The sequence below is a fragment of the Streptomyces sp. CHD11 genome (genome assembly GCF_018638295.1).
In the GTDB taxonomy this organism is placed as follows: Bacteria; Actinomycetota; Actinomycetes; order Streptomycetales; family Streptomycetaceae; genus Streptomyces.
This window is the reverse complement of the sequence record NZ_JABTTS010000009.1, coordinates 56,345-287,030: the sequence shown is the minus strand read 5'-3', so window position 1 is coordinate 287,030 and position 230,686 is coordinate 56,345. Positions and strand designations below refer to the sequence as shown.

At 71.4% G+C, this 230,686-nt stretch carries 203 protein-coding genes and 8 pseudogenes (2 of these 211 cut by a window edge); 128 read left to right on the top strand and 83 right to left on the bottom strand.

Going from position 1 to position 230,686, the window contains the following annotated elements; all coding sequences use genetic code 11:
• Window positions 1–58: the 3' end of an ABC transporter permease gene (locus HTV45_RS12010; RefSeq protein WP_215205687.1), read on the top strand. It extends 788 nt beyond the left edge of the window; 58 of the gene's 846 nt are visible here — the last part of the coding sequence; its start codon lies beyond the left edge, outside the window; its stop codon occupies window positions 56–58.
• Between the two features lie 58 nt (window positions 59–116).
• On the opposite strand, the gene greA is transcribed toward HTV45_RS12010, so the two are convergent.
• Both greA and HTV45_RS12000 read right to left on the bottom strand, forming a co-directional pair.
• Window positions 117–614, bottom strand: a complete 498-nt coding sequence (gene greA, locus HTV45_RS12005) for a transcription elongation factor GreA (RefSeq protein WP_215205686.1) — start codon at window positions 612–614, stop codon at window positions 117–119.
• A gap of 169 nt (window positions 615–783) precedes the next feature.
• Window positions 784–1,182 carry a DUF4307 domain-containing protein gene (locus tag HTV45_RS12000; protein ID WP_215205685.1) on the bottom strand — a complete coding sequence of 133 codons (399 nt, stop codon included), beginning with the start codon at window positions 1,180–1,182 and terminating at the stop codon, window positions 784–786.
• A gap of 148 nt (window positions 1,183–1,330) precedes the next feature.
• Here HTV45_RS12000 and mca point away from each other — a divergent pair, with 148 nt between their 5' ends.
• Complete coding sequence (gene mca, locus HTV45_RS11995; RefSeq protein WP_215205684.1) at window positions 1,331–2,212, top strand: mycothiol conjugate amidase Mca; 882 nt, start codon at window positions 1,331–1,333, stop codon at window positions 2,210–2,212.
• The gene (locus HTV45_RS11990; RefSeq protein WP_215205683.1) at window positions 2,205–2,459 is read left to right on the top strand and encodes a hypothetical protein; all 255 of its coding nucleotides are present in this window, start codon (window positions 2,205–2,207) and stop codon (window positions 2,457–2,459) included. Before mca ends, HTV45_RS11990 begins: the two co-directional genes overlap by 8 nt.
• 174 nt (window positions 2,460–2,633) lie before the next feature.
• Here HTV45_RS11990 and HTV45_RS11985 read toward each other — a convergent pair whose 3' ends face one another.
• A complete protein-coding gene (locus HTV45_RS11985) occupies window positions 2,634–5,834 on the bottom strand; it encodes an AAA family ATPase (protein WP_215205682.1) in 3,201 nt (1,066 codons plus the stop codon).
• Between the two features lie 149 nt (window positions 5,835–5,983).
• Between HTV45_RS11985 and HTV45_RS11980 the strand changes: the two genes are divergently transcribed.
• Together HTV45_RS11980 and HTV45_RS11975 are read left to right on the top strand one after the other, a co-directional pair.
• Window positions 5,984–8,071 (top strand): thioredoxin domain-containing protein, encoded by a 2,088-nt coding sequence (locus tag HTV45_RS11980; protein WP_215205681.1) that lies wholly within the window; start codon window positions 5,984–5,986, stop codon window positions 8,069–8,071.
• Window positions 8,072–8,098: 27 nt separating this feature from the next.
• Complete coding sequence (locus HTV45_RS11975) at window positions 8,099–8,260, top strand: hypothetical protein (protein WP_215205680.1); 162 nt, start codon at window positions 8,099–8,101, stop codon at window positions 8,258–8,260.
• Window positions 8,261–8,353: 93 nt separating this feature from the next.
• Here the strand turns inward: HTV45_RS11975 and HTV45_RS11970 are convergent, their stop codons facing one another.
• Both HTV45_RS11970 and HTV45_RS11965 read right to left on the bottom strand, forming a co-directional pair.
• Entirely contained in the window at window positions 8,354–9,085 is a 732-nt protein-coding gene (locus HTV45_RS11970) for a Mut7-C ubiquitin/RNAse domain-containing protein (RefSeq protein WP_215205679.1), read from the bottom strand.
• Window positions 9,086–9,212: 127 nt separating this feature from the next.
• Complete coding sequence (locus tag HTV45_RS11965) at window positions 9,213–9,917, bottom strand: hemolysin III family protein (protein WP_215205678.1); 705 nt, start codon at window positions 9,915–9,917, stop codon at window positions 9,213–9,215.
• A 326-nt stretch (window positions 9,918–10,243) separates the two neighbouring features.
• Between HTV45_RS11965 and HTV45_RS11960 the strand changes: the two genes are divergently transcribed.
• Window positions 10,244–12,064 (top strand): phosphoenolpyruvate carboxykinase (GTP), encoded by a 1,821-nt coding sequence (locus tag HTV45_RS11960; RefSeq protein ID WP_215205677.1) that lies wholly within the window; start codon window positions 10,244–10,246, stop codon window positions 12,062–12,064.
• Window positions 12,065–12,438: 374 nt separating this feature from the next.
• On the opposite strand, the gene HTV45_RS11955 is transcribed toward HTV45_RS11960, so the two are convergent.
• The gene (locus HTV45_RS11955) at window positions 12,439–13,104 is read right to left on the bottom strand and encodes a TetR/AcrR family transcriptional regulator (protein ID WP_215205676.1); all 666 of its coding nucleotides are present in this window, start codon (window positions 13,102–13,104) and stop codon (window positions 12,439–12,441) included.
• A gap of 97 nt (window positions 13,105–13,201) precedes the next feature.
• Between HTV45_RS11955 and HTV45_RS11950 the strand changes: the two genes are divergently transcribed.
• On the top strand, window positions 13,202–14,101 hold the full coding sequence (locus HTV45_RS11950) for an SDR family NAD(P)-dependent oxidoreductase (protein ID WP_215205675.1): 900 nt from the start codon (window positions 13,202–13,204) through the stop codon (window positions 14,099–14,101).
• 55 nt (window positions 14,102–14,156) lie between these two features.
• On the opposite strand, the gene HTV45_RS11945 is transcribed toward HTV45_RS11950, so the two are convergent.
• From HTV45_RS11945 to HTV45_RS11925, 5 genes are all read right to left on the bottom strand, one after another.
• On the bottom strand, window positions 14,157–15,776 hold the full coding sequence (locus tag HTV45_RS11945) for a VWA domain-containing protein (protein WP_215205674.1): 1,620 nt from the start codon (window positions 15,774–15,776) through the stop codon (window positions 14,157–14,159).
• 9 nt (window positions 15,777–15,785) lie between these two features.
• The gene (locus HTV45_RS11940; protein WP_215205673.1) at window positions 15,786–16,979 is read right to left on the bottom strand and encodes an AAA family ATPase; all 1,194 of its coding nucleotides are present in this window, start codon (window positions 16,977–16,979) and stop codon (window positions 15,786–15,788) included.
• A 597-nt stretch (window positions 16,980–17,576) separates the two neighbouring features.
• A complete protein-coding gene (locus HTV45_RS11935) occupies window positions 17,577–19,436 on the bottom strand; it encodes a DUF4157 domain-containing protein (protein WP_308309471.1) in 1,860 nt (619 codons plus the stop codon).
• Window positions 19,437–19,855: 419 nt separating this feature from the next.
• Window positions 19,856–20,278 (bottom strand): hypothetical protein, encoded by a 423-nt coding sequence (locus HTV45_RS11930; RefSeq protein ID WP_215205672.1) that lies wholly within the window; start codon window positions 20,276–20,278, stop codon window positions 19,856–19,858.
• Between the two features lie 104 nt (window positions 20,279–20,382).
• On the bottom strand, window positions 20,383–21,594 hold the full coding sequence (locus tag HTV45_RS11925; protein ID WP_215205671.1) for a pyridoxal phosphate-dependent aminotransferase: 1,212 nt from the start codon (window positions 21,592–21,594) through the stop codon (window positions 20,383–20,385).
• A gap of 326 nt (window positions 21,595–21,920) precedes the next feature.
• On the opposite strand from HTV45_RS11925, the gene HTV45_RS11920 reads away from it, so the two are divergent.
• Window positions 21,921–22,208 carry a hypothetical protein gene (locus HTV45_RS11920; RefSeq protein WP_251692020.1) on the top strand — a complete coding sequence of 96 codons (288 nt, stop codon included), beginning with the start codon at window positions 21,921–21,923 and terminating at the stop codon, window positions 22,206–22,208.
• 169 nt (window positions 22,209–22,377) lie between these two features.
• Here HTV45_RS11920 and HTV45_RS11915 read toward each other — a convergent pair whose 3' ends face one another.
• Together HTV45_RS11915 and HTV45_RS11910 are read right to left on the bottom strand one after the other, a co-directional pair.
• Complete coding sequence (locus HTV45_RS11915; RefSeq protein ID WP_215205670.1) at window positions 22,378–23,988, bottom strand: amidohydrolase family protein; 1,611 nt, start codon at window positions 23,986–23,988, stop codon at window positions 22,378–22,380.
• 11 nt (window positions 23,989–23,999) lie between these two features.
• Window positions 24,000–25,265: an amino acid deaminase gene (locus tag HTV45_RS11910; protein ID WP_215205669.1), complete on the bottom strand. Its 1,266-nt coding sequence runs from the start codon at window positions 25,263–25,265 to the stop codon at window positions 24,000–24,002.
• A gap of 134 nt (window positions 25,266–25,399) precedes the next feature.
• On the opposite strand from HTV45_RS11910, the gene HTV45_RS11905 reads away from it, so the two are divergent.
• The 5 genes from HTV45_RS11905 to HTV45_RS11885 all read left to right on the top strand — a co-directional run bounded on the left by HTV45_RS11905 (window position 25,400) and on the right by HTV45_RS11885 (window position 30,326).
• The gene (locus HTV45_RS11905; RefSeq protein ID WP_308309468.1) at window positions 25,400–26,740 is read left to right on the top strand and encodes a PfkB family carbohydrate kinase; all 1,341 of its coding nucleotides are present in this window, start codon (window positions 25,400–25,402) and stop codon (window positions 26,738–26,740) included.
• Window positions 26,737–27,513 carry an IclR family transcriptional regulator gene (locus tag HTV45_RS11900; protein WP_215205668.1) on the top strand — a complete coding sequence of 259 codons (777 nt, stop codon included), beginning with the start codon at window positions 26,737–26,739 and terminating at the stop codon, window positions 27,511–27,513. Before HTV45_RS11905 ends, HTV45_RS11900 begins: the two co-directional genes overlap by 4 nt.
• On the top strand, window positions 27,510–27,920 hold the full coding sequence (locus HTV45_RS11895; RefSeq protein WP_215205667.1) for a RidA family protein: 411 nt from the start codon (window positions 27,510–27,512) through the stop codon (window positions 27,918–27,920). Before HTV45_RS11900 ends, HTV45_RS11895 begins: the two co-directional genes overlap by 4 nt.
• A gap of 127 nt (window positions 27,921–28,047) precedes the next feature.
• Entirely contained in the window at window positions 28,048–29,535 is a 1,488-nt protein-coding gene (locus tag HTV45_RS11890) for a GntP family permease (RefSeq protein ID WP_215205666.1), read from the top strand.
• Between the two features lie 83 nt (window positions 29,536–29,618).
• On the top strand, window positions 29,619–30,326 hold the full coding sequence (locus HTV45_RS11885; RefSeq protein WP_215205665.1) for a hypothetical protein: 708 nt from the start codon (window positions 29,619–29,621) through the stop codon (window positions 30,324–30,326).
• Window positions 30,327–30,464: 138 nt separating this feature from the next.
• Here the strand turns inward: HTV45_RS11885 and HTV45_RS11880 are convergent, their stop codons facing one another.
• The gene (locus HTV45_RS11880) at window positions 30,465–31,802 is read right to left on the bottom strand and encodes a M14 family metallopeptidase (RefSeq protein ID WP_215205664.1); all 1,338 of its coding nucleotides are present in this window, start codon (window positions 31,800–31,802) and stop codon (window positions 30,465–30,467) included.
• 178 nt (window positions 31,803–31,980) lie between these two features.
• On the opposite strand from HTV45_RS11880, the gene HTV45_RS11875 reads away from it, so the two are divergent.
• The gene (locus tag HTV45_RS11875) at window positions 31,981–33,303 is read left to right on the top strand and encodes an Nramp family divalent metal transporter (RefSeq protein WP_215205663.1); all 1,323 of its coding nucleotides are present in this window, start codon (window positions 31,981–31,983) and stop codon (window positions 33,301–33,303) included.
• Between the two features lie 95 nt (window positions 33,304–33,398).
• Here the strand turns inward: HTV45_RS11875 and HTV45_RS11870 are convergent, their stop codons facing one another.
• Complete coding sequence (locus HTV45_RS11870) at window positions 33,399–35,105, bottom strand: chitinase (protein WP_215205662.1); 1,707 nt, start codon at window positions 35,103–35,105, stop codon at window positions 33,399–33,401.
• A 440-nt stretch (window positions 35,106–35,545) separates the two neighbouring features.
• Here HTV45_RS11870 and HTV45_RS11865 point away from each other — a divergent pair, with 440 nt between their 5' ends.
• The 14 genes from HTV45_RS11865 (at window position 35,546) to HTV45_RS11800 (ending at window position 47,182) form a co-directional block, all read left to right on the top strand.
• A complete protein-coding gene (locus HTV45_RS11865; protein WP_215205849.1) occupies window positions 35,546–36,379 on the top strand; it encodes a hypothetical protein in 834 nt (277 codons plus the stop codon).
• A 55-nt stretch (window positions 36,380–36,434) separates the two neighbouring features.
• Window positions 36,435–37,142 (top strand): Flp pilus assembly protein CpaB, encoded by a 708-nt coding sequence (cpaB, locus tag HTV45_RS11860; protein WP_215205661.1) that lies wholly within the window; start codon window positions 36,435–36,437, stop codon window positions 37,140–37,142.
• Between the two features lie 7 nt (window positions 37,143–37,149).
• On the top strand, window positions 37,150–38,403 hold the full coding sequence (locus tag HTV45_RS11855) for an AAA family ATPase (protein ID WP_215205660.1): 1,254 nt from the start codon (window positions 37,150–37,152) through the stop codon (window positions 38,401–38,403).
• Window positions 38,400–38,819, top strand: coding sequence for a pilus assembly protein (locus tag HTV45_RS11850; protein WP_215205659.1), 420 nt, complete (start codon window positions 38,400–38,402; stop codon window positions 38,817–38,819). The genes HTV45_RS11855 and HTV45_RS11850 overlap by 4 nt, the downstream gene beginning before the upstream one ends.
• Window positions 38,816–39,229 carry a TadE/TadG family type IV pilus assembly protein gene (locus HTV45_RS11845; RefSeq protein ID WP_215205658.1) on the top strand — a complete coding sequence of 138 codons (414 nt, stop codon included), beginning with the start codon at window positions 38,816–38,818 and terminating at the stop codon, window positions 39,227–39,229. Before HTV45_RS11850 ends, HTV45_RS11845 begins: the two co-directional genes overlap by 4 nt.
• Before the next feature lie 98 nt (window positions 39,230–39,327).
• The gene (locus tag HTV45_RS11840; RefSeq protein ID WP_215205657.1) at window positions 39,328–40,665 is read left to right on the top strand and encodes a CpaF family protein; all 1,338 of its coding nucleotides are present in this window, start codon (window positions 39,328–39,330) and stop codon (window positions 40,663–40,665) included.
• 9 nt (window positions 40,666–40,674) lie between these two features.
• A complete protein-coding gene (locus tag HTV45_RS11835) occupies window positions 40,675–41,619 on the top strand; it encodes a type II secretion system F family protein (protein ID WP_215205656.1) in 945 nt (314 codons plus the stop codon).
• A 21-nt stretch (window positions 41,620–41,640) separates the two neighbouring features.
• Complete coding sequence (locus tag HTV45_RS11830; RefSeq protein WP_215205655.1) at window positions 41,641–42,528, top strand: DUF5936 domain-containing protein; 888 nt, start codon at window positions 41,641–41,643, stop codon at window positions 42,526–42,528.
• A gap of 15 nt (window positions 42,529–42,543) precedes the next feature.
• Entirely contained in the window at window positions 42,544–44,124 is a 1,581-nt protein-coding gene (locus tag HTV45_RS11825) for a sensor histidine kinase (RefSeq protein WP_215205654.1), read from the top strand.
• Window positions 44,121–44,990, top strand: a complete 870-nt coding sequence (locus HTV45_RS11820) for a response regulator transcription factor (protein ID WP_215205653.1) — start codon at window positions 44,121–44,123, stop codon at window positions 44,988–44,990. Before HTV45_RS11825 ends, HTV45_RS11820 begins: the two co-directional genes overlap by 4 nt.
• A 160-nt stretch (window positions 44,991–45,150) precedes the next feature.
• On the top strand, window positions 45,151–45,342 hold the full coding sequence (locus HTV45_RS11815) for a hypothetical protein (RefSeq protein ID WP_215205652.1): 192 nt from the start codon (window positions 45,151–45,153) through the stop codon (window positions 45,340–45,342).
• Window positions 45,342–45,944, top strand: a complete 603-nt coding sequence (locus HTV45_RS11810) for a pilus assembly protein TadG-related protein (RefSeq protein WP_215205848.1) — start codon at window positions 45,342–45,344, stop codon at window positions 45,942–45,944. Before HTV45_RS11815 ends, HTV45_RS11810 begins: the two co-directional genes overlap by 1 nt.
• A 33-nt stretch (window positions 45,945–45,977) precedes the next feature.
• Window positions 45,978–46,559: a hypothetical protein gene (locus HTV45_RS11805; RefSeq protein WP_215205651.1), complete on the top strand. Its 582-nt coding sequence runs from the start codon at window positions 45,978–45,980 to the stop codon at window positions 46,557–46,559.
• 8 nt (window positions 46,560–46,567) lie between these two features.
• Complete coding sequence (locus HTV45_RS11800) at window positions 46,568–47,182, top strand: OmpA family protein (protein ID WP_215205650.1); 615 nt, start codon at window positions 46,568–46,570, stop codon at window positions 47,180–47,182.
• Here the strand turns inward: HTV45_RS11800 and HTV45_RS11795 are convergent.
• Window positions 47,183–47,287 (bottom strand): annotated as a pseudogene (locus HTV45_RS11795) (cytidine deaminase); the annotation flags it as partial. It lies immediately after the preceding gene.
• Between the two features lie 195 nt (window positions 47,288–47,482).
• On the opposite strand from HTV45_RS11795, the gene HTV45_RS11790 reads away from it, so the two are divergent.
• Window positions 47,483–48,292, top strand: coding sequence for a macro domain-containing protein (locus tag HTV45_RS11790; RefSeq protein WP_215205649.1), 810 nt, complete (start codon window positions 47,483–47,485; stop codon window positions 48,290–48,292).
• Between the two features lie 29 nt (window positions 48,293–48,321).
• Window positions 48,322–49,479 carry a toll/interleukin-1 receptor domain-containing protein gene (locus HTV45_RS11785; RefSeq protein WP_215205648.1) on the top strand — a complete coding sequence of 386 codons (1,158 nt, stop codon included), beginning with the start codon at window positions 48,322–48,324 and terminating at the stop codon, window positions 49,477–49,479.
• Window positions 49,480–49,681: 202 nt separating this feature from the next.
• Here HTV45_RS11785 and HTV45_RS11780 read toward each other — a convergent pair.
• Both HTV45_RS11780 and HTV45_RS11775 read right to left on the bottom strand, forming a co-directional pair.
• Window positions 49,682–49,872 (bottom strand): annotated as a pseudogene (locus HTV45_RS11780) (hypothetical protein).
• Window positions 49,873–49,885: 13 nt separating this feature from the next.
• A complete protein-coding gene (locus tag HTV45_RS11775; RefSeq protein ID WP_215205647.1) occupies window positions 49,886–50,278 on the bottom strand; it encodes a Scr1 family TA system antitoxin-like transcriptional regulator in 393 nt (130 codons plus the stop codon).
• Between the two features lie 124 nt (window positions 50,279–50,402).
• Between HTV45_RS11775 and HTV45_RS34230 the strand changes: the two are divergent.
• Window positions 50,403–50,603 (top strand): annotated as a pseudogene (locus HTV45_RS34230) (ATP-binding protein); the annotation flags it as partial.
• Window positions 50,604–50,642: 39 nt separating this feature from the next.
• On the opposite strand, the gene HTV45_RS11770 reads toward HTV45_RS34230, so the two are convergent.
• Together HTV45_RS11770 and HTV45_RS11765 are read right to left on the bottom strand one after the other, a co-directional pair.
• Window positions 50,643–51,044, bottom strand: a complete 402-nt coding sequence (locus HTV45_RS11770; RefSeq protein ID WP_215205646.1) for a DUF192 domain-containing protein — start codon at window positions 51,042–51,044, stop codon at window positions 50,643–50,645.
• A gap of 77 nt (window positions 51,045–51,121) precedes the next feature.
• Window positions 51,122–52,666 (bottom strand): alpha-1,2-mannosidase, encoded by a 1,545-nt coding sequence (locus tag HTV45_RS11765; RefSeq protein WP_215205645.1) that lies wholly within the window; start codon window positions 52,664–52,666, stop codon window positions 51,122–51,124.
• Between the two features lie 251 nt (window positions 52,667–52,917).
• On the opposite strand from HTV45_RS11765, the gene HTV45_RS11760 reads away from it, so the two are divergent.
• The 11 genes and pseudogenes from HTV45_RS11760 to HTV45_RS11715 all read left to right on the top strand — a co-directional run bounded on the left by HTV45_RS11760 (window position 52,918) and on the right by HTV45_RS11715 (window position 65,153).
• Window positions 52,918–55,425, top strand: a complete 2,508-nt coding sequence (locus HTV45_RS11760) for a Tox-REase-5 domain-containing protein (RefSeq protein ID WP_215205644.1) — start codon at window positions 52,918–52,920, stop codon at window positions 55,423–55,425.
• A gap of 96 nt (window positions 55,426–55,521) precedes the next feature.
• Window positions 55,522–56,241: a hypothetical protein gene (locus tag HTV45_RS11755; RefSeq protein WP_215205643.1), complete on the top strand. Its 720-nt coding sequence runs from the start codon at window positions 55,522–55,524 to the stop codon at window positions 56,239–56,241.
• Window positions 56,238–56,738: a hypothetical protein gene (locus tag HTV45_RS11750; RefSeq protein WP_215205642.1), complete on the top strand. Its 501-nt coding sequence runs from the start codon at window positions 56,238–56,240 to the stop codon at window positions 56,736–56,738. Before HTV45_RS11755 ends, HTV45_RS11750 begins: the two co-directional genes overlap by 4 nt.
• A 105-nt stretch (window positions 56,739–56,843) precedes the next feature.
• Window positions 56,844–57,719: an LLM class flavin-dependent oxidoreductase gene (locus HTV45_RS11745; RefSeq protein WP_215205641.1), complete on the top strand. Its 876-nt coding sequence runs from the start codon at window positions 56,844–56,846 to the stop codon at window positions 57,717–57,719.
• A 63-nt stretch (window positions 57,720–57,782) separates the two neighbouring features.
• Entirely contained in the window at window positions 57,783–58,568 is a 786-nt protein-coding gene (locus HTV45_RS11740; protein ID WP_215205640.1) for a class I SAM-dependent methyltransferase, read from the top strand.
• 16 nt (window positions 58,569–58,584) lie between these two features.
• Window positions 58,585–58,674 (top strand): annotated as a pseudogene (locus HTV45_RS34225) (DUF1304 domain-containing protein); the annotation flags it as partial.
• A 590-nt stretch (window positions 58,675–59,264) separates the two neighbouring features.
• Complete coding sequence (locus HTV45_RS11735) at window positions 59,265–59,864, top strand: hypothetical protein (RefSeq protein ID WP_215205639.1); 600 nt, start codon at window positions 59,265–59,267, stop codon at window positions 59,862–59,864.
• A 167-nt stretch (window positions 59,865–60,031) separates the two neighbouring features.
• The gene (locus HTV45_RS11730) at window positions 60,032–60,805 is read left to right on the top strand and encodes an isoprenyl transferase (RefSeq protein WP_215205638.1); all 774 of its coding nucleotides are present in this window, start codon (window positions 60,032–60,034) and stop codon (window positions 60,803–60,805) included.
• 339 nt (window positions 60,806–61,144) lie between these two features.
• Window positions 61,145–62,470, top strand: coding sequence for a PhoH family protein (locus HTV45_RS11725; RefSeq protein ID WP_215205637.1), 1,326 nt, complete (start codon window positions 61,145–61,147; stop codon window positions 62,468–62,470).
• Window positions 62,471–62,880: 410 nt separating this feature from the next.
• A complete protein-coding gene (locus HTV45_RS11720) occupies window positions 62,881–63,579 on the top strand; it encodes a transglycosylase SLT domain-containing protein (RefSeq protein ID WP_308309460.1) in 699 nt (232 codons plus the stop codon).
• Window positions 63,580–63,725: 146 nt separating this feature from the next.
• Window positions 63,726–65,153: an AI-2E family transporter gene (locus tag HTV45_RS11715; RefSeq protein ID WP_215205635.1), complete on the top strand. Its 1,428-nt coding sequence runs from the start codon at window positions 63,726–63,728 to the stop codon at window positions 65,151–65,153.
• 199 nt (window positions 65,154–65,352) lie between these two features.
• Here the strand turns inward: HTV45_RS11715 and HTV45_RS11710 are convergent, their stop codons facing one another.
• A complete protein-coding gene (locus HTV45_RS11710) occupies window positions 65,353–65,886 on the bottom strand; it encodes an alkyl hydroperoxide reductase (protein WP_215205634.1) in 534 nt (177 codons plus the stop codon).
• Window positions 65,887–65,892: 6 nt separating this feature from the next.
• Window positions 65,893–66,447, bottom strand: coding sequence for a peroxiredoxin (locus HTV45_RS11705; protein ID WP_215205633.1), 555 nt, complete (start codon window positions 66,445–66,447; stop codon window positions 65,893–65,895).
• Between the two features lie 139 nt (window positions 66,448–66,586).
• Here HTV45_RS11705 and HTV45_RS11700 point away from each other — a divergent pair, with 139 nt between their 5' ends.
• Window positions 66,587–67,525, top strand: coding sequence for a LysR substrate-binding domain-containing protein (locus HTV45_RS11700; RefSeq protein WP_215205847.1), 939 nt, complete (start codon window positions 66,587–66,589; stop codon window positions 67,523–67,525).
• 39 nt (window positions 67,526–67,564) lie between these two features.
• On the opposite strand, the gene HTV45_RS11695 is transcribed toward HTV45_RS11700, so the two are convergent.
• The 5 genes from HTV45_RS11695 to HTV45_RS11675 form a co-directional block, all read right to left on the bottom strand.
• Window positions 67,565–69,898 carry an ABC transporter permease gene (locus HTV45_RS11695; RefSeq protein WP_215205632.1) on the bottom strand — a complete coding sequence of 778 codons (2,334 nt, stop codon included), beginning with the start codon at window positions 69,896–69,898 and terminating at the stop codon, window positions 67,565–67,567.
• Window positions 69,895–70,590 (bottom strand): ABC transporter ATP-binding protein, encoded by a 696-nt coding sequence (locus HTV45_RS11690; protein WP_215205631.1) that lies wholly within the window; start codon window positions 70,588–70,590, stop codon window positions 69,895–69,897. The genes HTV45_RS11695 and HTV45_RS11690 overlap by 4 nt, the downstream gene beginning before the upstream one ends.
• Window positions 70,587–71,111: a PadR family transcriptional regulator gene (locus tag HTV45_RS11685; protein ID WP_215205630.1), complete on the bottom strand. Its 525-nt coding sequence runs from the start codon at window positions 71,109–71,111 to the stop codon at window positions 70,587–70,589. The genes HTV45_RS11690 and HTV45_RS11685 overlap by 4 nt, the downstream gene beginning before the upstream one ends.
• 354 nt (window positions 71,112–71,465) lie before the next feature.
• Window positions 71,466–71,720 (bottom strand): hypothetical protein, encoded by a 255-nt coding sequence (locus tag HTV45_RS11680; protein ID WP_215205629.1) that lies wholly within the window; start codon window positions 71,718–71,720, stop codon window positions 71,466–71,468.
• Window positions 71,717–72,652 (bottom strand): SPFH domain-containing protein, encoded by a 936-nt coding sequence (locus tag HTV45_RS11675; protein ID WP_215205628.1) that lies wholly within the window; start codon window positions 72,650–72,652, stop codon window positions 71,717–71,719. Before HTV45_RS11675 ends, HTV45_RS11680 begins: the two co-directional genes overlap by 4 nt.
• Before the next feature lie 270 nt (window positions 72,653–72,922).
• Here HTV45_RS11675 and HTV45_RS11670 point away from each other — a divergent pair, with 270 nt between their 5' ends.
• Window positions 72,923–75,223 carry a transglycosylase domain-containing protein gene (locus tag HTV45_RS11670; protein ID WP_215205627.1) on the top strand — a complete coding sequence of 767 codons (2,301 nt, stop codon included), beginning with the start codon at window positions 72,923–72,925 and terminating at the stop codon, window positions 75,221–75,223.
• 127 nt (window positions 75,224–75,350) lie between these two features.
• Here HTV45_RS11670 and HTV45_RS11665 read toward each other — a convergent pair whose 3' ends face one another.
• The 5 genes from HTV45_RS11665 to HTV45_RS11645 form a co-directional block, all read right to left on the bottom strand.
• Entirely contained in the window at window positions 75,351–77,498 is a 2,148-nt protein-coding gene (locus tag HTV45_RS11665) for a SpoIIE family protein phosphatase (protein WP_215205626.1), read from the bottom strand.
• 274 nt (window positions 77,499–77,772) lie between these two features.
• A complete protein-coding gene (locus HTV45_RS11660; RefSeq protein ID WP_215205625.1) occupies window positions 77,773–78,465 on the bottom strand; it encodes a DUF402 domain-containing protein in 693 nt (230 codons plus the stop codon).
• A 73-nt stretch (window positions 78,466–78,538) separates the two neighbouring features.
• Entirely contained in the window at window positions 78,539–79,960 is a 1,422-nt protein-coding gene (locus HTV45_RS11655) for an aspartate ammonia-lyase (protein ID WP_215205624.1), read from the bottom strand.
• A 113-nt stretch (window positions 79,961–80,073) separates the two neighbouring features.
• Window positions 80,074–81,501, bottom strand: a complete 1,428-nt coding sequence (locus tag HTV45_RS11650; RefSeq protein ID WP_215205623.1) for a M28 family peptidase — start codon at window positions 81,499–81,501, stop codon at window positions 80,074–80,076.
• A gap of 318 nt (window positions 81,502–81,819) precedes the next feature.
• The gene (locus HTV45_RS11645) at window positions 81,820–83,496 is read right to left on the bottom strand and encodes a fumarate hydratase (RefSeq protein WP_215205622.1); all 1,677 of its coding nucleotides are present in this window, start codon (window positions 83,494–83,496) and stop codon (window positions 81,820–81,822) included.
• Window positions 83,497–83,642: 146 nt separating this feature from the next.
• On the opposite strand from HTV45_RS11645, the gene HTV45_RS11640 reads away from it, so the two are divergent.
• On the top strand, window positions 83,643–84,338 hold the full coding sequence (locus tag HTV45_RS11640; protein WP_215205621.1) for a DUF1707 domain-containing protein: 696 nt from the start codon (window positions 83,643–83,645) through the stop codon (window positions 84,336–84,338).
• Window positions 84,339–84,446: 108 nt separating this feature from the next.
• Window positions 84,447–84,818, top strand: coding sequence for a WhiB family transcriptional regulator (locus HTV45_RS11635; protein ID WP_215205620.1), 372 nt, complete (start codon window positions 84,447–84,449; stop codon window positions 84,816–84,818).
• 704 nt (window positions 84,819–85,522) lie between these two features.
• On the opposite strand, the gene glpX is transcribed toward HTV45_RS11635, so the two are convergent.
• Window positions 85,523–86,557, bottom strand: coding sequence for a class II fructose-bisphosphatase (gene glpX, locus HTV45_RS11630; protein ID WP_215205619.1), 1,035 nt, complete (start codon window positions 86,555–86,557; stop codon window positions 85,523–85,525).
• Between the two features lie 133 nt (window positions 86,558–86,690).
• On the opposite strand from glpX, the gene HTV45_RS11625 reads away from it, so the two are divergent.
• On the top strand, window positions 86,691–87,215 hold the full coding sequence (locus HTV45_RS11625) for a DUF4245 domain-containing protein (protein WP_308309457.1): 525 nt from the start codon (window positions 86,691–86,693) through the stop codon (window positions 87,213–87,215).
• 119 nt (window positions 87,216–87,334) lie between these two features.
• Here HTV45_RS11625 and HTV45_RS11620 read toward each other — a convergent pair whose 3' ends face one another.
• From HTV45_RS11620 to xseA, 3 genes are all read right to left on the bottom strand, one after another.
• Window positions 87,335–87,925, bottom strand: coding sequence for a malonic semialdehyde reductase (locus HTV45_RS11620; protein WP_215205618.1), 591 nt, complete (start codon window positions 87,923–87,925; stop codon window positions 87,335–87,337).
• Window positions 87,926–88,088: 163 nt separating this feature from the next.
• Window positions 88,089–88,352 carry an exodeoxyribonuclease VII small subunit gene (locus tag HTV45_RS11615; RefSeq protein WP_215205617.1) on the bottom strand — a complete coding sequence of 88 codons (264 nt, stop codon included), beginning with the start codon at window positions 88,350–88,352 and terminating at the stop codon, window positions 88,089–88,091.
• Between the two features lie 9 nt (window positions 88,353–88,361).
• On the bottom strand, window positions 88,362–89,570 hold the full coding sequence (xseA, locus tag HTV45_RS11610) for an exodeoxyribonuclease VII large subunit (protein WP_215205616.1): 1,209 nt from the start codon (window positions 89,568–89,570) through the stop codon (window positions 88,362–88,364).
• 66 nt (window positions 89,571–89,636) lie between these two features.
• On the opposite strand from xseA, the gene HTV45_RS11605 reads away from it, so the two are divergent.
• Both HTV45_RS11605 and ppgK read left to right on the top strand, forming a co-directional pair.
• Complete coding sequence (locus HTV45_RS11605) at window positions 89,637–90,668, top strand: 4-hydroxy-3-methylbut-2-enyl diphosphate reductase (protein WP_215205615.1); 1,032 nt, start codon at window positions 89,637–89,639, stop codon at window positions 90,666–90,668.
• Window positions 90,669–90,743: 75 nt separating this feature from the next.
• Window positions 90,744–91,490, top strand: coding sequence for a polyphosphate--glucose phosphotransferase (gene ppgK / locus HTV45_RS11600; protein ID WP_215205614.1), 747 nt, complete (start codon window positions 90,744–90,746; stop codon window positions 91,488–91,490).
• Between the two features lie 73 nt (window positions 91,491–91,563).
• On the opposite strand, the gene HTV45_RS11595 is transcribed toward ppgK, so the two are convergent.
• Complete coding sequence (locus HTV45_RS11595; RefSeq protein ID WP_215205613.1) at window positions 91,564–92,181, bottom strand: DUF6542 domain-containing protein; 618 nt, start codon at window positions 92,179–92,181, stop codon at window positions 91,564–91,566.
• Window positions 92,182–92,362: 181 nt separating this feature from the next.
• On the opposite strand from HTV45_RS11595, the gene ychF reads away from it, so the two are divergent.
• Both ychF and HTV45_RS11585 read left to right on the top strand, forming a co-directional pair.
• Window positions 92,363–93,451, top strand: coding sequence for a redox-regulated ATPase YchF (gene ychF / locus HTV45_RS11590; RefSeq protein ID WP_215205612.1), 1,089 nt, complete (start codon window positions 92,363–92,365; stop codon window positions 93,449–93,451).
• A gap of 141 nt (window positions 93,452–93,592) precedes the next feature.
• Entirely contained in the window at window positions 93,593–95,101 is a 1,509-nt protein-coding gene (locus tag HTV45_RS11585) for an ISL3 family transposase (protein WP_215205845.1), read from the top strand.
• A gap of 13 nt (window positions 95,102–95,114) precedes the next feature.
• Here HTV45_RS11585 and HTV45_RS11580 read toward each other — a convergent pair whose 3' ends face one another.
• Window positions 95,115–95,366, bottom strand: coding sequence for a hypothetical protein (locus HTV45_RS11580; protein WP_251691914.1), 252 nt, complete (start codon window positions 95,364–95,366; stop codon window positions 95,115–95,117).
• Window positions 95,367–95,449: 83 nt separating this feature from the next.
• A complete protein-coding gene (locus HTV45_RS11575; protein WP_085570893.1) occupies window positions 95,450–96,115 on the bottom strand; it encodes a hypothetical protein in 666 nt (221 codons plus the stop codon).
• Window positions 96,116–96,316: 201 nt separating this feature from the next.
• Between HTV45_RS11575 and HTV45_RS11570 the strand changes: the two genes are divergently transcribed.
• A complete protein-coding gene (locus HTV45_RS11570) occupies window positions 96,317–96,856 on the top strand; it encodes a hypothetical protein (RefSeq protein ID WP_215205611.1) in 540 nt (179 codons plus the stop codon).
• A 620-nt stretch (window positions 96,857–97,476) separates the two neighbouring features.
• On the opposite strand, the gene HTV45_RS11565 is transcribed toward HTV45_RS11570, so the two are convergent.
• The 4 genes from HTV45_RS11565 to HTV45_RS11550 all read right to left on the bottom strand — a co-directional run bounded on the left by HTV45_RS11565 (window position 97,477) and on the right by HTV45_RS11550 (window position 100,492).
• Window positions 97,477–98,022, bottom strand: a complete 546-nt coding sequence (locus tag HTV45_RS11565) for an HAD domain-containing protein (RefSeq protein ID WP_215205610.1) — start codon at window positions 98,020–98,022, stop codon at window positions 97,477–97,479.
• Window positions 98,023–98,057: 35 nt separating this feature from the next.
• On the bottom strand, window positions 98,058–98,750 hold the full coding sequence (locus HTV45_RS11560; RefSeq protein WP_215205609.1) for a bifunctional 2-polyprenyl-6-hydroxyphenol methylase/3-demethylubiquinol 3-O-methyltransferase UbiG: 693 nt from the start codon (window positions 98,748–98,750) through the stop codon (window positions 98,058–98,060).
• Window position 98,751: 1 nt separating this feature from the next.
• A complete protein-coding gene (locus HTV45_RS11555) occupies window positions 98,752–99,663 on the bottom strand; it encodes a phosphotransferase (protein WP_215205608.1) in 912 nt (303 codons plus the stop codon).
• 79 nt (window positions 99,664–99,742) lie between these two features.
• Complete coding sequence (locus HTV45_RS11550) at window positions 99,743–100,492, bottom strand: hypothetical protein (RefSeq protein WP_215205607.1); 750 nt, start codon at window positions 100,490–100,492, stop codon at window positions 99,743–99,745.
• A 223-nt stretch (window positions 100,493–100,715) separates the two neighbouring features.
• Between HTV45_RS11550 and HTV45_RS11545 the strand changes: the two genes are divergently transcribed.
• Both HTV45_RS11545 and HTV45_RS11540 read left to right on the top strand, forming a co-directional pair.
• Window positions 100,716–102,071, top strand: a complete 1,356-nt coding sequence (locus HTV45_RS11545) for a tetratricopeptide repeat protein (protein WP_215205606.1) — start codon at window positions 100,716–100,718, stop codon at window positions 102,069–102,071.
• A 1-nt stretch (window position 102,072) separates the two neighbouring features.
• Window positions 102,073–102,609, top strand: a complete 537-nt coding sequence (locus HTV45_RS11540) for an NUDIX domain-containing protein (protein ID WP_215205605.1) — start codon at window positions 102,073–102,075, stop codon at window positions 102,607–102,609.
• A 95-nt stretch (window positions 102,610–102,704) separates the two neighbouring features.
• On the opposite strand, the gene HTV45_RS11535 is transcribed toward HTV45_RS11540, so the two are convergent.
• The 3 genes from HTV45_RS11535 to HTV45_RS11525 all read right to left on the bottom strand — a co-directional run bounded on the left by HTV45_RS11535 (window position 102,705) and on the right by HTV45_RS11525 (window position 106,528).
• Window positions 102,705–105,470, bottom strand: coding sequence for a ParA family protein (locus HTV45_RS11535; protein ID WP_215205604.1), 2,766 nt, complete (start codon window positions 105,468–105,470; stop codon window positions 102,705–102,707).
• A complete protein-coding gene (locus tag HTV45_RS11530; protein ID WP_215205603.1) occupies window positions 105,467–105,883 on the bottom strand; it encodes a hypothetical protein in 417 nt (138 codons plus the stop codon). Before HTV45_RS11530 ends, HTV45_RS11535 begins: the two co-directional genes overlap by 4 nt.
• A gap of 102 nt (window positions 105,884–105,985) precedes the next feature.
• Complete coding sequence (locus HTV45_RS11525) at window positions 105,986–106,528, bottom strand: hypothetical protein (RefSeq protein ID WP_215205602.1); 543 nt, start codon at window positions 106,526–106,528, stop codon at window positions 105,986–105,988.
• Window positions 106,529–106,621: 93 nt separating this feature from the next.
• Between HTV45_RS11525 and HTV45_RS11520 the strand changes: the two genes are divergently transcribed.
• From HTV45_RS11520 to HTV45_RS11510, 3 genes are all read left to right on the top strand, one after another.
• Window positions 106,622–106,978, top strand: coding sequence for a hypothetical protein (locus HTV45_RS11520; protein WP_215205601.1), 357 nt, complete (start codon window positions 106,622–106,624; stop codon window positions 106,976–106,978).
• 100 nt (window positions 106,979–107,078) lie between these two features.
• On the top strand, window positions 107,079–107,486 hold the full coding sequence (locus HTV45_RS11515; RefSeq protein WP_251691913.1) for a hypothetical protein: 408 nt from the start codon (window positions 107,079–107,081) through the stop codon (window positions 107,484–107,486).
• A 243-nt stretch (window positions 107,487–107,729) separates the two neighbouring features.
• Window positions 107,730–108,479: an SDR family oxidoreductase gene (locus HTV45_RS11510; RefSeq protein WP_215205599.1), complete on the top strand. Its 750-nt coding sequence runs from the start codon at window positions 107,730–107,732 to the stop codon at window positions 108,477–108,479.
• A gap of 15 nt (window positions 108,480–108,494) precedes the next feature.
• Here HTV45_RS11510 and HTV45_RS11505 read toward each other — a convergent pair whose 3' ends face one another.
• The 3 genes from HTV45_RS11505 to HTV45_RS11495 all read right to left on the bottom strand — a co-directional run bounded on the left by HTV45_RS11505 (window position 108,495) and on the right by HTV45_RS11495 (window position 111,919).
• Window positions 108,495–109,400, bottom strand: coding sequence for an AraC family transcriptional regulator (locus HTV45_RS11505; protein WP_215205598.1), 906 nt, complete (start codon window positions 109,398–109,400; stop codon window positions 108,495–108,497).
• Window positions 109,401–109,574: 174 nt separating this feature from the next.
• Window positions 109,575–110,666, bottom strand: a complete 1,092-nt coding sequence (locus tag HTV45_RS11500; protein ID WP_215205597.1) for a class I SAM-dependent methyltransferase — start codon at window positions 110,664–110,666, stop codon at window positions 109,575–109,577.
• A gap of 305 nt (window positions 110,667–110,971) precedes the next feature.
• Entirely contained in the window at window positions 110,972–111,919 is a 948-nt protein-coding gene (locus tag HTV45_RS11495) for a DUF2690 domain-containing protein (RefSeq protein ID WP_308309452.1), read from the bottom strand.
• A 252-nt stretch (window positions 111,920–112,171) separates the two neighbouring features.
• Here HTV45_RS11495 and HTV45_RS11490 point away from each other — a divergent pair, with 252 nt between their 5' ends.
• From HTV45_RS11490 to HTV45_RS11435, 12 genes and pseudogenes are all read left to right on the top strand, one after another.
• A complete protein-coding gene (locus HTV45_RS11490) occupies window positions 112,172–114,391 on the top strand; it encodes a glycoside hydrolase domain-containing protein (protein WP_215205595.1) in 2,220 nt (739 codons plus the stop codon).
• 28 nt (window positions 114,392–114,419) lie between these two features.
• Window positions 114,420–115,160: a hypothetical protein gene (locus tag HTV45_RS11485; RefSeq protein ID WP_308309451.1), complete on the top strand. Its 741-nt coding sequence runs from the start codon at window positions 114,420–114,422 to the stop codon at window positions 115,158–115,160.
• A 73-nt stretch (window positions 115,161–115,233) separates the two neighbouring features.
• Window positions 115,234–115,668: a peptidoglycan-binding protein gene (locus tag HTV45_RS11480; protein WP_215205594.1), complete on the top strand. Its 435-nt coding sequence runs from the start codon at window positions 115,234–115,236 to the stop codon at window positions 115,666–115,668.
• A gap of 925 nt (window positions 115,669–116,593) precedes the next feature.
• Complete coding sequence (locus HTV45_RS11475; RefSeq protein ID WP_215205593.1) at window positions 116,594–118,174, top strand: S8 family peptidase; 1,581 nt, start codon at window positions 116,594–116,596, stop codon at window positions 118,172–118,174.
• Between the two features lie 84 nt (window positions 118,175–118,258).
• Window positions 118,259–119,473 (top strand): DUF4190 domain-containing protein, encoded by a 1,215-nt coding sequence (locus HTV45_RS11470; RefSeq protein WP_215205592.1) that lies wholly within the window; start codon window positions 118,259–118,261, stop codon window positions 119,471–119,473.
• Window positions 119,474–119,620: 147 nt separating this feature from the next.
• Window positions 119,621–120,373 (top strand): GntR family transcriptional regulator, encoded by a 753-nt coding sequence (locus HTV45_RS11465; RefSeq protein WP_215205591.1) that lies wholly within the window; start codon window positions 119,621–119,623, stop codon window positions 120,371–120,373.
• Between the two features lie 646 nt (window positions 120,374–121,019).
• Window positions 121,020–121,208, top strand: coding sequence for an SPOR domain-containing protein (locus HTV45_RS11460; RefSeq protein WP_215205590.1), 189 nt, complete (start codon window positions 121,020–121,022; stop codon window positions 121,206–121,208).
• Window positions 121,209–121,416: 208 nt separating this feature from the next.
• Entirely contained in the window at window positions 121,417–121,863 is a 447-nt protein-coding gene (locus HTV45_RS11455; protein WP_215205589.1) for a (deoxy)nucleoside triphosphate pyrophosphohydrolase, read from the top strand.
• A 151-nt stretch (window positions 121,864–122,014) separates the two neighbouring features.
• Entirely contained in the window at window positions 122,015–122,431 is a 417-nt protein-coding gene (locus HTV45_RS11450) for an ATP-binding protein (RefSeq protein WP_308309447.1), read from the top strand.
• Between the two features lie 267 nt (window positions 122,432–122,698).
• Window positions 122,699–125,338 (top strand): SpoIIE family protein phosphatase, encoded by a 2,640-nt coding sequence (locus HTV45_RS11445; protein ID WP_215205587.1) that lies wholly within the window; start codon window positions 122,699–122,701, stop codon window positions 125,336–125,338.
• A gap of 31 nt (window positions 125,339–125,369) precedes the next feature.
• Entirely contained in the window at window positions 125,370–125,930 is a 561-nt protein-coding gene (locus HTV45_RS11440) for a GNAT family N-acetyltransferase (RefSeq protein WP_215205586.1), read from the top strand.
• A gap of 669 nt (window positions 125,931–126,599) precedes the next feature.
• A pseudogene (locus HTV45_RS11435) lies at window positions 126,600–127,610 on the top strand (glycosyl hydrolase family 18 protein); the annotation flags it as partial.
• On the opposite strand, the gene HTV45_RS11430 reads toward HTV45_RS11435, so the two are convergent.
• Genes HTV45_RS11430 through HTV45_RS11415 form a run of 4 tightly spaced genes read right to left on the bottom strand, consistent with a single transcriptional unit; the run spans window position 127,607 to window position 131,495 of the window.
• Window positions 127,607–128,374, bottom strand: a complete 768-nt coding sequence (locus HTV45_RS11430; RefSeq protein WP_215205585.1) for a succinate dehydrogenase/fumarate reductase iron-sulfur subunit — start codon at window positions 128,372–128,374, stop codon at window positions 127,607–127,609. The pseudogene HTV45_RS11435 and the gene HTV45_RS11430 overlap by 4 nt on opposite strands.
• Window positions 128,371–130,302 carry a fumarate reductase/succinate dehydrogenase flavoprotein subunit gene (locus tag HTV45_RS11425; RefSeq protein WP_215205584.1) on the bottom strand — a complete coding sequence of 644 codons (1,932 nt, stop codon included), beginning with the start codon at window positions 130,300–130,302 and terminating at the stop codon, window positions 128,371–128,373. The genes HTV45_RS11430 and HTV45_RS11425 overlap by 4 nt, the downstream gene beginning before the upstream one ends.
• Before the next feature lie 17 nt (window positions 130,303–130,319).
• Window positions 130,320–131,156 carry a hypothetical protein gene (locus tag HTV45_RS11420; protein WP_215205583.1) on the bottom strand — a complete coding sequence of 279 codons (837 nt, stop codon included), beginning with the start codon at window positions 131,154–131,156 and terminating at the stop codon, window positions 130,320–130,322.
• A 45-nt stretch (window positions 131,157–131,201) separates the two neighbouring features.
• Window positions 131,202–131,495, bottom strand: a complete 294-nt coding sequence (locus HTV45_RS11415) for a hypothetical protein (RefSeq protein ID WP_215205582.1) — start codon at window positions 131,493–131,495, stop codon at window positions 131,202–131,204.
• Window positions 131,496–131,784: 289 nt separating this feature from the next.
• Here HTV45_RS11415 and HTV45_RS11410 point away from each other — a divergent pair, with 289 nt between their 5' ends.
• Complete coding sequence (locus tag HTV45_RS11410) at window positions 131,785–134,157, top strand: ABC transporter family substrate-binding protein (protein WP_215205581.1); 2,373 nt, start codon at window positions 131,785–131,787, stop codon at window positions 134,155–134,157.
• 70 nt (window positions 134,158–134,227) lie between these two features.
• On the opposite strand, the gene typA is transcribed toward HTV45_RS11410, so the two are convergent.
• Entirely contained in the window at window positions 134,228–136,144 is a 1,917-nt protein-coding gene (gene typA / locus HTV45_RS11405; protein ID WP_215205580.1) for a translational GTPase TypA, read from the bottom strand.
• 443 nt (window positions 136,145–136,587) lie between these two features.
• Here typA and HTV45_RS11400 point away from each other — a divergent pair, with 443 nt between their 5' ends.
• The 11 genes from HTV45_RS11400 (at window position 136,588) to HTV45_RS11350 (ending at window position 149,197) form a co-directional block, all read left to right on the top strand.
• Window positions 136,588–137,634: an ABC transporter permease gene (locus HTV45_RS11400; protein ID WP_215205579.1), complete on the top strand. Its 1,047-nt coding sequence runs from the start codon at window positions 136,588–136,590 to the stop codon at window positions 137,632–137,634.
• 99 nt (window positions 137,635–137,733) lie between these two features.
• Window positions 137,734–139,542 carry an ABC transporter substrate-binding protein gene (locus tag HTV45_RS11395; protein ID WP_215205578.1) on the top strand — a complete coding sequence of 603 codons (1,809 nt, stop codon included), beginning with the start codon at window positions 137,734–137,736 and terminating at the stop codon, window positions 139,540–139,542.
• Between the two features lie 104 nt (window positions 139,543–139,646).
• The gene (locus HTV45_RS11390) at window positions 139,647–140,624 is read left to right on the top strand and encodes an ABC transporter permease (protein ID WP_215205577.1); all 978 of its coding nucleotides are present in this window, start codon (window positions 139,647–139,649) and stop codon (window positions 140,622–140,624) included.
• A 9-nt stretch (window positions 140,625–140,633) separates the two neighbouring features.
• Entirely contained in the window at window positions 140,634–141,695 is a 1,062-nt protein-coding gene (locus HTV45_RS11385; RefSeq protein ID WP_215205576.1) for an ABC transporter ATP-binding protein, read from the top strand.
• A gap of 15 nt (window positions 141,696–141,710) precedes the next feature.
• A complete protein-coding gene (locus tag HTV45_RS11380; RefSeq protein WP_215205575.1) occupies window positions 141,711–142,829 on the top strand; it encodes an ABC transporter ATP-binding protein in 1,119 nt (372 codons plus the stop codon).
• A 242-nt stretch (window positions 142,830–143,071) separates the two neighbouring features.
• A complete protein-coding gene (locus HTV45_RS11375) occupies window positions 143,072–144,700 on the top strand; it encodes an ABC transporter substrate-binding protein (RefSeq protein WP_215205574.1) in 1,629 nt (542 codons plus the stop codon).
• 6 nt (window positions 144,701–144,706) lie between these two features.
• Window positions 144,707–145,630 (top strand): ABC transporter permease, encoded by a 924-nt coding sequence (locus tag HTV45_RS11370; protein WP_215205573.1) that lies wholly within the window; start codon window positions 144,707–144,709, stop codon window positions 145,628–145,630.
• Entirely contained in the window at window positions 145,623–146,603 is a 981-nt protein-coding gene (locus HTV45_RS11365) for an ABC transporter permease (RefSeq protein ID WP_215205572.1), read from the top strand. Before HTV45_RS11370 ends, HTV45_RS11365 begins: the two co-directional genes overlap by 8 nt.
• A gap of 6 nt (window positions 146,604–146,609) precedes the next feature.
• Entirely contained in the window at window positions 146,610–147,584 is a 975-nt protein-coding gene (locus tag HTV45_RS11360; RefSeq protein WP_215205571.1) for an ABC transporter ATP-binding protein, read from the top strand.
• Window positions 147,577–148,620: an ABC transporter ATP-binding protein gene (locus HTV45_RS11355; RefSeq protein ID WP_215205570.1), complete on the top strand. Its 1,044-nt coding sequence runs from the start codon at window positions 147,577–147,579 to the stop codon at window positions 148,618–148,620. Before HTV45_RS11360 ends, HTV45_RS11355 begins: the two co-directional genes overlap by 8 nt.
• Before the next feature lie 94 nt (window positions 148,621–148,714).
• Window positions 148,715–149,197, top strand: a complete 483-nt coding sequence (locus HTV45_RS11350) for a DUF5980 family protein (RefSeq protein ID WP_215205569.1) — start codon at window positions 148,715–148,717, stop codon at window positions 149,195–149,197.
• A gap of 166 nt (window positions 149,198–149,363) precedes the next feature.
• On the opposite strand, the gene HTV45_RS11345 is transcribed toward HTV45_RS11350, so the two are convergent.
• Entirely contained in the window at window positions 149,364–151,502 is a 2,139-nt protein-coding gene (locus tag HTV45_RS11345) for a S9 family peptidase (RefSeq protein ID WP_215205568.1), read from the bottom strand.
• Window positions 151,503–151,677: 175 nt separating this feature from the next.
• Here HTV45_RS11345 and HTV45_RS11340 point away from each other — a divergent pair, with 175 nt between their 5' ends.
• The 3 genes from HTV45_RS11340 (at window position 151,678) to HTV45_RS11330 (ending at window position 153,808) form a co-directional block, all read left to right on the top strand.
• Complete coding sequence (locus HTV45_RS11340; protein WP_215205567.1) at window positions 151,678–151,872, top strand: DUF2304 family protein; 195 nt, start codon at window positions 151,678–151,680, stop codon at window positions 151,870–151,872.
• A gap of 148 nt (window positions 151,873–152,020) precedes the next feature.
• Entirely contained in the window at window positions 152,021–152,272 is a 252-nt protein-coding gene (locus tag HTV45_RS11335; protein WP_215205566.1) for a hypothetical protein, read from the top strand.
• Window positions 152,273–152,368: 96 nt separating this feature from the next.
• Entirely contained in the window at window positions 152,369–153,808 is a 1,440-nt protein-coding gene (locus tag HTV45_RS11330) for an amidase (protein WP_215205565.1), read from the top strand.
• Window positions 153,809–153,821: 13 nt separating this feature from the next.
• On the opposite strand, the gene HTV45_RS11325 is transcribed toward HTV45_RS11330, so the two are convergent.
• The gene (locus tag HTV45_RS11325; protein ID WP_215205564.1) at window positions 153,822–154,094 is read right to left on the bottom strand and encodes a DUF397 domain-containing protein; all 273 of its coding nucleotides are present in this window, start codon (window positions 154,092–154,094) and stop codon (window positions 153,822–153,824) included.
• Window positions 154,091–154,429 (bottom strand): annotated as a pseudogene (locus HTV45_RS34220) (Scr1 family TA system antitoxin-like transcriptional regulator); the annotation flags it as partial. The gene HTV45_RS11325 and the pseudogene HTV45_RS34220, both read right to left, overlap by 4 nt.
• Window positions 154,430–154,620: 191 nt before the next feature.
• On the opposite strand from HTV45_RS34220, the gene HTV45_RS11320 reads away from it, so the two are divergent.
• Both HTV45_RS11320 and HTV45_RS11315 read left to right on the top strand, forming a co-directional pair.
• On the top strand, window positions 154,621–155,103 hold the full coding sequence (locus tag HTV45_RS11320) for an ATP-binding protein (protein ID WP_215205563.1): 483 nt from the start codon (window positions 154,621–154,623) through the stop codon (window positions 155,101–155,103).
• A 228-nt stretch (window positions 155,104–155,331) separates the two neighbouring features.
• Window positions 155,332–156,279, top strand: a complete 948-nt coding sequence (locus HTV45_RS11315; protein WP_215205562.1) for a helix-turn-helix domain-containing protein — start codon at window positions 155,332–155,334, stop codon at window positions 156,277–156,279.
• A 102-nt stretch (window positions 156,280–156,381) separates the two neighbouring features.
• Here the strand turns inward: HTV45_RS11315 and HTV45_RS34215 are convergent, their stop codons facing one another.
• Window positions 156,382–156,870 (bottom strand): hypothetical protein, encoded by a 489-nt coding sequence (locus HTV45_RS34215; protein ID WP_251691912.1) that lies wholly within the window; start codon window positions 156,868–156,870, stop codon window positions 156,382–156,384.
• Between the two features lie 71 nt (window positions 156,871–156,941).
• Here HTV45_RS34215 and mshB point away from each other — a divergent pair, with 71 nt between their 5' ends.
• The 3 genes from mshB to HTV45_RS11295 all read left to right on the top strand — a co-directional run bounded on the left by mshB (window position 156,942) and on the right by HTV45_RS11295 (window position 160,608).
• Complete coding sequence (mshB, locus tag HTV45_RS11305) at window positions 156,942–157,817, top strand: N-acetyl-1-D-myo-inositol-2-amino-2-deoxy-alpha-D-glucopyranoside deacetylase (RefSeq protein ID WP_215205561.1); 876 nt, start codon at window positions 156,942–156,944, stop codon at window positions 157,815–157,817.
• Window positions 157,814–158,227: a DUF6113 family protein gene (locus HTV45_RS11300; RefSeq protein ID WP_215205560.1), complete on the top strand. Its 414-nt coding sequence runs from the start codon at window positions 157,814–157,816 to the stop codon at window positions 158,225–158,227. Before mshB ends, HTV45_RS11300 begins: the two co-directional genes overlap by 4 nt.
• Before the next feature lie 194 nt (window positions 158,228–158,421).
• Window positions 158,422–160,608: a hypothetical protein gene (locus HTV45_RS11295; RefSeq protein ID WP_215205559.1), complete on the top strand. Its 2,187-nt coding sequence runs from the start codon at window positions 158,422–158,424 to the stop codon at window positions 160,606–160,608.
• A 187-nt stretch (window positions 160,609–160,795) separates the two neighbouring features.
• On the opposite strand, the gene HTV45_RS11290 is transcribed toward HTV45_RS11295, so the two are convergent.
• Together HTV45_RS11290 and HTV45_RS11285 are read right to left on the bottom strand one after the other, a co-directional pair.
• On the bottom strand, window positions 160,796–161,659 hold the full coding sequence (locus HTV45_RS11290; RefSeq protein ID WP_215205558.1) for a transglutaminase-like domain-containing protein: 864 nt from the start codon (window positions 161,657–161,659) through the stop codon (window positions 160,796–160,798).
• 17 nt (window positions 161,660–161,676) lie between these two features.
• Window positions 161,677–162,807, bottom strand: a complete 1,131-nt coding sequence (locus tag HTV45_RS11285) for a GNAT family N-acetyltransferase (RefSeq protein ID WP_215205557.1) — start codon at window positions 162,805–162,807, stop codon at window positions 161,677–161,679.
• A 140-nt stretch (window positions 162,808–162,947) separates the two neighbouring features.
• Here HTV45_RS11285 and fdxA point away from each other — a divergent pair, with 140 nt between their 5' ends.
• Together fdxA and HTV45_RS11275 are read left to right on the top strand one after the other, a co-directional pair.
• Complete coding sequence (gene fdxA, locus HTV45_RS11280; RefSeq protein WP_215205556.1) at window positions 162,948–163,274, top strand: ferredoxin; 327 nt, start codon at window positions 162,948–162,950, stop codon at window positions 163,272–163,274.
• Between the two features lie 116 nt (window positions 163,275–163,390).
• Entirely contained in the window at window positions 163,391–164,488 is a 1,098-nt protein-coding gene (locus HTV45_RS11275) for a bifunctional succinyldiaminopimelate transaminase/glutamate-prephenate aminotransferase (RefSeq protein ID WP_215205555.1), read from the top strand.
• A gap of 270 nt (window positions 164,489–164,758) precedes the next feature.
• On the opposite strand, the gene HTV45_RS11270 is transcribed toward HTV45_RS11275, so the two are convergent.
• Window positions 164,759–165,103 carry an ATP-binding protein gene (locus tag HTV45_RS11270; RefSeq protein ID WP_215205554.1) on the bottom strand — a complete coding sequence of 115 codons (345 nt, stop codon included), beginning with the start codon at window positions 165,101–165,103 and terminating at the stop codon, window positions 164,759–164,761.
• 149 nt (window positions 165,104–165,252) lie between these two features.
• Complete coding sequence (locus HTV45_RS11265; RefSeq protein ID WP_215205553.1) at window positions 165,253–166,260, bottom strand: heavy metal transporter; 1,008 nt, start codon at window positions 166,258–166,260, stop codon at window positions 165,253–165,255.
• A gap of 84 nt (window positions 166,261–166,344) precedes the next feature.
• On the opposite strand from HTV45_RS11265, the gene dapE reads away from it, so the two are divergent.
• Window positions 166,345–167,424, top strand: coding sequence for a succinyl-diaminopimelate desuccinylase (gene dapE, locus HTV45_RS11260; protein ID WP_215205552.1), 1,080 nt, complete (start codon window positions 166,345–166,347; stop codon window positions 167,422–167,424).
• A 119-nt stretch (window positions 167,425–167,543) separates the two neighbouring features.
• Window positions 167,544–168,302 (top strand): TIGR00730 family Rossman fold protein, encoded by a 759-nt coding sequence (locus tag HTV45_RS11255; protein WP_215205551.1) that lies wholly within the window; start codon window positions 167,544–167,546, stop codon window positions 168,300–168,302.
• Between the two features lie 201 nt (window positions 168,303–168,503).
• Here the strand turns inward: HTV45_RS11255 and folP are convergent, their stop codons facing one another.
• On the bottom strand, window positions 168,504–169,364 hold the full coding sequence (gene folP / locus HTV45_RS11250; RefSeq protein WP_215205550.1) for a dihydropteroate synthase: 861 nt from the start codon (window positions 169,362–169,364) through the stop codon (window positions 168,504–168,506).
• A gap of 200 nt (window positions 169,365–169,564) precedes the next feature.
• On the opposite strand from folP, the gene HTV45_RS11245 reads away from it, so the two are divergent.
• Together HTV45_RS11245 and HTV45_RS11240 are read left to right on the top strand one after the other, a co-directional pair.
• Window positions 169,565–169,927 (top strand): DivIVA domain-containing protein, encoded by a 363-nt coding sequence (locus tag HTV45_RS11245; RefSeq protein WP_215205549.1) that lies wholly within the window; start codon window positions 169,565–169,567, stop codon window positions 169,925–169,927.
• A complete protein-coding gene (locus tag HTV45_RS11240) occupies window positions 169,924–170,526 on the top strand; it encodes a DNA-3-methyladenine glycosylase I (protein ID WP_215205548.1) in 603 nt (200 codons plus the stop codon). Before HTV45_RS11245 ends, HTV45_RS11240 begins: the two co-directional genes overlap by 4 nt.
• A 54-nt stretch (window positions 170,527–170,580) precedes the next feature.
• On the opposite strand, the gene HTV45_RS11235 is transcribed toward HTV45_RS11240, so the two are convergent.
• On the bottom strand, window positions 170,581–171,384 hold the full coding sequence (locus HTV45_RS11235; protein ID WP_215205547.1) for an enoyl-CoA hydratase/isomerase family protein: 804 nt from the start codon (window positions 171,382–171,384) through the stop codon (window positions 170,581–170,583).
• 378 nt (window positions 171,385–171,762) lie between these two features.
• Between HTV45_RS11235 and HTV45_RS11230 the strand changes: the two genes are divergently transcribed.
• Complete coding sequence (locus HTV45_RS11230; RefSeq protein ID WP_190082095.1) at window positions 171,763–171,930, top strand: DUF3117 domain-containing protein; 168 nt, start codon at window positions 171,763–171,765, stop codon at window positions 171,928–171,930.
• 109 nt (window positions 171,931–172,039) lie between these two features.
• On the opposite strand, the gene HTV45_RS11225 is transcribed toward HTV45_RS11230, so the two are convergent.
• On the bottom strand, window positions 172,040–172,738 hold the full coding sequence (locus tag HTV45_RS11225; RefSeq protein WP_308309515.1) for an O-methyltransferase: 699 nt from the start codon (window positions 172,736–172,738) through the stop codon (window positions 172,040–172,042).
• A gap of 277 nt (window positions 172,739–173,015) precedes the next feature.
• Here HTV45_RS11225 and sigE point away from each other — a divergent pair, with 277 nt between their 5' ends.
• The 5 genes from sigE to HTV45_RS11200 all read left to right on the top strand — a co-directional run bounded on the left by sigE (window position 173,016) and on the right by HTV45_RS11200 (window position 177,944).
• On the top strand, window positions 173,016–173,672 hold the full coding sequence (gene sigE / locus HTV45_RS11220; protein WP_215205546.1) for an RNA polymerase sigma factor SigE: 657 nt from the start codon (window positions 173,016–173,018) through the stop codon (window positions 173,670–173,672).
• Complete coding sequence (locus HTV45_RS11215) at window positions 173,669–174,586, top strand: anti-sigma factor (RefSeq protein ID WP_215205545.1); 918 nt, start codon at window positions 173,669–173,671, stop codon at window positions 174,584–174,586. Before sigE ends, HTV45_RS11215 begins: the two co-directional genes overlap by 4 nt.
• A 102-nt stretch (window positions 174,587–174,688) precedes the next feature.
• Window positions 174,689–176,458, top strand: coding sequence for a trypsin-like peptidase domain-containing protein (locus HTV45_RS11210; RefSeq protein ID WP_215205544.1), 1,770 nt, complete (start codon window positions 174,689–174,691; stop codon window positions 176,456–176,458).
• Between the two features lie 123 nt (window positions 176,459–176,581).
• On the top strand, window positions 176,582–177,031 hold the full coding sequence (locus tag HTV45_RS11205) for a sec-independent translocase (RefSeq protein WP_215205543.1): 450 nt from the start codon (window positions 176,582–176,584) through the stop codon (window positions 177,029–177,031).
• Between the two features lie 238 nt (window positions 177,032–177,269).
• Window positions 177,270–177,944, top strand: a complete 675-nt coding sequence (locus HTV45_RS11200; protein ID WP_215205542.1) for a hypothetical protein — start codon at window positions 177,270–177,272, stop codon at window positions 177,942–177,944.
• A gap of 136 nt (window positions 177,945–178,080) precedes the next feature.
• Here HTV45_RS11200 and HTV45_RS11195 read toward each other — a convergent pair whose 3' ends face one another.
• The 3 genes from HTV45_RS11195 to HTV45_RS11185 are packed head-to-tail and all read right to left on the bottom strand — an operon-like array spanning window position 178,081 to window position 181,139.
• Window positions 178,081–179,214: an Mrp/NBP35 family ATP-binding protein gene (locus HTV45_RS11195; protein WP_215205541.1), complete on the bottom strand. Its 1,134-nt coding sequence runs from the start codon at window positions 179,212–179,214 to the stop codon at window positions 178,081–178,083.
• 43 nt (window positions 179,215–179,257) lie between these two features.
• The gene (locus HTV45_RS11190) at window positions 179,258–179,866 is read right to left on the bottom strand and encodes a DUF1003 domain-containing protein (RefSeq protein WP_215205540.1); all 609 of its coding nucleotides are present in this window, start codon (window positions 179,864–179,866) and stop codon (window positions 179,258–179,260) included.
• A complete protein-coding gene (locus HTV45_RS11185; RefSeq protein ID WP_215205539.1) occupies window positions 179,856–181,139 on the bottom strand; it encodes a CBS domain-containing protein in 1,284 nt (427 codons plus the stop codon). The genes HTV45_RS11190 and HTV45_RS11185 overlap by 11 nt, the downstream gene beginning before the upstream one ends.
• Before the next feature lie 215 nt (window positions 181,140–181,354).
• Here HTV45_RS11185 and HTV45_RS11180 point away from each other — a divergent pair, with 215 nt between their 5' ends.
• Window positions 181,355–182,143: a hypothetical protein gene (locus HTV45_RS11180; protein WP_215205538.1), complete on the top strand. Its 789-nt coding sequence runs from the start codon at window positions 181,355–181,357 to the stop codon at window positions 182,141–182,143.
• Here the strand turns inward: HTV45_RS11180 and HTV45_RS11175 are convergent, their stop codons facing one another.
• Together HTV45_RS11175 and HTV45_RS11170 are read right to left on the bottom strand one after the other, a co-directional pair.
• Window positions 182,144–182,656, bottom strand: a complete 513-nt coding sequence (locus HTV45_RS11175) for a hypothetical protein (RefSeq protein ID WP_215205537.1) — start codon at window positions 182,654–182,656, stop codon at window positions 182,144–182,146.
• 41 nt (window positions 182,657–182,697) lie between these two features.
• Window positions 182,698–183,819: a magnesium and cobalt transport protein CorA gene (locus HTV45_RS11170; protein WP_215205536.1), complete on the bottom strand. Its 1,122-nt coding sequence runs from the start codon at window positions 183,817–183,819 to the stop codon at window positions 182,698–182,700.
• A 509-nt stretch (window positions 183,820–184,328) separates the two neighbouring features.
• Between HTV45_RS11170 and HTV45_RS11165 the strand changes: the two genes are divergently transcribed.
• The 4 genes from HTV45_RS11165 to HTV45_RS11150 all read left to right on the top strand — a co-directional run bounded on the left by HTV45_RS11165 (window position 184,329) and on the right by HTV45_RS11150 (window position 187,589).
• Window positions 184,329–184,913, top strand: a complete 585-nt coding sequence (locus tag HTV45_RS11165; protein WP_215205535.1) for a suppressor of fused domain protein — start codon at window positions 184,329–184,331, stop codon at window positions 184,911–184,913.
• Between the two features lie 266 nt (window positions 184,914–185,179).
• Window positions 185,180–185,821: a DUF6758 family protein gene (locus tag HTV45_RS11160; protein WP_215205534.1), complete on the top strand. Its 642-nt coding sequence runs from the start codon at window positions 185,180–185,182 to the stop codon at window positions 185,819–185,821.
• Window positions 185,822–185,939: 118 nt separating this feature from the next.
• The gene (locus HTV45_RS11155; RefSeq protein ID WP_215205533.1) at window positions 185,940–186,797 is read left to right on the top strand and encodes a PHP domain-containing protein; all 858 of its coding nucleotides are present in this window, start codon (window positions 185,940–185,942) and stop codon (window positions 186,795–186,797) included.
• Window positions 186,798–186,983: 186 nt separating this feature from the next.
• Window positions 186,984–187,589: a MarC family protein gene (locus HTV45_RS11150; protein WP_215205532.1), complete on the top strand. Its 606-nt coding sequence runs from the start codon at window positions 186,984–186,986 to the stop codon at window positions 187,587–187,589.
• Between the two features lie 111 nt (window positions 187,590–187,700).
• On the opposite strand, the gene HTV45_RS11145 is transcribed toward HTV45_RS11150, so the two are convergent.
• Window positions 187,701–187,856: a hypothetical protein gene (locus tag HTV45_RS11145; protein ID WP_215205531.1), complete on the bottom strand. Its 156-nt coding sequence runs from the start codon at window positions 187,854–187,856 to the stop codon at window positions 187,701–187,703.
• Between the two features lie 218 nt (window positions 187,857–188,074).
• Here HTV45_RS11145 and HTV45_RS11140 point away from each other — a divergent pair, with 218 nt between their 5' ends.
• Entirely contained in the window at window positions 188,075–188,977 is a 903-nt protein-coding gene (locus HTV45_RS11140) for an NYN domain-containing protein (protein WP_215205840.1), read from the top strand.
• Here HTV45_RS11140 and HTV45_RS11135 read toward each other — a convergent pair.
• Both HTV45_RS11135 and HTV45_RS11130 read right to left on the bottom strand, forming a co-directional pair.
• Entirely contained in the window at window positions 188,974–189,846 is an 873-nt protein-coding gene (locus HTV45_RS11135) for an alpha/beta hydrolase (RefSeq protein WP_308309433.1), read from the bottom strand. The genes HTV45_RS11140 and HTV45_RS11135 overlap by 4 nt on opposite strands.
• 78 nt (window positions 189,847–189,924) lie before the next feature.
• A pseudogene (locus tag HTV45_RS11130) lies at window positions 189,925–192,446 on the bottom strand (DEAD/DEAH box helicase).
• A gap of 480 nt (window positions 192,447–192,926) precedes the next feature.
• Here HTV45_RS11130 and HTV45_RS11125 point away from each other — a divergent pair.
• The gene (locus tag HTV45_RS11125) at window positions 192,927–193,682 is read left to right on the top strand and encodes a ferritin-like fold-containing protein (RefSeq protein ID WP_215205529.1); all 756 of its coding nucleotides are present in this window, start codon (window positions 192,927–192,929) and stop codon (window positions 193,680–193,682) included.
• Between the two features lie 104 nt (window positions 193,683–193,786).
• Here HTV45_RS11125 and HTV45_RS11120 read toward each other — a convergent pair whose 3' ends face one another.
• From HTV45_RS11120 to HTV45_RS11105, 4 genes are all read right to left on the bottom strand, one after another.
• Window positions 193,787–194,056: a hypothetical protein gene (locus tag HTV45_RS11120; RefSeq protein ID WP_215205528.1), complete on the bottom strand. Its 270-nt coding sequence runs from the start codon at window positions 194,054–194,056 to the stop codon at window positions 193,787–193,789.
• Window positions 194,057–194,297: 241 nt separating this feature from the next.
• Window positions 194,298–194,525, bottom strand: a complete 228-nt coding sequence (locus HTV45_RS11115) for a DUF3107 domain-containing protein (protein WP_030220063.1) — start codon at window positions 194,523–194,525, stop codon at window positions 194,298–194,300.
• Between the two features lie 142 nt (window positions 194,526–194,667).
• Window positions 194,668–195,312, bottom strand: a complete 645-nt coding sequence (locus tag HTV45_RS11110; RefSeq protein ID WP_215205527.1) for a TetR/AcrR family transcriptional regulator — start codon at window positions 195,310–195,312, stop codon at window positions 194,668–194,670.
• A 210-nt stretch (window positions 195,313–195,522) separates the two neighbouring features.
• Entirely contained in the window at window positions 195,523–195,750 is a 228-nt protein-coding gene (locus HTV45_RS11105) for a hypothetical protein (protein WP_215205526.1), read from the bottom strand.
• Window positions 195,751–195,978: 228 nt separating this feature from the next.
• Between HTV45_RS11105 and HTV45_RS11100 the strand changes: the two genes are divergently transcribed.
• The 7 genes from HTV45_RS11100 to moeZ all read left to right on the top strand — a co-directional run bounded on the left by HTV45_RS11100 (window position 195,979) and on the right by moeZ (window position 204,914).
• Complete coding sequence (locus HTV45_RS11100) at window positions 195,979–197,043, top strand: alpha/beta fold hydrolase (RefSeq protein WP_215205525.1); 1,065 nt, start codon at window positions 195,979–195,981, stop codon at window positions 197,041–197,043.
• An 8-nt stretch (window positions 197,044–197,051) separates the two neighbouring features.
• Complete coding sequence (locus HTV45_RS11095) at window positions 197,052–198,662, top strand: DUF3152 domain-containing protein (protein WP_215205524.1); 1,611 nt, start codon at window positions 197,052–197,054, stop codon at window positions 198,660–198,662.
• A gap of 192 nt (window positions 198,663–198,854) precedes the next feature.
• On the top strand, window positions 198,855–200,543 hold the full coding sequence (locus tag HTV45_RS11090) for a DUF3492 domain-containing protein (protein ID WP_215205523.1): 1,689 nt from the start codon (window positions 198,855–198,857) through the stop codon (window positions 200,541–200,543).
• On the top strand, window positions 200,540–201,667 hold the full coding sequence (locus tag HTV45_RS11085) for a hypothetical protein (protein WP_215205522.1): 1,128 nt from the start codon (window positions 200,540–200,542) through the stop codon (window positions 201,665–201,667). Before HTV45_RS11090 ends, HTV45_RS11085 begins: the two co-directional genes overlap by 4 nt.
• A 242-nt stretch (window positions 201,668–201,909) precedes the next feature.
• Entirely contained in the window at window positions 201,910–202,938 is a 1,029-nt protein-coding gene (locus HTV45_RS11080) for an NAD-dependent epimerase/dehydratase (protein WP_215205521.1), read from the top strand.
• Window positions 202,926–203,672, top strand: a complete 747-nt coding sequence (locus HTV45_RS11075; protein WP_215205520.1) for a spherulation-specific family 4 protein — start codon at window positions 202,926–202,928, stop codon at window positions 203,670–203,672. Before HTV45_RS11080 ends, HTV45_RS11075 begins: the two co-directional genes overlap by 13 nt.
• 63 nt (window positions 203,673–203,735) lie before the next feature.
• Window positions 203,736–204,914: an adenylyltransferase/sulfurtransferase MoeZ gene (gene moeZ / locus HTV45_RS11070; RefSeq protein ID WP_215205519.1), complete on the top strand. Its 1,179-nt coding sequence runs from the start codon at window positions 203,736–203,738 to the stop codon at window positions 204,912–204,914.
• Window positions 204,915–204,941: 27 nt separating this feature from the next.
• On the opposite strand, the gene HTV45_RS11065 is transcribed toward moeZ, so the two are convergent.
• From HTV45_RS11065 to HTV45_RS11055, 3 genes are all read right to left on the bottom strand, one after another.
• Window positions 204,942–206,450 (bottom strand): alpha/beta hydrolase, encoded by a 1,509-nt coding sequence (locus tag HTV45_RS11065; protein ID WP_215205518.1) that lies wholly within the window; start codon window positions 206,448–206,450, stop codon window positions 204,942–204,944.
• Between the two features lie 136 nt (window positions 206,451–206,586).
• Window positions 206,587–208,134 (bottom strand): alpha/beta hydrolase, encoded by a 1,548-nt coding sequence (locus HTV45_RS11060; protein ID WP_215205517.1) that lies wholly within the window; start codon window positions 208,132–208,134, stop codon window positions 206,587–206,589.
• An 86-nt stretch (window positions 208,135–208,220) separates the two neighbouring features.
• Window positions 208,221–210,956, bottom strand: coding sequence for a lysylphosphatidylglycerol synthase transmembrane domain-containing protein (locus HTV45_RS11055; RefSeq protein WP_215205516.1), 2,736 nt, complete (start codon window positions 210,954–210,956; stop codon window positions 208,221–208,223).
• Window positions 210,957–211,142: 186 nt separating this feature from the next.
• On the opposite strand from HTV45_RS11055, the gene HTV45_RS11050 reads away from it, so the two are divergent.
• The 6 genes from HTV45_RS11050 (at window position 211,143) to HTV45_RS11025 (ending at window position 222,644) form a co-directional block, all read left to right on the top strand.
• Entirely contained in the window at window positions 211,143–211,568 is a 426-nt protein-coding gene (locus HTV45_RS11050) for an MGMT family protein (RefSeq protein ID WP_215205515.1), read from the top strand.
• A gap of 314 nt (window positions 211,569–211,882) precedes the next feature.
• Window positions 211,883–215,461, top strand: a complete 3,579-nt coding sequence (locus HTV45_RS11045) for an ATP-dependent DNA helicase (protein WP_308309428.1) — start codon at window positions 211,883–211,885, stop codon at window positions 215,459–215,461.
• A 100-nt stretch (window positions 215,462–215,561) separates the two neighbouring features.
• Complete coding sequence (locus HTV45_RS11040; protein ID WP_215205514.1) at window positions 215,562–219,191, top strand: UvrD-helicase domain-containing protein; 3,630 nt, start codon at window positions 215,562–215,564, stop codon at window positions 219,189–219,191.
• A 10-nt stretch (window positions 219,192–219,201) separates the two neighbouring features.
• Window positions 219,202–220,614 carry a dipeptidase gene (locus HTV45_RS11035; protein WP_215205513.1) on the top strand — a complete coding sequence of 471 codons (1,413 nt, stop codon included), beginning with the start codon at window positions 219,202–219,204 and terminating at the stop codon, window positions 220,612–220,614.
• 139 nt (window positions 220,615–220,753) lie between these two features.
• The gene (gene nudC / locus HTV45_RS11030; protein ID WP_215205512.1) at window positions 220,754–221,698 is read left to right on the top strand and encodes an NAD(+) diphosphatase; all 945 of its coding nucleotides are present in this window, start codon (window positions 220,754–220,756) and stop codon (window positions 221,696–221,698) included.
• Window positions 221,699–221,846: 148 nt separating this feature from the next.
• Window positions 221,847–222,644, top strand: a complete 798-nt coding sequence (locus HTV45_RS11025; RefSeq protein ID WP_215205511.1) for a hypothetical protein — start codon at window positions 221,847–221,849, stop codon at window positions 222,642–222,644.
• A gap of 60 nt (window positions 222,645–222,704) precedes the next feature.
• Here HTV45_RS11025 and HTV45_RS11020 read toward each other — a convergent pair whose 3' ends face one another.
• Window positions 222,705–222,962 (bottom strand): mycoredoxin, encoded by a 258-nt coding sequence (locus HTV45_RS11020; RefSeq protein WP_215205510.1) that lies wholly within the window; start codon window positions 222,960–222,962, stop codon window positions 222,705–222,707.
• Between the two features lie 163 nt (window positions 222,963–223,125).
• On the opposite strand from HTV45_RS11020, the gene HTV45_RS11015 reads away from it, so the two are divergent.
• From HTV45_RS11015 to HTV45_RS35025, 5 genes and pseudogenes are all read left to right on the top strand, one after another.
• Window positions 223,126–225,333 (top strand): ATP-dependent DNA helicase UvrD2, encoded by a 2,208-nt coding sequence (locus HTV45_RS11015; protein WP_215205509.1) that lies wholly within the window; start codon window positions 223,126–223,128, stop codon window positions 225,331–225,333.
• A gap of 163 nt (window positions 225,334–225,496) precedes the next feature.
• Entirely contained in the window at window positions 225,497–225,814 is a 318-nt protein-coding gene (locus HTV45_RS11010; protein ID WP_215205508.1) for a hypothetical protein, read from the top strand.
• 168 nt (window positions 225,815–225,982) lie between these two features.
• Entirely contained in the window at window positions 225,983–226,351 is a 369-nt protein-coding gene (locus HTV45_RS11005; protein ID WP_215205507.1) for a WhiB family transcriptional regulator, read from the top strand.
• Window positions 226,348–226,671: a hypothetical protein gene (locus HTV45_RS11000; protein ID WP_215205506.1), complete on the top strand. Its 324-nt coding sequence runs from the start codon at window positions 226,348–226,350 to the stop codon at window positions 226,669–226,671. The genes HTV45_RS11005 and HTV45_RS11000 overlap by 4 nt, the downstream gene beginning before the upstream one ends.
• Before the next feature lie 132 nt (window positions 226,672–226,803).
• Window positions 226,804–227,010, top strand: a pseudogene (locus tag HTV45_RS35025) (hypothetical protein).
• Window positions 227,011–227,081: 71 nt separating this feature from the next.
• Here HTV45_RS35025 and HTV45_RS10995 read toward each other — a convergent pair.
• Complete coding sequence (locus HTV45_RS10995) at window positions 227,082–228,449, bottom strand: AarF/ABC1/UbiB kinase family protein (RefSeq protein WP_215205505.1); 1,368 nt, start codon at window positions 228,447–228,449, stop codon at window positions 227,082–227,084.
• Window positions 228,442–229,692, bottom strand: coding sequence for a TOMM precursor leader peptide-binding protein (locus HTV45_RS10990; protein WP_215205504.1), 1,251 nt, complete (start codon window positions 229,690–229,692; stop codon window positions 228,442–228,444). Before HTV45_RS10990 ends, HTV45_RS10995 begins: the two co-directional genes overlap by 8 nt.
• A 228-nt stretch (window positions 229,693–229,920) precedes the next feature.
• Here HTV45_RS10990 and HTV45_RS10985 point away from each other — a divergent pair, with 228 nt between their 5' ends.
• Window positions 229,921–230,517, top strand: coding sequence for a M48 family metallopeptidase (locus tag HTV45_RS10985; RefSeq protein WP_215205503.1), 597 nt, complete (start codon window positions 229,921–229,923; stop codon window positions 230,515–230,517).
• A gap of 136 nt (window positions 230,518–230,653) precedes the next feature.
• Window positions 230,654–230,686, top strand: partial view of a TerD family protein gene (locus HTV45_RS10980; RefSeq protein WP_215205502.1) — the 5' portion only. It continues 1,695 nt past the right edge of the window; the window shows 33 of its 1,728 coding nt (coding positions 1–33); its start codon is at window positions 230,654–230,656; its stop codon lies beyond the right edge, outside the window.

Here is a 230,686-nt window from a genome sequence, read left to right as displayed (position 1 = left end):
GATCATCGTGTTCTTCCGCACCCTCGCCGTGCGCAAGTACCGCTCGGCCGCGGCATGACGAAGCCCCCGGCGCCACTCAGGGGTGCCGGGGGCCCGTCAGGGACGTGCGGTGCGGGTCAGCCGCTGTACGGCTCGGCCTTGATGATCTTCACCGAGGCCTTCTTGCCGTTCGGCAGCTCGTACTCCGCGTCCTCGCCGACCCTGTGGCCCATCACGCCGGAACCGAGCGGGGACTGCGGCGAGTACGTCTCCACGTCGGCGCTCGCGTACTCGCGCGAGGCGAGCAGGAAGGTCAGCGTGTCGTCCTCGTCACCGTCGAAGGCGATGGTCACGACCATGCCGGGCGCCACCGCGCCGTTGGCCGCGGGAGCCTCGCCCACCTTCGCGTTCTCGAGGAGCTGGGTGAGCTGGCGCACCCGGAGCTCCTGCTTGCCCTGCTCCTCCTTGGCCGCGTGGTACCCGCCGTTCTCGCGCAGGTCGCCCTCCTCGCGCGCGGCGGCGATCTTGGCGGAGATCTCCGTGCGCGCGGGACCAGTAAGGTGCGCAAGCTCTTCCTTGAGCTTGTTGTACGCCTCCTGGGTCAGCCAGGTGACGTTCTCGCTGGTCTGGGTCACAGGTGCTCCTCGTAGGTACTGGGAAATACAAAGCAACGCCCTACCCAGAAGGATGGTCCTCCAGGGATGGGCGAAACCACGAGCCTAACAATTACGTGCCCGCAGGGGGAGGACATAAGCCACCAGACTCCCGTCAGCGCAGGTCACCTGCCGGGTATTCCCCGGCGGATCAGTCCGCGTGGCAGCCGAGCAGCTCCGCGCTGGTGCCCGGCGAGGTCGTGCGCAGCGTGACGACCTCGTCGATGCGCGTGGCGTCCTCCTCGAACCGGAAATCGGCCCGGCCCACCTCGGCGCCGTCCGCGGCCTGCGAGCGCACCGTGCAGTACCCGGCGGCACCCGCGTCCTTGTGCACCTCCAGGTGCACCTTCACCGAGTCGTCGGAGACCTCGAAACCGATCATCTCGCCGCTGATCTCGTTCTGGGCCACGTAGTGGTAGCCGAACCAGCCGATCAGCCCGAGCAGCAGCACCGACAGCACGGCGCCGACGGCCTTGAGGGTGCGGTCGGCACGCTCGTCCGAGGAGCGGCCGTAACGGCCCTCGGGCAGCCGCGTGCTCGACGTACTCATGATCGTCTCCTCGGCAGGAAGGGAGCGCCGTCCCTCGACGGTTCCCGGGATCCGGACCCCGGAATTATTCGTCCCCCGATTCGGTCACTATAGAAGCCCGCGACCGCGCCGCCGCACACAGGGCGCGCCATGACTTGAGGAATGAGTCTTGACTGACCAGCTGCGACTGATGGCCGTGCACGCCCACCCCGACGACGAGTCGAGCAAGGGCGCGGCCACCATGGCGAAGTACGTGTCCGAGGGGGTGGACGTGCTGGTGGTGACCTGCACCGGTGGGGAGCGCGGCTCCATCCTCAATCCCAAGCTGCAGGGCGACGCGTACATCGAGGAGCACATCCACGAGGTACGCAAGAAGGAGATGGACGAGGCCCGCGAGATCCTGGGCGTGAAGCAGGAGTGGCTCGGCTTCGTCGACTCCGGCCTGCCCGAGGGCGACCCGCTGCCGCCGCTGCCGGAGGGCTGCTTCGCCCTGGAGGACGTCGACCACGCGGCCGGCGAACTGGTGCGGAAGATCCGCTCCTTCCGCCCCCAGGTGATCACCACCTACGACGAGAACGGCGGATACCCGCACCCCGACCACATCATGACCCACAAGGTCACGATGGTGGCGTTCGAGGGGGCGGCGGACACCGGGAAGTACCCGGAGGACGAGTACGGTCCGGCGTACCGGCCGATGAAGGTCTACTACAACCAGGGCTTCAACCGGCCCCGCACCGAGGCGCTGCACCAGGCGCTGCTGGACCGCGGCCTGGAGTCGCCGTACGGGGACTGGCTCAAGCGCTGGAGCGAGTTCGAGCGCAAGGAGCGCACGCTGACCACGCATGTGCCGTGTGCCGACTTCTTCGAGATCCGGGACAAGGCGCTGATCGCGCACGCCACGCAGATCGATCCGGACGGAGGCTGGTTCCGGGTGCCGATGGAGATCCAGCGGGAGGTCTGGCCGACGGAGGAGTACGAGCTGGCGAAGTCGCTCGTCGATACCTCCCTCCCCGAGGACGACCTCTTCGCGGGCATCCGGGACAATGCCTGATATGAGCGCAAGCGCAAGCCTGGCAATGACCCACCTGGTGCCTCTCGCCAAGGAACTCGACGAGGACAAGGTGACCCCCGGTGTTCTCGGGTTCATCGTGTTCGCGGTGATGGCTCTGGCGGTGTGGGGACTGATGAAGTCCATGAACCGGCACATGGGGCGGGTGGACTTCGAGGAGTCCGCGGAGCCCCGGAGCGGGGCGGAGGACGTCGCGGTGGCCGACGGCGGTACGACTTCGGCCACCTAGGGTGACCGCTGATCCCCGGGTGGTGGGCGGTGTGACGCTCGGCACCCCGTGCCGGTGTGAACCGGGAGGCGTCGCGCTGTCGCGGTGCCGTCGCGCCCGCCCGGGGAGGCGCGACTGCCCGCGGCGGGGCGAGGGGAGCGGCGCGAGGGTCCGGGCTCGCGCCGGGTCGTCCGGTCACGCGTGTGAGGTGACCGGCACTCCCATGACCTCGCGGGCCTGGCGGCCGGGGACCAGGCCCAGGTGCCAGGCCTGCCAGCCGGCCTCCAGGGTGACGCCCCGCTCGAGGAGGAGCCGGTAGGCCTCCATGCAGTCGGTCAGTTTGCCGTCGCGGGCCGGATGGACGGCGCGGGCCAGCTCGGAGAGTTCCTCCTGGGCCACCGCCGTACCGACCTCCGTACCGCCCGGGGCCGCGTACGGCAGCAGCGTGCAGCGCAGGAAGCGCGCCCAGTCCTCGCCGCGCCGGTCGCCGTACGACACGAACAGCGTGACCGCCTCGTCGCACAGGGCCAGCGCCTGCGGTGTGCGCGCGTTGCCCGCGTCCACCACCGCCAGCTCCAGACAGGTCCACGCCTCTCCGTGGGCCACCCCGATCCGCTGGAAGTCGGCGCGCGCGTCCACGAGGAGCTGACGGGCGAACCCGGAGTTGCGCAGCGAACCCGTCTGCGCCGCCCGCTGGTCCCGGGTCACCCGCGCCGAGTGGTGCCGGGCGCAGGCCAGACCGTAGACGTCCCGCATCCGGGAGAACATCGTGCGGGCACGTTCCAGCTCACGCACCGCACGGTCCAGGTCACCCGTCTCCTCCAGCGCCTGCCCCAGGTAGTACAGCGTCCACGCCTCACCGCGGGCGTCCTCGTTGTCCCGGTGCCGGGCGGCGGCCCGCCGCAGCTCCTCCACCGCCGGTGCCGGGTCGCCGTCGACCAGCCGGGCCCGCGCCAGCTCCGTCAGCGCCCACGCCTCACCGCGGGCGTCGCGGGTGCGGCCGTACAGGTCCAGGGCCGTCCGCAGCTCGCCCTCGGCGCGCGGCACATCGCCCGTCCGCAGGTTCAGCTGCCCCAGCTGGAAGTGCGCCCACGCCTGCCCGTGCACGGACTCGCCCGCCCGGTGCAGCACCAGCGACCCGGTGAGCAGGTCCAGCGCCTCGGCCAGCCGCGCCCGGTCCCGCTCCACCGCCGCGAGCGCGTGCATCGTCCAGGCGCGGTCCGTGGCCAGCTCGGGCGCCGCCTGGAGATCCATCGCCTCCCGCAGCCTCGCGGACGCGTCCGTCAGGTTCCCCTGATGGTGCAACGTGATGCCCAGCGAGGTCAGCGCCCGCGCCGCGCCCGCCTCGTGCTGGGCCTCCCGGTACAGGTCGACCACCGAGGTCAGCGTGGTCCGCGCCTTGTCCAGCTCGCCCAGCTGGCGTGCCGCGATGCCCGTGCGCCACTGCACCGAGCGCACCAGCAGCCCCTCGTCCACCGCCTGCGCCAGCTCGTTGATCTCCCCGAGCCGGTAGAGGTCGCCGCGCAGCAGGCAGTAGTCGCACAGCGCGCCCAGCAGATTCAGCACCGCCGCCCGGTCCACGCCCTCCGCATGCCGCAGCGCCGCCGTGATGAAGCTCGACTCGTCGTCCAGCCAGCGCAGCGCCTCGTCCAGCGAGGTGAAGCCGTACGGACCGAAGTGGTCCGAGCGGGTCGACACGTTGCCGTCGACCAGCCGCAGCACCGAGTCGGCCAGCTCCGCGTAGTTCACGATCAGCCGCTCCTGCGCCGCCGTACGCTCGGCCGGCTCCTCCTCGTCGAGCAGCCGGGCCAGCGCGAAGGCGCGGACGAGGTCGTGCAGCCGGTAGCGGCTGTGCCGCACGCGGTCGATCAGTCCGGCGCGGTGCAGCGCCGTCAGATGCCGGGTCGCCTCGGTCTCGTCGGTGGCGAGCAGCGCCGCGGCGGCCGCGGCCCCCAGCGAGGCCCGCCCGGCCAGTGCCAGCCGCCGCAGCAGCCGCCGTACGGTCTCCGGCTGGTCGGTGTAGCGCAGCCACAACGCCCGCTCGACCGGATCGACGGGCCCGTACGCCCCCAGATCGGAGGCGAGCGCGAGCGGGGAGCGCGGGCCCAGGGCCGCACCGGCGATCCGCAGCGCCAGCGGCAGACCCCCGCACAGGTCCCGCACCCGCTCCGCGGACTCGGCGTCGTAGGGACCCGAGGTGTCCTGCGCGGCGGCGGCGAGGAGCTCCTCCGCACCCGCCGCGTCCAGCGGTTCCACCGGCAGTTGATGGACGCGGGCCGGCAGATCGTCCGGCAGTCCCAGGGGCGCCCGCGAGGTGACCAGGACCAGACTCTCGGACCGCTCCGGAATGAGCGTGCGCACCTGCTGCGGGTCGGAGACGTCGTCCAGCACCACCGTGACCGGCGTCCCGGTCAGATGCTGGTGGTACAGCTCGCTCAGCCGCCTGACCTGCTGGTCCGGCGAGGACCGCTCGCGGAACAGCAGCTGCTCGCGGGGGGCGCCGAGCCGGTTCAGCAGATGCAGCAGCGCGTCCCGGGTGGAGAGCGGGGGCTCCCCCGGGCTGTCGCCGCGCAGATCGACGACACAGGCACCGCGGAAGTGGTCCCTCAGCTCGTGCGCGGCCCGCACCGCAAGAGTCGTACGGCCGCTGCCGGACGCCCCGTGCAGCACCACCACCGTCGGCTGCGTCTCGGTGCTCGCGCGGGCCGCCTGCACCCACTGCCTGATCCGCGCCATCTCCTGCCGCCGTCCCGCGAACGGGCCGTGCGGCTCCGGGAGCCGGCCGAACGACTGCCCCAGCACACTGCGCCCGCGGGCCGCCGCGCTCTTGTCGGCGCCGCGCAGCCGGGGCCCCGCCTTCTTCGGCCCGGTGGACGCGGCCAGCACCCGCTGCTGGTCCAGGAAGGGGCGGATCCCGCGCACCTCCAGCGCCGTCAGCCACTGCAGCCGCAGCTGGTCCGGTCCGCCGGGCTGGCTCACCGCGCCGGCCCGGTGATGGGCGGCGGGCACATGGGTGCCGGCCACCTTCACCACGGTCGCCGCAGCGCCGGCGACCCCGACGGCCACACCCGCGCCCAGCGCGGTCCCGGTCCCGGTGCCGAGCGCCATGTCGGCGACCACGGCGGCGACCCCCGCGACCCCGGCCACCAGCAGCGGAGTGCCGGCACCGTCGCGGGCGTAGCGCTGCCGGAAGGTGAGCCGGCCGGCCTCCGCCTCGTCCAGGGCGCGCGTGTACGCCGCGTACTCCTCGGCCGCCGCCTGCGCCATCGTGTCCAGCGCCCCGCGCGCCCGGCTCAGCAGCACCTTTCCGTCGGTGCGCCCGCCCGACCGGCGCACCTCCTCCTCCACGGCCCGCGCCAACAGCCGCTCGGCGTCCGCCCGCTGACTGTCCCGCATGTGATGTCCCCCTCCGGCGGCGTCGGCCGGTCCCGGCCGCGTTCCCTGCTCACAAGTGTGTCGCGTGGGGGCCGCCGTGTGGAGAGGGCCCGATCTCCCGGCTGTGTGCTGCCGGGCTCCGCGGCGGGTACTGCGGCAGGATGGACACCATGCCGAACCGACTGGCCCAAGAGACGTCCCCGTACCTGCTGCAGCACGCCGACAACCCGGTCGACTGGTGGCCGTGGTCCCGGGAGGCGTTCGAGGAGGCGCGGCGGCGGCAGGTGCCGGTGCTGCTCAGCGTCGGCTATTCGAGCTGCCACTGGTGCCATGTCATGGCGCACGAGTCCTTCGAGGACCAGGACACCGCCGACGCCATGAACGCGCACTTCGTCAGCGTCAAGGTGGACCGCGAGGAGCGGCCCGACGTGGACGCCGTGTACATGGAGGCGGTGCAGGCGGCGACCGGGCACGGCGGGTGGCCGATGACCGTGTTCCTCACCCCGGACGCCGAGCCGTTCTACTTCGGTACGTACTTCCCGCCTGCCCCCCGGCACGGCATGCCGTCCTTCCGGCAGGTGCTCCAGGGGGTCCACCAGGCCTGGGACGAGCGGCGGGGCGAGGTGGACGAGGTCGCCGGGAAGATCACGCGGGACCTGGCGGAGCGGGAGCTCTCCTACGGCGACGACCAGGTGCCCGGGGAGCAGGAGCTGGCGCAGGCGCTGCTGGGGCTGACCCGTGAGTACGATCCGCAGCGCGGCGGGTTCGGCGGGGCGCCGAAGTTCCCGCCGTCCATGGTGCTCGAGTTCCTGCTGCGGCACCACGCCCGCACCGGCGCCGAGGGCGCGCTGCAGATGGCGCGGGACACCTGTGAGCGGATGGCACGGGGCGGGATCTACGACCAGCTCGGCGGGGGCTTCTCCCGGTACTCCGTGGACCGGGACTGGGTGGTGCCGCACTTCGAGAAGATGCTCTATGACAACGCGCTGCTGTGCCGGGTGTACGCGCATCTGTGGCGGGCCACCGGCTCCGAGCTGGCGCGGCGGGTGGCGCTGGAGACCGCGGACTTCATGGTGCGGGAACTGCGCACCGCGGAGGGCGGGTTCGCGTCCGCTCTGGACGCCGACAGCGAAGAGGTGGTGTCGCCCGAAGGGCGTGGTCGGGAAGGGGATGGCGGGCGACGGGAGGGCGGCACGGGCAAGCACGTCGAGGGCGCGTACTACGTGTGGACGCCGGCGCAGCTCCGGGAGGCGCTGGGGGAGGACGACGCCGGGCTCGCCGCCCGGTACTTCGGGGTGACCGAGGACGGCACCTTCGAGGAGGGCGCCTCGGTGCTGCGGCTGCCGCAGCGCGACGAGGTGGTCGACGCGGGGCGGATCGAGGACATCCGGGAGCGGATGCTCGCGGCGCGGGCGCTGCGTCCCGCTCCGGGCCGGGACGACAAGGTGGTCGCCGCCTGGAACGGGCTGGCGATCGCCGCGCTCGCCGAGACGGGCGCCTACTTCGACCGGCCGGACCTGACGGAGGCCGCGGTCGCCGCCGGTGACCTGCTGGTGCGGCTGCACTTCGACGAGCAGGCCCGTATCGCCCGCACCAGCAAGGACGGTCACGTCGGTGCCAACGCGGGCGTGCTGGAGGACTACGCCGACGTCGCCGAGGGCTTCCTGGCGCTCGCGGCGGTGACCGGAGAGGGTGTGTGGCTGGAGTTCGCCGGACTGCTGGCCGACCACATCCTGGCCCGCTTCACCGACGACGAGTCGGGTGCGCTGTACGACACGGCGTCCGACGCGGAGCGGCTGATCCGGCGTCCGCAGGATCCGACCGACAACGCCGTCCCCTCCGGCTGGACCGCCGCGGCCGGCGCGCTGCTGGGCTATGCCGCGCACACCGGATCCGAACCGCACCGCACCGCCGCCGAGCGGGCGCTGGGGGTGGTGAAGGCGCTCGGGCCGCGGGTGCCGCGGTTCATCGGGTGGGGGCTCGCGGTCGCCGAGGCCGTGCTGGACGGTCCGCGGGAGGTCGCGGTGGTGGGGCCGGCGCTCGACGACCCGGCCACAACCACCTTGCACCGTACGGCACTTCTGGGTGCCGCGCCCGGTGCGGTGGTCGCCGTCGGGATCCCGGGGAGCGATGAGTTCCCGTTGCTGGCCGGCCGTCCCCTCGTCGACGGCGGGGCGGCCGCGTATGTCTGCCGGAACTTCACCTGTGACGCGCCGACGACCGACTCCGACCGGCTGCGCACGGCGCTCGAAAGCTGAACGACCAGCCGGGCAGCGTGAGTTGCGGTGTTCCCCGCCGGGGTCGAGCCGACCACGAGGGCCCGCTGCGCGTGGCTGGAGGACCACGACTACGGTCCCCTGAAGCTCAACGGCGGGGACGACCCGCTGAAGCTCGACCGGAACCGTGACGGGACGGCCTGTGGCGAGGGGGACGTGAGGGTGCGCTGAAGCGCTCCCTCGGGGGGCGGGGGCCGTACCGGCGTGCGGCTCCGTGGGCGCGACCGGCCGGCACCGGTCCGCGGGTCCCCCCGGCGCGCACGGTCAGCGGCGCTGCGAGCGCAGCGCCACCGCCCGGTCCACGATGGCGACCAGTTGCTCGTGATGGGCGCCCTTCCAGTACGCGCGCCCGCAGTCGGTACACCGCGCGAACACGTCGTACGTACGGTGCGTACCGCCCTTCAGCTGGTCGGCGACCTCCTCCTTGCCGGCCTCGCGCAGCAGCCCGTTGCAGGCGGTGCACCGTGTCCACGGCCGCAGCTCGGGCTCGAACCGGTCCAGCACGTACGTGAGCTGCTCCTCCGGCCGGGTGCTGTACACGAAGGCCCCCGCCCACAGCTCACGCCGCCGCAGCAGCCCTCGGTCGCGGCTGAGCATCACCCGTTTCTCCGCCGCGGACCGCGCGGCCAGCGCCGGATCGCCGATGTCGGTCGACTCGTAGGCCGTGTCCACGCCCAGCAGCCGCAGCCGGCGGGCGAGCGTACCGAGGTGGACGTCGAGCAGGAACCGCAGGGGAGCGCCCGGGACCCGCTGGGGGTGGGTGTGCGCGCGGACGGTGACCGATTCGCCCGCGGCCGGGACATGCCCGGCGGGCACCTCACGGCCGTCCACGAGCAGCGTGCCGACCTCGGTCAGCGGGACTCCGAGGGACTCGATGACGTGGCCGAGGCCGGCGACGCCGTCGGTGACGGCCGTCGTGGTACCGGTGGGCCGTGCCCGGGGGACGAAGAGCAGCAGCCCGGGGTCGAGGGCGACATGGATCTCGGGACCGTTCACCCGGCCAAGGATGTCATGTCCTGGCCCCTGGTCCCCGGGATTTCCCGTGGCCGGGGCATGCCCGTATGGCAGAAGGCCGCGGTGTCGCCACCGCGGCCTTCTCGTGGGCGGGCGAGCCCTGGACGTGCTAGTACGCCACCAGGGAGATCCCCACGTAGTGGGCGATGAAGGCGGCCAGGGTGAGCGAGTGGAAGACCTCGTGGAAGCCGAACCAGCGGGGGGAGGGGTTGGGCCTCTTGAGGCCGTAGATGACCCCGCCCGCGCTGTAGAGCAGGCCGCCCACGACCACCAGGACGAGCACGGCGATGCCGCCGGCGCGCATGAAGTCCGGGAGGAAGAAGACGGCTGCCCAGCCCATGGCGATGTAGCAGGGCGTGTAGAGCCAGCGGGGGGCGCCGACCCAGAAGACCCGGAAGACGATCCCGGCGGCGGCGGCCGCCCAGATGCCCCACAGCAGCCACTGCCCCTTGGAGTCCGGCAGCAGCAGGATGGTCAGCGGGGTGTAGGTGCCCGCGATGATCAGGAAGATGTTGGCGTGGTCGAGGCGGCGCAGCAGCCCGTCCATGCGGGGGCTCCAGTCGCCCCGGTGGTACAGCGCGCTCACGCCGAACAGCAGACACGCCGTGAGGGCGTAGACCCCGCAGGCCAGTCGTGCGCGGGGTGAGTCGGCGAAGGCGGTGAGGACCAGGCCGGCGATCAGGGCGGCGGGGAACATGCCCAGGTGCAGCCAGCCGCGGAGCTTGGGCTTGACGGGGTGCGGCAGGGAGGTCGCCACCGGGCCGGAGCCGTCGGCCGGCGGGTCCGCGGGGGCGTCGGGGACGAACGCAGTCATGTCTCGCATCGTACCTACGGGACCGTAAGTTATGCCTCGCGGTGATGAATTGGGTTCCCGAAGTGGCCATCCTCTCACGCCGTCCTCCCGCGGAGTCACGCAAAGAATGCGCCATGACTGCCCAACGTGAACGTAAAAATCCCGGAAAGGCCGTGGTCAGCGTCACGTTGCTCACTTGTGCGGCCCTCTGGACAGATGGGCGCTCGCATCGGATGATCAAATGAGTGCGGTCGACACCGGATGAGCGCCCCACGCACCACCGTGAAGCATCCGGGTCGCAGCCCCCACGGGGCCTCCCGACAAAAAACCCTCATTTAGGAGTGAACGTGGCGCGCGACATCGAGGAAACCGGCGTCCCCACCACCCACCAGGGACTGATCTCCTGGGTCGACGAGATCGCAGAGCTCACCCAGCCGGACAACGTGGTCTGGTGTGACGGTTCGGAAGCCGAGTACGAGCGCCTGTGCGAGGAGCTCGTCGCCAGGGGCACCTTCCGCAAACTCGACCCGGTCAAGCGCCCCAACTCGTACTACGCGGCCTCCGACCCCACCGACGTCGCCCGCGTCGAGGACCGGACGTTCATCTGCTCCGAGAAGGAGGAGGACGCCGGCCCCACCAACCACTGGAAGGCCCCCGCCGAGATGCGGGACGTCTTCACCGGGGAGAAGGGCGTCTTCCGCGGCTCCATGAAGGGCCGCACGATGTACGTCGTGCCCTTCTGCATGGGCCCCCTCGGCTCGCCGCTCTCCGCCATCGGCGTCGAGATCACCGACTCCGCGTACGTCGCCGTCTCCATGCGCACCATGACCCGCATGGGCCGCCCGGTCCTCGACGAACTCGGCACCGACGGCTTCTTCGTCAGGGCCGTGCACTCCGTCGGCGCCCCGCTGGAGCCCGGCCAGGAGGACGTCCCCTGGCCCTGCAACAGCACCAAGTACATCTCCCACTTCCCCGAGGACCGCGAGATCTGGTCCTACGGCTCCGGCTACGGCGGCAACGCCCTGCTCGGCAAGAAGTGCTACGCGCTGCGCATCGCCTCCGTCATGGCCCGCGACGAGGGCTGGCTGGCCGAGCACATGCTCATCCTCAAGCTCACCCCGCCCACCGGTGAGCCGAAGTACGTCGCCGCCGCCTTCCCGTCCGCCTGCGGCAAGACCAACCTGGCCATGCTGGAGCCCACCATCTCCGGCTGGACGGTCGAGACGATCGGCGACGACATCGCCTGGATGCGCTTCGGCGAGGACGGCCGTCTGTACGCCATCAACCCGGAGGCCGGCTTCTTCGGCGTCGCCCCCGGCACCGGCGAGCACACCAACGCCAACGCCATGAAGACCCTCTGGGGCAACTCGGTCTTCACCAACGTCGCCCTCACCGACGACGGCGACGTCTGGTGGGAGGGCATGACGGAGGAGCCTCCGGCCCACCTCACCGACTGGAAGGGCAACGACTGGACGCCCGGGTCCTCCGCGCCCGCCGCGCACCCCAACGCCCGCTTCACCACGCCCGCCGCGCAGTGCCCGATCATCGCGCCGGAGTGGGAGGACCCCAAGGGCGTGCCGATCTCCGCGATCCTCTTCGGCGGCCGCCGCGCCAGTGCCGTCCCGCTCGTGACCGAGTCCTTCGACTGGAACCACGGCGTCTTTCTCGGCGCCAACGTGGCCTCCGAGAAGACCGCCGCCGCCGAGGGCAAGGTGGGCGAGCTGCGTCGCGACCCGTTCGCCATGCTGCCGTTCTGCGGCTACAACATGGGCGACTACATGGCCCACTGGATCGACGTGGCGAAGGACAAGGACCAGTCAAGGCTGCCGAAGATCTACTACGTCAACTGGTTCCGCAAGAACGACGAGGGCACGTTCGTCTGGCCCGGCTTCGGGGAGAACTCCCGTGTCCTGAAGTGGATCGTGGAGCGACTGGAGGGCAAGGCGGAGGGCGTCGAGACCCCGATCGGCGTGCTTCCGTCCAAGGCCGCGCTGGACACCGCGGGCCTCGGCCTCTCCGACGCCGACCTCGACTTCCTGCTCACCGTCGACAAGGACGTGTGGCGCGAGGAGGCCGCCCTGGTCCCCGACCACCTCAACACCTTCGGCGACCACACGCCGGATGAGCTGTGGGACCAGTACCGCGCCCTGGTGCGGCGCCTGGGCTGACGCCCGCACAGACCCCGCGGCCGGTCGGTACAACGGTTTGAGGATGCCCTGACCAGCGATCGTCACGCCACGACCGGCCGCGGAACACACCGGCGGGGCCCCGCACAACGGCGTGCGGGGTACCGGGCCCGCCATCGCCCCCTCCGTCCGCCCCGACGGAACCCGGCGACGGCGGACCCGCTCCCGCCTCCTTCGGCACGGCCCACCCAGAGGGCTCACGAACGTGCCGACGCGTGACCGAGCGCCCCGTGCCGACGGACCCCGTCGGTACGGGGCGCTCGGCCGTTTCTTCACCCCAGGGGCTTCCCCCGCGGTCCCGGCTTTCCGCCCTTCCGCACAGCCGCGGCCTGCGCGCGGCCGGGGGGCGGAGCGGTTCAGGTGCGTGGCAGCACGCCCAGCAGCGTCGAGGTGAAGGAGAGCCGCAGGGCGTCACGCAGCCCCAGGTGGAACACGCCGAGGGCGGGCTCCTCCTCGTAGGCGGCGAGGAGACTGGGCGGCGGCGGGACGTACGCCGACAGGGCGCCCGCCGAAGCCAGACTCATCAGGCAGAACGGCCGCGCGTCGTCGCCGAGCTCGGGCACGTGGCGTCGTACCAGCTCGGACATGGTCGTGAGCCTGGCGAGGGAGATCCGCTTGTGCCGCTTGACCTCCTCGACCGAGACGTTGTGCTCCAGGACGCCGCCCTGCGCGCCGAAGAGGTCGCACAGCGCCACGCGGTCCGCCAGTGACCCGCTGAGGACCTCGGCCAGCTGTCCCGCTCGCACCTCCGGCGCCGCGTCCGCGTCGATGCCCGCGGCCAGTTCGTCCGCCAGTTCGGTGAGCCAGCTCTCCAGAAAGGCGTTCAGCAGCTCCAGCAGCACCGCCTCGCGCGACTCGAAGTAGCGCAGCACGTTCGACTTGGCCAGGCCCACCCGTCGGCTGAGCTCATTGAGGCTCACCTCGGCCACGGGCATCTCGGCGAGCATCGCCGCCGCCGTGTCCAGGATCGCCCGACGGCGGATCTCCCGCTGCTCCTCGCTTCGCGCCCGTTGGAATGTCACGCTTCCAGCCTAACTTACAGACCAGCGGTCTCTTGACATGAGACCGGCGGTCTCTTACGGTCCTCGTAACAGACCGATGGTTTTTTAGGAGCGGGTCATGAGTGACGACTGGACCGAGCAGCACATCCCCGATCAGCACGGCCGGGTGGCGATCGTGACCGGCGCCAACACCGGGCTGGGATTCGAGACCGCCCGGATGCTCGCCACGCGGGGGGCGAGCGTGGTCATGGCCGTCCGTGACGTGGAGAAGGGCAAGCAGGCTGCCGCCCGCATCGCCGGCGACGTCACCGTCCAGGCCCTCGACCTGGCCTCCCTGGACTCGATCCGCTCCGCGGCGGCCGACCTGGGCGCGGCCCACCCGCGCATCGACCTCCTGATCAACAACGCGGGTGTGGCGCACACCCCGCGGCGGACCACCGCCGACGGCTTCGAGCTGCAGTTCGGCACCAACCACCTGGGCCACTTCGCCCTCACCGGCCTGCTGCTGGACCGGCTGCTGCCGGTCCCCGGCTCCCGCGTCGTCACGGTCAGCAGCACCGGCCACCGCATCCGGGCCGCCATCCACTTCGACGACCTCCAGTGGGAGCGCTCCTACAGCCGTGTCGGCGCCTACGGCCAGGCCAAACTCGCCAACCTGATGTTCACGTACGCACTGCAGCGCCGGCTCGCACCGCACGGCACCACGGTCGCGACGGCCGCCCATCCGGGCGCGGCCCGGAGCGAGCTCACCCGCAACCTGCCCACCGCGTTGCGCATGACCGTCGCCCGGCTCGGGCCACTGCTCTTCCAGGCGGCCGACAAGGGAGCTCTGCCCACCCTGCGCGCCGCCACCGATCCGGCGGTCCGCGGCGGCCAGTACTACGGCCCCGGCGGTCTCGCCGGGGCCCGCGGCCTTCCGAAGCTGGTCACATCCAGCCCCGCCTCCCACGACCAGGCCGCACAGCAGCGTCTGTGGACCGTCTCGGAGGAGCTCACCGGCGTGACGTTCCCCGTGTGACGGGGCGGGGGCTCCCCGGCCGCCGCGGTACACGGACCCGCCGGGGCGGGCCGGGTCAGATCACGCGGAACAGGTCGGCGGCCGTGTGGACGTCGGTCAGGTCGTCGACGGTGCGGAGGTTGTCGCACAGGGACTCCAGGACCGAGCCGGGGTCGGTGGCCTCCGGGGTGGCGATGGCCACGCCGAAGAGGCGGAAGCCCAGGCGGTGCCGGGCGTCGTTCCAGCCGCGCACCCACGTCTCCGTGACCTCGCACGCGTCGTCGGTGATCATGACGATGTCGCCGCGTCCGCGGGCCGTGTCGTCGAACTCCTCCTCCAGGATCTCGACCGCCGTGCTCAGCGGCCGCTGGAAGTCGGTGCCGCCGCCGAGGAACGTCTCCGCGAAGTCGAGGACGTCGGTGATGTCGGCCGGCCGGTCGCCCGGGAAGCGGAAGACCTGGAGTCTGTCGGCGGCGGAGAAGAGGATGCCGACGAAGTCCCGGCCGGCGTGACGGGCCTGGTCGAGCAGCGCCAGCGCGCACGCCTTGGACCAGGCCTCCCGGGTGATTCCGCCGGGACCCTCCGCGTACATGGAGTGCGAGGTGTCCACGCACGCGATCACGGCGCCCCGGCCGGTGGACTGCTCGCCCTGGGCGTCGTAGAGCATCAGCTCCCCGGCGGCGTAGCGCGCGGCGAACACCGCCCGCAGTTCGGGCACGCCGAGGGTGGCCAGCTCGGAGGGGATGACCCGGGAGAGGTCGTCGCCGAGGGTGACACCGACCAGTTCCCCCATCGCGTTCTCCACCTTGCGCGCACGCTCACCGTCGGCCATCCGCCTGAACCGGCCGATCAGTTCGGCCCACCGGGCGAGCCGTCCGCCGCGCAGCCGCTCGGCGAGCCGGGCGCGCTCGTCGAACGGCATCCGTTCCAGCTCGCCGGGGCCCACGCCCCAGGCACGCGTCAGCGCGGCTTCGCGCCGGACGGCTTCGGCTGCCGTCGCCGTCGCGTTCCGGGCGGCGGCACGGATGCCGGGGAGCGCCGCCGCGAGGGCCTGAGCGGCGGCACGCTCCTCCCGCCGGGCCCCGGCCTCGGCGGCTTCGGCGGCCTCGACGGCACGGCGTACGGCGTCGGCGGCCGGGGCGGGTACGGTGCCGTCCTCGCCGGCCTCCTCCGCGGCCTGCCGCAGCGCCTCGCTCACGGCGCTCGCGGCGGTCACGGTCTCCCGCTGCGCCCGGTCCGCCCGTCCGGCCCGCTCCCGCGCGTCCCGTGAGCGTTCCAGGAGGCCGCGCAGCCCGGGGGCCTGGGCCAGTACGGCCATGGCGGCCGCGTAGGGATCGCCGGCCGTCTCCCGGTGCAGCCCGCCGAACTCGGGTGAGCTCATCAGCGTGGCGACGACCTGGTGGTTGAGCAGGTGGGAGGGTGCCATCCGGGCGCGGTCGCGCAGGCGCGGGGCCGCCAGGTACGCGGCCAGGAACACGTCCGTCAGGAGGTCGGTGGTGTGGGCGTGGCCGGCGTTCAGCTCCGCCGCCAGCTCGCGCAGCCCCGCCGACTGCCCGTACACGTCCCGCCACGCGACCCGGTCGAACGGGCCCGTCACCACGGCCGCGGTGTGTTGCTCGGCCGCCGCGGCGGACAGGGCCAGCCACTTCGCGGCCCGGTGCGCCGGCCCGGCCGGTCCGCTGTACGTCTCACCCATCGCGGAGCCTCACTGCTCGGCCTGCACCATGCTCGCGTCCATGCCGAGCGCCTCGGTCAGGACGCGGGCGCGGACGGCGCGCCGGCGGTCGGTGACCCGGTCGATCGTGGCGGTGGAACGGCCCGCGTTCGCCGCCTCCTCACGCAGTTTCTCCAGCCGCTTCCCCGCCATGGCGAGCTTGCCGTGGGCGTTCCTGATGACCCAGTCGCTCAGCGCCTCGCGGGACTGCCCGGCCATGGAGTCGAGCTGTGCCTCCAACTCCTCGATGACATCGGCGAGATCGAGCGCCTCCTTGGCATCCGGGTTGACCAGGTGCAGCACCTCCCGCTCCACGATGGGGCGTTGGGCGGGGGAGTCCCACAGCACATGCGTCAGCACCGCGAGATCGGTCTCCGCCACCGCGGTACGCCCGTCGAGGTACGCGGAGGCCTGGAGCAGCCCCACCGCCTGCCGCCAGCGGCGGTCGGAGGCGACGAGTTCCTTGCGGCGCAGGGCGGCCCGCAGCGTCACCACCGCGTCCACGATCAGGTCCGGGACCTCCACGGAGGGCACGCCCCCGGTCACGGCCTGTTGCAGAGCGGGAAGCCCGACCGTCGTCCGGGCCGGTGCCGCGGGGCGGTTCACGGCGGACCGGACCAGCGCGGCGAAGTTCGACGGGTCCTCCAGATACCCGACCTCGATCCGCACCAGCAGCCGGTCGTAGATCGCGGCGGAGTCCTCCCCGGTGGGCAGCTCGTTGCTCGCCGTGATGGCGCCGATGAGGGGGCAGCGGATGGGTTCGCCGCCGCTCTCGGGGTGGTAGATCCGCTCGTTGAGATAGCCCAGCGTCTCGTTCAGCGCGGCCGTCGAGCACTTGAAGATCTCGTCGATGAAGGCGATGTGCGCGGTCGTGGCACGTCCGTCGTACACCTGCCGGTACTCGCCCCGGGCCAGCGCGGCGACGTCGATGGGACCGAACATCCGTGTCGGCGCGGTGAACTTCGACAGCAGGATCTCCCAGTAGGAGGCTCCCTCGATCCGGCCCGTGAGGTCCCGCGCCAGCTCCGACTTCGCCGTCCCCGGCGGGCCCAGCACCAGGGAGTGCTGCCCGGCCAGCAGGGTCACCACCAGCGTCCGTACGACGTCCGCCCGTTCGTAGAAGCGCTCCGACAACTCCTCGCACACCGCGCGCAGCCGCTGGGCCGTGTCCTGCGCGTTGCTCATTCACCGCTCCTCGCCTGTGACGCCTCGGGGGCCGCTGGGACGGCAGTCCCCCGACGTTACCGGGACTTCCGCCCCGAGCCCCGGCGTTCTCCCGCCCGGGGACGGACGCGTCCCGGGCCCGCTCCGACGCGACCCTACGGCCCCTCGCCCGCACGTGGGGCAGTGGTCGACCGGCAGGGGTGGACCGTCAGCCACTGGAAGTGCGCCCCCGGAGCAGTACCCGGGCGGCAGGCCCCGGCGGGGAGTGGCCGCTCCAGCGGCACGCTCCGGCCGGCCGGGCAAGGCGTTCTGCCGGTCCGACCGCGCACCCCGCCGGCGTCAGCGCCTGCCGGCGACCGGGATCCCCCCGTTCGTCGTCCACGGCCGCCGTGACCGGTTCCGCCCCGTCGGGGCCGGCGGGGCGAAGGTGTGCGCCCGTTCCCGGAGCACGGCTGCCCCTCGTCGGGGAGGCCGCCACCGCGATCCCCGGTGCGGCGGCCGGCGACGGGACCGGGCACCGCTCACGCCCGGAAGGAGGGCAGCCGGTGCACCTGGGGCCTCTCGTTCGGACGAGGCCGGGCTCGAGGGTCCGATCCGGCCTGATCCGAACGCAGGACCTCAGTCGGCGGGCCCCTGCAGGCGCTCCGCGGCGGCGCGCAGATCCGACAGCCACCGGTGGTAGATCCCGAACTCCTCGAGGAAGTGCGCCAGCTTGCCGACCCACTCCTCACTGCTGTTCCCCTGCTGGTTGAGCACGTTCCGCAGCGACACCTGCGTGACACCGGAGAGGCGGACGGCCGAACCGACGAGCTGGCCCAGCTGGGCGGCGTCCTCGGCGAGGAGGATTCCACCCGCACCGGCGGCCACCTTCCCCTGGGCCTCGGTGACCGCGTCCTGCACGTCCTTGGGCGCCTTGCGCCTCTTGACCGCCTCGCCCGCGCTGCTGACGTCGCGCAGGCGCTTGTGGGCCAGGCCCTTGTAGACCGCGCGGGCCTGGTCGAACTGTCTGTTGTTGTCAGCGGGTCCCAGGTTGAGCGGACGGGCGGAGGTCCTGCCGATGTGCGCGTCGCCCATGTCGGTCGTGGAGGTCAGGACCTCCTGGCCGAGGATCTCCCAGCCGTTCGGCCCGAAGCTCAGCATGTTCGTGACCTCGGGCAGGCTCTTGTCGGCCCCGGGGCCCATGTACTCGTCGTCGCCGAACCAGTCCATGGTGCTCCGGGCGTGCTGGAATTCCAGCGCGTCCGCCATCCGGCTGCCGGGCGACTGGTAGTGCCAGGCACGGAACATGCCCGGTCCCTGGGAGCTTCCGGTGACGGCGAAGGCGCATCCGTTCATCGTGGCCGTGAAGACGAGGCCCGCACCCGGAGCGTTCCCCGGCTCCCGCGGGATCTCCGTGTGACCCACCTGTGTCTCGGGATTGCGCGCGCCCCCTGTGAGGTAGGGGACGTAGGAGGAGCGGAGGTAGCTGCCCTCGGGCTGCACGGGCGGCAGGTCCGGGTGTCCGACGAGCGCCCGCAGGAACGGGTGCGCCGCCTGGTACTCCTGGTCGGCCACGTACATCTCCAGGGCGGGGGTCAACAGGTACGCCGGGCCGGAGCCCTGTCGCCGCGGGTCGGCCGTCAGGACGAACCAGTGACGGGGCAGACCGCCCAGGACCGCCCCGAGGCTGTCGTAGGCGGCGTTCAGTGCCGGTCGGCTCCAGCGCGCCTTCATGCCCGTCACCACGTCCATGGAGAGCATGTTGGACGCCAGGAAGTCCTGCGGACTGTCGGTCAGGTCCTCCTCCACCGTGCGCTGCACCATGACCTCGGACGCACCCGAGGCGGCCTGGAGGGGCGCGGCCCCGTGCGCGGCGTCGTCCGTCTGACGCTGGAGCGGAGCCGCACCGGACACGACGCGCGCCGCGTTCGCCTCGGCTTCGCGTTCGAAGCGGTCGGAGGGGTCCGAGACCCGCAGCCCCGAGCCGTTGTCCGTGCCCGCGACCGGACCCTGGCTCTGCTGGATCACATGGGTCAGCTCGTGGGCCATGGTGCGCCGGTCGGCCCCGTCCTTGCCGATGACGATGTGGTGGCCGGCGGTGTAGGCGCTGGCCCCGACCTCGGCGGCCGACTCCTGGGCGGCGGCATCGTCGTGGACCCGGACGCCGGAGAAGTCCGCGCCCATCTTGGGCTCCAGATCGGCGCGGAGGGCCGAGTCCAGCGGACGGCCGGCCCCGCGCAGCACCTCGGGCACGGTCGAGCGCTGCACCGCGGGCTGCGCGCTCTCGTGGCCGCAGCCCTCACCGTGCCGGTGCTCCTCCTGGGCCCACGGGTGTCCCGCCTGCCGGAGCATCTGTACGACGGCCTGGTTGCCGCTGCCCGCCTGCAGCGAGAGCAGACTGCCGGCCTGCGGCACGGAGGACGGCCGGCGCGGCCCGGAGCGCGCCGCCGCCTTCGCGTCGGACCGCTCGTCCGCGTTCTCCCGGCCGCTCACTCGCACACCAAACTCCTTGCTCACCGGGGCAGTTCACGCTCGTACAACCAAATCCGGACGCACGTCAGGTTCGGACAATACGGGTCAACTCCGAGGCCCCACAAGGGCAGCCCGCCGGGATGCCCGTACAGGCAACGGAAGGTGCCCCTTCGTGCAACGCCGCCCGGGGCCGGCCGGGGAAGCGCCGGCAGCGGAGCGGGAGCCGGTCACACCGCGGCGGAGGTCGTCCGGGGACCTTGCCGTCGCACCCGGTCGTGTGGCGACGCCGCAGGTGGTGACGGCGGCAGGGCTGAGCCCGTCGACGGGTACCCCGGGGTGGCGCGCCCGGGATGCCCGTCGACGGTGGGGGATGTGTGGCGCCCGGTCCGCGCGTCGCTGCGGGTGCGCGCGGACCGGGGCCGTTCGGGGGGAGCCCGGGGCGGGGCTCAGCGGGACGTGAGCGCGCGCGGGTGCAGGGCCGCGGCGTGCGCGTCCATCTGTTCGGCGGCGAGGATCGCCACCGCCGTGTCGGCGCGGGACGCGGCGACGACCAGGGTGCGGCCCGCGAGGGCGTGGGCGCGCCGGTGCAGGGCCGCCGCGTTCGGTTCGCGGCCCGTGCTCCTCGCCGGCACGCGGGTCGGCACACGTCCTCCCCGCAGGCGGGCGACCTGCTCGGTGAGCCGCTCGGCGGCGGTGTCCAGGCCGGCCGAGGGCGCCGTGGTGCGCAGCTCGTCGGTGACGGCGAGCAGCGCGGCGAGATGGCCCGCGAGCTGGATGTCCAGCTCTTCCTCGCGGGAGCGGTGGGGGAAGTCGTGGGGGGTGCCGGCCACCGTGCTGTGCACCGACTTGTCACGGATCGGTTCGTACATGGATGGCCTCCTGGGTGCTGGCAGGAAACCATCCTAGCTTAGATACTGTCTAAAGTTGAGTCGTTCACAAGATCAGACGGTCGATACCGCTTGGTCAAGCTTGGTCAGGGCTGCCCGTACCCGTCCAGGAAGCGGCCGATACGGCCCATCGCGTCCCGCAGATCGGTGACCGACGGCAGCGTGACGATCCGGAAGTGGTCCGGCTCCGGCCAGTTGAAGCCGGTGCCCTGGACGACCATGATCTTCTCTCGGCGCAGCAGGTCCAGGACCATGCGGCGGTCGTCCTTGACCTTGAAGACGCCGGGGTCGAGGCGGGGGAAGAGGTACAGCGCCCCCTTCGGCTTCACACAGCTCACGCCCGGGATCTGGGTCAGCAGCTCGTACGCCGTGTCCCGCTGCTCGCGCAGCCGCCCGCCGGGCAGGACCAGCTCGTCGATCGTCTGGCGTCCGCTGAGTGCCGCGACCACCCCGTGCTGACCCGGCATGTTCGCGCACAGCCGCATGTTCGCCAGGACCGTCAGGCCCTCGATGTAGGAGTCGGCGTGGGCGCGCGGGCCCGAGATCGACATCCAGCCCACCCGGTAGCCGGCCACCCGGTACGCCTTCGACATGCCGTTGAAGGTGAGGGTGAGCAGGTCGGGGGCGACCGAGGCGGTCGGGATGTGCTCGGCGTCGTCGTAGAGGATCTTGTCGTAGATCTCGTCCGAGCAGACCAGCAGGTTGTGGCGGCGGGCGATGTCGGTCAGGCCCTTGACGACCGCCTCGTCGTAGACCGCGCCGGTCGGGTTGTTCGGGTTGATGATGACGATCGCCTTGGTGCGGTCGGTGACCTTGCGCTCCACGTCGGCGAGGTCCGGCATCCAGTCGGACTGCTCGTCGCAGCGGTAGTGCACCGCCGTACCGCCGGAGAGGGAGACCGCGGCCGTCCACAGCGGGTAGTCGGGCGCCGGGACGAGCACCTCGTCGCCGTCGTCCAGCAGGCCCTGCATGGCCATCACGATCAGCTCGGACACGCCGTTGCCGATGAAGACGTGCTCGACGTCGGTCTCGATGCCGAGGGTCTGGTTGTGCATGACGACCGCCCGGCGTGCGGCCAGCAGGCCCTTCGCGTCGCCGTAACCGTGCGCCGTCGACACGTTGCGGAGGATGTCCTCCAGGATCTCGGGCGGGCACTCGAAGCCGAACGCCGCCGGATTGCCGGTGTTCAGCTTGAGGATGCGGTGACCGGCCGCTTCCAGGCGCATCGCCTCGTCGAGCACCGGGCCCCGGATCTCGTAACAGACGTTGGACAGCTTGGTCGACTGGATCACCTGCATGCTGGGAGCTTACGGGCCGGTATGGCCCTTGGGGTCGTGTTGTCCGCCACGTGGGACGCGTCGATTCGGGTGGTTTTGCCCGCACGGGCCCGTCCGGCGGGGTCCGCCTCCATCACCTTCACACCGAGCCTCCCCACGCCGGGCGCCCTTTCCGTCGTGCGGTCGGGCGACCCTGAGGGTCGCGACGTGCGGGTTACCGGCCGGAAACAAGTCCTTGCCCCCAGGTCGTCCGCATGGTGACAATGTGCATGACAATGGCATGCCTCATCTCGCGGGCGGCCGGAGGGTTCCCGGCCGGCTGTCCGACGCCGCTGGAGAGGACCCCCGTGAGAAGACCTCTCGTCGTGTTCTGCGCCCTGGCCCTCGCCGGGGCGGGCGCGACTCCCGCGGTCGCCTCCGCGCCTCCCCCCACGGGCGCGGATACGGCCACGGGTGCGGTCCCGGCCACCTCGTTGACGGACCTCGTCGACGACACGGCCGGGGCCGCGGCGGACGCCCTGTCCGGACTCCTCGCGCCGAAAGCCGGCGCGGTGGACCTCGCGGGCAGCGCCACCGGCCAGGTGGTCGCGCCGTCAACAACACCGGCAACGTCGACGGCGAGCGCTGCACGGTGAACAACCCGTGCGAGGTCGACGAGAACGGGCGGGTCACGGTCCGCCAGGGCATCAACTACGCCCAGCAGACATACCTGTTCCCGGCCTGCTTCGGCGTGGACAACAGGCTCGAGCTGACGCGGGCGGCTGCGCGGTCCCCAAGCCGTAGGCCGGACGGAGGGGCGGGCGGTCAGCGGGAAGTCCTGCGGACCGCCCGGCCCGCCAGCGCGTCCGTGCGCCGCCCGTCCTCGATCACGAACCGCCCGTCGACCATCACGAACGGGATGCCCGTCGGCAGGGTCCTCGGTTCGGCGAAGGTCGACCCCGCGGCCACCGTCTGCGGATCGAGGAGCACCAGGTCCGCCCGGTACCCCTCGCGGATCCGCCCCCGGTCCGGCAGCCGCAGCCGCGCCGCCGGGCGCGCGGTCAGGTGCGCCACGCACTCCTCCAGCGACAGCACCCCCAACTCCCGCACGTAGTGCCCGAGGTAGTGCGGAAACGTCCCGTACGCGCGCGGGTGCGGCTTGGCTCCCTGGAGGATGCCGTCCGAGCCGCCGGTGTGCACCCGGTGCCGCATGATCGCCCGGACGTTCTCCTCGTGCCCGACGTGCTGGAGGATGGTGGGGGCGAGGCGGTCCTTCAGCAGCAGCTCCCGGGCCACCGCCCAGGGCGACTCGCCGCGCTCCCGCGCCGACTCCAGGACCGTACGGCCCACGTACTCGCCCAGCGCGGGGTCTCCTACGCCGGAGATCTCGATGGTCTCCCACTCCATGGGCACCCCGTGGCAGCCGTCCGAGCCGGTGACCTCCAGATGGTGCCGTATCCGCTCGGCGGTCCCCTCGTCCGCGAGCCGCCGCAGGGTCTCCCCGGGGCCGCCCTCGCTCGCCCAGCTCGGCAGCAGCGCCGCGAGCGTGGTGCAGCCGGGGGTGTAGGGGTAGGTGTCGAGGCTGATGTCGGCGCCCGAGTCCAGGGCCTGGTCCAGGAGCGACAGCAGCTCGGGAGCGCGTCCCTTGTTCACCCCGAAGTTCATGGTCGCGTGCGCGAGGTGCAGCGGGCAGTCCGCCTCCCGGGCCAGCGCCACCATCTCCTCGTACGCCTCCAGCGCGCCGGCGCCGTAGGAGCGGTGATGGGGGCAGTAGTAGCCGCCGTACGACCCCACCACCCGGCACAGCTCGGTCAGTTCGCCGCCCCTGGCGTACATGCCGGGCGCGTACGTCAGCCCCGACGACATGCCGACCGCGCCCTGCTCCATGCCCTCGGCGACCAACTGCCGCATCCGGTCGAGCTCTTCCGGCGTGGCCGCCCGGTCCTCCCAGCCGACGGCGAGCGCGCGGACCGTGCCCTGCGGGATCAGATACGCGGCGTTGACCGCGATGCCCCGGTCCAGCCGGTCCAGGTACTCGCCCACGGACCGCCAGTCGAAGTCGATGTCGTCGCCCGGACCGTTCCACCCGGCGACCGCCCGGCGCACCTCGCCGAGCGTGCGGTCGTCGACCGGCGCGTACGACAGCCCGTCCTGGCCGAGGACTTCGAGGGTGACGCCCTGCGCGGCCTTGGCGCTGTGGTCGGGGTCGCGCAGCAGCGCCAGATCGCTGTGGGCGTGCATGTCGATGAAGCCGGGCGCCAGCACCAGCCCCTCGGCGTCCAGTTCGCGGCGGGCCTTCGGGCGCTGACAGCCCGCGTCCGCCGCCTCCTTCACGATGGTGACGATGCGGCCGCCGTCGACGACCACGTCCGCGCGGTACGAGTGGTCGCCGGAACCGTCCACGACGTCCGCGTCCCGGATGACGAGCTCTTCCATGCGCCGGCCTCCTAGAAGAACGTACGGATGTAGTCGACCACCGTGCCGTCGGCCTCCGCCACGGGGATGAGCACCCACTTGTCGAACGACGTGCACGGGTGGGACAGCCCGAGTCCCACCCAGTCTCCCACCTCCAGATCCGCCTCCCCGGTGGTGCGCAGCCACGCGTGCTGGTCGGACAGCCCCGTCACCGAGATCCCCTCGGCCGGGCGCTCGGCGCCGTCCCGGCGGACCACCTGGGCGTACGGCAGGTCGAGGTCGTAGGCCGCGTCCCGCTTGCCCGCGTTGGTGAACGCCTGCCCGGGGGAGGGACGGGACACCACCTGCGTCCACAGCCGGAACGCCGGTTCCAGCGCGCCCTCGTCCGGGACCCGGTTGAAGGGCGTCAGCTTGCGGTAGTGGCCGTCGTCGTGCGAGACGTACGCCCCCGAGCGCAGCAGCTTCCGTACGGGCAGGGAGAGTTCGGGGACCTCGGCGAAGACGTCCGCCACCGCGTCGAACCAGGCGCTGCCGCCCGCGCTCACCACGATCCGGTCGAGTCCCGCGAACCGCCCCGCCTTGTCGAAGTCCACGGCGAGCGCCACCAGTCGCCGCAGCCACGCGTGCACCCGTTCCGGATCGGCCCCCGGCACCTCGCCCTCGTACCCGGCGACCCCGGCCAGCCGCAGCGACCGTGCCTCCGCCACGGCGTCGGCGACGGTGGCACACTCCGCCTCCGTCCGCACGCCGGTGCGCGCGCCCTCACCCGCGGCGAGCTCGACGACGACGTCCAGGGGCCGGGAGGTACCGGCGAGTGCCGCGTCCATCAGTTCGACCCCGCGCACGGAGTCGACGTAACAGAGGAACCGGAACTCCGGGTCGGCGTCCAGCTCCTGTGCGATCCACCGCAGCGCCGCCGCGTCCACCAGCTCGTTGGCGAGGAAGATCCGCTGGATCCCGTAGGCCCGTGCCACCCGCACCTGATGGGGGACGGCCAGCGTGATGCCCCATGCCCCCTGCTCGATCTGGCGCCGGAAGAGCTGGGGGGCCATGGAGGTCTTGCCGTGCGGGGCGAAGGCGAGCCCGTGCCGGGCCGCGTAGGTCTCCATCAGCCGCAGGTTGTGCTCCAGGCGCTCGGCGGAGAGCGCGAGCACGGGGGTGGTGAAGCCGCCGGTGAAGAGGTTGCGCCGCTGGGCGGCCAGTTCGCCGACGGTCAGCCCCCAGGCGTCCGGCGGAAGGCCCTTGAAACGGTGGTCCACCCGTTCCTCGGTGAGGTGGGCGAGAGCGTCGAGGACCATCAGAGCCTCCCTGTTCAGCAGTGTTGCAAAGCTTGCAACATGCGTTGCGTATATCGCTTAGGGCTGTCTAACATCTCGGCCACGCGGGGTCAACGGACACCGCCGCCCCGCACCGGACGAGGAGCCCCGCCATCGTGACCGTCACCGGACCCTGCAACGGCCCCGACGACGTGGACGTCGTCGCGCTCGGCGAGTCCATGGTGACGTTCCTGCCCTCCCGGCCGGGCCGCCTGGCCGACGTCCCGTCCTTCGGCCGGGGGATCGGCGGCGCGGAGTCCAACGTGGCGTGCGTGCTCGCGGCGGCGGGACACTCCGCGCGGTGGATCAGCAGGGTCGGCGCCGACGGCTTCGGCGACCACCTCCTCGAGGCGATCGGCGGATACGGGGTCGACGTGTCGCACGTCCGCCGCGACCCGGCCCGCCCGACCGGCGTCTACTTCCGCACGGCGGGGGACCGGTCCACGGACACCCACGAGGTCGCCTACTACCGCGCGGGCTCGGCCGCCTCGGCGATGTCGCCGGCCGCCGTGGACCTGGACGCCGTACGCGCCGGACGCGTGCTGCACCTGTCCGGCATCACACCGGCGCTCTCCACCGGCTGCCTGGCCCTGATGCGGGAGCTGACCGCCCCCCACCCCGCCCGCCCCCTGATCTCGTTCGACGTCAACCACCGCCCGGGCCTGTGGACCGACGGGCACGGCCCCGAGGAACTGCTGGAACTGGCGCGAGGGGCGGACCTCGTCTTCGTGGGAGAGGACGAGGCGGAGGAAGCCTGGGGCATCACAGGCGGCCCCGCCCGCATCCGCGCCGCTCTGCCCGAGCCGGAGATGCTGGTGGTCAAGCAGGGAGCACGGGGAGCCGTCGCCTTCCACGATCCCCCGGTCGGCCAGGCCCGCCTCCTCTCCCCGGGCGGCCGGACCCGCCTCCCCGCGGGCGGCCGTGCCGACCTTCCCGCGGACGGCCGGACCCGTCTCCCCGAGGTCGACCAGGCCCGCTTCCCCGAGGTCGACCAGGCCCGTCACCCCGAGGCCGGTCAGGCCCGCCTCCCCGCGGGCGGTCGTGCCGCGGGGGCGATGGGGGTCCGGCCGCCCGAGCAGAGCCGAGAGCGGGGAAGGACGGGCGCGGACGGCGGCCCGCAGACGCCGGGCCGCGCACCCTCCCCCCGCCCAGCCGCCACCGAGCCGGCCCTGGAAGTCGACGTGGTCGCAACGACGGGCGCCGGTGACGCCTTCGCCGCCGGCTTCCTCTCCGCGACGCTCCGCGGCCTCCCCCTGCGGGACCGGCTCCGGCACGGCCACCTCATGGCGGCAGCCGCCCTCACCGCCCCCGGCGACCTCGCCCCACCACCCGCCCGCGCCCACGCCGACCGCCTCGCCGCCCTCGACGGCACCGCGTGGGGGAGACTGCGACTCGGCCCCGGCTGGACACAGGCCGAAGAACACCGAGGGCCCGAGAAGGAGGCACGCACCCGATGAGCCAGACCGTAGACCGCGCCCTGAGCATCCTCCCGCTGCTCGCGGAAGGCCCCGCCGACCTCGGCCAGGTCGCCGACCGCCTCGGCGTGCACAAGTCCACCGCCCTCCGCCTCCTGCGCACCCTGCACGAACACGGCATGGTCTACCGCCAGGCCGACCAGCGCTACCGTCTCGGCGCCCGCCTCTTCGCCCTCGCGCAGGAGGCGATGGAGAACCTCGACGTCCGCGAGATCGCCCACGCCCACCTCGTACGCCTCAACGAGAGCTGCGGGCACACCGTGCACCTCGCCGTCCACGAGGAGAACGAGGTCCTCTACATCGACAAAGTGGAGAGCCGCTACCCGGTCCGCATGTACTCACGGATCGGCAAGCCCGTCGCGATCACCGTCGCGGCCGTCGCCAAGCTGCTCCTCGCCGACCTCCCCGAGCACGAGCGCCGCGCCCTCGCGGAGAAGCTCGACTACCCCATGTACACGTCCCGTTCGACACCCCACGCCACCGCGTTCCTCCAGGAACTGGCCAGGGTGCGCGAACAGGGCTGGGCCACCGACCTGGGTGGCCACGAGGAGTCCATCAACTGTGTCGCCGCGCCGATCCGCGGCGCCGACGGCAAGGTCGTCGCCGCGATGTCGGTCTCCGCGCCGAACGTCGTCGTCACCGCCGACGAACTCCTCACCCTGCTCCCACTGGTGCGCCGTACCGCGGACGCCATCAGCGGCGAGTACTCCGGCCGGACCCCGGCAGCACCTCCAGTGAAGGAAACATCCGCATGAGCGAGAAGGTCGCGCTGACCCCCACGACCCACACCACCCCGCCCGCGAAGTTCTCCCACGGCGTCCGCAAGGGCAACCTCCTCCAGGTCGCCGGCCAGGTCGGCTTCCTCCCGCACGAGGAGGGCAAGGCACCCACCCCCGCCGGTCCGGCCCTGCGCGAGCAGACCCTCCAGACCTTCGCCAACGTCCAGGCGATCCTCGAGGAGGGCGGCGCGAGCTGGGACGACGTGATGATGATCCGCGTCTACCTCACCGACGTGGACCACTTCGCGGAGATGAACGAGATCTACAACGCCTACTTCGAGGAGCAGGGCCTCACCCAGCCGCCCGCCGCCCGCACGACCGTGTACGTCGGTCTGCCCGCCGGCCTCCTCATCGAGATCGACGCGCTCGCCGTCCTCGGCTGACCCGCGCGTCCCTCCCGCCTCCCCACCGCCGTACGTCGTCACGGCACGGCAGTCCCGCACCCCGGGGACGCCGTGCCGCGATCCCCCCTGCCCGAAAGTCCCATGCACTTAGCCAGAGGACCCCCGCATGTCCCATCCGCTCCTCCCGCTCGCCGCCTCCGCACCCGCGGAGACACCCCCGCACACCGGAGGGCTGCTTCTCCTCATCGACGGCACGGCGGGTCTGCTGACCGTCGCCGCCATCGGTATCGCGCTGCTCCTCTTCCTGATCATCAAGGTCCGGCTGCAGCCCTTCGTCGCGCTGCTCGGCGTCTCCATAGCCGTCGGCCTGATGGCGGGTCTGTCGGTCACCGAACTCTTCGGCACGGTCCAGCGCTCGGACGCGGTCTCCACCATCGAGTCCGGCATGGGCGGCATCCTCGGTCATGTCGCGATCATCATCGGCCTGGGTACCATGCTCGGCGCGATCCTCGAGGTCAGCGGCGGAGCCGAGGTGCTGGCGGGCCGGCTGCTCGGCCTGTTCGGCGAGAAGCGCGCGCCGCTCGCCATGGGACTCACCGGTCTGATCTTCGGCATCCCGGTCTTCTTCGACGTCGGCATCTTCGTGCTCGCCCCGATCGTGTACGCGGCCGCCAAGCGGTCCGGCAAGTCGATCCTGCTGTACTGCCTGCCCCTGCTCGCCGGTCTCTCCGTCACCCACGCCTTCCTGCCCCCGCACCCGGGTCCGGTGGCCGCCGCCGGACTGCTCCAGGTCGACCTGGGCTGGGTCATCCTGATGGGTGTCGTCTGCGGTCTGCCGGCCGTCGTCGCCGCCTGGGCCTACTCCGCCTGGATCGGCAAGCGCATCTTCGTCGCCGTACCGCAGGACATGGTCGAGGCCGCCCAGGAGGCCAGGGACGCGGTGGTCGCCGAGCAGCGCGCCTCCGGTGTCGAGCCGCGGGAGACACCGGTGCCGCTCGGCACGGTCCTCGGCATCATCGGTACGCCGCTGCTGCTGATCCTCGCGGCGACCTTCTCCTCGATCGCCCTGGACCCCTCCACCCTGCGCTCGGTCGTCGAGTTCTTCGGCCACCCCTTCGTGGCCCTCACCCTGGCACTGTTCCTCGCGTACTACCTGCTGGGCATCCGGCGCGGCTGGTCCCGCAAGTCCCTGGAGACCGTCTCCACGTCCTCGCTGAAGCCGGTCGGCAACATCCTGCTGGTGGTCGGCGCGGGCGGGGTCTTCGGCGCGGTGCTCAAGGGCAGCGGGGTGGCCCAGGCGCTCTCCGACACCTTCAACGACGTCGGCCTCCCGGTGATCGTCCTGTCCTACCTGATCTCGGTGGTGCTGCGGGTCGCACAGGGCTCGGCGACGGTGGCGATCGTGACGACGGCGGGCATCGTGGCCCCGCTGCTGGCCGAGGGGGATCACTCGCAGGCGTTCGTGGCCCTGGTCATCATGGCCATCTCGGCGGGCTCGATCTTCGCCTCGCACGTCAACGACGGCGGCTTCTGGATGGTCGCCAAGTACTTCGGCATCAGCGAGCGGGACACGCTCAAGACGTGGACGGTGCTGGAGAGCGTGCTGTCCGTGGCCGGGTTCGTGGTGGCCGCGGCGCTCAGCCTCGTCGTGTGAACCGTCATGGCCGTGTAGGCGTCTGATAACGAAGTCGGGGCCGACTGTGCCCGGCACAGGTTTGTCGACCATACTCCTGCGGTGTGGAGCAGCGTATAGGTTCGAGCAGCCAGCCCCTGGAAGGCGCCGGGTTCGACCCGGCATTCATCCCCGGGCTCACCTCGCCCGCGTCCGGCCGGGAGGAGGACGCGAAGGCGAGGACGGACGATTCCGCCGACGGCACGGCGCCGGCGGCGGATGCCGTGGACGCCACGGAGCCCGGGGATTCCGGTGCTTCGGATGCTTCGGAGTCCGCCGATCCGGCCGATCCGGCCGATCCGGCCGAAGCGGCTGAAGCGGCTGAAGCGGCTGAAGGGGAACGGGAGTCGGACCCCGAAGGCCCCGTCTTCGAGGCGTCCGACCGCCGTGCCAGGATCGTCGCCGACCACAGAGGTGTCCGGCTGCGTCTGGACGACCAGGAGTGCGAGTTCCGCTGGGACGAGATCGGCGCGGTGGAGACGGAAAGCGCCCGCTTCGGCAAGCGGTACACGGTCACCGTCCACACCCCCGACCGCCGCTGGTACCCCCTTGAGATCGAGGCCGACTCCCGCAGCCGCTTCGCGGAGTGGGACACCGGGCTGGACGCGGTCCTGGACGCGTACTTTGACGAGGAGGGCGACCAGACCTCCGAGCCGGACGAGGCATCCGGACCCGCCGAGTCCGCCGAGTCCGTCGAGTCCGGTGAGAGTGCCGAGAACGCCGACGGCGCCGAGGACAGCGACGCCGACGTAGAGGAGAAGAAGAAAATCTGAGCGCCGTCAGACCGTGTTCCCGCGGCTCGGGCGGCCGCCCCTCGCTCCGGGGGGCGGGACCGCGCCGCGACCGGGCGTGATCCCGCCCGCCGGAACTGACATGGCGCCCTCACGGCCACAGGAACCGCCGGTCGGTGCCTACCCGCAGTACTGCCCCTCCTTCCCGATGGAGCGGTACATGCAGTCCGCGTTCTCCAGCAGCTGGAGCACGGCGTCCCGGTTGCGGGACGTCTCCCGCTCGATGACCTCGTCGGGCGGGTAGAAGCCGCCGTTCCGGGAGGACGTGGGATACATCTCGAAGGTGTAGCCGAAGATCTTGTGCGCGCCCCAGAGGTAGTCGTCGATCGACCCGTCCGTGATGTAGAGGTCGCTGGACTGCTGGGGCGTGTAGCCGTTGCTGGCGGCCATCTTCTGGCCGACGGACCTGAAGGCGGCGTGGTCGTCGGCCGTCATCCCGGTCGTGGTGTCCGAGTAGGTGTAGCCGAAGGGCCACAGGACCAGCTCGCTGTACGTGTGGAAGTCGATGCCGGCCGTGATCTGCTGCACCCCGCCCACGACCCGGCTGCGCACGAAGTCGGCGACGACCTTCACCTCGGGCGCCGACTCCGGCGCCGAACCCCGGTAGGTGTCGGAGGACTTGGAACCGGACGAGCCTCCGCAGCAGCCCCAGCGGTAGTCCCAGTTGCGGTTCAGGTCGGTGCCGACGTACGACGAACCGGAGTTGGGCTGGCGGTTCTTGCGCCAGGAGCGGTAGGAGCCGGAGGCGATGTCGTACTCGCCGCCGTCCGGGTTGAGGTCCGGGATGATCCAGATCTCCCGCCCGTTCACCATGTCGGTGATCCGCGAGTCGCTGCCGTATCCCGCGCCGAGCTCCCGCAGCAGGTACAGGGCCATCTCCACGGTGAGGTGCTCGCGGGCATGCTGGTGGTGGGTGAAGAGGACCTCGGGCTCGTTCTCGTCGGTGGCCACGTTGTCGCTGATCTTGAGGGCGACGATGTCCCGGCCCTGGTAGGACCTGCCGATCACCCGTTTGCTCATGATGGACGGGTGGGCCGCGAGCCGCCGGTCGATCTCCGCGTTCATCTCGGCGTAGTTGTGGTAGCGGGAGTCGGCCGAGGGGAAGTCGTACAGGCGCTGTCCGCCGGCGGCCGACGAGCGGTCCGGTGCGGCGCCCAACGGCGTGACCTCGTACCCCTGTCGGCGTAGTGAGCGGATCTGGTCCGCGCGTCCGGAGACGACCACGGTCTCCTCGTCCGCCTCGTCCACGGTGACACCGGACCGCTGGATCGACGTCCGGGTCAGCGCGGTCGTGTGGCGGTGGATCTCGTACTGGCGGATGTCGTCGGCCGAGGGTGCCGGCCGGTCGGCGCTGTCGGCGCCCGCCTGGGTGGCCGTCAGGGAGAGGGGCGCGGCGAGGGCGAGGGCGAGGAGGGTGGCGAGCGCGGCGGAGCGTCTGCCGCGGGGGCGGTGTCGCATGAAGTCTCCTGGTGGGAGGTGGGGGTTGTTCATGGCGACGTGCGTGGTGCGGTGCGCCCATCGTCAGCCCATGACATGATCAGGTCAAGAAGCCGAGGCGGGCTCCGACCGGACGCATCCGGTGAAGATCCCCGCACGCCCTCTTGTCCGGTGGGCGTCCATCCGCTTTCTTGAGCCCATGGCGGACACCACGGGCAACACCCAGAACACCGGGGCGGCGACCGCTCCCGGCTCCCGGCCGCGCACCTCCAGCTGGCGCCACATCGGCCCCGGCATCGTCGTCGCCGCGACCGGGGTGGGCGCCGGGGACCTCGTGGCCACGCTCATCGCCGGCAGCAACTTCGGCTACACACTGCTGTGGGCCGCGGTCATCGGCTGTCTGGTGAAGATCTCCCTCGCGGAGGCGTGCGGCCGATGGCATCTGGCCACCGGCCGCACCCTCTTCGACGGCTGGTCGAGCATCGGCCGCTGGACGACGTGGTTCTTCGCCGTGTACGCGGTGATCTGGGGCTTCGTCTACGGCGCGGCGGCGATGTCGTCCAGCGCCCTGCCGCTCCAGGCGCTCTTCCCGGCCGTGATGGACCTCGAATGGTGGGGCATCGCCTGCGGTCTGGTCGGCCTGGTATTCGTCTGGTTCAACAAGTACGCCGTCTTCGAGAAGGTCATGACGGTCCTGGTCGGCGTCATGTTCGTCGTGACGGTCTACCTCGCGATCCGCGTCACACCGAACCTCGGCGAGGCCTTCGCCGGCCTCCTCCCGGTCATCCCGGACGAGAAGGACTCGGTCCTCAACACCCTCGGCCTGATCGGCGGCGTCGGCGGCACCATCACCCTGGCCGCCTACGGCTACTGGGTCAACGCCAAGGGCTGGACCAACACCGGCTGGATGAAGGTCATGCGCCTGGACAACCGGGTCGCCTACGCCACCACCGGCGTCTTCGTCGTCGCCATGCTGCTCGTCGGCGCCGAGCTGCTGCACTCGGCGAACATCGCCCTCGCGAGCGGCGACCAGGGCCTGGTACAGCTCGGCGGCATCCTGGAGGAGCAGTACGGCACGGCGACCGGCAAGCTCTTCCTGATCGGCTTCTTCGCCACCTCCTTCACCTCCCTGATCGGCGTCTGGCACGGCGTGAGCCTGATGTTCGCCGACTTCCTGGCCCGGCAGCGCGGTGAGCGGGAGGCACGGGGCGAGGTGCTGGCATCCGGGCGCCGGGAACGCTCCTGGGCCTTCCGCGCCTACCTGCTCTGGCTCACCTTCCCGCCCATGATCCTGCTCTTCCAGGACGAGCCCTTCCGCCTGATCATCATCTACGGCGTGCTGGGCGCCGCCTTCATGCCGTTCCTCGCCCTCACCCTGTTGTGGCTGCTCAACTCCTCCCGCACGCCCCGCGAGTGGCGCAACGGGCCGCTCAGCAACTCCATGCTCGCCGTGGCGGGGCTGCTGTTCCTGGTGCTGTGCGCGAAGCAGGTCTGGGACCAGCCGTGGGGGCAGTTCTTCTGACACCGGCCGCGGGCAGCGGTGACCCCCGCCCACATGACCGTGGACGGGGGTCGCCGGCGAACCGGCCGGGTGGGCCGCACCGCGGCCGGCCGGGGTTACGGCAGGGCGTGGACGTGCGGGCCCACCGCGTTCGACCAGGCGTTGTTCGCCGTGGCGTCCCAGTTGGTGGACCAGGTCATCGCGCCGCGCAGCGCCGGGTAGGTCCTGGACGGCTTGAACGCGCCGCAGTGGGTGCCCCTCGTCAGGCAGTCCAGGGCGTTGTTCACCACGGACGGGGAGACGTATCCGCTGCCCGCGCCGCGTGTCGAGGCCGGCAGTCCCAGGCCCACCTGGGACGGGTCGAGGCCGCCCTCCAGCTGGATGCAGGCGAGCGCGGTCAGGAAGTCGACCGAGCCCTGGCTGTAGACCTTGCCGTCGCAGCCCAGCATCGAACCGCTGTTGTAGTACTGCATGTTGACGACCGTGAGGATGTCCTTCACGTTCAGTGCGGTACGGAAGTAGGAGTTGGACGTCGACTGCATGTCGATGGTCTGCGGCGCCATGGTGAGGATCATGGACGGGCCGGCCTTCGCGGACAGCGAGCGCAGCGCCTGCGTCATGTAGGTCGCGTTCAGACCGTTCTCCAGGTCGATGTCGACACCGTCGAAGCCGTACTCCTGCATCACCGCGTGGACCGAGTTCGCGAAGTTCGCCGCGGAGGCGGAGTCGTTCACCGAGACGGTGCCCTTCTCGCCGCCGACCGAGATGATCACCTTCTTGCCGGCCGCCTGCTTGGCCCGGACGTCCGCCTTGAACTGGGCCACGGTGTAGCCGTTCAGGCCCGCCGAGTCGAGGTTGAAGGTGACGGCGCCCGGTGTGCCGGTGGCGTCGGCGAAGGCGACCGCGATGATGTCGTAGTGGGACGGGACGTCCGAGATCCGCTGGACCGCGGCGCCGTTGTCGAAGTTCTGCCAGTAGCCGGTGACCGCGTGCCTGGGCAGGTCACCGCCGCCCCCGCCGCTCTCCTTCGTCCGGGCGGACACCGCCGCGGACTTCGCCGACTCGCCCGCCGCGTTGGTCGCCGCGACCTGGAAGGAGTACGACGTCGAGGCCGCGAGCCCGGTCACCGTCGCCGAGGTGCCGGACACGGCCGTGACCTTCGTGCCGTCGCGGTAGATGCTGTAACCCGTCGCGCCCGACACCGCGTTCCACGCCAGTGACACCGACGACGCTGTCGTACCGGAGACGCCGAGTCCGCCCGGGGTGCCCGGGACCGTCGGCTCCGGGTCGCCGCCGCCGCCCCCGTCGGGGCCGAACACCGACAGGTCGTCGACGTGGTACGCGGCCTGGCCGTACCAGCCGTGGGTGTAGACCGTGACCGAGGTGGTGGAGGAGCCGGTGGTGAAGCTCGTCGACAGCTGCTTCCAGCTGCCGGAGTCGGGAGTCCAGGTGGACACGTCGGTCGTGCCGGTGCCGGTGACGCCCAGATAGGCGTACCCGCCCTGGACCCAGCCGCTCAGCCGGTACGTGGAGTCGGGCTGCACGGCGACGGTCTGGGTGCAGCGGGCGTTGTCCTGCCCGGCCGGGGTGGCCTTCAGCGCGGCCGTGCCGCCGTGCACCGGGGAGGAGACGGTGGCGCCGCTGTTCGCCGAGCAGGTCCAGTTGCTCAGGCCCGCCTCGAAGCCGGCGTTCTTGGCGTTGTTGACGTCCGCGGCGGACGCCTGGCCCGCTCCGGCGAGGGGAAGGGCGAGGGCGAGGGCGGAGACGAGGGCTCCGGCCCACACACGTCTGCTGCGGCCGGGCTTTCCTGGTGCGCGGTCCACTGGGGCCTCCGGTGGGGGAAGTCGGTGAGGAGGGAGAGACGGTGGCCACCGTTGGAGGACCAAGGTGGTCCAGACCAATAACCTTGTCAATAGGTCCAGACCGGAAATGCCGTGACGGGTGCGGGAGTAGGGGTGCCGCCGGAAGGGAAGCGTGGGCCCGAGGGCCCCGGGGCGGGTCCGGCGTCAAGTCGGGTGCACAGGACCCACACCACTGGGTTCGGATCGAGACCGGCAAGATGCTCATCCTGCCCCGGTTTGACGCACCTTGTGCACCAGTGGTTGCTGTTCAGCTACTCAAACGCTGTTCTCCGGTCACGGACCCGCGGTTACAGTGCTCACGTAGTCACGCAGTGAAGTCGCCGGAGTGCATCGGAGTAACACCCCGGCGGGCTGCCGGGTATGGGGAGAACGGGGAGCCGCGCGTGCCAACTGCCATTGCCGTGACCGGCGCCGACATGGCGTTACCGGCTCAGGACGACCGAACCCTGCCCGCCGTCGTGCTGCGGGACATCGACACCCGCCCGCTCGAACAGGCCCTGGGCGACCTGCAACTGCTCATCGAGCAGCACGGCCACGTCATCGTCGTCTGCTCGCAGGCCACCCCCGTCGCCGTCCGCCGCCGGCTGCACACCCTGCGCTCCCTCCTGGAGAGCGACCGGATAGCCCTCTTCCGTCCCGATCTTCCGCCGCTCGGCCTGGCGGTCCTGGCCCGCCAGCTGCGTCAGCTCGCCTCCTGCGACCTCAGCCCCGGCGTCCTCGCCTCGGCCGGCCGCCTGCTGATCCACTACATCCACTCCGGGGCACTGCTCGGTTCCGTCGCCCGGCTCGACCGCGTCCCCGTGAACCTGAAACAGCACGCGAAGTCCTGGATGCCCGGCAGCCAGTTCGCGGTACTCGCCCACCCGCAGCCCCAGCTCGTCCGCCTCGGCCCCGAAGCCATACTCGACGGCCCCGAGTTCGGCACCTGGATGCTGGTCGCCAAGGGCCCGCTCCAGTCCGACTGGGTCACCACCACCCTGGCCCCCGCCTGGCAGGTGCAGGGCCTGCGCGAGACGCCGCTGCCCGCCGAGTCCCCGGGCTGGTGGGGGACCGGCAAGGTCATCGAGTTCTGCACCTACCTGCCCGACCTGTCCGTCCTGTACCAGCTGGTCACCTCCGTACGGCGCGGCACCTGCCACTGGTGCGGCATCGACGTCATCGGCGACCGGTGCGTGTTCTGTTCGGCCACCCCGCCCGCCCCCGAGGGACCACCCGCCCTCACCCACCGCACCTGACCCGTTCGTCCACCGCACCAGCCGGCCCGACATCACCGATGAGGTTGTACGGTCTATGAACTCCCGTCAGCGCCGAGGCGTGATACTCCTGCTCCTGTCGGTCCTGTGCGCCCTCGGCGCGTTCGCCGGCGTGCTCTCCGTCATCAACGACGTGAAGTCCAAGGTCGGCCCCGAGGTCACCGCCTACCGGCTGAAGTCCGACATCGCGCCCTACACCGCCCTCGGCACGGACCAGTTCGAGAAGATCTCGATGCCCGATCGCTGGCTGTCGGAGAACGCCGTCACCGACCTCGGCGACATCCGCGGCAAGATCGCCGTGACCACGCTGCGGGAGGGCTCCCTGCTGCAGAGCGACATGGTCGTGGACCAGCCCGAGCTGCGGCCGGGCCAGCAGGAGGTCGCCATCATGATCGACGCGGCCACCGGCGTCGCCGGCAAGATCACACCCGGCGCCGCGGTCAACGTCTACGCCACCTTCGAGGGCGAACGCGAGGGCGCCGCGGACCAGTCCAGGATCATCGTGACCAACGCCAAGGTCCTCGACGTGGGCCGGCTCACCGCGCTCCAGCCCGAGGAGAACGACCGCGGCCGGCAGCCCACCGACGCCGTGCCGATCACCTTCGCGCTGTCGGCCATCGACGCCCAGCGCATCACCTACGCCGAGTCGTTCGCCCAGCGGGTCCGGCTGGCGCTGGTCGCTCCCGGGGGCGACGCAGACGTCCCCGAGCAGGACCGGACGTACGAACTCGCGAAGGACAAGTGAGAGCCGCATGCCCACCAGGATCCTGCCGGCAGTCGGCGACACGGACGCGGTCCGGTCCATCACCACACTGCTCAGCCAGCTCCCGGACGCCGAGCCGGTGGCCCCGGTGGGCGACTCCACCCAGCTCATCGACACCCTCGCCCGCCTGGCCGCCGAGTCCGTCGACGAACTGCCCGAGGTCGTGGTCGTGCACGAGCGGATCGGCCCCGTCCCCGCCCTGGAGCTGATCCGCGAAGTCGCCCTGCGTTTCCCCTCCGTCGGCGTCATCCTCGTCACCTCCGACGCCAGCCCCGGCCTCTTCCAGGCCGCCATGGACTACGGCGCCCGCGGCCTCGTCGCCCTCCCGCTCAGCTACGAGGAGCTCGCCAGCCGCGTCCAGGCCGTCGCCCAGTGGTCGGTCGGCGTACGCCGCCATCTGGGCGCGGGCGTCGACGTGTTCACCGGGATCGGCGGCACCGTCGTCACCGTCAGCGGAGCGAAGGGCGGCGTGGGCACGACCCTGACCGCCGTCCAGCTCGCCCTCGCCGCCCAGGCGTCCGGCCGCAGCACCGCCCTGGTCGACATGGATCTCCAGACCGGTGATGTCGCCTCCTACCTGGACGTCCAGTTCCGCCGCTCCGTCGTCGACCTCGCCGCGGTGGGCGACATCTCTCCCCGCGTCCTGGCCGACGCCGTCTTCCGCCACGACACCGGCCTCGCCCTGCTTCTCGCCCCCGCCGAGGGTGAACGCGGCGAGGACGTCACCGACCGCGCCACCCGCCAGATCGTCAGCGCCCTGCGCTCCCGCTACGAGGTCGTCGTCATCGACTGCGGGGCCCAGCTCGGCGGCGCCGGCGCGGCGGCCGTGGAGATGGCCGAGCGGGCCCTGCTGGTCACCACCCCCGACGTGATCGCCGTACGGGGCGCCAAGCGGGCGGTGCGGATGTGGGACCGGCTGCAGATCCGCAAGGCGGAGGAGACCACCATCGTCGTCAACCGGCACACCCGGGGTACGGAGATCCAGCCCCCGCTCATCCAGAAGATCACCGGCACGACGGTGGCGGCCACCACGGTGCCCGCCCACTTCAAGGAACTCCAGGCGGTGGTGGACGCCGGACGCGTCCACGAGCTGGAGAGCAAGAGCACGGTGAAGCAGGCCCTGTGGGGCCTGGCCGGCGAACTCGGCCTGGTCAAGGCGGTCGAGGGTGCCCACAAGGGCGGCCGGCTGCGCGGCGACCGGGGGTCGGTGAGCTTCCGGAGGCGGAAGGACGGCGACGGATGAGGACGACGACAAGGACAACGCCGGTACGGCGGCCCCACGACCGTGACCGGGGCCAGGTCACCATCGAGTTCCTCGGCATGACCCCGACCATCCTCGTCACGCTGGTGGTGCTGTGGCAGCTCGTGCTCGTGGGGTACACCTTCACGCTCGCGGGGAATGCTGCGGACGAGGCGGTACGGGCGGCGACGGCGGCGGCACCGGGCGGCGCGCGCGACGGCGCCTGCCGGGAGGCCGGCCTCGACAAGCTGTCGGGAGCGTGGGCGGAGGGAGCGACCGTGAACTGCGCGACGGGGGGCGGTTTCGTCACCGCCGACGTGAAACTGAGCGTGCCCATCCTCTTCCCGGGCACGGTCTCCCTCTCCTTCGACGTCGACGGCCACGCGGGGGCGGTCGAGGAGGAGGACGGAGCGGGATGAGGACCCGGACAGCACAGCGGCGCAGCGGGCCGGGTCGGCTCGGCCGGCGCACGCGCACCATTCGTGACCGTGACCGTGACCGCGGGCAGGCGGCACTCGAGTACCTGGGCTTCCTCCCCATCCTGCTCATCGTCGGCATGGCCGTCGTCCAGCTCGGCCTCATCGCGTACACCGCCCAGCAGGCCGGCACCGCCGCCCGGGCGGGAGCGCGCAGCGCCTCGCTGGACCAGGGAGCCGGCGGGGCCTGCACGGCCGCCGTCAGCTCCTGGCTGGCCGGTGGCACCGACTGCGCGGCGGCGGAGGGCGGCGAGGAGGTCACCGTCACCGCCACGGTCGACATCCCGTCGATCGTCCCGGGCTGGGACTTCGGCCCCGCCCGCAAGACCGCCACGATGCCCATCGACCACTGACACGACCACGACCAGGACGACCACCAGGGAGCGACCGGCACGACAACCAGGAACACGCGGGACGACGACCGGGAACAAGGACGAGGAGCAAGCGACTCATGAGCCTGCGGGCACGCATCAACTCCCCCGAGGAGACGGCCGGGCGGGGCGAGGACGGCCACCGGGTCGCCTCCTACCGCGCCAAGCTCCTGGAGGAGATCGACCTCGCGGAGATGAGCTCGCTGGCCGCGGCCGAACGCCGGGCCCGGCTGGAACGCGTCCTCGGCCACATCATCAGCCGCGAGGGCCCGGTCCTGTCGACCGTCGAGCGCTCCCAGCTGATCCGCCGCGTCGTCGACGAGGCACTCGGCCTCGGCATCCTGGAACCCCTGCTGGAGGACGCGTCGATCACCGAGATCATGGTGAACGGTCCCGACGCGATCTTCGTGGAGCGCGGCGGCCGGGTGGAGCAGCTCCCCATGCGCTTCGCCTCCAACGACCAGCTGATGCAGACGATCGAACGCATCGTCTCCACCGTCAACCGCCGCGTCGACGAGTCGAACCCGATGGTCGACGCCCGCCTCCCCTCCGGTGAGCGCGTCAACGTCATCATCCCGCCGCTGTCCCTGACCGGCGCCACCCTCACCATCCGCCGCTTCCCGCGCTCCTTCACCCTCCAGGAACTCATCGGCCTCGGCTCGCTCGACGAGCAGATGCTGTACCTGCTGGCGGGACTGGTGCAGGCGCGCTTCAACGTCATCGTGTCGGGCGCGACCGGCACCGGGAAGACGACCCTCCTCAACGCCCTCTCGGGCCTGATCCCCGAGGGCGAACGCATCATCACCATCGAGGACTCCGCCGAACTCCAGCTCCAGCAGCCGCACGTCATCCGCCTGGAGTCCCGCCCGCCCAACGTCGAGGGCAAGGGCAAGATCACCATCCGCGACCTCGTCCGCAACTCCCTGCGCATGCGCCCCGACCGCATCGTCGTCGGTGAGGTCCGCGGCGGCGAGTCCCTCGACATGCTCCAGGCCATGTCGACCGGCCACGACGGCTCCCTCGCCACCGTCCACGCCAACAGCGCCGAGGACGCGCTGATGCGGCTGCAGACCCTCGCCTCCATGTCCGACGTGGAGATTCCCTTCGTGGCGCTGCACGACCAGATCAACAGCGCCGTCGACGTGATCGTCCAGCTCACCCGGTTCGCCGACGGCGCCCGCCGCATCACCGAGATCGCCCTGCTGGAGAGCCACGGCTCGGAGCCCTACCGGCTGGCCACGGTGGCCCGCTTCCACGCCCGCCCGATGACCGCCGACGGCCGGATCTACGGCGCCTTCGAGCACTACCCCCTCCCGCGCCGCACCGCCGACCGCCTCTACATGGCGAGCCAGCCCGTCCCGCAGGCGTTCGGCATCGCCCAGTCCGCCGACCAGCTCGCCACCAGAGAAGCCAGGTAGGGACCGTCCATGGAGCTGCAGAACCTGACCACGCTGACCACCGGTGTCGCCCTGCTGACCTGTGTACTCGCGGTCGTCGGTGTGCATTCCTACGCCTCCGGCAGGGCGCAGCGCCAGGCACTGGTCGACCGGCTCTCGGCCACCGGACAGATCCCGGTCGCCGGCCGCCGGCGCCACTTCCCCACCCTGGACCGCCGCCTGCGCCGCACCAGGCTCGGCCGGAAACTCGAACTGCGCCTGCTGGCCACCGGCCTGGACGTCACCCCCGGCGAGTTCTTCGCCGCCATGCTCGCCGGCGTCGCCGGACTCTGGCTGATCGGGCAGTCCACCCTCGCCCCCTTCTTCGGCCCGATCGCCGGTCTCCTCGGCGTCTGGGCGGCCTGGCAGTTCCTCCACTGGCAACGTCAGAAACGCATCGAACGGTTCATCAACCAGCTCCCGGAGCTGGCGCGCATCCTGGCCAACGCCACCCAGGCCGGCCTGGCGCTCCGTACGGCCATCGGCATGGCGGCGGAGGAACTGGAGGCACCGGCGGGCGAGGAACTGGCCAAGGTCGCCAACCAGCTCGCGTTGGGCGCCACCATGGACGACGCCCTCGGCGAACTCGCCGACCGGCTCCCCTCCCGGGAACTGGTCGTCCTGGTCACCACGCTGGTGCTGTCCAGCCGGGCGGGCGGCCAGGTGGTGAGCGCGCTGCGCAACCTGACGGAGACGCTGGAGGAGCGCAAGGAGACGAGGCGCGAGGTCCGCACCCAGCTCTCCCAGGTCAGCTTGACGTCGTACGCCGTGCCCGTCCTCGGCGTCGGCTCGTTGTTCCTGATGAACGGTGTCAAGGACGGCGCCCTCGAGCGCATGACCGGCTCACCGGCCGGCCAGGTCGCGGTGATCATCGCCTTCGGGCTGTACGCCGTCGGCTTCGTCCTCATCCGCCGACTGTCCCGCATCGACGTCTGACCGGCGAGGAGGCTGACCGACATGGGACTTCTGCTCGCGCTGCTGATGGGCCTCGGCGTCTGGGGCGCCTTCGCCGGCATCCGCATGTACCGGGCCGAGGCGAGACTCCCCGGCGACCTGATGCTGGCCCTGGAGGTCGGCTCCACGCGCACCGGCGCGGTCGACTCCCTTGTCGACCGCATGGGCATGCGCCACGCCCCCGCCGTGCTGCGCCTCATGGGCCCGGCGCGGGTCGCCCGGTACCGCCGCAGGATCGACCTGGCGGGCAACCCCGGCGGCCTCACCATCGACCGTTACGCCGCCCGCCGCGCGGTGTACGGCGCCCTGGGCGCGGTCGGCTGCCTGGTCTTCCTCCTGCGCGGACAGCTCTTCGTGGCGCTGCTGCTGCTCGCCTTCGGGGCGTTCTGGACGGAGGTCGGCATCTGGTCGGCGATCCGCATCCGCAAGGACGTCATCGAGCGCACCCTGCCCGACTTCCTGGACGTCCTGGCCGTGGTGGTGAGCGCGGGCCTGGGCTTCCGGCAGGCCCTGGACCGCGTGTCGACGAAGTACGAGGGGCCGTGGGCGGACGAACTGCGCATCACACTGCGCCAGATGGACCTGGGCATGAGCCGCAGACAGGCGTTCGCGGAACTGCGCCGCCGCAACGACTCCGAGCAGGTGGCGATGTTCGTGACGGCGTTGCAGCAGGGGGAGGAGCTGGGCGCGCCGATCGTCGACACACTGGTGTCCCTGGCCAAGGACATGCGCCGTACGGACGCGCAGAACGCCCGCCGGAAGGCGGCCCGCGCGGTCCCCAAGGCCACCCTGATGATCACCACGTTCATGGTCCCGGCCACGATGATCCTCCTCGGCGCCGGTCTGATCCTGGGCTCCGGCACCGACTTCGGCTCGATCACGGGCGAGTAGGACGGGGCCGCCGAGATGACGACGACCAGGGAACGCACGCTCACGCGACGGCTCCGCCGCCCGGCCGCCGAGCCGTCGGAGATCACCACCCCACCGGCGGGCACGGTCCTGCCGCCGCACGCGAGGACGGGCGCCCCGGACATCCCGGTGACGTCGGTGACGCCGATGCTGCCGGCGGGCTGGGAACCGGCGGCGGTGAGCCGGTCCCACGAGCCCGCAGCCGCCGACGGCGCCGGGCCCCCACAAGGACCATCCGCACCCGCATCCGCACCCGGCCACGAGACCCGCACGGGTGGCGCGGCGGGGGACCCACATCCGGCCGAAGGCCGGACGCACCCCCCACAAGCCGCACCGGACGCACGCATCCAGGCCAACGCCCTACAAGCCCTGTGCCGGCAGGTCTTCGGCTTCCGCCTGGCGATGATCGCCCTCGCCGCCCCCTCCGCCCTGCTCAACGCCGGCCCCGGCTGGGGCACCCGCCTCGTCGCCACCGCCGTGGTCGTCACCTTCATGGCGTCCTACGTCCTCTTCCGCGACTGGGAACGCTTCGGCCCCCTCCTCCTGCGCCACCCCGCCCTCCTGGCCGCGGACACCCTCTTCGGCGCCCTGCTCCTGGTCTCCGCCGGCCCGGACACCACCCTCGCCTACGTCAGTGTCTGCACCCCCCTCCTCGCGGGCCTCGTCTACGGCTGGCGCGGCGCCGCCGTGTTCGCCTCCCTCCAGGGACTGGTCCTCCTGCTCGTCTACGCGACCGTGGAGGACCCGCACACGGACCTGGCACAGACACTCCTCCTCCCCGGCCTCTGCGTGATCGCCGGTGCCGTCGGCTCCAGCCTGCGCAAACTGATGCTGCACCTGGGCCGCGCCACCCAGGCGCTGACGACCGTCCAGGCCCGTCTGGCCGTCACGGAGGCGGTCAGTGCGGAACGCGCCCGCCTGGCCCGCGAGATGCACGACTCGGTGGCCAAGACCCTGCACGGAGTGGCCCTGGCGGCGGACAGCCTGACCGCCACGGCGGGCTCCCCGCGCATCGACCCGGACCTGGTGAAACAGCAGGCGGATCTGGTGGCCCGCTCGGCCCGCAGGGCCGCAGCCGAATCACGCGAACTCCTGGCCGACCTCCGCCGCGAGTCGGACCCCGGCCAGGGCACGGACGTACTCGTGGAACTCGCCGCTCGCACACGGGACTTCAGTAAACGCACCGGCCTGCCGGCGTTCTACGGCCCGACCGGCGAGGACACCGTCCCCCCGGTCCCCCCGGCCGTGGCCCGCCAGCTTCTCACCATCGCCCAGGAAGCCCTGGAGAACGCCCACCGCCACGCGGGAGCGACCAGGGTCGACGTCCGCGCGGGAGTCCACGGGGACCTGCTCCGCATCAGCGTCTACGACGACGGCGCCGGCCTCCCGCCGGGCACGAACCTCGCACACCTGCGCAGGGCGGGTCACTTCGGTCTGGTGGGCATGGTGGAGCGCGCCGCCTCGGTCGGCGCCCGCATCCGCATAGGCCGCGGCACCCTCGCCCAGGGCACGGAGGTCCGCCTGGAGCTCCCGCTCGCGGCGGTGACGCCGACAACTTCGACGGAGGCCATGCCATGAGCACACCACCGCCCCATCCCTTCGAGCACGTCGCGCCGCCCCCCGCCTCGCTCCGCGTGGTGGTGGTGGACGACAACCCGGTGGTCCGCGCGGGCCTGACCGCCCTCCTCACCGGCCGCGACGACATCACGGTGGCGGCGGAGGCGGCGGACGGCCGGGAAGCCTACGAGGCGGCCCGTACCCACCGCCCCGACGTCATCCTCCTGGACGTCCGCATGCCCGGTGTGGACGGCATCTCGGCCCTTCCGCACCTGGTCGGCATCGCCCCGGTCATGATGCTGACGTACAGCAGGGAGTCGGACATCGTCCAGGAGGCGTTGCGCAGGGGGGCGGGCGGCTATCTGGTCCACGGCGAGTTCACGGCGGACCAGCTGGTGGCGGCCGTACGCGACATCAAGGAGGGCCGTCCCCACTTCACCCCGACAGCGGCGGGGGCGTTGCTCTCGCAACTCCGCCAGGGAGTCGGCTCGGGAGGTCCGCTACCAGAGGGGTTGGGTGCCGACACCACAACCCACCGCGAACCGCCCCCACTCGGCCTCCACCACATCCCGCCCCCGCCTACTTCTGCGGAAAACCTTTCGCAACTGCAACCGGATGTGGCACAGTCGTCGTCTGGGTGGACAAGCGGCCGCCCGGCCGTACCCGACAGGTCCAGGTTCCAACTGAGCGCGAGGGAGGCGGAGATCATGGACCTCATCTCCTCCGGCATGAACAACCGGCAGATCGCCTCCACGTGCTTCATCAGCGAGAAGACGGTCAAGAACCACATCAACCGCATCTTCGCGAAGCTCCACAGCACCAGCCGTTCCGAGGCCGCGGCAAAGTGGCTCGGCACGGCGCCGGGCTCGGGCCGAGGGGTGGGGTGACCTCCGGTGACGACGGGAATCAAGAAGTGGCGGCCCCGCGATTGGGCCCGGATTTGGGCCCTGGGGCCCTCTGGAGGACAGGGCGACGGACCGTACGTTGCCCATGTCGAGAGCGGCCCCGCGACAGAGGCCGCCACCGCGTCAGCCGGAGGGGACCACCATGAGCAACTGGATCAACACGACCGTCACTTACCTCCACTCCCGCGCAGCCCGCAACGACAAGGGCCAGACCGCGGTGGAGTACCTGGGCATCATCGCGGTGGTCGTGGCGATCGTGCTGGCGATCACGGGGACGGACATCGGGCAGACGATCCTCAACGCGATCACGGCACAGATCGCCAAGATCACCTGATCCGACGTCTTCATCACGGCGACGCAGGGCAGGCATTCCCCATCTACATCACGGTGGTGGGGGGCCTGCTCTTCCTTGCGTTCGCGTACTTCGCGGTCGGCCAGGCCGCCGCGAACCGTAGCGATGCGCAGACAGCCGCTGACGCGGCAGCACTCGCGGCTGCTCAGGACAAGCGGGATCAGCTCGCGGGTACGTGGGTGCAGAATGTCCTCGATCCGGCTCAATGGCAAGAGATCTTCGACGGCGTGGCTTCGGGAGTCGAACCGTCGTGCTGGCGGGCCGAACAGCTTGCCGCGCAGAACGATGCTGCACTGCTGAGTTGTGCTCCGGTCGCGCCGCTTGCGTACACGGTGGAAGTGGAAACCAACGACACCGTGGGGGACTCCGTCGTTCCTGGCACGGAGAACAAGAGGTCGCAGGCGTCCGCCAAAGCCGTGATCGATCCTCGTTGTGGGTTCGACGTTCCAGCAGAAGAAGCAGAGGAGGAAATACTGCCTCTGCTGACCTGTAAAGGGGGCGCGGAGTGGAAGCTGACCCCCGAGACCCCTGAGGAACTGCTGCCGAAACCCGAGGACCTCTTCGATGTCCATCTGGCCGACTGACAGTGAACGACGAGTGATGAAGGAAGCAAAGGCATGAGCATGCGGTTCACTACGAAGGCCCGCAGGGGGATGGTCGTGCTGACCACTGCGGCCGTGCTGGCCGTCGGTGTGGCCGGGTGCGGCGGGGGCGGCGACGACGACAAGCAGCCGAAGGCATCGACTTCCGCTTCCAAGGAGAAGGGATCCGACCCGAGCGCGCAGGAGAATCAGGCAGAAGAACCCTTGACGGAGTTGAAGGGACCTGGCGGCCTTCTCCTCACGATCACCTCTGCGGTGAGGGATTCCGGGGGTTTTCTGACCGTAGGTGGTGAAATGAAGAATGACGGGAGTGAAGTGGCCATCGTGCCTGCTCAGCTGAGCGGAAACGAATCCGAGATCATTCGGAACGGTAGGTCTCTTGGCGGAGCCACATTGGTCGACTCGAAGGGTAAGAAGCGCTACTACGTGTTGCGTGACACCGACGGTCGGCCGCTGACGACGACCAATTTCCCGAACCTGAAGTCTGGCGAATCATTGCCGGTCTTCATGCAGTTCCCTGCGCCGCCAAGTGCGACAACGGAAGTGTCCGTCCAGTTGCCCATGTTCGCCAGCGGCACCATCCAGATTTCTGGGTGAGGCAGAGGATGACTCACAACCGCCTGTTCCTCATCGGAACCGTTGCTACCCTCCTGGCCGTCAGCCCCGGAGTGGCCCACGCCGACGACGGCCCCAGCGTCCCCCCAGGCACCGAAGCCACCGCCTCCGCCCCCGTCGAACTCGACCCCAACGACCCGGACCTCAAGCTTCCGGAGGGCGCCACCCTCGCTGAGCCCAAGGTCCTGGACATCAAGCAGGTCGTCGAGGACCAAAGCGGTGACGAACGCCGTGAGGACACCAACTCCAGCGTCACGTTCGCACTCCAGGCCGAGGTGCTGTTCGGCAAGGACAGCGCCAAGCTCGGCGGCGAGGCGAAGTCCCGTATCGCCGCCATCGCGGACGAGATCGAGAAGCAGAACGCGGCGAGGATCCGCGTCTTCGGCTTCACCGACAACCTGGGCTCGTCCGCCCACGGCGACGTCCTGTCCCGCAAGCGCGCCAACGCCGTACACGGCATCCTCGCCCAGGAACTGAGCGACTCGGACGTCACGTACGAGGTCCGTGGCTACGGCGAGCAGTACCCGATCGCCGACAACTCCACGGAAGCCGGCCGCAAGAAGAACCGGAGGGTGGAGATCTCCTTCCCGCGCACGGAGAGCTGATTACTCGGCGTCGAGCTGGTGTTCGGCCCAGACGTAGCTTTCGGGCAGCAGGTCGGTGATGAGGACGGTCCGGAGGTCATCGCCGTCGTCGACGATGGCCTCAAGGGGGCCGGGAAGGGGAAACGATCCGAAACGCCCGGCGGGAAGATTCGAAGGCCTGATGCATGGGTAATTCGTCTGCGGGGAAAGGGGGATCATGCAACTTGGACGCTTCCGTTACCCCTGCAAGGACGCCCGATGACGAGCGGGTCCGGTGTTGCCCTACGACTTCAGTGGGGACGCCGTAGTCTCCGCGTATTCTTGACACACGCGATGGCCGCCTTCGGGCTCCTGTCAGGCGTAGTGCAACTGACAGCCCAGGTGTTCTCCCTGAAATTTTCGGCACCGTTACTGGTGATCACGGCCACCGTCGGGATGAGCGTCGCGTGGGGCCTGGCTCAGATTCTCCCTCAGAGGACTTCGGAACGATCGTTCAGTCATCCGAATATGCGGGTCCGCGTCATCGCCGGAGATATATTCGAACAGAGTGGCCACGTCGTTGTCGGCTTCACCGACACGTTCGACACCTGTGTCACCGATGATTTGGTGATTAGTCGCTCCAGCGTGCAAGGTCAACTATTGGAGCGCTGGTACGCAGGAGCACAGGATGAACTGGACCGGGAAATCTCGGAGGCTCTCGCGTCACACTCCGCCTCATCGGTCGAGTCTCGAGCAGACAAACCACAGGGAAAGCTGGCTCGTTACTCCACGGGAACGACGATTGTCCTTACCCGTAATGGACGCAAGATTTTCGGCCCAGCGTACAGCAGAATGGGAAATAATCTGGTTGCCGAGTCCAACCCTGAAATGATCTGGGTGAGCCTCTGCCGCCTCTGGGAGACAGTGTACGAACACGGGCACCGGGAACCGCTCGCCATCCCAGTCATAGGTGGTGCGCTGGGACGGATCGACACACTGAGTCATGAAAACTTGTTGAAAATGATCCTGCTTTCGTTCGCTGCAGCGTCTCGGGGGCGGGTGGTCACGCGTGAACTCACTGTAGTTGTACATCCTCCTGCCTTGCGTGACATCAGCATGCTGGAGATCAGGCACTTCTTGATGGCTCTGTAGTCTTCCGGTGTGACGGAGGGGAAGCTGCCATGACGCAAGCCAAGGCTTTTTTGAGCTGGTCCACCCGAGACCCGCGAATCGAACCTCTGGCGCAACTGTTCCGCCAGTGGATGAGCTCTCTCTTCGAGGGGCGGGTGAACTACTTCTTCTCTCGCGAGATCGCACCGGGTGAGCACACAATCCCAAGCATCTACCGGGCGTTGAACGAGGCGGACTTCGGATTCATTTTCCTGTCGCAGCGGACTGCTCGCAGTCCATGGGTCATATACGAGAGCGGATGCTTGAATCCGTCCCTCCGAGCAGGAAGGGTATTTCCACTACTGTTCGACCTGTCTCCGGGCGAACTGCGGCAACTGTGCCCTCCTCTGGCGGACTTCCAGGCCGTGTCACTGCGTAACGTCCAGGACGTACGACGGTTGACCGAGAAGCTCAGCCAACTCCTCGGGCTCGATGATACGGAGGTTATCGAACTGCGAGAGAAGTTCCACCGGACCTTCCCGCAACTGGAGCGAGCCATCGCTGACACGGTGGACAGCAAGAGACTCCTGCCCGACCACTTCACTGGTGTACTCACCTACAACGACAACATCGCCGGCTCACGAAATTTTCAGATGCCGGGGATCTTCGAACAGTACCGGCGCGATCTGTTCCTCGTCGGCAACAATCTGAATTTCCTTCTCAATCTACACAATAACGAGGAAACCTTTTCCGCGTTACTCGACTCGCTCATCGCCGACCCTTCAAAGCGGGTTCGCATCCTCATAGCAGACCTGTGGGACGAGAAGATCCTCTACACCTACAACAAGGTGATCTTCGGGAGTGCGCTGTCAGAGTTCTCAGGACTGGACGACGTTCTCACCCGTGACGGATCACGCCTTTATCTGGACAAGTTCATTGCGCGCCGCGCCGGGAGTGATATTCATCGCCGCCTGCGGAAGCAGCTCAGGATCAAAAAGATCGGCCTGCTGGTCGACACGTTCTGGTTTGTCGATCCAGACAACACCCAGCTTTCCGGTGACCTCCTGTTCGCACTCATGACAGCCGTCACAGGGCGGGAGCGTCCAGTTTTCTATGTCAATCAGGCGGAGAACCCTGGGCTCTTCTCCAAGTACTTCGACATGTGTCAAGCGGCTTTCGACCTGAGCGCAGACGTCTTGTGGCCGGTCGCGGAGAAGGAACCCGGATGAGTGGGTCGTCGCGCGGCGCTGCGGATGTACCGGGGTTCCACAGCTCCCGGCGGTGGTGCGGGTCTCCTCCGTGTCGGTCGTCGGGGCGGGACAGCGGCCACCACGGTGTGGTTGTCACCCCTGCAGCGCTTTTGGGTGAAGTTGGCTGCGGCTTGGGCGAGTTCGTTGTCGACGGTTTGCCTCTGCTCGGTCATCTCTTCTCTCAGAGCAGGTGATCGGCCTTGCCTCCCTTGATCTCGAGGTCAGGGAGCGCAGTGCTTCTCTGCTGTCGGTGAGCGGGGTGTCTTCCTGGCTGGCGACGGCGATGTAGGCGTTGCCGTCGGCGTCGGTGCCTATGCGGAAGCAGTTGTTGCCCTCGCCGCAGAAGGGCTCTTCCCAGTCGATGCCGCTCATGATCGTGTACTCCTCAGATGCCACGCGCAACGGTGTGGATGAGATCCCGCGAGGCCGCCGCAGGCAGCGCCGCGTTGTCCATCCAGTCCAGATGGGGACGGTACTTGGTGAGTTGTGCCTCGGCGCCGGTGAATTCCGGCCCATGTGCGGAGTCCAACTGCACGGTGTCGAGTTGGGGCACAGCTCCTTCGGCGTACAGCAAGGCGTGTCCGGCACCGGGGAAGTCACCCGCGCCGTTCGGAATGACGCGTACTTGGATGGCGTCACATTCGGACTGGGCCGTCAGGCTGTTCAGTTGCAGTCGGGTCACCTTGGCTCCGCCATAGGGCATGCGGAGCGCGGCTTCATGGACGTAGGCCACATAGGGAAGTGCCTCGGCTCGCCGGAGCACCTGCTGGCGCTCCATGCGGTGGGCCACTCGAAGCTCGACCTCCAGTCGGCTCAGCGCGGGAGCACCGCAGCGAACACCGCTCGTGCGTAATCCTCGCTCAGGAGCAGTCCGGGTACGTGCATGATCAGCGCGGTGCCTCTACGACGCCCACCCCCGACTGGCCACGGCCTGCGACGGTCGCCGCCGAGCCGCGCTCCGCGTGCCGGCCTGTGTGGTGAAGGCCTGGGCGGGCGACTGGGGCTTCGGTGACGCGCGGGAGCCGGGCGGCGGAACGCGGATGTGGGCCGTCCTGCCGAGGGAAGGAGGGCGAAGCTGTACGGCGCCGGTCGGGGATCGCTGAGCAATCTCCTCGGCAACCCTGGTGACCGCGCACTCGCCTCTACGTCCCCTTGAGTCCCGGGCCGCTCGGAGTCTCTTCCTCCACCTCCACCCGCGCCCCCACCCGCAACCCCCACGCCTCCATCGCCCCCGCCTCCGCCTCGAGCACGTGCCGTGCCCGGAGCCGGGGCAGCCCGAGCCGTCCCGGCGGCATGGTGCGTACGGCGATGACACGGAGCCGCCGGTCGAGATAGGCGACGTCGATGGGTATCCGCATGCGGAAGGTGTGCACGCTGTTGGCGGGGGAGAGGAGCAGCGCCCCGTCGAGGGAGTCCCGACCCAGCAGTCCCTTGGTGCGGGCCCGGTAGGAGGCGGCGATCTCCAGAGGGACGCGCACGGCGGACCCATCCGCATCCTCCGCCCGCACGGTCAACTCCCCGCGCCCGTCACGCCAGCGCCCCATCACCGACCGCCCCTCCACCTCACACCGCACCTCGGTGAACCGAACCCACCGAACGTATCCCCGGCGAGCCCCCGGCGTCAGTGCTTGCGGAGCTGCGTCGCCAGGGCGGCGAGGGTCCGCGCCGTTTCGGCCAGGCTCGCCACGGCGGTCTCCAGCTCGGCGGCGACGCGGGGTGACGCGGAAGGACCGGTGGACGAGGAGGGGGCGGCGACAGGGGTGCCGCGATAGCCGATGGGGCCTTCGTTGTGGCGCTGGTAGTAGCCGGTGAACGCCTGTCCGGCGGGCGGCCCGGCGAAACAGACTTGGGACAGCTGGGTCTCGTTCGCGCCGGAGTTGCGGGTGATGTCCAGACGGAAGTGACGGTAGGCGGTGGGGGCGGTGGGGGCGGCGGCGCGGAGGAAGAACTCCCGCGTCTCGTAGCGCCCGGTGAAGGTCTCACCGGCGCGCGAGTCCAGCGGTGTCCAGGCCTTGCCGTCGGCGGAGCCGTACAGCGTCCAGTCGCGGGGGTCGCGGTCGGGGAAGTCGTTCGCCGACGCCAGGGAGTAGGAGGCCACGGCGGCGGGGCCGGCGAGGGTGAAGTCGAGCCGGGCGGTGGCGTCGCCGGCCAGCCACTTGGTGCGGCGGTCGTTGAGGAGATTGCCGGCCACCTCGCCGTTCGCACGGTACTCGGCGCTCGCCCTGGCCCTGGTCACCGCGACATCGGTGGCGGCGGCGTGCAGCACGGCCACGCCGGAGTTGCCGCGCTGATCACGCCAGGTCACCCGCTCGACGGCGGTCGTCGCACCGTCGTCGACCAGCAGCCGCAGCTCGTGGGAGGTGTGCCAGGCACCGCCCCACTCCTCCTCCGTGCGGAAGCGGTGCAGCGTGGACGCGGAGAGGTTCTCGGTCTCCTCCGAGAAGGGCCGGCGGTCGCCGAGACGCCCCCGGTACTCGTAGGCCGTACCGTCCGGCGCGCGGTAAAAGCCGTGGAAGTCGGACATGTTGGACTGGAAACTGACGGCGGACTCGGCGCCGTCCGCCGTCCGCCAGCCGAGCTGCGCGGGCAGGGAGTGCTCGTCCCGGTCGAGGTGGAAGAGCAGCCTCGGTGCCGACTGCCAGGAGGCGGAGGGGGAGTGGGCGAGGCGGCGCTCCGTACGGTAGGAGAACACCGCGTCGCGGGCCGCCTCCGCCGTCCGTGCCCGCTCCGAGCGGCCACGCTCCCGGACGGGGTCCAGGGTGATCCGGTAGAGCCAGAGCATGCTGCGGGCCTTGCCCGAGGAGCGTATCTCCAGGGTGTTTGTGCCCGGTTTCAGCAGATGACCGGGTACGGCGAAGACGTTGTCCTGCGGAAGGTCCCCGCCCCCGGGCACGGTGAGATCCGTGACCAGCGGCTCGCCCTGCAGCAGTACGTCCATCGGGGCGAATCCGAGGGACGGGCCGAGCTTGGAGACGAGGGCCGTGACGGTGAGCGTGGCCTGCTCGACGTCCTCCGGGTCCGCCACCTCGAAGCGCAGCGTGACGCTTCCGCCCGCGTTCAGCGCCAGATGTGACCCGGCGGTCTGGGTCCGCCGCCGCTCGACCTTCGCGTTGGCCAACCGGGCCTGGCCGGCCGAGAAATCCGCGTAGGTGACGTCAAAACCCATGAGCTCGCTCCACGTCCTTCGTGATCGTCGGGGACAGCCCGCGCCTCACCGTGCGCGTCGACCGTGATCACGGACCCTAGTGCGCCCGACTGACAACGCCGTTGGCCCTGGGGGCCGTGCGGGCCCGGGGCGCGCTTGGGTGCCGCATTGGGCCCACGGGCCCATGCCCCGACGCCCGTCCCTCCCTACCCTCGGGCCCGTGCCGTGCGTCAAACGCGGTGCGTTTCGGGGGAGTTGCGGAGGGAGCGGGCATGGCCTGGACCGGGGGAGGAGCGGAGTCCGGGGCAGCTCGGATACCGGACGGCGCGGGCGGGCGGCGGGAGATGCCGCGGCCGCTGTCCCGCGCGCTGCTGCTCGTGCACACGCTGTTCGCGTTCACCGTGCTCGGTGGCGCGGGGCTGCTCCTCACCGCCGCGTCGCTCGACGCGGTGGACGGTGCCCTGCTCGCCCAGGTGGCCTACGCCGCCGCCCCCGGTGTGCTCGGCTGGTGGCTGGCCCGCCGTACCTGGCAGGGCGGAGCGCCCGTCTGGCTCGGGCTGATCGTCGTACAGGCGTGGCTGGTCCTCGGCTCGCTGTCCAACGTCGCCGACGGATCGGCCCGCGGCCTCACCCAACTGCTTCTTCCACTCCTCGTCCTGTTCCTCCTCACCCGTCCGCAGAGCCGCGACTGGTTCCGTCTCGCCGGGACTGACCGGCGCGAGCACCGCCCCTTCTCCCTGCCCCGCATGATCCGCTGGCGCCGGGACGACGGCCAGACGACGGTGGAGTACGCCGGTCTGGTCGCGGTCGTCGCGGCGATCATCGGCGCGCTCGTCCTCACCGGTCTGGGCGGACAGATCCTCACCGAGGTCCAGGCACAGGTGTGCCGCGTCACCGGGGCGGCCTGCCCCGCGCCCGGAACCGGCGGCGACGACGGCGGCCGGGTCACGGCGGAGGACGGTGGCGAGGGACGTGACACCGGCGACGGAAACGGCGGTGGAAACGGCGACGGCGACGGCGACGACGGTGGAAACGGCGACGGAAACGGCAACGGCAACCCCGGCGGTGACCCGGGAGGCAACCCCGGCGGTGACCCGGGTGAGGCCGACCCCCGTGACCCGGGCACCACGGACCCCCGTGACCCGGGCACCACGGACCCCCGCGACCCGGGCACCACGGACCCCCGTGACCCGGGCCAGTCCGACCCCCGTGACCCGGGCACCACGGACCCCGGTGGCTCCGGCCTGCCCGCCGGGACCGCGGACGATCCCTCCGTCGTCGACCCGGTGGCCGCCGAGGACGAGATCGACGAGCCGCCGTACGAGGACCCGACCGCAGCCACCGACGACGGTGCGGAGGGAGAAGGAGACGGCGAAGGCTGCTTCTCCGGCTTCGGCGCCTTCTTCGGCTGCGCCGGCGACCAGCTGGGGCAGGTGGGCGGAGGCCTCTTCGTCGACGGCATCTGGGGCGACCTCACCGGCATATGGGATGTGGTGACCAGCCCGGTCGACACCTGGAACGGCCTGATGGACTACGGCAGTTCCCTGGGCGACGCCTGGGTGGACAACACCGCCGACGCCCGCGAGATGTGGGACGACGGCGACTACCTCGGCGCGATCTGGGACTGGGGCGGCGCCTCCCTCGGCACCGGCGGAACCGTCCTGTGGGACTCCTTCGTCGGCGACGACGTCGAGGACCAGTGGAACGACGGCAACGAGACCCGGGCCGTCACCACCGTCATCTGGAACGTCGGCTCCCTGTTCATCCCCGGCTACGGCCAGGCGAAGATCGCCGAGAAGGTCGGCTCGCTCGGCCGGCTGAGCCGCGTCGTCGACGACGCCACCGAGGCCGCCGAGGATGCCCGGCGTGCGGCCGAGAAGGGCGACCTCGACGCGCTGGACGACGCCGTCCGCCGCGCCGACGAAGCGGCGGACGAGGCGGAGGACGCGGCCCGCCGCACCGGCTGCGCCATCGCCGCGCCCGCCCGCCGGACCCCGTACGGCGACAGCGGCCCGCGCCCCGGCCTCGACGGCGGCCCAGGCACCGGCACCACCGTGCTCGCCGCAGGGCCCGCCGTGAACCGCCCGTACGCCCTGCCGGCCGAAGCCACCTGCGACGAGGAAGCCAGGGCACAGGCCGAGCAGGCCCGCGCCGCCGAGCGTCAGGCCTACCTGGAACGCAAGCGCGCCGAGGAACCGGACCGCGCCCTGGAAGCGCTGGCGAACAGGAAGCAGTACCCCGACCCCGAGCACGGCGACACCGGCGACCCGCGCAACTACAACCCGCCCGACTGGGCCGACGACCTGAACAGCCGCACCTACGGCGACCCGGACGGCGGCGACGGCTTCTGGGCGAGCCGCGACCGCAATCCGGCCCCCAACTGGCGCAACGAGTCCTGGCTGCGCTACCAGGAACAGGTCACCGGCACCCAGCGCGGACACGAGTACGTCGTCCCGCACCCCGACCCGGACGTGCCGGACGTCGAGTTCGACGGCTGGGACTCCTCCCGCGGCACCTTCGTGGAGGCCAAGAACGGCTACGACAGCCTCCTCGCCTCGGGCCGTACGGAACTCACCCCGTCCGGCAGGGAACGGCTGCTCACCGAGGCACGCCGGCAGGTGAGCGCGGCGAACGGCAAGGACATCGAGTGGCACTTCTCCAACGAGGAGGTCGCCGACGCGGCCCGGGACGCCTTCGAGGACGCGGGCCTGGACATCGAGGTCGTCCACACCCGGCCCGACCGGATCGCCGGCGACAGGCGTCCCGGGGCGTTCGACTGACGGGGCGGCAGGCCGATCGCGTCCTATGGTGGTCGCGGCAGCGGCAGCGGCAGCGGCAGCGGGCGTGGGCGAGAGGCGAGAGAAGAGGGACGGGACATGCGACGCGTGGTGCGGGGCTTCTGGGGCCCCCGGCAGGAGTCGGCGGGGGAACTCGCCGCACGGTGGAACTCGACGCTGGAGCGGTTCGCCCTGTTGCTGCCGGAAGCGGCGGCGGACGGCCGTACGGGGTGGGAATGGCGCACCGCTCCCGCCTCCGGTCCCGCCGAGACGGTCACGCCCGACGAGGCGTCGTTGCTCGGCGCGTTGCGTACGGCACGGGACGCGGACCCCTGGGCGGCCGCGAACGGCACCTCACTGCGGCTGCTCGCCGCCGGCCCGGCCCCCGGCTGGAAGGTGGAGATCGCCGCGCTCGCCGGCGGCACCCCGGACTCCCTGCTCCAGTCCCTGGTCGCCACGATCACCGCACCCGACGAGGCGTCCCTCCCCGACGCCGCCCTCCTCACCGTCGTCGCGGAGGTCTGGCACCCGGACTACGGCGATGTCGGCGACCGGGCCGTGACCGCCGCCCTGAAGAGGGAAGCCGGCTTCAGGATCGGCACGCCGTCGGTCGGCTGGGCCGGCTACCTGTCGGCGGGCCGCGCCGCCCGGGTCCCCGCCGACCTGACGGCGGACCGCGTCGAACTCTCCACCGGAGGACTGCTTCTCGTCCTCGCCGCCCCCGGCGACACCTCCACCGTCGTCGAGGCGTACCAGACCCTCGGGAAGTCCGGCGCGCTGGAGCCGCTGCCCCGCCCGATGAGCCGGCCGGCGCTGTGACAGCCCGCGCGGGCGAGCCCTTCGACACGGGCCGGGCGGTGTCCGACATCGCGTCCGCCCTGTCCGCCCCGCTCCCGGACTCCGGCCCCACGACCGACGAGGGCGAGCCGGTCACCGGCGAATGGACCTCGACCCGGGGCAAGGGCCTCCTCCTCTTCCCCCTCTGGGAGAGCGAGGCCCTCACGGGGGTGTACGGCCGTGAGTGGACCGACGCGGAGGAGCGGGCGGAGGCGAATCTGGCCGCGCTGACCGCCGAACTGGATGCCCGCTGGGGGCCGCACCGGAGAGTGCCCCTGGGCGGACCGACGTTCCGGCGCCCGGACGCGGAGCCCTTCCGCACCCTTCTCGCCAGGGACTGCAACGGGGATCTGGCCGTCTGGGAGGCGGCGTCCGAGCCGGTACGCCGCTGGGTCGCCGTCTCCCTCAACCAGTCCGACGGCGACGCGCCGATGATCCTCATCGCGCTGATCAGCGACCGTCCGGTCCCGCCGATGTGAGCCTGCCCGCCGTAGCAGGAGTCGACGCGAGTCAGGCACGACCCGGGACGCCGTCGCACAGGAAATCCAGGTCATCAACCGCTGAGCTCGGGTAGGAGGATTCCCATGACGACACTCGGCGCGGTACTTCGCCCCCAACTCGCCCCCGAGCGGTTCCGTTCCGTCGCGCGGACCGCGGACGAGGCGGGCCTGGAGGAACTCTGGCTGTGGGAGGACTGCTTCCTGGAAGGCGGCATCTCGACCGGCGCCGCCGTGCTCGCCTGGACCGAGCGGGTGCGGGTCGGGATCGGACTCCTCCCGGTGCCGTTGCGGAACGTGGCCGTCACCGCGATGGAGGCCGCGAGCCTGCACCGGATGTTCCCCGGGAGGGCGATCCTCGGGGTGGGACACGGGGTGCAGGACTGGATGGGCCAGGTCGGGGCGCGCGCCGAGTCGCCGGTGACGCTGCTGCGGGAGTACCTGGCCGCGCTGCGCGCCCTGCTGGACGGGCAGCGGGTGACCTCCGAGGGCCGGTACGTCCGGCTGGACGGCGTCGCCCTCGACTGGCCGCCGGACGGCCCGGTCGACGTGCTCGCCGGCGCCATGGGGCCCCGTACGGTGCGCCTCACCGGAGAGGCCGCCGACGGGACGGTGCTCACCGCCGGCACCTCTCCCGAGGGCGTCCGGCGTGCGTGCGCGCTCATCGCCGAGGGACGCGAGGCGGCGGGCCGGAGCGCCGACGACCACCAGGTGGTCGTCTACCTGCTCGCCGCCACCGGAAGCGGCGCCCGCGAACGGCTGCGGGCCGAGCTGGCCGCCGAAGGGGTCGCCGGGGAAGCGGACGCCGGTGTGGCCGGGGACGCGGGCGCCGTCGCCGAGGCGGTCCAGCGGCTCGCCGACGCCGGAGCCGGCTCGGTCATCCTCCAGCCGACCGCCGACGAGCCGGACCCCGAGGGCTTTGTACGGTTCGTGGCCGAGGCGGTACGGCCGCTGGTGCCGTGAGGCACGGACAGGGACCCGGATAAGCGAGCGACAGACGGGGCGACGTTCGTGCAGGGTCGCCTCATGTCCGACAAGCAGACGCGCACCTACGAAGAGCTCCTCGCCGAAGGCGCCACCGTCCCCACCGGGGGGTGGGACTTCTCCTGGTTCGAGGGCCGGGCCACCGAGGAACGGCCCTCCTGGGGGTACGCCACCGCCCTGGCCGGACGGCTCGGCGAGGCCGGCGCCGCGCTCGACATCCAGACCGGAGGCGGGGAGGTCCTGCACTTCGCCCTCGCGCACGCCGCCCGGAGACCCGCCCTCACCGCCGCCACCGAGGGCTGGCCGCCCAACGTCGCCCAGGCCACGGCGCGGCTCCGGCCCCACGGCGTCACCGTCGTCGACTCCCCCGAGGACGCGCCGCTGCCCTTCACCGACGCAACCTTCGACCTGGTCACCGCCCGTCATCCGGTCCAGGCCCCCTGGCACGAGATCGCGCGCGTACTCCGCCCCGGCGGGACCTACTTCGCCCAGCACGTCGGCCCCCACAGCGCCTACGAGGTCGTCGAGTTCTTCCTCGGCACGCAGCCCGGAGAACAGCGGGAGGCGCGACACCCGGACCGCGAACGCCGCGCGGCCGAGGCCGCCGGCCTCGAGACGGTCGGCGTACGTGCCGAACGGTTGCGGATGGAGTTCCACGACATCGCCGCCGTCGTGCACTTCCTGCGCAAGGTGATCTGGATGGTGCCCGGCTTCACCGTCGAGGAGTACGGGCCGCGCCTGCGTGCCCTGCACGAACGCCTCGAGGCGGACGGTGCCTTCGTGGCCCACAGCACCCGCCACCTCTTCGAACTGCGCAAGCCCCGGTGACCATCGCCGCCATGCGTACGGCGGTCTCACCGCGCACCGGCGCGTCCTGACCGCACAGGCACTGCCCGGAGCACTGGCGCTCGCCGCGGTCCTGCCGGCCCGGTGACCCGATCCCGTCCGCGCTCGTGGGGAACGGCGTCTTCGGGGGCGACGCCGGTTTCCGCATCGTTATCGTCTGCGGCTGGTCCTGCGGCCGTGGTCTCACGTAGGTTCACACCAAGGTAATTCGCGTACGCAAAGCTGCGCGGGGTGGTACCGCGCAGCGGAGGGGGCTGCGCGGTACCCGGCTCCCTGAGGTCCCGGAAGGCCGCCGCCCGCACCCGTGGATCATGTCGCCGGTCAAGCGGGCGTTGCCGCCGTGTCACCCGTCGGGGGGACGGCCGGAAGAGTGGCTCAAGCAGGGGGCGTGTCGGCGCCCCAATCTGCACACAGCCCCCTCAACCTCCGGTTTTCCGCAGGATCCCGTGGTGTTTCGGCCATGTGAAGGCCCTGTACGGCCCCATTCCGGGCCGCCGAGGCGTCGCCGGGCGACTCCGGAGAGTGATTGTGGCCCGCCAATGCGCGCAGCATCACTTACGAAGGGTTATGGTGGAAACCCCCCCTCGGGCCGGTCCGTATCCCCCCCACGGACCGGCCCGTTTTTTCTTGCCGTCCCGCGCGGTGCCTCCCGGGACACCTGCTGGCTAGAGTCCAGGCATGTCGAACGAGCACCCGACACCACCTCATCAGCCCTCCGGCCGGCCGGGCCCGTACGGTCAGCCCGGTCAGTACGGGCCCCCGGCCGCGTACGGCCAGTACGACCAGAGCGGCCGGTACGGCCGGCCGCCACACCCCTACGGCGCCCCGGCACCCGGCTACCCCCACCCCGGTGTCCCTCCGTACTACGACCCGTCCCAGCAGCAGCCCCTGGCCATGCCCGGCTCCGTGCGTGCCGCCCAGATCGTGATCTTCGTGACGTTCGGGCTCGGCGTGCTGATCACCGTCCTGGTCGGTGCCGTCGTCGGAGCGGAGGAGGCGGGGCGGTTCTTCAGCACGTATCTGATGAGCGTCGCGCTGTTCGTCCTGGCGTTCCGGTATCCGAAGGCGGGCAACGGCGTACGCGTCGCCTCGATCGTGCTGGCCTCCGTGCAGATCCTGTTCGCGCTCAGCGCGACGGCCCAGGGTGTTCCGCTGGGGATCCTGCCGCTCGGTACCGCCATCGCGGTCGTCGTTCTGCTCAGCCAGGGCTCGGCCGGGCGGTGGTTCCGGCGGCACCGGGCGGACGGCGTGCCGCCGCAGTACGCGCCGTACGGCTGACAGGCGTGCCCACCGGGCTTTGGGGGCCCCTGGCCCGGCGGTAGTAGTCTTCGCCTTCGGGGACCGCCATACGGACAGGGCCGCCCGCGGCCGAGACCGGGCCGCTTGCCGCGCGACGCGGCGGGGCGCCGCGCCTGTCCGATCCGTACGGAGGGGCTGACAATCACGTGAACCTGCGCGACAAGCTGCGCGGCCTGCTGGTCAGGCTGTACGCACGCCGGGTGGAAGGTCACCTGGACACCGCTCAGGTGCCCAAGCACATCGGCGTCATCATGGATGGCAACCGCCGGTGGGCGAAGGCCGCGGGTTCCAGCACCGTCCACGGCCACCGGGCCGGCGCCGACAACATCGGAGAGTTCCTCGGCTGGTGCAGCGAGACGGAGGTCGAGGTCGTCACCCTCTGGCTGCTGTCGACCGACAACTTCGACCGGCCCGCGGACGAGCTCGTCCCGCTGCTCGGCATCATCGAGGACGTGGTGCGCAGCCTCGCCGCCGACGGACGCTGGCGGGTCCATCACGTCGGCACGCCCGATCTGCTGCCCGCCGGGATGCAGACCACCCTCAAGGAGGCCGAGGCGGCCACCGCGCACGTCAGCGGGATAGTGGTCAACGTCGCCATCGGGTACGGCGGGCGCCAGGAGATCGCCGACGCCGTGCGCTCCATGCTGCTCGACGCCCACGAGAAGGGCACCCCGATGGAGGAGCTCGCCGAGGCGGTCGACGTCGACATGATCGGACGTCACCTCTACACCCGCGAGCAGCCGGACCCGGACCTGGTGATCCGTACCAGTGGTGAGCAGCGGCTCTCCGGCTTCATGCTCTGGCAGACCGCGCACTCCGAGTACTACTTCTGCGACGTGTTCTGGCCGGCCTTCCGCAAGGTCGACTTCCTGCGGGCGCTGCGCGACTACGCCGCCCGCGGCCGGCGCTACGGCGGCTGAGCGAGCGGGCCCGGCGGAGCCCGTACGGCCTTCTCCTTCCCTTTCCCGCACCGCTGGTCACGCACTGTTCACCGGTACGCCGTCATATGCCGTGGCATGGCTGCGCTCGTATGAGGGAATAAGCCAGGCAGGCCGACACCCGAATCACGGGTGTCGGATCTCAGCGGACGACGCGGGAGTCGTCCGCCCGGGAGGCCCTTTGCACCAGCCCGACCGTGCGGTCACGGCACGGAAGAAGCAGCGGGGGGCCGGTTCTCGGCCCGCTGTGCATGGCGGCCGTCGACCGGTCCAGCTCCGCTCCGTCGCTCCCCGACCTCATCCGAGGGGGTACGTCCTTCCGTGGTGACCAGCGCAAAGCGTCACAAGCCCGACCGGCGCACTTATGTACTCGACACCAGCGTCCTGCTGGCCGATCCAGGCGCCCTGACCCGCTTCGACGAGCACGAGGTCGTGCTCCCCGTCGTCGTGGTGACGGAACTGGAGGCCAAGCGGAACCATCCCGAACTCGGTTATTTCGCCCGGCAGGCACTCCGTCTGCTGGACGACTACCGGGTGCGGTACGGCCGCCTCGACGCCCCTCTTCCGACCGGGGACCTCGGCGGCACCGTGCGTGTCGAGCTGAACCACTCGGATCCCGGTGTGCTGCCCAGCGGCTACCGCCTGGGGGACAACGATTCCCGCATCCTCGCGGTCGCCCGCAACCTGCAGGCCGAGGGGTTCGACGTCACCGTGGTGTCGAAGGACCTCCCGCTCAGGATCAAGGCGTCCTCCGTCGGTCTCCTCGCCGAGGAGTACCGTGCGGAGCTCGCCATCACGGATTCCTCCGGCTGGACCGGAATGTCCGAACTGACCCTGCCCGGCGAGCAGGTGGACATCCTCTTCGAGGAAGGGCGGGTGTATGTGCCCGAGGCGTCCGGCCTCCCCGTGCACACCGGTCTGACCATCCAGTCCGAGCGCGGCAAGGCGCTGGGCCGGGTCACTCCGGACGGCGGCGTCCGGCTGGTGCGCGGCGACCGGGAGGTGTTCGGCATCAAGGGCCGCAGTGCCGAGCAGCGCATCGCGCTCGACCTGCTGCTCGATCCGGACGTCGGGATCGTGTCCATGGGCGGCCGGGCCGGCACCGGCAAGTCGGCGCTGGCGCTGTGCGCGGGCCTCGAGGCGGTCCTGGAGCGCCGGCAGCACCAGAAGGTGATGGTCTTCCGGCCGCTGTACGCGGTGGGCGGGCAGGAACTCGGCTACTTGCCCGGTTCCGAGGCGGAGAAGATGAGCCCCTGGGCGCAGGCGGTCTTCGACACGCTGTCCTCGGTCACCAGCAGGGAGGTCATCGAGGAGGTCACCGCGCGCGGCATGCTCGAGGTTCTGCCGCTCACCCACATCCGGGGGCGCTCGCTGCACGACGCGTTCGTGATCGTGGACGAGGCACAGTCGCTGGAGCGGAACGTCCTGCTGACCGTTCTGTCCCGGATCGGGGCCAATTCGCGGGTCGTCCTGACCCATGATGTCGCCCAGCGGGACAACCTGCGGGTCGGGCGGTACGACGGCGTGGTCGCCGTGGTCGAGAAACTGAAGGGGCATCCGCTCTTCGCGCACGTCACCCTGAACCGGTCCGAGAGGTCCCAGATCGCCGCTCTTGTGACCGAAATGCTCGAAGACGGGCAGATCTGACCGGTACGTTCCAACAAGGGTCGGTTACTCGGTAGTTGACGCCGTCCGGAAAGGTGAAGAGCCTAGCCGGGCGGCGTCGGCGCGTGTGGGGATTTCCGGGAATCCCCAGGGGCAAACGGGATGTGAGCTTTCACACGCAACAGAGAATTGCCTTGCGCTGTTCGGTTACGGCAGAGTCTCACTCCTGTCAGGCCCCGCATACGACACAGCTGTACCCCCAGCGGTGCAGAACCACAGTCTCAACTCCATAGCGTCGTCGTATGCCGCCCGAGCACCACACGGCGCTCCCTTCGCGGGAGTTGCCCACCGGGCCCGTGCCTCCCGTGACCCGAAGTTGGGGAGGCCAGTGCCAAGGGGCACGATTGCGTCCGCGAGGGTCACCGAAGCGGGCGATGCTGGAAGGAAACCGTGTGAGCCGGATGTCGGTCCGGGGATTCGCAGTGGCCTCGGCCACGGCGGTCACCGCTGTCGGAAGCGTCGTCGGTGTTGCCTCGGGCAGCGTCGCGCAGAACAACGACGCCGAAGCGACGGCAAGCGGCCCCACGCTGCTCGCGGACATCCCCGCGGGCCAGCAGGCCCAGGTGCAGACCGCGTCGCTGACGCAGCAGGCCGAGACGATGGCCATCGCCGCGGACGCCGGTGCCAAGAAGGATGCCGAGGAGGCCGCCCGCAAGGCCGCCGCCGAGACCGCGGTCGCGAAGAAGAAGGAAGCGGCCGAGAAGGCGGAGCAGGAAGCCAAGGAGCGCGCGGAGGCCAAGGCCGCCGCCAGCCGCGCCGCGACCCGCGACGCCTCCAGCTTCGCGACGCAGGCGTCCTACACGATCGCCGAAGTGCAGGCGATGGCCCGGCAGATGGTTCCGGCGGACCAGTTCCAGTGCTTCAGCGACATCGTGCAGCGGGAGTCGAGCTGGAACTACACGGCCGACAACCCGACCTCCGACGCCTACGGCCTCGTGCAGGCGCTCCCGGGCTCCAAGATGTCCTCCGCCGGAGCCGACTGGGCGACGAACCCGGCCACCCAGATCAAGTGGGGCCTCGGCTACATGAACGACCGCTACGGCAGCCCCTGCGACGCGTGGACGTTCTGGCAGGCCAACCACTACTACTAGAACGACCGGGAGCCCGCTTTTCCCCCGGCTTCGCTCAACCCTGGCACAGCCCCGCACCGTCCTACGGTGCGGGGCTTTCGCCATGTACGGTCTGACCGACGACTCCAGGGGGAGTGGTGGAGGGAAACGGGGGAAGAGGACGGATCATGTCGCGAGTGCCAGGATGGCTCGGCCGGGTCGGAGCCGGGCTGACCGAGGTCAGCAAGCGGTTGGAGGAACGCCGGGCCGAGGTGGCGCGGCACCGCCGGGCCGACGACGACGAGGACGGCTCGGCGCGGAGCGCTTCGAGCCCCGACCAGGTGTCGTCGTCGAGTTCGTCGCCCTCGTCGAGTTCGTCGTCCTCGTCGCCCGAGTACGCCGCCGCGGCCATCGTCCCGGTCCGGCCGGACCCCGCGCAGGCCGTGCCCTGGGGAGTACGGGTCGCCGCCGAGGCCGGCTGGCGGCTGCTGGTACTGGCCGGCACCGTCTGGGTGCTCATGCGGGTCATCAGCGCCGTCCAGCTGGTGGTGCTGGCGTTCGTGGCCTCGCTGCTGATCACCGCGCTGCTCCAGCCGACGGTGGCCCGGATGCGGCGTCTCGGCGTGCCGCGCGGGCCGGCCACCGCGCTCACGGCGCTGTTCGGGTTCGTGGTGATCGGTCTCATCGGGTGGTTCGTGACCTGGCAGGTCATGGAGAACATCGACCACCTGTCCGACCAGATCCAGGACGGCATCGACGAGCTGCGCAACTGGCTGCTCAACAGTCCCTTCCACGTCACCGACAAACAGATCAACGAGATCGCCAAGAACCTGCGGGAGGCGGTCGGCGCCAACACCGAGCAGATCACCTCGGCCGGTCTGGAGGGCGTGACGGTCGTCGTCGAGGCGCTCACCGGCATACTGCTGGCGGTCTTCTCGACCCTGTTCCTGCTCTACGACGGCAAGCGGATCTGGGAATGGTCCCTCAAGCTGGTCCCGGCCGCCGCCCGCCCGGGTGTCGCCGGCGCCGGGCCGGTCGCATGGCGGACGCTGACGGCGTATGTGCGCGGCACGGTGATAGTGGCTCTGATCGACGCGATCTTCATCGGTCTCGGCATCTACTTCCTCGACGTGCCGATGGCGGTGCCGCTCGCCGTCTTCATCTTCCTGTTCTCCTTCATCCCGCTCGTCGGTGCGGTCGTGTCGGGAGCGCTGGCGGTGGTCGTCGCGCTGGTCACCCAGGGGGTGTTCACCGGTGTCATGACGCTGGTGGTGGTGCTGGCGGTGCAGCAGATCGAGGGGCACATCCTCCAGCCGTTCATCCTGGGGCGGGCGGTGCGGGTCCATCCGCTCGCGGTGGTGCTGGCGGTCGCCACCGGCGGAATGGTGGCCGGGATCGGCGGCGCGGTGGTCGCCGTGCCGCTGGTCGCGGTGACCAACACGGTCGTCGGCTATCTGCGGGCGTTCGCGCACGAGACGGCCGTACGTCAGACGCCGCGGCCACGGGGGGCGACGGCCATGTCCGCCCCGGACGCTCCGGTCCCGGCGCCGCCCACTCCGCAGCAGGCGGCACCGGACTTCCACAAGCGGCAGTCCACCGACCCCGACGACCAGTAGGGCACCGGCCCGCGCCCTGCGGCACGACGGCCCGCGGGAGCGGAGGGTGGCGCGGGGTGCTGTCGCGCCCACTGCCCGCGCAGGGTGGAGGGCGGAAGGCGGGGTGCGCCCCGGGGGTCCGGTCACGGGAGTCCGGTCACGGGTGTGGGCCCGTCCACCGGGAAGGCGGACGGGCCCACACGGGGAGCGGTCGGCGGAGTTACTCCGCGAGGACGGCTTCCGCGTCGAGGGTGGCGGCGACCGCCTGGACCACTGCGGCGATCTTGAACGCCTCCTGCACGGCGTCCCGCTCCACGCCGGCCTTGCGCAGCACCTGCTCGTGGGAGTCGAGGCACATGCCGCAGCCGTTGATCGCGGACACCGCGAAGGACCAGAACTCGAAGTCGACCTTGTCGACACCCGGGTTGCCGATGACGTTCATCCGCAGGCCGGCGCGCAGGTTGCCGTACTCGTGGTCCGACAGCAGATGACGGGTGCGGTAGAAGACGTTGTTCATCGCCATCACCGCGGCAGCGGCCTTCGCGGCCGTGTACGCCTCCGGCGACAGGTTCGCCTTCGCCTCCGGCTCCAGCTCGCGCAGCACGATGGCCGAGCGCGAGGCGATCGCCGTCGACAGCACCGTGCCCCACAGCTGCTGGGCCGGCAGGTCCGAGTTGCCGATGACCGAGCCCAGGTTGAGCTTCAGGTCCTTGGCGTAGTCCGGTATGCGGGACTTCAGGGAGTCGAGGGACATCTCAGCTCACTCCCCCGACAGCAGCGCGACCGGGTCGAGGGTCTCGTCGCCCTTGCTCCAGTTGCACGGGCAGAGTTCGTCGGTCTGCAGGGCGTCCAGCACCCGCAGGACCTCCTTGGGGTTACGGCCGACGGAGCCGGCGGTCACCATGGTGAACTGGATCTCGTTGTTCTGGTCCACGATGAAGACCGCGCGCTTGGCGAAGCCGTCCTCGCCCTCGATGCCGAGGTCGCGCATCAGCTCGTGCCGGGAGTCCGCCATCATGGGGAACGGCAGGTCGCGCAGGTCGTCGTGGTCCTTGCGCCAGGCGTGGTGGACGAACTCCGAGTCGCCGGAGAAGCCGAGGACCTGGGCGTCACGGTCGGCGAACTCGTCGTTCAGCTTGCCGAAAGCGGCGATCTCGGTCGGGCACACGAAGGTGAAGTCCTTGGGCCACGCGAACACGATCTTCCACTTGCCCTCGTAGGTCTTGTGGTTGATCGTCTCGAACTCCTTGCCCTTCTCCAGCGAGACACAGGCGGTCAGTTCGAACTCGGGGAACTTGTCACCGACAGTGAGCACAGGCCCTCCTTGCAGCGCAGAAGCACCCGGATCGCGGGTGCTTCCCATGGGTTGGACCTTGTTGATGTTGGCACAGGCAGGATTGATTCGTGAAATAGCTACACTCGGTCGTGTTGATCGGAGGAAGCTATCAGTGACTGTGGGTAACAGGCGTCGGCAGCCGAGCCTCGCCCAGCTGCGGGCGTTCGCCGCGGTGGCCGAGCATCTGCACTTCCGGGACGCCGCGGCGGCGACGGGGACCAGTCAGCCGGCGCTGTCGGGAGCGGTGTCCGCGCTGGAGGAGACGCTCGGTGTCACCCTCGTGGAGCGTACGACGCGCAAGGTGCTGCTCTCCCCCGCGGGTGAGCGGCTCGCCGCCCGCGCGAAGGCCGTACTCGCGGAGGTCGGGGCGCTGATGGAGGAGGCGGAGGCGCTGCGGGCACCGTTCACCGGTGTGCTGCGCCTCGGGGTGATTCCCACGGTGGCGCCGTATCTGCTGCCCACCGTGCTGCGGCTGGTCCACGACCGCTATCCGCGGCTCGACCTCCAGGTGCACGAGGAGCAGACCGCCAACCTGCTGGACGGCCTGGCCCGCGGCCGGCTGGACCTGCTGCTGCTCGCGGTGCCGCTCGGCGTCCCCGGGGTGAGTGAACTTCCCCTGTTCGACGAGGACTTCGTGCTGGTGACGCCGCTGGACCACTGGCTCGGCGGCCGCCGGGGCATACCCCGCGGTGTGCTGCGCGAGCTGAACCTGCTCCTGCTGGACGAGGGGCACTGCCTGCGCGACCAGGCCCTGGAGATCTGCCGTGAGGCCGGCCGGGCGGGGGTCGCGGCCACCACCACGGCGGCCGGACTGTCCACCCTGGTGCAGCTGGTGGCCGGCGGTCTCGGGGTGACACTGCTCCCGCGCACCGCCGTCGAGGTCGAGACCACTCGCTCCGGCCGGCTGCGCACCGGCTGCTTCACCGACCCGGCCCCCAGCCGCCGCATCGCCCTCGCCATGCGCACCGGCGCGGCGAGGGCGGGGGAGTACGAGCAACTGGCGGCGGCGCTGCGTGAGGCGCTGCGCGAGCTGCCGGTGCGGACGGTGGAGAGCTGACCCACCGCCGCACCGGACGCCCCGCTCCGCGCACCGGGCCTACTCCGTGCGCAGGCCGTCCGGGCGCATCATGCGCAGCAGCGGGGGGAGGCTCAGCAGAGTCACCACCAGGACGACCGCCGCGCCGATGCCGGTCATCTGGAAGACGCTCGGCCAGTGCACGGTGACCGGGGTCGAGGTCATCCGCAGCAGCACGGCTCCCAGGGCCATCCCCACCACCGAGGCCAGCAGCAGGCCCAGACCGATCGGGATCGCCGTCTGCCACAGCACGGACAGGCTCAGCGTGCGCCGCCGGGTGCCGAAGGCGACCAGGGCGGCCAGCAGCTTGCGGCGCTCGCGCAGCTGCTCCAGCTGGGAGACCAGCAGGCTGGCCCCGATCAGCGCCAGTACGGCGGCGGCGCCGACGAACAGCCCCGTGCGGATGGTGTCGTAGCGCTCGGAGCGCTCGGTCATGGACCATGTCAGCGGATCGGCCAGCGGGTCGATCGCGGCAGCCGTGTTGCGCACGTGCTCACGGGCGTACGGCACCGAGTCGTCGATGGACAGATACAGCTGGCCCTTGGACGCTTCCGCCAGGCCCGCGGGCGTCGCGCCCCAGGTCAGCAGGAAGCCGCCGCGCCTGGTGCCGGTCGGGTCCTCGATGGAGTCGGCCTGCCGCAGCGTCCGGGGGACGGTCCACACGGCGTCCTCCGTCCTGGTGTCGCCGACGAACCTCTCCACATACAGCTTCTGGCCCGGCCTGCTCAACGACGGGGTGTCCGTGTCGTACTCACCGCCCCGGAGCGCGAACGCGTCCCCGTCCGCGCACGAGGGCAGCTTCGCCACCTTGCGCAGGGTCGCGCAGTCACCGATGGTCAGCTCGGCACCGCGCTCCGGGCTCTCGGCCCAGGGCTGGTCGCCGGCGTACGCGTCGGACAGCGGGTAGACCTTGCGGACGCCCTTGGTCTCCTCGAGCCTCGCGGTGGCCGCGTCGATCTCCGTGCCCTTCGGCACGCGGATCTGCATCTGCGCCAGCGACACGTCGTAGCCGGTCTCCTTGGTGTAGTCGCCCTCCACGCCGGCGAACAGCATCTGCAGCGCGATCGCGCCGGCCACGGCCACGGCGATGCCGTTGACCATGCGCGCCGCCGCACCGCTGCTGAGCTGCAGGCGCCGTACCGCCAGTTGCCAGGACACGTTGCCGGAGCCGAGCCGGGCGACGACCGTCTCCACGAACCACGGCAGCAGCGCGGTGACGCCGACGAGCAGACAGATGACACCGCCGGTGACCAGGTATCCGTTGAACTCCCCGTTCTCCCGGCCCTGGCCGAGCATGGGGAAGAGCATGATGACGCCCGCCAGCGGGAACAGCAGCCGCCACCACAGCCTGCGGCGGGCCGGCCGCGCCGTGCGCACCACGCCCAGCGGCTCGATGACCACCCCGCGCAGCGCCAGCAGGGTCACCAGCACCGCGGCCGCCGGAACCGCCACCGCGACCAGCAGCGCCAGCAGCGGTGAGGGGTTCAGATAGCTCGGGAAGACACTGATCCGGAACACCTCGACGGATGCCGCGAACTCCCGCCCCGCGAGGAAGAACACGGTGCCGAACACCAGCCCGAGCAGCGCCCCGCCGAGTGCCTCGCCGGCGGCGATCCGCCGGGTCATGCCGCCGTCGGAGCCGACCAGCCGCAGCGCGGCCAGCCTGCGGTCGCGCCGTTCGCCGCCGAACCGTACGGCCGCGGCGATGAACACGGCGACCGGCATCAGCAGCACCACGAAGACGACCAGGATCAGCAGCATGAGGACCGGGTCCATCTCCTCCTCCGTCGGGTTGGGATCCCCGAAGGAGTCGATACGGCCCACCTGCCCGTCGCCGGCCCGCGCCGCGAGGCCCTCGGTGCCCGCGTAGTAGGCGAGTTCCTGCGAGCCGATCAGTCCCTGCTCGCCGATCGTCCCCGTGATGTCGTACGGCAGCCGCTCGCGGAGCAGTTCACCGTCGCCGGAGTCGAGCAGTTCCTTCAGCGCGGGGGAGACCACCATCTCGTCCGTCGCCGGGAACTCCCGCAGGCCCGGTGGCAGCGGGGCCTTGTCGCCCTCCGGCTCCAGCAGCCGGCCGCGGATGTCCCGGCCGTCGAACTGCGTGTTGGTGTCCGCGGTCATCAGGGTGTCGTCGGCGCGCGGGATCTGCTCGCCGTAGGTGAAGTTGAGCCGTGCCTCCCCCCGCCGGTCGCGTTCCGCCAGCGCGCCGGGCAGGGCGGTGGTGAGCAGCAGCAGCGCCACCCCCAGCCCGACCCCGACGGCGGTCAGCAGCGCCCGGGTCCAGCCCTCGCGGCCGCCGGCGAAGGCGAACCGGAGCCCCATGCCGAGATCGCGCGCCCACTGCTGCGCACTCATACGGCCCGCTCCATGTCCCGGGACCTGCCGTCCCGCACGACGACTTCGCGGTCGGAGTACGCGGCCACCCGCGCCTCGTGCGTGACGAGGACGACGGCGGCGTTGGAGGACCGGGCGGCGTCGGTGAGCAGTTCCATCACGCGCTCGCCGTTGAGGGAGTCCAGCGCGCCGGTCGGTTCGTCCGCGAACAGCAGCCGCGGGTCGGTGACCAGTGCGCGGGCCACGGCGACCCGCTGCCCCTGGCCGCCGGACACCTCGCCGGGCCGCTTCCCGCGGACGTCGTCGACCTCGAGGCGCTGCATCCAGGTCAGCGCGGCCCGCTCGGCCTCCTTGCGGGGCGTGCCGTTCAGCCGCAGCGGCAGGGCGACGTTCTCCACACAGGTGAGTTCCGGTACGAGCTGACCGAACTGGAACACGAAGCCGAACTCCGAGCGCCGCAGCGCGCTGCGCTCGCTGTCGCTCATGGCGGTCAGCTCGCGCCCGTCGTACGTGATCGACCCGGAGTCGGGGGTGACGATCCCGGCGAGGCAGTGCAGCAGTGTCGACTTGCCCGAGCCGGAGGGCCCCATCACGGCGACGACCTCGCCGGGGTGGATGGAGAAGCCGGCGCCGTCGAGCGCGGTGGTCGGGCCGTAGGCCTTGCGCAGGTCCTGCGCGACGAGGAGGGAGCCGGGGGGAACGGACGTGGTCATCGGGCCACCGCCTCACGGAGCTTGTCGAGTCGTGCCGCGGTCAGCTCGAGCCAGCGCAGATCGGCCTCGAGGTGGAACAGGGCGTGGTCGCAGATGAGCTGGTCGGCGAGGTCGCCGCCGCGCTTGCGGTCGGTGAGGATCCGCATGCCGCGCAGATGCTCCGAGCGCTGCGTGTCGAGGACCTCGGACGCGTCGCGGCTGGTGAGCAGCGCCAGGACGACCTTGGTGTAGAGGGTCGACTGGAGGTACGGCTCCGGCTTCTCCGGTGTGGCGAGCCAGCGCTCGACATCGGTGATGCCGGCATCGGTGATCGCGTACCGCTTGCGCTCGGGGCCGCCGCCGGCCTCGATGCCGTCGACTTCGACGAGTCCGTTCTTCAGCAGGCGGGACATCGTCGAATAGACCTGGCCGTAGTGCAGCGGCCGGTCGTGACCGAACTTCTCGTCGAAAGCCCGCTTCAGGTCGTAACCATGGCGCGGGCCGGACTCCAGGAGTCCCAGGAGGGTGTGACCGATGGACATGCGGAGCACTCTACACACCATGTATACGCACGGTGTATACGCTCGGTGTGTAGAGGGTGGCCCCGGGTACGAACCTCCAGGTGGGAGCCGAATGTCACGGTTCCGCTACCGAGCCCACGGAGTCCACGGGGCCCACGGAGTCCACGGGGCCCACGGAGTCCACGGGGCCCACGGGGCCCACGGGGCCCACGGGGCCCACGGGGCCCACGGGGCCCACGGGGCCCACGGGGCCCACGGGGCCCGCCGGGATCGCGGGATCTGCCGGGATCGCAGGGCCTGCCGAGACCGCGAGCCCGCCGGGACCGATCGGTCCTGGCGGGCTCGCGGGGGTGTGGGGGTGCGGAGGTGCGGCCGTCAGGCCGGTGGGGGTCCGGGGGCGGAACCGCCGGGCGGCCGTCCGCGGCGGGGCATCGGCCCCGCCTCGCCCGGAAGCCGCCCCGCCTCGGACAGGGCGCGCCGCAGCAGGAACTCGATCTGCGCGTTCGCGGAGCGCAGCTCGTCGTTGGCCCAGCGCGCCAGCGCCTCGTACACCGACGGGTCGAGCCGCAGCAGCACCTGCTTGCGCTGCGGCCGGCCCTGGGGGGCCGGGCCCCCGGACGGGGCCGTCACTGGTAGAGCGTCCCCGTGTTGAGGACCGGCTGCGCGGAGCGGTCACCGCAGAGGACCACCATCAGGTTGGACACCATCGCCGCCTTCCGCTCCGGGTCGAGGTCCACGATGTCCTGCTCCTGGATCCGTGCCAGTGCCGACTCGACCATGCCCACGGCGCCCTCCACGATCTGCTGGCGCGCCGCCACGACCGCACCGGCCTGCTGCCGCTGGAGCATCGCCGAGGCGATCTCGGGCGCGTAGGCGAGGTGCGTGAAGCGGGACTCGATGATCTGCACACCGGCCGCGTCCACCCGTGCGCGCAGTTCGACGGCGAGCTTCTCGGTGATCTCCTCGGCGTTGCCGCGCAGCGAGAGGCCTTCCACGTCATGGGCGTCGTAGGGGTACTCGATGGCGATGTGCCGCACGGCCGCCTCGGTCTGCGTGGAGACGAACTCGATGTAGTCGTCGACCTCGAAGGTGGCCTGCGCGGTGTCCTCGACCCGCCACACCACGACCGCGGCCAGCTCGATCGGGTTGCCGTAGGCGTCGTTCACCTTCAGTACGGCGGTCTCGTGGTTGCGTACGCGGGTGGAGATCTTGGTGCGCGAGGTGAAGGGGTTCACCCATCGCAGACCGTCCTGGCGGATCGTGCCCCGGTAGCGGCCGAAGAGCTGCACCACCCGGGCCTCGCCCGGCGCCACCATGTTCAGCCCGCACATCGCGAGGAACGCGGCGATCGCGATCAGGATGCCGCCGGCGATCAGCGCGGCCTTCGCGCCGGTCGCGGCGACCGCGGTGGCGGAGATGATCATCGCCGTGCCGGCGAGCAGCCCGGCCAGCCCGAGCGTCAGTGCCAGCCCGCCGCCGATGCTGTGGGCCGGGGTCTCCCGCACACGCGGGGCCGGCATCGCCGGTACATCGGCCGTGACCTTGGTGTCCTGTGCGGACATGGGTGATCCCCCGTTTCCCGGGGCGCTCCCGCACGGGGTCGTGAGGGCTAGCGCCTGCCTATCTAAGTGATAGCACTTTACCCCATCACAGCAACCCCGTACGCCTCTCGTACGTCGCTTCAGTAGGGGTGGGTGCTGATTGTCACGTCCGTAAAGGCCGGATCGGCAGCCCTTTGTCATAGCTCCCGGTGTTAGTTTTCTGAGCTGACCTGAGCGGCGAACCTGTGTGGCAGTCGAGCACACATGAACGAAGCGGAGCGGAACGGGCGTATGGGACGAGCGGAAGAAAGACGCGCACGACAGCGCGGCGGACGCCGTGCGGCACCCAGGGGCGGCCGTTCGTCGGGCGCGACCGGCCGCAGCGGCATACGCCGGCTCTTCACCTGGAAGAAGATCGTCGGCACCTTCTTCGGCCTCTGCCTGCTCGGCATGGGCGCCTTCATCGTGCTGTACATGGTGATCGACATCCCCGAGGGGAACGCCGAGGCCGAACTCCAGGGCAACGTCTACAAGTACAGCGACGGCTCGATCATGGCCCGCAGGGGCTACAACCGGGACATCGTCGACCTGGCCAGGGTCCCCAAGGACGTCCAGCGCACCTTCGTCGCCGCCGAGAACAAGTCCTTCTACAAGGACTCCGGCGTCGACCTCAAGGGCACCACGCGCGGCCTGCTCAACACGCTCTCCGGCAAGGGCGCGCAGGGCGGCTCGACGATCACCCAGCAGTACGTCAAGAACTACTACCTGACGCAGGAACAGACCGTCACCCGCAAGATGAAGGAACTGGTCATCTCCCTGAAGCTGGACCGGGAGAAGTCCAAGGACTACATCCTCGCCGGCTACATCAACACCAGCTACTACGGCCGCGGCGCCTACGGCGTCCAGGCCGCCGCCCAGGCCTACTACCGCGTCGACGCCGAGGACCTGACGGTCGAGCAGGGCGCCTACCTCGCCGCCCTGCTCCAGGCGCCGAACCAGTACGACTGGGCGATCGCCGGCGAGACCGGCAAGAAGCTGGTCCAGGAGCGCTGGAACTACGTGCTCGACAACATGGTCGAGCAGGAGTGGCTGGACGGGGCGGAGCGCCAGGGAATGAAGTTCCCGGTGCCCAAGGAGCCCAAGGCCGCTCCCGGCCTGGAGGGGCAGACGGGCTACCTGGTCGAGGCGGCCAACAACGCGCTCAAGCAGCAGCTCGTCGCCCAGGGCGCGGCGGAGGACATGGAGCAGGCCAAGGCCCTGGTGGACCTCGGCGGCTACACCGTCACGCTCAACATCGACAAGAAGAAGCAGACCGCGCTGGAGAAGGCGGTCAAGGCCCGCCTCACCAGCAAGCTCGACCCCGACAAGCGCGAGGTCGACGCCGACGTCCAGGCCGGTGCCGTCTCCGTGGACCCGAAGACGGGCGCGGTCGTGGCGATGTACGGCGGCGTGGACTACGTGAAGCACTTCCGCAACAACGCCACCCGGGACGAGTACCAGCCGGCCTCCACCTTCAAGCCGGTGATCCTCGCCGCCGCCGTGGACCAGGACGCCGAGACCCAGGACGGCGTGCCGATCACGGCCGAGACCCTTTACGACGGTACGAGCGAGCGCCCCGTGAAGGACGGCGACCGCGAGGTCGGCTTCGCCCCGCCGAACGAGGACGACGTGGACTACGGCGACGTCACCGTCCAGGAGGCGATGAACAAGTCCGTCAACTCGGTCTTCGCGCAGATGGGCATCGACGTCGGCATGCCCGAGGTCGTCAAGGTCGCGGGCGAGCTCGGCATGGAGACCGAGGGCATGGAGGCCGTGCCCGCGCAGACCCTGGGCAGTATGGGCGCCAGCCCGCTGGAGATGGCGGGCGTCTACGCCACCCTCGCCAACCACGGCAGGAAGGTCGCCCCGGCCATGGTGAAGTCGGCCGAACACAACGACCGCACGATCGAGTTCCCCGACCCGGTCGGCGAGCAGGTCATCAGCCGCGAGGCGGCCGACACGGTGACCTCCGTGCTCACCGGCGTGGTCGACGACGGTACGGCCAGGCAGTCCGTACGGGAGAACCCGCTGCGCGACGGCCAGCAGGTCGCGGGCAAGACGGGTACCTCCGACAACAACAGGTCGGCCTGGTTCACCGGCTACACCCCCGAACTGGTCACCTCGGTCGGCCTGTTCGGCGAGGACGACAAGCCGCCGCACAAGCAGGTGCCGATGTACAAGGCCGGCGGCGTCGACCACCGCGTCAACGGCGGTGGCTTCCCCGCCGAGATCTGGGCCGCCTACACCTTCGGCGTCATGGACGAGGTCAGCAGGTTCGACCTGGACACCAAGCAGGGCGCGGCCGTGAAGCCGACCCGGACGCCGTCGGCCACCGAGTCGTCCTCCAGCACCCCGAGCCGGGAGCCGACGAGCGAGGCGCCCACCACCTCCGCGCCGCCGGAGACCACCTCCGCGCCGCCGACCTCCGAGCCGCCGACGTCCGAGCCGCCGACGTCGGAGCCGCCGACGAAGACGCCCTCGAACTCGCCCACCTTCGGCATCCCGGGAGACCCGGACGACCCGGAGGACCCGCAGTTCGGCGCCGACCAGTAGACGGCAGGCGCTGAACCGGCAGACGGCACGCAGGAGGGGCACCCGGTGACCACACCGGGCGCCCCTCCTGTCGTACGACGGCGTGTGGACGGCGTGTGGACGGCGTTCAGGGGCCGTCCACGCCGGCTCAGCCGTGGTTCAGCTCGAACCACACCACCTTGCCCGTGCTCAGCCGGGTCGCGCCCCAGCGCCGGGCCAGCCGGTTCACCAGGTACAGCCCGCGCCCGCCCTCGTCCGTGGCCCGCGCCTGCCGCAGCCGGGGCAGCTGCGGCACGTCGTCACCGACCTCGCAGCGCAGCACGTCCGTGCGCAGCAGCCGCAGCGTGACCGGCCGCGTGGCGTACCGCACCGCGTTCGTCACCACCTCGCTGACCAGCAGCTCCACGGAGTCGCTCATGTCCTCCATGCCCCAGCGGGACAGCGCCCGCCGGGCGAGACGGCGGGCCCGGCCGGGGGCCGCGTCCTCCGGCTCCAGGAACCAGTACGCCACATCGCTCGGCGCGATCCCGTCGAACCGGGCGGCGAGCAGCGCGATGTCGTCGTCCCGGTCGCCCGGACCGAGCATGTCGAGCACCTCGTCGCACAGCGCCTCCAGCGGCGGCGGATGGTCCGCGCCGGTCAGCTGCGCGGTCGCGGCGAGCTTCTCGCGCAGCTGCTCGATACCGGTCCACACGTCCCGCAGCCGCGACTCCACCAGGCCGTCGGTGTAGAGCAGCAGGGTCGCCCCGGCGGGCGCGTCCAGCTCCACGGCCTCGAAGTCCACCCCGCCCACACCGATCGGCGCGCCCGCGGGCACCCGCAGCACCTCGGCACGGCCGCCCAGTTCCAGCAGAATGGGCGGCGGATGACCGGCGTTGGCGATGGTGATGCGGTGCGATACCGGGTCGTACACCGCGTAGAGGCAGGTCGCCATGCGGTCCACGCCGAGCCGCTGCGCCTGCTCGTCGAGGTGGTGCAGAACCTCCTGCGGCGGCAGGTCCAGCCCGGCCAGGGTCTGCGCGGTGGTGCGCAGCTGGCCCATGATCGCCGCCGAGGTCATGGAGTGCCCCATCACGTCGCCGACCACCAGCGCCACCCGGCTGCCCGGCAGCGGGATCGCGTCGTACCAGTCACCGCCGACCCGCGCGGTCTCGGCGGCCGGCAGATAGCGCGAGGCCAGCCGTACCCCGGTGCAGCGCGGCAGGGTCTCCGGCAGCATCGTGCGCTGCAGCTCGTCCGCGATGTACGCCTCACGCCCGTACAGCACCGCCTTGTCGATCCCGAGGGCGCTGTGCGTGGCGAGCTGGGCGGCGACCAGCAGGTCGTCGGCCTCGAACGGGATGCGCTCCGGGCGGCGCAGGAACAGCGCCGCGCCGATCACGCGGCGCCGGCCGCGCAGCGGCGCGAGGATCGCCCGCTGTCCGTCCGGAACGGCCGACGCGCCGTCCGCGCCGAGGAGTTCGGGCAGCGCGGCCCGGGCGGCCGGGGCGTCCGTGAAGACCGGACGCACACCGCGCAGCACCTCGGCGAGCGCGCTGCCGGGCCGTACCGTGCAGAGCTCCTCGCCGACCGAGTCCAGCTCGGAGGGCTCGGGCGGGGCGGCGACCGGCATGAAGCCGCCCTCGGTGTCCCGCTCCGCCGGGATCCGGTCGGTGCGGCGCAGCCGCAGCACCAGCGGGCCGGTGGGCCGCTCGTCGCCGACCGGCAGCGGGTCACGCAGATAGACCAGGATCGCGTCGGAGAAGGTGGGCACGGTGGCCCGGCACAGCCCCATCACGATCTCGTCCAGGTCGATACCGCGGGCGATCCGCCGGGTAGCCGCGCCGACGAACCGCAGCCGGTCACCGTCCCGCCGCATCGGCGTCGGCCGTCCGGGCTGCGTGACCTGCCCGCTGCGGCGCTCCTTGCCCTCCGGTGCCCGCTCCGGACGGTCCTGGCCCGCGGCCGGCTGGGCCGGGATGCTCTCCGGCACGGGACGCGGCCGGTGCGTGTCCGGCCCCGTGCCCTGCCCGGACCCCTGGGAGTGCTCGGAGCCGGGCGCCGCCGCGGGGCCCGGTGTCACCGTCTCGGCCGACGCGGCCTCCGGGGGCCCCGCCGACGCCGGCCCCGGCGCGGCGGTTCCGGGCGCGGGGGGTTCACCACCGGAGTGGCTCTGTACCGGTAAGGCGGCTCCCGTGCCCGGCACACGCGCCGGTGACGGGGGTCGCGGGAGCGCCCCGCGGGGATCCACGGGGTCGACGCCCGGCTGCGGGCGTTCGAAGGAGGTCGGCTGCTCCGTCACGCGTGTCGAGTCCATCCGTCCGGCGCACGCCGTGCGCGCGGTTCGTCCCGCCGAAACTCCGATACCCGGATTACCCGCCCCCGGAACGGATTCGGCGTGCTGTCAGGAGGTGTCGCCGCTCCGCCGGCCGCTCGTCCCCGGCCCGTACCGGTGTTTCCGTACCCCTCGCTCACGTCCTGCCGCCCCTCGGTGACGTTTGGTCAAGCCCAGCGCGCGCTCCGGCGGTTGTCGCCCCGCGTCCTTGCGGAGGACGATCCTACGTTTCCTGCCCCGGGGCGCAGCAAGGGTCTCACGAGGACACATGCGCCGGAGTGCGGTCCCAGTCCCGTGGCAGTGACGGTACCCCCCAGGACGGGTCCGGGCGCCAGTTCTCCCAGCCGTCCGAGAACGGCGGACCCCAGGCGTCGATCACCCGGGCGGCGGCACGCCCGGCCTCCCGCACCCTGCCGGCCAGCGCGGAGTCCATCAGCCCGTCCCGCTGGGCCTGTGCGAACTCGTCCTCGTCCCGCCAGTGCAGGCCGCGGTCCGGGTGCACGGAGATGTCCAGGAAATGATCCTCGGAGTCCACTCCGCCCGCCCAGCGGATCAGCGGCTCCTCAAGATTCACGTACCAGTTCTTGAACCGCCAGTCCGGGTCCCAGAACAGCCACACCGACCAGGGCTCGCCCGGCCGGGCCAGCTTCAGCACCCCGGTGCCGAACCAGTGGCCCCGGCTGACGGTGCGCGGCTTGGTGTACCGGGTGCCGAGCGGCTCCCGGTGCACAGGCGTACCGTCGGCGAGCACCGGTCTCACGCACTCGGTGCCGGGTGCCAGCCAGGCGGCGAGCAGGTCCTGATCGTCGCGCACGACCGTGACGGGGCGCGCGATATGAATACGAGCGCCGCCGTTCTCCCGGTACCGCCACAGAATCTGCGTCCCGGGCGCCCAGTGGCCGGCCGTCCTGTCCGCGGGTTCGCCCATACTCGCTCCGCCCTCCGTCATGCGCGCATTTTAGGTGCCCGGGGCATACGACGCCGCGGGTGCCCGCCACGGCTCGGGCCCGGCTCGCCATGCTTTACGGGCGCGTCATCCGCAGGACGTCCAGCGCCTCGTCGAGCTGTTCGACGGTGAGGTCGCCGCGCTCGACATAGCCGCCGTCCAGGACCACCTGACGGATGGTCCTCCGCTCCGCGAGGGACTTCTTGGCGACCTTGGCGGCCTCCTCGTAACCGATGTACTTGTTGAGCGGGGTGACCACGGACGGCGAGGACTCGGCGTACTCCCGGGCCCGCTCCCGGTCGGCGACGATCCCGTCGACCGTGCGGTCGGCGAAGAGCCGGGAGACGTTCGCGAGGAGCCGCACCGACTCCAGCACGTTCTTCGCGATGACCGGAAGCATCACGTTGAGCTCGAAGTTGCCCGAGGCCCCGGCGGCGGCGACGGTCGCGTCGTTGCCGGTGACCTGCGCGCAGACCATGAGGACGGCCTCCGGGATCACCGGGTTGACCTTGCCCGGCATGATCGAGGAGCCGGGCTGGAGATCGGGCAGGCTGATCTCGGCGAGGCCGGTACGCGGTCCGGACGCCATCCACCGCACATCGTTGGCGATCTTCGTCAGGCCGACGGCGATGGTCCGCAGCTGGCCGCTGGTCTCCACGACGCCGTCCCGGGCGCCCTGCGCCTCGAAGTGGTCGCGCGCCTCGGTGAGCGGCAGCCCGGTGGTGCGGGCGACCTCCTCGATGACGGCGGCGGAGAATCCCGGCGGGGTGTTGATGCCGGTACCGACGGCGGTGCCGCCCAGCGGCAGCTCGGCGAGGCGGGGCAGGGAGGCGTTCAGCCGCTCGATCCCGTACCGGACCTGGGCCGCGTATCCGCCGAACTCCTGACCGAGGGTCACCGGCGTGGCGTCCATCAGATGGGTCCGCCCGGACTTCACCACGTCGGCGAACTCCTCCGCCTTGCGCTCCAGCGCGGCGGCGAGGTGGCCGAGGGCCGGGATCAGATCGCGGGTGACGGCGGCGGTCGCGGCGATGTGGAGGGAGGAGGGGAACACGTCGTTGGACGACTGCGAGGCGTTGACGTGGTCGTTGGGGTGCACGTCCCGGCCCAGGCGTTCGGTGGCGAGGGTGGCGAGGACCTCGTTGGTGTTCATGTTGGACGAGGTCCCGGACCCGGTCTGGAACACGTCCACCGGGAAGTGCGCGTCCCACCGTCCTTCGGCGACCTCGCCGGCCGCCTCCCGGATCGCCTCGGCGATGTCCCTGTCCAGCACCCCGAGCCGGGCGTTCACCTCGGCCGCGGCGCCCTTGATCCGGGCCAGCGCCTCGATGTGGGCGCGCTCCAGGCGCTGTCCGGAGACCGGGAAGTTCTCCACGGCGCGCTGGGTCTGCGCGCGCCACTTGGCGTCGGCGGGGACCCTCACCTCGCCCATGGAGTCGTGCTCGACGCGGTAGGCGGGGGTGGTGCGGTCGTCGCGGTCGTCGTCCGTGGTCGTCATCTCGTACCTCCGAGGATGCACAGCAGCGGTCCACGACGAGCGTATTCCCGTGAGCGTCCTCCGCCCCGCCGCGCGGGGGAGCGCGGCGGGGCGGAGGACCCGTGGGGGGAAGGTCAGCCGCTGCTCAGGGTCACGTCGTCCAGCAGGAAGCCGGTCCGCAGGCTGTAGTCCTCGGTGGCGGTGAAGGTTAGGGTCACCGTCTGCCCGGCGTAGGCCGACAGGTCGGCCGACCGCTGCACGTAGCCGCTGCCGGCGTCGACGTTGGACAGCGTGGCGAGCGTGGTGCCGCCGGCCTTCACGGTGAACCGGTCGTAGGCGCGGGAGCCCGACTCGTCGGTGTCGATGCGCAGCCAGTAGCTCAGCGACGCCCGGGAGCACCCGGCCGGCACGGTCACCGTCTGGCTGACCGACTCGGTGCTCGTCGACCCGTTCCCTCCGAGCAGGGCGAAGCGGGTCCCGCTGTGCGCCGGGTGGCCCGCGTGGGCGCCGATGGTGCCGGTGTTCCCGGTCCACGGCGAGGTCCCGCTCTCGAAACCGCCGTTGCCGACGGCGCCGGCGGTGTCGCACTCGCCGCCGCCGGTTCCGGTGTCCACGGCCCGCTGCCAGAGGGTGTACGCGATGCCGTCGGCGGCGCGGTCCAGGCCGGTGGTGTTGATGTTGCTGAGGGTGTCGCAGGACCGGTGGTAGCAGGGGTCGTACCCGGACCCGGCGGTCCCGCCCCACTTGGCGGCCTGCGCGGAGGTCTTGCGGGCACTGGCGCCCATGGCGTATCCGGAGGTCGGGATCCCGTACCGCTCGAAGGAGTAGTCGTCGCTGCGGCCGGCGCCCTCGGTGTTCTCCTCGGGCCGCAGGCCCAGCGAGTCCCAGTAGGCCTTCATCGGCGCGGCGGCGGCGGAGGTGATGTGGTTGATGAAGTAGCCGCCGTTGGTGGAGGCGATCATGTCGAAGTTGTAGTACGCCTTGATCCTGGCGCGCTCCGCCGACGACAGCGAACGCACGTAGAAGTCGGACCCGTTGAGTCCCTGCTCCTCGTCGGTCCACCAGGCGAAGCGGACCCGGTTGCGCATGGCCGGGTCCTGCTGGGCCAGCGTCAGGGCGTTCTCGAGCAGGGCGGCGGAACCGGAGCCGTTGTCGTTCATCCCGGGCCCGGCCGAGACGCCGTCGAGGTGGGCGCCGAACATGATGACGTTGGCGGCGTCGCCCCCCGGCCACTCGGCGATGAGGTTGGGTCCGGCCCCGCTGGTGCAGCCGGAGGTGCACGGCTGCTCGGTGACGGTGTAGCCGGCCGCCTGGAGCCTGCCCTTCAGGTAGGCGACGGAGTCGTCGTACCCCTGTCCGGTGGACCGGCGGTTGCCGCCGTTCCGCCCGGCGATGGCGCTCAGTTCGCTGAGGTGGGCCCTCACCTTGCTGACGTCGATGTCGGGTGCCGCGCTGAGGGTGGTGTCCGGGGCGGGCACGGAGTCGGCGGCCGCGGCGGGGAGCGTTCCGCAGCTCAGTACGACAGCGAGCGAGAAGCCCGCCACGGCGAATCTTCGTTTCACCTGGTCTCCTCCGGGAGGTGGCCGTGGGGCGGCCACACGAGGATTGACATGGCATGTGCATGTCGGAGCGCCGAGAAGACTCACAGTGATGGTTGAGCCAGTCAACGGAATGGGCGTGGTGGAGCGCAGATTGTCCGAAAGTGGCACACGAGGTCCGCTATACGGACAGCGGCGCCATGACGACGCCCGCCGCCCCTTCCCGGGGGCTGCAGTCAGCCCCTCCGGCGTGCGAGGAGCGGGGTCCGGGGCGGAGCCCCGCTTCCGGGGCGGGAGGGGCGGGAAAGGGCGGCGGGGGCGAAAGCCGCCGCCCCTTCGGCGCTACACCAGCCCCGGCCCCCGCACCGGAATCGACGTGAACGTCGGCTGCGGAGCCGGGTCCTGGAAGAAGTCGTTGCCCTTGTCGTCCACGACGACGAACGCCGGGAAGTCCTCGACCTCGATCTTCCAGACCGCCTCCATCCCCAGCTCCTCGTACTCGACGACCTCGACCTTCTTGATGCAGTCCTGCGCGAGCCGAGCCGCCGGCCCGCCGATCGACCCCAGGTAGAACCCCCCGTGCGCCGCGCACGCGTCGGTGACCTGCTTGCTCCGGTTCCCCTTCGCCAGCATCACCCGCGACCCGCCCGCCGCCTGGAACTGCTCCACGTAACTGTCCATCCGGCCGGCCGTGGTCGGCCCGAACGACCCCGACGCGTACCCCTGTGGCGTCTTCGCCGGGCCGGCGTAGTACACCGGGTGGTCCTTCAGGTACTGCGGCATCTCCTCACCCGCGTCCAGCCGCTCCTTGATCTTCGCGTGCGCGATGTCCCGCGCCACGACCAGCGGCCCGGTCAGCGAGAGCCGGGTCTTGACGGGGTGCCTGGTCAGCTCGGCGAGGATGTCGTCCATCGGCTGGTTGAGGTCGACCTTCACGACGTTCCCGTCGGCCTCGAGCTGCTCGTCCGTCGTCTCCGGCAGGAACCGCGCCGGGTCCGTCTCCAGCTGCTCCAGGAACACGCCCTCCGCGGTGATCTTCGCGACCGCCTGCCGGTCCGCCGAGCAGGACACCGCGATCGCGACCGGACACGAGGCTCCGTGCCGCGGCAGCCGCACCACCCGCACGTCGTGGCAGAAGTACTTGCCCCCGAACTGCGCCCCGATGCCGATCTTCTGCGTCAGCTCGAAGACCTTCTCCTCCAGCTCCTTGTCCCGGAAGCCGTTCCCGAGCGCGGAGCCCTCGGAGGGAATCTCGTCCAGGTAGTGCGCGGAGGCGTACTTCGCGGTCTTCAGCGCGTACTCGGCCGACGTACCGCCCACCACGATCGCCAGGTGGTACGGCGGACAGGCGGCCGTGCCCAGCGACCGGATCTTCTCCTCCAGGAACTTCATCATGGAGGCCTCGTTCAGGACGGCCTTGGTCTCCTGGTAGAGGAACGACTTGTTGGCCGACCCGCCGCCCTTGGCCATGAACAGGAACTTGTACGCGCCCCCGTCCGCCGCGTACAGCTCTATCTGCGCGGGGAGGTTGGACCCGGTGTTCCTCTCCTCCCACATGGTGAGCGGAGCCATCTGCGAGTACCGCAGGTTGAGGTTCCGGTACGCGTCGTAGATGCCCTTGCTCAGGGCCTCCTCGTCGCGGCCCGACGTCAGCACGTTCTGCCCGCGCTTGCCCATCACGATCGCCGTACCGGTGTCCTGGCACATCGGCAGCACGCCCGCCGCCGCGATGTTGGCGTTCTTCAGCAGGTCGAGGGCGACGAACTTGTCGTTGCCCGACGCCTCCGGATCGTCGATGATCCGGCGCAGCTGCGCCAGGTGCGCGGGGCGCAGGTAGTGCTGGATGTCGCGGATGGCCTCCTCGGCGAGCTTGCGCAGCGCCTCCGGCTCCACCCTGAGGAACGTCCGCCCGTCGGCCTCGAAGGTGGAGACACCTTCGGAGGTCACCAGCCGGTAGGGGGTGGTGTCCTCTCCCATGGGGAGCAGATCGGCGTACTCGAACTCAGGCATGTCGCCCATTCCTCACTCGACGGAAGACCGCCCGCCTCCGTCGGCGGGCGCTCACCAGCCTAGGACCTGCCGCCGGCGGTGAATCTGTGAGGTTGTCCTCAGTCGCCCGCCCCAGAGGGTAGTCGCGATCTATCGCGTTTGGGTACGCTGCTGTCGTGGACCTTCAGAAGCACGCCCAGCAGCCGGACACGGCACCGCGGACGGCCGAGCTGCGCGCCTCCGACGCCGACCGGGACCGTATCGCCGACATCCTGCGCGAAGCCCTGGCCGAAGGCCGCCTGACCGCCGACGAGCACGCGGAGCGTGTCGAGGGCGTGCTGGCCGCCAAGACGGTGGGTGACCTGGACGTGTTCGTCCGGGACCTGCCCATATCCCACCAGCGGCGCCCGGGACACGCCTCGGCGCCCCACCGCCCCGCCGCCGGCGCCATCCCGATGGACGCCGATGACAACGTGGTCGCGGTGTTCAGCGCCGCCGCCCGCAAGGGCCGCTGGCGGACCGGCCGGCGCATCCACGCGTACGCGGTCTTCGGCAGCGTCGAGATCGACCTCAGCGAGGCGCTCTTCGACCACCAGCAGGTCATGATCAAGGCGTACGCGGTCTTCGGCAGCGTCGAGATCCGCGTCCCGGCGAACGTGTCGCTGCGCGGGACCGGCGGCGGCGTCCTCGGTTCCTTCGAGGTGGACCCGCTGGACGCGACCGACGACGAGGCCCCCGTGGTCTTCGTCGACGGCTGGGCGGTACTGGGCAGCATCGAGGCCCGGCCCCGGCGCGGCAAACTCGTCGCGGACATCATCGACCGGGTGCAGCGCAAGGTCGACAAGAGCCTGCGCAGACATCTCGGCCACTGACGGGGTGCGAGTGGAGCCCGGTCGGGAACTCAGTGCATAGGCGCGCGTACATCGGGTAAGCCTTGCTGCATCGTGTCTCGCTCGCGAAGCCGTCGTCAGGAGTAGACCGTGCTGCAACCGCCGCATTCGTCCCTGCAGGTAGCCGCTGTTCCGGCACAGCGAGCGGCAGCGCCGGACAGGGACCAGGATGCGCCCTGGCACACCGAGGCGGTGTGCCGGCGCGACGAGGCGGGGCTGTTCTTCGCACCGTCGAAGGAGCCCACCGCCGCCCGGCTCTCCCGCGAGCAGGCCGCCAAGCGGGTCTGCGCCCGCTGCCCCGTGATGGTCGAGTGCCGCGAACACGCCCTGCTCCAGCCCGAGCCCTACGGCGTCTGGGGCGGCCTCACCGCCGCCGAACGCCGCGTGGTCCTCGCTCGCCGCAGGCGCCGCGAGATGGAACTGAAGAACACCCGTCAGGGCCGCATAGCGGCGGCAGGCTGACCCGTCCGCCCGGGCGCCCCCTCCGCACAGGGGGCGCACCACTCCCCGAGCGCCACCCCTATCAAGGGCGCGGGGCCCAGGGGCGCGGAGAACTGCGCGACGCACCGGCACCCCCGCATACCCCGCCTCGGTACCACCGCCCGCCGTCACTCCCTCAGGGGCGCGGGGAACTGCGCGACAAGCCCCCACCGACCCGCACCCACCGACGTCCGGCCTGGGCACCACCNCCGCCGTCACTCCCTCAGGGGCGCGGGGAACTGCGCGACAAGCCCCCACCGACCCGCACCCACCGACGTCCGGCCTGGGCACCACCCCTCCAGGGGCGCGGGGAACTGCGCGACAGGTCCGGCGCCCCCGCATACCCCGCCTCGGCACCACCGTCCGCCGTCACTCCCTCAGGGGCGCGGGGAACTGCGCGACAAGCCCCCACCGACCCGCACCCACCGACGTCCGGCCTGGGCACCACCACTCCAGGGGCGCGGGGAACTGCGCGACAGGTCCGGCGCCCCCGCATACCCCGCCTCGGTACCACCGTCCGCCGTCACTCCCTCAGGGGCGCGGGGAACTGCGCGACAAGCCCCCACCGACCCGCACCCACCGACGTCCGGCCTGGGCACCACCCCTCCAGGGGCGCGGGGAACTGCGCGAGGACCCGCCACGCACCGGCACCCCCGCAGCGCCCCACCGCACCGGGGCGCCGCCCCCTACTTCGCCCGGTCGAAATCAACCGCGCTGTAAGCCCTCAGCTTGCTCAGCCGGTGCTCGGAGTCGATCCTGCGCACCGTCCCCGACTTCGACCGCATCACGATCGAGTCGGTCGTCGCCGTCTCCGGCCGGTACCGCACCCCACGCATCAGCTCACCATCGGTGATCCCCGTCGCCACGAAGAACACGTTGTCCCCGGTGACCAGGTCCTCCGTGGTCAGCACCCGGTCCAGGTCGTGCCCCGCGTCGACCGCCCGCTGCCGCTCCTCCTCGTCCGTCGGCCACAGCTTGCCCTGGATCGTCCCGCCCAGGCACTTCACCGCACAGGCCGAGATGATGCCCTCGGGGGTGCCGCCGATGCCGAGCAGCAGATCGATGCCGGTGCCCTCGCGCAGGGCGAGGATCGAGCCGGCCACGTCCCCGTCGGAGATCAGCTTGATACGCGCGCCGGTCTCCCGGATCTCCTGGATGATGCCCTCATGCCGCGGCCGGTCGAGGATCACCACGGTGACGTCCTCGGGGGTGACCCGCTTCGCCTTGGCGACCCGGCGGATGTTCACGTTCACCGGCGCGTTGATGTCGACGAAGTCGGCCGCCTCCGGCCCGGTGACCAGCTTGTCCATGTAGAACACGGACGAGGGGTCGAACATCGACCCGCGCTCGGCGGCGGCGAGCACGGCGATGGCGTTCGTCATGCCCTTGGCGGTCAGCGTGGTGCCGTCGATCGGGTCGACGGCGATGTCGCACTCGGGGCCGGACCCGTCACCCACCCGCTCCCCGTTGTAGAGCATCGGGGCTTCGTCCTTCTCGCCCTCGCCGATGACGACGACGCCGTTCATCGAGACGGTGGAGACGAGTGTGCGCATGGCGCGCACCGCGGCACCGTCGGCGCCGTTCTTGTCGCCGCGCCCTACCCAGCGGCCCGCGGCCATCGCCGCGGCCTCGGTGACTCGTACGAGTTCCAGGGCGAGGTTGCGGTCAGGGGCCTCGGAGGGGACATCGAGCTCGGACGGCAAGTGATGGTGCTCGGTCAACGGTGCGCACCCTTCTGTGTACGTGCACGACGACGGCCGGATGAGGTTGTGCTCGCGATCCTATCGTCGGACGGACAGAATGAGCAGGGGACCCCACGGATGAGCGCCCGGGGCACCTGCGACGATAGAGGGCGTGGCAGGAACGAACAGCATGCAGAAGACCGCCCGGGACATGATCCTTTCGCTGGTCGTCATCGTGCTCGTCGCGGGAGTGGTCTGGCTGTTTCTCCCGCACGAGGACGGCGAGTACGAGAGCAAGCGGGTCGACTACCGTGTCGACCTGCTCACCGCCCGCCGGGCCGCTTCCTACCCGCTGGCCGCCCCCGAGGGCCTGCCGGAGGAGTGGAAGCCCACCTCCGTCCGCTACCAGGGCGCCGAGGCCGACGCGTGGCACCTCGGCTTCCACACCCCGGACGGGGAGTACGTGGCGCTCGAGCAGTCCGCGGACAAGCGGTCGGCGTTCATCGACAGGAAGACGCAGGGCGCGACGAAGACCGACACCACCCAGCGGATCGCCGGCGAGACGTGGACGCGGTACGAGGGCGACCGCTACGACGCGCTGGTCCTGGAGGGCACCGAGGGCTCGACCACACTGGTGACGGGCACGGGGTCGTTCGGGCAGCTGACGGAGATGGCCGGGGCGCTGCGCACCGGGTGAGCCGCGGGCGTACGGCGGGCGCCGAGACGTGAAGGGGCGGGGCTTCACCGGATGGGCCGATCCGGTGAAGCCCCGCCCCCGCTCCGTCGCTCCGCGTGCGCCTCGTCCCGGCGCGCGGCTCAGACCGTGGTGACGACCTGCTCGAACTCCAGGCGCGGACCCCGCGGGAACCAGGCGTCGGGGCCGGGACGGCCGATGTTGACGACCATCAGCGGGGTGTGGTCGCCGTCCAGGAACTCCTTGCGGACGCCCTCGGAGTCGAAGCCGGTCATGGGTCCGGCGGCCAGGCCGGCGGCGCGGACGCCGATGATGAAGTACGCGGCCTGCAGGGCGGCGTTCAGCGCGGCGGAGCCTTCGCGTACCGGGCGCTCAGCGAAGAAGGCGTCCTTGGCCTGCGGGAAGTGCGGGAAGAGGTGCGGCAGCTCCTCGTGGAACTCGTTGTCCGCGGAGAGGATCGCGACCAGCGGGGCCGTCGCCGTCTTCGGCCGGTTGCCCTCCGCCATGTGCCCGACGAGACGCTCGCGGGCCTCGGGGGAGCGGACCAGCGTGATGCGCAGGGGCGACTGGTTCATGGAGGTGGGGCCGTACTTGACCAGGTCGTAGATCGCCCGTACCTGGTCGTCGGTCACCGGCTCGCCGGTGAACGCGTTGGCGGTGCGCGCCTCGCGGAAGAGCAGGTCCTGGGCGGCGAGGTCGAGAACGAGAGACATGCGGAAACCTTTTGTCTGCGGGGCTGCTGGTCCAGATGCCCATGTAGCGGCCATGGACCTGTTGACACAGCCGACCGTACGTCCACAACGTTCAACGTTCAACTAAATCCGGCACGCGGTGGTCCACTTCACAGGCCGCCGGCTCCCTCCCCCGCACCGAGGATCAGTCCTCCCCGTCGCCCTCCGCCCCGCCCTCCTCCGCGAGCGCCGCGTCCAGGCGGGCCCGCGCCCCCTCCAGCCGGCGACGGCACACCTGGGCCAGCTCCTCGCCCCGCTCCCAGAGGGCCAGGGACTCCTCCAGCGTCGTGCCGCCGGCCTCCAGCCGCCGCACCACCTCGATCAGCTCGTCCCGCGCCTGCTCGTAACCGAGCGCCTCCGCCGACGCCGCCGACGCCGCCGTCTGCCCGGTCTCCGTCTCGCTGGTCATCCGCCCACCCTACGCATCGACTGTGACTGTGAACTCGCCCTCGGACACCCGCGCCCGCAGCACCTCACCGGCCTCCACCTCGTCCGGAGCGCGCACCGCGTGCCCGTCCGCCCGCTGGAGCACCGCGTACCCCCGCTTCAGGGTCGCGGCGGGGGACAGGGCCACCACGCGCGCGTGCGTGTGCGTCAGCTCCGAGTCCGCCCGGTCCAGCTGGTGCCGCAGCGAACGCCGCCCCCGCTCCAGCAGCGCCGTGACCTCCCCGGCCCGGACGTCGATCATCCGGTGCGGATCCTGTATCGAGGGCCGGGCCAGCGCATGGGCCAGCCCGCGCTCCTCCCGGTCAAGCAGCGCCCGCACACAGCGACGCGCTCGGTCGCTCAGCATCCGTACCCGCTCGAACTCCTCACCGACGTCCGGCACCACCTTCTTCGCGGCGTCGGTCGGCGTGGAGGCGCGCAGGTCGGCGACATGGTCGAGGAGCGGATTGTCCGGCTCGTGCCCGATCGCCGAGACGACCGGCGTCCGGCACGCCGCCACCGCCCGCACCAGTTGCTCGTCGGAGAAGGGCAGCAGGTCCTCCACGCTGCCGCCGCCCCGCGCGACGATGATCACGTCCACGCCGTCGGTCGCGTCCAGCTCCTTCACGGCCTGGACCACCTGCGGCACCGCGTGCACCCCCTGCACCGGCACGTTGCGCACCTCGAAGCGCACGGCAGGCCAGCGGTGCCGGGCGTTCTCCAGCACGTCCCGCTCGGCCGCCGAGGCCCGCCCGCACACCAGCCCGATCAGGTGCGGCAGGAACGGCAGCGGCTTCTTGCGCTCCGGCGCGAAGAGTCCCTCCCGCGTGAGGGACTTCTTGAGCTGCTCCAGCCGCGCCAGCAGCTCCCCGACCCCCACCGGCCGGATCTCCGCGGCGCGCAGCGACAGCTGCCCGCGCGGCGCATACCACTCCGGCTTGCAGTGCACCACCACCCGCGCGCCCTCGCTCACGACGTCCGCCACCGCGTCGAACACCTGCCGGTAGCAGGTCACGCCCACGGAGATGTCGTGCGACGGATCGCGCAGCGTCAGGAACACCACCCCGGCCCCCGGCCGCCGGGACAACTGGGTGATCTGCCCCTCGACCCACACCGCGCCGAGCCGGTCGATCCATCTCCCGATGAGCCGGGACACCTCCCCGACCGGGAGGGGAGCTTCCGCAGACGTGTTGACAGCCATGCCGCGAGAGTAGTGCGCCCCACCGACAACGCACCGTGACCGGACCTCTTGGACACGGCCCTTACGATGGGGGGCATGACCGCTTCGCCTGGCCGCCGTGTCCTGCTCGCCGCCCCCCGTGGCTACTGCGCGGGTGTGGACCGCGCCGTGATCGCCGTCGAGAAGGCCCTGGAGCAGTACGGGGCCCCCGTCTACGTCCGGCACGAGATCGTGCACAACAAGTACGTGGTGCAGACCCTGGAGAAGAAGGGCGCGATCTTCGTCGAACGGACGGAGGAGGTCCCGCCGGGCAACATCGTGATGTTCTCGGCGCACGGCGTCGCCCCCGTCGTCCACGAGGAGGCCGAGCGCGGCCGGCTCGCCACCATCGACGCCACCTGCCCGCTGGTCACCAAGGTCCACAAGGAAGCCGTCCGTTTCGCGGACGACGACTACGACATCCTGCTGATCGGTCACGAGGGCCACGAAGAGGTCATCGGCACCTCCGGCGAGGCGCCCGACCACATCCAGCTCGTCGACGGTCCGTCCGATGTGGCCAAGGTCGAGGTCCGCGACCCGTCCAGGGTGGTCTGGCTCTCCCAGACCACCCTCTCCGTCGACGAGACCATGGAGACCGTCGACGCCCTCAAGGAGAAGTTCCCCCAGCTGATCTCCCCGCCCAGCGACGACATCTGCTACGCCACGCAGAACCGTCAGCTCGCCGTCAAGCAGATGGGCGCCGAGGCCGACCTGGTGATCGTGGTCGGCTCGCGCAACTCCTCCAACTCCAAGCGCCTGGTGGAGGTCGCCGAGCTGGCGGGTGCCCGCGCGGCGTACCTGGTGGACTTCGCCGACGAGATCGACGAGGCCTGGCTGGAGGGTGTCTCCACGGTCGGTGTCACCTCGGGCGCCTCGGTGCCGGAGATCCTGGTCGAGCAGGTCCTGGAGTGGCTGTCGGAGCGCGGCTTCGCGGACGTCGAGATCGTCAAGGCGGCCGAGGAGTCCATCATCTTCTCCCTGCCGAAGGAGCTCCGCCGCGACCTGCGCGACGAGGCCGCCGCCCTGGTCGCCGAGCGCGGCGGCACGGGCACCGGCACGGACACCGCCGCCGAGCGGTGACATGCGGCCGTACGGCGCCGGCGGTCACGAAGGGCGACCTGCGTGACCGTCCGTCGTACGTCGTAACGTAGGGGCATGCAGATCTTCGGCGTGGACATCGGCGGATCCGGAATCAAGGGTGCCCCGGTCGACCTGGACATCGGGGACCTGGCGCAGGAGCGCTGCAAGGTCCTCACCCCGCACCCGGCCACGCCGGACGCGGTGGCCGACGGTGTGAAGGAGGTCGTCGACCACTTCGGCTGGACCGGCCCGGTCGGCATCACCTTCCCCGGAGTGGTCACGGGCGGCACCACGATCCGCTCGGCGGCCAACGTCGACAAGGGCTGGGTCGACACCGACGCGCGCGTGCTGCTCGGCGACCGCCTGGGCGGCCTGCCGGTGACGGTGGTCAACGACGCGGACGCGGCGGGTGTCGCCGAGATGCACTTCGGCGCCGGCCGGCACCGCAGGGGCACGGTCATCCTGCTGACCTTCGGCACCGGCATCGGCAGCGCCGTGTTCGTGGACGGCGTGCTCGTCCCCAACAGTGAGCTCGGCCATCTGGAACTGGACGGCCACGAGGCGGAGAAGCGGGCCTCCAGCAAGGCCAGGGAGGACCACGACCTGTCGTGGGAGGACTGGGCGCACCGGGTGCAGAAGTACCTGGCGCACGTGGAGATGCTGTTCTCGCCGGAGCTGTTCATCATCGGCGGCGGCGTCAGCCGTAAGTCCCACAAGTTCCTGGACCACGTCACGGGCATCAAGGCGGAGATCGTCCCGGCCCAGTTGCAGAACAACGCGGGCATCGTGGGCGCGGCGATGCGCGCGGCGACGGGCGTGTAGCCGGGCGCGGGGGCGGGCCGGTCCTGGCGACGGGCGGGTCCGCCCCGTACGAGGCGCCGGCCCCCCTCACGGGTCACTGCGCCTGGCGCACCGGACGGACCTTGCGCACCCTTCGCACCCGGCGCACCCTGCGCGCGAGCGCGATCATCACCGCGACCAGCGTGCCGCCGTAGAGCCACCCCGCCTGGGTGGCGAGCCCTGTCACCATGCCCATGAGCCGGTCGAGGGCGCCCCCGCTGCCGCCGTCGGCGACCGGGACCAGTCCCAGGGCGAAGGCGATCGGCAGGATCACGGGCGCGATGAGCAGGTCCCCCTCGCGCACCCACAGCGCGGTCAGCACGCACACCGGCAGGAACAGCACGCCGTACACCGTCTGGGACGCCCCGAAGAGCGACTCGGTCAGCAGCCCGAGCGTGAGCATCACCAGCCCGCAGAACAGGCCGCCGCCCAGCCCGGTGAGCCGCGGGCCCGGCAGCCGACGGGCCGCCGGCGGGGGAACGGGCCGCCGCTGCGGCGCCCGAGCGGTCCTGGGAGCCCGCGCGGCACGTACGACCCCGCCGCCCGCCGCCCGTCCCGCCTGCGGAGGCACCGGCGGCCTGCCCGACCGGGACGGTCCGACCGGCCTGGGCGGTCCGTGCGCCGGGTCACGTCGCGGTCCGTCCTGAGTGGGTCGCGTCCTGTGTTGCTCCACTGGACCAACTTAGGTCGTTTTATGTGCCGAACGGTCCGTCAGACACGCCGGGAGCCGCAGCGCGGCCAGGTGTTCGACACGTCGGCGGAACGGGGACGGGCACGCCGTAGACTGGTGGATCGGCCCACAGCCCCGCAGGGCCGGCCCTCGCCCCTCATCCTCACGTACGGGAAGTCGCAACGTGTCGCTCACGATCGGAATCGTCGGTCTGCCGAATGTCGGCAAGTCAACCCTGTTCAACGCCCTGACCAAGAACGACGTGCTGGCGGCCAACTACCCGTTCGCCACGATCGAGCCGAACGTCGGCGTGGTCGGCGTCCCCGACCCCCGCCTGACCAAGCTGGCGGAGATCTTCGGCTCCCAGCGCATCCTCCCGGCCACCGTCGACTTCGTCGACATCGCGGGCATCGTCCGGGGCGCTTCGGAGGGCGAGGGCCTGGGCAACAAGTTCCTCGCGAACATCCGTGAGTCGGACGCGATCTGCCAGGTCATCCGCGCCTTCAAGGACGAGAACGTCGTGCACGTCGACGGCAAGGTCTCGCCGAAGGACGACATCGAGACGATCAACACCGAGCTGATCCTTGCCGACCTGCAGACCATCGAGAAGGTCCTGCCCCGCCTCCAGAAGGAGTCGCGGATCAAGAAGGACATCGCTCCCAAGGTCAAGGCGGTCGAGGAGGCCAAGGAGATCCTGGAGAAGGGCGACACCCTCTTCTCCCAGGGGATCCTCCAGGGCACCGAGCGCGCGGAACTCCTCCACGACCTGCACCTCCTCACGGCCAAGCCTTTCCTCTACGTCTTCAACGTCGACGAGGACGAGCTGACCGACGAGGACTTCAAGAACGAGCAGCGTGCCCTGGTGGCCCCCGCCGAGGCGATCTTCCTCAACGCCAAGCTGGAGTCGGACCTCGCCGAGCTGGACGAGGACGAGGCCCTCGAACTCCTCCAGTCCGTCGGCCAGGAGGAGCCCGGCCTCGCCACCCTCGCCCACGTCGGCTTCCGCACCCTCGGCCTGCAGACCTACCTGACGGCCGGCCCCAAGGAATCCCGCGCCTGGACCATCCAGAAGGGCGCCACCGCCCCCGAGGCCGCCGGCGTCATCCACACCGACTTCCAGAAGGGCTTCATCAAGGCGGAGGTCATCTCCTTCGCCGACCTGGTCGAGACCGGCTCGGTCGCCGAGGCCCGCGCCAAGGGCAAGGCCCGCATGGAGGGCAAGGACTACGTCATGCAGGACGGCGACGTGGTGGAGTTCCGCTTCAACGTCTGATACGTCTGGCGAAAGGCCGTCTGACCTGCGACGGAGGGGACTGTAAAACTAACGGGTCTGGCCCGTAGTCGGTGGTGACGGCGGGTAGTAGCCATCAGCGATCATGATCTTGTGATGGATGTCAACTCGCTTGTCGCGACGGTGTTTTCCGGGCTGTCGGGGGTGGTGATCGAGGGTGTTACGGACGGCGGGGACGCGGTCGTGGTCACGGCCCGTACCCGGGGTGTCGCGGTGCCGTGCCCGGTGTGCGGGACGCCGACGAGGAAGGTGCACGGGTATCACGGCCGGACGGTGGCGGACGTGCCGGTCGACGGCCGGCAGGTCGTCGTCCGGCTGCGGGTGCGGCGGCTGGTCTGTCCGGTGCTGGGCTGTGTGCGGCAGACCTTCCGTGAGCAGGTTCCCGGGCTGCTGGAGCGCCATCAGCGCCGGACGGTGCGACTGGCCGGGCAGATAGCCGAGGTGGCACGGGAGTTATGCGGCCGGGCGGCCGCCCGTCTGGCCGGCCTGCTGGCCGTGCAGGCCTCCCGCAGCACCGTGCTGAGGTGGCTGTGGCGTCTGCCGGTGCCCCAGGCGCCGGTCCCACGGGTGATCGGGGTGGACGATTTCGCGCTGCGGCGCCGTCGCCGCTACGCCACGATCATTACCGATGCCGTCACCGGCCGGCGCATCGAGGTCCTGCCCGGCCGGGACGCCGATCCCCTGGAAGCCTGGCTGCGCGAGCATCCCGGCATCGAGGTCGTATGCCGGGACGGCTCGGCCACCTATGCCGAGGCCATCCGTCGCGCCCTGCCCGACGCGGTGCAGGTCAGCGACCGCTGGCACCTGTGGCGCAACCTGTGCGACAAGGTCCAGCTCGAGGTCCGCGCCCACGCCGGCTGCTGGGCCGCAGTCCTCAACCCGCCGCTGCCCGGCGGCATCCGCGAACAGACAACCCGTGAACGCTGGAACAAGGTCCACACCCTGCTCGGCCAGGGCGTCGGCCTGCTGGACTGCTCCCGCCGCCTCGGCCTCGCGTTGAACACTGTCAAACGCTACGCCCGCATGCCCGAGCCCACCGGTCTGCGCATCGCGCCGGCCTACCGGCCCACCCTTGTCGACCCCTACCGCGAACAGCTGCGTCGGCGCCGGACCGAGGAGCCGGGCGTCCCCGTCCTCCACCTCTTCCACGAGATCAAGGAACTCGGCTACACCGGCAGCCTCAACGGCCTGCACAAATACCTCAACCAGGGCCGCGCCGACGGCGACCGGCCCGTCACCACCCCACGCCGCGCCGCGCGGCTCCTCCTCACGGATCCGGAGAACCTGCGGCCGAAGGAGGCCACCCTGCTGGAGAAGATCACTGCGGCCTGCCCGGAGATGACCGAACTCGCCGATCTCGTGCGCGGCTTCGCCGCCCTGCTCACACCGGCCCAGGGCAACGATCTGAAGCTCACCGAGTGGATCACCGCCACCCGCGCCGCGGCCCTGCCTCACCTGCACAGTTTCGCCAATGGCCTCGAACTCGACCGCTCAGCCGTCGACGCCGGCCTCACCCTGCCTTACCACAACGGCCGCACCGAAGGCGTCAACACCAGAACGAAACGGATCATGAGACAGATGCACGGCCGCGCCGGATTCGACCTCCTCCGCCACCGTATTCTCCTGCGCTGATGGCTACCCGCCGTCACCACCGACTACGGGCCAGACCCGTTAAGTTGACACTCCCGCCGGTGCCGTCCTGGCCGAAAACGCGGAAGGCGTCGCCGTTTAGCTCGCCGTTGCCGGTCCACGCGCGAAACCACTCGGTGGTCTCATCGGCGGTCAGGAAGGACTCGTAGGGCTCGAAGTCGACACCATCCTCGCCAATGCACTCGAGCCGGACCGCCATGGCAGCGGCGAGCGGGGAGGGGAACTGGCGATCTCCGTTCGCGATCATGCGAGGAGAGTAGCGATTGTTTGGTCTTGGCAGCACCGCCTGCTCCGTATCCACCCCAGGCGAGATGACGTTAAACGACAAGGTCAGCCACCGTCGTCCACGCCTCCTCGCAGTTCCCACTTATCGAGGCCGGAGTAGATCACTGCGATGCGGCCCTTGGGGAAGTCGAGTGCTGTGGCCTCCCCGCTATAGAGGGCCACCAGCGAGTCGGGCCCTCTCCACCAGGTGTCTGCCAGGCCCATCGCCTCGCGCACCGGCGCATAGCCGTTTAGCTCAATGGCATCGACGTCATCGCCGACGAGCCTGCTGATCTGCTTTGCCCACATGGATGCGTGGTGAGCCAAGGCGAGCGATTCCACCCAGCCCTCGATGGTTGCGTGGAGGGGTGCCCACCTCTCTGCATGGATACCGAACTCACCAGACGGACTGATCATGAATGAGTAGGGGACTGCGGTCCGCTGCATCCCGGCTTCGAACCACCACCCTGCGGAGTCCGCTTCGGGCGAGTCCGGATCGAGGTACTTGGGGCCTCCGTCGTACTGCGGTGCGGGTGGCAAGAGCAGACCGCCCCATCGCTCTTGGTAGGCCGCCATTCTATCGATCACCGCTGCCGGGATGTCCCGCTCAAGCCACCACTGCCTGTGCCCCTCAACAGGGCGAACGTCGACCTTGACGCCATGCGCGGCAACAAAGGATCGAGCTCGTCGGGTCAGGCCGTCAGGCACATCGTTGATGAGGTGAAGATTCACCCGAGGGACGCTACCTAGTAGCCGTGGGGAGAGCATGCCCGGCGCCAGCCTCTGCGCTCCTCCGCGGTTGCCCCACCGTCACCTGCCCGGCCGGACACTGACACCGGCTGATCTTCCGGTATCCGCACGCACCGCAACATCGCAGTGCAATAGTCTGCGACCCGATCAACACACCCGAACCCGCCACACTTCGGAGCCATCATGCGTAAGCCCGCCCTGTCCGCTGCCGCCCTCGTCATCGTCTTCGCGGCCACGACGGCATGCGGGTCAGGGAGTGATCAGAAGAACGACCAGCCGAAGAACGCCACCACTGCAACCGCTGGCGTCCCGACCAAGCCGGCAGCGAAGGAGCTCACCGCCAGCGGCGCCTTCAAGGCCCTTTCCGGCAAGGTCGCGTCCGCCAAGCTCTCGGGCGTTGTCACCGAGGACAACGACCCGAACCATCTCCTCGGCCGCCCCAACCAGTACACCAGCAAGGTCACGTTCACGGACTCCCGCATCGAGGTCGACGACGTCGCCGGCGCGGAGCCTGGCAGCATCGGGCTCGGCGGAGCGATCGAGGTCTTCGCGAGCGCAGCCGACGCCCAGGCCCGTGCCGACTACATCCAGAACGTCACCAAGGGCATGCCCATGCTCGCCGAGTACGACTTCGTCAGCGGCACCGTACTCATCCGCGTCAGCCACTACCTCACCCCGACCCAGGCCGCCGACTACAAGGCCGCTGCCGCTGCCCTCGGGTAGGCGCCACCACGCCGGCGTGTCAATCGCTCCCCTCTGGGCGGACGCTGCAGGTAGCCTGAACGGCCCGTCGACACGGTGAAGGCCGGCCCGACGAGGCAATGACCCACGAAGTCGCCGTTGGTTTCAATAGCTGATCACGGGAGCAGATACGCCCGGGCCATGCCGGCATGTCGTTCCGGCCCCTTTACGCCCCGCCTCTGACCCCTCGGGCGGGGCGCTGCCGCATAGTCCTGTCAGGAGTGGCGCTGACCGTCCGCGTGTCGGGCAAGCGCGTGGATCGCGAGCTTTGCCTGGAAGAGCTCCCGGCGCTGCTCATGCGTCAGGTGAGCAGGTAGAAGGTCAACCTGGTCCCAAGCTGCACTTCTCAGCTGGCGAGCCAAGTCGAGCTGCCGGTGCCTCAGGGCAACCTTCAGGCCGAGGAGGCTCGCATCCAACTGCTTGAGGGCGGCTCGCTGTTTCTTCGGCAACTTCTTCCGTGGCGTCGGCTGTGCCGCAGATCGCCGTTCTTCCCAGGCTGGGCCCCCTGTGAGTAGATGAACTCGAGGTCGACCCCTGTGCGTCATGAACTCTCCTCGCGGGCCATGCGGCATGTCCGAGGCCAGTGTCCCCCGTACCAGCCGTCAGACAGTGCGGGCTGCGGGCAACTGCGAGACCCACGTCATGAGCTCGGTCAGGTGCTCGGGCTGCAGCCCGTGGTGAGGGTCGGGCTGAACGAGAAGAGTTGGCGCTCCCTTGACAGTGCGCTCTGCGGCCCAGGCGTGGTCGAGGCCGGTGAAGTCGTCGTCGATCCAGACGGTGGGGGCGTCGCCGAGCCATGCGTCGACGTGGTCGCGCTTCCAGAGATAGCCGTTGGGGTGGCTGGTGGTGATCTGCGGACGCGGGAGATCGACGTACGGCAGCGTCGGGAGGCCCAGGAGGGGCCCGATGAGGGTGGTGGCGTCCTGCCGCCAGCTGGTGCACCAGACTGGGGTGACCAGGCCGGTGCGGATCACGTCCATGAGAAGGCGGCCGTAATCGGGGTTGAGCCAGACGGTGACCGGGTTGTCGGCGCTGCGGCCGGCAGGGACGACGTCGTGACGGGCGTGGGTGGCCGGGGTCGAGCCATCCGCGTTGGGGAAGGGTATGAGGACGCCGTCGATGTCGAGGAGCAGGTAGGGCGGGCGCATCGGTTCCTCCCGGGGAAGCCAGGGCGAATGGCTGGTCAGAGCTTGCGGGCGCGGATCAGCAGGGTGGTGGGCCAGTGGCCCATGCGGGGGTGGTGGAACTCCTGGGCTGAGGTGAGCCAGAAGCCCGCCTGGTTGAGGTGCTTCTCCCACCGGTCCGTGGAGAACTCCCAGCGGGCGATAGGTAGGCGGGTGCGATCGGGAAGAGTGACGTGGTCGCGACGAGGCCGGTCGTCACCCGAGGGGCTTCGGCCGCCACGCTGCGGGTGGGGGACGGAGAAGGCGAGCACCCGGCCGGGCGTGAGGCGCTGGGCAATGGCCGGGAGCAGGAGCTCGGGGGCGACGAGGCCGACGGCGCCGAAGACGGAGTAGATCGCGTCGAACTGCTCGTCGGAGGCGTGCAGGTAGTGCAGGGCGTGGCCGGCGACGAAGGTGAGGTTGTTCAGCCGTCCGTAGTGAGAGCGGGCGCGGCGGACCTGGAGGCCGACCAGGTCGACGCCCGTGACGTGGGCGCCGTGGCGGGTGGCGAGGTGGGCGGCGTTGTGGCCGGGGCCGCAGCCGAGTTCCAGGAGTCGCTTGCCGCGCAGGTCGGGGCCGAGGACGTCGGCGCCGGGCCCTTGGCCGGGTCTCGTGGTCCATTCCATCCGGGCAGGCACGGGCAGGGGTTCGGCGAGTCCGGCGGCGGTGCGCTGGAGGGCGTGGGCGTGCCAGGGGGATGCCTGGGCGAGCACGTCAGATCTCCAGGAGGTGGAGGACGTCGGTGAGGTGGCGGCGGACGGCCTTGATGTAGGCGGGGTCGGTGGCCGGGTCGTTGATCCAGCGGATGGACTGCTCCATGAACCACTCGACGGCCCACATGCGGTGCCAGCCCAGGGCCCAGTTCTCGGCGGTCAGTCCGCCGCGCGGGGCGAGGGCGTCGGGGGTGCCGCCGGCGGTGACGTACTGCTCCAGGAAGACGCGCAGGCGCACGGGGTGCGGGGGCTCGATGGTGCCATGCCAGCTGGCGAGGTCGAGCAGGCCGGGGCCGGTGAAGGCGCGGGCGAAGTCGAGCAGCCGCCAGCCGCGCTCGCCGATGTGGAGGCTGGTGGGATGGAACTCGGAGTGCACCCATCCGAACGGCTCCAGCGTCGCTCCGGCTGAGCGAGCCTCGGCGGCCTGGGCGATCCGGTCGAGCGCGTCCTCGACGTCGTCGGCATCCTGCCACCGGTCGGCCTTGCGCAGCCGTTCGAGATGTTCCAGCGCCCGGGCCGGGAGCGTCCGCAGCCGGTCCTGGTCGAGGACGGGCAAGGGCGGAGCCGTACGGGTGCCGTGCAGGATCACGGCCGCGGCGACGCCGTCGAGGTCGTCGGCCTCGCGGACGGACATCCCGAGGTCCTCTACGAGCATGCCAAGCCAGCCGTCCAGGACGGCGGAGGCGTGGACCTGGGGGACGGGTACGCCGAGGGTGTGGGCCAGGCGGAGGGCCTGGTCCTCGCTGTCGAAGGGCTTCTTGGCGTACTTCAAGATGGCCGTGGAGCCGTCGGGGAAGGCCACGCGCTCGACGCCGGACATGGACCACACGCGCACCTCCTCCCGTACGGCGGTGGTCTGGCCGGTCGCGGTGAGCAGGTTGTCGAGGAGTTCGGCGCTGGGGTTCGTGGTCACAGGAGGGCTCCGGGGAGGGATGGTGGCGTCCGGGGCGGGCGAGGGATGCCGGCCCGCCCCGGAGCCTGATCGGGTGGGGTTAGGCGGCGGGGTTCACGCGGTGGGCGTAGACCTGCTCGATCCAGCCGGCCTTGAGCGCGGCGAGGTCGTCGCGGAAGTTCGCCATCGAGGCACCGTAGGGCGCGACCACGCCGCCGGACTGGTCCGGCACGGACTGGCAGCCGTGCACGAGCCGGCCGCCGAGCGCGGCGTGGGCCTTGATGGACTCGATCCGGCGGTGCTCGTTGAACCAGCCGCCGTGGTAGACCTCGTCGAGCATCCCGCCCATCTCGTCATCCAGGTCGAAGACGACGGAGGTGGCGGCGGGGAAGAACCAGCACGGGCCGACGTTGGAGATGTGCCCGTCCAGCTCGACCTTGTTGAGCGCCATGAGCGTGGCCGCCTCGCGGAGCATCCGCAGGTGGTCGGCGGTGATCTGCGGCAGGCCGAGGCCGGCCAGGTGCTCCTCGCGGAAGAGGTACGCGTACACCTCGTACGCGGCGGCCAGGACGCGGGCCGCGTCGGACGTGGACTCGCTGTGCTGCTTGATGAAGTCGAGCGCGAGCTGCTCGACCGCGCTCTCGGTCGTCTCGTCCACGTCCAGGAGCTGGGACTTGACCAGTTCCCAGTCGGCGACGAGCCAGGTGTTCGACTCGAAGCGGAAGAAGTACTCGGCCGGGTCGATGGTGATGCGCCGGCCGTCGACCTGGATGCCGGGCAGGCGGCTCCAGCGCGGGTCGAACGCCTCGGGCAGCTCGACCGTGATGGCCGTGGTGTCGATGGTGGTCACCGTGTCTCCGTCTCTGATTGGCCGGACGCGGGCACAGGAATGCCCGAGCCCGGTGTGGGCGTACAAAACTTCGGGGTGCCGCCCGGACCAAGGGGGAGCCTGGATTACGGTCACGCCGTTCCGGGCGGCTGCTGATAAGTGAACCCGTGGTCACGCTCAGTGGGTACGGTGGAAGGCAGTTGAAGCGGTATACGCGGTTTACAGCTCCAGGGTGGAGGCGGTCGTGGCGGCGCAGAGAGAACCCAACTACCGCCTGCGCGACGTCATAGCGGCGGTCGACTGCACTTACGAGGCCCTCGCCAGAGACGTGCGGCGCATCGCCGCCGAGAACGGCGAGATCCTCCAGACCAACAAGTCGGCCATCTCGCATTGGGTGAACGGCACCCGCGCCCCGTCCGGCCGGGTAGGGCAGTACCTGGCCGAGGCGCTGTCCCGCCGAGCGGGGCGCACGGTCACCCAGACCGAGATCGACCTCCAGGCCGGTGACGACGAAGAGACGGCGGAATCCGACCCCGTCCTCGCCGCCACCGACCTGGGCCGCGCCGACGTCGAGCGCCGCCGCTTCCTCGCCATCGCAGCCTTCACCACCGCCGGCGTCGCCATGCCGCTCGGATACGACCACGAAGCCACCACCCGCATGCTCCGCGCCCGCACCGGCACTTCCCTAATCGGGGCGGAGGACGTGGACGTCGTACGCCAGATCACCGCGGCCTTCAGCGCCGCCGACGAACGCCTCGGCGGCGGGCACGGACTGACCACCGTCACCGCGTACCTCGCCGACACCGCCGCCCCCATGCTGCGTGGACGCTTTCCCAACGAAGCCTTACGCCGCGCCGCCTTCGGCGCCGTCGCCGAACTCGCCTACCTCGCAGGGTGGAAGCACCACGACCTCGGCCAGGAAGGCGCCGCCCAGCGCTACTACCAGGTCGGCTACAAGCTCGCCTGCGAAGCCGACCCCCACGGCCACGCCGCCTGGATGATGCGCGCCCTCGCCCACCAGGCCCTGAGCCTCAAGCAGCCCCACCACTGCGTCGACCTCGTCGAAGGCGCCCTACGCACAGGTCTCGGCCACGTCGACGGCCAGACCGAGGCCCTCCTCCACATCGCCCACGCCCGCGCCTACGCCGCCACCGACGAGAACCCGTCGGCCGCACGCGCGCTGCTCGCCGCCGAGGGCGCCCTCCTCCGCGACGACGGCCCCCAGCCCAGCTACTCCCGCGTCAGCGGCCCCGCCGCTGGCACCGTGGCCAGCCACACCGCCCGCACCCTTACCGACCTCGCCGACCACATCGGTACCGAGCAGCAGCACCGCGACGCCCTCACCCGCTGGGACCCTGCGAAGTACAAGCGCGTCCACGCCCTCACCCACGCCGACCTCGGCGACAGCCTCGCCGCACAGGCCCGCGCCGACGAAGCTGTCGCCGCCTGGACCCAGGCCCTGGTGCTAATGGAGGGCATGACCTCCGATCGGACCTCCAAGGCCATCTCCTCGATCCGCTCCATCCTCGCGGTCTACCAGCGACGCAAGGTGCCCGGCGCCGCCGATCTCGCCCGCCGTGCACGCGAAGCCCTCGCCTAACATGCCCAACGACCCGCCCGACGAAGGGAACACCGTGGCCCAGCAGACCGACGACCACTCCCGAGCCCTCAAGCCGGCGCTCGAATCGATGACCCTGCTGGTCGCCGCCGTCATAGTCCACGACAAGGCCACCAACCGCGTCGTCCTCCTCCAGCGCAGCGAAAACGCCAAGTTCGCCCAGGGCATGTGGGACCTCCCCGTCGGCAAGAGCGAGCCGGGCGAACCGATCACCGAGACGGCCGTCCGCGAGCTGTACGAGGAGACGGGCCTCACGGTGAAGCCCGCGTCCCTCAAGGTCGCCCACATCATCCACGGGGCCTGGGGCGTCGAAGCCCCCAACGGCTTCCTCACGGTCGTGTTCGCCGCCCACGAGTGGACCGGCGAACCCGAAAACCGCGAACCCCGCAAGCACTCCCAGGTCCGCTGGGTCGACGCTAGCGCTATCCCCGAAGCCTTCGTCGACACCACGGCCAGTGCCCTGCATCACTACCTGGCCAGCGGCGCGGACGTCTCCCTGGACGGCTGGCAAACCGCGTGAGCATCACGTTGCCCACCGGATCACGTTGGCCAGCTGGGTGTCCAGACAGACCAGGTAGAAGCACGGGTAGTGTCCGGTTCACCGGCGGACTCGATTCAGATTACGTCGCCCCTATCGCGGATGAGCTTGGTGATTGATACCACCCTCGGGCGGCCAACATTACTGACCCCAAAGCCGAGTCCATATCGATAGATTTCAGGGATCCAGTATTGGTCGTTCTCCCTGAAGAGGACGCCATTTGCCTCGAGTAGGCGAGCCTGCACGGAATCCAACTCCACGGACTCGAGTGTGAAGGGCACCTTGCGGATCTCCTCCGGCAATGCCTGTAGGTGCTTGAAAACTGTCCTGACAGGTACGTTTTCCTGCTCCATCGCGGAGATCTTCTCGCGGCTTGAGCGAGGCAGTGCCCTGCGCATTGCTGAGGGGGTCAGTAGGCGATCTGACCAGCGTCCAGCCTTTTCGTCGCCTGCTGAGTCGCTGGCGGCCTCGGCCAGGAAATAGACGATGTCTCGCGCCTGAACCTGCAGATTGAAATCGGAAAGGGCTGCGAGAAACCATTCCTCGGATCGGGCTTCTCGAGAGCGATCTGACCCGAGCTTCTGACCCCACATCTGGACGAGAAGCCGAGAGAGAGTTTTGGTTCCAGCTGAGCGGATGCTTACAGACTCGTCTGGGGCTAGAACTCTGGCTCGTTCGCCGACCCAGGCCACCAGGCGAAGTGCTTCCGTACGGTTCCAACGGAGCTCGTAGGCGCGATGCCGTTCAAGGAACTGCTGGGCGTTTTGTTGTACGGAGTTCAAAACGAGGTCACGCCGCACGAATACAACCAGGCCCAAGGGGCGCCCGCGAAGTGAGCGAAGCCATTCAGGGCAACCGGTGAGCAATGCCCTCAGTGCGCGCTGCTGCTGGAGGTTACTGCTGAAGTCCTGGAATAGGTCCTCGAGTCCGTCGATCACGAAGATTGCTCGCTGGCTTCGAGCGAGGTCGGTGAGTGCCGACTCGGCGGTCTCGGGCGTGGCGCTCAAGCCAGCTGCTCGCGCCAAGCACGTCAACCACACCCGACGCCATCCCACCTCGTTCATGTCAGTGCCGAGTGCATCAGTGACGAGATCGCGAAGTGACAAGAAACTAGCTGGTTCGTTTCCGGTGAGTTCGTTGGCGGAAGCCTTCTGGACTTCCTCGACTTCAGCTCGTAGTTCGTCGGCGAGATTCTGCGAAGCCAAAACAGGCACTAGTGGGGCGCGCAGTTCAACGCCATTCACCTCGGCTGCTCTGGCGAAGGCATCCCAGGTTCCCTGACGGCACATGCGGAGATATGTAAAAGTTTTTCCAGACCCCTTGGCGCCGACAATGATTTCGACCGGTGCCTCGGTTCTGTGGGTAGAAACCAGGTTCACGAGAGCTTCTGTGGGCAGAAAGTCTTCCTGGACCCGTGCCGTCTCTGCATACGTGAGACTTCGGGCCAGTTTCGCCAGAGCCTCACGGGTACCTTGAGGATCATCGCGAAGTCCCGGCAGGGCAGACTCCGATTCCGTCAGTCCGAGAGGGCTAAGGGCGTCCGCCAGTCCGGACACCACGGATCGCAGCGTGGTTCGCTCGATTCTCTCGCAGACGTCAGTCCAGCCTCGGGGAAGGGCAAGCAAGGGGGCAAGGAATGGGCTACTGAAGGGCTCGGATGCCACGTCACGGTCGACCGTGGTTACATCACCACCCTCACTAGAAGCATCGTGTGGCGAAGCGATGGTTCGAGCGACTGCCTCCATCAGAGTTGCCGCCACTTCGGACAACTCCGCGCTGTGCTCCTTTTGTTGAAACTGAGTGAGCAGCACAGCACAAGCTGGATCGGTCGATCGCCGAGATGGGGCACGGTGAGCCAAGTGGTGCAGCAAATTCGTTGTGCCCTGGACTGACTGGTCGCTGATAGTGGTTACAAATACCCGATGCACTCGAGGGTCGAGAAGGATTGGCGCGCTGAGTTCGCTGGTGCCGGCCCTCAGGTCGATCAGAACAGTGTCTGCCCCGACGGAGTGAGCCAGTTCCGCTAGTGCCTCGGTCAGGATGTACGGCGGTTTGTTGTGGGTGAGCAGGTCCACCGGCTGGATTCGGGGAGGCCCGACCCGGATGGTGTCCCGGGTGGTGGGTAGGACGATGATGCCGTCCTGCTCTTGGTTGAGAAGGAACTTTCGGGCCATCGCGATGGCCCGGCCGCGGTCGTTGCCTGTAGAGCCGTGCAGCAGCGCGAGGAAGTCGTCCAGTGCGAAATCGAGTCGGCCTCCCTGAGCAGCGACCATCCAGCTGATGCCTGGCGCCTCAAGGTCAGCATCGACCAGCAGCACCCGGCGACTTCCCCCTACGGCGTCGGCGCCCCGCTCAGCCAGCTCACGGGCCAGTGCGACGCAGTGCAGCGTGCGTCCGACTCCACCCTTGAAGGAGTGAAAGGCGCAGATTCGTACACCGTGTGGGAATGACTCGGCCTGGGGCGCGGGTAGGCCCTCTGCTAGTTGCCGGACGATACGCCGCTCGCTCCAGCGGGGCTGCCTGGTCACCTCGGTGAGTTCTGTCGCTGAGCGCAGGTGGACCGCAAGGGCATCCTCGTTGCGTTCGCCCTCAAGGGATTCCAAGAGAATCGCTTGACGTCCCACGTCCACAGTCAGGGGGCCAAGCCGCTCGGCAAGCCAGGTCCACACAGCTTCGGGGTCGGTGCCCTCGGCTACGGTGAATTCGACACTGTCCCAGTAGGCATCGACCTCGAGCAGCCAGGGCTCCCATTCACCCCGTGCTGCGAGCTTGGCGAAGTACTCGTCGACATCCACCCACGTGTAGAGGTGGCTCGGAGCCGGAAGGCCCTCCTTGACGGTCACCGCTTGTGCTCCCTTCGACACCATTCGCTGAGGCTGCTCAACGCGGCGTCCGCAGCTTTCTCGTCATCCCCATGCAGCGCGGCGCCATAGCGCCAAGCCTCGTGGAGTTGATGCTGTTCCACTCGGCTCCGTTCGTCGTGTCGACGACGACAGCCAGCCAACTGGCCTATTGTCTCGGCACTGAGATTGAGCGCCTTAGCGAGGGCCCTCAGATCATGTGTACGCAGCTGAGGGTCCAGGTCCGCAGTGCTGTGGGCATTCGTTCCGTTCTTGCCGAGGATCGCCGCCTTCAGGCCGCATTCCACGCTGTAGAACTGCAACAGGCGGGCTGCGGAGTCGTCTCGTCCGGCAGCGCTGTCGCGGAGCCCTGCGTAGCTCCTGATCAGGTCCCCCACCCCAACCTCAACTCCCATGAGAGCAGCTTAGGGCGCGGAAGGAGCGATCGGAGGCACACCGGCGGACTGCGTCGCAGCGAAGGGAGCACTGCTGCCACCTCCACCCAAGGGGAGGTGTCGCTATCCGAGGCCGTCCCCGAAGAGGAGCTCGTACGGCAGGTGTTCGTCGTCCGGACCGTGCGGTACGTGGTTCGGAGCTGTGCGTGCTGCGATGGCTCGTAGCCGGGCGATAGCTTCCTCCTCCGAGGTGGGGGCGAGTCCGAGGGCGTGTAGGAGGCGGTCGCGCTCGGTGTTGAAGTCGGGGTGGTCGGCTCGGAGGTCCGCCCCCAGCTGGCTGATCGTGAAACCCTTCGCCAGGTCGCGCCAGAAGGGCAGCACCACGACCAGGGTGATGGCCTCGACGAGGTCGGCGCCGATCAGTGTCGCCTGGCCCTCCGAGTCGGCGTACAGGACGGGTCTCTCCTCGGCCCCGGCCTCCCCGCACAGGAAGTACGTGCCGCCGGCGCCGCAGCCGGCTATCGGGTGGAGGGGGATCCCGGTGGGAAGGGCGAGATCCTCAACGGGATCCCGGCGCTCGACGTCGAAATCGCCGGGCCAGGCGAGCGCGGTGGCAAGGGAAGGCTCCTGCTCGATCCGGCGGAGCAGGTCGTCTGCTGCTGTCATGGGCCGGAACGTAGCAGCGCCGTCGGACACTGGGTGCGGCCGTGCCGGTCGACGCCGAGTGGTGCTGTCAGCAGGGCGTGGCACAGTTCGGCCATGAGTTACGACCTGGCGGTGTGGGAAGGCGGCATGCCCGCTGACGACGTGATCGCGGGCGAGGTCCTCACGCAGATGTACGACCGCTACATCGACACGGAGGAAGAGTCTCCACCGTCACCGCGTATCGCGGAGTACGTCGCCGGGCTCCTGGCGCGGTGGGCGGATCTCACGGAGGACGAGGAGGACACCTCCCCCTGGTCGACGGGGCCGTTGATCGGCGAGGCGTCCGGGCCGTTCATCTACTTGGCGATGCGGTACGGCATGGCCGAGGAGGCTTCGGCCTACGCGGCTGATCTGGCGGCATCGATGGGGCTCGTCTGCTATGACCCGCAGGCTCGGCTGCTGCGGCCGTGACCTCCACGGCCCGAGGACGGGTGCAGTCCGGCGCGGCCTTCCTCTGCGCGGGTGGCGTTACCGGCGCGTCCGAGGAGTTGCCCGGTTTCCCCTTCCTGCTGTGCCCGTGGTGCACACGCTGGCCCGGGCTCCGGCGGACCCGGCCGGCGGCGAGCCCGTCGGAGGCCACACCCTGCGGCTGTCCCTGCCCGTCGGCGCCCCGGACGCACGGGGCTCCGCCTTCGCACGCCGCCGTTCCGTGGGCGAGGACGCCGGCAACCCCTGGGCCGCGTGGTGCGAGGTGGGGCGGCCGCTCGCCCCCGGGGACCGTCAGCTCGACGCACTCCGGGAGGCCGCCGAACCCGCGAACTCGCACCGGAGCGTGCCCGTCGCCGGCGGGCGTGCCGACGTGGACCTCGTCCTGGGCCGCAACGAGGTGACGCTGCCGGAGCTCACCCCGGTCGTCGACGAGACGCCGGAGTGGTGGAGCGACAGCCGGCTGTTGGGACTGGGCACCGAGCAGTCCTGACCACCTCGACAGACGGCGGTGCGGGGGGAGGCCGCGCACGGAACGGCGCGTCCTTCGGCGCAGTGGCGGCCCCCGGTCGCCGCCGTCGCTCCGCGGCGGGGCACCGGGAGGATCGTGTGAGGGGGAGCGAGGATAGTTCTACTGTTCTGGCAGGTCAGGTCGGTTCAATGGAGGAACGAGTTCTTCTGCGGAGCGGCAACCCACCGGCCCGCCCGCAGTCCCCACCGACCCAGGGACGCACCCATGAACACGATCCTCATCACTGGTACCTCGTCCGGATACGGGCGGGAGACCGCACTCCACTTCCACGACCGGGGCTGGAACGTGATCGCCACGATGCGCACCCCGCGTGCGGGTGTCCTGCCCGAGTCGGACCGGCTGCGCGTCGTCGGTCTCGACGTGACCGAGCCGGCGGGCATCGCCGCCGTCTTCGAGGAGGCCGGGCCCCTCGACGTTCTGGTCAACAACGCGGGCGTCCCGGAGATCGGCGTGTTCGAGGGCACGCCGATGGACCGCGTGCGCGAGGTCTTCGAGACCAACACGTTCGGCGTGATGGCGATGACGCGGGCGGTGGTGCCCCACTTCCGTGAGCGCGGCGCCGGCGTGGTGGTCAATGTGACGTCCAGCGTGGTGCTGGGCCACATGCCGCTCTCGGCCGTCTACAAGGCGAGCAAGATGGCCGTCGAGGGCTTCACCTCCTCCCTCGCGCTGGAACTCGAGCCGTTCGGCGTGCGGGCGAGGACGGTCGAGCCGGGCGCCTGCCTGACGACGAACTTCGCCGCCAACGCCATGAAGGGTGCCTCGCCGGACCAGCTGGTCCCGGAGCCCTACGCGGCCTGGGCGCGCAGGAGCATGGGCGGCTTCACGGGCCAGGACCTGTTCACCAAGGAGAGCGATGTCGCCGAGACGGTGTGGCGGGCCGTGCACGACACCACCGGCCAGCTGCGCTTCCCGGCCGGACCCGACGCGGTCCGCCTCGCCCAGGCGAGGTGACCCGCCACCGGTATGTCAGGGCAGGGCGGTCGCGGAGGCGCGTACCCCGGTCCGGAGGCGGGCGGCGTCCTGGCTGGGAGGCGTGCCGAACTGGCGCCGGTACTCGCGGCTGAACTGTGACGGGTTGTCGTAGCCGACGTGCCGGCCGACTCCGGTGACGTCGCCCGGGCGGGTCGCGAGCAGCAGCCGCGCCTCCTGGAGCCGGATCTGCTTCTGGAACTGGATGGGGCTCATCGCGGTCACCGCCTGGAAGTTGCGGTAGAAGGCGGAGACGCTCATCCCGGACAGACGCGCCACGTCCTCGACGCGGAAGGGCTGCGCGTAGTGCTCGCGGATCCAGCGCACCGCCCGGGAGACATGGCTGAGACTGCTGTCGGCGAGTCCGAACTGGCGCACCGTCGCTCCCTGGTCGCCCGTGATGACGCGCCACAGGATCTCGCGCTTGATCAGCGGCGCGAGCACGGCCCGGTCCCCGGGCTCGTCGAGCAGGCGCAGCAGCCGGACCACGGCGTCGGTCAGTGCTGCCGGGGCGTCGCTGACGACGATCCCGGACGGCGCGGCCCCGCCGGTGCGGGGCAGGTCGCCGGGGCCTGCCTCCAGCAACAGCTCGGCGATGGCGGACGGTTCGAGGACGAGACCGAATCCCAGCGCCGGCCGGCCGGGTTCGACCTGGGTGAACGCCCCGGTGACGGGCAGGTCGACCGACGCGACCAGATACTGGCCGGCCCCGTACTCGTAGACCGTGTCGCCCAGGGCGAGCCGTTTGGCGCCCTGGGCGATGAGCGCGAGCACCGTGCCGGACATCGAGGGTGCCGGCGGGTCGGGGCGGTCGACCTTCGAGACCAGTACGCCGTCGATGGCGGTGGTCCAGCCGGGCCGGGCATGCCGGTAGAGCAGCGTGCGGAGCTCGTCGAGAGGCATGACCCGATTGCAGCACACGATCCGGCGTGAGGTCTCGTGCAGGAGAGGACCACCTTCCGGGGCCGTCGGGGTCCGTGTGCGGGCCCCGGCGGACGGCGGGCGGTGACATCGACGACCAGCTCGGCGAGGACGTTCTCGAGTGCCCCGGGAGCGGCACGGCCGGCCTCCGGCGGGTCACAGGCGGGTGATGCGCAGCGGGACGACCCGCCAGTGGGTCTCCACCGCCTCCGGGTCGGCGGCGACGCGGGCGCGCAGACCGTCGGCGAACGCCTCCGCCACGGCGTCGGTCCCGCCGTCATCCCCGGCAGGGGCCGACGTGCTGAGCAGGGAGGGCAGAAACGCCGCCTGGAAGAACGCCGTCACCCGCTCGGCGAAGTCCCGGACGTCCCCGGTCGCCCGGAAGTCGTCGAACAGGATGTCGGGGAGCGTCACCAGATCGTGCTCCTCGACCCGCAGGGCCGCTGCCGCGGGCCCGGCCGCGAAGGGGGCGAGGAACTCCTCCCTGGTCCGGTTCCAGGTGGGGACGGTCATCCTCGCCCAGGCCTCCGAGGTGATCAGGCCCCGGCCCACCAGATCGGTCAGTACGGCCACGGCGGCGTCCATCAGGCCGTCCGCCCCGCTGGACCCGTCGTCGGCGCTCGCCCCGCCCAGCACGACGAGCTGCCCGCCGGGGCGCAGCTCCCGGGCGCGGTGGGTGAGGAAGGCCTCCCAGTCGGAGCGGGACTGCTCCCGCAGGGCCCGGCGTACCTCCCCGGTGGCCCGTGCGGAGTAGATGTGGCCGGGAACCGGCGCGGGCACCCGGGACAGCCAGTGCACCGCGATGGAGCTCCAGACCAGATGCAGCTCCGCGGGCGGGAAGAGGGGCTCGTAGAAGGAGCGCGCCTCGGCGTGGACGAACACCTGCGGGCGGTGGGCGTACGAGCCGGGCGAGCCCGTGATCGTCGCGAACGTGGTGTTGAAGTCGTTCCCGGGGATGTCGGTGTGGACCACCGTCACCGGCGTGTCCTCGCCGGTCCGCGAACGCACCCCTTCCACCACGGCACCCATCGGTTCCAGGGAGTTGGTCCCGGCGGCCACGCCGAGGTCCGCCGCCCGGAAGGGCGCACCGCGCTCCGGCAGGGCGACTGCCGCCAGCGCCCGGCGCAGCAGGGGCATCCCGTAGTCAGCCGCGCGGTGCTGGATCCGGGAGTGCCGCGCGTAGCCGCTGCCCATGGCACCCTCGGCACCGGAAGGACGGGCCGTTCCGCTCATGGAGACCTCGCTCACCACCGTCGGGGCCCCTCCGACCACGATAGCCACCGCACGGCGGGCCGCCACCCACGCCCGGTGGGGGCGGGCCGGTTCCCTCGGCGGCCCCGTCCCGCGCGTTGCCGTACTCCCGCGCGGTGCGGCTCACGCGCCGTGCGGCTCACGCGCGGGACGACGGCGCCCTGCCGGGACCAGCGCGGCGCCCGGCGGAACGGCGGATGCGGGGCCGGTGTCGCTCTGCCTCGGTGGTGCCCGGAGTCGCGGGTCTCCTCCCGCCGCGGTCCCGGGCCCGCACGGTGGCGGCGGCGCTCACCGTGCCCGGGTCACGGTTTGCGTTCGTCGGTGACCGCGGCGGGCAGGGGTGAGGCACCGCCGTGCGGGGTGCAGACCTCCTTGCCCCCTTCCTTCAGGACCACGCAGGCCCGTGCGGCCGCGGGGTAGGGGGCCTCGATCATGGGCGAGTAGGTGTCCCGGTCGTAGGAGATGGAGCGTGCGGCCGAGAGGTTCGCCTTCCCCTCGACCCTGGCCGTGTCTCCGACCTGGCCCTCGGTGATCCGTGCCCACGCGGCCCCGCAGCGCGGGCTGTAGCGCAGCTCCAGATATACCCCCTCGACCTTCTCGGCCGCCGCGGTCCACACGCCGATATGGCACTCCATGCGCTGGGAGTCCTTGTTCCGGCACTCGAACCCGGAGCACTTCGCGAAGCCGGCTCTCGGCTGCGGCTCCCCCTTGCTCTCCGGGGCGGAGACGAGCATGCCCGTGAGCAGCCCCGTGACCATTCCCACCACGGTGCCGACGCCGAGAAGGACACCCCAGCGCCGGTGCCGGCGGGGCGCGGCGGGGGCCGGGGAATGCTCCGGCGGCTGCGCCGCGGACCCGTCCGTGCCGGCGGCCGGCACCGCAGCGGGGACCGGGCCGGTCGCGGAGGGTGCTTCGGGGGCCGCCGCGGCGGGCACGGGGTGCTCCGTGGGATCGGTGTCCTCGGATGCCTTTCCGTCCCCCTGCCCGCGCTCGGCGATCTCCAGCAGGAGAAGCAGCCGGTCGGGCTTGACGGAGATGGCCTGGGCGAACTCCCGTACCGCCTGCCGGGGCGGGAGCGCCGTGCCGCTGAGGTAGCGCCCCCACGACGACTTGCTGTAGCTCGTCCGGCCCGCGAGCGTGGCCAGCGTCATGCCGCTGCGCCGCCGCAGCAGCCGCAGTTGCTCGGTCAGAAGTCCGGCATCCCCCGGCGGCCCTCCGGCCCGGGGGCTCCCGTCCTGTCCCGTCGCCACTCGTCCTCCCTCGGCTTCTCCCGCTGGTTCAGGGCATGTTGACGCGTCCCGCGTCCCATCATGTCCCATCAGGTCCCACTGCTCTACCGGCGTCCCGGCCGCCGCGTGAGCATGTGATCACCCGCCCCGGACCCGACGACCGGGCGGGCACCTGCCGGATCGGCCCGCTCGCCCACCGTGAGGCCGGAAGCGGCGGGCACGCAGGGCCATCCGCAGGGCCGTCCACCGGTCCGACCAGACGAACAGGCATCCATGGCAGACGAACTCGTCAGACGGGCACAGAAGTTCATCAACACGTACAACGTCGCCGGCATACCCACCGTGGCCGAGGACGGTGTCACCGGCTGGGGCACCATGTACGCCCTCACCCGCTGTCTCCAGCACGAGCTCGGACTCACCGCCCTGTCGGACAACTTCGGGCCCGGCACCCTCGCCGCGCTGGAGGCCGGATATCCGAGGCTCGACGCCGGCACCGTTCCCTCGGCGAACTTCTGCCGCATCATCCAGTCCGCTCTGTACTGCAAGGGGTACGACGGCGGTGAGATCGACGGCACGTACAACGAGCGTGTCTCCGCGTCCGTCAGCCGGCTCAAGTCCGATATGGGGGTCGCGAGTTCCTATCCCGGCGACGCTGTCACGCCCAAGGTGTTCAAGGGCCTGCTCAACATGGACGCCTATGTCAGGGTCGATGGCGGCAGCACCGGGATCAGAGACGTCCAGCGACTCCTCAACCGCCGGTACGTCACCCGCCGGGACTTCTTCGTCATCCCCTGCGACGGCAGGCATTCCCGTGACGTGGCCAAGTCCATGCTGCTGGCCATCCAGTACGAGCTCGGCATGGCAGACGGAGTCGCCACCGGCGTGTTCGGCCCCGGTACCCAGGCCGGGCTGAAACAACGCACCGTGTCCACCGGCTCGACGGGGGTCTGGGTCGAGCTGTTCACCGCGGGCATGGTCCTCAACCACCGCGGCGTCCCCCTCACCGCGAGTTTCACCGGCGCGGTGCAGAGCGCGGTCAGCGCATTCCAGCAGTTCACCAGGCTGCCGGTCACGGGGCGGGGCGACTACCCGACATGGGCCTCGCTGCTGGTCTCCACCGGGGACCCCAACCGTGCGGGGACCGCGTCGGACTGTGTCACCACCATCACACCGGCGCGGGCCAGGACCCTGTACGACAGCGGCTACCGCTATGTCGGCCGCTATCTGAGCAACGTCCCCGGTTTTCCGCTGGACAAGGAGATCAAACCGGGCGAACTCGCCACCATCGCAGCGCACGGACTGCGGTGCTTCCCGATCTACCAGACCTATGGCGCGGAGGCCGCCTACTTCCGGAACAGCCAGGGCGCCGTGGACGCGTACGCGGCGATCGACCGGGCCGCCCACTACGGCTTCGAACCGGGAACGCGCATCTTCTTCGCCGTCGACTTCGACGCCCTCGACCATGAGATCACCAGCAGCATCCTTCCTCACTTCAGATCGATCCACCGCGTGCTGGCCGCCGACGGGCGTTACGAGGCCGGCATCTACGGACCGCGAAACGTGTGCAGCCGCGTCGGCGGTGAAGGCCTCACCACGGCGAGCTTCGTCTCCGACATGTCGACGGGCTTCTCCGGCAACCTCGGCTACGCCCTTCCCGGCGACTGGGCCTACGACCAGATCGCCACCATCACCATCGGTTCCGGTGAGGGTGCCATCGAGATCGACAAGAACATCGCCTCGGGCCGCGACAGAGGGCAGAACAGTTTCGACCCCAGGCCCCAGTCCACAGCACCCGACGGCCGGTTCGGCGCCTCCGGACGGCCGGCGCTCCTGAGGGACATCCAGGCCTATCTGGAGTCGGAAGGGCTGCCGGAGAAGGGCGGCGGACCCGAAGGCGCCGTGCAGCTCTTCTCCACCACGGAGGCCTTCGGCCTCCTCATGGAGCACGACGGCATCATCACCGATGTGGCAGCGCAGCTGCGGATACGCAAAGCCATGCTCATGTGTCCGCTGCTGTGGGAGATCCGAAAACTGCAGTCCCTGGACCTCCTCTTCGACCACGGGGTGGTCACCTACCACACCACGGTGGACTGGGACCCCACGGACCAGTACGTCAAGCGGGACTCCAGCACCGGTCTGGGCCAGATCTTCGCCGTCACAGCGATCGACGCGCGCAACCACCTCATCGACCAGGGCCGGCTCGACGCCTCCCGCCTGGACCCGGACGACGACCGGGACGTCTGGGACGTCTGGCAGAAACTCAACGGCGACAACTACTCCGACAACACGTACAACATCCGGCATGTGGCGTATGCGCTGATGCATGCGGGTTCCATGATGGGCCGCGGTCTGCCGGCCCTCGACTATCCGGACACGAGTACCCGTCTGTGCTTCCAGCGCTACCGGGGCTTCGGAGACGTCGCGCAGCGGGACGGTCACACGCAGCTCGGTCTCTACCGCGTCATCGAGAACCACTTCGCACCCCTGCGGTAATCCCCTTCCGTCCCCAAGGAGCCAACCCGTGACATCGATACCCCGGCGCAGCGCCGCGAAGCGGATGCTCGGCCTGGCAGGCGCCGGAGCGTTTCTCGCCGCCGGCGGGACCACCCTCCTCAACCCTCCCGCCGCGGCCGCCGACGTACATCGCCTCAGGAGGAAGGCGGAAGCACTCCGCGCGGCAGGGGAGAACATCCACAGCCGCTGGACCAGCGCCAACGGATGGGAGATGCAACGCTCCGTCAACGGTGGCGGGCACATCTGGACGCGTCCGGTTCCCGGCACGAGGGCCGGGATCGACGTGCGGATCGGCGTCGTGGAACGCGTGCTCGTCCACCTGGTCCAGCGCTTCCACTACGAGATCCGCGAGCTCGGCGCGGACGACGTGACCGGCTGGTGCGACCCCGGGAAGGTACGTAAGGGCCTTCCCGAGAGCAATCTGGCCTCCGGCACCGCCGTCTCCATCCTTCCCGGCCATTACCCACGCGGCGCCACGGGAGGGTTCCACCCCCTCGCGACCGCCGTGCTGCGCGACGTACTCGCCGAACTCGACGGCACCGTCCGCTGGGGCGGTGACGACGGGAAGCCGGACGAATCCCTGTTCTACCTGGACGTCGGGCCGCAGGACACCCGGCTGGAGCGGGTCGGGGACCGGCTCAAGGGCTGGCGCAAGACACCGGGGGCCGGTGCGGGCTCCGCCGTCGACATCGGGTCCCCGGACCGCCGTTCGAGGGCGGACGAACTCAGGGCCCGGCAGGCCGACTAGCACGGTTCGGACCCGCGGCGGCATCCACGGGGGTGGTGCCGCCGCTTCACCCACGACAAGAAGGAGCAATCACATGCGTTTGCGCGCGTTCGCCACGGCTGCCGCCGTCGCCGTGTCCACACTCGGATTCACCGGCGTCACCGCGCCGACGGCCTCGGCGGCCACCACGTGTTCCGGCTATTCCGACTACTACGACGGCAGCTTCCGCCATTACTACATCTCCACCACGTCCAACGGCTCCAAGAATCGCAACTGCGTGCTGTCCCAGGGCAATCAGGGCACCGGAGTGAAGTGGCTCCAGTACACCCTGAACGTGTGCTACGACCAGGGGCTGGCCGCCGACGGCATCTTCGGCCCGGCGACCAGGACCGCCGTCAGGAACGTCCAGTCGTACCTGAAGCGGACCAAGAACTCGGCCGTCGTCGTGGACGGGGTGTTCGGCCCGCAGACCTCGAAGCACATGAGCTGGGGTTACTACACGGACAACGGTGGCTGGATGCACTGCTGACCCCTCCGCTCGGCCGTGGACCACAGCGTGCTCCCCGCGGGCACGGTGGGGGCTGACGGATCACCTGGTGCCGCGCCGGGCCCCCGGCACCAGGTGGTGCAGTGGGCGTCCGGTTCCCGGTGGAGTGCGGGGCGGTGGCGTCGTCCGAGGCAGGCGGAGCCGTAGCGCAGGGAGGGGCTGCCCGCGCGGTGGCGGCGGAGGGCCGGCACGTCCCGGGCGCGGGCCCGGGCCCGAGACGTGGCCGGCCGGCGGGCGGGGGGTTTCCGGAGTCGGCGGCCACCTGGCCGGGGTCGACGGGCGTCCACTGCGCGGTATGCGCCGGCACGCGTTGTCCCCAGGTGCCCGCAGGGGTCCGTGGGCCGTGCGGGGCACCGTGGCGGTCTGCCTCCGGCCTTCCTCACCGGCCGGATCCGGCCGTGCGGCCCGTGGGGGCCCGCGGGTGCGGACGGGAGGCCGTCGGCCGTGTCGGAGGCCACGAGGGGGAGTGGTCCGGCGACCCGGGGAAGTCCGGCCATTTTCCGTGGACCTCCAGCGGTACGTCACCGGGCGGCGGGCGAGGACCGTGGCGCCGTACAGGGCCAGGGGGAGGCCGGACCGGTCCAGGCCCCGGGAGAAGCGGCGCATCGCCACGTCCCAGGGTGGGCGCGAACACCACGCCGGGCGATACGGTCCGCGCCGTGGGGGGTGCGGGGGGCCGGTGGGGCGCATCGGGTGAGGCCGGTTGTCGCGGGTACGGCCCATTACCTCCGCGCGGGACCTTGTGCAAATCCTGTGGAACCCTCAACCTTTCGGCTGACGCACATATCCGGTCGTCTCCTTGACATGATCCTGTCATTGGCTGGTTCGCCCCGCCACCGCGAGGCCCGTGCGCCGACCGCACCACCCCCCACAGCACACGCACCACCGACTGAGGAGGAACCCTCACATGGCAGTGATGCGTCACCCCCGGCGAAGACTGGCCACCCTCGGTGCCGTGGCCTCCGCGGCGCTCGTCGCGAGCCTCGTCTCCGCTCTCCCCGCAGGCGCGGCCCCGGCCGCCGCCGAAGGCCGCGTCCAGTACGAAGGCGCCGCGAACGCGGTGGCCGGCAGTTACATCGTGACCCTGAAGGCGGACGAGGCCCGCTCCGGTACCGCCGAGGGCCGGGCCGTCGCCTACAAGCACGGCGCCGAGATCGAGCGGACCTACACCAAGGCCCTGAACGGCTACGAGGTCGAGGCATCCGCGGCCGAGGCGAAGCGTCTCGCCGCCGACCCGGCCGTCGCCTCGGTGGTCCAGAACCGCACCTTCCACGTCACCGGCACCCAGCCCAACCCGCCCTCCTGGGGCCTGGACCGGATCGACCAGCGGAACCTGCCGCTCGACAACTCGTACACGTACCCGGATTCCGCCGGGGAGGGCGTGACCGCGTACGTCATCGACACCGGCGTCCGCATCACGCACAACGACTTCGGCGGCCGTGCCTCCGACGGCTACGACGCCGTCGACAACGACAACACCGCCCAGGACGGCCACGGTCACGGCACCCATGTCGCCGGCACGGTCGCCGGCAGTGCCTACGGAGTGGCGAAGAAGGCGAGGGTCGTCGGCGTACGGGTGCTGAACAACTCCGGCTCCGGCACCACCGCCCAGGTCGTCGCCGGTATCGACTGGGTGGCGCGGAACGCGGTGAAGCCCGCTGTCGCCAACATGTCCCTCGGCGGCGGCGCGGACAGCGCCCTCGACGCGGCCGTCCGGAACGCCGTGGCCTCCGGCGTCACCTTCGTCGTCGCGGCCGGCAACGAGTCCACCAACGCCAACACCAAGTCCCCGGCCCGCGTCACCGAAGCGATCACGGTCGGCGCGACCACCTCCAGTGACGCCCGCGCCAGTTACTCCAACTACGGTGCCGTGCTCGACCTGTTCGCGCCGGGCTCCTCCATCACCTCGGCCTGGCGCACCAGCGACACGGCCACCAACACCATCTCCGGTACGTCCATGGCGAGTCCGCACGTCGCCGGCGCCGCCGCCCTCCACCTGGCCGACAACCCCTCGGCCACCCCCGCCCAGGTCTCCTCCGCGCTGACCGCGGCCGCCACCACCGGCGTCGTCGGCAACCCGGGCAGCGGATCGCCCAACCGCCTGCTGAACGTGGGTGAGGGCGGCACCACCCCGCCCCCGCCCGGTGACCGCTTCGAGAACACCGACGGTGCCGCCATCGCCGACAACAGCACCGTCGAGTCCCCGGTGACCGTCTCCGGTGTCTCCGGCAACGCGCCCTCGGACCTGGCCGTCGAGGTCGACATCACGCACAGCTACATCGGCGACCTCCGGATCCAGCTGATCGCCCCCGACGGCACGGCGTACACGCTGAAGTCGTACGGCACCGGCGGCAGCGCGGACGACATCGACACCACCTACACCGTGGACGCCTCCGCGGAGTCGGCGAACGGCACCTGGAAGCTGCGCGTCAGCGACAACGCCTGGTGGGACAGCGGCCGTCTCAACAGCTGGGCCCTGCAGTTCTGATGTGACCGCGCCCGGACCACCGAGCAGCAGCCTCGCCCCCGGGGAGGGAGACCCCGGGGGCGAGGCGTGTCACCTCCGCCTACGATGCGCCTCGTGTCCATACCTCCGCCCTACGGGCCCCCGCACGACCCGGGCCCGCAGGGCCCTTGTGCCCAGTACCCCGCCGGCAGTCCCCGGGACGCCGGCCCGGCAGCGCGGTTCCCCTACGGAGGGCAGCCCGGTTTCGCGCCGTACGGGCTCTACGGGCCCTACGGTCCGCGTCCGCCGGCCGCCGTCAACGGAGTCGCCATCGCCTCCCTGGTCCTCGGAGTGCTGTGCTTCCTGCCGGCGTTCGGGCTGGTGCTGGGGCTGATCGCCCTGCGGCAGATCAGGCGGCGCGGCGAGCGTGGCCGGGGGATGGCCGTCGCGGGCTCCCTGCTGTCGTCGCTGGGGCTCGCCCTGTGGACGCTGATGCTCGCCACCGGCGCCGCCGCCGACTTCTGGGAGGGTGTCGAGGACGCAGCGCGCGCCGAGAGCATCCATACCCTGCGCAAGGGCGACTGCTTCAACGCGCGCGGCGGTCTGGACGGCTGGGCCGACGAAGCCGCCCCGGTGTCCTGCGACCGGGAACACGACGGAGAGGTCTTCGCCCTCGTCACCCTGCCCGGCGGCGCCTACCCGGGCGACGACTCCCTCGGCGACACCGCCGACGACCGGTGCTACGAGCTGCGGGACGACTACGCCATGGACCGCTGGGCGCTGCCCGCCACTGTGGAGGTGTACTACTTCGTCCCGACCCCGGAGAGCTGGCGCTTCGGTGACCGCGGCATCACCTGTGTCTTCGGCCACCGGGACGGGGAGTCCCGTACGACCGGCTCGCTGCGCCGGGACGAGTCCACGCTCGACCCGCACCAGAGCGCCTATCTGGAAGCCGCCCGGGTGCTCAACACCGCCATGGACGACGTGCCCGACACCGAGTTCGCCGAGGACGACCTGCGGGGCCACACGGCGTGGGCGGGAGCGGTGGCGGGGGCGGTCGCGGAGCAGACCCGGATGCTGCGCGCGCACCGGTGGCCGGCCGGCGCCCGGCAGCCGGTGAGCGAGCTCGCCGAAGGGCTGGCCGAGGCGGAGAAGGAGTGGGTGAAGGCCGCCGGGGCGGGGGACGCGGAGACCTACCACGAGCACTCGGAACGAGGACTGGACCTCCTCGACCCGGTGGAGACGGTCACCGCACGCAAGGCTCTGGGCCTGACCTCCTCCCTGCCCCGCTACCGGGAGGAGACCGGGCGGGAACCGGAGAGCGGTGACATGAAGGTGTGAGGGGTGCCATAGCGGGGGGAAAGTGCCTGCGTAAAGCCCTCACCCGGGGAATGTCATCACATCGAGTGAATCTCTGGCCTTTGCTTGCCTGGGACAACCTACAGTTGCCACCCTGTTGCTGTCTGTACAACCTGATGGGAGTGGCCCGTGACATTCGGTGAGCAGCCGGCGTACCTGCGCGTCGCGGGTGATCTCCGCAAGAAGATCGTCGACGGCCGACTGCCCCCGCACACCCGGCTCCCCTCGCAGGCGAGGATCCGCGAGGAGTACGGCGTCTCGGACACGGTCGCGCTGGAGGCCCGCAAGGTGCTCATGGCGGAGGGGCTCGTGGAGGGCCGCTCCGGCTCGGGGACGTACGTGCGTGAGCGTCCCGTGCCCCGGCGGGTCGCCCGCTCGGGATTCCGGCCGGAGCGCGGGGCCACGCCGTTCCGCCAGGAGCAGGCCGACCTCGGCGTCCGCGGCAGCTGGGAGTCGAGCAGCGAGCAGGAGGACGCCGGCGCCGCCATCGCCGGCCGGCTCGGCATCGAGCCCGGTGAGCGCGTGATGCGCACCAAGTACCTCTTCCGGGAGGCCGGCGAGCCGATGATGCTCTCCACCTCCTGGGAGCCGCTGGCCCTCACCGGCCGGACGCCCGTGATGCTGCCCGAGGAGGGCCCGGTCGGCGGCATGGGGGTCGTCGAGCGCATGCGTGCCATCGACGTGATCGTGGACAACGTCACCGAGGAGGTCGGCGCCCGCCCCGGCCTCGCCGAGGAACTGGTCCTGCTGGGCGGCGTCCCCGGACATGTCGTCCTGGTCGTCCAGCGCACCTACTTCGCCTCGGGGCGCCCGGTCGAGACCGCCGACGTGGTCATCCCCGCCGACCGCTACCGCGCCGCGTACCACCTGCCGGTGAAGTAGGCCCGGCCCACTCGTCCGGGCCCGAGCTGGGGCCCGCTCCGGGCGTCGTGCCCGACAGGCGTGCCGGGCGCGGTACGTGGATCGAGACCTCGTCCCGGGGGCCCGGACCGGATGCCGCACGGCGCGCGGCTCTGTCCCGGGCCCTGCGGTTCTGTCCTGCACCGCGGTGAGGTGAGCCCGCGCCGGCGCTCCCGGTCGTCCCGTGCCGCGTCGTGGTGCCGGGCTCCTCCGGTACCGCGCTCCGCGTCGTCCCGGTGTGCGCGCGGGTGGGGGTCGGCGCCCGGTTCAGCCCTCGCACTTCCGCCCCATCACTCCCTCACGCTCCTTTCCGCGCCCCGCCCTCGTGTCCGCTCCGGCGTGTCCACTGGGGTACGCCTGCCACGCCGCCGTAGCGATTTGGCCGTTCTCCCAGGTCGCCGACGGAGCAGTGCCGGCCCGGCGGTATGCCGCTGACCGGATGCGTCGGCCCGTACGCACGGCGCATCCGCCGACGTGCGCCCCCTGAGTGCTGGCTGGTTGCGTGCCTCTTTGTGAGAAGGCGTATTCGCTCAGTGAAGGTAAGGCGTAGGGTCGGGCATATGCGGACTGGGGTTTCCTTATCGGGCGGGACGCGGCACAGGCCGCGGGCGGGAAGTGGAGGGGAGCGATGAACGACAGCACGGTGACTCTTCCCTGGCTCGTCGTGCGCCAGGACGACAACGGCAATCGCTACCGGGTGGGCAGGTACGCGACCCGCGCGGAGGCGGAGAGGATCGCGGACAGCCTCGACGGGCGCGGACACCGGCAGCTCTACTGGGTCGAGCGGATCAGTCGCGCCGGAGCGCCGTCCGACTGATCCGGGCCGGAACTGACCCGGGCCGGAACACCGTCCGGCTGACCGGGACCGGAAGGCTGTCGCGTCGACCGGGACCGACCGGAACGCCGTCGTGGCCGGACCGCCGCCGTGGCGACCGTGCGGGCATGCTGCCGTGCCGCTGGTCCGCCGTGCCGCCGGTGCCGGCCTTCCTCGGGCGCGGCGGGGCCCTCCCGCTAGGCTCCGGCGCATGAGCGAGCGGATCGTGGTGGTCGGTGCGGCCCTGTGGCACGAGGAGCGGCTGCTCGCCGCCCGCAGAAGCGCACCCGCCGATCTCGCCGGACGCTGGGAACTGCCCGGCGGCAAGGTCGAGCCGGGGGAGAGCCCGGACGCGGCGGTGGTACGGGAGTTGCGCGAGGAACTCGGCGTCGATGCGGAGGCGGGAGAGCGCGTCCCGGGCCAGTGGCCGCTGCGGACGCCGTACGTGATGCAGGTATGGACCGCCCGCCTGCGCCCCGGATCCGCCGCACCCCGGCCCCTCGAGGACCACGACGAACTGCGCTGGCTCACCCCCGACCGGATCTGGGACGTCGACTGGCTCGACCACGATGTGCCCGCCGTCCGTGACACCCTCACCCATCTCGGCCTGGCGAGCGGGCGGGCGGGGCGCGACTCCGGCGCACGGACGCGGGAGTGACGGGGCGTGGGCGCCCTTCCGCTCCGCTCGTGCCACGATGCGCCGTCCCGCGCGGTACTCCGTCCGGGATATCGGGTATGTACCTATTGACCCCATGAAACCGGACATGAGGTGAGTCCTCTCTCACTCCCTCGGCGGGGAAGTGATCCGTGTGACCGACACCGACACCGACACCGAAACCGACGGCGACCGGGCCGGGTGGACCTTCGCCGCCGACCCCGGGGCCGTGCGCGCCGCACGCTCCGCCGTCCGCGCCCGGCTCCGTCGCTGGGACCTCGACAGCGTCGGCGACGTCGCGGCCCTGCTGGTCAGCGAGCTGGTCACCAACGCGCTGCGGCACGCCACCGGACCCATCGGTGTCCGCCTGGTCCGTCCTGACGGCCCCGCCGACGTCCTCCTCGTGGAGGTCTCCGACCCGCTCCCCGACCTCCCGTGCGAACGCCCCGCCCGGCCCGAGGACGAGGGTGGGCGCGGACTGCGGCTCCTGGCCTCCGCCTCCCGTCGCTGGGGCACCCGCCCCGGCGCCGGTGGCAAGACCGTGTGGTTCGAACTCACCGTCCCGCGTTGAGCCCTGGCGCGGCCGTTCACCGGTGTACGTGACCGCCCCTTCCGTCGAGTGACCGGTTCCGGTCCGTGACGGTTGTCGAAGAGGGGGGTTCGACGACGTGTCCGCTGGTTAGAAGACTGGAAGTGTTCTCACGGCGCGGACCGAAAAGCATCGGGACCGTGCTGTGATCGTGAACACCGTGTCGTGCGGCGTCGTAGTGCTGGATACTGCGGGCAGCCGCCCCCGGTGACCGGTGCCGGACGCGGTGAGCTGGAGGGGACGGTTCGCGTGAGCGGGATACCAGCGAAGGCCACGGAGTCCGAGGACTCGTCGGGCGGCGCGAGGAGCGGGGCCGTCGACGGCCTCTGCTCCGGCGATGCTCCGTCCGGTGACGGGATGTGGCAGAGCAGTCCGCCCGGCTCCATGTACGACTACATCAAGATCGCCTCGTTCTCCATCGGCCCGGACGGACTGGTCGACCAGTGGAGCCTGCGCGCCGAGCAGATCTTCGGTATCCCCGCGGACCGCGCCGTCGGCGTGGACCCCATCGAGGCGTTCATCGAGCCGGTCCGCCGGGAGCGCGGCCAGCGCAAGATGGCCGAGATCCTGGACGGCCGGGAGTGGACCGGGGTAGTGCCCTTCCGGCTGCCGGACTCCCTGGTGTCGGACGAGCGCGACCGTGAGGGTCTCGCCGAGGTCTACGTCATGCCGACGCGGACCGAGGAGGGCGAGAAGGCCGCCGTCTGCATCGTCGTCGACGTCCGAACACTGCGCCGTATCGAGACCGACCTCGCCGCCTCGCAGGCCATATTCGGCCAATCTCCGTTCGGCTTCCTGCTGATCGACGGCGACCTGCGGGTACGGCGTGCCAACCAGCGGTTCGCGTCCATCTTCGGCGGCACCCCCGACGAGCACCGCGGCAAGGGCGTGCACGACTATCTGCCGCGTGGGGAGGCCGAGCGGGTCGCGGCGACCCTGCGGCGCGTCCTGGAGTCCGGCAACTCCATCACGGACATGCACGTCACGGGTCATGTGCCCGGCTCCGACGAGCGCCGCCACTGGTCCGTCAACCTCTACCGCGTCCACAGCGGCAGCGGCCGGCCCATCGGCATCGCCTGGCTCGGGACCGACATCACCGCGCGCCGTGCCGCCGCCCGGGAGGCCGCCGCCGCGCGGCGCAACCTCGCGCTTCTCAACGAGGCGGGCGCGCGGATCGGCAACTCCCTGGACCTGGAGACGACCGCCCGCGAACTCCTGGACGTCGTCGTCCCCGGCTTCTGCGACCTGGCCACCGTCGACCTGTACCAGGGTCTGCTGGCCGGTGACGAGACCCCGCCGGGGCTCGCCGACGGCAGCGCGGAGGTACGCAGGGTCGCCTTCGCCAGCGCCGTCTCCGACGCGCCGTTCAGCAGCAGCGGGGAGCCCGTCAAGCTGGGCGCCGTCCACCACTACCCCTTCAACTCGGCCTGTGCGGACGCCCTGCGCACCGCCCGCCCGCAGAAGGTCCCCGGTGAGGACGGGGGGCTGGTGCAGTCCACGCTCGCCGTGCCGATGGTCGCCCACGACACCGTGGTCGGCCTCGTCCAGTTCGCCCGTACCAAGGGCAGCGAGCCGTTCGGTGACCGCGACCGCGACCTCGCGGTCGAGCTGGCCGCGCGGGCCGCCGTCTGTATCGACAACGCCCGCCTGTACCGGCGCGAGCACGAACGCGCGCTGATACTGCAGCGGTCGCTTCTCCCGCCCGGCGATCCGGAGGCCTCCGGTCTCGACATCGCCTGCCGCTACCTGCCCGGCAGCATGGCGACGGGCCGGTCCAGCGAGGTCGGCGGTGACTGGTTCGACGTCATCGAACTGCCCGGTCACCGCACCGCGCTGGTCGTCGGCGACGTCATGGGGCGCGGTCTGCGCGCGGCCGTGGCGATGGGCGAACTGCGCACCGCCGTACGCACCCTGGCCCAGCTCGACCTGGAACCCGCCGAGGTGCTCTCGCAGCTGGACGAGATCGCCCGGGGCCTCGGCGCCCCCGGCGGGCCCTCCCAGGCCTTCGCGGGAGGGGTCCAGCAGGCCACCAGAGCCGCCCGCAGGCCCCGCGAGGCGGATCTCTCCGAGGTCTACCTGGCGACCTGCGTCTACGCCGTCTACGACTCGGTGACCCGGCGCTGCACCTTCGCCAACGCGGGCCATCTGCCGCCCGTCCTGGTCGAGCCGGGCGAGCCCGCGCTGATGCTGGACGTGCCGCCCGGCATGCCGCTCGGGGTGGGCGGGGAGCCCTTCGAGGAGGTGGAGGTCGAACTACCCGAAGGCGCCCTGCTCGCGCTCTACACGGATGGACTGGTCGAAAGCCGCGATCACCCCCTCGACGAGGGCCTGCAGGCCTTCGTGAGCGCCCTGACGGACCCCTCCGCCCCCTTGGAGGACGTCTGTGACCACGTGCTCAACACCCTCGACACCCACCACGGCGAGGACGACATCGCCCTGCTGATGGCCCGTGTCCAGGGACTGCCCGCGGAATCCGTCGGCGACTGGACCCTGCCCCGCGAGCCCCGCAGCGTGGGCCGCGCCCGCGAGGACGCCCGCGCACAGCTGCTCGCCTGGGACCTGGAACCCCTGGTCGACACCACGGAACTCCTGGTCAGTGAACTGGTCACCAACGCCCTGCGCTACGGCGAGGGCGAGATCAGGCTCCGGCTCCTCCTCGACCGCACCCTGGTCTGCGAGGTCTGGGACGCCGGCCTGGTCCAGCCCCGCCGCCGGCGCGCCCGGGACACCGACGAGGGCGGCCGCGGCCTCCAGCTCGTCGGCCTGCTCAGCGCGGCCTGGGGGTCACGCCGTACGCCCCGGGGCAAGACGGTCTGGTTCGAACTCCCGCTCCCCGGCACCGACACGACCCTCACCGACCCGGCGGAGGCCCTGCTGAGCCTCTTCTGACGGCGGGCGGCGGGGTGCGTACGCTCCCGCCATGCGCATCGACCCGATCACCCCGGTACAGCTGACGGCCGGCCCCTTCACCCTGCGCCCCTGGGCGCCCGAGGACGCGGACGTCCTCGCCGAGCTGTACGGGGACGAGGCCATGCGCCGCTGGGCGGGCGATCCCGTGCACGACGCGGCGAGCGCGGCGCGCTGGGTGGCGGAGCAGCGGCGCGGCTGGGAGACCGGGACGCGTCTGGCGTTCGCCGTGCAGGAGACGCGAGGGCCCGACGCCCGGCCGGCGGGCAACGTCGTCCTCAAACGCGGAGCCACGGCAGCCGGATCGGCCGAGGTCGGCTACTGGACGGCGGCGCACGCGCGAGGCAGAGGAGTGGCCCCGCGTGCGCTGACGGCCCTCGCCGACTGGGCCTTCGGCACCTTCGCCCAGGAAGGCCTGACCCGCCTGGAACTGCTGCACCAGGTCGACAACACCGCTTCCTGCCGTGTGGCGGAGAAGAGCGGCTTCGCCCTGTCCGGCCTGCTCCCCGCCGCCCCGCCCGCCTTCCCCCTCGACGGTCACCTGCACCTACGGCAGGCGCCCTCCGCTTCATGATCGCAACCGGAACACCCGTTCCCCTCGTCCTCCCCCTCAACAACAACCACACGACTGCCGACGGGAGTCGACGGGCGAGGGAGAGCCGGTATGGAACCCACCGAGCCGCAGGAGCCGGCGAGCACGGCGGAGAAGAAGCCCCCGGAACCGGCACCCCCGGCCCCTGAGCGCAGGGAGTCGCCGGTCCCGGCAGTCAGGGCATCCTCTCCGTCACAGCGCACCCGGGTGAGCGATGAGGGCGGCGAGGGGTCTCCGCCCGACGCCGCCGAGGGTGACTCCCCGTCCGGCACGCCGACGCGAACGGAGCCGGTGGCCGTGACGGGTGAGGCTTCTTCGCCGGAGCCGGCCGGGGCGGGTGGTGCGGACCGCGGGGCTTCTTCCGGGGACCCGGCGGAGGGCGGCCCGCGGCCCGCTGGGCCGGTACCGGGAACGGAGCCGGCCGCCGCTGCTGCCCCGGCCGATCGGGCGGAGGCGAGCGCCCCGGACGGCGCGGGTGGCCCAGCCGCACCGGCGGCGGAGACCTCCCTGGCCGGGGCGGCCGGAGCAACCCCATCAGGGCCTGCCGGGGCGGGGAAGGCCGGTGACGGGGCACCCCCGGGGGATCTGGCCGGCGGAGCGCCGGCCCCGGCCGCCCCCGGAGGGCGGGCGGGCAGGCGCCGCAGACCCTGGGTCCGCCGGGTCAGACGTACCGCCCTCGCGCTCGCCCTGCTGCTGATCGTGCCGCTCCTCGCCATCGAGACCGCTCTGCGGGTCAACTACATGGGCGATCCGGCGGACGGTACGTACAGCCGTGACCGGGACGCCATGTGGCTCGGGCACGCCTGGGTCGACGGGCGGAAGAAGGACGCCGACGTCACCGCGCTGGCCCGCCGCCTCCAGGACACCGGGATCCGCGACCTCTACGTCCACTCCGGGCCGCTGGAGCACGACGGCACCCTGCCGAAGTCCAGGTATCCGCGTGCCCGTTGGCTGATAGACGCGGTGCACCGGGAGCTGCCGGGCGTCCGGGTCCAGGCCTTCCTCGGGGACGTCCTAGCCAACGGGGGCCCCGAGGGACTGCACCTGGACCGCGCCGCCACCCGCGCGGAAGTCGTCCGCAGCGCAGGACAGGTCCTGGACACCGGCTACGACGGCGTCCATCTCGATCTGGAACCCCTGCACTCCGACGACCCGGACTACCTCACCCTCCTGGACGACCTGCGCGCCGTCACCCGGGCCGAGAACGCTCAACTGTCCGTGGCCGCGCACCAGATCGACCCGCTCCCGGGGCTCCACACCGTCGCCGGTCTCTTCGCCGAGAACCCCAAGTGGTGGTCCCAGGAGTTCTTCGGCCAGGTCGCCCGGCGCGTCGACCAGATCGCCGTGATGTCGTACGACACCGCACGGCCGCTGGAGAGCACCTACGGCGGCTACGTGGCCCAGCAGACCTCGCTCGCCCTGGAGGTCACCCCGCCCACCACCCACCTGCTGATGGGCCTGCCCTTCTACTACGAGAGCAACCCCAGCCACTGGGGCCACGCCGAGACCGTCGCCGCCGCCGTCCGCGGGGTCCGCCTAGGCCTCTCCCGCACGGATGCCGACCGCGAACTCTTCGGTGTGGCCCCGTACATCGACTTCGCGGCGACGGAGACGAACTGGGACGAGTACCGGGAGGGCTGGGTCCGCCAGGACAGGACCTAGGACCGCCTCCTGATCTTCGAGCCCAGCCACACCAGCGGGTCGTACTTCCGGTCCACCGCCCGCTCCTTCAGCGGGATCAGCGCGTTGTCCGTGATCTTGATCCCCTCGGGGCAGACCTCCGTACAGCACTTGGTGATGTTGCAGTAGCCGAGGCCGTGTTCGTCCTGGGCCGTGCGGCTGCGGTCCAGGCCGGACTCCCCGGCCGCGTCCAGCGGGTGCATGTCCAGCTCCGCGACCCGCATCAGGAAGCGCGGCCCGGCGAACGCCGGTTTGTTCTCCTCGTGGTCGCGGACCACATGACAGACGTCCTGGCACAGGAAGCACTCGATGCACTTGCGGAACTCCTGCGGGCGGTCCACGTCCTCCTGCGTCATCCGGTACTCGCCCGCTGCCACCCCCTCCGGTGGCACGAAGGCCGGGACCTGGCGGGCCTTGGTGTAGTTGAAGCCCACGTCCGTCACCAGGTCGCGGATGACCGGGAAGGCCCGCAGCGGTGTCACGGTGATCGTCTCGTCCGGCTCGAAGACCGACATGCGGGTCATGCACAGCAGCCGCGGACGCCCGTTGATCTCCGCCGAGCACGAACCGCACTTGCCCGCCTTGCAGTTCCAGCGCACGGCGAGATCGGGGGCCTGGGTGGCCTGGAGGCGGTGGATGATGTCGAGCACCACCTCGCCGTCGTTCACCTCGACCTCGAAGTCCTCCAGGCCGCCGCCCTCGACGTCCCCCCGCCACACCTTGAAGCGGGCCTCGTAACTGCTCACTCGTAGAGCTCCTCTTCGGCGAGGTACTTGACCAGCTCCTCCTTCTCGAAGAGGGCGAGCAGGTCGGGGCGGATGGGGTCGGTGGTCTCGCGGGTGAGGGCGATCCGGCCGCGGGCCGCGTCGCCGGTCGTGTCTCCGCCGGGGTCGGCGAGCGCGCACATCAGGTTCACGTTGCGCCAGGACCGGTCCATCCCGGAGTGGTCCTCACGGGTGTGCCCGCCGCGCGACTCGGTGCGTTCCAGCGCCGACCGGGCCACGCACTCGCTGACCAGCAGCATGTTCCTGAGGTCCAGCGCCAGGTGCCAGCCCGGGTTGAACTGCCGGTGCCCCTCGACACCGGCACGCTGGGCCCGTAGCCGCAGTTCGGCGAGTCCGACCAGGGCCTGTTCCATCTCGGGTGCGCGGCGGATGATGCCGACCAGGTCGTTCATCGTCTGCTGCAGTTCCTGGTGCACGCTGTACGGGTTCTCCGGCGGCCCGCCGGCCGGTGCCACGCCCTCCGCGGAGAACGGGCGCAGCGCCTCCGCGGCGGCCGTGTCGACCTCTCCGTCGTCCACGCGAGGCCGCCCGGCCCCCGCCGCGCCCGCGTACTCGGCCGCGTGCCACCCCGCCCGGCGCCCGAACACCAGGAGGTCGGACAGGGAGTTGCCGCCGAGCCGGTTGGAGCCGTGCATGCCGCCGGCCACCTCACCGGCCGCGAACAGACCCGGCACGCCGCGCGCGGCCGCCGAGTCGGAGTCGACGGCGATGCCGCCCATCACGTAGTGACAGGTCGGCCCGACCTCCATCGCCTCCGCCGTGATGTCCACGTCCGCCAGTTCCTTGAACTGGTGGTACATCGACGGCAGCCGCCGTTTGATCACCTCGGCCGGCATCCGGGTGGAGACGTCCAGGAAGACCCCGCCGTGCGGGGAGCCGCGGCCGGCCTTCACCTCGGCGTTGATCGCACGGGCCACCTCGTCGCGGGGGAGCAGTTCGGGCGGGCGCCGGTTGCGGTCCGGGTCCTCGTACCAGCGGTCGCCCTCCTCCTCGGACTCGGCGTACTTCTCCTTGAAGACGTCCGGGACGTAGTCGAACATGAACCGCCTGCCCTCGGAGTTGCGCAGCACCCCGCCGTCCCCGCGCACCGACTCGGTGACGAGGATGCCCTTCACCGAGGGCGGCCAGACCATCCCGGTCGGGTGGAACTGCACGAACTCCATGTTCAGCAGCGGGGCCCCGGCCAGCAGCGCCAGCGCGTGCCCGTCGCCGGTGTACTCCCACGAGTTCGAGGTCACCTTGAACGACTTGCCGATCCCGCCGGTCGCGATCACCACGGCGGGCGCCTCCAGCACGAAGAAGCGCCCGGACTCCCGCTCGTAGCCGAAGACACCGGAGACCTTCTCCCCGTCCTTCAGCACGCGTGTGACCGTGCACTCCTGGAAGACCTTCAGCCGGGACTCGTAGTCCCCGGTCTCCCGGAAGTCCTCCTGCTGGAGCGCGACGATCTTCTGCTGGAGGGTGCGGATCAGCTCGAGCCCGGTACGGTCGCCGACATGCGCCAGGCGCGGGTACTCGTGACCGCCGAAGTTGCGCTGCGAGATCCGGCCGTCCTTCGTCCGGTCGAACAGCGCCCCCCAGGTCTCCAGCTCCCACACCCGCTGCGGCGCCTCCTGGGCGTGCAGCTCGGCCATCCGCCACTGGTTGAGGAACTTCCCGCCGCGCAGGGTGTCGCGGAAGTGCGTCTGCCAGTTGTCGCCGGAGTTGACGTTGCCCATCGCCGCGGCGATGCCGCCCTCGGCCATCACGGTGTGCGCCTTGCCGAACAGCGACTTGCAGATCACGGCCGTACGGGCGCCCCGCTCGCGGGCCTCGATGGCGGCGCGCAGTCCGGCGCCGCCGGCCCCGACCACGACGACGTCCCACTCCTGTCGGTCGACCACGGACATCAGTTCAAAGCCCCCAGCTAGAAGAAGCGCGGATCGTCGAAGACACCGGTCGCGACGAGGTACACGTAGAGGTCGGCGAGTGCCACGCTCAGCAGCGACGCCCAGGCGAGCTGCATGTGCCGGGCGTTGAGCCGGCCCACCCACTGCCACATCCGGTAGCGCACCGGATGCCGGGAGAAGTGCTTCAGCTTCCCGCCGACGATGTGCCGGCAGGAGTGGCAGGAGATCGTGTACGCCCAGATCAGCGCGATGTTGACCAGGAAGACCAGGGTGCCGAGCCCCATGTGGCCCCACCGGTAGTCCTCGTCGCGGAAGGCGAGCACGGTGTCGTAGGTCAGGATGCAGGCGACCAGCAGCGCCGCGTAGAAGAAGTACCGGTGGATGTTCTGCAGGATCAGCGGGAAGCGGGTCTCCCCGGTGTACGTGGCGTGCGGTTCGGCGACCGCGCAGGCCGGCGGGGACGCCCAGAAGCCCCGGTAGTAGGCCTTGCGGTAGTAGTAGCAGGTCAGCCGGAAGCCGAGGGGGAAGATCAGGATGATGATCGCCGGTGAGAGGCCCCACCAGCTGCCGAACAGCTCCCAGTTGGGCCCGGCCTTCATCGGCTCGCAGTTCTCCGCCAGACACGGCGAGTAGAACGGCGAGACATACGGTGCCGCGTAGTAGTTGGCGTTGGCGAGGGCCCGCCAGGTCGAGTACACGATGAAGGCGAGCAGCCCGGCCGCGGGGGCGGCCGGGGCCAGCCACCAGCGGTCGGTCCGCAGATGCGGGGCGTCGATCGCGGCGCGGGTGCCGGTTCTCACGCCCCCGCGTCGGGGATGGGGTTCGGTGGCAGGAGGTTCCGTGCCAGTGGCCACTTGTCCACTCCGGTAGGGGTCAGGGGGCGCCGCGATCGGCAGGGGTCAGGGGGCGCGACGGCCGCGGGCGCCGAGTCCCTCGTCGTCCGTGTCCACCCACAGCGAGGGGTCGTAGGGCGTGTCGGAGATGGTCACGAGGTCGGGCCGCTTCCTGGGAGCCGCGGTGGTGGCCGCCGTCTCCCGCAGCAGCGCGACGCTCTCGCGCAGGTGATTGGTGTCGGACCGGACGCGGCGCATCTCCAGGCCGCCGGCGCCCATCGTCTTCTCCAGCCGCCCCACCGACCGGATCAGGTCGTCGAGACAGCGCTGGACGGATGTCAGTTCGTCGTGCACGGACATGACTTGCCCTCACTTCCACGGTCCTTCTGGGCCAAGGCGGCAACGTTCATGCGCCTGCGAGTGTTGCGCGTCACACCTTGTGCTGTGAAGGGATGTGCATCGATTGGCTGAGGCGTATGGGTGCACCGGACGGTGCGTTGCGCCGCACGGGTGGGGTTGACGCCCGTGGCCGCCGTGTCGCCCTGAGTTGCCGAACCCTTTCCTCTTCAGTGGGCCGCATACATCGGATGAGATCCAAATACCACCAAAAGTGATCGTAACGCCCGCGGCTTCCCGGAGGTACCCAGAGATGTCCCACGACGGCGTCGGACCGCGCGCGGCTCTGCGCTCGGTCGCCCTCCTCACCGCCGGAATGCTCGCGGTGCCCGCGCTGGCCGGATGCGGTTCCGACGACCCGGCGGGCAAGCCGCTGGCCCCGGCGGACATCGCGGCCGCCGACCGCGCGAAGGTCGCCGACGGGGGCACCCTGCGCTGGGCCGTGGACAGCGTCCCGGAGACCCTGAACACCTTCCAGGCGGACGCCGACACCACCACCTCCCGGATCGCCCAGGCCGTCCTGCCCTCCCTGTACCGGATGGACGGCCAGGGCCGGGCGGTGCGCAACCCGGACTACCTGGAGTCCGCCGAGGTCGTCGACACCGAGCCCAAACAGGTGGTCCTCTACAAGCTCAACCAGCAGGCCGTCTGGAGCGACGGCCGCGAGATCGGCGCCGCCGACTTCGCCGCCCAGTGGCGCGCACTCTCCGGCAAGGACACCGCCTACTGGACCGCCCGCAACGCCGGCTACGACCGCATCGGCAAGATCGAACGGGGCAGGAACGACCTCGAGGTCAAAGTCACCTTCAGCCGCCCCTACGCCGACTGGAAGTCGCTGTTCACCCCGCTGTACCCCAAGGAGGTGACGGGCACCCCCGACTCCTTCAACGACGGGGCGCGCAAGAAGCTGAAGGTCACCGCGGGACCCTTCACCCTGGAGAAGGTCGACACCGGCGAGGACGAGGTCACCCTCACCCGCGACGAGCGCTGGTGGGGCGACGCGGCGAAGCTCTCGAAAATCGTGCTGCGCTCCGTCGCCCACGACAAGCGGATCTCCGCGCTCAGCGACGGCACCATCGATCTGGCCGAGATCGGCCCCGGCGAGGCCGGCCGGATCACCGCCGCCGCGCTCCCGCCGGCGAAGAGCGGGAGCGCCCCCCTCGCCGGCCCCGGCGCGGACCGCTCCGCCGCCGACGCGCTGCGCTCCTGGGCGGTCGCCAACGGCTCCGACGAGGACGCCGCCGACGAGGAGATCACCGCCCGCAAGAAGCTCCGCAAGAAGGCCGCCAAGTACGCCCGCCAGCAGAAGGCCCTCGGCGGCTACGAGGTCCGCAAGTCCCTGGAGCCCGCCTACACGCAGCTCGCTCTCAACGGCGCCGAGGGCCCCCTCGCCGACGAGCGGGTCCGCCGCGCCGTGGCCCGCGCCCTGGACCGGGCGGACATCGCCGAGGCCGTCCTGGAGCCCCTGGGCCTGCCCACCGAGCCCGTCGGCAGCCATCTCGCGCTGGCCGGCCAGGCCGCCTACGCCGACGGCAGCGGCGCCCTGGGCGAACAGGACGCCAAGGAGGCGCGGGCGCTGCTCGCGGACGCCGGCTGGGTGCGGGGAGGGCCGGTGGAGGAGAAGAAGAAGGACGACGACGAGGACGAGGAGGAGGCGGCCGGCTCGGAGTCGGAGGAGGAGGGCAGCTCCGGCAGCGAGTCGGGGGACGACGGGGACAGCGAGGGCGACGGGGACAGCGAGGGCGGCGACGACGGCACGTACATCGTCGGCGAGGACAACGAGAAGGACGCCCAGGACGAGAAGCAGGACGAGAAGCAGGACGAGGAGACGGACGAGGAGACGGACGAGAAGACGGACAACAGTGACAAGGGCGACACAGGGAGCGGCTCCGGCGGTGACGACAAGGCCCCGCAGGACTCCGGCACGGGGACCAGGCAGCTGAACCAGGGCGGCGCCCCCGGCGCCTACGCCCCCAAGGGCACCGCCGCCCCGGCCCGCGCCGAGAACGCGCCCGTCGCCAAGGACGGCAAGGCGCTCACCCTCCGCTTCGTCCTGCCGTCGGGGCCCGGCTCGGACACGTCGGCCACCGTGGCCGGCCGCATCTCGAAGATGCTGGAGAAGATCGGCATCCGTACCGACATCTCCAAGGTCGACAGCGACAGCTACTTCAAGGACCACATCGCCTCGGGCGCCTACGACCTCGCCCTGTACTCGTGGCCCGCGACCGCCTTCCCCGCCACCGACGCCCGCCCCGTCTACTCCAAGCCGGTCCCGGCGGCCGACGGCTCCCTGAACGTGGAACAGAACTGGACCCGGGTCGGCACCGACCAGGTCGACCAGCTCTTCGACCAGGCCATCGGCACGCTGGACGACAAGGAGCGCCGGGCGCTGATCCGCAAGGCCGACTCCCGCATCTGGGCGGCGGCCGGTTCGATCCCGCTGTTCCAGCGCCCCCAGCTCGTCGCGGCCAGCGAGAACCTGGCCAACGCCGGGGCCTTCGGCTTCCGTACCCCGGTCTTCGAGGACATGGGCTTTCTGAAGAAGTCCGCCCAGGGCCCGTCGGGCACACCGGGCTCACCCGGCTCCCGGGGTGCCGAGAGCTCCGAGTCGTCGGACGGGGACTGACGCCTCGGGCAGACGGAAGCGGCCCGCCCCGTGACGGGGCGGGCCGCTTCCGTGTCCGTACCCGGAGGGGTCAGCCGTGCTTGGCGCGGCTGGTGGCGCGGGCGCGCTCGCGGGCGTCCAGGTTCACCTTGCGGATGCGCACGGCCTCCGGGGTGACCTCCACGCACTCGTCGTCGCGGCAGAATTCCAGGGACTGCTCCAGCGACAGCTTGCGCGGCGGGACGATCGCCTCGAACGAGTCGGCCGAGGACGACCGCATGTTGGTGAGCTTCTTCTCCTTGGTGATGTTGACGTCCATGTCGTCGGCGCGCGAGTTCTCGCCGACGATCATGCCCTCGTACACCTCGGTGCCGGGCTCGGTGAACAGCACCCCGCGCTCCTGGAGGTTGGTCATCGCGAAGGCGGTGACCGCACCGGCGCGGTCGGCGACCAGCGAGCCGTTGTTACGCGTGGTCAGCGTCCCGAACCAGGGCTCGTGGCCCTCGTGGATGGAGTGGCCGATGCCCGTGCCGCGGGTCTGGGTCAGGAACTCCGTACGGAAGCCGATCAGACCGCGGGAGGGCACCACGAACTCCATGCGGACCCAGCCGGAGCCATGGTTGGACATGTTGTCCATCCGGCCCTTGCGGACACCCATGAGCTGCGTGACCGCGCCCATGTGCTCCTCGGGGACGTCGATGGTCATGCGCTCGACCGGCTCGTAGACCTTGCCGTCGACGTCCTTGGTGACCACCTGCGGCTTGCCGATGGTGAGCTCGAAGCCCTCACGGCGCATCTGCTCGACCAGGATGGCCAGCGCCAGCTCGCCGCGGCCCTGCACCTCCCAGGCGTCGGGGCGCTCGGTGTCGAGGACGCGGAGCGAGACGTTGCCGATCAGCTCGCGGTCCAGGCGGTCCTTGACCTGGCGGGCGGTGACCTTGCGGTCCTTGACGGCCGCCTTGTTGCTCGCGCCCTTGCCGGTGCCGCCGCGCCCGACCAGCGGGGAGGTGTTGGTGCCGATGGTCATGGAGATGGCCGGCTCGTCCACCGTGATCAGCGGCAGCGGGATCGGGTTCTCCGGGTCGGCCAGGGTCTCGCCGATCATGATGTCCGGGATACCGGCCACGGCGCAGATGTCACCGGGGCCGGCCTTCTCGGCGGGCTTGCGGGTGAGCGCCTCGGTCATCATCAGCTCGGAGATGCGCACGTTGGCGACGGTGCCGTCGCGCTTCATCCAGGCGACGGTCTGCCCCTTCTTCAGCTCGCCCTGGTGGACGCGGAGCAGGGCGATACGGCCGAGGAAGTTGTCGGCGTCGAGGTTGGTGACATGGGCCTGGAGCGGGGCGTCCTCGGAGTAGGTCGGCGCCGGGATGTAGTCCAGGATCGTCGAGAAGAACGGCTGCAGGCTGGTGGAGTCGGAGGGGACCGTGCCGTCGTCCGGCTTGGTCAGGGAGGCGACACCGTCCCGGCCGCAGGCGTAGACGATCGGGAACTCGATCTGCTCCTCGTCGGCGTCCAGGTCGAGGAAGAGGTCGTAGGTCTCGTTGACGACCTCGTCGATCCGGGCGTCCGGACGGTCCGTCTTGTTGATGCAGAGAATGATCGGCAGCTTCTGCTGCAGCGCCTTGCGCAGCACGAAGCGGGTCTGCGGGAGGGGGCCCTCGGAGGCGTCCACCAGCAGCACCACACCGTCGACCATCGACAGGCCGCGCTCGACCTCACCGCCGAAGTCGGCGTGGCCGGGGGTGTCGATGATGTTGATCGTGATGGGCTCCCCGCCGTCCTTGGGGTGGTACTTCACCGCCGTGTTCTTGGCGAGGATCGTGATGCCCTTCTCACGCTCCAGGTCGTTCGAGTCCATCATGCGGTCGTCGACCGAGTCGAGCTGGTGGGCGGCGAAGGCGCCGGCCTGCTTGAGCATGCCGTCGACGATGGTGGTCTTGCCGTGGTCGACGTGAGCGACGATGGCGACGTTGCGGATGTCGTGACGTGTTGCGGACGGAGCCATAAAAGGCGTACTCCCGGAGTGCTGTGGAATGCCCTGCACGAGCGTGTGTGGTGTGCGGGCCCTGCCGGGCTGATACACGCCACGGCCTCACCCCCATGGTACGGGCCCGGCGCGAGGTCCGTCGTCGCGCGCCCGTGAGCGGGCGGTGGCTTCCGGGAAGCGGGAAGTCACGTTCGCATATCGGTGTGCAGAGAAACGCGTTTCGGACATGTAAACAAAAAGGTGCACCTATATGTCCGAAATGCCGAATTCAGTTGAGCGGTGTCAAGCGCGCGTAGGTGTCAATCTTTGCAATTTTTGCTCAAAATATGAACGCTAGGGAGATCCCTATGCCTTCCGCCCTTGACGCGCGTTGACACTCTTGGCGAAAGTTCCCCCAAACCACAGAACCTGCCGGTATCTGTGCTGCGCTCAACTCTCCAACCCCCCGGGGGACGAACACGATGACCAGTCCAATCAAGGCCGAGGACTCCGGGTCCGCGGCTGTCTTGGACCCCGAACTCGCAGCGACCACCGAAATCACGGTCGCCAAGGGTGAGAAGCAGCCCGAGGGTCGTTCCCCCGGCCAGTTGATGTGGCAGCGCTTCAAGCGCGACCGTACCGGGGTCGTCTCCGCGTGCGTAGTGATTTTCTTCTTCGTGGTGGCCCTCTGTGCCCCGCTCATCGCGAACCTGTACGGCAAGGACCCTTACACGCTGTACGCCCAGGAGCCGGAGTACCCGTTCCTCCTGGACGACTTCGCCATGCCGACCGGTGCCTACGGCGGCATCTCGGGCGACTTCTGGTTCGGCGTGGAGCCGAAGCTGGGTCGTGACGTGTTCACGATGCTGCTCTACGGGATGCGCACCTCGCTGTACATGGCGGTGGCGGTCTCGCTGCTCAGCGTGATCACGGGCGTGATCATCGGCATGATCGGCGGCTACTTCGGCGGTCGTGTCGACTACTGGCTCGGCCGGATCACGGACTTCTTCCTCGGTTTCCCGCAGCAGCTGTTCTTCATCGCCTTCATGCCGGTCGTGACCGCGATGTTCGTCGACCCGCAGGACGAGACCCCCACCTACCTGCGGGCCGTGGCGATCATCCTGGTGATGTGGTTCCTCGGCTGGATGGGCCTGTCCCGCCTGGTGCGCAGTTCCGTACTGTCCCTGGCGGACCGGGAGTTCGTGGAGGCCGCGAAGGTGTCCGGTGCCCCTCCCGCGCGTATCGTGCGCAAGGAGATCCTGCCGAACATCGTCACACCGATCCTGGTGCAGGCCACCTACATCCTGCCGAGCACGATCCTCACCATCGCCTTCCTCTCGTTCATCGGGGTCGGCTTCACGGAGCCGACACCGGACTGGGGCCGCATGTTCAAGACCGGCACCGAGGTGTACGAGCAGGATCCGATGTTCCTGCTCTTCCCCGGCGCGGCGCTGGTGATCTTCGTTCTCGCCTTCAACCTTCTCGGCGACTCCGTCCGGGACGCATTCGACCCCAAGACCGGACGGTAAACGTCCATTGGTGGGTGGGGGAGCTGCCGCCCCCGTGCCGGGCTTCCGGACCGTCAGGCAGCACTCGTGGACAACAAGACAGGTAGGTGCATCCGCATCATGAAGCCCATCAGAACGCGTACCGCGCGTGCCATCGCAGTCGCCATCGTGGCCGGCTCACTGGCGCTGACCGGCTGCTCCGGCGACAACGGTGGGAGCGGTAAGGGCAAGGACGACTCGCAGAACCAGAAGGACGCCGCCAAGCAGCAGGACCCTGTTGCCTACGGTGACGCCGCCGCCTCCACGGGCCCGGCCGAAGAGGTCGCCGGCGCCAAGCCCGGCGGCTTCATCAACGTCTACATGCAGTCGGACCTGTCCCACATGGACCCGGGTCAGATCTACGTGAGCGACGCCGGCCAGTTCGCGAACCTGGTGCACCGCGGTCTGACGAACTACCAGGAGGACGAGGAGGGCAACCTGACCGTCGTCGGTGACATCGCCACCGACTCCGGCACGCCCTCCGACGACGGCAAGACCTGGACGTTCACGCTCAAGGACGGCGTGACGGACGAGCAGGGCAACGCCATCACCTCGGCCGACGTCCGCCACTCCATCGAGCGTCTGTACTCGAAGGTCATCTTCGACGGTCCGACCTTCGTCCAGTCCTGGCTCTCGGGCAACGACTACCGCAAGGCGCTGCCGGACGGCCCCTACAAGGGCAAGCACCTGCCGGACACCGTCCTGGAGACCCCGGACGCCAAGACGGTCGTCTTCCACTTCGACAAGCCGCGCCCGGACCTCCCGCAGGCCCTGGCCATGGCCGGCTACGCCATCGTGCCCGAGAAGCGGGACACGAAGGAGAAGTACGACAAGGCCCCCGCCGCGCTCGGCCCCTACAAGATCGCCGAGTACAAGCCGGGCAAGTCGATGAAGCTGGTCAAGAACGACAAGTGGGACCCGAAGACGGACGCGGTGCGTCACCAGTACGTCGACGGTTACAACTTCAGCAGCACCGTCTCGCAGCCCAGCCAGACCAAGCGTCTGATGGCGGACCAGGGTGACGCCAAGAACGCGATCCAGTTCACCGACTCGGTGGACCCGGCGCAGATGTCCGCGGTCATCGGTGACGCGAACGCCAAGAAGCGCACCATCCAGGGCTACCAGCCCTACGTGTGGCAGCTGAACTTCAACCTGGACCGGGACCAGGTCAAGGACAAGAAGGTCCGCGACGCGATCACCTACGCCATCCCGAACCAGTCCATGGTCCAGGCCGACGGTGGCCGCTACGGCGGTGAGGTCGCCGGTGGTCTGCTCGCCCCGACCCTGCCGAACTTCGACCCGACCTACGACCCGTTCGGCAAGCTGAAGAAGCCCAACGGTGACATCGAGAAGGCCAAGGAGCTGCTGAAGGAGGCGGGTGTCGAGGAGGGCACGAAGCTCACCTACGCCTACTCCAACACGCCGCGCGGCCAGGCCCAGCAGGTCATCATCAAGGACGCCCTGGCGAAGATCGGCTTCGACGTCCAGGCCAAGGAGATCGACCGGGCCAGCTTCTACGAGCAGGTCGGCAAGCTGGACAACCCGTACGACATCTACATGACCGGCTGGGGCCAGGACTGGCCGTCGCCGTCCACGGTCATCACCCCCGTCTACGACGGCCAGCTGATCCAGGACGGTGCGTCCAACTACTCGCACATCAACGACAAGCAGGTCAACGACCTCATCAACCAGGCCCTGGAGCAGGAGCCCGAGGAGGCCGCCAAGACCTGGGAGAAGGCTCACCACCGCATCGTGGAGGAGATCAACCCGGCCGCCCCGGTCTACTTCTCGAAGCAGATCCAGCTCTACGGTTCGAACATCGGTGGCGCCCGGTACAGCACGAGGTCGAGCTACATCGACATCAACGACGTGTACCTGAAGCAGCCGTAACCCGTCAGCTCGGCTGACCGCGGGGGTGTGCGCCAGGCGGAGCGCACCCCCGCGGACGGTACCCCCTCCCTGCCGCCGCGTTTCGAAGAGAGCATTCACCCGCCATGCTTCAGTTCCTCATCCGCAGGCTGATCGGCGCCGTCGTCATCTTGTTCCTGATCGGCGCCTTCACGTTCTTCCTGTTCTATACGGTTCCACAGGACTTCGCTGCGCTGTCCTGCGGCAAGAACTGCTCGCCCGAGAACCTCGCGGTGATCCGGGAGAACCTGGGCCTGGACAAACCGATCACCACCCAGTTCTGGGAGTTCATGTCGGGCATCGTGGCCGGCCGTGACTTCTCGACGGGACACTGCGCCGCGCCCTGCCTCGGGCAGTCCTTCGACACCAACGAGTTCGTCTGGGACTCCATCATCGACCGCTTCCCGCTGACGCTGTCGCTGACCGTCGGCGGCCTGGTGATCTTCCTGATCCTGGGTCTCGGCTCGGGTATGCTCGCCGCCTGGAAGCGCGGCACGGTGGTCGACAAGCTCGTCTCCGGCGCCTCGATCGTGCTCAGCTCGTTCCAGATCTACCTGCTCGGCCCGATCATCCTCGGCATCTTCGTCTACAGCTCGGGCATCCTGGAATTCCCCAAGTACCACGAGTTCACCGACAATCCGGCCAGCTGGGCGCTGGGCCTGCTCATCCCGTGGGTCGTGATGGCCACCATCTTCACCGCCCAGTACACCCGTATGTCGCGCTCGACCATGATCGAGCAACTGCAGGAGGAGCACGTCCGCACCGCGCGCGCCAAGGGCATGCGTCAGCGGTACGTCTTCTTCCGCTATGCCTGGCGTGGCTCGCTGATTCCGATCGTCACTATCCTGGGTATGGACCTCAGCGCACTGCTCTCCGGAGCGGTGGTCACGGAGTTCACGTTCGACCTGGCCGGCATCGGCCGTCTCGCGGTGGACTCCTCGCTGACGAAGGACCTGCCGGTGACCATGGGCGTCATGCTGTTCGGGGCGTTCTTCATCCTGCTTCTGAACATCCTCGTCGACCTCGCCTACGCGTACATCGACCCGCGCGTGCGGCTCAGCTAGGAGAACACCGTGACCACTCTGACCAAGACCGAAGGCGAGAAGGCCCCGACCGGGCCGGATTCCTTCCTCTCGGTCCGCGACCTGCGGGTGCGGTTCTCCACCGAGGACGGCATCGTCAAGGCGGTCGACGGGCTGTCCTTCGACGTCGAGCGCGGCAAGACCCTCGGTATCGTGGGCGAGTCGGGCTCCGGCAAGTCCGTCACCAACCTGACGGTGCTCGGCCTGCACAACCCCAAGAGCAGCACCGTCGAGGGCGAGATCATCCTCGAGGGGAAGGACCTGGTCACCGCCTCCGAGAAGGAGATGGAGAAGCTCCGCGGCAACAAGGTCGCGATGATCTTCCAGGACCCGCTGACGGCGCTCTCGCCGTACTACACGGTGGGCCGGCAGATCGCCGAGCCGTACATGAAGCACACCGGCGCCTCCAAGAAGGAGGCGCGGGCACGGGCGATCGAGATGCTGACCAAGGTCGGCATCCCGCAGCCGAAAACCCGGGTGGACGACTACCCGCACCAGTTCTCCGGCGGTATGCGTCAGCGCGCGATGATCGCCATGGCGCTGGTCTGCGACCCGGACCTGCTGATCGCCGACGAGCCGACGACGGCCCTCGACGTGACGGTCCAGGCACAGATCCTCGACCTGCTCAAGGATCTCCAGCAGGAGTTCGGCTCGGCGATCATCTTCATCACCCACGACCTCGGCGTCATCTCCAACATGGCCGACGACCTGCTGGTGATGTACTCCGGCCGGGCCGTGGAGCGGGGCAGCGTCCGCGAGGTGCTCCGTCAGCCGAAGCACCCCTACACCTGGGGTCTGCTCAGCTCGATGCCGCGCCTCGGCGGCGACACCTCGCAGGCGCTCAACCCGATCCCCGGGTCCCCGCCCAGCCTGCTGAACCCGCCGTCCGGCTGCCCCTTCCACCCGCGCTGTGAGTTCACGGGCAAGGTGGCGGGCGACCGTTGCAGCACCGAGCGCCCGCCGCTCGGCGAAGGCCGCGCGTCGGCCTGCCACCTGACGGCGGAGCTGAAGCAGTCCATATTCATCGACACGATCCAGCCCCGGCTGCGCTAGGGAGAGATCCGAGACATGAGCGAGAACCTCACCCTCCCCGCACAGCAGGGCTCCACCGGCGCGTCCCCCGAGGCGCTGCTCAAGGTGGAGGGCCTGACCAAGCACTTCCCGATCTACGGCGGCTTCCCGATCAAGCGGAAGGTCGGCGCCGTCCAGGCGGTCGACAACGTCGACCTGACCGTCGGCGTCGGCGAGAGCGTCGGCCTGGTGGGTGAGTCGGGCTGCGGCAAGTCCACCACCGGCCGGCTGATCACCCGCCTGCTGGAGCCGACCGGCGGCAGGATCGAGTACGCCGGCCAGGACATCACGCACGCCAAGCGCAAGCAGTTGGCGCCCGTGCGGTCCGAGATCCAGATGATCTTCCAGGACCCGTACTCCTCGCTGAACCCGCGGCAGACCGTCGGCACCATCATCAAGTCGCCGATGGAGGTCAACGGGATCGACCCCGCGGGCGGCCGGGAGAAGAAGGTGCGCGAGCTGCTCGAGCTCGTGGGCCTCAACCCCGAGCACTACAACCGCTTCCCGCACGAGTTCTCCGGCGGCCAGCGCCAGCGCATCGGCGTCGCCCGTGCCCTCGCGCTGAACCCGAAGCTGATCGTGGCGGACGAGCCGGTCTCCGCGCTGGACGTGTCGATCCAGGCGCAGGTCGTCAACCTGCTGCAGAAGGTCCAGGAAGAGATGGGCATCGCCTTCCTCTTCATCGCCCACGACCTCGCGGTGGTCCGGCACTTCTCACAGCGCCTGGCCGTGATGTACCTCGGCAAGGTGGTCGAGGTCGGGGACCGGGACTCCATCTACAACCGTCCCCGGCACCCCTACACCCACGCCCTGCTGTCGGCCGTGCCCGAGGTGGCGATGGACGACGAGACGGAGGACCGGGAGCGCATCCGGCTCTACGGTGACGTGCCCTCGCCGATCTCCCCGCCGTCCGGCTGCCGCTTCCGCACCCGCTGCTGGAAGGCGCAGGACAAGTGCGCGACGGACGAGCCGCCGCTGGTGCAGATCTCCGGCAACCGTGACGGCCACCTGACGGCCTGCCACTTCCCGGAGGACCCCACCACGGAGTCCCGCGGTGAGGACGTCGTCCTCGACCCCGCGCTGAAGGCGCTGGAGGAGTCGGCCGGGAAGGACTGACCCGCGCAGGACACCACGGCTGCCGTACGCCCCTCAGGGAGGCGGACGGCAGCCGCCGTGCGTCCGGGGGCGGACGGGCGCCGTCGCCCGTGAGAGGAAGCGGCAGGACGCCGTCGCCCGTTCGGGGCTCTCGTACGTACATATGGCCGGGGCCCTCCCCGTACAGGTGCCGCGGATATGCGTTCCGCGCACTTTGCGCCGATATTGGCCTCATGATCGGCACACGTACGAGGAGGCACCCCATGCGCGGAGCCATGCACGCCAGATGGGCCGCCTGCGCGGTGGCGGCCGCCCTCGCGGCGACAGGCTGCGGAGGCGGCGGGGACGGCGGCGGGAGCGACTCCGGGGCCGTGCTGAGCGCCTCCTGGGGCGATCCGCAGAACCCGCTGGAGCCGTCGAACACCAACGAGGTGCAGGGCGGCAAGGTCCTCGACATGATCTTCCGGGGCCTGAAGCGGTACGACCCGGAGACCGGCGAGGCCAAGGACATGCTCGCCGAGAAGATCGAGACGGACGACTCGCAGAACTTCACCGTCACCGTCAGGGACGGCTGGACCTTCAGCAACGGCGAGGAGGTCACCGCCCGGTCCTTCGTGGACGCCTGGAACTACGGCGCGAGTCTGCGGAACAACCAGCGCAACTCGTACTTCTTCGCCTACATCGAGGGATACGACCAGGTCCACCCCGAGGAGGGGGAGCAGACCGCCGACACCCTGTCCGGCCTGGAGGTCACCGGCGACCGCACCTTCACCGTCAGGCTCACCCAGAAGTTCTCGACCTTCCCCGACACCCTCGGCTACAACGCCTTCGCCCCGCTGCCCCGCGCGTTCTTCGACGACCACGACGCCTGGGTGAGGAAACCGGTCGGCAACGGCCCCTACCTGGTCGACTCCTACACGCGCGGCTCCCAGATGTCCCTGCGCGCGTGGGACGACTATCCGGGCGACGACAAGGCGCAGAACGGCGGGGTCGACCTCAAGGTCTACACCGACAACAACACCGCCTACACCGACCTGCTGGCCGGCAACCTCGACCTGGTCGACGACGTCCCCGCGGCCCAGCTGAGGAACGTGCAGGACGACCTCGGCGACCGCTACCTCAACACCCCCGCCGGCATCATCCAGACGCTCGCCTTCCCGTTCTACGACGAGAACTGGAACAAGGCGGGCTCGGAGAAGGTCCGCAAGGGCCTGTCCATGGCGATCGACCGGGAGCAGATCACCGACACGATCTTCCAGAAGACCCGCACCCCCGCCACCGACTGGACCTCCCCCGTCCTCGGCGAGGACGGCGGCTTCCAGGCCGGCCTGTGCGGGGAGGGCTGCGAGTACAAGCCCGACGAGGCGAAGAGGCTCATCGAGGAGGGCGGCGGGCTGCCCGGCGGCAAGGTGACGATCACCTTCAACGCCGACACCGGCTCCCACCGCGAGTGGGTCAACGCCGTCTGCAACTCCATCAACAACGCGCTGGACGACGAGCGCGCCTGCACCGCCAACCCGGTCGGGACCTTCGCCGACTTCCGCAACGAGATCACCGAGCGGAACATGACCGGGCCGTTCCGCGCGGGCTGGCAGATGGACTACCCGCTGATCCAGAACTTCCTCCAGCCGCTCTACTACACCGACGCTTCCTCCAACGACGGCAAGTGGTCCAACCAGGAGTTCGACGACCTCGTCGACCGGGCCAACCAGGAGACCGACACGGCCAGGGCCATCGACCTGTTCCAGCAGGCCGAGGGGGTCGTCCGGGACAACATGGCCGCCATCCCGCTCTGGTACCAGAACGGCAGCGCCGGCTGGTCGGAGCGGCTGTCCGAGGTCAAGCTCAACCCCTTCAGCGTCCCCGTGTACGACCAGATCAAGGTGAGCTGACCGGCCATGGGCCGCTATGTCGTCCGGCGTCTGCTCCAGATGATCCCGGTGTTCATCGGCGCCACGCTGCTGATCTTCCTCATGGTCAACGTGATGGGCGACCCCATCGCGGGGCTGTGCGGCGAGCGCCGGTGCGACCCGGCGACCGCCGCCCGCCTCGAGCAGGAGTTCGGCCTCGACAAGCCCGTCTGGCAGCAGTACCTGACCTACATGGGGAACGTCTTCACCGGCGACTTCGGCACGGCGTTCAACGGCCAGGAGGTCACCGAGCTGATGTCGACGGCGTTCCCCGTCACCATCCGGCTCACCCTCATCGCGATCCTCTTCGAGATCGTCATCGGCGTCACCCTCGGCGTGGTCACCGGACTGCGCCGGGGCCGCCCCGTCGACACCGGCGTGCTGATCCTCACCCTCGTCGTCATCTCCGTGCCCACCTTCGTCACCGGCCTGCTGCTCCAGCTGCTGCTCGGCGTGAAGTGGGGCTGGATCCGCCCCTCGGTCTCCTCAGGGGCGCCCTTCGACGAACTGGTCCTGCCCGGACTCGTGCTGGCCTCCGTCTCCCTCGCCTACGTCACCCGGCTGACCCGTACCTCCATCGCCGAGAACCGCCGCTCCGACTACGTCCGCACCGCCATCGCCAAGGGCCTGCCCCGCCACCGGGTGGTCGTGCGGCACCTGCTGCGCAACTCCCTCATCCCCGTGATCACCTTCATCGGGGCCGACATCGGCTTCCTCATGGGCGGCGCCATCGTCACCGAGCGGATCTTCAACATCCACGGTGTCGGCTACCAGCTCTACCAGGGCATCCTCCGGCAGAACACACAGACCGTCGTCGGCTTCGTCACCGTGCTGGTGCTGGTGTTCCTGGTCGCCAACCTCATCGTCGACCTCCTGTACGCCGTACTCGACCCGAGGATCCGCTATGCCTGACGGCCGCCACGAACCCGAACAGGCCATCGCCGGGACCGGGATGGGCGGCACCATGGACCTGGGCGTCGACGAGGCCGAGAGCCTGGAGAAGCGGCCGGAGGGCCCGGACGGCACCGGGCCGAGGGACCGGCCGCGCTCCCTGTGGTCCGACGCCTGGCGCGACCTGCGCCGCAACCCGGTCTTCATCGTCTCCGCCCTGGTCATCCTCTTCCTGGTCCTCATCTCCCTGTGGCCCTCGGCGATCGCCTCCGGCAGCCCCCTCAAGTGCGACCTGTCCAAGGCCCAGCAGGGCTCCCAGGCCGGCCATCCCTTCGGCTTCGACGGCCAGGGCTGCGACGTCTACACCCGCACCGTCTACGGCGCCCGTACGTCCGTCGCGGTCGGCGTCCTCGCCACCCTCGGCGTCTCCGTCCTCGGCAGCGTCCTCGGCGCCCTCGCGGGGTACTTCGGCGGCATCTGGGACTCGGTCCTGTCCCGGATCACCGACGTCTTCTTCGCCATCCCCGTGGTGCTCGGCGGGCTGGTGCTGCTCTCCGTCATCACCAGCAACACCATCTGGCCGGTCATCGGGTTCATCGTGCTGCTGGGCTGGCCGCAGCTCTCCCGCATCGCCCGCGGCTCCGTCATCACCGCCAAGCAGAACGACTACGTGCAGGCCGCGCGGGCGCTCGGCGCCTCCCACTCCCGGCTGGTGCTCCGGCACATCGCGCCCAACGCCGTCGCCCCGGTCATCGTCGTCGCGACCATCGCGCTGGGCACCTACATCTCGCTGGAGGCCACCCTGTCCTACCTCGGCGTCGGCCTGAAGCCGCCCAGCGTCTCCTGGGGCATCGACATCTCCGCGGCCTCCCCGTACATCCGCAACGCCCCGCACGCGCTGCTGTGGCCCTCCGGGGCCCTCGCGCTCACCGTCCTGGCCTTCATCATGCTCGGCGACGCGGTGCGCGACGCCCTCGACCCGAAGCTGAGGTGAGCCGCCGTGCTGCTCGAAGTGCGCGACCTGCACGTGGAGTTCCACACCCGGGACGGAGTCGCGAGGGCCGTCAACGGGGTCAGCTACGGCGTGGACGCGGGCGAGACCCTGGCGGTGCTCGGCGAGTCAGGGTCCGGCAAGTCCGTGACGGCGCAGGCCGTCATGGGCATCCTCGACATCCCGCCCGGCCGGATCACCGGCGGCGAGGTCGTCTTCCAGGGACGCGACCTGCTGAAGCTCAAGGAGGAGGAGCGCCGGCGGATCCGGGGCGCCGAGATGGCGATGATCTTCCAGGACGCGCTGTCCTCCCTCAACCCCGTGATCTCGGTCGGCGACCAGCTGGGCGAGATGTTCACCGTGCACCGGGGCATGTCCCGCAAGGAGGCGCGGGCCAGGGCGATCGAGCTGATGGACCGGGTGCGCATCCCGGCGGCCCGGGAGCGGGTCAAGCAGTACCCGCACCAGTTCTCCGGCGGTATGCGCCAGCGCATCATGATCGCGATGGCGCTGTCCCTGGAGCCCGCCCTGATCATCGCCGACGAGCCGACCACGGCCCTCGACGTCACCGTCCAGGCCCAGGTCATGGAGCTGCTCGCGGAGCTCCAGCGCGAGTACCGCATGGGTCTCATCCTGATCACCCACGACCTGGGGGTGGTCGCCGACGTCGCCGACCGCATCGCCGTGATGTACGCGGGCCGGATCGTCGAGTCGGCACCGGTCCACGACATCTACAAGGCCCCGGCCCACCCGTACACGCGCGGTCTGCTGGACTCCATCCCCCGCCTGGACCAGAAGGGCCAGGAGCTCTACGCCATCAAGGGCCTGCCGCCCAACCTCATGAACATTCCGCCGGGCTGCGCCTTCCACCCCCGCTGCCCGCTGGCCCGGGACGTCTGCCGCACCGACGAGCCCCCGCTGTACGAGGTCTCGCCGACGCGGGGGAGCGCCTGCCACTTCTGGAGGGAGTGTCTGGATGACTGAGCCGATCCTGGAGGTCAGCGGCCTGGTCAAGCACTACCCGCTGACCCGGGGCGTCGTCTTCCGCAAGCAGGTCGGCGCCGTGCGCGCGGTCGACGGCGTGGACTTCCACCTGGGCCGGGGCGAGACCCTGGGCATCGTCGGCGAGTCCGGCTGCGGCAAGTCGACGGTCGCGAAGACGCTGGTCAACCTGGAGCGCCCGACGGCCGGTTCGATCCGCTACAAGGGCGAGGACATCACCCGCCTGTCGGGCAAGGCGCTCAGGTCCGTGCGCCGCAACATCCAGATGGTGTTCCAGGACCCGTACACCTCCCTCAACCCCCGTATGACGGTGGGGGACATCATCGGGGAGCCCTACGACATCCATCCCGAGGTGGCGCCCAAGGGCGACCGGCGCAGGCGGGTCCAGGACCTGCTGGACGTCGTCGGCCTCAACCCGGAGTACATCAACCGCTATCCGCACCAGTTCTCCGGCGGCCAGCGCCAGCGCATCGGCATCGCCCGCGGGCTGGCGCTGCGCCCGGAGATCATCGTCGCCGACGAGCCCGTCTCCGCGCTGGACGTCTCGGTGCAGGCCCAGGTCATCAACCTGATGGACCGTCTGCAGAGCGAGTTCGACCTCGCCTACATCTTCATCGCGCACGACCTGTCGATCGTCCGGCACATCTCGGACCGGGTCGCGGTGATGTACCTCGGCCGGATCGTGGAGACCGGCAGGGACGCCGAGATCTACGACCATCCCACGCACCCCTACACCCAGGCGCTGCTCTCCGCCGTCCCGGTCCCCGACCCGGTGGCCCGGGAGCACCGGGAGCGGATCATCCTCAGCGGTGACGTCCCGTCCCCGACGAACATCCCCTCCGGCTGCCGCTTCCGTACCCGCTGCTGGAAGGCCAGGGAGCGCTGCGCGCTCGAGGTCCCGGCCCTCGCCGTGCCGGCCTGGTTCGAGTCCGCCGGGGGCCCCGCCGCCCACGACTCGGCCTGCCACTTCGCGGAGGAGAAGCAGGTGGTGCCGCCGGAGGAGCGCCCCGGGGACTGAACCGCCGGCCCTCCCGGCAGCGTTGTTCCGGCGCAATGTGTCCCACGGGCCACCGGGCCCACGGACACCGTTCCTTCCTGAAGGGGAGCAGCCCATGAGAACGCTTCGTCGTACCACCACGGCCGCACTCGGTCTGGCCGGCGCACTGGCGGCGGTGACGCTGGGCGGCGTTCCGGCCGCCGCGGCGGCCCCGGCGTCCGGGGCGGACGCCTCCACGTCCCGGACGGCACAGCAGGCGGCCACCTGGGAGCTCGTGGCGCTGGGCGGAGGGGGGAGCCAGAGCGTCTGCGGCGAGGCCGCTTCCGACCGGGTTCCCCACGTCTACGTCCAGCTCGACGGCAGTTGGTCGACCGAGATAGAGATCGGCGCCGGCGACCTCCCTCCCGGGGTGACGTACAACGACTTCGGGGCCGTCCTGCCCGGTGCGAACGAGTCGGGGACCGAGGTGGCGGGTGTCTTCAGCCTGAACCTCCCGGCGGCACCGGCCGGCACCACGCACCGGGCCACGCTCTGGGCGACGGACGGATCCGAGCGGCAGACCGTCCCGCTCGTCATCGAATGGAAGGACGACTGCTGAGCCGGCTCGCCTGACCGCTCTCCGGCCACGGACGAGGCGGAGGGGCACGGCAACGGGCCGGGGTGACATGGCGCACCCCGGCCCGTTCACGGCACCCGCACGGCCGCACGTCGTTCAGCGTTCCGTGTCCGCATATCGGCATCGCTTCCGTGAAGTTGCCTGTGCGTTAACGCGGTTCGTCCCCGTTTGTCAGGCCCAGTGAGCGCCGGAGGAAGTCGAGCTGGAGGCGGAGCAGGTTCTCGGCGACCTCTTCCTGCGGGGTCATGTGCGTGACGCCGGACAGCGGCAGCACCTCGTGCGGCCGGCCGGCCGCGAGCAGCGCCGAGGAGAGCCGCAGGGAGTGCGCGACCACCACGTTGTCGTCCGCCAGCCCGTGGATGACCATCATCGGGCGGTGCGGCTCGGCGGCGTCGACCAGGCCGGCGTCGTCGATCACCGAGTTGCGGCGGTAGACGTCGGGCTGCTCCTGCGGGTGGCCGATGTAGCGCTCCTGGTAGTGCGTGTCGTAGAGCCGGAGGTCGGTGACCGGGGCGCCCACCACCGCCGCGTGGAAGACGTCGGGGCGGCGCAGGGCGGCGAGGGCCGCCAGGTAGCCGCCGAAGGACCAGCCCCGGATCGCGACCCGGTCCAGATCGAGCGGGAAGTCGCCGGCGAGCGCCTGGAGCGCGTCGACCTGGTCCTGGAGGACGATCGCGGCGATGTCGTCCTTGACGGCCTTCTCCCAGGCGGGCGAGCGGCCCGGTGTGCCGCGTCCGTCCGCGACGACCACCGCGAAGCCCTGGTCGGCGAACCACTGCGAGGTCAGATAGGGGTTGTGGGCGGCCGTCACCCGCTGACCGTGCGGACCACCGTAGGGGTCCATGAGCACCGGCAGGGGGGTGTCACCGGCGTAGTCCCGAGGCATAAGCACGGCGCACGGGATGCGGCGTGCGCCCCCCTGGGTAAGCGTCACGCGGGGGGACATACCGGGGTCTTCGGCGTACGAGCGGACAGTCGCCGTCGTTTTCCCGTCACGCAGGACCACCGCCCGGGAACCTGGCCGGTCCAGGGCGGCGGAGACGAGCACGGTCACGCCTCCGGCGCGTACCGCGGAGTGCACCCCGGGCCCCTGTGAGACGCGTTCCATGCCGAGTTCGTTCACCCGGTAGACGTGCACCTCGCCGGTCTCCGCGGCGGCCGCCTCCTCGCCCGCCGACGCCGAGACCAGCACATCGTCGTCGGAGACGTCCAGTACCGCACGGACGTGCAACTGCCCTCCGGTGAGCGGCCGTTCACCGACGGCGAGCCGCCTGGCACCCCCCTCGTCGGCGATCCGCACCAGTTGCCCGGAGGGGCTCCAGCTGGGCACCCCGGGGAAAAGTTCCAGCCAAGTTGGATCTTCGTCGGCGTGCACCATCCGGGTCGTGCCGGAGTCCGGGTCCACGGCCAGGATCAATTGCGCCTGCTGGTCGCGCGCCTGTACGAGCAACAGCGGAGCACCCGCGGCTGACCAGTGCACATGAGCCAGATAGGGATACCGCGCACGGTCCCAGGAGACCTCCGTGCGCGTCCCCGCGAGGTCGACCACGAAGAGCCGCACGTCCGCGTTCGGCGTGCCCGCCGCCGGGTAGCGGACCGGGTGCGGCTCCCGTCCCGGGTGGGCGGGGTCGGAGATCCACCAGCGCCGAACCGGCGTGTCGTCCACCCGCGCCACCAGCAGCCGGTCCGACTCCGGCGCCCACCAGAAGCCCCGCGAGCGGCCCATCTCCTCGGCCGCGATGAACTCCGCCAGACCGTAAGTGACCTCCTCCGACTCGGGGGTTGCCAGCGCGCGGTCGTCCGCCCCCTCGGCCCCGGTCACCCGCAGCACACCCCGGGCGACATAGGCGACGTGCCGTCCGTCGGGTGACGGCCGGGGGTCGATCACCGGTCCCGGCGTGGTCAGCCGACGCGCCGTCCCGGCCCGCAGCTCGGCCGTGAAGAGCCGCCCTGACAAGGCGAAAGCCGCCAGCTCGACGGCCGCGTCGGTGGCGTAGCCGATGATGCCGGCACCGCCTTCACGGCTCCGCTCCCGCCGGGCGCGTTCCTCGGCGGAGAGGTCCTCCGAGGTCCCGCCCAGGAGGGCGCGCGGGTCGGCCGCCACGCGCTCCCCGCCCCCGTCGGTGTCGAGGACCCAGAGGGAATGAGCCCGGTCCGTACCGGAACCCGAGCGCAGGAACACGACACGCGAGCCGTCGGGAGCCACGGTGAAGGAACGCGGCGCGCCGAGCGTGAAGCGCAGGGTACGGGCGTGCCGTCGGGGGAAGGAGTCAGCCTCGGTCGTCATGCCATGACCATATTGGCCATGCGCCCCCTTGTGCGGCCGTGCGCCGACCGATGCGCACGTACGGATAGTTATGATCGTTCGCGCATAGTGGGTATGAACCTGCTGGCTGCTGTGTGGATTTATCTGCCCCCATATTCCTACCCCCGCGCCCTGGGATCCTTGGAGGTGAACCGCCGTGGCACTCTCGATTTCGGCGGTGGTGCTGCTGGCGATCATCGTCTTCCTGCTGATCAAGAAGTCGGGACTGAAGGCAGGACACGCGATCGTCTGCATGCTGCTCGGCTTCTACCTGGCCTCGTCGACGATCGCCCCCACGATCAGCGAGGTGACGACGAACATCGCGGGGATAATCGGAAACATCAACTTCTGAGCACCGTCTTCCGGCCGGGACCCGTGGCCGATCCCGGGACCCGGCCGGAGTCCACACCCCCGTCCGTCCTTCCCGCCCGCTCCCCCGTGCCGGCCCCGTAGGCTGCGGACCGGCGAGGCCCGGGGGGAGGGGTGGGGCAGGTGGGGGAGTGGCCCGGTCGGGCGGGGTGGCGGAACCGGTGCACGCGCTCGAGGCCGCCCCGGACGGCCGCTGGGCGCTGACCGGCGGCACACTGCGGCTCGTCTCGATGACCGACGCCTCCGTACGCCTCCTGCACGGCGGCGACCCCTGGTTCGCGTGGACGGTGTGCTTCGGCGCGGACTCGGCCGGGGCCGTGCGGGTGTGGGAGACCGACTGGGAGCTGGCCGCCGACGACGGCCGGAGCGGGCACAGTGGGTGATCCTCCTCGACTCGTCCCCGCCGGCCCCTCGCGTGTTACCCGTCGGTAAGGAATGATGGCGGGGCCATCATCCACGCGCGCAGGGCGGAGCCGACGGTGACGACGTTCGAGGAACAGAGCGAAGGACGCAGCGAGGAGCGGACCAGGGTGCACGTCTTCCGGGACGACGCCCTCGGCGACCACGACGCGGTCGGCCTCGCGGCGGCGATCCGCCGGGGCGAGATCAGCGCCGCCGAGGCCGCCCGCGACGCGTCGGCCCGCGTCCGGGCCGCCGAGGCCCGGCTGAACGCCGTCCAGGTCCACCTCGACCTCCCGGCCCACGGCTCCGCGTCCGGCGGCCTCCTGGCCGGTGTGCCGACCTTCGTCAAGGACAACACCGACTACCAGGGCCTCCCCACCGGCCACGGCAGCGCCGCCTTCGCCCCCCGCGCCGCCCGCCGGCACGCCCCGTTCACCCGGCAGTTCCTGAGCACCGGCGTCACGGTCCTCGGCAAGACCCGGCTCCCCGAGTTCGGCTTCAGCCCCACCACCGAGTACGAGGGGGCCGAGCCCGTCCGCAACCCCTGGCACACGGACCACTCGGCGGGCGGCTCCTCCGGCGGCAGCGCGGCCCTCGTCGCCGCCGGTGCGGTGCCGATCGCGCACGCCAACGACGGCGGCGGCTCGATCCGCATCCCCGCCGCCTGCTGCGGTCTCGTCGGCCTCAAGCCCACCCGCGGCCGGATGGTCGCGAACGCGCAGGGCCGCCAGCTCCCCATCGACCTCATCACCGACGGCGTGGTGACCCGCTCGGTCCGCGACAGCGCGGCCTTCCTCGCGGCGGCCGAACAGCACTGGTGGAACCCGAAGCTCCCGCCCGTCGGCCTCGTCGAGGGCCCCTCGGACCGCCGCCTGCGCGTCGGCCTCCTGGTGGACTCCCCGAACGGCGTCGCCTCCGACGCCGAGACCCGCGCGGCGGTGACGGAGACGGCGCAGCGCCTGGAGCGGCTCGGCCACACCGTGGAGCCGGTGGAACTCGCCATCGACCCGCACTTCACCGACGACTTCCTCACCTACTGGGGCATGCTGTCGTTCCTCATCGGCGTCACCGGCAGGACGCTCGGCACGGACTTCGACCGGAGCCGCATGGACAGCCTGAGCCGGGGCCTGCGCGAGACGTACGTGCGGGACTGGCGCACCACGCCCTCCGTCGTGCGGCGGCTGAAGCGCACGCGGCTGGCCTACGCGGCGGCGTTCCGCGGCCTCGACCTGATCCTCTCCCCGGTCCTCGCCCACACCACCCCGCCGCTCGGCCACCTCAGCCCGGCCGTCCCGTACGCCACGCTGATCGAACGGCTCGTGAACTACGTGTCGTTCACCCCGGTCAACAACGTCGTCGGCACCCCGTCGATCTCCGTCCCGGCCGCGAGCGCGACGCCGGACGGCCTCCCGATCGGCGTCATGTTCTCGGGCCGCCCCGGTGCGGAACGCAAGCTCCTGGAGCTGGCGTTCGAACTGGAGGCGGACCAGCCGTTCCGGCGGCTGCAGGACGACTGACAGTCCTCCGGGATCAGCCCTCGACCGCGTACGGCAGGAAGCCGGCCCACGCGGTCGGGGCGAAGGCGAGCCGGGGACCGTCGAGGTTCTTCGAGTCGCGGACGTGCACGGTGGCGGGGGCGGTGGCGATCTCGACGCAGGAGTCGCCCTCGTTGCCGTCGCTGTAGCTGCTCTTGAACCAGGCTCCCGCGACCTCGACGCAGGAGTCGATCTCTGGCCCGCTGCTGTAGGTGCTCTTGAACCACACGAGACCGGAAGAGTCTCTGGATGAGGTGTTGCGGATCATGTCTCCCCCAGCAGGTGCTCGATGAACGCGGCTGACTCACGTGGGGTGAGTGCTTGAGCCCGGATGATGCCATAACGGAGTTCCAGGATACGGAGCTGCCTCGGGTCGGACACAGGCCGTCCGTTGGCAATCCCCGGTGTTCGGCCAACTGCTGTGCCGTCCTCGAACTTCAGGACTTCGATTGCTCCGTTGACGCTGGCATGTCCCTCGCGTTCCGTCGGCATCACTTGAAGCTCGACGTTCCGAAGCTGCCCTGCCACGAGTAGGTGCTCAAGTTGCCCGCGCAGGACCGTCCGGCCTCCCAGAGGCCGTCGTAGTGTCCACTCTTCCAGGATCGGTCCCGACCCGCACTGCCTCATCGCTCACCGACATGTGTGCCCCTCCGTGATGCTGCGACGTACTGTTCCGACCCGTTCGCAGGAGCTACTTCGACACTCTGGACAAGGCCCTTTGAACCTTGGACCGTAGCTCTACGTAACTGCTCAATTACGCTTCTCAGTATGTCCGGTCGGCCACGCTCGGTGATGTGAATCAGCAAACTCAGGGAACTGCCGAGCACGGGACGCGACCCGGACCCGACGGCACCGTCCGCAACTTCACCGTGCTGCTGTCGTCCACCCCGCGGGGAGCCCGCCTCGCCCGCCTGCTCGCCGTGGACACGCTCCGGAACTGGGGGCTCCCGCACGAGCGGGCGAGCCACGTCATCGCGGAGCTGGCAGCCAACGTGGCCACCCACGGCCGGCTCCCCGGCCGCAGCTTCCGGCTCACGCTCTACGTGATCGGCGGCACGCTCCGCATCGAGGTCACGGACACACGCGGTGACCGGATGCCCGATCCGCAAGTGCCGGACCCGGCAGCCGAGTCGGGCCGGGGCCTACTGCTCGTGGAGGCGCTGGCCGACCGCTGGGGCGTGACCGAGGGATGGTTCCCCCGCAAGACCGTCTGGGCCGAACTGAGGTTTTCACCACCGGAACCCGCATCCTCGCGCTCCGGTGACGGCGACGGCTAAAAGACAAAGAACTCTGGGGGAAAGCACCCCACCAAACCCGACCCTCCCGCCCGTGGCCGTACTCACTCGGGCGGGTGAACATCTCCGCTTCGGCTGGATTTTCGGACCTCGCAGGCCGGACGCTCAGCCCAACGCACCACCACGCAACGGCAGACATGAGTCGGCCCCCGCCGGGACCTGCAATCCCAATGCGAGGGCCTGACCACCGAGGAAGAAGAGAGCTTCCTGATGGGTACCCAGCACCCTAGCGCGCCCCCGCGCGCCCAGGCCCGCCCCACGGGCAACAACCACCCGAACCGAATTCACCGCACCACCACCAACGGGCTCCAGCACGACAACTCCCGCCACACCGCCCGCTTCACGGTGATCGGCAACCACCTGGCCCAGCACCGGGAGCTCTCGCTCCTCGCCATCGGGCTCGGCACACACCTTCAGTCGCTGCCACAGGGCGCCCCGGCCGACATCAAGAGCCTCACCGCCCGGTTCCCCGAGGGAGCCACCCGTATCGCCGCCGCCCTGCGCGAGCTGGAGTGTCACGGATACCTGCGCCGCGACCGCCACCGCACGCCCACCGGCCGTATCGTCAGCCGCACGGTCTCCTGCAACCAGCCGGCGACGGCCCGCACCCACCCCGCGCCCTCTCCCCGCCCCGAGCCCCCTGCCCGGCCCGTCAACCGCCCGGAACGTCCAGCGGCATCGGAGCCCTGCGCAGAGCGCGAGCCCCAGGGAGCGTGTGAGAAGCCGCCCGCCCGCACACCGCTCCCCGCCGTACCGCGCCCCGAGTGCCATGTGCCCGCGCTGTTCCAGGCCGCCGCCGACCTCCTCGCGGACCTCCGCCGCCACAGCCCAGAGATGCTCCTCTCCGCCTCCGACGCGGCCCACCTGACCCCCGGCGTCGCCGCCTGGCTGGAGCGGGACGTCACGCCCGAGGCCGTACGCCGCGCCCTGACCGCCGACCTGCCGCGCGAGGGCGTACGCCGTCCCGCCGCCTTCTTGGCCCACCGTCTCGCCGCCCAGCTCCCGCCCCCGGCTCCGTACCGCGAGCCGATCGCCGACCTGCCGCCCGTACGGCCAAGGCTCCCGATGCAGAACTGCGACGGTTGCGACCGTGGCTTCCACGCCTCGGAGCCCGGCCTCTGCCGCGACTGCCGAACCGGCCCCAAGGAAAGTCCCTAGCGGGAACGCGAACAGGGGCCGCGCCCTGCGCGACTTCGCACCTTCGTTCCGCATGACAGCGGGCGGGGGCCGTCGGTCTCCCGGGAGGTGATCATGAGCGCCTCACGCGCGGGCGGCGATGCGCTCGCCGAGTTCGGCGGCGGCCGGGCTGTCGGGGACGGAGGCCAGGCGGGCGGTGATGTTGGTGAGACCGTCGTTGATGCGGACGGACTGCACGCCGTCGGCGCAGCTCAGGAACTCGGTCCAGGCGGCCAAGGCGGTCTCGGTGTTGCCGCGCTTGAGCTGGACATGGCCGAGGTCGGCGAGCACGATCGCGCGGGTCCTCTTGCGGTCGAGGCCGTGGATGTCGGGAGCGAGGCGGAGGTGTTCCTCGGCGGCGGCGAGGTCGCCGAGCTTGGCATGGATTGACGCACCACAGTCAACGAGAAGAAGCTCCGTGTCCGATATCTGGAGATCACGCAGCGTCGCAACAAAATCGCCCATGACGCCGACCTGATCGACGGCGACCTCGAGCAGCGTCGTCCGATCGACGAGGCCGAGGTGACGGACGCCATCGACTGGATCGAACGGACCGCCCTGGCCGTCGCCCATGTGCTCGACGGCGAGGGATGACGGTTCGGCGTGCGACAGAGCGACGGCCGGCGACCTCATAAGGTGATCCCATGACGGAAATGCGCTCCCGGCGTCTGATGCTGGTGCACGCCCACCCGGACGACGAGTCGATCAACAACGGCGCGACCATGGCCCGGTACGCCGCAGAGGGCGCTCATGTGACGCTTGTCACCTGCACCCTCGGTGAGCGGGGCGAGGTCATTCCCCCCGGGCTGCGGCATCTGAGCGGGGCCGCCCTCGGCGGGCACCGGCTAGGGGAGCTGAAGGAGGCCATGCGGGCCCTCGGGGTCACGGACGTCCGGCTGCTCGGCGGGGCCGGGCGGTACTGCGACTCCGGGATGATGGGGCTGCCCGACAACGACGACCCCGGCTGCTTCTGGCGGGCCGAGGTGGATCAGGCGGCGGGGCTGCTCGCCGAGGTGATCCTGGAGGTGCGGCCGCAGGTACTCGTCACGTACGACGAGAACGGGGGATACGGGCACCCCGACCACATCCAGACCCACCGTGTGGCCATGCGCGCGGTGGAGATCGCCGCCGAGGCCGGGTGGGACATCCCCAAGGTGTACTGGAACCGGGTTCCCCGGTCCGTGGGCGAGGAGGCCTTCGCCCGGTTGGACAAGGAGTTGGACCGGCTGCCCTTCGACAAGGCGGGCGTCCTGGACGACGTACCGGGTGTGGTCGACGACGAGCGGATCACCACCGCGGTCGACGGCACCGCGTACGCCGCCGCCAAGGCCGCCGCCATGCGGGCGCACGCCACCCAGATCACCGTCGCCGAACGGTACTTCGTGCTGTCGAACGAGCTGGCGCAGCCGCTCTTCACCACCGAGTACTACGAGTTGGCACGCGGGGAACGTCCCGAAGGCCGGGAAAGTGATCTGTTCGCCGGAGCCGGAGCCGGAGCCGGGGCGGGGGAGACGCTGTGAGCGGGGAAAGGGCGCCCGCGCTGGCGCAGCCGCTGCGGGTGCCCTCCGCCGGGCGGGCCGCTGCCTGCCTGGGGCTGCTGGTCCTCGGCGCGCTCGCCGGGGTGGCCGGGGCGCTGGTGCAGCCCGGTTGGTTTCCGGGCGGGCTGCTGCTGGCGCTCGCCGGTGAGGCCGGACTCGTCCTGGGGGCGGCGCGGTTGATGCGCGGCCGGGCCGGTGGGGTGGCGGTCGCCGTCGGGTGGGTGGCGGTCGTCGTCCTGCTCACGGCCAGCCGTCCGGAAGGTGACTTCCTGTTCGCCGCCGGGGCCGGATCGTATCTCTTCCTGCTCGGCGGTATCGGTGTGGCTGTGATGTGCGCCACCCTTGGCGGTGGGAGGCAACCGGGCGGCCGCCCTGCCCGACTTGGGAAGTGACGTACCACTTCGCTGTGGATCGGGAGTGCGGGTCCGGTGCGGGTTTCGCCGGCGGTACCGGGGTACCGGCCGGATGTGGCCAGTAAGGTGGTGCGCGCCGCCGAGCCTCCCTCGAACCCTCGGCTTCGCCCGAGCAGGGGGGACCCCCACCGTGAGGTCGTGACGGGCGGCGGAGCCAACCGGGAGAACCTGCCTTGAGTCGTGAAACTGACACTCCGTCCTCCGGGCCCAACGGGCACGGTGGAGCCGCCTATCCGTCGGGCACGCCGCCCTACGGGATTCCGGCGATTCCGGACGGGAACGCGGACGCGGGCCGTCCGGCCGCGCGGCCGGAGGAGCGCAAGACCGAGACCACGCTGACGACCCGGATCCGGATCAACATCCCCGGATCGCGGCCCATTCCGCCGGTCGTCGTGCGCAAGACCGTCACGGACGCGGAGGGCAAGGGCGCAGCCGAGACGCCGGCCCCCTCGCCCTCGCCCGCTCCCGCGCCCACGCCGCCCGCGGTCGAGCCTCCCGCTCAGCCCGCCCTGCCCACCCGGTCCCCGCAGGGGTCCCAGCCCGCCAGGCCGGCGGCCGACGACAAGCCGGCCAGTGACTGGTTCGCGCCGCGCAAGTCCGGTGCGGGCAACGGGGGCCAGGGAGGCGCCTCCGACAACGGGGCCGCGGGTCCGCAGGGTTCGGGCCCGGCCCCGGCGGGTCCCGCCGCACCCGGTGGTGCGCGGCCGGGCGCCGGGCGGCCGGGCGGCGTCGTCGGGTCCATGGGCGCGCCGGGCGGCCCCCGCCCCGGCGGCCCGACGGGTTCCGGCCCCACCGGCACAACCGGTGTGACCGGCGGGCCCGTCGCCCCCGGACACGGCGGCGGTACCGGTTCCTTCGATGTGACCGAGGCACTCGGGGGCGGACCGGCGGGCAGCACCCGGCCGGGCGCCCACTCCGGTGGCGAACCGCGCCGTGACGACCTGCCGTTCTTCGCGGAGGACGGCCCCGGTGGTCCGGGCGGTCAGCCCGGGTACGGAGACCAGGGGCGGCCGGGTGGACCGCAGGGCGGCCCCGCCGGTCCGACCGGCGGACCGGTCACCGGCAGCGGCCCGATGCTCCCGCCGGCCGGCGGCGCGCCCGGTGGCCCGAGCGGTCCCGGCGGCCCCGGTCCCGCCGGTGCGCGGCAGGTCGCTCCGGGAGTCTCCGGCGCCGGCCTCAGCGACGACACCGCGATCCTCACCCCCCAGCAGCACGGCGGACCCGGGGCACCGGGCCACGGCCCCCGCCACGACAACGTCTCCGGGCACACCGTCACCAGCGGCATCCCGGTCATCTCGCCGAGCGCGTCCTTCGACGCGCCCGGCCCCGCCGCGAACGGCGCCCGGCCGCACACGGCGCCCAAGCTGCCCGAGCCGGTCCCCCCGCCTCCGGCGAGCTCCTCGAAGGCGCCGAAGAAGAAGGGGCGCAACAAGCTCGCCCTGCTCGGCACCGGCGTCGTCCTGGTGCTCGGGATCGCCTACGGGGCCGGTCTGCTGATGAACAGCTCCGACGTGCCCAAGGGCACCACGGTGCTCGGCGTCGACATCGGCGGCGGCACCCGCGACGACGCCGTGAAGAAGCTGGACGCGGCCCTCGACGGCCGGCTGGACAAGCCGCTGAAGCTGTCGGTCGACGGCAGGACCGTCGAGTTGCAGCCGGACAACGCGGGCCTGCAGTTCGACACCGACGCCACCGTCGGCGCGGCCGCCACCAGCGACTACAACCCGGTCAACGTGATCGGCTCCCTCTTCGGCCAGCAGCGCGTCGTCGAGCCGGAGATGCCCGTCGACGAGGAGAAGCTGCAGGCCGCCCTGGAGAACGCCGCCGGCGGCTCCGGATCGGTGACCGAGGGCGGGATCAGGTTCGAGTCCGGCAAGGCCGTCCCCGTGTATCCCAAGGCGGGCCAGGGCATCGACGTGGCCAAGGCGTCCGGCGTGGTGACGGAGGCGTACCGCACACAGGTGGAGACCGGCTCCGCCGCCGCGGTGAACGTCCCCACGACCGCCCAGCAGCCCAAGGTCTCCAAGGCCGAGGTCGACCGGATGATGGCGGAGTTCGCCGGGCCGGCGATGTCGGACATCGTGACCGTGCAGACCGACGCGGCGCACTCGATCCCGATGAGTCCCGAGAAGTCGCTGTGGAAGTTCCTGGGCGTGGCGGCCGTGAACGACAAGCTGGTCGACAAGCCCGACCTGAAGGCCCTGGAGGAGCTCTACGGCCAGACGTTCGACGGTGTCCTCATCACCCGGGGCAACGGCAAGAAGACGGCCGTCACCCCGCAGGACGTCTACGGGGCACTCCGCCAGGCACTGATGAGCAAGACCGACCGCGTCGCCGTCATCGAGACCGACCCCAGCTGACGCGGCCGGCGGGCCACGCGACGGGAGAGCGGCGCCGCAGGGGTCATCCGAGCCCCAGGCGCCGCTCTCCCGTGTCGGGCCTGCGCGGCGCCGCTCCGCCGTGTGCCCGGAGCGCCTCCGCGGCGCCACGCTCCCGAGTCAGGAGCGCCGGGCCGCGTGACGTCCACGGCCCGCCCTCCCCGCACGCTCAGTTCAGCATCGCCCGAGCCGCGAACGCCTCCCCGCGTACCCGCGCCGCGGCACCCTCGTCGACCGCGCCCACCACCTCCGCGTACGCCTCCAACTCCCCGGCGCCCGCCGAGAACTCACCCCGCTGCACCAGCAGTTGCGCCCGCTCGTACCGCAGCCGCGCCGGGTGGGAGGGCAGGAGCAGGGACAGATCCACCGCCCGCAGGGAGACGTCCGAGCGCTCCGGACGCGTTGACGCCCACGCCCGTACGTTGTTCAGGATCCGCAGAATCACCTCCAGCGTCCCCGCCGGTGCGAGCATCGACGCGTCCAGCGCCACCCCGGTCGCTCCCGCGACCAGCAGCTCCGCGTCCCCGCCGCTCAGCACCCGCCCCCCGTCGAACGGATCGGCCAGCACCTGTCCCGCGCCCACCGCGCCCGGCTCCCCGAACCCGACGACGAAGTGCCCCGGCAGGGCCACCCCGTACACCGGCGCCCCCGCCCGCCGGGCCACCTCGATCCACACCACCGACAGCAGGATCGGCAGCCCGCGCCGGCGGCTCAGCACCTCGTGCAGCAGCGACGACTCCAGCCGCTGGTAGTCCTCCGCCGCCCCGTGGAATCCGTACCGTTCGCCCAGCAGCTCCCGCAGCGCCGAGGCCCACGCCCGCGGTGAGCCCGGCCGGTAGGGCAGCTCACCGGCCATCCGGTCCAGCTCCACCTCGACGGCGTCCATGCCCGCCTCGTCCAGCGCGCCGTCCGCCTCCGCGCCGATCAGGAGACACAGCGTGGACAGGCCGGGCCGCTCGCAGCGGGCCTCCTCGGTGAACCGCCGGCGAAGCTCCGCGGAGCGCCCGTCCGGCGGGGGAAACGGTGGGCGCATACCGGTTTCGTGCCCGCTCACGGCGTTCCCTCACCCTCCGGAGCGCGATAGTGGTGGTACGCGTGATGCGCGGCGAACCCCAGGCGCCCGTACAGCGCCCGCGCCCCCGCGTTGTCCGCCTCCACCTGGAGCCAGGCCGCCGAGGCGCCCTCGTCCAGCGCCCGCCGGGCCAGCGCCGCCATCACGGCCGTCGCCAGTCCCCGGCGCCGCCGCGCCGGGTCCACCTCCACCGCCGCGAACCCGGCCCACCGCCCGTCCACGACACAGCGCCCGATGGCGGCGGGCGTGTCCGTGCCGCCCGGTACCGTCGCGAACCACACCGAAGGACCTCCCCCGCTCCCGGCTCCGCCCGAGCGGGGGGATCCCCCTTCCAGCACCCGCAGGGCCACCCCGCTCACACCCTTGCGCCGGTACCGGGCCAGCCACGCCTCGTCGGCCTCCCGCGACAGGACGACCCCGGACGGCTCGGTGCCCGGGTCGGCGAGGGGCGCCAGGGACCCCGTCCACACCTCGGCGGTGACCTCCCGCGTCCAGCCCCGTCGCTCCAGCTCCGCGCAGAGCAGCTCCTGGGTCCCCTGCGCGCCGGTCGCCGTCTGGATGTACGCCGGGAGATCACGAGCCGCGTACCAGGCGCGTACGGCCGTCAGCGCGTCGTCGAGCGGCACGCCCGGGTCGCCGAGCGGCAGCACGGAATTGGCCCGGCGCGTGAAGCCCACCCGTCGCCCGGCCCCCACCCCCCGAGGACGCTCCCCCGGAGCCGGAAGCCCGGGGGGACCCCCCTCACGCGGCACCTTCTCGGCTGCGGCCCGCAGCTCCCACTCGCCCAGCCGCTCGCTCTCCACGGGCCGCCACGCCCGCGCGCCGACCCGCGCCAGCTCCTCGTACGTAGCCGCCGGACCGCGGCGACGCGCCGGTGCGGAGGGGACCACCTTGCCCGCTACCAGCGCGGACTCCGCGATATGGACGCTCTCCCCGTTCTTCCTTGTGATCCGCAGCACACCGTTGTCCCATGATGTGAGAACGCCGACCGTGTCGGTGAACTTCTCACCTGATGGACCATGTTCGATCAAGCTCCGTACGGAGACCCGTTTGCCCACGTCAGCGGTGGTGATACGGACCTCGAGGCGTCCGGCGGCAGAGATTTCCACAGGTCAGTTCACCCCTCCTGTTCGGATCATGCCCAGGAACGGAGATACTAGGGGCGGGCATCGACGACGCCGCGCTCCCGCGCGCCAGGCGGCGGAGCCTACGGAGGCCCGCCAGCGCCCAATCGAGGAGGAACGACAGCGTGACCTACGTCATCGCGCAGCCTTGTGTCGACTTGAAGGACAAGGCGTGCATCGAGGAGTGCCCGGTCGACTGCATCTACGAGGGCCAGCGGTCCTTGTACATCCACCCGGACGAATGCGTCGACTGCGGCGCCTGTGAACCGGTCTGCCCGGTCGAGGCCATTTTCTACGAGGACGACACTCCCGAGGAGTGGAAGGACTACTACAAGGCGAACGTCGAGTTCTTCGACGAGCTCGGCTCGCCCGGCGGCGCCAGCAAGCTGGGTCTGATCGAGCGGGACCACCCGTTCATCGCCGCGCTGCCGCCGCAGGCGCCGCAGGCGTAGCCGTCCCGCGAGCGGCCCCGCGCCGACGTGCCGCCCGGTCCCGTACGGCCTGATCGCCGTCCCGATCGCCGTACGGGGCCGAGGCGTTCGCCGTACCAGAAAGTGAGCCCGTACCCGTGTCCGCAGTCTCCGACCGGTTGCCCGCCTTCCCCTGGGACAAGCTGGAGCCGTACAAGAAGACGGCCGCCGCGCACCCCGACGGCATCGTCGACCTCTCGGTCGGCACCCCCGTCGATCCCGTGCCCGAGCCGATCCGGAAGGCCCTGTCCGCCGCCGCGGACTCCCCGGGCTATCCCACGGTCTGGGGCACCCCGGAGCTGCGTGACGCGATCACCCGCTGGACGGAGCACCGGCTGGGCGCCCGCGGGATCACCCACCGGCACGTCCTGCCGGTCGTCGGCTCCAAGGAACTGGTCGCCTGGCTGCCCACCCAGCTCGGGCTCGGCCCCGGCGACAAGGTCGCCTTCCCACGGCTCGCCTACCCGACGTACGAGGTCGGCGCCCGGCTCGCCCGCGCCCAGTACGTGGCCTACGACGATCCGACCGAGCTGGACCCGGCGGACCTGAAGCTCCTCTGGCTGAACTCCCCGTCCAACCCGACGGGGCGGGTGCTGTCCAAGGGGGAGCTGACCCGGATCGTCGCATGGGCCCGCGAGCACGGCGTCCTCGTCCTCTCCGACGAGTGCTACATCGAGCTCGGGTGGGAGACCGACCCGGTCTCGGTGCTGCACCCCGAGGTCAACGGCGGCTCCCACGACGGCATCGTCTCGGTGCACTCCCTGTCCAAGCGGTCCAACCTGGCCGGCTACCGCGCCGCGTTCCTGGCCGGCGACCCGGCGGTGCTCGGACCGCTGCTGCAGATCCGCAAGCACGGCGGGATGATGACCTCCGCGCCGACGCAGGCGGCGGTGGTGGCGGCGCTGGGCGACGACGAGCATGTGCGGGTGCAGCGGGAGCGGTACGCGGCGCGGCGGGCGGTCCTGCGCGAGGCGCTGGTCGCGCACGGGTTCCGCATCGAGCACAGCGAGGCGAGCCTGTACCTCTGGGCCACCCGGGACGAGTCCTGCTGGGACACGGTCGCCCACCTGGCCGAGCGGGGCATCCTGGTGGCCCCCGGTGACTTCTACGGTCCCGCGGGCGCGCGCTTCGTCCGGGTGGCCCTCACGGCGACGGACTCCCGGGTCAAGGCGGCGGCCCACCGCCTGACCACCTGACCGGACTGCCTGCGGCCAGGCCGGGACTGATCACGCCCGCCCCGCTGCGGGCAATCGTGCCTCCCCCAGTGCCTCGAAGGCATGGGAGGGGGAGATACCCCCAGGGCGGCACGGGTGGGTGGTGGGGACCCTCATAGGCGGGGGGAGGCACCCCGTGATCGCCGGGCTGCGCAACACCCCCGGCCCAGCCGACGGCCGTTACACAGGACGGCGACGGGGCCTGGGGAACACCCCAGACCCCGCCGCCCGGTCGCCGCACAGGCCAGGCGCCTAGCCGATCGGCAGCCCCTGGACCGGCAGGTTCTTCCCCGCCGGCACGCCACCCTTGGCCAGCGAGTCCGTCGGCAGCTGCTTCACCACCGGCACGGCCTTCTTCACGGTCGTGCCCGCGGCCGGCGCCACCTCGTCCGTGTCGGGCGTGGTCTTGCCGACACCCTTCGCCACGTTGTCCACGGTGCCTCCGGTCGCGCCGTCCAGGGCGCTCAGCCCGAGGTTCGGGGCGGCCGGCAGCTGCGGAGCCGCACTCGCGGAACCGGCGGCACCGACCCCGGCGGCCGCTCCCGCAGCGACGATCAGCGCGGCACGGGCGATCCGACGGGTCAGGGGGAGGGACATGGTGCTCCTTCGACGGCAGAGAACGATGAGAACGATGAGTCGCCGTGACTACCGCTCGACCGCCGGGAAGGTTGCGGCGCGACCATGTAAAGAGTTGGCAATGCGTCGCATGATCGGCCGTCCGCGACACCTGCGGGTGACCCCCCGTACTACTGCACGGTCGTGATCCGGACCGCTCCCGCGCCGCGGCCCTCCGTGTCCGCGGACCCCTTGCCGTCCTCCGTCCGCCACTGGCTGCCGCTGGTCCCGGCGGACCACTCCCGCCCGGCGTAGGAGACCCGCTGTATGCGCAGCTCCGAGGCGTTGGCCACGGCCCAGTGCGCCAGCTGCCAGCCCCGCGCCCCGGCGCTCCGTCCGGCCCCGGCCCCGGTTCCCCCGGCGACCGGGAGGGTCACGGTCCGCCCGTCGGGACCGCCGGCGTCCGGCGCGTCCGCCGGGTCCGCGGCGGGCGGGGACGACGACGCGGCCGGGTCGCCCACCTCCGCACCCGCAGGCTCCAGCACATCCCGCCCGAAGTCCCGCGCCAGCGCGGCCCGTACCGCGTCCGCGCCGGACGCCCGGGCCGCCCCGGGGCGGCCCTCGCAGGTCAGCGTCGCCGCCGAGCGTCCGGTGAGGGCGGCGGCCAGCAGCGCGGCGTCCGGTTCGTGTTTGGCGTACGCCTGCGGGAAGCCACTGCGCTGCACCCGCTGCGCGGCGACGGTGAGCGGCAGCCGGGTGTAGCCGGGCACCTCCTCGAGATGCTCGTAGAACTTGTCCGCCGCGTACGACGGATCCATGATCTCCTTCGGTGCGCCCCAGCCCTGCGAGGGACGCTGCTGGAACAGACCGAGCGAGTCACGGTCGCCGTAGTCGATGTTGCGCAGCGACGACTCCTGCAGAGCGGTCGCCAGCGCGATCGTCACGGCCCGCTCGGGCAGATCGCGTGCGGTGCCCACGGCGGTGATCGTCGCCGCGTTCGCCGCCATCTCGGGCGTGAACTCGTACGCCGCCCCGTCGCCCTTGTCGGAGACGACCTTGCATCCGGGGCCCACGGCGCCCCCGGTGTCGTACTGCACCGCGACGTATCCGGCGACCGCGGACAGCACCACCAGGCCCGCGCCCAGACGGGTCAGACGGCGGCGACGCGTGCGCTGTGAAGGAAGTGACGGCTCTGGCACGCGTACAAGGTACTGGAGAGTACGGTTCCATGTGAGCCGGGTGCGAACAGTGGGTCGTACACCGTGCGCGTTAGGGTCGACGGCATGGCCGACACCCCGCTTGACCTCACGCTGGACGCCGCGCGCCTGACCGCGCAGCTCGTCGACTTCCCCTCCGAGAGCGGCACCGAGAAGCCCCTCGCGGACGCGATCGAGTCCGCGCTGCGCGCCCTGCCGCACCTCACGGTCGACCGGTACGGCAACAACGTCGTGGCCCGTACCCGGCTGGAGCGCGCGGAGCGGGTGATCCTCGCCGGTCACATCGACACGGTTCCGATCGCGGGGAACGTCCCCTCCCGGCTCGACGCCGACGGCACGCTGTGGGGCTGCGGCACCTGCGACATGAAGGCGGGCGTGGCCGTCCAGCTACGCCTCGCGGCCACGGTCCCCGCCCCCAACCGCGACCTGACCTTCGTCTTCTACGACAACGAGGAGGTCGCCGCCGATCTCAACGGCCTCAAGCACGTGGCCGAGGCGCACCCCGAGTGGCTGGAGGGCGACTTCGCGGTGCTGCTCGAACCCTCCGACGGCCAGGTGGAGGGCGGCTGCCAGGGCACGCTGCGGGTGCTGCTGAGGACCACCGGCGAGCGCGCCCACTCCGCGCGCGGCTGGATGGGCTCCAACGCGATCCACGCCGCCGCCCCGATCCTCGCCCGCCTGGCCGCCTACCAGCCCCGCCACCCGGTCATCGACGGCCTGGAGTACCGCGAGGGGCTGAACGCGGTCGGAATCTCCGGGGGAGTGGCCGGCAACGTCATCCCCGACGAGTGCGTGGTCACCGTGAACTTCCGCTACGCCCCGGACCGCACCGAGGACGAGGCCCTGGCCCATGTCCGCGAGGTCTTCGCGGACTGCGGTGTGGGGGACTTCGTCGTCGACGACCACAGCGGCGCGGCACTTCCCGGCCTGTCCCATCCGGCCGCGGCGGCCTTCATCGAGGCGGTGGGCGGCACCCCGCAGCCGAAGTACGGCTGGACCGACGTCTCCCGCTTCTCCTCCCTGGGCATCCCGGCCGTCAACTACGGCCCCGGCAACCCCCACTTGGCGCACAAGCGGGACGAGCGGGTGGACACCGCCAGGATCCTCGCGGGGGAGGAGCGCCTGCGGTCCTGGCTGACGGCGTGAGCCCGCAGGGCCGCCGGGGTGTTTGGAACGCTCTCGCGTGGACATGCTGACGTCCCCCGTACGTAACCCGCGTAGATCTACGCTGAGGCGGTACGACCTGGCAATCGGAGGGAGCGCACATGGCTACGGGAAACCCGGAGGGCAAGCGGCAGCCACCGGAGGAGAAGCGGCTGGGACCGGTACTCCGACGGCGGGACCAGGTGCAGAAGAGCACCACTGACCAGCGGCTGCTCGACGAGCGTGCCCCGTCGGACTGGGTGCACACCGACCCCTGGCGGGTGCTGCGGATCCAGTCGGAGTTCATCGAGGGCTTCGGCACCCTGGCCGAACTGCCACCCGCCATCAGCGTCTTCGGTTCGGCGCGCACACCGGCCGACTCGCCGGAGTACGAGGCCGGGGTGCGACTGGGCCGGGGCCTGGTCGAGGCGGGCTTCGCGGTGATCACCGGCGGCGGGCCGGGCGCCATGGAGGCGGCCAACAAGGGCGCGCTCGAGGCGAACGGCATGTCGGTCGGCCTGGGCATCGAGCTCCCCTTCGAGCAGGGGCTGAACCGCTACGTCGACATCGGCCTGAACTTCCGGTACTTCTTCGTGCGCAAGCTGATGTTCGTGAAGTACGCCCAGGGCTTCGTGGTCCTGCCCGGCGGCCTGGGCACCCTCGACGAACTCTTCGAGGCGCTGACCCTCGTCCAGACCCAGAAGGTCACCCAGTTCCCCATCGTCCTGTTCGGCACGGAGTACTGGGGCGGCCTGGTCGACTGGCTCCGCAACTCGGTCATCGCCCAGGGCAAGGCGGCGGAGAAGGACCTCCTGCTCTTCCACCTCACGGACGACGTCGAGGAGGCGGTGGCCCTGGTCTCGAAGGAGGCCGGCCGCTAGAGACCTCCGTACGGCCTCCGTACGGTGCCCTCCCGGCGCCCGAGCCGGGCGGCGGGTGCGCAGAGGCCCGGGAGTCCGGGGGGCAGTGCCCCAGGGGGCGGGAAGGGGCGGGAAGGGAAGGTGCGGCGGGGCGGACAAGCCCGCCTCACCCCCGGCCCTCACCCCCCGGCCCCCGCGCCCCGGCGGACGCGCCCCGGCGTCCTACGCCAGCCCCCGCCGCCCCACGGCCGGCTCCCGTTCCCCGGCGATGGACGACACCATGTCCAGCACCTGCCGGGTCTCGGCGACCTCATGCACCCGGTACACCCGTGCCCCCAGCCACGCGGACACCGCGGTCGTCGCGAGCGTCCCGACCACCCGCTCCTTGACCGGCCGGTCCAGCGTCTCGCCGACGAAGTCCTTGTTGGACAGTGACACGAGCACGGGCCAGCCCGTGGCCGTCATCTCCCCCAGCCGCCGCGTCGCCTCGAGACTGTGCCGCGTGTTCTTCCCGAAGTCGTGCCCCGGGTCGATCATCACCGACTCCCTGGGCACCCCCAGGGACACCGCCCGCTCCGCCAGTCCCACGGTCACCGCGAGGATGTCGGCCATGACGTCGTCGTACGCCGCCCGGTGCGGCCGGGTGCGCGGCTGCGAGCCGCCCGTGTGGGTGCACACCAGCCCCGCCCCGTACCGCGCGGCGACCTCCGCCAGCCGCGGATCGACCCCTCCCCACGCGTCGTTCAGGACGTCCGCGCCGGCCTCGCACGCGGCCTCGCCCACCTCGTGCCGCCAGGTGTCCACGCTGATCACGACATCCGGGAAGCGCCGCCGCACCTCGGCGACGAAGCCGATCGTCCGCCGTGCCTCCTCCTCGGCGGTGACCTCCTCGCCCGGACCGGCCTTCACCCCGCCGATGTCGATGATCGCGGCGCCCTCGGCCACGGCCTGCTCCACGCGCGTGAGCGCCGGCTCGTCGCGGAACGTGGCGCCCCGGTCGTAGAAGGAGTCCGGGGTACGGTTCACGATCGCCATGATCACCCGATCGTGCGGTGCGAATTCCCGCCTGCCCAGCCTGAGCATCCCCTGTGACCTCTCCTCTTACGTCCGTTTTCCGGGCCGTCCCGGCGGCCGCAGGGCCGCCTCCGTCCGCCCGGCGGCCCCGGGTGTCAGACTCGCATGGCACGATCGGAGCCACACATCCGACTCCGACCCGCGTGCGGTGTACTCCGGTCGCATCCGGCGCACGCACTCCGACTCGTCCGACCGTGGGGGCCCCGGCGATGGTTATGTTCCTGTTCCTGGTCGTCGCGCTGGCCGTCGTGGTCGCCGCGGTGACCCTCGCCGTGGTGGGCGGCGGCGACAAGGGCCCGCTGCCCGAAGCCGGCCCCGAGCGCCTGGTGGACCACCTCCCGCCCGACCGCCCGCTCAGCCGCGCGGATGTGGACGGCCTGCGCTTCCCGCTCGCCGCCCGCGGCTACCGGATGGCCGACGTCGACGACGCCCTCGGCCGTCTGGGAGCCGAACTCGCCGAGCGCGACGCCCGGATCGCCGACCTGGAGTCCGCGCTGGCCGGCGCCCGTGCCGCCGCGGTACGCCCGTCCCCGCACCAGCCCGCCCCGCACCACGAGGACGAGCGGCCGTGACCGACGCAGCGGCGGCCCTCCCGGGCGAGGACGGCCTGCCGCGCTGCCCGTGGGCGCTGTCCACCCCGGACTATGTGACGTACCACGACGAGGAGTGGGGCCGGCCGGTCCACGGGGACGACGCCCTCTTCGAGCGGCTCACCCTGGAGGCGTTCCAGTCCGGCCTGTCCTGGATCACCATCCTGCGGCGCCGCCCCGGCTTCCGCGCCGCCTTCGCCGGCTTCAGGATCGCCGGGGTCGCGGAGTTCACCGACGCCGACCGCGAGCGCCTGCTGGCCGACACCGGCATCATCCGCAACCGCGCCAAGATCGACGCGACACTCGCCAACGCGCGCGTGCTGGCCGAGTGGGCCCCCGGCGACCTGGACGCCCTGATCTGGTCCCACGCCCCCGACCCGGCCGGCCGCCCGGCGCCGAAGGTCCTCACCGACGTCCCCGCGGTGACCCCCGGGTCCACGGCCCTGTCCAAGGCCCTGAAGAAGCGTGGCCTGCGCTTCGTCGGCCCGACCACGGCCTACGCGTTGATGCAGGCGTGCGGGCTGGTGAACGACCATCTGGAGACCTGCGCGGCGCGCACCGCCGCGTCCGCCGGCCGCTGAGAGGCCGGCGGACGCGGCCTCCTCGCGGGGCCCGCCCGGCAGCGGCAGCCGGGCTCAGCGGCCCAGGTACCGCGGCTTCTCCTTGTTGACGAACGCCCGCACCGCGATCGCGTGGTCCTGCGAGGAGCCCGCCCGGGTCTGGAGCTCGTCCTCCTTCTCCAGCGCCTCCTTCAGCGAGTGGCTCAGCCCGTACGCCACGGACTCCTTCAGCGCCGCGTACGCCACCGTCGGCCCCGCCGCCAGCGCCCGCGCCACCTTCTCCGCCTCCGCGCGCAGCTCCGCCGCCGGGACCAGACGGTTCGCGATGCCCAGCTCGTACGCCTCCCGCGCGGAGACGTTGCGCGGGAAGAGCAGCAGGTCGGTGGCGCGCCCGGGGCCGATCACGCGCGGCAGCGTCCAGGAGACCCCGGAGTCCGCGGTCAGCGCGACCCCGGCGAACGAGGTGTTGAACGCCGCCGTCTCCGCGACGATCCGGTAGTCCGCGGCCAGCGCGAAACCGAATCCGGCCCCCGCCGCGACCCCGTTCACCGCCGCGACCACGGGCTTCGCGGCTCCGGCGATCGCCCGCACGATCGGGTTGTAGTGCTCGCGCACCGTGCTCATGGTCTGCCCCGAACCGGTCTCCCGGTCCTCGGTCAGCAGGCCGATGTGCTCCTTGAGGTCCTGACCGACGCAGAACGCCCGGTCACCGGCCGCCGTCAGCAGCACGGCCCGTACGCCGTCGTCGTCCGCGGCGGCCCGGACCGCGTCCCGGAGGGCGGCCTTCGCCGCGACGTTCAGCGCGTTCATCGCCTCGGGGCGGTTCAGCGTGATCGTCGCGAGTCCGTCGCTCACCTCGTAGAGCACGGTGTCGGCCATGGCGTATCCCTCCGTGTGCGGCTCGGGGCGTACCGGTGAGTACGCCGCGTCTGCAGGACAGCATGACGGAGATCACCGGTCGTGGCGTGTGCCCTCCGTGTGACCTGCGTCAAACAAATCCGGTCCGTTTCCTGTCGCCCAGGCCGCGTGCGGCGGCGCAGTATCGCAGTCACATCGCCGAATTGAGTGGTTTTGCTCGCGCGCGTTGCGCAAGCGATGCCAACTGATGTTGGTCATCGGGTCCTGCGATGCGGGATAATGGCCTGGAAGCAATGTGTTCGATGCCGGTGGCGTGTGTCCTGCTTCAAGGACCGCAGGTGCCCTTCAGTGGGCCGTCGGCTCAGACGGTTTAGCTGGGTTTCAGGAAGGGGAACGAGCATGGCGGCCATGAAGCCGCGAACGGGTGATGGCCCGCTCGAGGTGACCAAGGAGGGGCGGGGCATCATCATGCGCGTTCCGCTCGAAGGCGGCGGTCGGCTCGTCGTCGAGCTGACCCCGGACGAGGCCGACGCGCTCGGCGACGCCCTCAAGAAGGTCGTCGGCTGACGCGCAAGCGACCATACCCCTTCAGTCGTCCCGGTGCCGCACGCGGTGCCGGGACGACTGTGTGCGTACCGGCGGAGGGCGTCAGCGGTCCCGGCAGGTCACCGGTCGGTCACCGTTTCACGGCGCAGAGCAGGCCGTCTCCCACCGGCAGCAGCGAGGACACCAGCTCCTGGCTCTCGCGGACGGCCCGCACCAGCTCGCGCAGCCGCAGTACCTCCGAGGGCTGCGGACCGGAGTCGACCGTGCGTCCGTTCGCGAAGACCCCTTCGAAGGCGACCAGGCCCCCCGGGCGCAGCAGACGCAACGATTCGGCGAAATAGTCCTGGTACTCCAGCCGGTCGCCGTCGCAGAACACGAGGTCGTAACCGGCGTCCGCGAGACGCGGCAGGACGTCCAGCGCGCGGCCCGGGATGAAACGGGCCCGGTTGCCGGCGAAACCGGCGTCACGGAACGCCTGACGGGCGGACTGCTGGTGCTCCGGCTCCTGATCGACCGTGGTCAGCACCCCGTCCGGCCGCATGCCGTGCAGAAGATGGATTCCGGAGACCCCGCACCCGGTGCCGATCTCCGCGACCGCCTTGGCGTCCACGCTGGCGGCGAGCAACCGCAGGGCCGCGCCCGTGCCGGGCGAGACCGAGCGCAGGCCTGCCTCGCGGGCCCGGTCCCGGGCCCAGTGCAGCGCCTCCTCCTCGGCGACATAGGCGTCCGCGAACGCCCAGCTCGTCTGCCGGTTGGCGGTAATGACCCTCTCCTGTCCCCGTGGTTGCCTGGGCGTGACTGTATCCGTTGGCGCCGGGAACCTGCTGATGGGACCGGTCGTTTAAAGGGGCGAGCAAGTGGTGTGTGCCGTGACCGGGGGGTGGGGAGTGGACGGGGACGCCGAGCAAGTGCTGACGCAGCCCTACGAGCCGTGGCAGCTCAGATCAATTTCTCGTAAAACCGCTTATCCGGAGCTAACGGGCGAGGTGGCTATGGTAGGGGCTCCACTGGACACCACCAGAGCCGACAGGGGAGGTGCGGCTGTACCTGTGGATCGCGGAGGAGTGCTGCGGCGCTTCCTCGGATCGGCGGGCAGGCCGAAATCCGTGAACGACACCGCAGCTGACCACGACCGCGCCGGCGACCCGGCCCAGACCGCCACTTTCTCCGGCGATGACGGGCAGGCGTGGACTCCGCCCAGCTGGGAGGAGATCGTCAGCATGCACAGCGGCCGGGTCTACCGGCTCGCCTACCGCCTCACCGGCAACCAGCACGACGCCGAGGACCTCACCCAGGAGGTCTTCGTCCGCGTCTTCCGCTCCCTGTCGACGTACACCCCGGGGACCTTCGAGGGCTGGCTGCACCGCATCACCACCAATCTCTTCCTCGACATGGTCCGCCGCAAGCAGCGGATCCGTTTCGACTCGCTCGGCGACGACGCGGCGGAGCGGCTGCCCAGCAAGGAGCCCACACCGCAACAGGTCTTCAACGACGCCCACTTCGACGCGGACGTCCAGCAGGCCCTCGACACCCTCGCCCCCGAGTTCCGCGCGGCCGTCGTGCTGTGCGACATCGAGGGGCTGTCCTACGAGGAGATCGCGGCCACCCTGGGCGTCAAGCTCGGCACCGTCCGCTCGCGGATCCACCGCGGCCGGTCCCAGCTGCGCAAGGCCCTCGCGCACCGCTCGCCCAGGGCGCGCGCGGAGCGCCGCTCCCTGGTGCCGCGTGTGCCCGCACTGGGAGGAGGGGGCGCGAGCGCGTGAGCGGTACACAGCCGAAGTCCTCCGAGGGACACCTCGCAGAGCAGCACCTGGGAGACCGACTCTCCGCCCTGGTGGACGGAGAGCTCGGTCATGACGCGCGTGAGCGCGTACTCGCACACGTCGCGACCTGCGCGAAGTGCAAGACGGAAGTCGACGCGCAGCGCCGCCTGAAGAATGTCTTCGCCCAGGCGGCCCCACCGCCGCCCTCCGAGAGCTTCCTGGCCCGCCTCCAGGGGCTGCCGGGCGGAGGCGACCTCGGCGACGGCGGGTCACCGCTGGGCGGCGGAGGCCTGCCCGGCGGCGCCTCCGGACGGTTCGGCTCCTCAGGGACCTTCACCAGCAGGCGGAGCGAGCGCTTCGAGTTCGCCTACACGCCCGTCCGGCGGCACGAGCCGTCGCCGGCGGCGGGCGGTCACGCCTTCGGGATGCACGAACCCGGGCGGCACGAAGCCGACCGGCCCTCCTCGCGCGGACTGCGGTTCGCCTTCGTCGCCGCCGGGGCGGTGTCGCTGGCCGCGATCGCGCTGGGCGGGGTCACCGCGAGCGGGCCCGTCGACACGGAGGCGCGCGGCTCGGGCAAGGGCAGCAATGTGACGCCGGCGCGGACCCAGGGCGCGGGCCCGGCCACGACGCCGTCGGAGTCCCGGCGCCGGGGTACCGGACCGCTGCTCGGCCAGCTGGCCGGCCAGGGCACGCTGGGGAGCACTCCCGCCGCCCCGACCATGGCGGGCGCGCCGCTGCTGCCGGGTGACGGCGCTGCGGCGGTGTCCCCGCTGATACGCCCGCCGGGCGGCACCCCGCCGCTCACGCTGGCCGCCTGGGCCGCGTCCGCCGGGCTCAGGGCCCCCGGTCTCGTCACCGCCGCCGGCACGACACCGACGCCCACGCCCACCACCTCCCGCACGGCCCGCTGACCCGTCCACTGCGCAGGGGCGCGCGAACCTGGTTGAATTCCAGGTGGCGCGCCCAGGCCGGTGCGGCAGGGCGCCGAGCCGGTGTCCAGCTGTGGGGAGAGCATGAACAAGGGGAAGCCGGGCACTCCGGGGGACGATCCGACCGTGCCTGCGAAGACTCCTGACGGAGACTTCGAACTGGCCCGCCCGACCCGGGAACCGGCCACCGCCGGTGTCCACGAGGGCGACTACGAACTGGAACACCCCTCGAGCACCCCGACCCCGCCGGGCCCACCGGCGGCCCCCGCCGGACAACCCGGCCCACCCACCGCTCCGGGGCCGGCCGCGGCCGCCCGGGCACCTGCCCCGGTGCCCGGCGACTCCGTCGGGCGCGACGACGTGGACGGCACCGCGGGGACCGGGCAGGCGGCGCGGCCGTTGCACGACCCCGATCCGTACAGCACCCCGCCGTACGGTGAGCCCGGCCCGTGGGCCCCCGCGCCCCCTGTGCAGCACCCGCCGGGCACTCCCGCGCACGGCGTGCCGGGTGCCGGGGCCGCGCCGGCGGGGGACCCGTATGCGGCGGGCACTCCCGCGCACGGCGTGCCGGGGCCCGTGGCCGGGTCGGCCGGGGACGCCGGTCCCGGGCCGGTGTTCCCCGGTCCAGCGGTGCAGGCCCCCGCTTCCGCCGATCCCTGGGGGCGCTACGACCCCTGGGCCGCCGCGGCGGGTGCGCCACTGCAGCGGGCCGAGCCCGTCCTGATGGACGGGAAGCAGCGCCGCGGACGCGCCCGGCGGGCGGTGATCGGGGGCGCGCTGCTGCTCGCGCTCGTCTCCGGCGGCGTCGGCGGGGTCGTCGGCGGCTATCTGGAGCGCAACGGCGGCATCGGGACCGTCGAACTCCCGCAGGCCGGACGGGAGGATGTCAGGCGCGCCCCGGACAGCGTCGCCGGGATCGCCGAGCAGGCGCTGCCCAGCGTCGTCACCCTGCACGTCAGCGGTGCCGGAGCGGCCGGCACCGGCACCGGCTTCGTGCTGGACGGGCGCGGGCACATCCTCACCAACGACCACGTCGTCGAGCCCGCCGGCGAGAACGGCGAGATCACCGTCACCTTCCACAGCGGCGACACCGCCGAGGCCACCGTCGTCGGCCGGGACGCCGGCTACGACCTCGCCGTCGTGAAGGTCAAGGGTGTCAGCGGGCTCGCCCCGCTGCCCCTCGGAAACTCCGACAACGTGCGCGTCGGCGACCCCGTCGTCGCCATCGGCGCCCCCTTCGACCTGGCCGGCACGGTCACCGCCGGCATCATCAGCGCCCGGGAGCGGCCCATCACCGCCGGAGGCGAGAACGGCGACGGGACCGACGTGTCGTACGTCGACGCCCTGCAGACCGACGCGCCGATCAACCCCGGCAACTCCGGTGGCCCCCTCCTCGACGCGCAGGGCCGGGTGATCGGCATCAACTCGGCCATCCGCTCCGCCGGCAGCGGTGGCGCGGACCCCGACGGCGGTCAGGCCGGGTCCATAGGCCTGGGCTTCGCCATCCCGGTCAACCAGGGCAAGCGCGTCGCCGAGGAGCTGATCAACACGGGGAAGGCGGCCCACCCCGTGATCGGCATCACCCTCGACATGGAGTACGGCGGCGACGGCGCCCGCGTCGCCACCGAGGGCCAGGACGGCGGACCCCCCGTCAGCACCGGCGGCCCCGGTGCCACGGCCGGGATCAAGGCCGGTGACGTCATCACCGAGGTCGACGGCCGGCGCGTCCACTCCGGCGAGGAGCTCATCGTCAAGACCCGCGCCCACCGCCCCGGCGACCGGCTGGAACTCACCCTGGAACGCGGAGGCGAGGAGCGGAAGGTGTCGCTGGTGCTCGGTTCCTCGGACGGCTGAGCGGCATGCGGACGCGACGGACGGTACCGGCCGCGGGGGCGGCCGGGTACCGTGGACCCGGCCCGGACCACGCCAGGACCACAGGCCGGCACCGAGGACCGAAGGCATCGCGAGGAGCTTCAGGTGTTCAATGACATAGGACCGCTCGAGCTGGTGACGCTCATCGTCCTCGCCGTGCTCGTCTTCGGTCCGGACAAGCTCCCCAAGGTCATCCAGGATGTGACCCGCACGATCCGGAAGATCCGTGATTTCTCGGACAGTGCCAAGCAGGACATCCGGCAGGAGCTGGGACCCGAGTTCAAGGACTTCGAGTTCGAGGACCTCAACCCCAAGACGTTCATCCGCAAGCAGCTGGACAACGAGGACCTGGGGCTGAAGGACATCCGCAGCGGCTTCGACCTGAAGAAGGAGATGGCCGAGGTCACGGACGCCGTGCACGGACGCGACGCGGAACCCGCCGCGCCGTCGTCCTCGTCCGCTACCGGCTCCCCCGCCGGCCGCGTGGACATGAGCAAGAAGCCGGAGCGTCCCGCGGCCGACGACCGTCCGCCCTTCGACATGGACGCCACCTGAGTCACCCCCTGAGTCAGGGACACGGAGGGCGTACGCCCCCGCGCACGTGACACGTTTCATACTCCACTAGGGCTGTGTACGGCCCGATCCGGACCTCCGCGCGGCCCACGCGCCGGGCGGTTTCCCAGCCGGTGGCCGCGGGGTGGCTATGCTGCCGAGTTGTTGTGCGGAACGGACGAGTGCGCCCGAAGGGGGGCGGGCCGCCCGGTCCGACGAGAACGAGGAGGCGTCCGGGCACATGGAGACGACGAGTTCGGCAGTCGCGCAGGCGCCGGCCGCGGAGGACGGACAACACGTCCCCTCCGCCCGGCGTACGGTGGACGGCTACCTGCGTGCGCCCTTTCCCTGGTACGGCCTCGACGAGGCCTTCACGGGCCGGCGCTGGCTGATGCAGGTCGGCCTCGCGGCCGACGGCGCCGTCGAGCACGGATCGGTCGGGCACGGCGACGAACCGTCGGTGCGCAGCGAGTTGACGGCCGGCGGTGACCAGGAGGTCAAGGAGAAGTTCGCGGTCGTGGTGACCGTGGCGGCCAACCCGGTCCGCCGCAGCGCCGACGGCACGGGTCTGCTGGAGGCCACCTCGGTGTCCTCCGCGGCCTGGCTCGCCGGTGTGGGGCTGCTGTCCTTCACCTGGCCCGGCCAGATGGACCACTCCCTGCGCGACGACTGGCTGGAGCAGCAGACGGAGACGGCCTGGGTCCTCGCCGACGACCTGGAGGGCGAGGACTGGTCGACACTGTCCCTGCCCGTGGACGGGGTGCCGACGCCGTTCCACTACCGGGAGTCCGAGTTCGGCTGGGTGCTCGCCGGTTCCACCCGGGCGGGCGTGCACGTGGGCGCGTACGGCCGGGGAATGAGCGCGTACGGCCTGGGCTTCGCCGTGATCAAGGACATCGCGGGGTACGACGGCTGAGCCGTCCCCGGCGGTCCGTACGTACGAGGTGATCCGTCCGCGGTGATCCGCGCCAGGCGGTCCGGGCACAGTGCACCACAGCGCGTACACGTCAGGGCGCCGTCCCCGCGGACGGCGCCCTGACGTGTGTACCGCCTCAGAACTTGTTGCGCGGGGTGATCCCCAGGGTCATGCCCGACAGGCCGCGCCGACGGCCGCCCAGCTTGCCGGCGATGGAGCGCAGCGCCGCGCCCGCGGGGGAGTCCGGGTCGGACAGCACCACGGGCCTGCCCTCGTCGCCGCCCTCGCGCAGCCGGACGTCGATCGGGATCGCGCCGAGCACCGGGACGTTGGCGCCGGTGGTCCGGGTCAGGCCGTCGGCGACCGACTGGCCGCCGCCCGTGCCGAAGACGTCGACCATCTCGTCGCAGTGCGGGCACGGCAGGCCCGACATGTTCTCCACCACCCCGACGATCTTTTGATGCGTCTGCACGGCGATGGAACCGGCCCGCTCGGCCACCTCCGCCGCCGCCTGCTGGGGCGTGGTGACGACCAGGATCTCGGCGTTCGGCACCAGCTGGGCCACGGAGATCGCGATATCTCCGGTGCCGGGCGGCAGGTCGAGGAGCAGCACGTCCAGGTCGCCCCAGTACACGTCCGCGAGGAACTGCTGGAGCGCGCGGTGCAGCATCGGGCCGCGCCACACCACCGGCGCGTTGCCCGGGGTGAACATGCCGATGGAGATGACCTTCACGCCGTGCGCCGACGGCGGCATGATCATGTCCTCGACCTGGGTGGGGCGCCCGTCGGCACCGAGCATGCGCGGCACCGAGTGGCCGTAGATGTCGGCGTCCACGACGCCGACCTTCAGTCCGTCGGCGGCCATCGCCGCCGCCAGGTTCACCGTCACCGACGACTTCCCGACGCCGCCTTTGCCGGACGCCACCGCGTACACCCGGGTCAGGCTGCCCGGCTTGGCGAAGGGCACCTCGCGCTCGGTCTTGCCGCCGCGCAGGGCGTTCGCCAGCTCCTTGCGCTGTTCGTCGCTCATGACGTCCAGCGTCACGTCGACCCGGGTGACACCGTCGACCCCCGCGACCGCGTCCGTCACGCGCTGCGTGATGGTCTCCCGCATGGGGCAGCCGGAGACCGTCAGGTACACGGTGACCGCGACCGCCCCGTCCGCGCCGATGTCCACCGATTTGACCATGCCGAGCTCCGTGATGGGCCGGTTGATCTCGGGGTCGTTCACCGTCGCCAGTGCTTCACGCACCGCGTCTTCCGTAGCCATACCGACGATGGTACGGCGCCGGGTACACCCACCGGTAAGGACGTCAGCGGTCGTCTGCGTCACGTCCCGGCGGCCGTTCGGCCCGCATCGCCGGGTATGGGCCGTGCTGGTCCTTGTGTCCGTTCTGGCGGTTCTCCATCTCCTTGACCATGTCCTGCAGCTCGGAGCGGATCCAGTCGCGCGTGGCCACCTCGCCGAGTCCGATCCGCAGCGCGGCGATCTCCCGGGTCAGATACTCGGTGTCCGCGATCGACCGCTCGTTCTGCTTGCGGTCCTGCTCCAGATTGACCCGGTCGCGGTCGTCCTGCCTGTTCTGCGCGAGCAGGATCAGCGGCGCCGCGTAGGAGGCCTGCAGGGACAGCGCCAGGGTCAGGAAGATGAACGGGTACTCGTCGAAGCGCAGCTCCTTCGGCGCGGACACGTTCCACAGCACCCACAGGATGATGACGAACGTCATCCAGACGATGAACCGCCCGGTGCCCAGAAACCGCGCGACGCTCTCCGACAGCCGCCCGAAGGCCTCCGGGTCCCACTCGGGCAGGATCCGGCGCCGGGGAGGGCGCGGCTGGTCCAGGCGGGGCGTGCGGGGCCGTCCGGCGGCCGTGGCACCCGCGGGCAGCCGCTCGCGGACGCCGTCGCGCTCAGCCGCCATCGGGCACCACCTCCTCGTCCAGGTGGAACTCGGTCTCCCGCCAGTCGTCGGGCAGCATGTGGTCCAGTACGTCGTCCACCGTCACCGCGCCCAGCAGCGAGCCCGCCTCGTCGACCACGGGCGCCGCCACCATGTCGTACGTGGCGAAGAACCCCGCGACCACGGGCAGCTCCGCGTCCGGGTCCAGGGTCTGCAGATCCTCGTCCAGCATGGAGCCGACCAGGGTGTACGGGGGATCGCGCAGCAGCCGCTGGAAGTGCACCGTGCCCAGGTACTTGCCGGTGGGCGTCTCCTCGGGCGGGCGGCAGACGTAGATCTGCGCGGCGTGCGCGGGGGAGAGGTCGGGCTCCCGGATGCGGGCGAGGGCGTCCGCGACGGTGGCGTCGGGCCGCAGCACGATCGGCTCGGTCGTCATCAGACCGCCCGCCGTGTGCTCCTCGTACGCCATCAGGCGCCGCATGTCGGCCGCGTCGGCGGGCTTCATCAGGCTCAGCAGCCGCTCCTTGTCCTCCTCCGGCAGCTCACCGAGCAGGTCGGCCGCGTCGTCGGGGTCCATGGCCTCCAGGACGTCGGCGGCCCGCTCCTCCTTCAGCTTGCCGAGGATCTCGATCTGGTCGTCCTCGGGCAGCTCCTCCAGCACGTCGGCGAGCCGGTCGTCGTCGAGGGCGGCGGCCACCTCCGCCCGCCGTTTGGGGGAGAGGTGGTGCAGGACGTTGGCGAGGTCGGCGGGGCGCAGCTGCTCGAACGTGGCGAGCAGGTTCTCGGCGCCCTGCCCCTGCTCCTCCAGGGAGAAGCCGGTGACCGCCGACCACTCGACGGTCAGCGTCTCCCCCTTGCCGCGGCGGAACGCGCCGCCCTTCTTCCCCTTGCGCACGAAGACCCGGTCGATCTCCCACTCTCGGCGGGCGGGGAGCTGATGCACCGACAGGTCCAGGACGGTGACCTCCTCGCCGCTCTCGACCAGCGTCACCCGCCGGTCGAGGAGTTCGCCGAAGACCAGCCGCTCGGTGGGCCGCTGCTCGAAGCGCCGCACGTTGAGCACTCCCGTGGTGATGACCTGGCCGGACTGCACCGCGGTCACCCGGTTCATGGGCAGGAAGATGCGGCGGCGGGTGGAGAGTTCGACCACCAGGCCGAGCAGCCGCGGCGGGCGCCGGCCGGGCCGCAGGACGACGACCAGATCGCGCACGCGTCCCACCTGGTCGCCGGCCGGGTCGAAGACCGCGACACCGGAGACATGGGAGACGAAGAACCGGGGGGCACCCGCTGCCATGACGGCGGCTCCTTTGCGTGCGGGGTCTTTCGTTGCCGTGTGCTGCCTGCTGCGTCTGATTTCCGGATTGCCCGCTCGGGTGGGCTTCAGGCTAGCCCGTCCCGATCGGCCGTGCTCCCAGGGCCGGTCCGGACGGACTGGCTCCGCCCGGACCTGTGTGCCCCGGTACTCTGCGGTACGCCGTTCAGGTCCCCCGTACGAGAGGCAGCCCACCTGTGATGTCGATCTCCCAGGGCCGTTCCCGCAGGGCCACGCTGGCCGGTGTCGTGTGCGCACTGCTCGTGACGGGGACGGCGCTCACGGGATGTTCCGAGGACCCGAACGAAGGCACCAACGGGGTCGGCCGGCTGCCCGCCGACCAGATCCAGAGCAGAGCGCAGAAGGCCGCCGGGTCGGTCGGCACGGTGCGGCTGCACGGCACCGTGGTCACCAGCGGACGCACATACACGCTCGACATGCGGCTGAAGGAGAAGGGTGGCATCGGGTCGGTCACCACCAAGGGGGAGACGTTCCGTCTCCTGCGGATCGACGACGAGCTCTACCTGAGGGCCGACGCCGGATTCTGGGGCCAGGGGGCGGACGAGGGCGGGGGCGGGGGTGCCGGCGGAGGCGGGGACAAGGGCGCCGGCGAGACGGACGCGGCGGCGGCCGAGAAGCTCGCCTCGAAGTACGTGAAGGTGCCGCAGGGCGACCCGTCGTACCAGAAGTTCATCGGCTTCACCGACAAGAGTGTGCTGCTCGGCGGCCTGCTGACGCTGCACGGCAAGCTGGCCACCGACGGCCACCACGAACAGTCGGGCGTCCGCACCATCCGCGTCACCGGCGACGACGGCGCCGGCGGCACCCTGGACGTCTCGCTCGAGGGCCAGCCGTACCCCGTGCGGCTGGTGCGGGCCGGAAAGGCGGGCACCCTCACCTTCTCGGCCTGGGGCACCGACTTCCCCCTGAAGCAGCCGGCCAAGGACGAGACCCTGGACTACGGCAAGAAGCTCCCGACCTCGTAATTAGCGCCGCCGCTTCCTTCCCAGCAGCAGTCGGGGCAGTCCGGCGGGGACCGGCTGCCGGGTGGTCACCGGGGTGGGCAGCGGCGTCTCGGCCAGGGAGCCGTCGGGGAGGGGCGAGGTCACCCCCGTCGGTTCCAGCCGCAGCACCCGGCACTCACGGGCCCAGCGCTCGGGCATCGCCTCGCCGTCCGGCGCGTTGAGCCGCTTGCCCTTGAGCTCGGCGACGGCCGCCGTCCACGCCTCGGAGCCGGGCGCCGGTTCCACGACCGTCGCGGCCCAGGTGACCAGCCGGCCGCCCTTGTCCTTGCTGCGCACCGTCACCTCGGCCGGACCGCCGCCGGTCAGCCCCGGCAGCGGCTGCTCCCCGGGGCCGTCGCCGATCACGCAGGCGGCGCCCTCGTGCCACACGTGCCACAGCGCCCGGGCGGGACCGCCGGGGCCCCTGACCCAGATGAGTCCCGACTTCTTCGTGGCTTCCTCGATGAGGGCCCGATCGAGCAGCTCACTTGTCATGGTGCCAGCCTATCCAGGGGCCCGGCGGACTCCCCGCGCGCTCAGAGCCAGCCGTTGCGCTTGAGGGTGCGGTGGATGCCCAGACAGATGGCCACCGTGACACCGAGGACGACCGGGTAGCCGTACTTCCAGTGGGTCTCCGGCATGTAGTCGAAGTTCATCCCGTACACCCCGCACACCATCGTCGGTACGGCGATGATCGCGGCCCACGAGGTGATCTTCCGCATGTCCTCGTTCTGCGCCACGGAGGCCTGGGCGAGATTGGCCTGGAGGATGGAGTTCAGCAGTTCGTCGAAGCCGATGACCTGCTCCTGCACGCGTGCCACATGGTCGGCGACATCCCGGAAGTACTTCTGGATCTCCGGGTCGACCAGCCGCATCGGACGCTCGCTCAGCAGCAGCATCGGCCGCAGCAGCGGGGCCACCGCCCGCTTGAACTCCAGTACCTCGCGCTTGAGTTGGTAGATCTCACCGGCGTCCGTACCGCGCGGGGTGCCCTTGCGGCCCGGCGAGAACACCTTGGTCTCGACCTCGTCGATGTCGTCCTGCATCGCGTCGGCGACCGCGATGTAGCCGTCCACCACGTGGTCGGCGATGGAGTGGAGCACGGCCGAGGGGCCCTTGGCCATCAGCTCGGGGTCGTCCTGCAGACGGTGCCTGAGGGTCCGCAGGGAGCCCTGGCCGCCGTGCCGGACGGTGATGAAGAAGTCCCGTCCGGTGAAGCACATCACCTCGCCGGTCTCGACGACCTCGCTGCTGGCGGAGAGCCGCTCGTGGTCGAGGTAGTGGACGGTCTTGAAGACCGTGAACAGCGAGTCGTCGTAGCGCTCCAGCTTGGGCCGCTGATGGGCCTGGACGGCGTCCTCCACGGCCAGTGGGTGCAGGCCGAACTCCCGGGCGATGCCGGCGAACTCGGCCTCGTTCGGCTCGTGCAGGCCGATCCACACGAAGCCTCCGTCGCGGCGTACCAGCCGCATCGCCTCCTGTGGGGTGAGCGGGCCGCCCCCGGTCTCCAGGCGCGTTCCGTCGCGGTAGACGGCACAGTCGACGACGGCGCTGCCGGTCGCGGGGGCGCGGGTGAGGTCGTACGGGCCGCTCTCCTTGCGCAGCGAGATGCGGGAGGAGGGACGGACCACGGCGCGCAGGTCGCGGATCATCGACATGGCGGGCTCCTTCGCGGGCAGGCAACGAAAGGCGCCGCAACGACGGGTGGAACAACCCGGAATGAGGACGTCCTGGACCGCTGATGTCCGGCACGTCCACAAAGCGGAAAGCACCGCACCGTCGCGGTGGCGAGCTTCGTCGCTGATTCAGCTACGGGGGCAGATCAGGCAGAACGAAACGACGTGCTCTTCCGATGAGTGCCGATGAAGACGCGCGAGGGCGAAAGGCAGCCGGACTGGGGAGCAGCTACATCAGCGGGCGGAAGAGCGGGTGATACTGCACGGTCGACTTCGGTCCATGCCAGCCCCACCTCCTCCGGCCGGTCCCTCGTGAGGGACGATCCACGATCCCCTGGGGGATTTCCCCTCGAGTGGGGCGAGTCGTACGGGCGTTCGGGACTTGACGGGACGCCTCGGCGTGCTGCCCGAAACCACCGGCCAAGCGTATCAGCCGACTGCCGTGTCAAGGCCCCGCTTCGTCCGGTGCGGACGAGTCCTATGCTCGCCGCATGGCTGATGTTCTTCCCCTCGTCGAGGCCCGGCTGCGTACCGCGCTGGGCGAACCGGACGCACGCGCGGCGGTCACGTTCCTCGGCACGGACCGCATCGAGGTGCTCCGCTTCCACGAGGGCGACATCGTCCGCTACGCCACCCTCGGCATGTCCGCGCAGCCGATGTCCGACCCCACGGCGGCGCTCGCGGACCCGGTCGAGGGCCCGCGCGCCGAGCTGGTGCTGTCCGTGCGGGCCGGCGCCGCGGACACCGGCAAGGTGCTGCGCCCGCTCGCCGTGCTGGCCGCGTCCCCGCAGGTCGAGGGGGTCGTGGTGGCCCCCGGTGCCTCGCTCGACGTGGGTGAACCGCTGTGGCCCGGCGCCCCGTTCACCTCGGTGCTGGTCGCCGAGCCGGGCGGACTGGTGGAGGACCTGGAGCTCGACGAGCCGCTGGACCCCGTGCGGTTCCTGCCGCTGCTGCCGATGACCCCGAACGAGGCCGCCTGGAAGCGGGTGCACGGCGCCCAGGCCCTCCAGGAGCGCTGGCTTGACCAGGGTGTGGATCTGCGGGATCCGTCCCGGAGATCCGTGCCGCTGGAGTGAGCAAGGTCACCAACAGGCTTCTGATGCCCGCCACTTGGTCGAGGGGTGCGGATGTCCCGTCCGCGTGGAGCGCCGGGGCCGGGGTATGGAGGGGGCGGCCGGGGCGCTCGGGCCGGGGCGCCGTGGACGGCACCGCGTAGGTGATGTGCGCACGACAGGAAAGTCGACGCCGGCCGGTGCGGTCCGCGCGCGGATTTCCCGCCCGTTCCGTCCGGACGGGTGATCGTCCTTGACGTGGCGCGGCAGAGCTAGGACCGTGGGGCCCTATGAGGGGCGAACCCAGTTGCCCGAAGTGCGGTGGCCGGGTCAGGGCTCCCGGCCTTTTCTCGGATGCCTGGCAGTGCGACGCGCACGGCATCGTGCACCCTGTGCAGCCCGTGATACCACCGAGCGTCGAGGCGCTCGACGTCGTCGTGCACCGCACCGAGGTGCCGGTGTGGATGCCCTGGCCGCTCCCGGTCGGCTGGCTGTTCACGGGCGTGGCCAGCGCGGGCGACGACCGCAGCGGGGGCCGGGCGACCGCCGTCGCCTGCACCGGTCCCGGACCGCTCGGCGGCCTGGGTGAGCTGATCCTGGTCGCCGAGGAACTCGGGGTCGGCCTCGGCGCGCGGTACGCGGGCACCGACGGCCCGGACCCGGGGCCCTACATGAACGTCGAGAAGCCGCCCCAGGCCAAGGTGCTGGCGGCCGGCCGCCCGACCCCGCTCTGGCACGTCTCCGGAACGCCCGACGACCGCGCCGTGTTCGCGGGCGAGGCGCTCGGCCTGTGGCTGTGGGCGGTGGTGTGGCCGGAGCAGGCCGGGCTGCTGATGTACGACGAACTGGTCCTCACCGACCTGCGGGACGCCGGGGCGGAGGTGGAACTGGTGCCGTGCGGGGCGCTCTCCCCGCGACTGCTGGGGACGTAGGGGCCGCCGGGGGATCCGGTAGGGGGCGCATCACCGTTTCGGCTGTGACAGAGGGCGGTGGACATCCGGTTATCCTGGAGCGTCCCCGCCCGTCCGTCACCGCTTGGAGTACCGCGTCGTGCGTATCGACCTGCACACCCACTCCACCGCTTCCGACGGCACGGACACACCCGCCGGCCTGGTCCGCAAGGCCGCCGCCGCCGGTCTCGACGTCGTCGCGCTGACCGACCACGACACCACCCGCGGGCACGCCGAGGCGCTCGCCGTGCTGCCGGCCGGTCTCACCCTGGTCACCGGCGCCGAGCTCTCCTGCCGGCTCGACGGCATCGGCATGCATCTGCTGGCCTACCTCTTCGACCCCGGTGACCCCGCGCTGCTCGCCGAGCGCGAGCTGGTCCGGGACGACCGCGTACCCCGGGCCAAGGGCATGATCGCCAAGCTGAACGCGCTGGGCGTGCCGGTCACCTGGGAGCAGGTCGCCCGGATCGCCGGCGACGGCTCGGTGGGCCGCCCGCACGTGGCCTCCGCGCTGGTCGAACTGGGCGTGGTGCCGACCGTGAGCGACGCCTTCACCCAGGAGTGGCTGGCCGACGGCGGACGCGCGTACATGGAGAAGCACGAGACCGACCCGTTCGAGGCCCTGCGGCTGGTCAAGGACGCGGGTGGCGTCACCGTCCTCGCGCACCCCGCCGCGAGCAAGCGCGGCCGGACCGTGCCGGAGTCCGCGCTCGCCGCGCTCGCCGAGGCCGGGCTCGACGGCATCGAGGTCGACCACATGGACCACGAGCCCGGCACCCGGGCGCGGCTGCGCGGCCTGGCGAAGGAGCTGGGACTCCTGGTCACCGGGTCCAGCGACTACCACGGCAGCCGCAAGACCTGCGTCCTCGGCGAGTTCACGACGGACCCCGAGGTGTACGGCGAGATCACCCGCCGCGCGACCGGGGCGTTCCCGGTGCCGGGAGCCGGCGGGGTCTGAGCCCCGCCCCCCCGGGCCGGACACCTTCCGTACGCGCGCGCCCGTGTGGCCGCGTGGACCCGCTTCACCCCCGTACGGGCGCCGTGCCGCCGCGTACACCCACGCACGGCCCGGTACGGCGTCGCACATCCCCGTGCGGCCCCGTGTCCCCCGTACGCCCCTCATCGGTTCTTCAGCAAGGCAGTCATGCTCGACGTCGCCGTCTTCGGCTCCCTCTTCCTGACCCTGTTCGTCATCATGGATCCCCCCGGGATCACCCCGATCTTCCTCGCCCTGACCGCGGGCCGGCCCGCCAGGGCGCAGCGGCGGATGGCCTTCCAGGCCGTCTGCGTGGCCGGCGGTGTGATCACCGTCTTCGGCCTGCTCGGGCACCAGATCCTCGCCTACCTGCACGTGTCGGTGCCCGCGCTGATGATCGCGGGCGGTCTGCTCCTCCTGCTGATCGCGCTCGACCTGCTCACCGGCAAGACCGACGAGCCCCAGCAGACCAAGGACGTCAACGTCGCGCTGGTGCCGCTGGGCATGCCGTTGCTGGCGGGGCCGGGCGCGATCGTGTCGGTCATCCTCGCCGTACAGAAGGCCGACGGTGTCACCGGGCAGGTCTCGGTGTGGTCGGCGATCCTCGCCATCCATGTGGTGCTGTGGCTCGTGATGCGCTACTCGCTGCTGATCATCCGGGTGATCAAGGACGGTGGTGTGGTCCTGGTGACGCGCCTGGCCGGCATGATGCTCTCCGCGATCGCGGTGCAGCAGATCATCAACGGGGTCACCCAGGTGGTCCGGGGCGGCTGACGGGCTCTCGCGGGCGGACGCACGGAACCCCCGTACCTATGCCGGTACGGGGGTTCACAACTGCCGGCACCGGGTCCCGGCCGGTGTGGCCGGTGTCCCGCGTGACGGGCGTTACGAGGCGGCCGGTGTGTCGGCCGGGCGGATCCACAGGCGCTGCCCGATGGCGGCGGCCTGCTGCACGATGCGGTTGACGGAGGCGGCGTCCACGACGGTCGAGTCCACGGGGGTGCCGTCGACGTCGTCCAGTCGCATGATTTCGAAGCGCAAGGGCTTCTCCCTTCGTCTGGTCATCCTCCTGGAGGAGAACTGCTCGGTGGCGGTCCACGGGCAGGTCGGGCCCGTGTTCACTGAAGAGTTCAACGGGTTGCGTGGTGCAAACATTCCCTATGCTAAGGAAAACTTTCGAGTAACTAATTACTGACGAGTAAGGGTTTCGGGGGAGACCGACCGGGACCGGTTGTGTTCGCAGCGTGACCACCGGGACAATGGACGCGATGAACGAAGACCTCACGGCCCTGCACGCCCGCATCGACCGTACGAACGAACTGCTCCATCGCATGCTCGCCGAGGTGGCGAAGACACCCTCGACCCATGCGATCTTCGTCGACGCCGGGTACCTGTACGCCGCCGCGGGGCGACTCGTCACCGGCACGGAGGACCGCCGGGCCTTCGACCTCGACGCCGAGGGTCTCATCGACGCGCTCATCGACCGGGCCCGCACCATCTTCGCCGACAGCAGGCTGCTGCGCGTCTACTGGTACGACGGGGCCCGCCGCCGCATCCACACCGCCGAGCAGCAGACCATCGCCGAACTCCCCGACGTCAAGGTCCGCCTCGGCAACCTCAACGCCAACAACCAGCAGAAGGGCGTCGACTCCCTGATCCGCACCGATCTGGAGTCACTGGCCCGGCACCGCGCCATCAGCGACGCCGCCCTGCTCGGCGGCGACGAGGACCTGGTCTCGGCGGTCGAGGCGGCCCAGGGGTACGGCGCGAGAGTCCACCTCTGGGGCATCGAGGCCCCCGAGGGCCGTAACCAGGCAGAGCCGCTGCTCTGGGAGGTCGACAGTCAGCGCACCCTCGACCTGGACTTCTTCAAGCCGTACGTCTCCCGCCGCACGGCACCCGCCTACGAGGGGAGCACGGGGCGGCCCACCCGGGAGGACGTCCGGTTCGTCGGTGCGCAGATCGCCGCGAAGTGGCTGGTGGCCCGCGGCCGCGAGACCATGGTCGGGCTGCTCCCCGGCCACCCCTACCTGCCCGGGTCCGTCGACCAGGACCTGCTCGTGGAGGCGGAGGGCCTGCTCCAGTACTCCCTGCGCGGCCAGGCCGATCTGCGGCGCTGCCTGCGCGACGGCTTCTGGGACCACTTGCAGGCGCAGTACTAGCCGCTGCTCCGGGCGTCCCAGAAGCCGGCGAGGGCGGCGGCGGTCGGTGCGGGGCGGTCGACGGCGGGTGAGTGCTCGGCCCCGTCGACCACGGTGCGGTGCGCCCCCAGCCGCCGGGCCATCGCGTCGAGATCCGGCACCGGCCAGGTGTCGTCGCGCTCGCCCGACAGGACGTGGAACGGCAGCGGTACGGCGGCCAGTTCGGCGACCCGGTCCGGTTCGGTACACAACTGACGCCCGGTGGCCAGGAGTTGCGCGGGGCGGGTGCCCAGCCAGCGGCTCCGCAGCCAATCCCGCCCACCCGGCCCGCGGGCCGGCCCGCCCACCTCCTCCGGCGGCCCCATGGCCAGGATCGCCTCCCAGCACTCCGCCATCGACATCACCGCGAGCGCGTCCCGCAGCAGCTTCACCCGCTGCTCCTGAGAGACGGAGATCCGCGCGGGTCCGGAGGAGACGAGCGTGAGCGACCGGAAGCGCGAGTGGTCCAGGAGGACGGCGGCGCGGGCGATCTGGCCGCCGAGCGAGTGGCCGGTGAGATGCACCGGCGTCCCGAGCGCGTCCGCCTGCGCGTGCACGTCCCGCGCCAACTCGTCCTGAGCGTAGGCGGATTCGTCATCCGCGGGCCCGTCCGACTCGTACTGCCCGCGCCCGTCGACGGCGACCGTGCGATATCCGCGCGCGGCCAGCGAGGCATGCACCGGCGCGAAGTCCTCCTTGCTGCCGGTGTATCCGGGCAGCAGCAACGCGGTCCCGCGCGCGGGGACCCCGGCGGCCGGTGGCACGTCCACGACGGCGAACTCGCCGCGGCTGGTACGAAGTCGGCGGGTACGGGCGCCGGAGGGCAGGGCGGGGGCGGAGTCGCTGATCACGTGGGTGAGGGTAGCGGCCGCGCACACGCCGACGGCCCGGCCCCCACCGATGGGGGACCGGGCCGTCGGCGTCGTACGTCAGCCGTCCGCGGGCTCCGCGGCGGCCGCGGCCTTGCGGGCGCGGCGCACCCGGGGCTTCGCCTCGCCCGCGGTCTCCGACTCCGGCGCGGACTGCGCGGGAATCTCGGTGGCGGTCTTGCGGGTGCGGCGGCGCGGCTTGGCCTCGGTGGCTTCCGCCGTGTCGGGCTCCGTCTCGGCGGCCGCCGCGGTCTTGCGGGTCCGCCGCGGTTCGGCTTCGGCCGTCTCGGCGGTGTCGGCGGCGGCTTCGGCCTTCGTGGCGGCGGTCTTCCGCGTCCGGCGCGGCTTGGTCTCCGCCGCCTCGGCCTCCGGGGCCGTCTGCGCCGGGATGCCGACGGTGGCGGCCGGGTCCGCCTCGGCGGTCTTGCGGGTGCGGCGGCGCGGCTTGGCCTCGGCGGCTTCCGCCGTGTCGGGCTCCGTCTCGGCGGCCGCCGCGGTCTTGCGGGTCCGCCGCGGTTCGGCTTCGGCCGTCTCGGCGGTGTCGNGGCTTCCGCCGTGTCGGGCTCCGTCTCGGCGGCCGCCGCGGTCTTGCGGGTCCGCCGCGGTTCGGCTTCGGCCGTCTCGGCGGTGTCGACGGCGGCTTCGGCCTTCGTGGCGGCGGTCTTCCGCGTCCGGCGCGGCTTGGTCTCCGCCGCCTCGGCCGGTGCGATGCCGGCCTCGGCCGTGTCGACCGCCGTCTCCGCCTTCGCGGCGGTCCTGCGGGTACGGCGCGGCTTGGTCTCGGCGACCTCGACCGGCTGGGCGCTCGCCCCGGCGGTGTCCACCGCGGCCTCGGCGGCCTCGGAGGCCACCGTCGCCTTGCGCGTGCGGCGGCGCCGCGGTTCCGCGGCCGGGGCCTCGGACTCGGTGACCGCCGGGGCCGCCACGGTGACCGCGGCCTCCTCGACGGGTGACGGGCCGTCGGCGGACACCGTGTCCACCGCCGCGCCTTCCACGGACCTGCGGGTGCGGCGGCGGCGCTGCCTCGCGGGCGCCTCGGAGGACTCCACGGCCGCTCCGTCGGCACTGCCCCCGGCCGTGTCGACGGCGGACTCCGCCGCCTCCACGGGCTCCGCCGAGTGCACCGTCTCCGCCGACGGCGCACCCGCCGGGGCTCCGCCGCGCGTACGGCGACGGCGGCGCGGCGTGCGCACGGCAGCGCCGGCCTCCGCCTCGTCGGTGCTGCTTGCCGCGGCCGGGACCGCGGGCTGCTGCACGGCCTCGTCCGTCGCCGATCCGCCGCGCGTACGACGGCGGCGGCGCGGCGTACGGGCCGACGTCTCCCGCTCCTCGGTGCGGGAGTCGCCGCGACCGCCCCGGCCACCGCGCCCGCGCGGCCCACCCCGGCCGCCCGGCTCGCCCAGGTCTTCCAGTTCCTCGGCTTCCAGCCCGGCGCGGACGCGCTCCGCGCGCGGCAGGACGCCCTTGGTGCCCTCGGGGATGCCGAGGTCCTCGAACAGGTGCGGCGAGGTGGAGTACGTCTCCGGCGGGTCGCTGAAGCCCAGGTTCAGCGCCTTGTTGATCAGCTGCCAGCGCGGGATGTCGTCCCAGTCGACCAGGGTGATCGCCGTACCCTTCGCGCCCGCGCGGCCGGTACGGCCGATGCGGTGCAGGTACGTCTTCTCCTCCTCGGGCGACTGGTAGTTGATGACGTGCGTCACGCCCTCGACGTCGATACCGCGGGCGGCGACGTCGGTGCAGACGAGCACGTCCACCTTGCCGTTGCGGAACGCGCGCAGCGCCTGCTCGCGGGCGCCCTGGCCGAGGTCGCCGTGGACCGCGCCTGAGGCGAAGCCACGCTGCTTGAGCTGGTCGGCGAGATCCGCGGCGGTGCGCTTGGTGCGGCAGAAGACCATGACCAGGCCGCGGTTGTCGGCCTGCAGTATGCGCGCGACCAGCTCGGGCTTGTCCATGTTGTGCGCGCGGTAGATGAACTGCGTGGTGTTCGCGACCGTCGCGCCCTCGTCGTCCGGGGCCGTGGCGCGGATGTGCGTCGGCTGCGACATGTAGCGACGGGCCAGACCGATCACCGCGCCCGGCATGGTGGCCGAGAACAGCATGGTCTGGCGCTTGACCGGAAGCATGTTGATGATCTTCTCGACGTCGGGCAGGAAGCCCAGGTCGAGCATCTCGTCGGCCTCGTCGAGGACGAGAGCCTTCACATGCTTCAGGTCGAGCTTCTTCTGACCGGCGAGGTCGAGCAGCCGGCCCGGGGTGCCGACGATGACGTCGACGCCCTTGCGCAGCGCCTCTACCTGGGGCTCGTAGGCCCGGCCGCCGTAGATGGCGGTGACGCGCACATTGCGCACCTTGCCCGCGGTGAGCAGGTCGTTGGTGACCTGGGTGCAGAGTTCGCGAGTGGGAACGACGACCAGCGCCTGAGGGGCGTCGGTCAGGTCCTCGGGCCGCGCGCGGCCGGCCTCGACGTCCGCCGGGACGGTGACGCGCTCGAGGAGCGGAAGGCCGAAGCCGAGCGTCTTCCCGGTGCCGGTCTTGGCCTGGCCGATGACGTCCGTGCCCGTCAGGGCCACGGGGAGCGTCATCTCCTGGATGGGGAAGGGAGTGGTGATGCCGACGGCCTCCAGGGCCTCGGCGATCTCGGGAAGGATTCCGAGCTCTCGGAACGTCGTAGTCAGGGTGCTGCCTCTTCTGTGTGCGCGGTGCGAGGCGAGCGCGGGGGTCGTGTAGGGACCGTGCCGGGGACGTCGGCTGCCTTACGGGCGGAGCCGATGGACGCGGGACCACTGCCGACGCTCGAGCGTTCGTACCGCTGAGGTGTCCCTCCGGATTCCGTACGCACGGTGTCGTACGGCTTCAGAGGGCTGGCGGGCCGGAGCCGATCGGGCCACCGACCGGGCATCCTCATACATACGGCCTGTCGAGTACGTCAGAGTGCTCAGCAGGCGCAATACCACCATACCCCGGATTCGCGCACATGCCAGGGCCGATGTCGTCACGTAGTCGTCGTCACACTGATTGACCAGGGCCTTCCGGCACGGGACAAGCGGGCTATTGTGCGCTTCATGACGAGCTCTGACAAGCCTGACAACGCCGAGGACACCACCGGTACCTCCGCCGGACACACCGGCGTCGCCGCCATGGACTGGGTGGCCGCCTCCGCCGACCCCCAGTACCGGGCCGCCGTCGTGGATCTGCTCGGCGCGCTCGCGTACGGCGAACTGGCGGCGTTCGAGCGGCTCGCGGAGGACGCCAAGCTGGCTCCCACGCTGGCGGACAAGGCGGAGCTGGCGAAGATGGCCTCGGCCGAGTTTCACCACTTCGAGCGGTTGCGCGACCGGCTCGCCGAGATCGGTGAGGAGCCGACGTTCGCGATGGAGCCGTTCGTCGCCGCCTACGACGCGTTCCACAAGCAGACCGCCCCCTCCGACTGGCTGGAGGGCCTGGTCAAGGCCTACGTCGGTGACTCCATCGCCAGCGACTTCTACCGTGAGGTCGCGGCCCGGCTGGACTCCGACAGCCGCGCCCTGGTGCTGGCCGTGCTCGATGACACGGGGCACGGCGGCTTCGCCGTGGAGAAGGTGCGCGCGGCGATCGACGCGGACCCGCGCGTGGGCGGAAGGCTCGCGCTGTGGGCACGGCGGCTGATGGGGGAGGCGCTGTCGCAGTCCCAGCGGGTGGTCGCCGAGCGGGACGCGCTGTCGACGATGCTCGTGGGCGGCGTCGCGGACGGGTTCGACCTCGCCGAGGTCGGCAGAATGTTCTCCCGGATCACCGAGGCGCACACCAAGCGGATGGCGGCACTGGGGCTGGCTGCCTGAAAGACGCCCGGGCCGGCTCGCGGGGCCGCCGGGCCCCGCCCCGGCGGGGCTCGGAGCCGGTCCATCCGGCCGCGTTCAGCCCCGGAGCCGCCGTCGGCGGCCGGTCAGGCGGTCGCCGACCGGCGGCGCAGTCTTCCCGCGGGGCGCAGCAGCAGGGACAGCGAGGCCACGGACACGATCACCGAGCCGAGCAGTATTGTCAGCAGGTTCCCGGCGTCCAGCGCGGTGTTCATGACGAAGGCGCCGGAGAGCGCTCCGGCGATACCGGTCGGCAGAACCAGGGCGCGGGCGGGCAGCCGGTGCGACATGCGGCTGTACGCCGTCCACGCCAGAGCCAGGCCGAGGATCGCGGAGCTGAGCGCTTCGATGAGCATGTTGGGGTTCCCTCCCACATGGCCGGCCTGCTCACAATCGGTCGTAGCCCGTCATACCCCTGACCTGCAAAATCCAATCCACCCTTGTGGAGGACCTGCGCCCGGTCCGTGCCCGGCCCGTGTTCGGTCCGTGCCCGGTCCGTGAGGGTGGTGACGGGGAGGGGCGGCCGGAGACGCGGAAGGGCCCGGCGGTGAAACCGCCGGACCCTTCCCATGCTGCCGGTCGTCGCCCGCAGCGCGCCTACAGTGCGCCGAAGCCCACCTTGCGCGGGGCCGGCTCGCCGATCTCGATGTACGCGAGACGGTCGGCCGGGACCAGGATCTTGCGGCCGTGCTCGTCCACGAGGCTCAGCAGCTGCGACTTCCCGGCCAGCGCCTCGGCCACCACACGCTCGACCTCTTCCGCACTCTGACCGCTCTCCAGAACGATCTCGCGGGGCGCGTGCTGCACGCCGATCTTGACCTCCACGGCTATGTCCCTCCGACGGTCAGTGAAGTGCGCGACCTTCCGCGCCGTACCAGCACACATTAGCCCGGTGAGGGGACGTGCACGCTGCGCCCGGCAACGCCAGGAGCGAACAGCCGACGGGAACAAACGCCCGCCGTCGCCCTCAGTGCTGCTGATCGACGCCGTGCAGCGGGAATCCGGCGATTCCCCGCCAGGCCAGCGAGGCCAGCAGCTGCACCGCCTGGTCGCGCGGCACACTGCGGTCGCTGTGCAGCCACGACCGCGCCACCACCTGGGCGAGACCGCCGAGCCCCGAGGCGAGCAGCATCGACTCCGCCCGCGACAGCCCGGTGTCCTCGGCGATGACGTCGCAGATCGCCTCCGCGCACTCGTTGGTGACCTTGTCGACGCGCTCGCGCACGGCGGGCTCGTTCGTCAGATCCGATTCGAAGACCAGTCGGAACGCGCCGCCGTCGTCCTCCACGTACGCGAAGTAGGCGTCCATGGTCGCCCGGACGCGCTGTTTGTTGTCCGTCGTCGACGCCAGCGCGTGGCGCACCGACTGGATCAGAGCCTCGCAGTGCTGGTCCAGCAGCGCGAGGTAGAGGTCGAGCTTGCCGGGGAAGTGCTGGTAGAGCACCGGCTTGCTGACCCCGGCGCGCTCTGCGATGTCGTCCATCGCCGCCGAGTGGTAACCCTGCGCGACGAAGACTTCCTGGGCGGCGCCCAGCAACTGGTTCCGCCGGGCACGGCGCGGCAGGCGTGTACCCCTCGGGCGTACCGCGTCTGTCTGCTCGATGGCTGTCACGCCGCCTCCCAATGTCGTCCCTGTGCGGTGTGAGCCGCGCCGCCATCGTACTTTTCGGTAACCGTGGTGTGCGCGGTGAGCCCGCACAATTTCACGGACCGGACGGCGGAGAAAGCGGTACGGATGGTTTCAAACACTGTCAGAGAGGGCAAGGGGAATCCCCCTCGTCGTCCGGCTCGTCGCGCGACGGCGTCCCGGCCGGCGCGCTCCTCACCGGTAGTCGTCCTCGTCGAGGGAGACGACCCGGGTCTGTTCCACCAGATCCGCCTCGCTGGCGCGGCCGGGTTCGACCTCGGTCAGCGGTTCGTCGCGGTCCGGGTTCACCTCCGCCCGCTGCTCGGCGGCGTCTGCCGTGGGGGCCTCGACGTCGTACTCCCGGTCCTCGGACGCGTCCTCGTCGTCCGTGAACGTCTCGGGGTCGCTCGGGTCTACGGCCATGGTGGGCTCCCTTCCTACGAACGTCCCTGATGATGCAGGGGCCACATGCGGGTGCCCTCTGCACGAGCCTAGGAGACACCCGATCCGGACGCCATGCGATCCGCGACCGGGATGTGACGGGTGCGCGCGCCCGGGGAGCGGGGCGCGCACCAGGCCACGCGCCCGGACGGGCGCTTCTGTGACACCGAACACATGAGCCAGTACGTGATCGTCTCGTAACATTGCGGCATGTCTTCGACCGAGCTGCCGCCCGTGCCGCCCGTGCCGCCCGCGAGCGCGCTGCCCGAGCCGGCGGCCGTCAGGATCGCGGCGGGCGAACGACTGAGGTCGGTGCGACTGCCCGGCCTCACGCTCTCGGTCCGGTCGAGGCCGCCCGTCCGGGAAGGGCTGCCGTCCGCCCTCCACGTCCACGGACTCGGCGGCTCCTCGCTGAACTGGTCGGCCCTCATGCCGCTGCTGGACGACGTAGTCGACAGCGAGGCGCTGGACCTGCCGGGCTTCGGCGACTCACCGCCGCCCGACGACGGTGACTACTCCCTCACCGCGCACGCCCGCGCGGTGATCCGTTATATCGAGGCCTCCGGCCGCGGTCCGGTGCATCTCTTCGGCAACTCCCTCGGCGGCGCGATCACCACGCGGGTCGCCGCCGTGCGCCCGGACCTCGTCCGCACCCTCACGCTCGTGTCGCCGGCCCTGCCGGAACTGCGGGTGCAGCGCAGCGCCGTGCCCACGGCACTGCTGGCGGTGCCCGGCATCGCACCGCTGTTCACCCGCATCACCCGGGAGTGGACGGCGGAACAGCGGGTCCGCGGTGTGCTGAAGCTCTGTTACGGGGACCCCGCGAGGGTGTCGCCGGAGGGGTTGCGCAACGCGGTGCAGGAGATGGAGCGGCGGCTGCGGCTGCCGTACTTCTGGGACGCGATGGCCCGCTCCGCGCGGGGACTCGTCAACGCGTACACCCTGGGTGGCCAGCAGGGACTGTGGCGCCAGGCCGAGCGGGTACTCGCGCCGACCCTGCTCGTCTACGGTGGCAGGGACCAGCTCGTCGGCTTCCGGATGGCCCAGCGGTCGGCGCGGGCCTTCCGGGGCTCCCGGCTGGTGACGCTTCCGGACGCGGGGCACGTGGCGATGATGGAGTACCCGGAGACCGTGGCCCTTGCCTTTCGCGAACTGCTCATGGATACAACGGATTCGGCCGATGAGGGGGATACTGGGGAGCCGGACGCGCAGGGCGCTCCGGGCTCACCGGCCGACACCGGTGCGGAAACCATCGCCGACGACATGAGGGGCTGAGGCGCGACGTGGGACGCCACAGCCGGCGTGGACCCGCTCCCAGGAGCAACGCCACGGACACCACCGCGGGACGCAAGGGCCGCGACGGCCGCGCGGGCAGCCGGGACGACCGGACGGGCGAGCGCCGGGAGGACCTGCCGGGCCCGCGCCGGGCACCCGGGGCACCGCAGGCTCAGGAGCAGGGCCGGCAGCCGCTTCCGGGACGCTCGCCGGCGGACGGCGCTCAGGGGTACGGGGCCCCGTACGGGAACCGGCCCGAAACCCCGGCGCACGGCACCCCCGCCCACGGCGTTCCCCGCCTCCCCGAGGGGTGGCTTCCGCAGGGGACGCCCCCGCAGGGCTCTCCCCGTCTGCCGGACGGGACCCCGGGGCACGGTGTCCCGCGGCTGCCCGACGGCACTCCCGCGCAGGGCGTGCCGCGGGCCCGCGGTGGTCACCCGGAGCAGCGGGAACCCGGTGGCGGCTGGGGGACGCTGAACGGCCGGACGGCGGCAGGTTCCGGATACGGCGGGCCGGCCGACGGCCGGGCGCCCCTCCCGCGACAGCGGCAGGCGCCCCCCGGAGGGCCGCGCCAGGACTACCTCGACGCCTTCACCGCGGACGCCGGCCACTTCCCCCCGCGCCCGCCCGCCTCCAGGACCCGTACGCCGGAGGCCGGGCACCCCGCCGGCCCCTACGCCGGGATCACCGACTGGAACGGCGCCCCGGCCACCGGTGTCCGCGCCGACGCCCGTGACACCCGGGCGGACGACGGGCACCCCGCCGACGACAACGAGCCGCCGGCCGGGGAGCCCGCGCAGGCGAAGGGCGGCAAGGGCCGCGCGTTCACCGGTGTCGCGGCCGCCGCCGTCACCACAGTGCTGGCCGTCGTCGTGGCCGCACAGGTCGCCGAGGAACGGGACGGCTCCGGCGTACAGGCACAGTCGGCCGGCGAGCAGGCCAGGGACGTGCGGGACTCCGCCTCGCGCGGTGACGAGAGGGAGAAGCCCGCCGCGCCCGCCGCGCCCTCCCCCCGGCCGCTGACGTACGAGCAGAAGATGGACAAGACGTACCCGACGGGCGCGGCGCGCGCGGGCAGCGGGACGTTCTACTCGATCCCGGGCATCGACAAGGCGCCCGGCAAGGGGCAGAAGTTCACCTACCGGGTGGATGTGGAGCGGGGGCTCGGCCTCGACGGCGCGCTCTTCGCCGAGGCCGTGCACCGGACGCTCAACGACAACCGCAGCTGGGCGCAGAACGGCGCCCGCACCTTCGAGCGCGTCCACTCCGGCCGGGTCGACTGGGTGATCACCCTCGCCGGTTCCCGGACGACCGCCGAATGGTGTGCCAAGTCCGGGCTGGACACCACCGAGGACAACGTCTCCTGCGACTCAGCGGCCACCGAACGCGTGATGATCAACGCGTACCGGTGGGCGCGGGGTTCCAAGACCTACGGCGACGAGATCCACGCCTACCGGCAGATGCTGATCAACCACGAGATCGGCCACCGCCTGGGCTTCAACCACGTCACGTGCGACAAGGACGGCGACCTGGCACCGGTGATGCAGCAGCAGACCAAGTTCCTCGACCACGACGGAATCAGCTGCCGCCCGAACCCCTGGGCCTACCCCAAGGCCTGATCGCCATCTGATCGCACCCGGACGCCCGGCGCCCCGAAACGCGCCCGGCGGGGGAAAGTTACGCCCGTTCACCCCTTCTGGTGGCGTGATGGACAACCGTCCATCACGCCACCACGTGTTCCGCATACGTTCGTCCCGCTGCGAGCCGCCGGCCAACGGCGGCTCCTCACACGGGAGATCGGGGGTGCACACGTGCGCATCGGACTGCTTACGGAGGGTGGCTATCCGTATGTGAGCGGTGAGGGCGGGCCTTGGTGCGACCGCCTGGTGCGCGGGCTCGGGCAACACGAGTTCGACGTCTATGCGTTCAGCGGCGGGCAGGCCCAGGAGGACGCGGGCTGGGTCCCGTTGCCGCCCCAGGTCCGCAGGGTGCGCACCGCGCCGCTCTGGGCGGCCGAGGACGACGGAGTGGTGTACGGCCGCCGCGCACGCCGGCGCTTCTCGGACCACTACGGCGCACTGGCCGCCGCCCTCTGCGCCCCCGCGGACCCCACGACCCCGGCCACGACCCCGGCGGACGGCCCGACCCCCGAGGCGGACCGTTTCACCACCGCGCTCCACGGTCTCGCCGAACTCGCCCGCGACGAGGGCGGCCTGGTGGCCGCGCTCCGCTCCGAGACGGCCGTACGCACCCTGGAGCGGGCCTGCCGTGCGCCCGGCGCCCGGCGCGCCACGCGCGAGGCCCGCGTCCAGGACCTGCTGGCCGTCGCCGCACACCTGGAGCGCGCCCTGCGCCCCCTCTCGCTGGACTGGTACGAGGAGGACGGGCTCGGCGCGGTGGACCTGTGCCACGCCGCCACCGGCGGAGCCGCCGCCCTTCCGGGTCTGCTCGCGCACCACTTCCTCGGCGTTCCGCTCCTGCTCACCGAGTACGGCGTGCGGCTGCGGACCCACTACCTCACCCGCCCGGACGCGCCCCCCGCGGTCCGTACGCTGCTCGCCGCCTTCCACGGCAAGGTCGCCGCCGAGACCTACCGCAGCGCCGCGTTCATCACCCCGGGCAACACGCACACCCGCCGCTGGCAGGAGCGCTGCGGCGCCGACCGGGCGAAGCTGCGCACGGTGTACCCGGGCCTGGACGCCACGCCCTTCACCGAGGCGGGGGAGTCCCCGCAGAGCGCAGACCCGCACACCCTGGTCTGGTCCGGCCGGGTGGAACCGGCCAAGGACCTGGTCTCGCTGCTGCACGCCTTCGCGGCCGTCCGCGCGCGGGAACCGAAGACCCGCCTGCGGATCGTCGGCGGCCCGACGGGTCCCGAGGGGGCCGCCTACCTCGGTCACTGCAAGGCACTCGCCGCTCAGCTCTTCCCGGACGAGGCCGAGGGCCCGCACGCGGTCGGCGACCATCCCGTCTCCTTCGAGGAATCCGGCAACCCCGACCAGGGGGCCCCGGCCGACGCCTCCGCCGGCGCGGCCGTGACCGTCCTGTCCAGCGTCGTCGAGGGGTTCCCCGTCGGCCTGATCAAGGCCATGCTCTGCGGGCGCGCGACCGTCTCCACGGACGTCGGCGCCGTCGTGGAGGTCATCGGCGGCACCGGCCTCGTCGTACCACCGCGCAATCCACGGGCGCTCGCCGAGGCGTGCCTCTCCCTGCTGCGCGACCCCGAACGCCGCGCACGCCTCGGGGCCGCCGCCCGCGCCCGTGCACTGGAACTGTTCACCGTCGAACAGAACGTCGCCGCCTTCGACGGCCTCTACCTGGAGATCGTCGCGCGGACGCCGGTCCGCCGCCCCGCCCTCGACGGCGGCGGTGACCCCCTCCTGCCCTTCGCGGCCCCCGCCGAGGCCCACATACCCGGCCACTGGACCGAGCCCACCCCCCGCGCCGTCCCCACCTGGGCGACGGACGCCCCAGTACCCGCGACGGAGACAGCCCGATGAGCGACCTGGGCGAACTGAACCGCAGCACGCCCGGTGCGGCCGACCCGGTCAAGGCACTGCTGCACCGCCACCACGACCTGTGCCTGAGGGCGGTGGACCCCTTGGAGATCGCGGCGGGTCTGGAGGCCCACGGCATCACCGACCGGACCGCCGCCCGCTTCCGCCACCGCGACGTCTTCTCCCTGGCCGAGGAGCTCTACGCCCGGGTCCCCCGCGACTCCGACTCCGCCCGCCCCGCCCCGCTCACCCCACCCGCCGGCGAGGGTTCCCACCGGACGGCCCCGGCCCCCCTGCTCCCCCTCCTGCCCGGCGTCCTGTGCGCGGCAGCGGTGATCGCGATGCGCCTCGCCCACGGCGAGACCCGTCTCTACGCGGCGATCACCGGCGTCCTCGCCGTCACCCTCGCGTTGCGGGCGGCACTGCGCCGGGGCCCGCTGAGCGGCTCCGGCCACCCAGCGCGCTCGTCGACCGCGTTCCGGACGTGCTGGCTCATCGGCTACGCCCTGCTGGGCGACGGTCTGCTGCACACGGCGATCGCCGGCGGCCCCGACGGCTGGCCCGACGGCACGACCGGGGGCCACTGGCCGCTCACCCTCGCCCCCGTCCTGGCTCTCGCCCTGGCCTGCGCCCCCGCCGCCTGGGCCGCCCACCTGTTCGGCAGCCGCGCCCGCCGCAGGCTCCTTTCCAGCCGGGGACTGGAGGACTTCTCGGCCTCGGTGCGCCCCGTGCTCCTCGGCGCGTTCGCCTTGTTCCTGCTCGTGCTGACCGCTCTGCTCGCCGCGACGTCCGCACTGCTCGACGAGCCCCTGGCGCTCCCCGGGACGCTCGCCCTGGGCGCCCTGCTGTTCCTGGCCCGTCTCCTGACGGTCCACGGCTTCACCCACGCGCCGAAGGTGATCCTCACGGTCACGGCCACCGCCCAGGCCACCGCCCTGGCGACGGTCGTCGCCGCCCGGCTCCCCGGCCTCGCGGCCCTGTCCACACCGGTGGAAACCCTGACCGCCTGGAACCCCGCGGCCGTCCCCGCCCTCACCTGCGGCGCAGCGGCCCTGATCCTCCTGATCCACGCCTCCCGCACCCTTCCCCGCGCCTCGGCGCACATCCCTCCGGAGCGCCCCCGGTGACCGGCCGCACCCGCCGTCCGGAGCGGGAGCGGGTCGTGCGCCCGCCGTCCGCGGTGTCCCGCCGGGGCGGGGCGCGCGACCCCGTACCCGCCCGGCACCCGCGGCGGGGCCGGCGCACCGGCCCTGCCGGCCGAAAGTCCACGGGGCGCCCGACGCCTCGCCCCGACCACTGAGACCTCACCCGAAGGAGAACCCCACATGAGCCCCCGCCCGGCCGCTCCGCACTCCGAAGGAGCCTCCCGATGAGAGTCCTGCTGATCGGAGCCAACGGCTACCTCGGCCGCTTCGTCGCCGACCGTCTCCTGGCCGACCCCGCCGTCCAGCTCACCGCCCTCGGCCGGGGCGACGACGCCGACGTCCGGTTCGACCTCGCCACCGGCAGCCCCGGCGCCCTCACCCGGTTCCTCGACGCCGTCCACCCCGGCGTGGTCGTCAACTGCGCCGGTACCACACGGGGCGGCGCCCGCGAACTCACCCGTCACAACACCGTCGCCGTCGCCACCGTCTGCGAGGCCCTCCGCCGCAGCGGCTGCGGCGCGCGGCTCGTACAGATCGGCTGCGGCTCGGAGTACGGCCCCAGCCAGCCCGGCTCCTCCACCGCGGAGGACGCCGTCCCCCGCCCCGGCGGCCCGTACGGCGTCAGCAAGCTCGCCGCCACCGAACTGGTCCTGGGCTCCGCGCTGGACGCCGTGGTCCTGCGGGTCTTCTCACCCGTGGGCCCCGGCACCCCCGCCGGCTCCCCGCTGGGCCGCCTCGCCGAGGCCATGCGCCGTGCCATGCAGTCCGGCGACGCCGAGCTGAGGCTGGGCGGCCTCGGCGCACAGCGGGACTTCATCGACGTACGCGACGTCGCCCGCGCCGTCCACGCCGCCTCGCTCTCCGCCGCGCAGGGCGTCATCAACATCGGTTCGGGCCGCGCCGTCCGCCTCCGCGACGCCGCAGGCATCCTCGCCCGGGTGGCCGGCTACGGCGGCGCCCTCAACGAGCTGGACAACCCGCCCGGTCCGCACCACGCCCCCGTCCCGCACATGGCCCACGCGACCAGCACCCCGCATCTGAGGCCCACCATCGGCCATCCCCGCACCGACCCCGACCACCACCATCCGCACGCCGCGGGCACCAACCCCGCCGCCTTCCCGTACCCCGACGGCTGCGGCACCTGGCAGCAGGCGGACGTACGCACCGCCCGGGACCGTCTCGGCTGGCGCCCCCGCATCAACCTCGAGGAGTCCCTGGCCGACATCTGGATGGAGGCGGCATGCCGTATCTGACCAGCACCAGACCGGGTACCGCGAGCACCGACGTGCGGACCGGCTTAGGCGTCCCCGGCTTCGCGCATCCCCTCCTCGCCCCCGCCGAGTGGAACGGCCTCGGCCGCCCCGGCACCCCTCTGCACTGGGTGGTTCTCGACGTGGCCGACGGCCCCGGCGTCCAGCCCGACCCGGACTGTCTGGCAGCGGCCGGCCGCCTGCGCAACGCCGCGGTCCGCGTCCTCGGCCGCCTCGACCTCGCCCACGGTCTGCGTTCCTTCGGCGAGGTGATCTCCGAGGCACACCGCTACCTCGACTGGTACCAGGTCGACGGCTTCCTCCTGGACCGCTGCCCCGCCGACCGCGCCGCCCTCCCCGAGGTGCGGCGCACCGTCGGCACGCTCCGGGTGATCCATGAGGACGCCCACATCGTCCTGGGCCACGGAACCCACCCCCACCGCGCCTACGCGGAGTACGCCGACCAGTTGGTCACCTTCTCCGGCGCGTGGAGCGACTACCGCTGGTCGCAGGTGGCCGAGTGGACCGCCGACCACCCGCCCGAACGCTTCTGCCACTTCGTCCACGGGGTACCGGGGCCGCACCTGGACGAGGCTCTGCGCATCGCCCGCTGGCAGGGGGCCGCGACCATCTACTTCACCGATCACCTGCCCGGCCTGCTCACCGGCCCCTGGGAGTCGCTGCCCGGCTACTGGGACGACATCGTCTCGCGGATCGGAACGGGTGTCTCGGAATGAAAAAGGGCATGGCAGTGTTAAGCGCAGAACAACCGTACTGATTGACCGACCAACGGAGTCCCCGTGTCGCTGCCACCCCTGGTCGAGCCGGCCCCCGAGCTCACCGTAGACGAGGTCCGCCGGTACTCCCGCCACCTGATCATCCCCGACGTGGGGATGGACGGGCAGAAGCGGCTGAAGAACAGCAAGGTGCTCTTCGTGGGCGCCGGCGGCCTGGGTTCCCCGGGACTGATGTACATGGCCGCGGCGGGCGTGGGCACGCTCGGCATCGTGGAGTTCGACGAGGTCGACGAGTCGAACCTGCAGCGCCAGGTCATCCACAGCCAGGCCGACATCGGCCGCCCCAAGGCCGAGTCCGCGCGGGACTCGATCAAGGGCATCAACCCGTACGTGAACGTGGTCCTTCACGAGGAGCGGCTCGAGGCCGACAACGTGATGGGTATCTTCAGCCAGTACGACCTGATCGTGGACGGAACGGACAACTTCGCGACCCGTTACCTGGTCAACGACGCCTGCGTGCTGCTGAACAAGCCGTACGTGTGGGGATCGATCTACCGCTTCGACGGTCAGGCGTCCGTCTTCTGGTCCGAGCACGGTCCGTGCTACCGCTGCCTCTACCCGGAGCCCCCGCCCCCCGGCATGGTCCCCTCCTGCGCCGAGGGCGGCGTCCTGGGCGTGCTGTGCGCGTCCATCGGCTCGATCCAGGCGAACGAGGCCATCAAGCTGCTCGCCGGCATCGGTGAGCCCCTCGTCGGCCGCCTGATGATCTACGACGCCCTGGAGATGCAGTACCGCCAGGTCAAGGTCCGCAAGGACCCCGACTGCGCGATCTGCGGCGAGAACCCGACCGTCACCGAGCTCATCGACTACGAGGCCTTCTGCGGCGTCGTGTCCGAGGAGGCCCAGGCGGCGGCGGCCGACTCCACGATCACTCCCAAGCAGCTCAAGGAGTGGATGGACGAGGGTGAGAGCATCGAGCTCATCGACGTCCGCGAGCCGAACGAGTTCGAGATCGTGTCCATCCCGGGCGCCCGCCTGATCCCGAAGAACGAGTTCCTCATGGGCAACGCCCTGGAGAGCCTGCCGCAGGACAAGAAGATCGTCTTGAACTGCAAGACGGGTGTCCGCAGTGCGGAAGTCCTGGCGGTCCTGAAGTCCGCGGGCTTCGCCGACGCCGTCCATGTGGGCGGCGGCGTGGTCGGCTGGGTCAACCAGATCGAACCGGAGAAGCCGATCTACTGAGCGGTTCCGGCCGGGCCCCCGCCGTCGTCATGAGCAGACCTTGCCGTCCTCCGGCACCGTGCCGCTGAGCAGGTACGCGTTCATCGTGGAGTCGACGCAGTCGCTGCCACTGCCGTACGCGCCGTGCCCCTCGCCCTTCCAGGTGAGCATCACGCCGACACCCTCGCCCAGCTCGTCCGCCATCTTCCGGGCGCCCTCGTACGGTGTGGCCGGGTCGCCGGTGTTGCCCACCACCAGGATCGGGTCCGCGCCCGGCGCGCTCACCTCCGGTGTGTCGAACTGGCCGGGTACGGGCCAGTCGTGACACCAGCCGGCCGTGTCCCAGCCGAGGAAGGAGCCGAACACGGGGGAGAGCTCCTCGAACTCGGGCAGCAGCTTCCTCGTCTCCTCCACGGTCGGCCGCTGCTTGTCGTCGAGGCACGATATGACCCGCTGGGAGTGGGTCGTCGTGCCGTAGCGCCCGGAGGCGTCGCGTTCGTTGTAGCCGTCGGCGAGGGCCAGCAGCTCGGAGCCGTCCCCGTCCTGCGCCGCCTCCAGCGCGCTGGTCAGCGCCGGCCAGCTGGTCTCGCTGTACAGCGGCAGGACGATGCCCGTCAGGGCCAGCGACTGGGTCAGCTCACGTCCGGACGAGGACGTCGGCAGCGGCTCGGCGTCGATCCGGTCCAGCAGGTCCGCTGTCTCCCGCGTCCCCTGCCCCGGATCCCGCCCGGTGGACGTCAGGTAGTTGTCGAGTGCCGTCTGGAAGCCGCGTGTCTGGTTCTTGGCGTGCCCCACGGTGTCGGCGGTCGGGTCGACCACCGCGTCGAGCGCCAGCCGGCCCACCTTGCGGGGGAACAGGTGGGCGTAGACGCCGCCCAGTTCGGTGCCGTAGGAGATGCCGAAGTAGTTCAGCCTGTCGTCGCCGAGGGCCTGCCGGATCCGGTCCATGTCGCGGGCGGTGTCGGTGGTCGACACATGCGCCATCAGCTGCCCGGCGGCCTCCTGGCAGCCCTTGCCGAAGTCGGCGGCGTCCTCGAGGTACGTCCGCTCCTCGGCCGGGGTGTCCGGGGTGCCGTCCACCGACGACTCGGCGGCCTCGATGTCCTTGTCGTCGCGGCAGCGGACGCCCTCGCTGGCGGCCACTCCCCGGGGGTCCCAGCTGACCAGGTCGTAGCGCTCGTGCAGTGCGGAGACCACGGGCGCGTAGGAGGGCATCATGGAGACGCCCGAGCCGCCGGGGCCGCCGAAGTTGAACAGCAGGGAGCCCAGGCGGTCGTCTCCCGTGGCCTCGGCCCGGATGAGGGCCAGCCCGATCGTCCGGCCGTCCGGCTTCGACCAGTCCAGCGGCACCTGGAGGGTGGCGCACTGCCAGTCGCCGTCCGGTGCCGGCTCGTCCCCGGTGGCTTCGCAACGCCCCCAGTCCAGCGCAGTCGCGCCGCTCTTGCCGTCGCCGCGGTCCTTCCCGGAGTCCTCGTCCGGCGGGCCGGCGCTGGTGCAGCCGGCCGTCAGCAGCGCGGCGGCGACCGTCAGGGCCGCCCACCGTGTGATACGGGTCATGTACCGATTCCCCCCTCGCTGGCCGTCCGCACCGTGCCACGGATGGCGGTCGTGCCATGGTAGGCAGATTCGCCGCCCGCAGGGGGCGCCTGTGGACAACGCTCTGACCTGGGAAGACATGCGACCGGTGGGACGGTCAGGGGCAGACGGTCCCGGCCGCCGGCACTTTGCCGTCCAGTAGATAACCGTGCACCACGCCCTGCACGCACGCATCCCCGCTGTGGTAGGCGCCGTGGCCCTGCCCCCGGTACGTCAGTTCCACACCGACACCCTCGCCCAGTGTTCGCGCCATCGCGCGTGCCCCCTCGTAGGGGGTGGCCGGGTCGCCGGTGTTGCCGATCACCAGGATCGGTGCGGAGCCGGGGGCACTCACGTCCGGATGACCGGCGGCACCCGGCACCGCCCAGTCGGTGCAGCCGATCATGCCCCACGCCAGGTAGTCGCCGAACAGCCCGGACGCCGCACGGAACTCGGGCAGGCTGCGCTCCACGTCCCCGGGGGTGTGGCGGGTGCTGTCGTCGGCGCAGTCGACGGCGGTGTTGGCCGCGGCGAGGTTGCTGTATTCGCCGTTCTCGCCGCGGCCGTTCATCGAGTCGGACAGCAGCATCAGGATCGTGCCGTCACCGTCGTAGGCCTGCTCCAGACCGTCGGTGAGGAACTCCCAGAAATCCTGCGAGTAGAGCGCCTGCGCGATGCCGCCGGTCGCCGCGGTCTGCGTCAGTTCACGCGGGAAGATCCCCGGGACGGGGGCGCTGTCGAGGTCCTTCAGAAACCCTGCGATCCGGTCCTTGACCTCCTGCGCGCTGCCTCCGACGGGGCACTGCCCGGCCCGGGAGACGCAGTCCTCGGCGAAGTTGTCGAGGGCGAGCTGGAATCCGCGGGCCTGTCCGAGTGCGCCCTGTTCCGCGGTCTGTGTGGGGTCGACGGCCGCGTCGAACACCGCGCGGCCCACCTTCCGGGGGAACAGGTGGGCGTAGACGCCGCCGAGTTCGGTGCCGTAGGAGATGCCGAAGTAGTGCAGCCGTTCGTCACCGAGGACCCGGCGCATCAGATCGAGGTCGCGGGCGGCGTCCGTGGTGCGTACATGAGGCAGGAGCCGCCCGGAGTTCTCCTCGCAGTCCGCGTTGAACGCCCTGGTGCCGTCCAGGAGTTCCGCGCGTTCGGCGGCGTCGTCGGGAGTGGCGTCCTGCTGGAAGCGGGCGTCGAGCCGCCGGTCGTCCTGGCAGATCACGGGCGCGCTGCGGCCGACCCCGCGGGGGTCGAAGCTCACCAGGTCGTAGCGGGTGTGCAGCCTCGCGTAGTCCTCGCCGAACGCGGGCAGAGTGGTGACGCCGGAGCCGCCCGGACCGCCGAAGTTGAAGATCAGCGAGCCGATGCGCTCGCGCTCCGTGCCGCTCGACCTCGCCCGGATCAGCGCGAGACCGATGGTGTCGCCCTCGGGGTCGTCCCAGTCCAGCGGGGCCTTCATGGTGGCGCAGCCCCACTCGCCGCCGGCACCCGGCAGAGGGGACGGGGCTGGGCCCGCGCCCTGCTCCTCGGACGGGGCCGGGCAGTCCTTCCAGACGAGCTCCTGTCGCGTCAGGTCCTGGACCCGGTTGTCCCCGCCGCAGCCCGCCAGCAGCGCGGGCAGCATCAGGGCGCAGACGGTCAGGGCGGCGCCGCGCGGGCGGAAGGGGTGGGGCATGCTTCCCATCCTGCGGTCGCCGGGGGCGGGACGCGCGGGACACGGGCCCGTACGAGGTAGGGGCCCCGGCCCCTCGGGAGGCCGCTCTACAGGGCCGTTTTGCGGGTGAGGTGGTTGAAGGCGAGCCACCCCGGCAGCACGGGCAGCCACAGCGTCAGCAGCCGGAAGAGCAGCACCGCCGGTGCGGCGACCTCCTTGGGGAGGCCGACGGCGATCAGACCGACGGTCAGGGTCGCCTCGACCGCGCCGATACCGCCCGGTGTGGGCGCAGCCGACCCGAGCGCGTTGCCGGCCAGGAACACGACAGCGACGCTCGCGAGGCTGACCGACGTCGTCTCGTCGCCGAACGCCCGGATCGAGGCGTCCAGGCACATGACGAAGCACGCCGTGAGCAGCAGCATGCCGCCGATACCGGTGACCAGCTTCTGTGGCCGTTGCAGCACATCGAGCATGCGCGGCACGACTCCCGCGAAGAGCGACCGTACGCGCGTGACGACGAATTTCCGCAGGAACGGCACCGACGTCACCACGAGCACCAGCACCGCGACCGTGAGCAGGCCGCCGATCACCGTGCGGGACGGCGAGAGGGAGGGTGTCTTCTCGGTACCGGTCAGATAGCCGAAGGCCAGCAGCATCAGGATGTGGCAGCCGAGCCCGAAGAGCTGGGAGGCACCGACGCTGGCGACCGCCAGCCCCGGGCGCACCCCGGCGCGCTGGAGGAAGCGGGTGTTCAGGGCGACACCGCCCACCGCCGCGGGGGCGACGATCTTCACGAACGAGCCGGCGACCTGCGCCCCGACGGTCCGCAGGAAGGGCACCCGCTCGGGCACGAAGCCGAGCAGGGCCATGGCCGCCGCGAAGTAGCTGGCCGCCGAGAACAGCACCGCCGCGGCCACCCAGCCCCACTGCGCGTTCGCGACCAGCGGGCCGAACTCGATGTGGGTGAGCTGGGTGAGCAAGAAGTACGCGCCGATCGCGCCGGCGATGAGACTGATCAGCGTCCGCGGCCGCACCCGCTCCAGCCGGGCCGGCTCGACCGGAGCCTGCGGACGGATGCGCAGCACCTCGTGCCGGATCTGGGTGAGCAGATCCTCCTCGCGTGCCTCCTCCAGCGCCTCGTCGATGGCCCGCTTCTCGGCCCGCTGCTCCGCGCGTACCGCCTTCTTGTCGGCCTTGCCGTTCTTGTCGGACCTGTCGGGAAGTGGCTGTTCGGCGTCGTGGGCGCCGTCGTGCTCCGCGTGGGCCGGCTTGGCCTGCCGGGCGGCGTCGAGTACCGCCTCGCGCTCGCGTTCGGCCCGTTCCCGCGCCAGCTTGCGCAGGGTTCCGCGCGTGGAGCGGCTCAGCGCGATGGGCTGGAGCATCGGCAGACAGTCCGCCACGGTGTCGGGACCGAGGACGCTCAGCGCGGAGGCCACCGCGCGTTCGGCGCCCACCCGGAGCCCCAGCGTCACCAGCAGCTGGGAGATGTCCATCCGCAGCAGCAGGTCGCCGGCCGCGATCTCGCCACCGCGCAGGTCGGTGAGGATCACCGTGCCGGAACGATCCACCAGGATGGCGTCGCCCACCAGCCTGCGGTGCGCGATACGGCGCGACTGCAGGGCCTGCACCTGGTGCCAGGTGTCGCGCAGCAGCGCGTCGGTGATCTCCTCGTCCGGCAGCGAGTCGAGGGTGCGTCCGCCGCTGTGCTCGTAGACGAGCATGACCGCGTCGGGGCCGAGCTCGGAGGTCGCGATCAGTTTGGGCGCGTTGGCTCCGGCCGCGATGGCCGCGTACGCGAGGAGCGCCTCCTGCTCCAGGGCCTGGCGCAGCGACTGCAGGCTGCGGCGGGTGGCGAAGCCGCGCAGGGCCAGATTGCGCCACGCGCGGTAGAAGAAGCCCTGCGCCTGCTGTTCACGGTCGACCACCGTGACGTCCAGCGGCGGGCCGTCCTCCAGGGTGACGAAGTACCTGCGCCCGCGGTCGCCGGTCTCGGAGGTGTCCGCCGCCTCCTCGCGCGAGGCGGTCACGGGGTGGAAGCCGACGGTGCGCAGGCCCGCCATCAGGGTGCGTCCGGTGGGGCGCACGTTGGGCGAGCCCACCGCATAGAGGGTGCCGTAGGCGACGGTCCAGCCGATCAGTACCGTGAGGATGATCGAGAACGGGGTCGTGTACCCGGTGACGAGCATCGAGAAGGCGTCGAGGAGCAGCACGACCCACAGCACCGCGCGCCACCGGGGTCTGCGGGACATCCCGACCGCCGTCATGTACGCAATGACCGGAGCCAGATAACCGTGCACCGGGTCGGTGAGGGCGTGGAGGTCGCCCGGCGAGGGCTGGGTGAGCGCCTCCTGGATCGAGCCCGGAGCGGCACGTGCCACCCACAGGTCGGTGGCGAGCGTCACGCCGTGCGCGAGGACGGCGGCGAGCACGCCGTCGGCGATCCGCAGACCGTCCCGTTTGATCAGCCGTTCGATGGCGAAGGCGACCGGTACGAGGAGGATCGCGATGCTGGAGGCCAGTCCGGCGATCTTGATCAGCAGGTCGGGCGCCTGACCGGTGCCCTTGGTGATGTCCTGTTCCAGCCCCGAGGTGGTGCCGTGGGCGAACGCGGCGATCGCCAGCAGAATCACGACGGCCAGCACGCCGCCCAGGAGCCGCATGAGATCGGAGGGGCGGTGCACCCGCGCGGGAAGCAGCGGTTCGTCGCCCTCCACCTCGTCGATGTGCGCGGTGTCACGGTCGGCGCTGTCGCCGTCCGCGGTGTCGCCGTCCGTGGTGTCCGGGCGCGACGAGGCGTCAGGGGTTCCCTCCGTGTCCTCGGGGTCCGCGCCCTGCTGCTTCATCGTCTCTTCTCGATCTCGTATCACCGGTCACCGCCCGCACGATGGTGGCATGCCGTATCGCCACAAGGGGGCATCAGGGTCGAAAAGCGGGGCGGCACAGTCTGCCCGAGGCGCTGCCCCGGGGCGAGTCGTCCGCACACCCGTGAGAGCGTCGCGTTGTCGGTGGCGTGGTGCAGGATGGGGCGGATGAGCCAGGAGAGCCTTCCGTCCGACGGCGGCCCACAGGACGCGGATGCCCTGCCCGAGTACGCCGAGCGGGTCCTCGAAGTGGCCGAGCTGATCCCGCCGGGCCGCGTCATGACGTACGGGGACGTGGCCGAGTGGCTGGGGGAGGGCGGGCCCCGGCAGGTCGGGCGCGTGATGGCCCTGTACGGGGGAGCCGCGCCGTGGTGGCGCGTGGTCCGCGCGGACGGTGTGCTGCTGCCGGGCCATGAGCTGAGGACCCTCGGCCACTACCGCGCGGAGGGCACACCGCTGAAGGAGATGAGCCGGGCCGCACAGGACCATGTGCCGCGGCTCGACATGAGACGCGCGCGATGGGACGGCGGCGGGGACACCGGGGGTCACACCTGTCAGCCTCCACCCTCGCGCACGCTGCCGTGTGACCTCTGACGTGTCCGGGGGAAACACGGCACATCCGTGGCATGACGTACGTTCGTGAGATGCGGGACAGGTGCGCCGTGAGGGGCCGGAGGGAAGAAGCGGAAGGTATGCCTCCGCGATTTTCACCGGCGTAGCGTCGGCAGAGCGTGTCCCCTTCATCACCCGCCCACCGCCCCGCACACGCGGCGAAGGACCCCACAGCACACCCACCAGGACCGGCGAACCACGTGAGCACCTCTTCCTCCACCAGCGGCCTGTCGCACCCCTCGGTGCGTCAGGGGAACCGCGGCGCTTATCGACTGGTGCGTACCCCGCCGGCTCGCGTGGATCCCCCTGGGCTGGACGCCGCGCAGCGCTCCGTGGTTGAGCACACCACCGGCCCCCTGCTCGTTCTCGCAGGTCCGGGCACCGGGAAGACCACCACGCTGGTCGAGTCCGTGGCCGCCAGGACCGCCCGCGGCCAGGACCCCGGGCGGATCCTGGTCCTCACGTTCAGCCGCAAGGCGGCCGTCGAACTGCGTGACCGCATGGCCCTGCGCATCGGTGCCGCGCACGCGCCGCAGGCGACCACCTTCCACTCGTTCTGCTACGCCCTGATCCGCGCCCACCAGGACAGCGACCTCTTCGCGGAGCCGCTGCGGCTGCTGTCGGGCCCCGAACAGGACGTCACCGTCCGTGAGCTGCTCGCCGGCCAGGTGGACCTGGAGCGGCTCGGGCTGGCCCATGTGCGCTGGCCGGACGAGCTGCGCGCCTGCCTGACCACCCGTGGCTTCGCCGACGAGGTCCGCGCGGTGCTCGCCCGCACCCGGGAACTGGGCCTCGGCCCCGACGCCCTGAACGCCTTCGCCCGCCGTATCGGACGCCCCGACTGGCGGGCCGCCTCCGCCTTCCTCGCCGAGTACCTCGACGTCCTCGACCTGCAGGGTGTCCTCGACTACGCCGAACTCGTCCACCGCGCGGTGCTCCTCGCCCGCCGCCCGGAGATCGCCCGGCAGCTCGCCCTGCGGTACGACGCCGTCTACGTCGACGAGTACCAGGACACCGACCCCGCCCAGGTACGCCTGCTGCACGCCCTGGCCGGCGGACGCACCCTCGTCGCCTTCGGCGACCCCGACCAGTCGGTCTACGCCTTCCGGGGCGCGGACGTGGGCGGGATCCTGGAATTCCCCCACGCCTTCCCCCGCGCGGACGGCCGTCCGGCCCCGGTCGAGGTGCTGCGCACCTCCCGTCGCTCCGGCGCCACCCTCCTCGAGGCCACCCGGCGGCTGACCCGGCGCATGCCGTTGTCCCGGCTTCCCGCCGAGAAGGTCCGCGCCCACCGGGAGCTGACCCCGGTGCGGGAGGGCGGCCGGGCCGAGGTGTACACGTATCCGACGTCCGGCACGGAACTGGACAACATCGCCGACATCCTGCGCCGGGCGCACCTGGAGGACGGGGTCCCCTGGGGCGACATGGCCGTCCTGCTGCGAGCCGGAGCCCGCACCCTCCCCACCGTCCGCCGCGCGCTCACGTCGGCAGGCGTCCCCGTGGACGTCGACGGCAACGACCTGCCCCTGCGCCACGAACCGGCGGTGGCCCCGCTGCTGACCGCCCTGCGCGCGGTGGCGACGGCGGCGGCGGCCGACCGGGACAACACCGCGGCCACAGCCGCGGCGGGTGCCGGAACCGGCGCGGGCGCCGGACCTCACACCGTGTCCGTGTCCGTGTCCGAGACCGAGACCGAGACCGAGACCGAGACCGAGACCGATGCCGGGGCCGTAGCCGGGGCCGATCCGGGTCCGGGAGCCGACGCAGGAACCGCGGCGGGTTCGGGTGCCGGAACCGGCGCCGGGCCCGGCGCCGCGTCCGAGACCGGAGCCGATGTTCACCGCGATGCCGGAGCGGAAGCGGGAGCCGACGCCGGAGCCGAGGCCGGGCCCGGAGCCGCATCCGGGCCCGGAGCCGCGTCCGAGACCGGAGCCGCGTCCGAGACCGGAGCCGCGTCCGAGACCGGCGCCGGGGCCGGGCCCGGCGCCGGGGCCGGTGGCTGCTGGCTCGACACCGAGACCGCGCTCACCCTGCTCACCTCCCCCCTCGCCGGCATGGACGCCGCCGATCTGCGCCGGCTCGGCCGGGCCCTGCGCGAGGAGGAGCGTGCCGCGGGCAACCCGCTGCCCCCACCCTCGGACGAGCTGCTCGCACGGGCACTGGCCGAGCCGGAGCGCCTCGCCGTGCACGATCCCGTCTACGCGCGGGGCGCCCAGCGGCTCGGCTCCCTGCTGCGCCGGGCCCGCGAGCGCCTGGCGGACGGAGGCACGGCCGAAGAGGCTCTGTGGGAGCTGTGGAACGGCACACCGTGGCCCCGGCGCCTGGAGCGCTCCGCCCGGCGCGGCGGCGCGGCGGGCCGCAACGCCGACCGGGACCTGGACGCCGTGTGCGCCCTGTTCGCGACGGCCGCCCGCGCCGAGGAACGCACCGGCGGCCGGGGTGCCCTGAACTTCCTGGAGGAGACCGAGGCCGAGGACATCGCCGCCGACACCCTCACCCGGCGTGCCGTCCGCCCCGACGCCGTGCGCCTGATGACCGCGCACCGCTCCAAGGGACTCGAGTGGCGCCTGGTGGTGGTGGCCGGCGTCCAGGAGGGACTCTGGCCGGACCTGCGCCGCCGCGGCTCCCTGCTGGAGGCCGACCGCATCGGCCGTGACGGACTCGCCGAACCCCTCACCCCCGGCGCACTGCTCGCCGAGGAACGCCGTCTCTTCTACGTCGCCGCCACCCGCGCGCGGGAGCGCCTCGTCGTGACGGCCGTGAAGGCCCCCGCCGACGACGGCGACCAGCCCTCCCGGTTCCTGACCGAACTCGGCGTCGAACCCAAGGACGTCACCGGGCGGCCCCGCCGCCCGCTGTCCGTCGCCGCGCTCGTCGCGGAACTGCGCGCCACCACCGTCGATCCCCGGGTCTCGGACACCCTCCGCAGGGCCGCGGCCCTGCGGCTGGCCCGGCTCGCCGCGCTCGCCGACGAGGACGGCCGCCCGCTGGTGCCGTCCGCGCACCCCTACCGCTGGTGGGGCATGTTCGACCCGACGGAGGGCAAGGTCCCGCTGCGCAACCGCGACCAGCCCGTCGTGCTCTCCGGCAGCGCCCTCGACCAACTGGCCAACACCTGCGCCCTGCAGTGGTTCCTGGGCCGCGAGGTGAAGGCCGACGCGCCCGCGACCGCCGCCCAGGGCTTCGGCAACGTGGTGCACGTGCTGGCCGACGAGGTGGCCTCCGGGCACACCCCGGCCGATCTCGCCGTCCTCATGGAACGCCTCGACTCCGTGTGGAACGCGCTCGCCTTCGACGCGCCGTGGAAGTCGTCGCAGGAGAAGGAGAACGCGCGCGTGGCGCTCGAACGGTTCCTGAAGTGGCACGTCATGGACCGCACCGGACGCACCCCGGTGGCCAGCGAGCACGACTTCGACGTCACCCTCGAGGCGGGCGACTACGCGGTGCGCATCCGCGGCCAGATGGACCGCGTCGAAACCGACGGCGGGGGACGTGCGTACGTCGTCGACTTCAAAACCGGCAAAGGCGCGCCCAGCGCCAAGGAGGTCGAGCGCCACCCGCAGCTCGCCGTCTACCAGCTCGCCGTCGGTGAAGGCGCCGTCGACGCGGCCTTCGGCGGAGCGCGTCCCGAACCGGGCGGCGCCGAGCTCGTCCAGCTGCGCCAGGGAGCGGCGAAACGGGACGGCGGCGAGACCCTGCCCAAGGTGCAGGCCCAGGAGCCGCCGGAGGGCGAGTGGGTCGGTGATCTGCTGGCCACGGCCGCCGGGAAGGTCCTCGACGAACGGTTCACCCCGACCACGGGCCAGCACTGCACCCACTGCGCGTTCCGTGCCTCGTGCAGCGCCCGCCCCGAGGGCCGACACGTCGTCGAGTGACGAGCGTGACGCATCGCACCACCTCTCCCGACCTGCGGTGATACGCGTACCGATGGCTCGGTCGGCTTCCGGTGTCAGTGCCCGCCGCTAGATTCTGTGTGTGCCCGCCCCCATCAGCGATCCCGAACAGCTCAAGGAGCTCCTCGGTATCCCGTTCACCCCGGAGCAGACGGCCTGCATCATCGCGCCGCCCGCCCCGCAGGTGATCGTGGCCGGAGCGGGGTCGGGCAAGACGACGGTGATGGCGGCCCGCGTGGTGTGGCTCGTCGGCACCGGCCAGGTCGCCCCCGAACAGGTACTCGGCCTGACCTTCACCAACAAGGCCGCCGGTGAGCTCGCCGAACGCGTCCGCAAGGCGCTGCTCAAGGCCGGCGTCACCGACCCCGACCCCCTCCCGTCACCCGGCCACCGCCCCTCGGCGACGGCGCTTCACGCCGTCCCTTTCCCGTCGGACCCGGACAACCCCCCGGGCGAGCCGGTGATCTCCACGTACCACGCCTTCGCGGGCCGCCTCCTGACCGACCACGGCCTGCGCATCGGCCTGGAACCGACCTCCCGGCTGCTCGCCGACGCCACCCGCTACCAGCTCGCCGCGCGCGTCCTGCGCGAGGCACCCGGTCCCTACCCGGCGCTCACCCGCTCCTTCCCCGACCTGGTCGGCGACCTCCTCACCCTCGACGGCGAGCTCGCCGAGCATCTGGTGCGCCCCGAGGACCTGCGCGCCCACGACGCCGAGCTGCTGCGCACCCTGGAGCACATCAAGCTCACCAACGCCGATCTGCGCAAGGTCCCCGAGGCGGCCGCCGCGCGGCGAGAGCTGGCCGGACTGGTGCTGCGCTACCGGGCCGCCAAACGCGAACGCGATCTGCTCGACTTCGGCGACCAGATCGCCCTCTCCGCCCGGCTCGCCGCTGTCCCCGAGGTGGGCGGCGCCCTGCGCGACGAGTTCCGCGTGGTCCTCCTCGACGAGTACCAGGACACCTCGGTCGCCCAGCGCGTCCTGCTGGCCGGACTCTTCGGCGGCGGCACCGGCCACCCGGTGACCGCGGTCGGCGACCCCTGCCAGGCCATCTACGGCTGGCGCGGCGCCTCCGTCGCCAACCTCGACGATTTCCCCGACCACTTCGCCCGCGCCGACGGCCGCCCCGCCACCCGTCAGTCGCTCAGCGAGAACCGCCGCAGCGGCGGCCGCCTGCTCGACCTCGCCAACGGACTGGCCGAGCCCCTGCGCGCCATGCACGCGGGAGTCGAGGCACTCCGCCCCGCCCCGGGCGCCGAACGCGACGGCACCGTCCGCTGCGCCCTGCTGCCCACCCACGCGGAGGAGATCGACTGGATCGCCGACTCCCTCGCCCACCTCGTGAACACCGGAAAGGCGCCGGGCGAGATCGCCGTCCTGTGCCGCACGGCGACGGACTTCGCCGAGATCCAGGGCGCCCTCGTCGCCCGGGACGTCCCCGTCGAGGTGGTCGGCCTGTCCGGGCTGCTGCACCTGCCCGAGATCGCCGATCTGGTCGCCGTCTGCGAAGTCCTCCAGGATCCCGGGGCCAACGCCTCCCTGGTACGGCTGCTGACCGGCCCCCGCTGGCGCATCGGACCCCGCGACCTCGCCCTGCTGGGGCGCCGCGCGCGGCTGCTGGTCTCCCACGCGCGCGTGGAGGACGACGACAACCCCGACCGGCGGCTCGCCGAAGCCGTCGAGGGCGTCGACCCGGCCGAGGTGATCTCCCTCGCCGACGCCCTCGACACCTTCCTGGAGACACCGCTCGACGGCCACGGCGACGACGACCGTCTGCCCTTCTCCGCCGACGCGCGCGTGCGTTTCGCCCGCCTGGCCGCCGAACTGCGCGACCTGCGCCGCTCTCTCGCCGACCCCCTCATGGACGTCCTGCACCGTGTCCTCGCCGTCACCGGCCTGGAGGTCGAGTTGTCGGCGTCCCCGCACGCCCTGGCCGCCCGCCGGCGCGAGACCCTCTCCAACTTCCTCGACGTCGCCGCATCCTTCGCCGCCGGCGACGGCGAGGCCGGCCTGCTCGCCTTCCTCGGCTTCCTGCGCACCGCCGCCCAGTACGAGAAGGGCCTCGACAACGCGCTGCCCGGCGGCGAGAACACCGTCAAGGTGCTCACCGCCCACAAGTCCAAGGGCCTCGAATGGGACGTCGTGGCCGTCCCCGGACTGGTCACCGGCACCTTCCCCAGCGGCCGGGGCCGGGAGAAGTGGACCGCGCAGGGCAAGGTGCTGCCCCACGCCCTGCGCGGCGACGCCGACACCCTGCCCGACGTCCCCTCCTGGGACGCCCGCGGCCTGAAGGACTTCCACCAGGAGATGAACGACCACCAGTACACCGAGGAGCTGCGCCTCGGCTACGTCACCTTCACCCGCCCCCGCTCCCTGCTGCTCGGCTCCGGCCACTGGTGGGGCCCCAGTCAGAAGAAGCCGCGCGGCCCCTCCGCTTTTCTCCGGTCCCTCCACGATCACTGCGCCGCCGGACACGGCGAGATCGAGGCGTGGGCGGAGGAGCCCGCCGAGGACGAGGAGAACCCCGCCCTGCGCCGGGCCGGCGACGACCAGGTGTGGCCGCTGCCCCTGGACGACGACGCCCTCGTCCTGCGGCGCGCGGCCGCCGAGACCGTCCTCGCCCACCTGGACGGCCTCGCCGCGCACCCGGACGGCCCCGCCACGGCCGTACACGATCCGGAGACCCACGACGACCCGGACTGGCCGCCACCACCGGACGACGACGAGCCCTGGCCCGCGGAAGACGCCCTCCCCGGGCACGACCCCTTCGCGGACACCGACCCGGACGAGCCGCGCTATCCGGGCGACCTGGACGAGCCGGACGAGCCGCGCTATGCGGGCGACCCGGGCGACCCGGGCGACCGGGACTCCTGGACCACCGGCCGCCCCACCGTCCCGCACCAGGCGACACCCCCCGAAGCCGGCGGACGCCCCCGCACGGAGCGGCGCCGGCCCGCCCGACCGCCGGAGGAGCACCCCCTCACGCCCGAGGAGGCCCGTACGCTCGCATCCTGGGACCGCGACCTCGACGCGCTCACCGGAGAGCTGCTGCGCACCCGCGCGGCCGTCACCGAGGTCCCGCTCCCCGCCTCGCTGACCACGTCCCAGCTGCTCCGTCTCGCCGAGGACCCCGACGGCTTCGCACAGGAACTGGCCCGCCCCATGCCCCGCCCGCCGCAGCCCGCGGCCCGCCGCGGCACCCGCTTCCACGCCTGGGTCGAGGCACGCTTCGAGGCGCTGACCCTGCCCATGCTCGACCCGGACGAGCTGCCCGGCAGCGACGCCGAGATCGACGACGAGCGCGACCTGGAGGCCCTCAAGGAGGCCTTCGAGCACACCGAGTACGCCCGCCGCACGCCGTACCGCGTGGAGGCGCCCTTCCAGCTGACGATCGGCGGCCGCGTCGTCCGCGGCCGCATCGACGCCGTGTACAGAGAGGACGGCGCACAGGGGACGACGTACGAGATCGTCGACTGGAAGACCGGCCGAGGCCGCACCGCCGACCCGCTCCAGCTCGCCGTCTACCGTCTCGCCTGGGCCGAGCAGCAGGGCATCCCGGTGGAGAACGTCACAGCCGCCTTCCTGTACGTACGCACCGGTGACATCGTCCGGCCCGGGGCCCTGCCCGGACGCGCGGAGCTGGAGCGACTGCTGCTCGGGGAGCCGCCCGGTGAGATACCGCACTCCGAGGACACCCCCGCGGGCCGATAGGCTCGAGAACATGAACCACCCCGTTGACAGTGCCGTCAGCGCCGTCCGTACCTGCATCGAGCAGCACCGCGCCGCCTTCCTCGACGACCTCGTGGAGTGGCTGCGCATCCCTTCCGTCTCCGCGCAGCCCGAGCACGCGCCCGACGTGCGCCGCAGTGCCGACTGGCTCGCCGCCAAGCTCAAGGAGACCGGATTTCCCGCCGCCGAGGTCTGGCACACCCCCGGCGCCCCGGCCGTCTTCGCCGAGTGGCCCTCCGCCGACCCCGAGGCCCCCACCGTGCTGGTCTACGGCCACCACGACGTACAGCCCGCCGCCCGCGAGGACGGCTGGGACAGTGAGCCCTTCGAACCCGTCGTCCGCGGCAACCGCCTCCACGCCCGCGGTGCCGCCGACGACAAGGGGCAGGTCTTCTTCCACACCCTCGGTGTGCGCGCCCACCTCGCCGCCACCGGCCGCACCACCCCGGCCGTCCACCTGAAACTCCTCATCGAGGGCGAGGAGGAGTCCGGGTCCCCGCACTTCCGGGACCTCGTCGAACAGCACGCGCGGCGGCTGGCCGCCGACGCCGTGATCGTCTCCGACACCGGCATGTGGTCCGAGAACACCCCGACGGTGTGCACCGGCATGCGCGGACTCGCCGAGTGCGAGATCCGGCTGTACGGGCCCGACCAGGACATCCACTCCGGCTCCTTCGGCGGCGCGGTCCCCAACCCGGCCACCGCCGTCGCCCGCCTGGTGGCGGCCCTGCACGACGAACACGAGCGCGTCGCCGTCCCCGGCTTCTACGACGGCGTCGTCGAACTCACCGACCGGGAACGCGAGCTCTTCGCCGCGCTCCCCTTCGACGAGGAGCGGTGGCTGCGCACCGCCAAGTCGCACGGCACCCGGGGCGAAGCCGGATACAGCACCCTGGAACGCGTCTGGGCCCGCCCCACCGCGGAGGTCAACGGCATCGGCGGCGGCTACCAGGGACCCGGCAGCAAGACCGTCGTCCCGTCCTCCGCCATGGTGAAGCTCTCCTTCCGGCTCGTCGCCGGACAGGACCCGGAGCACGTGGCCGACGCCGTCCGTGACTGGGTGCCCGGGCAGCTCCCCGACGGCATCCGCCACGAGATCTCCTTCAGCCCCGCCACGCGTCCCTGCCTCACCCCGCTGGACCACCCCGCCCTGAGGTCCGTGGTCCGCGCGATGGGCCGCGCCTTCGGCACACCCGTACTGTTCACGCGCGAGGGAGGCTCGGGACCGGCCGCCGACCTCCAGGACGTACTCGGCGCACCGGTGCTCTTCCTCGGTATCTCCGTCCCGTCGGACGGCTGGCACGCCCCGAACGAGAAAGTCGAACTCGACCTGCTGCTGAAGGGCGCCGAGACCAGCGCCCACCTGTGGGGCGACCTCGCCGAGCACTGGTGGCACGCCCCCTGACCGCCCCACGCCGCACAACCCGCCGCCCGCGCGGGACACACCGGTACGGCCCGCCGCCCCCGTGCGCCGCCGGACCCGGCACCGCCCGCCGAACCGTCCGCCGACCCGATCCGTTCCCCCGGGGGAGTTGGAAGCACTCGTGACCACCTGGACCGACCACACCGCCGACCGCCCCATCTCGCTCACCGCACCCAGCGGCATCGACCGCGCCGCCCACCACCGGCTCGACGAGGCATGGCTCGCGGCGGCCTGGAGCCACCCCTCGACCCGCTGCTTCGTGGTCTCCGGCGGTCAGGTCCTCATCGACGAGACGGCGGACGGCCGCACCGAACTCGTCATGACCCCGTCCTTCGAGGCCCCGCTCACCGAGGCACACCGCTACTTCCTGGGGTGCGACGAGGACGGCGTCAGCTACTTCGCCCTGCAGAAGGACAACCTGCCGGGCCGCATGGACGCCTCCGCCCGCCCCGCGGGCCTGCGCGAGGCAGGCCTGCTCCTGGCGCCGCGAGAGGCGGGCCTGATGGTGCACGCCGTCGCCCTGGAGAACTGGCAGCGACTGCACCGCTTCTGCTCCCGCTGCGGCGAGCGCACCGTCATCGCCGCCGCCGGCCACATCCGCCGCTGTCCCGCCTGCGGTGCCGAGCACTACCCCCGCACCGACCCCGCGGTGATCATGGCCGTCGTCGACGACCACGACCGCATCCTCCTCGGCCGCCAGGTCCACTGGCCCGAAGGACGCTTCTCCACGCTCGCCGGATTCGTCGAGCCCGGCGAATCCATCGAACAGTCGGTGCGCCGCGAGGTCCACGAGGAGGTCGGCATCGGCGTCGGCGAGGTCGAGTACATCGCCAGCCAGCCCTGGCCCTTCCCGTCCAGCCTCATGCTGGGCTTCACCGCCCGCGCCACCACGACCGAGATCAACGTGGACGGCGACGAGATCCACGAGGCCCGCTGGTTCTCCCGCGACGAACTGGGCGCCGCCTTCGAGTCCGGCGAGGTGCTCCCGCCGTACGGCATCTCGATCGCGGCCCGCCTGATCGAACGCTGGTACGGCAAGGAGCTGCCCGCCCGCAACACCTTCTGAACCGGCACGCCACGCGGCGGGGCGGCCCTCCCTCCGAGGCGGCCGCCCCGCTGCGAACCGCTCGGACACCGGCCTTCGCGGCCGCGGTCGTCCAGCACGGAAGCGGTGGCCGTCGGCTGTGTCCGACCCGGGTGCGACACTGCGGTCCATGTCTCTCGCCGAGCTCACACTCGACCGGTGGCGTTCCTTCGAACTGTCCACCGCACGCCGCGTCGCCGAGGAGGCCGCTCGTTCGGTGGACGGCCGGGTGACCCTCGTGGAGACCACGGAGCACCTCGGTGCCCCGCTGCATCGCGTCCGGATCGAGCGGAACGGGCAGGAGTTCGCTCTGATACCCGGAGGGCCGGTGTCCCTCGGCTTCGACCTGGACGACTGGCGGCCGACCCCGCAGCAGACTGCCGACTGCGCCGAGGTCCTCGAACAGGGCTTCGGCTACGGCCCCGACCTGCGGGAGCACCTCGCGCGGGTGCTCAGCCCGCGCCGGAGCGTCGTCCTGGCCACCGTGCTCATGGCCGTGGAGGACGAGAACCTGACCGCGCTGCCCGGTGACATGCCGGCCGTTCTCGCGGCCCGCGGCCTGCGGATGCCCAGCTCCGACGAGTGGGAGCACGCTTGCGGAGCCGGTGCGGGAACCCTGTTCCGGTGGGGGAACGACTGCCCTCTCGACCGCGTTCCCCACGGGGACCGCACAGGCCCCCAGAACCGGCTGAGCGCCTTCGGCCTGCGCATCGCCTACGACACCTACCGCACCGAGCTGACGAGCGATGTCACGGCGGTCCACGGTGGAGACGGTGGCGAGTCGGTGTGCGGCGGCCACGGCCACCTGCTCGCATGGCTGCCCCTGGCCACGGCCCACCGCAACCCGGCCATGGCCGAGTTCGTGTACGGCCCGGAGGGTGAGGATCTCTACGAGTCCTCCTCCACCCGGCCCGTCCTCACCCTCTGAACCGGCACACGAAACCCCCGGCCGGCGGCGGGCCGGTCGGGGGCTGGGCCGAGCGCGAGGTCAGGCGCCGAGCGCCTGCTTCACCTGAGCGAGGCTCGGGTTCGTCATGACGACCTCGGGGCCGTCGGCGGCGGGGAGCACGAGAACGGTCGGAACCGTCTGGTTCCCGCCGTTCGCCTTTTCCACGAACGCCGCGGACTCAGGGTCCTGCTCGATGTTGATCTCGGTGTACGCGATGCCCTCACGGTCCATCTGGCTCTTCAGCCGGCGGCAGTAGCCGCACCACGTGGTGCTGTACATCGTCACAGTGCCCTGCATGCCTTTCGGCTCCTTCGGCGGCTCGGGGAAGTCCTCGTCGAGGAGGGAACGTACGGGGAAGCGCCGGCATTCCCACGTGACGGCTGCCGCATTGGTACGACCGCGAGGCCTGCCCTGTGGACAACCGGCTCACCTGTCTCCGGCGACCTGGCAGCATGGCTGTGTGACAGCAGCAACGCACTCCCCCCTCTTCCCGCGGGTACCGGACTCGGCCGACGCGGTGCTCGAAGGGCTCGACCCCGAGCAGCGGGCCGTGGCCACCGCCCTGCACGGCCCGGTGTGCGTGCTGGCGGGCGCGGGTACGGGCAAGACCCGGGCGATCACCCACCGGATCGCCTACGGGGTGCGCGCCGGGATCCTCCAGCCCTCCAGCGTGCTCGCCGTCACCTTCACCAACCGGGCGGCCGGGGAGATGCGCGGCCGGCTGCGACAGCTCGGTGCCGCCGGTGTCCAGGCCCGCACCTTCCACTCCGCGGCGCTGCGCCAGCTCCAGTACTTCTGGCCGAAAGCGATCGGTGGTTCCCTGCCCCGGCTGGTCGACCGCAAGATACAGCTGGTCGCCGACGCGGCCGCCGCCTGCCGTATCCGGCTCGACCGGGGAGAGCTGCGGGACGTCACCGCCGAGATCGAATGGTCCAAGGTCACCCAGACCGTTCCGGCGGACTACGCGGCCGCTGCCGCGAAGACCGGCCGGGAGACACCCCGTGATCCCGCGGAGGTCGCCCAGCTCTACTCCGCCTACGAGGACCTCAAGCGCCGGAGGGCCGTCATCGACTTCGAGGACGTGCTGCTGCTGACCGTCGCCGTCCTGCAGGACCGGCACGACATCGCCGACCAGGTCCGCGCCCAGTACCAGCACTTCGTCGTCGACGAGTACCAGGACGTCAGTCCCCTCCAGCAGCGCCTGCTGGAGCTGTGGCTCGGCGACCGGGAAAGCCTGTGCGTGGTCGGCGACGCCAGCCAGACGATCTACTCGTTCACGGGAGCAACCCCCGACCATCTGCTCGACTTCCGTACGCGCCATCCCGGTGCCACGGTCGTCAAGCTCGTCCGCGACTACCGATCGACCCCCCAGGTCGTCCGGCTGGCGAACGGACTGCTCGCCCAGGCCCGCGGCCGCGCCGCCGATCACCGGCTGGAGCTCGTCTCCCAGCGTGCCGCGGGGGCCGAGCCGGTCTTCACCGAGTACTCCGACGAGCCCGCGGAGGCCGAGGGCGCCGCGCGCCGCATCCGTGAGCTGATCGCCGCGGGGGTACCGGCCGCCGAGATCGCGGTGCTGTTCCGCACGAACTCCCAGTCCGAGACGTATGAACAGGCCCTCGCCGATGTCGGGGTGCCCTACCAGCTGCGCGGGGCCGAGCGGTTCTTCGACCGCCCCGAGGTGCGCAGAGCGATCGTCGCCCTGCGCGCCGCGGCCCGCTTCGGGCGCAACGACGCGCTCCTCGACGACGCCCCCGACCTGCCCTCCCAGGTGCGCGCCGTACTCTCGGGCGAGGGCTGGAGCACGCAGCCCCCGGCGGGGTCCGGCGCGGTCCGGGAGCGCTGGGAGTCACTGGCCGCCCTGGTGCATCTGGCCCAGGACTGCGCCGCCGCCGGTGCCGACGCCACGCTCGCCGACCTCGTCGCCGAGCTCGACGAGCGGGCGGGTGCCCAGCATGCCCCCACGGTGCAGGGCGTCACCCTTGCCTCGCTGCACTCGGCCAAGGGGCTGGAGTGGGACGTCGTCTTCCTCGTCGGTGTGGCCGAGGGCATGATGCCGATCACCTACGCAAAGACGGACGAGCAGATGGAGGAGGAACGCCGGCTCCTCTATGTCGGTGTCACCCGGGCGCGTGAGCGTCTCCATCTCTCCTGGGCTCTCTCCCGCTCGCCCGGCGGCCGGCCGAGCCGCCGTGCCAGCCGCTTCCTCACAGGTCTGCGCCCCGGTTCGGTCACGGCCGCGGGCCGTGGTGGTGCCGCGGGTGCCGGGGGTGTGGAGCGCGGTTCCTCCGGCGCGGCGCCCGGCCGGGTCACGCCCGGTCCGAGACGGGGACAGCGCAGCCCGGCCCGCTGCCGGGTCTGCGGCCGCACGCTGACCGAGGCGGGCGAGATGAAGCTGATGCGCTGCGAGGACTGTCCCTCCGACATGGACGAGGGACTGTACGAGCGGCTTCGTGAGTGGCGTGCGGGCCAGGCGGAGCTCAGCGGACAGCCGGCCTTCTGCGTCTTCACGGACAAGACGCTGATCGCCATCGCGGAGACGGTCCCCGACGACGAGCACGGCCTCGCCCGCATTCCCGGGGTGGGGATGCGCAAGCTGAACCGCTACGGGGCCGATGTTCTGGCCATCTGTGCAGGCCGCGAGGTCGCCGGGGGGCGTGATCCGGACTGATACGAACTCGTCGAGAAAATAGTTTGCGCATGCCCCGGAGATCCCCATAGGTTCTTAGCCACGGGGACAGTGGCCTTCACCCAGGCCTTGAAGCCGTGTTCTACTTGCATATCCACGGACCGGTTCGACCCGGTCCCCAAGACGCCGAGAGGAGGCGAGTCCAGTGATCAGCATCAACACCAGCTCCGTCGTCGAACTGACCGATCACTCGGCCGTCTCCCTGTGCATTCTCGGCGCCTCGGATCAGGGCACCGGTCTGTCCGGCATCCGTGCCGCAGGCCTCGTGTCCTGCGTTGCTCCCGCGGCTCCTGCCGTCCGTGAGCGCGATGAGCGACCGACCAAGGCACTGGAAGCAGCAGTAGTGGCAGAGGCGGGGGCCTATGCCTTTGCGGCAGCCGGTGCCGGATTCCGGAAGCAGACGACGCAGCACCACCTGATGTGGGCCTTCCGTGGGCCAGAACCCTGGAGTGATCCAGCCTGACGCGATCAGGCCGGCGCCTTCAGGGCCGCGGAACCCCACCCGGGATCCGCGGCCCTTCTGTTTTCCCCGAACGGGGAGAGCGAAGCGCCTCGGGACAGGAAAAGACCCGGTACCAAGCCGCCACCCGGCCCAACAGGCCGGAACCGACCAGACGAGGAAGACGAAACCGTGCAACTCGAAGCGCACGCTCCGTCCGTACCGCCTTCCGACACGATCCCCAAGTCCGGCTCCACGGAGGACCCGACCTTGACTCCGCTCACCGCGCTCACCGCGCTCGACGACGCCATCGAGAACCTCGGCGTGCCCGTCCCGTGCCGCTCCTACGACCCGGAGGTCTTCTTCGCCGAGTCGCCCGCGGACGTCGAGTACGCCAAGTCGCTCTGCCGCACCTGCCCGCTGATGGAGGCCTGCCTCGCCGGCGCCAAGGAGCGGCGTGAGCCCTGGGGCGTCTGGGGTGGCGAGCTGTTCGTCCAGGGAGTCGTCGTCGCCCGGAAGCGGCCGCGTGGCCGCCCGCGCAAGAACCCGGTCACAGCATGAACACCCCGGGAACGATCGACCGACCCCTCACGCACGAACCCCAGAAGCAGGCCCCGATGATGCCGTCCACTCACGAGCCCGCAGGCTCCGCGACCGAAGACTTCACCACCAGCGGCGCGAACGACTCGCGCCAGAACAGGACCCGAGAGATGCAACTCATGCAAGAAGCCATGGCTCGTGCGCGAATGCACGAGCGACTGCACGAGGCGCAACAGGAGCGCCAGGCCGCGGGCCTGGTGACCGCGCGCCGGATGCAGCGCCGGGCCGAGATCGCCTCCCGGCGCGCCCGCCGGGCGCTCGCCATGGCGGTCATGCAGTAACCCGTCCCACCCGATGGCTGGCCTCCCCGGCGGAGGCCCGGTGGTCCCCGCGGGGTCCGGTCCGTCCACACGGACCGGACCCCGCGGTGCGTTGTGCCGGACGGCGCGCCGCGACGGCGTTGTCGTCGCCGGGTGACGAGTCGTTCCGGTGGCGGTGACGAGGGTCCCCCGGCGGAACCGGGCCGGCTGGTGTGTGCCCGGTGCGGCAGCGCGCCGAGAGCCCGCAGCCGACGTGGACCTTCTCCGTGGAGGACGGTGCTCGTCGGCACTGCTGCGAGAGGTGTCCGGCGTGAGCATCTGCGGGCCATCGAGGGGCGTCTGGACGCGCAGTGGTGGTAGCGCAGGCCCCCGCCCCGGCGTCGGCGTCGGCGTCGGCGGGTCCCGGAGTGCCGGCCCGCCGACCGGACCGGTCAAGCCTCCGCGGCCGGTTCCTCCACCTCCGGCTCCTCCGGGACGAACGCGGGCAGCCACTCCTCCAGTTCGTCCCGCAGCCGCACCGTCGCCCCCAGCTGGCAGAGCACACCGATCGTGCTCAGGGTCACCCGGTGGATCAGAAGGTAGGCGGGGGGAAGATTGAGCTGCTTGGCGAGCTGGGAGGCGGGGGAGCGGGGGTCGGCTATCCGGGCCGCCTGACTTCGCATCCAGCCGCGGGTGAAGGTGAACTCCTCGGCCCGGGCCGGCTCGATGATCGGCAGCAGATATTCCAGGACGGCCTCCGGGTCCAGTTCGATCGAATCCTTGACGAAGCCCTCCGAGCAGAGCATCGCGTAGACCGCTTCGGCATCGCCGTCCAGAGTGATGCGCAGAGCCTCGCCGATGGGGGAGGGCAGTCCGCCCGGGAGCCGGTCGACGGTGCCGAAGTCCAGTACGCCCAGGCGCCAGTCGTCCTGACCGGTCGGACCGCCGGGCAGCAGGCGGAAGTTGCCCGGATGCGGGTCGGCGTGCAGCAGGCCGGTGCGGGCGGGGCCGGAGAACAGGAAGCGGGCCAGGAGCTGGCCGGCCCGGTCGCGCTGTGCCTCGGTGCCGTCCGAGATGATCTCCGACAGCGGGATGCCGTCCATCCATTCGGTGATCAGTACCTGGTCGCCCTGGTGGACCACGTCCGGCACGACGACATCCGGATCGCCGTCGAACTCCTCGGCGTGGGCCCGCTGGGCCTGGGCCTCCAGCCCGTAGTCCAGCTCCTCCGACACACGGTCCTTGAGCTCCGTGATCAGCGGTTTGACGTCCATACCGGGAACGAGCGGACCCAGCAGGCGGGCGAAGCGGCTCAGCTGGTTCAGGTCGGACAGCAGGGCCTCGCCGGCCCCCGGGTACTGCACCTTGACCGCCACCTCGCGGCCGTCGTGCCAGACGGCCCGATGCACCTGGCCGATCGAGGCCGCGGCGGACGGTTTGTCCTCGAATTCCGAGAACAGCTCCCGCCAGTCCTCGCCCAGCCGTTCCTCGAGCACCGTGTGAACGGTGCGGGTCGGCATGGGCGGGGCGGCCTCCTGGAGTTTGGTCAGCGCCGCTCGATAGGGACCGGCGACTTCCTCCGGCAGGGCCGACTCGAAGACCGACAGGGCCTGGCCGAACTTCATCGCGCCGCCCTTGAGCTCGCCGAGCACCTTGAACAGCTGCTCGGCGGTGCGCTGCTGCAGTTCCCGGCCGACAAGCTCCGCGGACTCGCCCACGATCCGCTTGCCGAGTCCCCAGGTCGCCCGCCCGGCGAAACCGAGCGGGAGCGCGGCCAGCTTGGCGGTCCGGGTGACCGCCTTCCGGGGAAGATCAGACATGCGCCCTCCAAGTACCTGCCGGCCGTTTCGCGTCCGCCTGTCGGCGCCACTTGTCCGACGGCCTCGGCCCGGCCATTGTCTCGCGTGGTCCCCCACTCCCGGCGGTGTGTTCTCCCTTACCTTTTGCCGGATGGCCTTCCGGCTCGGTCTCCTGGTCCTTCCCGGCCGCTCCGCACGGGCAGCCGGGGTGGGGCCATACCGGCCGAGCATGCCAGTTCAGACCGGGAAGGGACACCTCCCAGCGGGCGCCGGCCGTGGACGGCACCCGGCCGTCCAGGAAGGCGAGCGCGTGTGCGGCCGCCAGCCCCGCCACGGTCGTGGCCAGGGTCAGATCGCAGGCGCCCACCCGGCGCTGCCGTCCGGAGCGCCATTGGGCGACCAGCCGGGGCCAGGCCGGGTCCCGGTCGACGCGGTCCTGCTGGAGACAGCCCGCACAGCCCGTCTCGCCGGGCAGTACCAGGGGACCGGCCACGCCGGTCCCCTCCACCACGCCGGCGTAGAGATGGGACGTGCCGGAGGACAGGAGGGGCTCGGCGGCCGACGGGTCGGGCGTGTACACGGCGACATCGTCCCGCGGGGCGAGGACCACCAGGGAGAACGGGGGCTCGCCCTCGTCGAGGGGGGAGCGGGCGGCCCGGCGGGGCGGTCGGTCCGGTGCGGCCCGGCGCACAGCGCGGCGGGCCGCTTCCTCCCGGCGGTCCCCGACGGCGTCGGCGGGCAGACCGCCCGGTGTGACGTCCCACGGCTCGACCCGTCCGACGTCCCGCACCTCGACCTCGCCCACCCCGGCCCCCGACAGCAGCGCCGCGACTGCCGCGCCCACCCGGCCCGCGCCTCTCACCTGCACCCGTGTGCCGCGACGCGCCGCCAGCCGGCGGAGCGGGTCGCCCGGTGCGGAGGTGGTGAGGGCGAGGGAGGCCAGGTCGGGGCGGAGCCGCTCGAGGACCTCGGGTCTCCCGCGCAGGGACTCGCCGGCCGGTCCGCCGCCGCGGGAGTCGTCCAGCAGCCCGGCCCGCGACAGCCGTCGTACGAGCCGGTCGACATGTCCGTCGGGCAGATCCATGCGCCGGCCCTCCTCACGCAGGAGCTCCACACCGCGGGTGCCGTCGAGAAGGTCGAGGAAGCTGCCCGTCGCCGTGTCCACCGGACCCAGAGTCAGAGCGTGTGCCGGGGTCATCCCGAACTGCACGGTGTTGAGATCGCGCCAGCCGCGCCTGAGCGCGGGCTTGACCACTGGATGCATGACGAAGACCCCCTTATGTCCCGCTTATGTCCCGGATTCTTCTCCTGGACGGCCGGGCCCGTCGTGATTCGGGCCACGCACGCCAGCATGCCGGGACGGGGCGGAGGCCGCCGAAAGTTGTCCACAGGCACCGGAATTCATCTGATAAATCCGGCGCATGGTGGTGGGATCGCTGGGCAACCGTCCCGGAGTCAAGACTTCCCCGTGTGCAGCGGGTAACGTCGGGGCGTGCCCGCCGACCCACTGCACAGCGCCGGAAAGCCACAGCGCAGCACGACGAGCCAGCCGACGAACGGCTCGAGGGCGAGCGCGATCGAGGTCCGCAGGAGCGCCCGTCGACGCAGGACGGTCTCCGCGTACCGCGAGGGCGATCGCACCGTCGTGCTCATCCCCGCCCGGATGTCCGAGGCGGAGGAGCAGCGCTGGGTCAACGTCATGCTCGACAAGCTGGCCGCCCAGGAGAGCCGGCGGACGCTCGGGGACACGGAGCTGGCCGAGCGCGCCCGGCGGCTTTCGGACCAGTACTTCGACGGGCGGGCGAGGCCCGCCTCCGTACGCTGGGTGACCAACCAGAACACGCGCTGGGGCTCCTGCACCCCTTCCGAGGGCAGCATCCGCCTGTCCCACCGGCTGCAGGGCATGCCCGAGTACGTCGTCGACTACGTGCTCTGCCATGAACTGGCGCATCTGCTGGTACCCGGTCACGGACCTCGATTCTGGCGGCTGCTGGAGGCGTATCCCAGGACCGAGCGGGCCCGCGGCTACCTCGAGGGCGTGGTCGCCGCCGAGCGGCTGCCGCACGTCCCGGGGACGCGTGATGTGTGAGCAGCGCGCGAGGTGAGCGCACCGTAGGCCCCCGCACGCGTTGTGTACCGGGTCTGTACCGACTCCATCCGGTGTCGGTGTTTGCAGTTAGCCTGGCGCGACGCACTCACATTCGGGATGGGGGACGGTCGTACGTATGGCCAGGGAATTCCAGCGCGGCCACAAGGCC

Coding starts and splice junctions, on each gene's coding strand:
- HTV45_RS11785 (WP_215205648.1), top strand. CDS start 48,322: ATGACGCAAGCCAAGGCTTTTTTGAGCTGGTCCACCCGAGACCCGCGA.
- HTV45_RS11990 (WP_215205683.1), top strand. CDS start 2,205: ATGCCTGATATGAGCGCAAGCGCAAGCCTGGCAATGACCCACCTGGTG.
- HTV45_RS11710 (WP_215205634.1), bottom strand. CDS start 65,886: ATGTCCCTCGACTCCCTGAAGTCCCGCATACCGGACTACGCCAAGGAC.
- HTV45_RS11455 (WP_215205589.1), top strand. CDS start 121,417: ATGAGCGAGCGGATCGTGGTGGTCGGTGCGGCCCTGTGGCACGAGGAG.
- HTV45_RS11525 (WP_215205602.1), bottom strand. CDS start 106,528: ATGACAGCAGCAGACGACCTGCTCCGCCGGATCGAGCAGGAGCCTTCC.
- HTV45_RS11900 (WP_215205668.1), top strand. CDS start 26,737: ATGAGCCAGACCGTAGACCGCGCCCTGAGCATCCTCCCGCTGCTCGCG.
- HTV45_RS11895 (WP_215205667.1), top strand. CDS start 27,510: ATGAGCGAGAAGGTCGCGCTGACCCCCACGACCCACACCACCCCGCCC.
- HTV45_RS11475 (WP_215205593.1), top strand. CDS start 116,594: ATGGCAGTGATGCGTCACCCCCGGCGAAGACTGGCCACCCTCGGTGCC.
- HTV45_RS11945 (WP_215205674.1), bottom strand. CDS start 15,776: ATGGGTGAGACGTACAGCGGACCGGCCGGGCCGGCGCACCGGGCCGCG.
- HTV45_RS11255 (WP_215205551.1), top strand. CDS start 167,544: ATGGCTACGGGAAACCCGGAGGGCAAGCGGCAGCCACCGGAGGAGAAG.
- HTV45_RS11470 (WP_215205592.1), top strand. CDS start 118,259: ATGCGCCTCGTGTCCATACCTCCGCCCTACGGGCCCCCGCACGACCCG.
- HTV45_RS11815 (WP_215205652.1), top strand. CDS start 45,151: ATGAGCAACTGGATCAACACGACCGTCACTTACCTCCACTCCCGCGCA.
- HTV45_RS11380 (WP_215205575.1), top strand. CDS start 141,711: ATGAGCGAGAACCTCACCCTCCCCGCACAGCAGGGCTCCACCGGCGCG.
- HTV45_RS11035 (WP_215205513.1), top strand. CDS start 219,202: ATGAACCACCCCGTTGACAGTGCCGTCAGCGCCGTCCGTACCTGCATC.
- HTV45_RS11915 (WP_215205670.1), bottom strand. CDS start 23,988: ATGGAAGAGCTCGTCATCCGGGACGCGGACGTCGTGGACGGTTCCGGC.
- folP (WP_215205550.1), bottom strand. CDS start 169,364: ATGCTCAGGCTGGGCAGGCGGGAATTCGCACCGCACGATCGGGTGATC.
- HTV45_RS11365 (WP_215205572.1), top strand. CDS start 145,623: ATGCCTGACGGCCGCCACGAACCCGAACAGGCCATCGCCGGGACCGGG.
- HTV45_RS11690 (WP_215205631.1), bottom strand. CDS start 70,590: ATGACCACGTCCGTTCCCCCCGGCTCCCTCCTCGTCGCGCAGGACCTG.
- HTV45_RS11080 (WP_215205521.1), top strand. CDS start 201,910: ATGAGAGTCCTGCTGATCGGAGCCAACGGCTACCTCGGCCGCTTCGTC.
- HTV45_RS11325 (WP_215205564.1), bottom strand. CDS start 154,094: ATGATCCGCAACACCTCATCCAGAGACTCTTCCGGTCTCGTGTGGTTC.
- HTV45_RS11565 (WP_215205610.1), bottom strand. CDS start 98,022: ATGCGCCCGCCCTACCTGCTCCTCGACATCGACGGCGTCCTCATACCC.
- HTV45_RS11245 (WP_215205549.1), top strand. CDS start 169,565: ATGGTTATGTTCCTGTTCCTGGTCGTCGCGCTGGCCGTCGTGGTCGCC.
- HTV45_RS11290 (WP_215205558.1), bottom strand. CDS start 161,659: ATGCGCCCACCGTTTCCCCCGCCGGACGGGCGCTCCGCGGAGCTTCGC.
- HTV45_RS11025 (WP_215205511.1), top strand. CDS start 221,847: ATGTCTCTCGCCGAGCTCACACTCGACCGGTGGCGTTCCTTCGAACTG.
- HTV45_RS11655 (WP_215205624.1), bottom strand. CDS start 79,960: ATGACGACCACGGACGACGACCGCGACGACCGCACCACCCCCGCCTAC.
- HTV45_RS11835 (WP_215205656.1), top strand. CDS start 40,675: ATGGAGCTGCAGAACCTGACCACGCTGACCACCGGTGTCGCCCTGCTG.
- HTV45_RS10995 (WP_215205505.1), bottom strand. CDS start 228,449: ATGTCTGATCTTCCCCGGAAGGCGGTCACCCGGACCGCCAAGCTGGCC.
- HTV45_RS11160 (WP_215205534.1), top strand. CDS start 185,180: ATGAGGGGCGAACCCAGTTGCCCGAAGTGCGGTGGCCGGGTCAGGGCT.
- HTV45_RS11055 (WP_215205516.1), bottom strand. CDS start 210,956: ATGAAGCAGCAGGGCGCGGACCCCGAGGACACGGAGGGAACCCCTGAC.
- HTV45_RS11200 (WP_215205542.1), top strand. CDS start 177,270: ATGGAGACGACGAGTTCGGCAGTCGCGCAGGCGCCGGCCGCGGAGGAC.
- HTV45_RS11665 (WP_215205626.1), bottom strand. CDS start 77,498: ATGGACTCGACACGCGTGACGGAGCAGCCGACCTCCTTCGAACGCCCG.
- HTV45_RS11840 (WP_215205657.1), top strand. CDS start 39,328: ATGAGCCTGCGGGCACGCATCAACTCCCCCGAGGAGACGGCCGGGCGG.
- mshB (WP_215205561.1), top strand. CDS start 156,942: ATGACGGAAATGCGCTCCCGGCGTCTGATGCTGGTGCACGCCCACCCG.
- HTV45_RS11415 (WP_215205582.1), bottom strand. CDS start 131,495: ATGTCCGTGCACGACGAACTGACATCCGTCCAGCGCTGTCTCGACGAC.
- HTV45_RS11085 (WP_215205522.1), top strand. CDS start 200,540: ATGAGCGACCTGGGCGAACTGAACCGCAGCACGCCCGGTGCGGCCGAC.
- HTV45_RS11190 (WP_215205540.1), bottom strand. CDS start 179,866: ATGGCGGCTGAGCGCGACGGCGTCCGCGAGCGGCTGCCCGCGGGTGCC.
- HTV45_RS11910 (WP_215205669.1), bottom strand. CDS start 25,265: ATGGTCCTCGACGCTCTCGCCCACCTCACCGAGGAACGGGTGGACCAC.
- HTV45_RS11570 (WP_215205611.1), top strand. CDS start 96,317: ATGCGTAAGCCCGCCCTGTCCGCTGCCGCCCTCGTCATCGTCTTCGCG.
- HTV45_RS11150 (WP_215205532.1), top strand. CDS start 186,984: ATGCTCGACGTCGCCGTCTTCGGCTCCCTCTTCCTGACCCTGTTCGTC.
- HTV45_RS11355 (WP_215205570.1), top strand. CDS start 147,577: ATGACTGAGCCGATCCTGGAGGTCAGCGGCCTGGTCAAGCACTACCCG.
- HTV45_RS11645 (WP_215205622.1), bottom strand. CDS start 83,496: ATGGGCGACATGCCTGAGTTCGAGTACGCCGATCTGCTCCCCATGGGA.
- HTV45_RS11345 (WP_215205568.1), bottom strand. CDS start 151,502: ATGACGACCGAGGCTGACTCCTTCCCCCGACGGCACGCCCGTACCCTG.
- HTV45_RS12000 (WP_215205685.1), bottom strand. CDS start 1,182: ATGAGTACGTCGAGCACGCGGCTGCCCGAGGGCCGTTACGGCCGCTCC.
- HTV45_RS11660 (WP_215205625.1), bottom strand. CDS start 78,465: ATGACGGAGGGCGGAGCGAGTATGGGCGAACCCGCGGACAGGACGGCC.
- HTV45_RS11210 (WP_215205544.1), top strand. CDS start 174,689: ATGAACAAGGGGAAGCCGGGCACTCCGGGGGACGATCCGACCGTGCCT.
- HTV45_RS11580 (WP_251691914.1), bottom strand. CDS start 95,366: ATGATCGCGAACGGAGATCGCCAGTTCCCCTCCCCGCTCGCCGCTGCC.
- HTV45_RS11370 (WP_215205573.1), top strand. CDS start 144,707: ATGGGCCGCTATGTCGTCCGGCGTCTGCTCCAGATGATCCCGGTGTTC.
- HTV45_RS11825 (WP_215205654.1), top strand. CDS start 42,544: ATGACGACGACCAGGGAACGCACGCTCACGCGACGGCTCCGCCGCCCG.
- HTV45_RS11270 (WP_215205554.1), bottom strand. CDS start 165,103: ATGTCCCTCCCCCTGACCCGTCGGATCGCCCGTGCCGCGCTGATCGTC.
- HTV45_RS11735 (WP_215205639.1), top strand. CDS start 59,265: ATGTCGAACGAGCACCCGACACCACCTCATCAGCCCTCCGGCCGGCCG.
- HTV45_RS11520 (WP_215205601.1), top strand. CDS start 106,622: ATGAGTTACGACCTGGCGGTGTGGGAAGGCGGCATGCCCGCTGACGAC.
- HTV45_RS11235 (WP_215205547.1), bottom strand. CDS start 171,384: ATGGCCGACACCGTGCTCTACGAGGTGAGCGACGGACTCGCGACGATC.
- HTV45_RS11490 (WP_215205595.1), top strand. CDS start 112,172: ATGGCAGACGAACTCGTCAGACGGGCACAGAAGTTCATCAACACGTAC.
- HTV45_RS11120 (WP_215205528.1), bottom strand. CDS start 194,056: ATGCTCATCGAAGCGCTCAGCTCCGCGATCCTCGGCCTGGCTCTGGCG.
- HTV45_RS11140 (WP_215205840.1), top strand. CDS start 188,075: ATGGACGCGATGAACGAAGACCTCACGGCCCTGCACGCCCGCATCGAC.
- HTV45_RS11715 (WP_215205635.1), top strand. CDS start 63,726: ATGTCGCGAGTGCCAGGATGGCTCGGCCGGGTCGGAGCCGGGCTGACC.
- cpaB (WP_215205661.1), top strand. CDS start 36,435: ATGAACTCCCGTCAGCGCCGAGGCGTGATACTCCTGCTCCTGTCGGTC.
- HTV45_RS11170 (WP_215205536.1), bottom strand. CDS start 183,819: ATGTCGATGATCCGCGACCTGCGCGCCGTGGTCCGTCCCTCCTCCCGC.
- HTV45_RS11880 (WP_215205664.1), bottom strand. CDS start 31,802: ATGCGACACCGCCCCCGCGGCAGACGCTCCGCCGCGCTCGCCACCCTC.
- HTV45_RS11805 (WP_215205651.1), top strand. CDS start 45,978: ATGAGCATGCGGTTCACTACGAAGGCCCGCAGGGGGATGGTCGTGCTG.
- HTV45_RS11105 (WP_215205526.1), bottom strand. CDS start 195,750: ATGGCCGTAGACCCGAGCGACCCCGAGACGTTCACGGACGACGAGGAC.
- HTV45_RS11460 (WP_215205590.1), top strand. CDS start 121,020: ATGAACGACAGCACGGTGACTCTTCCCTGGCTCGTCGTGCGCCAGGAC.
- HTV45_RS11390 (WP_215205577.1), top strand. CDS start 139,647: ATGCTTCAGTTCCTCATCCGCAGGCTGATCGGCGCCGTCGTCATCTTG.
- HTV45_RS11400 (WP_215205579.1), top strand. CDS start 136,588: ATGACCAGTCCAATCAAGGCCGAGGACTCCGGGTCCGCGGCTGTCTTG.
- HTV45_RS11440 (WP_215205586.1), top strand. CDS start 125,370: ATGCGCATCGACCCGATCACCCCGGTACAGCTGACGGCCGGCCCCTTC.
- HTV45_RS11230 (WP_190082095.1), top strand. CDS start 171,763: ATGGCGGCCATGAAGCCGCGAACGGGTGATGGCCCGCTCGAGGTGACC.
- HTV45_RS11020 (WP_215205510.1), bottom strand. CDS start 222,962: ATGCAGGGCACTGTGACGATGTACAGCACCACGTGGTGCGGCTACTGC.
- HTV45_RS11540 (WP_215205605.1), top strand. CDS start 102,073: ATGCCCAACGACCCGCCCGACGAAGGGAACACCGTGGCCCAGCAGACC.
- HTV45_RS11530 (WP_215205603.1), bottom strand. CDS start 105,883: ATGGGAGTTGAGGTTGGGGTGGGGGACCTGATCAGGAGCTACGCAGGG.
- HTV45_RS34215 (WP_251691912.1), bottom strand. CDS start 156,870: ATGGGCGACGGCCAGGGCGGTCCGTTCGATCCAGTCGATGGCGTCCGT.
- HTV45_RS11985 (WP_215205682.1), bottom strand. CDS start 5,834: ATGCGGGACAGTCAGCGGGCGGACGCCGAGCGGCTGTTGGCGCGGGCC.
- HTV45_RS11770 (WP_215205646.1), bottom strand. CDS start 51,044: ATGGGGCGCTGGCGTGACGGGCGCGGGGAGTTGACCGTGCGGGCGGAG.
- HTV45_RS11745 (WP_215205641.1), top strand. CDS start 56,844: ATGACGACACTCGGCGCGGTACTTCGCCCCCAACTCGCCCCCGAGCGG.
- HTV45_RS11175 (WP_215205537.1), bottom strand. CDS start 182,656: ATGACAAGTGAGCTGCTCGATCGGGCCCTCATCGAGGAAGCCACGAAG.
- HTV45_RS11755 (WP_215205643.1), top strand. CDS start 55,522: ATGCGACGCGTGGTGCGGGGCTTCTGGGGCCCCCGGCAGGAGTCGGCG.
- HTV45_RS11760 (WP_215205644.1), top strand. CDS start 52,918: ATGGCCTGGACCGGGGGAGGAGCGGAGTCCGGGGCAGCTCGGATACCG.
- HTV45_RS11845 (WP_215205658.1), top strand. CDS start 38,816: ATGAGGACCCGGACAGCACAGCGGCGCAGCGGGCCGGGTCGGCTCGGC.
- dapE (WP_215205552.1), top strand. CDS start 166,345: ATGGCCGACACCCCGCTTGACCTCACGCTGGACGCCGCGCGCCTGACC.
- HTV45_RS11980 (WP_215205681.1), top strand. CDS start 5,984: ATGCCGAACCGACTGGCCCAAGAGACGTCCCCGTACCTGCTGCAGCAC.
- HTV45_RS11425 (WP_215205584.1), bottom strand. CDS start 130,302: ATGTCCGTGGTCGACCGACAGGAGTGGGACGTCGTCGTGGTCGGGGCC.
- HTV45_RS11740 (WP_215205640.1), top strand. CDS start 57,783: ATGTCCGACAAGCAGACGCGCACCTACGAAGAGCTCCTCGCCGAAGGC.
- HTV45_RS11050 (WP_215205515.1), top strand. CDS start 211,143: ATGAGCCAGGAGAGCCTTCCGTCCGACGGCGGCCCACAGGACGCGGAT.
- HTV45_RS11675 (WP_215205628.1), bottom strand. CDS start 72,652: ATGTCCGCACAGGACACCAAGGTCACGGCCGATGTACCGGCGATGCCG.
- typA (WP_215205580.1), bottom strand. CDS start 136,144: ATGGCTCCGTCCGCAACACGTCACGACATCCGCAACGTCGCCATCGTC.
- HTV45_RS11615 (WP_215205617.1), bottom strand. CDS start 88,352: ATGACCAGCGAGACGGAGACCGGGCAGACGGCGGCGTCGGCGGCGTCG.
- HTV45_RS11775 (WP_215205647.1), bottom strand. CDS start 50,278: ATGGAGCGCCAGCAGGTGCTCCGGCGAGCCGAGGCACTTCCCTATGTG.
- HTV45_RS11185 (WP_215205539.1), bottom strand. CDS start 181,139: ATGGCAGCGGGTGCCCCCCGGTTCTTCGTCTCCCATGTCTCCGGTGTC.
- HTV45_RS11930 (WP_215205672.1), bottom strand. CDS start 20,278: ATGTACGAACCGATCCGTGACAAGTCGGTGCACAGCACGGTGGCCGGC.
- HTV45_RS11395 (WP_215205578.1), top strand. CDS start 137,734: ATGAAGCCCATCAGAACGCGTACCGCGCGTGCCATCGCAGTCGCCATC.
- HTV45_RS11925 (WP_215205671.1), bottom strand. CDS start 21,594: ATGCAGGTGATCCAGTCGACCAAGCTGTCCAACGTCTGTTACGAGATC.
- HTV45_RS11100 (WP_215205525.1), top strand. CDS start 195,979: ATGTCTTCGACCGAGCTGCCGCCCGTGCCGCCCGTGCCGCCCGCGAGC.
- HTV45_RS11605 (WP_215205615.1), top strand. CDS start 89,637: ATGGGGGGCATGACCGCTTCGCCTGGCCGCCGTGTCCTGCTCGCCGCC.
- HTV45_RS11890 (WP_215205666.1), top strand. CDS start 28,048: ATGTCCCATCCGCTCCTCCCGCTCGCCGCCTCCGCACCCGCGGAGACA.
- xseA (WP_215205616.1), bottom strand. CDS start 89,570: ATGGCTGTCAACACGTCTGCGGAAGCTCCCCTCCCGGTCGGGGAGGTG.
- HTV45_RS11830 (WP_215205655.1), top strand. CDS start 41,641: ATGGGACTTCTGCTCGCGCTGCTGATGGGCCTCGGCGTCTGGGGCGCC.
- HTV45_RS11950 (WP_215205675.1), top strand. CDS start 13,202: ATGAGTGACGACTGGACCGAGCAGCACATCCCCGATCAGCACGGCCGG.
- HTV45_RS11965 (WP_215205678.1), bottom strand. CDS start 9,917: ATGACTGCGTTCGTCCCCGACGCCCCCGCGGACCCGCCGGCCGACGGC.
- HTV45_RS11510 (WP_215205599.1), top strand. CDS start 107,730: ATGAACACGATCCTCATCACTGGTACCTCGTCCGGATACGGGCGGGAG.
- HTV45_RS11505 (WP_215205598.1), bottom strand. CDS start 109,400: ATGCCTCTCGACGAGCTCCGCACGCTGCTCTACCGGCATGCCCGGCCC.
- HTV45_RS11375 (WP_215205574.1), top strand. CDS start 143,072: ATGCGCGGAGCCATGCACGCCAGATGGGCCGCCTGCGCGGTGGCGGCC.
- HTV45_RS11940 (WP_215205673.1), bottom strand. CDS start 16,979: ATGAGCAACGCGCAGGACACGGCCCAGCGGCTGCGCGCGGTGTGCGAG.
- HTV45_RS11685 (WP_215205630.1), bottom strand. CDS start 71,111: ATGTCCATCGGTCACACCCTCCTGGGACTCCTGGAGTCCGGCCCGCGC.
- HTV45_RS11410 (WP_215205581.1), top strand. CDS start 131,785: ATGTCCCACGACGGCGTCGGACCGCGCGCGGCTCTGCGCTCGGTCGCC.
- HTV45_RS11315 (WP_215205562.1), top strand. CDS start 155,332: ATGGGTACCCAGCACCCTAGCGCGCCCCCGCGCGCCCAGGCCCGCCCC.
- HTV45_RS11165 (WP_215205535.1), top strand. CDS start 184,329: ATGGCTGATGTTCTTCCCCTCGTCGAGGCCCGGCTGCGTACCGCGCTG.
- HTV45_RS11195 (WP_215205541.1), bottom strand. CDS start 179,214: ATGGCTACGGAAGACGCGGTGCGTGAAGCACTGGCGACGGTGAACGAC.
- HTV45_RS11765 (WP_215205645.1), bottom strand. CDS start 52,666: ATGGGTTTTGACGTCACCTACGCGGATTTCTCGGCCGGCCAGGCCCGG.
- HTV45_RS11060 (WP_215205517.1), bottom strand. CDS start 208,134: ATGCCCCACCCCTTCCGCCCGCGCGGCGCCGCCCTGACCGTCTGCGCC.
- HTV45_RS11670 (WP_215205627.1), top strand. CDS start 72,923: ATGGGACGAGCGGAAGAAAGACGCGCACGACAGCGCGGCGGACGCCGT.
- HTV45_RS11075 (WP_215205520.1), top strand. CDS start 202,926: ATGCCGTATCTGACCAGCACCAGACCGGGTACCGCGAGCACCGACGTG.
- HTV45_RS11000 (WP_215205506.1), top strand. CDS start 226,348: ATGAACACCCCGGGAACGATCGACCGACCCCTCACGCACGAACCCCAG.
- HTV45_RS11350 (WP_215205569.1), top strand. CDS start 148,715: ATGAGAACGCTTCGTCGTACCACCACGGCCGCACTCGGTCTGGCCGGC.
- HTV45_RS11125 (WP_215205529.1), top strand. CDS start 192,927: ATGACGAGCTCTGACAAGCCTGACAACGCCGAGGACACCACCGGTACC.
- HTV45_RS11620 (WP_215205618.1), bottom strand. CDS start 87,925: ATGTCTCTCGTTCTCGACCTCGCCGCCCAGGACCTGCTCTTCCGCGAG.
- HTV45_RS11065 (WP_215205518.1), bottom strand. CDS start 206,450: ATGACCCGTATCACACGGTGGGCGGCCCTGACGGTCGCCGCCGCGCTG.
- ppgK (WP_215205614.1), top strand. CDS start 90,744: ATGCAGATCTTCGGCGTGGACATCGGCGGATCCGGAATCAAGGGTGCC.
- HTV45_RS11480 (WP_215205594.1), top strand. CDS start 115,234: ATGCGTTTGCGCGCGTTCGCCACGGCTGCCGCCGTCGCCGTGTCCACA.
- HTV45_RS11850 (WP_215205659.1), top strand. CDS start 38,400: ATGAGGACGACGACAAGGACAACGCCGGTACGGCGGCCCCACGACCGT.
- HTV45_RS10990 (WP_215205504.1), bottom strand. CDS start 229,692: ATGCATCCAGTGGTCAAGCCCGCGCTCAGGCGCGGCTGGCGCGATCTC.
- HTV45_RS11875 (WP_215205663.1), top strand. CDS start 31,981: ATGGCGGACACCACGGGCAACACCCAGAACACCGGGGCGGCGACCGCT.
- HTV45_RS11695 (WP_215205632.1), bottom strand. CDS start 69,898: ATGAGTGCGCAGCAGTGGGCGCGCGATCTCGGCATGGGGCTCCGGTTC.
- HTV45_RS11800 (WP_215205650.1), top strand. CDS start 46,568: ATGACTCACAACCGCCTGTTCCTCATCGGAACCGTTGCTACCCTCCTG.
- HTV45_RS11820 (WP_215205653.1), top strand. CDS start 44,121: ATGAGCACACCACCGCCCCATCCCTTCGAGCACGTCGCGCCGCCCCCC.
- HTV45_RS11855 (WP_215205660.1), top strand. CDS start 37,150: ATGCCCACCAGGATCCTGCCGGCAGTCGGCGACACGGACGCGGTCCGG.